The sequence below is a fragment of the Ancylobacter gelatini genome (assembly GCF_022601675.1).
In the GTDB taxonomy this organism is placed as follows: domain Bacteria; phylum Pseudomonadota; class Alphaproteobacteria; order Rhizobiales; family Xanthobacteraceae; genus Ancylobacter; species Ancylobacter gelatini.
In genome coordinates this window covers 1-184950 of the sequence record NZ_JAKVIL010000010.1, presented here as the reverse complement: position 1 = coordinate 184950, position 184950 = coordinate 1, and the positions used below count along the sequence as shown (strand labels likewise).

Below are 184950 nucleotides of genomic sequence, written 5' to 3'. Positions count from 1 at the left end.
AGCTATCGTTCGGCGATCTTCTACGCCGACGACGCGCAGAAGGCGGTGGCGGAAGAGACGATCGCCGATGTCGAGGCTTCGGGGTTGTGGCCCGGCAAGGTCGTCACCGAGGTCGCGGCCGTGGGGGATTTCTGGGAAGCCGAGCCCGAGCATCAGGATTATCTGGAGCGGATTCCCAACGGCTACACCTGCCACTTCATCCGGCCGGGCTGGAAGCTGCCGCGCCGCGTCGACGCCGCCTGAGGCACGAGACAGCGCCGGAAGTCCGCAAGCCGGCTTCCGGCCCCTCGTGAGGAGGTGTCCGGAAATGGCTCGCGCGCCCCGCGATCCGGTCGCCGATGAGCGGGTCGTCGTGCGTGCGCCATCGAAAGGCGCCCTGAGCAAACCGCTCGACGCCATTCAAGCGCGGCCGCCCGCAAGCTCATCGTCGATCCTGCCCGCGCGTGCCGGCAGGGCGAGCCTCCCGGACCACGGCAATAACGACGCCCCCACGCCACGCAAAGGCCGCCGGATCGCTCCGGCGGCCTGTTTTTCATGAGGCAAGGGCCTTGCGTCACATCGCCGGGACGATCGCGATGTCGTGGACCGTGCCGCTGGCGTCCTTGATCTTGCCCACCTCGCTGGCAGCGCCCTTGGCGAGATCGACGCGGTACAGCGTGCCGTCGGCCAGCAGCCAGCCCTCGCTCGCCGCCGCATCCACCATGACGATGTCGAAAGCATAGTTCTTCGCGCTCACGCCGAGCTTGCCGACCGCATTGAGCACGCCGTCATTGGGCGGCGCCTGCTTCACCAGCGCGCCGATGGTGGCGTCGATGTTGTAGAGGGTGGTTTCCTTCGCGCCCTTCATCGAGTTCGTGTAGCTGCCGGCGACGATGTTCGGCGTCTCGCCCTTGTGCATGTCGGTGTCGGCGAATTTCAGCGTGCCATCGGTCGTGACCTTGCCGTCATCGACATTGGCGCGGAGATTGGTGCCGTCGCTGCCGATGACCCGCAGCCGGTCGGCCACCGGGTTGAAATCGACCGTGGCCGCGACACCGGGCGCCAGCATGGTGCTCAGCTTGGACTTCTTGGTCGCCTTGCCGCTGGTGGCATCGATCACGGCGACGGTGCCGTCGTCGAACAGGCCATAGAGCATGCCATCGGCGGGGCGCACATCGATGCCGACCAGCTTGCCCTCGACGCCGCTGACCTTCATCGGCGTGCCCGCGGTCCAGGTCTTGGCGTCGACGGGGGCGATCATGTTGCCGTCCATCAGGGCGATCACCGTCTGTGCCTGGGCGGTGCCCGCGCCGGCAAGGAAGCCCGCGAGCGCCAGGGCCATCATCGAGACTTTCATCTGCGTTCCTCCGTTTGAAGCCGGACAAATCGGCTTGACGGAGCGGTTACCCGCCACATTCCCCAACGGATGCGGCGCACCTATCTTTTTTTCTTCCCGCATCCAAAGTGCCCGCTCGCGCGTATCCAGATCGGATGATCGACGGAACCGAGATGACAGCACTGGCAACACCCGGCCCGGCACCCCGGCGCGACGAGTTGGCGCGGGCACTTGAGGGCTGCGCGCGCGGTGATCGATCGAGCCTGCGGCACCTCTACGATCAACTGGCTCCACAGATGATCGGCGTCGCCCTAAGGCTGCTGCGCCGCCGCGACCTTGCCGAGGAAGTGGTGCAGGACACCTTTTTGCGGATCTGGGAGAAGGCTGCCACCTTCGATCCCGCGCGCGGCGAGCCGGCGACGTGGATGTTCGCCATTCTGCGCCACCGGGCCCTCAATGTGCTGCGCGGCGAGGGGCGGACCGATCTGGTCGACGACTTCGAGCCGATGGGTCTTGCGAGCGAGGAGGCCGACGCCGAGCAGATGGTCATCTCGCTGTCGGAGACCGGAGCGCTGCGCCGCTGCCTTGAACGTCTCGAGCCCCTGCGCCGCAACGCCATCGTGCTGGCCTACGCGCGCGGGCTGAGCCATGGCGAACTGGCGGGGCGTCTGGGCATTCCGCTCGGCACCGCCAAATCCTGGATCCGTCGCGGCCTGCTCTCGCTCCGGCAGTGTCTGGCATGACCGAGGCGGAGAAAGAGGCGCTCGCCGCCGAATACGCGCTGGGCCTGCTCGACGCCGATCAGGCGGCGCGCTGCGAGACATGGCTCGGCAGCGATCCGGACTTTGCCGACCGGGTGGAAAGCTGGCGCCGCAACATGATCGAGATCGACATGGCCGCCAGCCCCGAGCCACCGACCGAGGCGCTGTGGCAACGCATCGAAACCGGCATTGCCGGCCCGCAGGCGCAGGCGCAGGCGCAGATGCAGGTGGCTTCGTCGCTGCATGGCGCCGCCGCCAAAGCGCGAAAGCGGTGGTCCGGCAGGCTGTGGAGCCATCTTCCGGCCTGGCGTGCCTTGGGCCTCACCGCCGCGGCGGCCTGCCTCGCTTTGGCGGTCGCGCTGGCCGTGCAAACCCGCGACATCGCCCGCACGCCGATCCTGGTGGCGGTGATGATGTCCGATGAGAACCGCCCGCTGGCACTGGTCAACGCATTCCGCGACGGGCGCACCGAGCTGGTACCGCTGGAAGCCCTCAGCGCCCCCGAAGGCAAGTCGCTTCAGGTCTGGACGCTGTGGGACCGCGCCCGCGGCCCGGTGTCGGTCGGCCTGCTCGAGGCCATGCGCAGCGTGAATCTCACGGTGGACGGGCTTCCCGCGACCATTCCCGAGCAATTGTTCGAGGTGACGCTGGAGCCCGCCGGCGGCTCGCCGACCGGGCGGCCGACCGGGCCGATCCTCATGAAGGGCAATGCCGCGCGAACCGAGGTGGGAACGTAAGGCGCCCGCATTCAATCAGTGCCGTCGCCCATGATCGGGGCCCGCTGGCGGCCTCGCGCCGCCAGCGCGCTCAAGCCTCGGCTAGACGTCAACGATGAGGTCGCGGGGGCAACGCTCGGTCCAGCACTCCACGCCGGATTCCTTCACATGGAAGGTCTCCTCCGTGTGGTGGCGGCAGCCGTCATGGTAGTAGCTGTACTCGATGCAGATCACCGAATCCGGCTCGATCACCGAACGGTTCACCTGATTGAGCCGAGGCTGCTCGTGGGCGCCGACGCCGATGCCGTGGCCGAGGAATTCGCGCGGGAACTTCTCGAGATATTTCGAGATCATCGCGTAACCCTTGTCGAACACCTCGCCGCCGGTCATGCCGGGCCGCAGCCCCATGCCGAGTTCCATCTGCACCTCGTTGAGCCACTTCCAGATGTCCTGGTGACGCTGCGAGGTCTCGCCCACGAAGTAGGAACGCACGAAGTCGCCCGAATAGCCGAGGCAGGTGGCGCCCATGTCCACTTTCACGAAGTCGCCGCGCGCGATGGTGTGGTCGACCACGAACGGCGCATGGGCGGCATAGGACGTCTCGGGCCCGCAGCCGATGTTGATGAAGCGGTAGCCATCGGCTCCCTGGTCGACCATCTCCTTGACGATCACCCCGAACAGGTCGCGATCGGTCGCCCCGATCTTGATGGCGTTGCGGAAGGCGGCATGGGCTTCGACGGTGATGTCGGTCGCCTTCTTGAGCCGGCGAATCTCTTCCGGCGTCTTGGCCATGCGCACGATTTCCAGCGGGGCGCTGAAATCGACGACCTTGTTGCCTTCGAGCAGCGCGTCCAGCTTCGAGCGGTAGCCTGAAGGCAGGCTGTCGCCTTCGGTGCCGATGACGAAATTCTTCACCTTGCGATCGTCCAGCACGGCCTTGGCCGCCTGGAAGAAGTCGTCATAGAAATGGGTGTCGATGTCGGTGAAGAACTCCGCCATCGCATAGGCGCGCACGTCCTCGATCCAGGTCGAGTCCATCGCCAGATGCAGGTCGACGGCGGGCACGATGAAGGCCGGCGCCAGCGCCGGATCGCGGAAATAGAACACCGTGAACGGCCGATAGGTCAGGTGTCCGCCATTGTTGAAGAACTCGGAGATGTATTTCGAGTTCTCATTGCCGCGGACGATGATGAGGTCCACGCCCTCCTTTTCCATGGCGGCGCGCAGGCGGGGTTCACTGAACAGGACTGGTTTGCGTGACACGGCTTCTTCCCTAAAGAACGGACGAGACGTCAGGCCGGGGTTCCGGCCCGACGGGCGGGGTGGCGCTTCAGTTGGTGATGGTCGTGATGGTTTCCTGCATCAGATCGGGGCCGACCTTCTTGCCGATCTCCTCCCACAGCGGACGCATCAGCGGCTGGAAGGCGGCGGCGTCGATTTGGCCGATCTCGGAGGTGGTCTTCATTTCGGCGAGGTATTTCTCGTCGAGTTCGGCGCCGCGGGTGAATGAATATTCGGCGGCGGCCTTCGCGGAGGCCTTTACCGCATCCTGAACGTTCTGCGGCCACGCCGAGAAGAAGATCGGGCTGGCCATCATCGTGCAGGGGGTGAACAGGTAGTTCGCCATGGTGAGGTATTTCTGCACCTCGTAGAACTTGGCGCCGTAGATCGACGGCAGCGGGTTCTCCTGCCCGTCAATGACGCCCTGCCTGAGCGCGGCATAGGTCTCGCCGAACGCGATGGGCGTCGGATTGGCGCCGAGCCTCTCGAAGATGGTCTTGCGGAACGGCGTGTTGGGGATGCGGATGCGCAGGCCCTTGAGGTCTTCGGGCTTGCTGATCGGGCGGACATTATTGGTGATCTGCCGGAAGCCGAGCTCGGTCAGGTGAAGGCCGACGATGCCCTTCGCGGTCAGGTTCGCCATCAGCTTTTCGCCGATGGGACCGAAGACGACCTTCTTGGCGTCGTCCCGAGTCGTGATCAGGAACGGCGCCTCGAACAGGCCGAGCGTCGGCTCGACCGACTGCACCGGCGAGCAGGCGATCGTCATCTCGTGGGTCCCGAGCTTGAGCCCGTTCATCACGTCGATGTCCTTGCCGAGCTGGCCGCCCGGCACGAACTCGAACTCGACCTCGCCGGGAAGACGCGCCTCCAGGTCCTTCTCGAAGAAGGTCATGACGTCGTAGATCAGCGATCCGGGCGAGGATTCGATGCCCGCCTTGATCTTGGTGAGGGCGGAGGCCTCGGTGGCGCCCACGAGCGCGAAGGCGAGGACGGCGACGTGCAGGGCAGCCTTGTTCATTGATGTGTTCCCCAGAACGAAATGGCTAGAAGGATGCCTCCCCGGCGGATGTGAGGTCGCGTTCGATGGACTCGAACTTGTTCATGATGTGCGCGCGCATGATCTGGCCGAGTTCGATCGGCCGGCGCATCTGCAGCAGGCGCAGCATGGTGTCGTGCTCGCGCACCGCGGCGGCCCACCGGGCCATCGAGACGTGGGAATTGAAGCGGGACGCCAGAATGCGGCCGGACACGCCGCGATGGGCGAGGGCCAGCGCGTCATTTCCGGCGGCGGCGAGAATGGCGTCGTGAATCGCCTGGTTTATGTAGAAGTAGGTGTGGCGATCCTCGGCGAGGAAGCTCTCCACCATCTGGGCCTGCATATCCTCGATCCGTGCAATGTCGCCGTCCGTCATCCGCACGGCGGCGAGTTCGCCGGAGTACCCCTCCAGAACGCCCATCACGCCGAAGAGGCCGCGCAGGTCCTCCAGCGTCGGCGCCACGACCCGCGCGCCGCGGTTCGGCTGGATTTCCACCAGGCCATCGGCACTGAGCACCTTCAGCGCTTCGCGTAGCGGCGTGCGGCTGACGGCGAAGCGGTCGCAGAGATCGATCTCCGAAATGCGCACCCCCGGCGCCAGCTCTCCCTCGGTGATCATCACCCGGATCTTTTCAACCAGTCCCCGGTGAAGCGACGGGTCGCGGCTGCGTCGCCCCTCGGCGGACGAGGCTGCGGGCGCTGCGGAGCCGAGGAGGCTGTCCTGAGGATCGGTGTAGTCATCGGTCATGAGCTGAGGCTCCTACATAATTCAAAATGACACAATACCGTGCCGAGCATAATTTTTAGGCGCGCCGGTTTAAAATTCAGTCTTTTGAGTTTAAAGATTTATTTCTATCGTCATCAGGAATCTCGACGAGGCCACTGAGGCGAATCTGGCATGATTGAATTATATCGGCGGATTTTTGCATGACGACAGAGGTGAGAGCGATGACCCCTCCGACCCTGCTCGCCGCAGCCCTCGACCTGTTCGACGCGCTGATCCGGGCCGCGATCCGTGTCGCCCGATGGGCCGTGATCGCGATCGCCTTCTTCATCACCGCCTCGATGGTCGCCGGGGTGTTCTTCCGCTTCCTGCTGAACAGTTCGCTCGGCTGGACCGACGAAGTGTCGTCCCTGCTGCTGGCGGTGATGATGTTCCTGGCGATCGGCATCGGCTTCCACAATCGCGAGCACATCGGGGTGGGCGTGCTGATCGAGCGGCTTTCGCCTTATGGCCAGCGGCTGGCAGACGCCGCGCTGCATGTCGTCAGCGCCGCGTTTTTCCTGCTGGTGGGCTGGGCGGCGATCCGCTTCGCCGAGATCGGCATGGGCATGATGCTCGCCACCATCGAACTGCCGCGTGGCCTCTTCTACTGGGCGACGCCCATCGGCTCGATCTTCGCCGCGCTCGTCTGCCTCAACAATGTCGCCCGCATTCTTCGCGGACAGGACCGGCCTCGGTTTGGTGGAGCCGATTGATGACAACGATATTCTTCGGCCTGCTCTCCGCCATCCTCATCGGCCTTCCCGTGGCCGTGGCGATGGGCATCGTGACGACCGTCGCGCTGTCGACCACGACGGTGCCCTATGCGGTCATCCCGATGCAGATGTTCGCCGGGATGGAGAATTTCGTCTTCATCGCCATGCCGCTGTTCATGATCGCCGGCGAGTTGATGAACCGCTCCGGTATCGCGGAAGACCTGATCGAACTGGCGTCGAGCGTCGTCGGTTCGATTCGCGGCGGCCTCGCCATGGTCAATGTCGGCGCCTCGATGCTGTTCGCCGAGATTTCGGGATCGGCCGTGGCCGATGTGGCGGCGCAGGGCACCATTCTCATCCCGCAGATGGAGCGCCGCGGCTACCCGCGCGCCTTTGCGGCGGCGATCACCTCGTCATCGGCGTCCATCGCCATCATAATACCGCCCAGCCTTGCCTTCATCATCTATGGCGCGCTGGCGGAGGTGTCCGTCGCCAAGCTGTTCGTTGCCGGCGTGGTGCCCGGCCTGCTCCTGAGCGCCATGCTGGCCGGGACCTGCTACATCTTCGCGGTGCGCTACAACTGGCCGACGGAGGGGGTGTTCCAGTTCGCCCGCGTCGGCCGCGCGCTTCGCAAGGCGTTCTGGGGCCTGACGCTGCCCATCATCATCCTCGGCGGCATCCTGTCGGGCATCTTCACCCCGACCGAAGCGGCCGCCATGGCCGTGCTCGCGGCGCTGCTGATCGGGATGTTCGTCACGCGCAAGATCACCCTCGCCGAACTGCCCGAACTGTTCCTCACCGCCTCTGTGCGCACCAGCCTGGTGATGCTGATGGTGGCGACGTCGTTCGCCTTCGGTTGGTACCTCACCAATGCCGGGATCCCGCAGCAGATCGCGGCCGACGTCGTCGGCCTGTCCGACAATCGCTACGTGGTGATGTTCATCATCAACATGCTGCTCATCGCGCTCGGCGTCATCATGCACGGCTCCGCCGCGATGGTGCTGACCGTGCCGCTGACGCTGCCTCTGGTGACCCAGCTCGGCTATGATCCGATCCACTTCGGTGTGATCCTGGCGCTGAACGGTGCCATCGGCCAGCAGACCCCGCCGGTCGCCTCGGTCCTCCTGACCGCCTGCTCGGTCAGCGGGTGCCGGGTCGGCGAGGTGATGAAATATAATTGGTGGTTCATCCTGGCCATGTTCATCACCCTCCAGGTCGTTACCTACATTCCTGCCATCTCGCTGACCCTGCCCCGTCTTCTGATCAACTAGCGCCGCGCGCGACGTCGTTGCGACAGGACCTTCGGGTCCTGTCGCTGTTTCACGCGGGCTGAGTGTTCGGGGGGATGTTCATTCGCGTTGACCGGTCGGCGGATCGGGATTTCCGTTTATTTTCCGGCTCCCGATCGCGTCGCCGCCGCCCGTGCCAGCCCCGTCCGCATCTGCTTGCGGGACCTCCGCCCGCCCGGCACCGACCCGGGGGGGCGCGGCTCACAGTGCGGAGTGGTCCCGCACCGCCTCCTCGAGAGCGGGCTTCAGTGCGAGCATCCGCTCGTCGATGGCCGCCGGGTTGTCGCGGTTGAGGGCGATCATGTGCGCGCGGGCGTCGCCGCCGCGGATCACCTCGAACGCGCCGGCCTCGATGCCGCCTAGAATGGCGTCGGCCACCGCCGAGGCCGGCTCGCGCGAGAAGCCGAGTTCCGGCCCGGCGCGGTTCGACGCCATCATCGGCGTGTCGGTTCCGGCCGGGTAGGCGGTCATGACATGAACGCCCTCGCCCTTCAGCTCGCGGCGCAGCGATTCCCCGAACCGCGCCAGCCCGGCCTTGACGGCGGCATAGGTGGCGTAGAACGGCGCGCCGATCAGCGCGATGCCCGAGGCGACATTGACCACCACCGCGTCCCCGCTCGCCCGCAGCGCCGGCAGGGCGTCGCGGGTCAGCAGGATCGGCGCCACGAGGTCGACCTCGATCATCGCCAGCAACTCGGCCTCCGGCGTGTTCTCCAGCCGTCCGGCGCGCACGCCGCCGGCATTGTTGACGAGGATGTCGAGCCCACCGAGCGCGGCGAGCGCCTCATCCAGCGTCGCCGCCCGGCCCTCGCTTGTTGCGACGTCGGCGACGATGCCGTGGGCGCCGCGCCCGCCGGCCTCAAGCCGCGCCACCGCCTGCGCAACCCGATCGGCCCGCCGGCCGCTGATGGCGACGCGGGCGCCCTTGGCGAGGAAGGCTTCGGCCAGAGCAAAGCCGATGCCGCTGGAGCCGCCGGTGATCAGCACACGCTTTTCCGCGATATTCATACGGCGGCCTCGCCAATCTTGTCTTCGGTTCGGGTGTCGAAATCGCCCGCCTCGTGGCGTTCGCGCAATTGCTCGGAAGGCTCGCCGCTCATGCGGTTGACGATGCGCCCGCGCTTGACGGCGGGGCGGGCCAGTATCGCGTCGGCCCAGCGCCGCACATGGGTGTAGTCCTGAACCGAGAGGAACTCGCCCGCGCCGTACTGCCAGCCCAGCACCAGCCCGCCATACCAGGGGAACACCGCGATATCGGCGATGGTGTAGTCCTCGCCGGCGAGATACGGGCTCTCCGACAGCCGGCGGTCGAGCACGTCGAGCTGGCGCTTCACCTCCATGGCGAACCGGTCGATGGCGTATTCGATCTTCTCGGGCGCGTAGGCGTAGAAATGGCCGAAGCCGCCGCCCAGATACGGCGCGCTGCCCATCTGCCAGAACAGCCAGGACAGGCATTCCGCGCGGGCAGGCCCCTGCGCCGGCAGGAAGGCGCCGAATTTCTCGGCGAGATAAAGCAGGATCGCGCCGGATTCGAACACGCGAACCGGTTCGGGGCTGGAACGGTCCATGAGCGCCGGGATCTTGGAGTTCGGATTGACCTCGACGAAGCCGCTGCCGAACTGGTCGCCCTCGCCGATCTTGATCAGCCAGGCGTCATACTCGGCGCCGGCATGGCCGTCGGCGAGCAGTTCCTCCAGCAGGATGGTCACCTTCTGCCCGTTCGGCGTGCCGAGCGAATAAAGCTGGAGCGGGTGCCGCCCGACCGGCAGCGTCTTGTCATGCGTGGGCCCGGCGATCGGCCGGTTGATGTTGGCGAAGGCGCCGCCATTGGCCTTGTTCCACGTCCAGACCTTGGGAGGCGTGTAAGAGGGGGGCTGGGTCATGTTGCTCGTCTCCTCAGGCGTGCGTGTCAGGCCGCGGGCGGATAGTTGGAGGGGAAAAGGGCGCGCAGGGCTTCCTCGTCGCGGACCTGCTTGAATGGATGGTCCTTGCCGACCGCGTTGGCGCGCGCCGCCGCCGGGCGTGCCTCGATGTTCTCGAACAGGCGCTTGAGGTTGGGGTAGGGCGCGAGCGGATCGTCCTCTCCCTTGCGCACCCGCGAAGCACGGGCCAGCCAGCCCCAGGCCGACATGTCGGCGATCGTGTAGCCGTCACCGACGATAAAATCGCGGCCGTCGAGGTGATCGTCCAGCACCTGGTAGTGCCGCTCGGCTTCGCGCCGGTAGCGGTTCCGCGCATAGGCTTCGCTGTCCGGGGCGGCGAACTGGAAATGCACCGCTTGGCCGGAGAACGGGCCAAGCCCGGTGCCGAGGAACATGAGCCAGGACAGTAGCTCCGGCCGGTCCTCCGGCTGGCCGAGGAAGCGGCCGGTCTTTTCGGCGAGATAGAGCAGGATGGCGGTGGAATCGAACACCCGCACCTCGCGCCCGCCCGGGCCATCGGTATCGACGATCGCCGGCACCTTGCCGTTGGGGTTGATCGTCCGGAAGGCCGGGGCGTGCTGATCGCCCTTGCTGGTATCGACCGGGACCACCTCATAGGGCAGGCCGGATTCTTCGAGAAGCAGCGCGATCTTGGCGGGGTTGGGGGTCGGGTGGAAATAGAACCGGATCATGAGCGTCGTCCTTACGCGCGCAAGCGCCGACGCGCTTCGCATTTTAGCTCGATCGTTCTACAATGCGCCCGGGCAAGGCCTCTGGCAAGCTGCCTGCGGCGTGAACCGGCGGATGATTCGATGGCGAGACCGAGGGAATTCGACGAGGCGGTCGTGCTCGACGCGGCCGTGCAGTGTTTCTGGAGGCGGGGCTTCGAGGCGACCTCGGTGCGGGACCTGATCGAGACCACCGGCCTGACCGGGGCGAGCCTCTACAATGCGTTCGGCGACAAGCGGGCCTTCTATCGCCGCGCGCTCGGCCATTATGTCGAGGAGAGCATCGCCGACCGTATCCGCCGCTGCGAGGCGCTGGCACCGCGCGCGGCGGTGGGCGCGTTCTTCGCGGAGATCGTGAAGCGCTCGCTGAATGACGGCGAGCGCAAGGGCTGCATGCTGGTGAACGCGGCGCTGGAGCTTGCCCCGCACGATGCCGAGCTGCGGCAGGAGGTGGCGACCGTGCTGGACCAGATCGAAGCGTTCTTCCTGCGCTGCGTCACCGCCGGGCAGGCCGATGGCACGATTTCCGCGGCCCTGCCGGCGCCGGCGCTTGCCAGCCATCTGCTGGGCGTGCTGCTCGGGGTGCGCGTGCTGGCGCGCGTGCGGCCGGAGCCCGCCGTGCTTGAGGGGGTGATCGGCGGCGCACTGGCGCTGCTGGATGCCGGCGTGGAGCCGGCCGCGTAGCAGCGCGGCGGGCATGAGACTTGACGGGCATGAGTCTTCCACGCAGGCGGGGCCGCGTCGTTCCGGCGCGTTGCGGATTGTTGCGAGTGCCGGCCGGCGTCGCAACGCGGATGGCCGGCCCCGTGAAGGGCCGGCCGCCGGGTGCGTTCAGGCCTTGGCGAAGGCGAGCAGGTCCGCGTTCAGCACGTCGGCATGGGTGGTGAGCATGCCGTGGGGATAGCCCTCATAGATCTTGAGCGTGCCGTTCTTCAGCAGCTTGACCGACTTGAGACCGGCATCCTTATAGGGGACGATCTGGTCGTCATCGCCATGCAGCACCAGCGTCGGCACGGAGATCGCCTTCAGGTCCTCGGTCTGGTCGGTCTCCGAGAACGCCTTGATGCCTTCATAATGGGCCTTGGCCGAGCCCATCATGCCCTGGCGCCACCAATTATCGACCACGCCCGGATAGACCTTGGCGCCCTCGCGGTTGAAGCCATAGAACGGGCCGGCGGGAAGATCGACGAAGAACTGGGCGCGGTTGTCGGCGAGCGCCTTGCGCAGGCCGTCGAACACTTCGAGCGGCAGGCCCTCGGGGTTGGCTTCGGTCTTCAGCATCAGCGGCGGCACGGCGGAGACCAGCACCGCCTTGGCGACGCGCCCGGCCGGCTCGCCGAATTTCGCCACATAGCGCGCGACTTCGCCGCCGCCGGTGGAGTGGCCGATATGGATCGCGTTCTTCAGGTCGAGATGCTCGGCGACCGCGAAGGCGTCGGCGGCGTAGTGGTCCATGTCGTGCCCCTCGCTCACCTGCGACGAGCGGCCATGGCCGCGCCGGTCATGGGCGACCACGCGGTAGCCGTTCTGCACGAAGAACAGCATCTGCGCGTCCCAATCGTCCGAGGACAGCGGCCAGCCGTGATGGAACACCACGGGCTGCGCGTCCTTGGGACCCCAGTCCTTGAAGAAGATCTCAACGCCGTCCTTGGTGGTGACGTAAGCCATGATGCTGGTCCTTTTCGGTGAGGAACGAAAAAACGGGCGCCGGCATGCGCTTGGCCCGGGTGCGTCTCTGGTGGCCCGTCCGGTCCTGGCGGCGAGTGCGCCAGGCGTCCGGCCGGGGTCGCCGGTGGATGTCCGCAATGTAGCCGCTGGCGCCCGCGTCTCAATTCAGCCTAGGTGCATCCCGACTAGTCTATGCGCGTGTGGCGGTCATACGAGCGTATGATCACGATACCGTGGCGCGGCGGCAAGTGGGTTCGGCACGTTGGTTCGGCATCCGGGTTCGCCGAGCCGGTCGCCTGCGGGGCCGCCGGCCAAATCCGGGTTCCACGGCTCGCGCAGGCGGCTATAGATAGGCGCGACGAGGCCCGGCTGATGCGAGGTGACGACATGGCGGACAGGAACGAGGGCGCTGCCGGTGCGGATAACGGCGAGAGCGTGCCGCGGACCCGGCCGCCGCAGGACCCGGAGGCCTTCGCGCGCTGGCTCGGCCTGGAAACGCTCAAGGCCGACCTGAAGCGGCTGGAGCTGGAAAAGCTGCGCTATGCCCAGGAGCAGCAGCGGATACAGGAACAGCAGCGCGCGCAGGAACAGCAGCGCGTCCCCGAGGCGCCGGGCCGGCCCGGACGCGGCGGGCTGATGCTCGGCAGCGTGGCACTGGTGCTGGTCCTGCTGCTGGCGGCGCTTGCCGGCTATCTTGCCGCACGGCTCGACGCTCTCAACGGCGAGGTGGCGCGGCTGTCCATGACGCAGGCCGACCTGAAGGACGCGCTTGAGGCGGTGGACGCCCAGCTTTCCGTGGCCGCCGCGGCCCCGGTGCCTGCCGCCCCGGTCTCCGGCAGTTCGTCCCAGCTCACCTGGTCGCCTCCGCCCGGCGTCTCCAGCCGCCCGGTGGCGCCGGAGAGCATTCCGGTCGCCACGCCCGGCGCGCCCGCGGCCGCAGCCGCATCAGCCGCGCCGGCCGATCCGGCGCCTGCCGATGCCGCCGCGCCGGCGGCTCAGGCCGATGCCTTCTCGGTGCGGGTGTTCGGCTCGGCCAATGCCAATCTCAAGAACCGGATGGAGGCGTTCGCCTCCGTGGTGAAGGGGGCGGGCTTCAAGGTCGAGGTCTCCAGCAACGATGTGTTCCAGCCGCTGAACAACTCGATCCTGTTCCACGCCTCCGCCGCCGCGAAGGCCGAGGAACTGGCACGGGTCCTGAAGGCCAAATACCCGAAGATCCAGTTCGATATGAAACTGAGCGAGGCGATCACCGACAGCATGCGCCGCATCATCATCGTCAACCTGACCGACGAGTCGCTGAACTGAGGCGCCGACGGAGGTTCGGCCGGACCGGACCCGGCCCGGCGCCTAGGCCCACGTCACCGGCAGCGGCGCCTCGCGGAAGGCGAAGCGGTCGAGGTGGTTCATCACCATGCCCTTCATGCGCTCCAGCGTCTCGGCGTCCGGCGCGTCGATCCGCACCGCGAGCCGCGCCGCGTCGGCCTCCATGGTGGCGACCGCGCCGGCCGGCAGCTCGACGCGGCCATGGTCCGGCGTGAACTCGACGGTAAGTTTGTGGCTCCAGTGCTTGCAGAGCTGCTGCAGGTAGCGGCTGGCATTGAGCGTGGGGATCACGCCGCTGGCGGCATGGGTCATGGATCTGCTCCTGGCATCTGCGATCCGGCTCAGGCGGTCCGGTTCAGGTGAGGTCGTCTATGGGGATCGACGGGTGATGTCCTGTCAGCTGGGGGACGCCGGGTCCGCCGGCTCGCCGAGCCCGAGGCGCAGCATCGGAGCCATCAGCTCCACCCGAACGCCGGCGGGATCATAGGACACCTCGACCTGTCCCCCGAAATCGGCGCTGAGCGCGCGCTCGACGAGACGGGAGCCGAAGCCCCTGCGTTGCGGCGGCTGCACGAGCGGGCCGTCCTTTTCCTCCCAGTGCAGGCGGAACAGCTGTTCCGTGCCGGGCGTGCCGGCGTTCCAGCTGAGGCGCACCGCGCCTGACGGCGTCGAGAGCGCGCCATATTTGACGGCGTTGGTCGCCAGCTCGTGCAGGGCGAGCGACAGCGCCAGCGACTGGCGGGCGGAAAGATGGAGCGCCGGCCCCTCAATGGTCAGGCGCCCGTCGACATCGTGCGGGCGCAGCGCCTCGGCCACGACGTGGTGGATCGGGGCCGCCTGCCATCGGGAGTTGACGAGAATGGACTGGGCGTTGTCGAGGGCCTGCAGGCGCCCGATCAGCATGTGATGGGCGTTGTCCTTGTCCTCCGCGTTGCGGAAGGTCTGGTTGGCGATGCCGACGATCATCGCCAGCATGTTCTTTATGCGATGCTGGAGTTCCGAGTTGAGCAGCTCGACGCTGCGAAGAGCGTCGATCTTGCCCGTGGTCTCGATCACCGTGTCCATCACGGCGCAGACCTGGCCTTCCTCGTCGTAGACCGGGCTGTAGCAGAAGGTGAAACAGGCCGGCTCGGGGTAGCCGTTGCGCTCGATCACCAGCGGAAAATCCTCGATGAAGGTCGCCCGGCCCGCAAAGGCGCTGTCGAGGATCGGCGCGATCTCGTCGCGAACCTCCGACCAGATGTCGAGGAACGAACGGCCCAGCGTGTTCGATTTCTTGCCGAGGATCGGCCGGAACGCATCATTATAGATCGCCGTGCATTCGGGACCCCAGACGAGGCATTTCGGAAAGGCCGAGTTGAGCATCATGTCGACGGTGATGCGCAGGGTCGGCGGCCACTCCTCGATCGGTCCCAGGGGCGTCGAGCTCCAGTCGAACGCCCGGACGGCGCGCACCATGTCGCTGTCGCCGTGGGGAAAGGCGCCGTCAGAGGTCGTCATCAAGAGCTGCCTTGTCCATGAACGCGAACGCCGGAACCTTATATAAGGCGGCTCGGTCGTGTTTGGGAGGTGGCATGGCGCGGCGGTCCGACGGTGCGCGCACGTATCGGCGGGCGGTGCCGAAACTGGCTGGGGCGGGAGGATTCGAACCTCCGCATGGGGGAATCAAAATCCCCTGCCTTACCGCTTGGCGACGCCCCAGCAGGCGCGGGAGGGCAAACCTCGCGCGTGGGCGCGGACATAGCCACAGGAACGGCGCGCTTTCAACCATGATCACGCCGCGGCGCTCCATCCACAGGCTGCGAAGAGGAGCCCGCCGATAGGCTCTTGCGGGTTTATACATCCGCATGTTAGAGGCTCGCGCCATGTCGGAGTGTAGCGCAGCCTGGTAGCGCACCTCGTTCGGGACGAGGGGGTCGCAGGTTCAAATCCTGCCACTCCGACCATTTCAGCCCTGGGGTTTCCCGAACCCCGTTGCCCTCTGCGTCACCGCCGCCCACGGAGTCTGGGTCGCTGCACGGCGCAGGCGGCAATCGCGCGTCATTGCCGCTCTGCGATGGCGGCGCGTAGTGTGCTCAGCCGATTGCCGAAGCGCTCCTCGCCGGCCGCGCTCCAGTGGTCGCCGTCATTGAAATAGACATCCTTGCAATTGATGATGTCGGTCTTCGCATCGAAGTTCAGGTCCTTGATCGTAGAAATATAATCAATATCGCCGCGCGCAGCCATTTGCCGGGCAATATCGTCATCAAGCTTGTCAAACGATGCAGTCAGATTCGGGCGTACGCCTTCGGGAGGGTTGCTGCACCCGCGCGCGACGAGTTCCCGCATGGCGAGATAGGGTTCGATCCACGGCCCGAGCCAGATCACCGGGGTATAGGCGTCGATCTTGGCGAGATAGTCGGCAACCGCGTTCACGCCTGTCGTGTCGACGGCGAACTCCTCATGGTTGTTGCGGTCGAGCAGGTCGGCGCGGTCGGTGACGTCGCCGGTGTCATCCAGCATCAGGTAGAAGCCGGCCTGATTGTAGATCACCAGCGCGAACGCGTCGGGGCTACCCTTCACGAAGTCCAGGAAGCCGTCATAGTGGCAGTTCGCGCTGGGAATGTTCGGGCGGCAATAGCCACGTGCGATTCCGACGACGAACGGCTTGTCCGTGGTTTTGATCAGGGCGCGATAGGTGTTCATCGAGTGGGAATCGCCGAGCACGGCAATTCCCGGCCCGTAGCGCCGCCGGCAGTCCGCGATGGTCGCGGCGGAGGCGGGCGAGATGCCGTCGATCTGAAGCCGGCAGTCGCCGCTGCGGCCGTAGGGCGACTTGGCGCGGTCGGCGACCGCCTCCACAATCCTGAGGGCATTGAGTTGGTCGTCGTTCAGATATCTCAGCCGAGCCTGCGCGCTCGGGCTGAAATAATAGCCGGCGACGCCGACCGCGATGAAGACCAGCGAGGCCAGCGCGGCGCTGGAGAACAGCACGCGCCGCGTCACCTCGCCAGGCTTGCGGAACGGCTGCTCGATGAAGCGCCAGGAGAGTGCGGCCATGACGAAGGTCACGGCGCAGAGCGCCAGGTAAATGTTGGTGCTGACCTGCTCCATGAAGTACATGCGCGCGAAGACGAACAGCGGCTGGTGCCAAAGATAGGCGCTGTAGCTGATCAGTCCGATGGCGATGAACGGCTTCCAACTCAGCAGGCGGCCGGCGATGGTGTCCTGTCGCGCCAGCGCGATCACCAGGAGGACGCCGACCACCGGGATCAGCGTCCATGCGCTCGGCCACGCGATGCTCTCGTCGAAGGCGAAGATCGAATATACGATCCCCCCTAACCCCAGTAACGCGCCAGCTTCCGAACGCCAGGATGCCGGGCGGTTCCACCGTTCTGCGGTAATGGCCAGCGCGGCGCCCAGCCCCAGTTCCCAGGCGCGGGTGGGCAGCAGGAAGAAGTTCGCGTCCGGGTAGCGCGGGGCCATCCACTCCGCCAGGCCCAGACTGAGAGCCGAGAGGATCACGAGGACCGCCGTGAGGTTCCTGGGGCTCAGCTTTCCAACAAGTAGGATCAGGATCGGGAAGATGATGTAGAACTGCTCCTCGACGCCCAGTGACCATGTGTGGAGGAGCGGCTTCATCTCGGCGGCGGCGGCGAAATAGCCGCTTTCACGCCAGAACAGGATATTGGACACCGACAAGATCGTGGCGATGACGCTTTGCCAGAAATCCTTGAACTCCGGCGCGGTCATCAGCAGCCAGGCGGCGGGAATGCAGGCGAGAACGAGTGCATAGAGGGCGGGGAAGATGCGCCGGATGCGGCGCTCGTAGAACTTGACGATGGAAAATCGGTTCGCGAGCGTTTCCTGATAGATGACCGTCGTGATGAGGAAGCCGCTTATGACGAAGAAGATGTCGACGCCGACAAATCCTCCCGAAAATAAGTCGAACTTCGCGTGGAATAAGATAACAGGCAGTACAGCTAATGCACGAAGTCCATCAATTTCGGCGCGGTACTTCATGAAAATGCCCTTTAATAAATAAAAATTATATTAAATAATATCGATTATACTTTTAATGTGCGAATCTGCTTTGCTATAATATAGTTGTGCCTTCTGGTCCATCTTGTGTCGACGTTGCGGGTGCCCTCCGCCGCACTCCGGCGCGGTCTCCGGCTGATTATAAACTATACCATGCGCCGTCGCCGGCGGTGAACGTCGGCGGATGGAAGCTCACGCCGGGCCGAACGTGCCGTCGGTGCGCAGGCGTTCCAGCACACCGGTCGCCACCGCGAAATAGGCGCCGTGCAGTTGCAGCCGGCCGTCATCGACCCTTTCCTTGACCCAGGGAAAGGTTTCGAGATTTTTCAGCGACAGCTTCACGCACTGCTCCTCCACGACGCGGCGCTGCTCGACCGGATCGTCGCTGAGCTGGCGCGCAATGCCGCTCGCCGGGGCGGCGATGTTGATCCAGTCCTGCAGAAAGTCCGGCGCCGCGTCCGGGGCGCCGTCCAGCAGCGCCCGCGCGCCGCCGCACAGCGCGTGGCCCAGCACCACGATGCTCGACACCTGAAGCACACGCACCGCGAACTCGATGGCCGCGCTGGTGCCGTGATGGGTGTGGTCCGGCACGCTGTAGGGCGGCACCAGATTGGCGACGTTGCGCACCACGAACAATTCGCCCGGCCCGACATCGAAGATCATGGTCGGGTCGACCCGGCTGTCGGAACAGGCGATGACCAGCGTCTGCGGGCTCTGGCCCTTCAGCGCCAGCTTCTCGAACAGCGCCTTGCGCTCCGGCCATGACGTGTTGCGGAACCGGCGGTAGCCATCGAGCAGATCGTCCATGCTTCCCTCATCGTGTCGAGCCGGCCGGGCGGGAGGCGCCTGCACGCCGCCATCCGGCCGCTGGCGCAGAATTGGCCCTGAGTGAGGCGGCTTTGCAAGACCCTGGCCGCTTCCCGGCCGAGCTTTGCGACAATCCGGCGACGGGGCGGGCAACTTGGCCGCACCTCGACGGCCGCCCGCTGCCGCGCTATTGCGGGCGCGATGGCAACGCGGAAGGTCCGGCATGGCTGACGACGTCCTGTTCGAGCGCCGGTTCGAGGCCGTGCCCGGTGCGGTCGATCCCGTGGCGCCGGGGGTGCGGCGCGTGCTGGCGCCCAATCCCGGCCCGTTCACCTTCACCGGCACCTGCAGCTACATCATCGGCACCGGCGAGGTCGCGATCGTCGATCCCGGCCCGGACGATCCCGCCCATGTCGGTGCGCTGCTGGCGGCGGTCGAGGGCGAGCGCGTCAGCCATATCCTCTTGACCCATACCCATCGCGATCATGCCGGCGCGCTGGAGGCGCTGCGCGCGGCAACGGGTGCCCCGGTCTATGCCGAGGGCCCGCACCGGGCGGCGCGCCCGCTGCATGACGGCGAGGTCAACGCGCTGGACGCCGCGGCCGATCATGATTTCCGCCCCGATGTCGCGCTGGCCGATGGCGCCCGCGTCGATGGCGGGAACTGGAGCGTCACCGCGCTGGCGACGCCGGGGCACACCGCCAACCACATGGCTTTCGTCATGGAGGCGTCCGGACTCATTCTGGTGGGCGACCATGTGATGGGCTGGTCCACCACCATCGTCGCCCCACCCGACGGCTCGATGAGCGACTATATGCGTTCGCTGGAGCGCATGCGGGAGCGGCCGGAGACGCTCTATCTGCCCGGCCATGGCGGCCCGGTGCGCAACGGCCCGGCCTTCGTCGAGCGCTTCATCCGCCATCGCCATTCCCGCGAGACCGCGATATTGCGGGCGCTGGAGCGCGGGCCGATGACGATCCCCGACATCGTGCGGGCGATCTATATCGGGCTCGACCCGCGGCTGAACAAGGCGGCGGGCCTGTCGACGCTGGCGCATCTGGAGGATCTGGTGGCGCGCGGCGCGGTGGTGACGGAGCCGCCCGTGACCTACGCCGGCACCTACGCGCTGGGCTGAGCGCCGTCAGCGCCGGCGCCGGCCCTGCATCGCTGAAAGGTCGGACAGCAGCGCGTCGATGCGCCGGGCATTGGAGCCGAAATCCCGGTCGCTGTTGCGCGTCACCGAACGCATGTCGACCCGCGTGCCCTGGTCGGTGCGGCGGATGCGGATCACCACGTCGTCGCGCAGGCCGAAGGGCAGGCCGCGCGTCGTGGCCTCGATCCGGCCCTCGCGCTGGGCGCCGCGCGGCGGGGCGGCGTCCACCACCGTCCACTTGCGCCGGGTCACCAGCGACAGGGCGGCGTTGTAGACCTCGTCCGGCGGGTTGTCGAAATCGATCGGCTTGATTTCGGGATAGGCGTCCTCCTGCTCGGCGGCGGCCACCGCGCCGGGATAGTCCAGCGCATTGGCGTGCCGCGAGCGCGCCGCGTTCAAGGTGGCGAAGACCGGGGGATCCTCGGTGTCGGTGGTGATGTCGTGCAGCGCGGGCAGGCCGGTGCTGAGCCCGGCGAGCGTCGCCGTCGGCGCGATAAGCGCCAAAGCGAGGGCGGCGGCGGCGATGACACGGCTGAGCCCGCGCAGGCCCTCGTTCCAGATCACCACGAAGCCGGCCAGCGCCAGCAGCAGCGCAAGGCCGGACACCGCCACGCCCGCGAGCACCGCATAGACCGCGCTTCGGAAATCAAGCGTGCCCAGGGCGTAGAGCCCGATGGCGATCGCGGTCACCGGCAGGGCGAAAACAGCGGTGCGCAGGCTCCATATGGCGAGCCTCGACACACGCTCCTCGACATAAAGCCGCCTGCGGATCATCGCGCCCCCGCCTCACACCGTCGCGAACAGAAGGTCGGCGAGATCCTCGATCCCGTCCACCACAAGATCGGCCTCATCGGCGAAGTCATCGATCGGCCCCGGGCCACAGCGCACCAGAATGGCGATGGCACCGGCCGCGCGCGCGGTGTCGAGATCGTGCTTCGTGTCGCCCACCAGCGCGATGGCCGAGGGCGCAAGGCCGGTCAACCGGGCGAAGGCCTCGACCATGCCGGGCTTGGGCTTGGCGCCATAACCCGAATCATAGCCATAGACCGCCTGCAGCATGCCGCCGATGCCGAGCAGCTCGGCCTGGATGCGCCCGTTCTCTTCCGCGTCATTGGTGGCGATGCCGATGGGCAGGCCGGCGGCATGGAACCGCGCGATCGCGCGCGCCGGGTCGCCGATCGGCGTCAGGAAGCGCCGGCCTTCCTCGATGAACAGCCGGTCGATCTCGCCGAGGAAGGCCTCGTCCGGCTCGACGCCCAGTATCTGCGCCCAGAGCGGGCCGTAATCGCGCGAGGAGCCGGCGATCAGCGGCGAGCTTTGCAGGAACAGCCGGCGTTCCGGCAGGTAGTGGCTGACCGCGTGAAGGCGCCGCAGCGCCGCTTCGTCCGGCCCCGCCAGCCGGGCCATCGCGGCCCCGGCCGCCGGTCCCCAGGTGCGGTCGAAATCGACAAGCGTACCGTCCTTGTCGAACAGAATGGCGTGTGGAACGTTCAAGTCGGGTGAACCTGCGTGTGACGACATGAGGAAGCGCCTGATATCATGAAAAACCACGGCCTCCCATGGCGCCAGACGGCGCCGCATTCGCCCCGACACCCGCGCCGGCTGCCGCGCCTTGCGGCGCTGTGCCTTGTTGGCGTGGTTGCGGGCATTGCGGTGCCGGCGCATGCGCAGAGCGAGGATCTGAAATCAACCATCGATGCCGCCGGGTCTTCGGTCGACCGGCAGCTCGGCGAATGGTTCGGCGTGGCGCCGCCGCGTCGCGCCACCCGTAACGCCCGCAAGACCACTGTTCGAGAGACCGCGGCCCGCCCGGAACAGGTGCCGCTGCCTCCGCGTCGGCCGCAGGAACTCGCGACGCCAGCTGCGACGCCTTCCGTGGCCCCCGCGCCGGAAAATCGCGCCGCCCCGCCGCCCGTCGCCGCTGCGTCGACCGACAACAAGCCTGCGGACCCCAAGCCTGCGGACCCCAAGCCTGCGGACGCCAACCCCGCCGCCGCCAGCTCTGCCAAAGCCGGGCCGATCGAGACGGCGGTCGCCCCGCCGGTGCCGCTCGCGCCTCCGGTCCCGGCGGCCGAGGCGCGCTCGGAGAACCCGCCGCCTCCCGCGCCGCCGGCGAGCGCGCGCAATGAGGGGCGTGGCGTGCCGCTGCCCCCGAGCCGGCCAGCCCTGCCGGACGAGGTGAAGGTCGCCGCGCTCCCGGCCCCGGCGACGGCCCCCGCGATGGCTCCGGCGGCGGGCGACGAGGCCCCGGCCACCCCGCCCGCGCCGCCGCAGAAGGCGCTGATCCCCACCATCTGCCCGGAACTCTCCAATGAGGATCTCGGCACCTTCTCCACGCAGGATGTCACCACCACCCAGCTGGCCTGCACGGTCGACCGGGGCGTGACGCTCAGTGCGGTGCGCATGAAGGACGGCCGTATGGTGAAGCTGGAGCCCGCTGCGCTGCTGCGCTGCGAGATGGCGGCGGCGGTGGCGGTGTGGATGCGCGACGAGGTGGACCCGCTGGTCGCCACGCTCGGCTCGAAGCTCAAGAGCGTGAAGGTCGCGGGCTCGCAGCAGTGCCGCCCGCGCAACCGTGTGGCAGGGGCCAAGATCAGCGAGCACGGACGCGGCAACGCGCTCGATACCGGCGGCTATGTTCTGGAGGACGGACGGCAGATCGACATCGGCGGCAAGGGCGACAAGGCGATGCCGCGCGCTTTCCAGGAGAAGCTGAAGGCCAGCGCCTGCGCCGGCTTCACCACCATTCTCGGCCCCGGCTCAGACGGCTATCACGAGGAGCACCTGCATGTAGACCGCGCGACCCGGCGCAGCGGCGCGGTGCTGTGCCAATGGGCGATCGCGCCGGCGGACAAGGCGGAGGCCAAACCAGAAGCCAAACCGGATCCGAAGCCCGCGCCGTGAAGATATGCCGCGCTCAGACCAAGGGCGCGCTTCCGGGGAAGGCCGCCGCGCACTAGTGTGGCGGCGGCTTACCTTCGGAGTGACGGCCCATGCTGACCAATTTGCAGACTCGCGATGTCGAGACGCTTATCCACCCCTACACGAATCTCGTGGCGATCCGCGAGACCGGGCCGCTCATCCTGGAGCGCGGACAAGGCGTCTGGGTCCACGATGTCGACGGCAAGCCCTATCTCGAAGGCATGGCCGGCCTGTGGTGCACCGCGCTGGGCTATGGCAATGAAGAGCTGGTCGAGGCCGCATCCACCCAGATGCGCAAGCTGCCCTTCACCCATATTTTCGGCGGCAAGAGCCACGATCCGGCGATCGAGCTCGCCGAGAAGCTGAAGGAGATGGCCCCGGTGCCGATCTCCAAGGTGTTCTTCACCTGCTCGGGCTCGGAGGCCAACGACACCCAGATGAAGCTCGTCTGGTACATGAACAATGCGCTGGGCCGGCCGAACAAGAAGAAGATCATCGCCCGCATGCGCGGCTATCACGGCGTGACCATCGCCTCGGCCTCGCTGACCGGCCTCGCCGGCAATCACAACAGCTTCGACCTGCCGATCGCGGGCATTCGCCACACCACCTCGCCGCACCATTACCGCCTCGCCGAGCCCGGCGAGACCGAGGAGGATTTCGCCACCCGCCTCGCCGCCGATCTGGAAGCGCTGATCCTCGCGGAAGGGCCGGAGACGGTCGCCGCCTTCATCGCCGAGCCGGTGATGGGCGCGGGCGGCGTGATCGTGCCGCCGAAGAGCTATTATCCCAAGATTCAGGACGTGCTGAAGAAGTACGACGTGTTCTTCATCGGCGACGAGGTCATCACCGGTTTCGGCCGGCTCGGCACCGCCTTCGGCTCGGAAGCCATGGAGATGAAGCCGGATTCGATGTCGGTCGCCAAGGCGCTGTCCTCGGCCTACCAGCCGATCGGCGCGGTGATGATCCCGGAAGCGATGTATCAGGCCGTCGCCAGCGAAAGCGCCGAGCGCGGCAATTTCGGCCACGGCTTCACCTATTCCGGCCATCCGGTGGCGGCGGCGGTGGCGCTGAAGACGCTGGAAATCTACGAGCGCGAGAACATCTTCGAGCGCGTACGCGCCAAGATCCCGCAGTTCGAGGCCCGCTGCGCGGCGCTGGAGGATCATCCGCTGGTGGGCGAGGCACGCCGCAAGGGGCTGGTCGCCGGCATCGAGATCGTGGCCGACAAGAAGACCAAGCGCCAGTTCGACCCCAAGCTGGGTCTTGCCGCCAAGGTGGTCGCCTTCGCGCAGGCCGAGGGGTTGATCGTGCGCAACGTGTTCGGCGATGCGGTGACGATCTGCCCGCCGCTGGTGATTTCGCCGGCCGAGATCGACGAATTGTTCGACCGCCTCACCCGCGCGCTCGACCGCACGCTGGACTGGGCGACCCAGCAGAACCTGCTGGCGGCCTGAGCCCGCTGCCGGCGCACGCCCGGCCCGGCCTGCGGGCCGGCCGGGAGGGAGCCTGCGGCGAGCGGCACCGAGCGTTTCGGACAAACAAAAAGGGCGCTGCCGAGGCAGCGCCCTTTTTTCATTGTCAGGTGCGAGCCGCGCGGCTCAGAGCACCACGACCTCGGCGCCCTGCGGCACGCGGGAATACAGGTCGATCACGTCCTCGTTCAGCATGCGGATGCAGCCGGAGGAAATCGCCTGACCGATATATTCCGGCTGGTTGGTGCCGTGAATGCGGAACAGCGTGTCCTTGTTGCCCTGGTAGAGATAGAGCGCGCGCGCACCCATCGGGTTATGCGGGCCGGGACCGACGAAATTCGGCACGCCGGCGATGCGCTGCTTGATCTCGGGGGTGGGGGTCCAGGTGGGCCATTCCGCCTTGCGGCCGACCTTGGCCTCGCCGCGGAACGCCAGACCCTCTTCGCCGACGGTAACACCGTAGCGGATGGCCTTGCCGTTGCCCTCGACCAGATAGAGATACTTCTTGTCGGTATCGACGACGATGGTGCCCGGCTTCTGCGTGCCGGCGTAATCGACGATGGAGCGCTGGTAGATCTCCAGCGGCTGCACCTTCTGATACGGCGCGTTAGCAAGCAGCTTCTTGTCGCGGGGAGTCAAAGAAGCCTCAGGGGCCGGCGCACGCTGCACATTGCTGCACGCCCCAAGTAAAAGCGCCAGGACGACCGCCCCAACCCCGCGAAAACGCATTTTTGATTCTCCGAATCATATCCGGCGCTGCCGAAGACGGCCGCCGCTGTCCCTGTTCGATTAACTGAACTGAGGTCTGTCTTGAAGGGGCCACATCGTCGCCACGTGTTTGTCGCTCCAAGATGTTGCCAAAAAACATCAGCCGTAAGGGAAGCAGCAAAAGTATAGCCGGCTTTTTGGAAACGGTCTTATCGGCGCGCCGAATATTGCATATTTTTGACGCAGTTGCCGCCCAATTCATCAATTGCCCCCTCATGGCGGCACGAAACGGGAGTAAAGGACATGTCTACCGAGGAGTCCGGGGAGATCGAGCCCCGTAGCGAGCGCTGGGAGCGCGCGCAACAGAGCGTGCACTGGCGTGAGATCGGCATTTCCGCGGTGGCCGCTGCCGCCCGCTATGCCGCCAACAAGACCGTTGCGACGACCCCGCCGCCGGCCGTGCCGACCCTGAACGTGGACGACACCCCGCCCAAGGTCGTAACCCTTCGGGACATCGAATTCTTCGCGGCCTGAGCCGGCGATCCCCGCCCCGCAGGCGGAGCACCCCCCAGACAAGCGATCGTGCCGAGCGGCGTCCCACAGGACGGCGTGAGCCTCGCTGCGGCCGGATGGCGCGGCGGCTTCCAGCCGCGCCTCATTCGGCGTTAACCGGTGCCCGCGCATTGTCGCACAGGCGCCGGCGGCGCGCCGATGTGGCGCCCCGCGGACGAAAGAGGTGCGGATGATCACGGCCTATTGCCCGCGCGGCGGCGCGCTCCAGCGCGTCAGCCTCACCCCGGACAGCGCGCTGCCCGACGACGCGGTGTGGATCGACCTGTTCGAGCCTACCCCCGACGAGGACCAGCGCGTCGAGGCGGCGCTCGGCATCGCCATCCCGACGCGTGAGGAAATGGTGGAGATCGAGCCGTCGAGCCGCCTGCGCGTCGAGGGCGGGGCGAGCTACATGACCGGCTCCGTCGTCTGCAACAGCGAAACCGAGCACCCGCGCCTGTCGGAGGTGAGTTTCATCCTGTCCGGCGGCCGGCTGACGACGGTGCGCTACGCCCAGTCGCGCCCGTTCAGCATGACCGAAAGCCGGCTGGGCAAGTCATGCCCCCCGGGCTATTCCGGCGAACAGCTCATGCTGGAACTGCTCGACGCCATCGTCGATCGCGCCGCCGACATCATCGAGCGCCTCTCCGCCGAGATCGAGGGCGTTTCGCACCGGGTCTTCGAGCGCGACGAGGCCAGCGCCGGCGGCAGCCAGCGCTACCGCATCCTGCTGCGGATGATCGGCGCCCGCGCCACCCTGGCCTCGCAGGTGCGCGAGAGCCTCGTGTCCATGGGCCGGCTGGCCACCTTCCTCGCGGCAGAAAACGGCGTGCGCCATTTCTCGAAGGACCAGCGGGTCATGATCAAGAGCCAGCAGCGCGACATCGCCTCGCTCAACAATCATGTGAGCTATCTCGGCGACAAGGTGACGTTCCTGCTCGACGCCACGCTCGGCATGGTGTCGATCGAGCAGAACAACATCATCAAGATCTTCGCCGTGCTCTCCGTGGTGCTGATGCCGCCGACCCTGATCGCCTCGATCTACGGCATGAACTTCGAGCACATGCCGGAGCTGGACGAACGGTGGGGCTATCCGGCCGCGCTGGTCGCGATGATGGTGGCGGCGATCGTCCCCTACCTGCTGTTCAAGTGGAAGCGCTGGCTCTGAGCGCCCCGGTGCGCTCAGACGTGCTGGCCCCCATTGATGTGGATCTCGGCGCCGTTCAGGTAGGATGAGGTCTCGGTGCACAGCACATAGATGATCTTGGCCACCTCGTCGGGCGTGCCGAGGCGCTGCATCGGGATCTGCTCCACGATCTTCTCCGTGCCCGGAGACAGGATCGAGGTGTCGATCTCGCCCGGCGCGATCGCATTGACCCGGACGCCGAGCGGGCCGAAATCCGCCGCCATTTCGCGCGTCAGCCCGGCCAGGGCCGCCTTTGACGTGGCATAGGCCGCCCCGGCGAAGGGATGCACGCGCGAGCCGGCGATCGAGGTCACGTTGACCACCGCGCCATGGGTGCGGCGCAATTCCTCCAGCAGACCGCGCGCCAGCAGCACCGGCGCGAAGAAGTTCACCTGGAACACGCGGTGCCAGGTTTCCTCGGGCGTGTCGATGGTGCCGAGACGCGCGCCGCCCGTGCCCTTGGGCGAGATGCCGGCATTGTTCACCAGCGCATGCAATTCGCCGTCCGGCAGGCGGCTCTTGATTTCCTCGACCGCGCGCATCGTGTCGGCCGAGTCGGAAAGGTCGACCTGAATATGGTCTTCCGGCCCCATCTCCCAGGGGCAGTTCTCGGGAAAGGCGTGGCGCGAGCAGGTGATGACGCGCCAGCCGGCGGCGGAGAACCGCTTGACGGTGGCGTGCCCGATCCCGCGCGAGGCGCCGGTCAGCAGCATGATGCGGCGCGGCTGGTTTGAAGCCTTGGTCATGGTGTTCACTTCGCTCACGGGTAAAGGCGGGTCTTGGTCCAGGACGTGCCGTCGGGCTCGCGCCGGAACACGATGCGGTCATGCAGGCGGAACTGGCCGTCCTGCCAGAATTCGATCTGCACCGGGCGGATGCGGAATCCGGTCCAGAAGTCGGGGCGCGGCACGGTGCCGAACCCGAATTTCGCGGTATAGCTCGCCACCGCGGCCTCCAGCGCGAACCGCCCCTCCAGCGGGCGGGACTGCTGGCTGGCCCAGGCGCCGATCTGCGAGAGCCGCGGGCGCGTGGCGTAATAGGCGTCGGCCTCGGCATCGGTGACCTGTTCGATCGGACCGCGCACCCGTACCTGCCGGCGCAGCGACTTCCAGTGGAACACCACGGCCGCCTTGGGATTGGCCGTCAGTTCCTGGCCCTTGGCGCTGCCGACATTGGTGAAGAACACGAATCCGCGCTCGTCGCGCGCATTCAGCAGCACCATGCGGACATCGGGAAGACCATCGGCGTCGACGGTGGCCAGCGCCATGGCGTTGGCATCGTTGATCTCACGCGCCTTCGCCTCGCCAAGCCATTCCTCGAACAGCCGGAACGGTTCTGAGGCGGCGGTAAAATCACCGGATCTTAACTCTTCCTGCGCTTCCATGGCGACTTCTTCAGTGGCTGGACCACACCCATGTGCAATTCCCAAGGGCTGCGATCGACGACGGGGGCGGGCGGTGCGACGCACACGTCCCCATATAAGCCCGCATCGCGGCAAACGCCATTGGCGCTCGCGGCGCTCGGCCTTGGCCTTTTGGCGGCCGGCTGCTCGGCGGCGCCGCCGCTGGACGTGGTGACCACCGGCTCGATTTCCACGGACCGCGCCGCTGCCTATGAGAGCGAGCCGGTGCCGGCGGGCGTGGCCCCCGACGACTGGACCGCCGCGCGCGTCGCCCTCGCCGAAGCGTTCCGGGATGAATCGACCGCGCCGAGCGTGCCATGGGAGAATCTGTCCACCGCCACGCGCGGCACCGTGACCCCGCTCGGCCCGACCCAGGCCAAGGCCGGAGGCTGCCGCGAATTCCTGATGAGCTTCGTGCGCAGTTCCGAAGCGAACTGGCTGCAGGGCGAGGTCTGCCGCACCGAGCGCGGCTGGTGGCGGGTGAAGGAAGCCCGGCTGCTCGAGCGCAGCTGAAAATGCGCAGGGGCGACGCGATGAACCGCCCGGCGACCGTTGCATCCGCGCAACACCCTTCCCACATGAGGCGCGTGAGCCCGGAACCGCCGGACGAGATGTCGAAACATGCGTGACCCTTATGAAATTCTCGGCGTTCAGCGAGGCGCCGACCCGGCCGAAATCAAGCGCGCGTATCGCAAGCTTGCGAAGAAGCTGCACCCGGACGCCAATAAGGACGATCCGAAGGCGCAGGAGAAATTCGCCGAGCTGAACGGAGCGCACGAGATCCTGTCCGATCCCGAAAAGCGCGGCCAGTTCGATCGCGGCGAGATCGACGGCGAGGGCAAGCCGCGCGGTTTCGAGGGCTATCCCGGCGGCGGATTCGGCGGGCAGGGCGGCGGCTTCGGGCGCGGCGGCTTCCGCCATGCCGGCGACGAGAGCATTTTCGAGAGCTTCTCCTTCGGCCCGGAGGGCATGCGTCGATCGGGCCACGGCCCGCATGATGCCGGCGGGTTTGACGACGTGATTTCCGACATTCTCGGTGGCCTTGGCGGCGGGCGCAGCCGCGGGCGTGCCCGGGGCCAGACCCCGCGCGGCGCCGATATCGAGATGTCCGTCCCGGTGCCGCTCGACAAGGTGGTCGAGGGCGGGCCGGTGACGGTGGCGCTGCCCAGCGGGCGCGTGGTGGAGGTGAAGATCCCCGCCGGCGTCGCGGAAGGCCACCGCATGCGGCTCAAGGGGCAGGGTGAGCCCAGCGCCTTCGGCGGCGCCCCGGGCGATGCCTATGTGATTGTCGCCTATGCCCCGCACCGCGATTTCCGCGTCGAGGGCAACGACCTCCGATCCGATGTCGGGCTGCCGCTGGCGACCGCCGTCACGGGCGGCAAGCTTCGCGTGCCCACCCTTGGGGGCTCGGTCGAGCTCACCGTGCCGGCCTGGACCAATTCCGGCCGCACCTTCCGTCTGCGCGGCAAAGGGCTACCCAAGGCCGAAGGCGGCCATGGCGATCTGCTCGCGACCGTTCGCATCCTGCTTCCCGAGACGCCGGACGCGGAGCTGGAGGCCCTGATGCGGAAGCGGCAGGAGCCCGGCGCGTGACAAGCGCCGCGACACTGACATCTTCCGTGATCCCGCAATGCACGCCGCTCGCTTGAGAGGTTCATGCCACTGTGCGATAGGAACCTTTGACCGCCGTCGAGGCGGCGATTGTGACGGAGCTTGAGGTTGGGTCAGGGCATGACAGCGGGCGGATTGATGAATGGCAAGCGCGGCTTGGTGATGGGAGTGGCCAATAACCGCTCCATCGCCTGGGGCATTGCCAAGGCTGTCCGCGCGCAGGGGGCGGAGCTCGCCTTCACCTATCAGGGCGAACCGCTCAGGAAGCGGGTCGAGCCGCTGGCCAACGAGTTGGATGCCAAGATCGTCGGCCATTGCGACGTGACCGATCCGGCAACCATCGACGCGGTGTTCGCCGAGACCGAGCGCCAGCTCGGCGGGCTGGACTTTCTGGTCCATGCCATCGCCTTCTCGGACAAGAACGAGCTCGACGGGCGCTATGTCGACACCACGGCGGACAATTTCAGCAAGACCATGCTGATCTCCTGCTACAGCTTCACCGCCGTCGCCCAGCGCGCCGAGAAGCTGATGACCAATGGCGGCTCGATGCTGACGCTGACCTATTACGGCGCCGAGAAGTGGATGCCGCACTACAACGTCATGGGCGTCGCCAAGGCCGCGCTGGAGGCGAGCGTGCGCTACATGGCGGCCGACCTCGGCCCGAAGAACATCCGCGTCAACGCCATTTCCGCCGGCCCGATCAAGACGCTGGCCGCCTCCGGCATCGGCGATTTCCGCTACATCCTGAAGTGGAACGAGCTCAATGCGCCGTTGCGCCGGACCGTGACCATCGACGAGGTGGGCAATACCGGCATGTATCTGCTGTCCGATCTCGGCCAGGCGGTCACCGGCGAAATCCACCATGTCGATGCCGGCTACCACATCGTCGGGATGAAGAACCCCGACGCCCCCGACCTGACGCTGGAACGCGACTGACGTCCCGCGGGTCCTGCCCGAATTGAGCGGAGTATCGTGCCGATGACCAAGCTTGCGGGTTTCCTGTCGAGACGCCTTCCGGTCGCCGCCCTGGCCGCCGCCGCCCTGCTTGCCGGCGTGGCCGGCCCGGCCGGCGCGCAGGTGCCCGCGATCACCATCGGGCCGCCTCCGGGCAGCGGACTGCCCGGCAACACCACGCCCGGCAGTCCGGACCAGGATAGCGGCACGCCGCCGAGCTTCCAGCAATATTCGATCTGGAACCGTTTGTTCGGCACGGGCGGCGCGGTGTTCCCCGGCTATGTCAGCCCGCCCACCAACAACCGGCGCGGCAATGCCTCCTATATGACCGGCGGCGGCGTCGGCCGGCTGGTGTTCGCGGCCGGCTCGGTCGACCGGCTGTGCCAATGGGGCCAGGTGCCGACGCTTCAGGTGCTGTCCCCGCCGCCCGGCGTGACCTTCACCACCGACATCGGTAATTTCACGGCCACCGGCATCAATGCCGGCACCACGCAATGCGTCGGCCGCCATGTGCGCGGCGCGCGGCTGTTCACGTCCGGCCCGGTTCCCGCGGGCGTCGGGAGCGTGCGGGTGCGTGTCTCCTATCCGCCGCCGGGCCGGTCCTACACCCAAACCGTGGCCATTCCGACCCGATGACCACGCGCCGTATTTTCCTGGTCCGCCATGGTGAAACCGACTGGAACCTCGCCGGCCGCCTTCAGGGCGGGCAGGATATTCCGCTCAACGACCTCGGACGCGAACAGGCGGCCGACACCGCGCGGGTGATCGACCGCCTGAGCAGGGGCGCGCTGCCGCTGCTTTATGTGGCGAGCCCGCTCTCGCGCGCCGCGCAGACCATGCAGATCCTGCGCGCCGAACTCGGCCTGCCGCCGGACGATTTCCGTCGCGAGCCCCGGCTCCAGGAAATCAATTTCGGCCGCTGGGAAGGCCATAGCTGGTCGGAACTGCGCCGCCGCGATCCGGTCACGCTGGCGCTGCGCGATGCCGACCCGTGGAACTACATCCCCCCCGGCGGCGAAAGCTACGTCATGCTGTGCGAGCGGGTGAAGGCGGCGCTGGGCAGTCTCGACCAGGACGCGGTGGTGGTCAGCCATGGCGGCGTGGTGCGGGCCGTTCTCCATATGCTCGCCGGCATGCCGCCGAAAGAGGCGGTGGAACTGCCGGTGCGCCAGGGCGCGGTCTACCTGATCGAGAATGGGGCTTTCGAGCTCACCATGGCCTGAAGACGAACGGCTGCGCGGCCGGGACGAGGATTATGCGACGATGGCTGACCGACTGATCGAAGCCGCGCAGGCTGAGAATTCCCGCCCCATCTGGTGCGTGACCCCGCAGAACTGGCGTGCGGCGGCACCGGATCTGCCCGCCTCCGCCATGGCCTTCGCCGAGGCGTCGGGCTTCCGCGCCGAGCCGGGTGGGCTCATCGTGCTGCCGGGCCCGGACGGCGCCATTGCCGGCGTGCTGTTCGGTGTGGAGGACGCCCCGCGCGATCCGCTCGTCTTCGGAAAGCTGGCCACCTCCTTGCCGGCCGGCGACTATCACCTCGCCTTGCCGCCGGCAAATCCGCGCCTCGCCGTGCTGGGCTTCCTGCTCGGAACCTATCGCTTCGAGCGCTACCGCGTGCGCTCGGGCAACCGGCCGCGCCTCGTGGTGCCGGCCGGCGTCGATGCCGAGGACCTGGCCCGCATCGCCGACGCGGTGGCGCTGGCGCGCGACCTGATCAACACGCCGGCCAACGATCTCGGCCCGGCGGAAATCGAGCACGCCGTGCGTGCGCTCGCCGCCCGGCATGGGGCCGATGTCGCGGTGACCGTCGGCGACGACCTGCTCGCCGCCAATTTCCCACTGATTCATGCCGTGGGCCGCGCCAGCCCGCGCGCGCCGCGCCTGATCGATATGAGCTGGGGCGACCCGGCGGCGCCGAAGGTGACGCTGGTCGGCAAGGGGGTCGCCTTCGACACGGGCGGGCTCGACATCAAGCCACCCAGCGGCATGCTGATCATGAAGAAGGACATGGGCGGGGCGGCCAATGCCATCGCGCTCGCCGAGATGGTCATGGCGCGCGCGCTGCCGGTGCGGCTGCGGTTGATCATTCCCGCCGTCGAGAACGCGATCGATGGCACCGCCTTCCGTCCCGGCGATATTTTCCCCTCCCGCAAGGGACTCACCGTCGAGATCGGCAATACCGATGCCGAGGGCCGTCTTATCCTTGCCGACGCGCTGGCGCTGGCCGACGAGGAGGCGCCCGAACTGCTGGTCGACTTCGCCACGCTGACCGGCGCCGCGCGCGTGGCGCTCGGCCCACAATTGCCGCCGGCCTTCACCGACGACGAGACGCTCGCCGCCGACCTTGCCCGCCACGCGGCGGCCGAGTCCGACCCGCTGTGGCGCCTGCCGCTGTGGCAGCCCTATATGTCGATGCTCGACAGCCCGATCGCCGATCTCAACAACGCACCCGGCTCGGGCTTCGCCGGCGCCGTCACCGCCGCGCTGTTCCTGCAGCGCTTCGTGACGCGGGCGACATCGTGGCTGCATCTCGACGTCTATGGCTGGAACCCGTCCTCGCGCCCGGCGCGGCCGGAAGGCGGCGAGGCCCAGACCATCCGCGCGCTCGACGCGCTGCTCGCGGAACGCTACGGCTGAACGGGCCGCCCGCTCGCCGCAGTGCGTGCGTTAACCATTTTGTAGCCCGGGTGCGGTCATAGTCGGACCAATTCGTCACCGTAACGATTACGGCTCCAACCGGGTGCGGGCCCATGGCCGTCGAGATGCGCGCGTCACAGGCGTTGCGGCTGCTTCACGAGCTGTCGCTCGCGCAGGTGCGCGACGACGCGCCCGACCTGTCGCCGCGCCAGCTCGCCATCCTGCTCAGCGTCTATCTGGAGGCGCCGCCGCACACGGTGCGTGGGCTCGCCGCCCGGCTCGGCGTGACCAAGCCGGTGATCACCCGCGCGCTCGACACGATGGGCCAGCTCGGGCTGGTCTCGCGCCGGCGCGACGAAGCGGACCGGCGAAATGTCATCATTCAGCGTACGGTGGAAGGCGCGCTCTATCTGGAGCGGCTCGGCGATCTCGTGGTCGCCACCGCCCGCAGCCTGCCCCGGTGAGACACCGTCATGACGCCTGATCCCCGCCTGACGCCCGCCCGCCCGGACCTTGCCGCGGCGCATCTGAAAGGCGCGGTCGAGGCCGAGCGCTTCGTCGAGGGGGGGCGCCACCGCGTGGTGCGCGCCGCGGCCCCGGTGACGCGCGAGCCGTCGCCGGACGCGCCGCTCACCACGCAGGTGCTGCATGGCGAGACGGTGATGGTTTACGAGACCACGGTGGAGGGCTGGGCCTGGGGCCAGATCGAGGCCGACGGCTATGTCGGCTGGCTGCCGGCCGAGGCTCTGGGGCCGGCCTCCGCCACGCCGACTCATAAGGTCGCGGCGCTGCGCGCCCCGGTCTTTCCCGGCCCGAGTATCAAGCTGCCCCCGCGCGAACTGCTGTCCTTCGCGAGCCGCGTCACCGTCGTGCGCACTGAGGGCAAGTTCCTCGTCACCGACGATGGCGGCTTCCTCTTCGCCCGCCATCTGGTGCCGGTCGAGGCGCGCGAGGACGATTATGTCGAGGTGGCCTCGCGCTTCCTCGGCGCCGCCTATCTGTGGGGCGGGCGCTCCAGCCTCGGGCTGGACTGCTCCGGACTGGTGCAGGTCGCGCTGCAGGCGACGGGCATCGCCTGCCCGCGCGACAGCGACATGCAGGAAAAGGCGCTCGGCACGGCGCTCGACTTTGCCGGCGACATCACGCGGCTGCGGCGTGGCGACCTGGTGTTCTGGCCCGGCCATGTCGCCATCATCGAGGATGGCGGTACGCTCTTGCATGCAACCGCGCATTTCATGTCGGTGGTGCGCGAGCCGCTGCGCTCGGCGCTGGTGCGCATCGAGGCGACCAGCGCGCCGGTGCGCAGCATCCGCCGGCTGGGCTGAGCGCCCCTTAGCGATTCTCGGCCGCGAAGGCCGCCATCTTCGCCCGGTTCAGGGCCACCCATTGCAGCGCGGTGCGCACGAACACGTTGATGAACGGCCCCGGCGGCGGCGCGTCGAGCAGGGCCAGCGCCTCGTCTACGGGCACGGTGAAGGGGCGGGTATATTCGGCTTCGCTAGGCTCCCCGGCTTCGCTCGGGAGCGCGGTGGAATCGATGAGGGCGAGGAACAGCGTGACATATTCGTCGGTCACGCCCGGCGAGGGCATGAACGCCATGATCGGGGTGAGCGCCTGCGCCGGCACGCCGATTTCTTCCACGCATTCGCGCGCGGCGGCGTGTTCCGCACTCTCGCCCGGCTCAACGCGGCCGGCGACCAGCTCGACCAATTCGCCCTTCCCGGTGGCGAGATGGCCGGCGACGCGAAACTGGTGGATCAGCACCAGGCACTCCGCTGCCGGATCATAGCCGAGCGCGGCGATGCAGGGGCCGACGCGCAAGATGTCGCGCGGCTGCACCAGCGGCGCGCCGCCGGCCCCGACCAGCGTCGCCACCACGCGGTGATAGGGCCGGAAGCCGTCGCCCTCGATGTTCGTGATTGGCGACAACTCGACCGGCACCGCCAGATCGCGCAGCGGGCTCTCGGGCCGGGAGGATGCGGCATCGGTCATCGGGTCACTCCGGGGCCACGGCGCCCTCGGCCGTATCGAGATCGAAGGCGGCCGCGAACAAGGCGCGGGTATAGTCGGTCTTCGGCTGCGCGAACATCTGCGCCGCCGGGCCTTCCTCGACCATGACCCCACCCTTCATCACCATCAGCCGCGATGCCAGCGCGGCGACCACGCGCAAATCATGGCTGATGAACAGATAGGTGAGGCCACGCCGCTGCTGGAGATCGCGCAGCAGATCGACGATTTGCGCCTGCACGATCATGTCCAGCGCGCTGGTCGGCTCGTCCAGCACGAGGAAGGAGGGCTCCAGCACGATGGCGCGGGCAATGGCGACGCGCTGGCGCTGGCCGCCGGAAAATTCGTGCGGGTAGCGGTGACGTGCCTCAGGCTCCAGCCCGACATCGGTCAGCGCGGCGACCACCTTGGCGTCGCGCTCGGCTTCAGAGAGCGCCGGCTGGTGCACCAGCAGCCCCTCGCCGATGATGTCGGCCACCGACATGCGCGGGGAGAGCGAGCCGAACGGGTCCTGGAACACGATCTGCATCCGGTGGCGGTGCTGGCGCATCTCCTTGAAGCCGAGCGTGTCGACGCTCTGGCCGAGGAACACGATCGGCCCCTCGCTGGAGATGAGGCGCAGCAGAGCGAGGCCGAGCGTGGTCTTGCCCGATCCGCTCTCGCCGACCACGCCAAGCGTCTCGCCCTGGCGGATCTCCACGCTCACCCCGTCGACCGCCTTGATGTGCCCGACGGTCTTGCGCATCAGCCCCGCCTTGATCGGGAACCAGACCTTCAGGTCGCGTGCCTGCAGCACCACCGGCGCTTCCGGATGCGGGGCGGCCGGGTTGCCCTTGGGCTGGGCGGCGATCAGTTCGCGCGTATAGGAATGCTGCGGGCTGGCGAAGATCTCCGCCACCGGCGCGGCCTCGACGATGCGCCCATGGTTCATCACGCACACATGGTCCGCGATCTTGCGCACGATGCCGAGGTCATGGGTGATGAACAGGATGGCCATGCCGAGCCGAGCCTGGAGTTCCTTGAGCAGCGCGAGGATCTGCGCCTGCACCGTCACGTCGAGCGCGGTGGTGGGCTCGTCGGCGATCAGCAGTTGCGGCTCATTGGCCAGCGCCATGGCGATCATCACACGCTGGCGCTGGCCGCCGGAAAGCTGGTGCGGATAGGAGCCGAGCCGGCTCTCGGGATTGGGAATGCCGACCTCGGTGAGCAGCTCGATCACCCGTGCCCGCGCGGCCTGACCCCGCGTGCCGCGATGCAGGCCGAGGATTTCGGCGATCTGCTGCTCGACCGTGTGCAGCGGGTTCAGCGAGCTCATCGGCTCCTGGAACACCATGGTGATGTCGTTGCCGCGCACCTTGCGGATCTGCCGCTCGTCCATGGCGAGCAGGTCCTCGCCCTTGAACAGGATGCGCCCGGAGGGATGCGAGGCTGCAGGATATTGCAGCAGCTTCAGGATGGACAGCGCGGTGACCGACTTGCCGGACCCGCTCTCGCCGACCAGCGCCAGCGTCTGCCCGCGCTTCAACTCGAACGAGACATGATCCACCGCGAGCGTGACGCGTTCGCCTTGCGTGAAGGCGACGGAGAGGTCCTGGACGGAGAGGAGAGGGGTGTCGGTCACGTAAAGGTCTTCCGCGGGTCGAAGGCGTCGCGCACCGCTTCGCCGATGAAGATCAGCAGGCTCAGCATGAAGGCGACAGTGAAGAAGCCGGTGAGGCCGAGCCAGGGCGCCTGCACATTGGCCTTGCCCTGCGCCAGCAATTCGCCGAGCGAGGGCGAGCCGGGCGGCAGGCCGAAGCCGAGGAAGTCCAGCGCGGTGAGCGTCATCACCGAGGAGGAGACGATGAAGGGCAGCATGGTCAGCGTCGCCACCATCGCGTTGGGCAGCATGTGCCGCCACATGATCACGCCGTTGGAGACGCCGAGCGCGCGGGCGGCCTGCACATATTCGAAATTGCGCGCCCGCAGGAATTCGGCGCGCACCAGCCCGACCAGCGCCACCCAGGAGAACAGCAGCAATATGCCGAGCAGCACCCAGAACGAGGGAGCGAGGATCGAGGAGATGATCAGCAGCAGGTAGAGCGCGGGGATTGCGGTCCAGATTTCGATGAAGCGCTGGAAGATCAGGTCGGTCCAGCCGCCGTAATAGCCCTGGATGGCGCCGGCCAGCACGCCGATGATCGAGGAGATCACGGTCAGCGTCAGGCCAAACAGCACCGAGATGCGGAAGCCGTAGATCAGCCGGGCCAGCACGTCGCGGCCCTGGTCGTCGGTGCCGAGCCAGTTCCACTCCAGCGCCGCGCAGCCGCGCGCCGCGCCTTCCGCCCCGTGCAGCCGCTCCGCCACCGGGCGGCATTGCTCGTCGGACAGCATCCAGGTCGGCGGGGAGGGGGCGGGGGTCGGCAGGTCGAGATTGTGGGTCGAGTAGCTGTAGCGGATCGGCGGCCAGACGATCCAGCCGCCCTTGTCCTCGATCAGCTTCTTCAGATAGGGGTCGCGATAATCCGCCTCGGTCTCGAAATCGCCGCCGAATGTGGTCTCGGGATAGGCCTTCACCGCCGGGAAATAATAGGCGCCGTCATAGGCGACGAGGAACGGCTTGTCGTTGGCGATGAACTCGGCGCCAAGGCTGGCGAGGAACAGCACCGAGAAGATCCAGAAGCTCCACCAGCCGCGCCGGTTGCGCTTGAAATTGGCGAGCCGGCGCCGGTTGATCGGCGAGATGCGCGCGCCGGGGGCGAGCACGCTGGTGCTGGCGGCGGGGGCAGCGGGAGCGGACGCCATGTCAGACATCCCGCGTCTCGAAGTCGATGCGCGGATCGACCCAGGTATAGGTGAGATCGGAGATGAGGTTCACCACGAGGCCGACCAGAGAGAAGATGTAGAGATTGGCGAACACCACGGGATAGTCGCGGTTGAGCACGCTCTCGAAGCCGAGCAGGCCGAGCCCGTCCAGCGAGAAGATGGTCTCGATCAGCAGCGAGCCGGAGAAGAAGGCGGCGACAAACGCGCCGGGAAAGCCGGCGATGATGATCAGCATCGCGTTGCGGAACACATGGCGATACAGCACCGCCCGCTCGGATAGCCCCTTCATCCGCGCGGTGACGACATATTGCTTGCGGATTTCGTCCAGGAACGAGTTCTTGGTCAAAAGCGCCATGGTGGCGAAGGCGCCCAGCACCATGGAGATGATCGGCAAGGCCAGATGCCAGAAATAATCGAGGATCTTCCCCGTGAGCGAGAGCTGGTCCCAATTGTCGGAGGTCAGGCCACGCAGCGGGAACCAGGAGAAGAATGAGCCGCCGGCGAACAGGATGATGAGCAGGATGGCGAACAGAAAGCTCGGGATCGCATAGCCCACGATGATCACCGCCGAGGTCCAGACATCGAAGCGCGAGCCGTCGCGCACGGCTTTGGCGATGCCGAGCGGGACCGAGATCGCGTAGGTGATCAGCATCATCCACAAGCCGAGCGAGATCGACACCGTCATCTTCTCGCCGATGAGGTCCAGCACCGAGATGTCGCGGAAATAGGAGCGCCCGAAATCGAAACGGGCGTAGTTCCACATCATCAGCGCGAAGCGCTCATAGGCCGGCTTGTCGAAGCCGAACTGCTTCTCCAGTTCCTTGATGAAGGCCGGGTCGAGGCCCTGCGCGCCGCGATATTTCGAGGAGGAGACATCGCCGCCGGAGCCGCCCTGCTGGGCCGCACCGAAATCGCCGCCGCCGCCGGTGATGCGCGCGGTGGCGTCGGTGCCCTCGCCGGTGATTTGGGCGATGACCCGTTCCACCGGCCCACCGGGCGCGAACTGCACCACGATGAAGGAGATGAGCATGATGCCGATGATGGTCGGGATCATCAGCGCGATGCGTCGGGCGATGTAGGCGAGCATGCGGGCGCGCTTCCCTGGGAAGTTCCCGGCCGGGTGGGGCTACCCGGCCGCCTGAAATCTCTCTGCTGCGCAGAGTTCGAGCGTGATTTTCAAAGTGGCGGGCGCGGGGGGCGCCGTCAACTTAACGTCCGTTCAGGTTGCGGCTTATCCCTGCTGGTCGCCCTTGGCCCACCAGGTTTCGGGAATGGCGCGGGCATAGGTCGGCCGCTCGGCCTTGGGACGCTCGAACACGTCCCAATAGGCGATGCGGTGCGCGCCGGAATACCATTGCGGCACCCAATAGCGCCCCGCCCGCAATCGCCGGTCCAGCAGCTTGCAGGCGGTCTTCAGCTTGTCGCGGGTATCGGCGGCGATGACCTGTTCGATCAGCAGGTCCACCACCGGATCGGCGATGCCGGAAAGGTTGTTGGAGCCGGCCATGGCGGCGGCGCGCGAGCCGAAGAAATTGCGCAGCGATTCCCCCGGCACGGTGGAGACCGAGAAGCGGCGCACCGTGGCGTCGAAGTCGAAGCTGTTGAGCCGGCGTTGATATTGCGGGGCGTCGACCAGCCGGAAGTTCGCGGCGATGCCCAGCAGCTTCAAATTCTTGATGAAGGGCGAGGTGTGGCGCTCCAGCGACCCCTCGTCGTCGAGGAACTCGATGGAGAAGCCATTGCCCTTGGCGTCGACAAGGGCGCCGTCCTTGATGCTCCAGCCGGCCTCGCGCAGAAGCTGAGTCGCCTTGCGCAGCAGCGTCCGGTCCTGGCCGGAGCCATCGGAGACCGGCGGCGACCACGGCTCGGCCTTCATCACCTCGATGTCGCCGGGCTTGAGCCGGGAGCCGAGGCTCTCCATCAGCGCGATCTCGTCGGGACCGGCGGGTCCCTCGGCCTTGAGGTCGGAATTCTCGAAGAACGAGGTGGTGCGCTTATAGGCGTCGAACATCAGGTTCTTGTTGGTCCACTCGAAATCGAAGGCATAGGACAGCGCCTCGCGCACGCGCGGATCGGAAAATTGCGGGCGGCGCAGATTGAGGAACCAGCCCTGCGCACCGGAGGGGTTGTCGTCCGGCAGGATCTCCTGCTTCACCTTGCCCTCGCGCAGCGCCGGGAAATCGTAGCCGGTCGCCCAGGTGCGGGAGGTGAACTCCTCGCGGAACAGATAGGCGCGCGCCTTGAACGCCTCGAACCCGACCTCGCGGTCGCGGAAATATTCGAAGCGCTGGCGGTCGAAATTATTGATGCCGACATTCACCGGCAGGTCGCGGCCCCAATAATCGGCGACGCGCTCATATTCGATGTAGCGGCCCGGCTCGAAGCGGCCGATCCGGTAGGGACCCGAGCCGAGCGGTGGCTCCAGCGAGCTCTCGTCGAACGGCTTGGCCGTGTAATAGGCCTTGGAGAAGATCGGCAGCGTGGCCACGACCAGCGGCACGTCGCGCGCCCGTTTGGCAGCGAAACGCACCGCCACCACATCGTCGCCATCGGCGGAGACGCTGGTCACATCGCGCAGGTTCTGCGCGATGATCGGGTGCCCCTTGAGCTTCAGCATCAGCAGCGAGAACACCACGTCCGCGCTGGTGAGGGGGCTGCCGTCATGGAAACGCGCCTCGGGGCGCAGGCGGAAGCGGTAGAGCGTGCCGTCGGCCGAGACCGACACCGCCCTGGCCACCAGCCCGTACACCGCGTCCGGCTCGTCCAGCGCCCGGCTCATCAGGCTGTCGAAGATCAGGTCGAGGCCCTGCGCGCCGTCGCCCTTGAGAATGTAGCCGTTCAGCGAGTTGAAGGTATTGAACGACTGGTTGTACGCGGCGGTGGAGCCGATCTGCGAGAAGCTGCCGCCCTTGGGAGCGTCCGCCTCGACATAATCGAAGCTCAGGAAATCCGGGGGGTATTTCAGGTCGCCGAAGGCCGACAGGCCGTGCGTCTCGGGGCCCATTGCCGGTGCCGGCTGGGCGAGCGCGCGGCCCGCCCCGGAGAGCGCGAGCGCCGCACCGGTTCCAAGCGAGGCACTGAGGGCGAGAAGCTGGCGGCGGTTCAGGGCAGGCGGCCGCATCGCCCACACATTACGCCCTTTCACTTGGCGCCCCCGGTCTTGGCGGCGAGCGCGGCGTCCCACCACCAGATGTCCGGGAAGGAGAAGGAATAGTCCGGCAACTTCTCGGGATGCGCGAACCGGTTCCAGCGCGCGGTGCGGACGTTCGGGTAGTTCCAGGTCGGAACCACGTAATCATGGGCCAGCAGCACCCGGTCGAGCGCGCGGGTGGCGGCCACCAGCTCCTCGCGGTCCTTGGCGTAGATCACCTTCTCGATCAGCGCGTCGATGCCGGGATCCTTGATGCCGGCATAGTTCGACGAGCCCTCGCGGTCGGCGGCTTCCGAGCCCCAGAAGTCACGTTGCTCATTGCCCGGCGAGAGCGACTGGCCCCAGCCGGAGATGATCATGTCGAAGTCGCGGGCGCGCAGGCGGTTGATATATTGCGAGGTGTCGACCTGGCGCACATTCAGCGTGATGCCGAGCCGTTCCAGCGAGGGCTTGTAGAACAGCGCCACGCGCTCGAAGGCGGGGTTCGCCAGCAGGATCTCGATGGTGAGGGGCTCGCCCTTGGCGTTCAGCAGCTTGCCGCCCTTCACCTCATAGCCGGCCTCGCGCAGCAGCTTGGCCGCCTCGCGCAGATTGCCCCGGCGAAGGCCCTCGCTCCAGCCTTCCGGGTTGGCGTAAGGCGTGGTGAACACGCTCGGCGGCACCTTGTCCTTCACGCTTTCCAGGATTTCCAGCTCTTTGCCCTGGGGCAGCTCCGAGGAGGCAAGCTCGGTATTCTGGAAATAGCTCGACGTGCGCTTGTACTGGCCGAAGAACAGCGTGCGGTTCATGCCGTCGAAATCGAGCGCGAGGTTCAGCGCCCGGCGGACCCGCTGATCCTGGAACTTGTCGCGGCGCAGATTGGGGATGAAGGCCTGCATCGAGCCGGAATTGCGGACCGGAAACTCCTCCAGCACCACGCGGCCTTCCTTCACCGCCGGGAAATTATAGGCGGTGGCCCAGTCCTTGGCGGAGGTCTCGATGTTGAAGTCGTACTGGTCGCCCTTGAACGCCTCCAGTTCGACCGTGCTGTCGCGGAAATACTCGTAACGCTGCTCGCGGAAATTATTGGTGCCGATATTCACCGGCAGATTCTTTCCCCAGTAATCATCGGCCAGCTCGAACGAGATCGAGCGGCCGGGGCTCACCTGCTTCACCTTGTAGGGACCGGAGCCGAGCGGGATTTCCAGCGTGCCCTGGCCGATGTCGCGCGGTTTGCCGCTGGCATCGGTGCCGGTCCACCAGTGCTTGGGCAGCACGCGCATCTGGCCGACGATCTGCGGCAGCTCGCGATTTCCCGCCTGATCGAAGGTGAAGGTGACCTCGCGCTCGCCGGTCTTCTCCGCGGATTTGACGTGGCTGTAGTAGTAGGCCTGGCGGGGGTTGTTCTTGGTCAGCGCCTCGAACGAGAACACCACATCGTCGGGCGTCACCGGCTGGCCGTCATGCCATTTGGCCTCCGGGCGCAGGCGATAGGTGACGGAAGAGAAGTCCGCCGGATAGCTCACCGCTTCCGCCAGCAGGCCGTATTCGGTCGCCACCTCGTCGCCGGCCGGGGCCATCAGCGTGTCGTATATCAGCTGCAGGCCGGCCGCCGGGGTGCCGCGCGTGATGATGTCGTTGAGCGAATCGAAGGTGCCGCTGGCGGAGAGCCGCACCAGCCCTTCCTTGGGCGCGTTCGGATTCACGTAGTCGAAATGCTTGAAGTCGGCCGGGTATTTCGGCTCGCCCATCAGCGAGACGCCATGGCGCCATTGCGGCGCCGCTTCCGGCGCGGGCGTCTCCTGCGCGAAGGCGGGCGGGGCCAGCAAGGCGAGGCCGAGCAGCGCCGTGCTGAGCAGCGCCGTGCGACGTCGGGCGGTGGCGGGCGGATCAATGAGCAGAGCGGTGGGCAGTCGGCGCGGGCGGAGGCTCATGCGGCACTTTTCCTTCGGCGTGGCGTTTTGGCCGCTATCACGGCGGGTCGTTCGACGGCAGGTCGTCCGGCCGCGTGAACGCAGCGTGTTACCGGCCAGTATGAACGGCAGCGTTCGGAAAAGAATAAGGCCGGCGCACAAAAGTGCGGCCGGCCTGACGTGATCGTGAATGACGCAGGGGCAGCGCCGCCTGGTGAGGCTCAGGGAGCGGCAGGCGCCGCCGGAGCCGGTTCCGCGGGAGCGGGCGTCGCCGGAGCTTCCGGAGCCGGGGCGGCCGGTGCTTCGGGAGCAGGCGCCGCGGGCGCTTCCGGAGCCGGAGCCGCGGGCGCCTCGCCAGCGGGCGCGGCGGTCGGGGTGGCCTCGGCGGGGGCTGCCGCCGGAAGCGGTGCCGGGCTGTGCGACAGCGAGTTGAGATAGACCAGCAGGTCGGCGCGCTCGGTGTCCTTGGCCAGGCCGGCGAAGCCCATGGCGGTGCCGGGAATGTCGGCCTTCGGGTTCTTGATGAAGGCGTTGAGCTCTTCGAAGGTCCAGGTGCCACCATGGGCCTTCATCGCGGCGGAATAGGCGAAGCCTTCCGCGCTGGCGAAGGGGCGGTTGACGATGCCGTAGAGGTCCGGCCCGACCTTGGCACCGGCGCCTTCCACGAAATTGTGGCACGCGGCGCACTTCTTGGCGACGGCGGCGCCCTTCTCGACGTTGGCCGCGGCGAGAAGTTCCGGCAGCGGCACCTCGGCCGGGGCGGCCGCCTGGGCGGCGCCGGCGCCGGCTTCCGGCACGTCGATGACGAAGCCGGGTGTCTCAGGCGCGTGCGACGTGAACAGCAGTCCCGAAAACACGTTCAGGGCCAGCGTGAACGTCAATACGCCCAGCACCGCCCCAGCAATCTTGTTCAGCTCGAAGCTGTTCATGAAATATCGGCTCCCTCACCCGGTATCGCGGACCATCCGGCTGGCCCGCGGCACCCCGCACAATGTAGCAGCCACATCGCCCGGCCGCCAATGGCGGGCGGGAACTAATCATTTTGACGGTTGGCGTGCAACCCGTATAAGCGCCCCGCGATTGCTACGTTTCGCCACTGTTTCGCGGGCGCAGCGATCGGCCCAACTCCACGGTAAGGCAGGCAAAAGTCCGTCATGGACACACTTGTACTCATTCCGGCACGCATGGCGTCGACGCGGCTGCCCGGCAAGCCGCTGGCGGATGTCGGCGGGCGGCCGATGATCGTCGAGGTGGCGCGGCGTTCGGCCGCGGCCGATATCGGCCATGTCGTGGTCGCGACCGACGACGAGGATGTGCGCGCCGCGGTCAAATCCGCCGGTTTCGACGTGGTGATGACCCGCGCCGACCATGCCTCCGGCTCGGACCGCATCTTCGAGGCGCTGGGCCATGTCGATCCGCAGGGCCGCGCGCGGCATGTGGTGAACGTCCAGGGCGACCTGCCGACCATCGATCCCGCGCTGATTCGCGCCGCGGTCGACCTGCTGGACGAGCCGGCGGTCGACATCGGCACGCTCGCCGCGCAGATCATCCACGCCCCCGAGCGCACCAATCCGAACGTGGTGAAGGCGGTCGGCAGCCCGCTCTCGGCCACCCGCCTGCGCGCGCTCTATTTCACCCGCGCCACCGCCCCTTACGGCGATGGCGCGCTGTTCCACCATATCGGCCTCTATGCCTATCGCCGCGCGGCGCTGGAGCGCTTCGTGAGCCTGCCGCCCTCCGCGCTGGAGACCCGCGAGAAGCTGGAGCAGCTCCGCGCGCTGGAGGCGGGCATGCGCATCGACGTCGCGGTGGTCGACACCGTACCGCTCGGCGTCGACACGCCGGAAGACCTGATCAAGGCGCGGGAACTCCTCGCGCTCGAAGCGAAGAACTGACGGACAGTACCGACATGACCACGCGCCGCACCATCGTGTTCCAGGGCGAGCCCGGAGCGAATTCGCACATCGCCTGCCGCGAGGTGTTTCCGGAGTTCGAGGCGGTGCCGTGCGCCACCTTCGAGGATGCGTTCTTCGCCCTGCAGAACGGCGAGGCCGACCTCGGCATGATCCCGATCGAGAACTCGGTCGCCGGCCGGGTGGCGGATATCCACCATCTGATGCCGACCTCGGGGCTCAACATCATCGGTGAGTTCTTCCTGCCGCTGTCGCACCAGCTGATGGCGGTGCCGGGCGCCTCGCTCGCCACGGTGCAGACGGTGGAGAGCCATGTCATGGCACTCGGCCAGTGCCGCAATATCATCCGCAAGCTTGGCCTCAAGGCGGTGGTCGGCGCCGATACCGCCGGCGCGGCGCGCAAGATCGCCGAGGCGGGCGACCTGACGCAGGCGGCGATCGCCTCGCGCCTCGCCGCCGAGATCTACGGGCTCGACATCATCGCCGAGAACATCGAGGACGAGGCGCACAACACCACGCGCTTCATCATCCTGTCGCGCGAGGCGGAGTGGGCGGCGGCCGAGAGCGGCACCACCGTGACCACCTTCGTGTTCCGGGTGAAGAACGTCCCTGCCGCGCTCTATAAGGCGCTGGGCGGCTTCGCCACCAATGGCGTGAACATGACCAAGCTGGAATCCTACCAGCTCGACGGCGAGTTCTTCGCCACCCAGTTCTATGCCGATGTCGTCGGCCATCCCGACGATCGCTCGCTCAAGCTGGCACTGGAGGAACTGGCCTTCTTCTCCAAGGAGCTGCGGATCCTGGGCGTCTATCCCGCGCATCCCTACCGGATCGCACTCGCCGCCAAATATTGAGGTCGTGCCGGCGGCGGAGCGTTCCGCTGCCGATCACTCCGCGGCGACGTCCCCGCCGGCGGCTTCCACCTTGGCCTCGGCCTCTTCCATGGCCTTGAGCGTGTCGGTGTTCGGCATCGACATGATGTTGTAGCCGGAATCGACGAAGTGCACCTCGCCGGTGACCCCGCTCGACAGGTCGGACAGCAGATAGAGGCTGGCGCCGCCCACTTCCTCGATCGAGACGGTGCGCCGCAGCGGGGCGTTGCGCTTCTGGTAGTTGAACATCAGCCGGGCATCGGCGATGCCCGCGCCCGCCAGCGTGCGCACCGGGCCGGCGGAGACCGCGTTCACCCGCACGCCCTGCGGGCCGTAATCGGCGGCGAGGTAGCGCACGCTCGCTTCCAGCGCGGCCTTGGCGACGCCCATCACATTATAGTTCGGCATCACCCGGGTCGCGCCGCCATAGGTGAGCGTGATGATCGAGCCGCCCTTGGGCATGATCGCCGCCGCGCGCTTGGCGATCTCGGTGAAGGAGAAGCACGAGATGACCATGGTGCGGGTGAAGTTCGCCCGCGTGGTGTCTGCGTAGCGGCCCTTCAGTTCGTTCTTGTCGGAGAAGCCGATGGCGTGGACCAGGAAGTCGATGCTGCCCCATTTCTCGGCCAGTGCCGCGAACGCGCCGTCCACCGATTCGATATCCTCGACGTCGCAGGGCAGCATCAGGTCGCTGCCGAGCGACTGGGCGAGCGGCTTCACGCGGCGGCCCAGCGCCTCTCCCTGATAGGTGAAGGCGAGTTCCGCGCCCTGTGCCGCCAGCGCCTTGGCGATGCCCCAGGCGATGGAGTGATCATTGGCGACACCCATCACGAGTCCGCGCTTGCCCTGCATGAGGCCCATTATCTGCACTCCTTAAGCGCGGTGGCGCGACGGTGGGTTCAGGCGGCGTCGGGATGCTGGAGGACGAGCACCGCGTTGGTACCGCCGAATCCGAATCCGTTGGACAGGACGCGGCCGAGCTTCACATTGTCGATCCGCTCGCGGGCGATCGGCATGTCGGCGAAGGCGGGGTCGATCTCGTCGATATGGGCGCTGGCGGCAATGAAGCCGTTCTGCATCATCAGGATCGAGTAGACCGCCTCGTGCACGCCGGTCGCGCCCTGCGAATGGCCGGTGAGCGACTTGGTGGCGGAAATCGGCGGGCAGGTATCGCCGAACACGGCGCGGATCGCCTCGATTTCCTTGAGGTCGCCGATCGGCGTCGAGGTGGCGTGCGGGTTGATATAGTCGATACCGCCCTTCACCCCGTTGAGCGCGAGCTTCATGGCGCGCGCGGCGCCCTCGCCGGAAGGGGCCACCATGTCGGCGCCATCCGAGGAGGCGCCATAGCCCACGATTTCGGCGTAGATGCGCGCACCGCGCGCCTTGGCATGCTCCAGCTCTTCCAGAACCAGCACGCCGGCGCCGCCGGAAATGACGAAGCCGTCGCGGTTCTTGTCATAGGGGCGCGACGCGACAGCCGGGCGGTCATTATAGTCGGAGGACATGGCGCCCATGGCATCGAACAGGTCGGAGAGGGTCCAGTCGAGATCCTCGCAGCCGCCGGCGAACATGATGTCCTGCTTGCCATACATGATCTGCTCGGCGGCGTTGCCGATGCAGATATTGGTCGTGGCGCAGGCCGCCGAGATCGAATAGCTCGCGCCCTTGATCTTGAACCAGGTGGAGAGCGTCGCCGAGGCGGTGGAGCCCATGGCCTTGGGCACGGCGAACGGGCCGACGCGCTTGGGGCTGGAATTCTTACGGGTAATGTCGGCGGCTTCGACGATGGTGCGGGTGGAGGAACCGCCCGAGCCCATGACGAGGCCGGTGCGCTCGTTGGAAACCTCGTTCTCCTCAAGCCCGGCGTCGCGGATCGCCTGGTCCATGGCGACATGGTTCCAGGCAGTGCCGCCGCCGTGGAAGCGCATGGCGCGGCGGTCGACGATCGTGCTGGCATCGAGATCGGGCGCGCCATGGACCTGGCTGCGGAAGCCGAGGTCGACATAGCTCTGCGCGCGGGTGATGCCGCTCTTGCCCTCGCGCAGCGAGGCCAGCACTTCCTGAGTGGAATTGCCGATCGACGAGACGATGCCCATACCGGTCACGACCACGCGGCGCATAGGCTGATCCTTCCTTGAGACTGCTCGGAGCCCGCGAGATGGCGCTGTCCGCCCCCTCGCGCAAGAGGGTTGCTGGCCCGCGCCGTTTCGGACGCGCGGGCGATAAGGCTCAGGTCTGGAACAGGCCGACCTTGAGATCGCTGGCGCGGTAGATCACCTCGCCATCGGCTTCAAGCCAGCCATCGGCAATGCCGAGCACCAGCTTGGAGCGCATGACGCGCTTGAAGTCGATGCCGTACACCACCTTCTTGACGGTGGGCAGCACCTGGCCGGTGAACTTCACCTCGCCTGTCGCCAGCGCGCGGCCGCGGCCGGACGAGCCGAGCCAGCCGAGATAGAAGCCGACGAGCTGCCACATCGCGTCGAGACCCAGGCAGCCGGGCATCACCGGATCGCCCTTAAAGTGGCAGGCGAAGAACCAGAGGTCCGGATTGACGTCGAGCTCGGCACGGATGAAGCCCTTGCCATTGGCTCCGCCGGTCTCCGAAATTTCGGTGATGCGGTCGAACATCAGCATGGGCGGCAGCGGGAGCTGCGCGTTGCCCTCGCCGAAAAGCTCTCCACGCCCGCATGCGAGCAGTTCGTCGTAGCTGAAGCTTGTCTGCCGCTCGCCCATCGTCTTCTTGTCACCCAAAATTGTCATGTCGCGCCACGACGGGCCTCCCGACCCGCCTGATGGGCGCTTCCTAACACAGGGGCACTCGCCCTCAAAGTCGCCTGCGTGGCGCACCCGGGATTCGCGACGGGCCAATGACGACATAAACAGACACCGCCGGTGGCAGGGCTAGTTTGGAATAATTACTATCATTTGCGGCTATATTGCCGGAGGCGACAGGGTGCGGGTATAATCCCTGTTGAAAAATCCGTGTGCCTGCGGTGGTTTCCGCCACGGGCACGATCATCGAATGAATATCGGCGCTCTCTTGCCCCGCATCTGGCGGCGATGGAGCGCGGATTGACGGTATGTCGGAACGAAAGATGAGCGAAGGCCTTCGTCCCCACCCTGTTGCCGTTTCCCGTGTCGTGGTCGACGACGGGGATGCGGTGCTTCCGGTCGCACGGCTGCGCGATGGCGCGGGCAATGGCCGCACCGGCTGCCCGTTCCATGATGTGCGCCATATGCTGCGCGACGTCGGCCTGCGCCCCACCCGCCAGCGCCTCGCGCTCGGCTGGCTGCTGTTCGCCAAGGGCGACCGCCACGTCTCGGCGGAAATCCTGCACGAAGAGGCGATCAAGGCGCGCTTCCCGGTGTCGCTGGCCACGGTCTACAACACCCTGCACCAGTTCACCGAGGCCGGCCTGCTGCGCGAACTGGCGGTCGACGGTTCCAAGACCTATTTCGACACCAACCCCACCGACCACCACCACTTCTTCCTGGAAGGCGAGAACAACCTCGTCGACATTCCCAGCGCGGAAGTCGAGGTCGAGCGCGTCCCCGAGGCGCCGGAAGGTTATGAGATCGCCCGCATCGACGTGGTGGTCCGCCTGCGCCCCAAGCGCCGGGCGTGAGGCGCGGCGTACGTTCGGGCGTTTGATTTTTCAGAAAGGCCGGTCTTGGTGACTGGCCTTTTTTGTTATGCGCAGAGTGAAAAATTTCTTTGTCCGACGGCTGGATTGGCCGTGTCCGTAAGGTTCTTGTGGGGAGCCATGATCGGACGCCAAAATTTACGGGTCCTCGGCATCCCGATTGCCTGTCGCTGGCAGCCAATCGATAAGGTGGGTGAGGTGTTTCAGCCGTGGGTTACAAGCGATTTTGGCCGAAGTGATAACTGTCTGAGCGGCCTGAGGCTGATGGTGCTGGGCGAGTCTCATCACGACGATGGACCGTCATTCGACCATATCAACAAAGAGCGATTTACGGAGGGGACCGTTCGCAGCCTGACGATAAACGGCAATTATCGATTTTTCACGAACGTACTTCAAACCGTGACCGGCGTTAAGAAGTACACCTTATCAAGAACGGAAATCGAAAACTTCTGGCGCGCGACGCTCTTCTATAATTATGTGCCTGACATGGTCGACAGCCGTCGGCAGAGTGAGGGCGGTCAATCGCGGTGCCCCACGCATGAGAGTTTTCTTGCCGGGCGGGAGCCTCTCCAGTCCGTGCTCGGGACTTATCATCCGGAGATCGTGCTGTGCTGCGGAAAACGACTCTGGAACTGCTTGATTCCGGGTCTGCCGGGCTTTGCTGGGAACCATTGGAGCTATGCTTATTATGATGATGGCTATCGGGTCTTCGGCCTGATCAATCATCCGAGCATAGGCTTTTCGTCGACGCGGTGGCATCAGCGCTACCGCCAACTTTCGCGGTTCACGACCGTTCCTCGGTCTGTGCGCGGCTACTCGTGCACTGATCCTAGTCTACCGTGAGACGCCGCAGCTTCAGGCTGCGGCGTGATGCCATTGCCGCGCCCAGCCCTCACCTCACTCCAGCTTCTCGCCCGGATAAACGCCCCAGAGCTTTTCCTGCTCGATGAAGCCGTCGAAGCCGTTGTCGAAGAAGTGGCACCATTTGCCGTCGCATTTGTCGAGCTTGCCCAGCACGCCGGGTTCGAGCCGCGCCCGGACCGCTGAATCGGCGTCTGGATTGGCGTAAAGCGGCGTCGGGCCGTCCTTCAGCCAGGGGCCGACCAGCGCGGTGCGCCGCCCGGACAGCATGGAATGGTAGACCCAGCCTTCCGCCCCGTCCGCGTCGCGGATGCGCCGCCAGGTCTCGAATTCGGCGGTCACCTCCACCGGCAGGCCGGCGCGGGTGAACACCCACGCCACCGCATGGTCCTTGGTCGGGCCGGAGCGGACATTGGTCTTGTCGGCCTTCAGCGACAGGAAGCGGGGCACCGGCAGGCCCGATGTGCGGCCCACAGCCGCTTCCTGCGCGTGGGTGGCGGGCGGAGCGATCAGCGCGCCGCCCAGCAGGCCGCCCGCCAGCGCCAGCGCGGCGAGCCATACCCGGTCCGTCACCTTCCGAAGCTTCGCCCCGTTCCGAAGCCCTATGCTTTGCATCGTTCGATTCACCTATTGCCGCCCGGTGCGGGCCGGATGCCGTGCCGCGCCCCTCCCGCCATGTGTCGACGGACGCGTGCACCGCAAACCGGTGCATTTTTGTGTTACGCCGGCCTGTCTGCTAATGAACGCGTCGCCCGGTTGCGCGCGATTGTGTGCCCTCAGCGTTAACGGGACCTTGATCGCGGCTTGCGATTCACACAGGGATTCCGAATTCTCACGGGGGATCAGCATGGCTCGCAAAAAACCGCTGGTGGTGGTCACGCGCAAGCTGCCGGACAAGATCGAGACCCGGATGCGCGAATTGTTCGACGCCCGGCTCAATGTCGAGGACAAGCCGCTCACCCAGGCACAGCTCGCGGAGGCGGCCGGCATGGCCGACGTGCTGGTGCCGGCGATCTGCGACCGCATCGACGCCGAGGTACTGGCCGGTGCCGGGCCCAATCTCAAGCTGATCGCCAATTTCGGTAATGGCGTCGACCATATCGACGTGGCCGCCGCCAGCGCGCGCGGCATCACCATCACCAACACGCCCGGCGTCCTCACCGAGGATACGGCGGACATGACCATGGCGCTGATTCTCGCCGTGCCCCGCCGCCTTACCGAAGGCGCTGCGATCATCATCCAGGAAGATGGCGTGTGGCCCGGCTGGTCGCCGACCTGGATGCTCGGCCACCGCATCTGGGGCAAGCGGCTCGGCATCATCGGCATGGGCCGCATCGGCCAGGCGGTCGCCCGCCGCGCCCGCGCCTTCGGTCTGCAGATTCACTACCACAACCGCCACCCGCTGCCCTCCCATATCGAGGAGGAGCTGGAGGCGACCTATTGGGACAGCCTCGACCAGATGCTGGCGCGCATGGATATCCTCTCCGTGAACTGCCCGCACACCCCGGCCACCTTCCACCTGCTCTCGGCGCGCCGGCTGAAGCTGGTGCGGCGCGACGCCTATATCGTCAACACCGCGCGTGGCGAGGTGATCGACGAGAGCGCGCTGATCCGGATGATCGAGACCGGAGAACTGGCGGGCGCGGGTCTCGACGTGTTCGAGCGCGAGCCGGCGGTGAGCCCGCGCCTGCTGCGCCTCGCGCGCGCCGGCAAGGTGGTGCTGCTGCCGCATATGGGCTCGGCCACGGTGGAAGCGCGCGTCGACACCGGCGAGAAGGTGATCGTGAACATCCGCGCCTTCATGGATGGTCACCGCCCGCCCGACCGCGTGCTGCCCTCGATGTTGTGAGGGCCGCCTCAGCGCCGGTGGTGCGAGAGGTCGGTGATGGTCGGATGTGTCCCGGTCAGCGGGTTGTCCGGGTCCCATCCATAGTTCAGCGTCTCGAAGCGCATGGTCAGGGTGTCGATCATCAAGAGCCGCCCGACCAGCCCCTCGCCGAAGCCGGTGATAGCGCGGATCGCTTCCAGCGCTACCAGCGAGCCGGCGGTGCCGGCCAGCGCGCCGAGAATGCCGGCCTCCGCACAGCTCGGCACCGTGCCGGGCGGCGGGGCGTCCGGGAACAGGCAGCGATAGGTCGGGTTGGGTGTGCCGTCCGGCGCGGTCTCGTGCGGGCGCAGCGTCGTCACCGTGGCGTCGAAGCGGCCGAGCGCGGCCGTCACCAGCGGCTTGCCGGCCAGCGCGCAGGCATCCGCCACCAGATAGCGCGTCGCGAAATTGTCGGAGCCGTCGATCACCACGTCGACGTCGCCGATCAGCCCCATCGCATTGTCGGCGTCGAGCCGCGAATCGACCCCGACGAAATCGACATGCGGGTTCAGCCGGTTCACCGCCTCGCCCGCGCTCTGGATCTTCGGCTTGCCGATATCGGGCGTCGCGTGGATCACCTGCCGCTGCAGGTTGGAAAGCGACACCACGTCGTCGTCGACCACTACCAGCCGTCCCACGCCCGCCGCGGCCAGGTAGAGCAGGGCGGGAGCGCCGAGACCGCCGGCCCCCACCACCAGCACGCTGGCCTTTTTCAGCTTCTGCTGGCCCGGCCCGCCGACCTCGCCGAGCACGAGATGGCGGGCATAACGCTCGACCTCCTCGGAGGAGAACATCGACGGGCGGGAGGTGGGGCGGGAGGCGGAGGTGGGGTGCGTGCTCATGATAGCGCCATATAATCATCGCGCGGCCCGGCGCCATTGCCGATGGCCGGCCGCCCCGCGAATCGGGCAAAGAGAACGTATGAACAGGATCGCGCCGCCGGAGTCATCCGGCAATACCGCTCTTCTCGATGAGGCCCGCGCCCATGAGGACCGGCTGCGCCGCCGCCGGCTGGTGCTTTATGCCGGCGCCAATCTGCCATCGGAGACGGTGCGCGCCGCCTATGCGCCGGGGCTCGGGGCGATGCCCTCCATGGGGCCGAGCTTTGACAAGGAGCAGCCGGGCACGCAGATCGTCTCGCGCGTCGAGGTCGCGGTCCGCGAGGCGGCCTGCGCCGTGTTCGGCGCGGGCTGGGCCGAGCCGCGCCTGCCGAGCGCGACGCTCGCGAACCTTGCCGTGTTCCATGCCTTCGCCGCGCCGGGCGACCTGATGCTCGCGCCCGCTGCCGCTCATGGCGGGCATCTGAGCCAGCGCGGCGGCGGCACGCCGGCTCTCGCCGGCCTCGCCTGCGAGGAACTGCCGTTCGATGCCGCGGCGCTGGCCCTCGATGCGCCGGAGGCGGCGGCGCTGGTGCGCGCGCGTCGCCCGCGCCTCGTCATGCTCGGCCGCAGCGTGATGCTTCGCCCCGACGAGATCGGGCCTGTGGTCGCGGCCGCGCGGGAGGTGGGCGCCACCACGATCTTCGACGCCTCCCATGTCGCCGGGCTGATCGCCGGCGGCACCTATCCCAATCCGCTGGCGGCCGGCGTCGACGTGATGGTGACCTCCACCTACAAGACCATTCCCGGCCTGCCGCAGGGGCTGGTTCTAGGGCGTGATGCCGCCGATGGTGCCCGGCTCGCGGCGCTGCTCGATGCGCGCTTCCTTGCCAATTACAACGCGGCCATGCTGCCTGCGCTGCTGGCGACGCTTGCGGAAATCCGTGCCGGCGGGGCGGATTACGCGCGCTCGGTCACGGAAAACACTGCCGCGCTGGCAAGCGCCTGCCGGGCGCGCGGCCTGCCGGTGATCGCGCCGGAGCAGGAGTTCACTCACCAGTTCCTGATGCCGATCGCGCCGGATGCCGCCCCGCGGGCGCTGATCGACCGGCTGGAGACGCTTGGCATCCTTGTCGGCACCGCCTCAGACATCACCCGCCCCGGCCGCTCGGCGCTGCGGGTCGGAACCCAGTTCCTGGCCACGCTCGGGCTGCGAGCCGGGCGTATGGGCGCGGTGGCGGATCGGCTGGCCGCCCTGCTGGTTCCCGGCGGGGCGGGAGGGGTGAGGCTGCGCGAGGAGGTTGAGGCCGGGGCGAGCCTTGCCGCGGTGGAGCGCCTGCTGGCCGGCGAATGATGACAGGCCGCTGCCCGCGCGCCGGCCGCATGCTAGAACGGCGTGGCATTTCCTTCTCCAGCGGTTCCGGGAACGTCCTTGCGCATCCATCTCGTCAATCCGAACACCACCGTCTCGATGACCGACAAGATCGCCGCCGCCGCGCGGCTGGTGGCGGGCGGGGACACCCGCATCATCGAGGCGACCTCCACCATGGGGCCGGCCTCGATCGAGGGCTTTTTTGACGACGCACTCGCCTTGCCGGGCCTGCTTGACGCCATCGCGCGGGCCGATGCCACGGAAGGCGGGGTCGATGCCCATATCATCGCCTGTTTCGACGACACCGGGCTCGATGCCGCGCGGGCACTGAGCCGGGCGCCGGTGGTCGGTATCGGCGAGGCCGGCTTTCACATGGCGAGCCTGATTGCCCATCGCTTCGCGGTGGTGACGACGCTGCAGCGGTCGGTGCCGGTGATCGAGGCCAATCTGGAGCGCTACGGGCTTGCCCGGCGCTGCTGCGCGGTCCGGGCCTCCGATGTCGCGGTGCTGGAGCTGGAGGATCCGGGCTCCAACGCCCGCGCCCGCATCTCCGCCGAAATCGCCGAGGCGGTGGCACGGGATCGCGCGGAGGCGGTCGTGCTCGGCTGTGCCGGCATGGCGGACCTCGCCCGCTCGCTCGGCGAGGAGCACGGCGTGCCGGTGATCGACGGGGTGGTGAGCGCGGTGATGCTGGCGGAAGGGCTGGCGCGGATCGGGTTGGCGACATCGAAGTCCGGCGCCTACGCCGCCCCGCGCCCCAAGCCTTATGCCGGCATCCTCGCGCCCTTCGCCCCGCGCGGCTAAAGTACGTGCCTATCGGGCGGCTCTCCGGGCACGACGTTCAGCCGAGCTTGCGCAGCAGATCCACCACCTGCTTCTTCTCGCGCGGGCTGAGCTTTTCCAGCGTCGCCTCGCTGATATCGCGCGCCACCTCGATCGCGGCGTCGGCAACGGAGTGGCCGCGTGTGGTGAGCCCCACCGCGCGCCGGCGCCGGTCGTTGGGATCGTCGGCGGTGATCACGAAGCCGCGGCCGCTCAGACGATCGACCACGCCCTTGATGGTCGCGGCATCGAGGAAGATCAGCCGCCCGAGCCGGTTCTGCGAGCACGGCCCGATCTCGCGCAGCTTGGCCAGCGTGGCGAATTGCGGCGGGGTGAGGCCTTCGATCATCCGTTCGGCGAACAGGGCGGTATGGCGTTGATTGGCGACGCGCATGAGGAACCCCACCTGCTCGCTGAGCCGATAGGGTGGGGGTGTGTCCATCCCGGTGCCGTCATCATCCGGAGGGCGGTCAGCCACCATTCCAATGCCCCCGCATTATCTGCCGCCAACAGATCATAACTGAGCCGGCTCGCAAATAGCTGATTTGGATACAACTTCACATAATACCATTCGTCGGCGCCACACGGCCGAACAAAGCTTCCTCCTCCAGCTCCGCCATCGCGCCGTGCCAGCGAAGCTCGCCTTGCTCGATCACATAGGCCCGGTCGCAGAGAGAACGGCACAGGTCGAGGTTCTGTTCCGCGATCAGCATCGAGAGGCCGGCGCGCTTGAGCGTGTGCAAGGCATGAATCATCTGGTCGACAATCACCGGCGCCACGCCTTCGGACGGCTCGTCCAGCAGCAGGAGACGTGGTTGGCCGACCAGCGTGCGGGCAATGGCGAGCATCTGCTGCTCGCCGCCGGACATGGCGCCGCCGGGCCTGTCCTGCATCTCCGCAAGATTGGGAAACAGCGCGAACAGGGCCTGCGGTGTCCAGTCCGGCAGGTCCGGTGCGGTGCCGGCGGGGCGGGGGCGCCGGCCGATATCGAGATTTTCGGCAACGGTAAGCTCGGTGAAAATGCGCCGGTCCTCCGGTACGTAGCCGACTCCATGACGGGCGATCTCGTAGGTCGGCAGCGCGCGCAGGTCGCGACCCTCGACATCGAGACGCGCGGCGCGACGCGTCACAAGCCCCATCACCGCCTTCATGGTGGTGGATTTGCCGGCCCCGTTGCGCCCGATCAGCGCCACCGCTTCGCCGCGCCCGACATGGAGCGAGACACCGAACAGGATGCGCGCCGCACCATACCAGGCGTCGAGCGCCTCGATTTCCAGCCGGGGCGTCTCGCTCATCGCCGCTCTCCGCTTGCCAGTCCGCTGCCGAGATAGACCTCGCGCACCTTGGGGTCGGCGCGCACCGCGTCGACGCTGCCATCGGCGATCAGCCGGCCACGGGCGAGCACGATCACCCGGTCGGCATGGCCGAACACCACGTCCATCGAATGCTCGGTGAACAGCACGGCGAGCCCGCGCTCGGTGGTGAGTGCCTTCACCAGCGCGATCAGCGCCCCGCGTTCGGCCGTGCTCATGCCGGCGGTGGGCTCGTCCATCAGCAGCAGCTTCGGGTTGCCGGCCAGTGCCACGGCCAGCTCCAGCCGCTTCACGTCGCCATAGGCGAGCGAGGCGGCCGGGCGGTCGGCCAGCTCGGCCATGCCGGTCTGTTCCAGAAGTTCCAGCGCCTCGGCGCGGTGGCGGTTCGCCAGTGGGTTCCAGAAGGCGAACACCGTGCGATGCGCGGCGAGCCAGGCGATCTGCACATTCTCCACCACGGTCATCGAGCCGAACACGGCGGCGATCTGGAAGGTGCGCCCGACGCCGAGCCGGGCGATGGCGCGCGGCGGCAGGCCGGTGGCGTCGCGTCCGAGAATGCGAACCGTGCCGGCATCGGGGCGGAGCTGGCCGTTCACGATGTTGAAGCAGGTGGATTTGCCCGCCCCGTTCGGGCCGATCAGCGCCAGCAATTCGCCGGGCCGGATATCGAAGCTCACCCCGTCGAGCGCGCGCACGCCGCCATAGGACTTGGCGAGCTGCTCGACCTGAAGCACCGGCGCGATCATGGCCGCCCCGCCGCGCGCCGCAGCCGGGCCGCGATGTCGCTCAGCCCGCCCGCAATGCCGCCGGGGAACAGCAGCACGACCGCGATCATCAGCGCGCCGAGCAGTGCGCGCCAATAGGCGGTCTCTCGCATCACCGTGTCCTGCAGCAGGGTGAAGGCGCTCGCTCCGAACAGGGGGCCAAGAAGGCTCTGCACCCCGCCGAGCAGCACCATAACCAGCGCGTCGATCGAGCGCCCTACCGAGATCGCTTCCGGCGAGATCGAGCCCTTGGCGAAGGCGAACAGCGTGCCGGCCAGCCCGCACAGCGTGCCGGCGATGATGAAGGCGAGCCAGCGCACGCGGGCAATGTCGATGCCGCTGGCCTGCGCCCGCAGCGCGGAATCGCGCGCCGCCCGCAGCGCGTGGCCGAAGGGCGAGAAGGCGAGGCGGCGCAGCACCAGTACACCGGCGAGGACCAGCGCGAAGGAGGCGAGATAGAACCCCGTCGGGCTTTCCAGCACGCCCTCCGGCCACACACCGAACAGGCCGTTGGAACCGCCGGTGACCTCCTCCCACTGGAACACGATCGACCAGACGATCTGCGCGAAGGCGAGTGTCAGCATGGCGAAATACACGCCCTCCAGCCGCACGCTGAACCAGCCGAACACCACCGCGCCGAGGCCGGCAATGGCCGGGCCCAGCACCAGCGCCGCCGGCGTCGAAACGCCGAGAGTGAGGAAGGCATAGGCCGCGCCATAGGCCCCGAGCCCGAAATAGGCGGCGTGGCCGAACGAGGCCATGCCGCCCGGCCCCATGATGAAATGCAGCGAGGCGGCGAACAGCACCGCGATCAGCACGTCCTGCGCCAGCACCGGCGCATAGGCGAAACTGTCGCCGATCAGAGGCATGGCGGCGAACAGCGCGATGGCGGCCAGCGCGGCGCCGCGCCCGCCCGGACCCAGCGGGACAAGCGGCGCCTCGACGGCGGAGGCGTGGATTCGCGTCGCCGGGGCGGGGCGCCCGAACAGGCCGTGCGGGCGCACCACGAGAACCAGCGCCATCACCAGGAATTCGGCGACAAGTGTGAGCTTCGACATGTTGAAGGCGAGACCGCCCAGTTCCACGGTCCCGAGCGCGATGCACAGCGCCTTGACCTGCGCGACGATCACGGCGGCGACATAGGCGCCGCGTATCGAGCCCATGCCGCCGATCACCACGACGACGAAGGCGTCGCCCAGCACGGCGAGGTCCAGCGTCAGGCTGGCCGGCTCGCGCGGCATCTGCAGCGCGCCGCCCAGCCCCGCAATGCCGGCACCCAGTGCGAACACGGCGGTGAACAGCACCGCCTCGTTGACGCCGAGAGCGGCGACCATCTCGCGGTCCTGCGTCGCGGCGCGGATCAGCCGCCCGAAGCGGCTGCGCGTGAGCAGACGGTTGAGGCCGAGCAGCACGGCGGGGCCGGCGAGGGCGAGGAAAATGTCATAGTCCGGCAGGCGCCGGCCGAGCAGTTCCACGGTGCCGGTCAGCCCGGCCGCGCGGGGCCCGAGCTGGTCTTCCGGCCCCCATAGCCACAGCGCGGCGTCGTTCATCACCAGCATCAGCGCGAAGGTGGCGAGCAGCTGGTACAGCTCCGGCGCGCGGTAGATCCGGCGCAGCAGCACGAGCTCCACCAGCGCGCCGATCAGCGCGGTAAGCGCCACCGCGACCAGCACCCCGCCCCAGAAATCGAACGGGGAGGGCAGGCGGTCGGCGACCGTGACGGCGATGTAGAGCCCGAACATGTAGAACGAGCCATGCGCCATGTTCACGATGCGGGTGACACCGAAGATGATCGACAGGCCGGCGGCCACGAGGAAGAGCCCCGAGGCCGAGGCCAGTCCGTTCACCGCCTGGAACACCAGTGCATCGAGGGCCATTGCAGGCGCCGCCGCTCAGCGCGCGGCCGGCCGCAGTTTCTTCACCTCGTCGTCGGAGGGCAGCACGCTCAGCCCGTCGACATAGACGGGATCGAGCATCACGCCCATGCCGTCCTTGAGGCCGATCGGGCCGACAAAGGCGCCCATGGTCGCCTGATGGTCGCTGGCGCGGTACTGGAACGGGCCGAACGGGCCGACCACATCGAGCCCCTCGAAGGCGGCGACCAGCTTTTCGGGATCGGTGCTCCCGGCCTTCTTCAGCCCGGCGGCCAGAGAGGTGATCGCGGTGTAACCCACGATCGAGCCAAGGCGCGGGGGCTCGCCATACGCCTTCTGATAGGCATCGAGAAAGGCCTGATGCGCGGGCGTCGGGATGTCGTACCAGGGATAGCCGGTCACCACCCAGCCGACCGGCGCCTCGCCCTTCAGCGGGTCGAGATATTCCGGCTCGCCCGACAGCAGCGAGACGAAGAACGTGTCCTTCAGCGCCTCGCGGGCATTCATCTCACGCACGAATTTGGCGAGGTCCGGCCCGAACAGCACGTTGAACACCGCGTCGGGCCTGGCGTCCGCCAGCGCCTGCACCACCGGGCCGGCATCGAGCTTGCCGAGCGGGGTGGCCTGCTCGGCGACGAATTCGACATCGGGTTGTGCCGCCTTCAGCTTCTCCTTGAAGGTGGCGGCGGCGGACTGGCCGTATTCATAGTTCGGATAGACGATGGCCCAGCGCTTCGCCTTCTTCTCCACCGCCGCCGGCATCAGCATCGCGACCTGCATGTAGGTCGAGGGTCGCAGGCGGAAGGTGTAGCGGTTGCCGTCGGACCAGGTGATCTTGTCGGTCAGCGGCTCGGCGGCGAGGAAGAACACCTTGCGCTTGTCGGCGAAGCCCGCCACCGCCAGCCCGACATGGGACAGGAAGGTGCCGGCGAGCACGTCGACCTTCTCGCGGGTGATCAGTTCCTCGGCGACGCGGATGGCATCGCCGGGATTGCCGCCATCGTCGCGGATGATGAGTTCGAGCGGGCGTCCGCCAATGCCGCCTGCGGCATTGATCTGATCCACCGCCAGCTCCATCCCTTTGCGGTAGGGCGCGAGGAAGGCGGGCTGCGCCTTGTAGCTGTTCATCTCGCCGATGCGGATCGGCTCGGCCGCCCGCGCGCCGGTAACCGGGAGGCCGAGGGCAAGCGCGACCGCGCACAGCGGGCCGAGAGCCGCCCGCAGGATGGGGCCGCGCGGGAGGAAGGATCGGCGCATGGCAGGTCTCCGCTGGGATTCGAGCGTCGCAAAGGCGCGCGTTATGCAGGTAAGCGTGGTGCGGGCGAGTATCGGGGCGGCGGGCGGCATCGGGTCGCCGGTGTGGGCTAAACTATAGCGGGACGAGGCCGCGTCCACCCACTTCGCGCCCGTGTTGGTGCGACGAAGGCGCCAAGGGGCCGGCGTTGCGAGCCGCGTCACGGCCCGATCTCGATCTCGGGCTCCTTGATCGTGGCGGGGTGGCGCGAGGCCAGCAGCGCGCCGCCGACGATCAGCGCCGCCCCGCTGAGCGTGCTCACCGAGGGCACCTCGCCAAAGGCGAACAGGCCGATCGCGACCGCCCAGACGAAGGCGGTATATTCCAGCACGCCGAGCCGGCTGGCATCGGCGCGCCCATAAGCCCAGGCCATGCACAGATGGCCGGCGGTGCCGAGCAGCCCGATCAGTGCGAACAGGGCGAGTTCCGTCGCCGAGGGCGTGCTCCAGCCCATGAGCCCGAGCGGGGCGACCAGCAGCCCCGACAGCGCGTTCTGCAGCAGGACGATGGTTGGCAGGGGATCGCGCGCGGCCCGGCTCTTGAGCGTCACCATGGACAGCGCATAGGTGACGGCCGAGCCGATGGCGGCGGCGATGCCGAGCCCGTTTGCCCCGGCGTTGGCCCGGGCGAGCTCGTCCCACAACACCACGATGACGCCGATCACGCCCAGCGTCAGGGCCGCCAGCACGGCACCACCCGGCCGCTCGCCGAGCAGCAGCGCGGCGAACAGCGCGATGAAGATCGGCGAGGTGAAGGACAGCGCCAGCACCACGGCCAGCGGCAGTACCGAGAGCGCGTAGAAGAAGCAGACGGCGGTGGCCGCCACCACCACCGAGCGCCAGGCATGGGGGCGGACCGTGCGCCAGTCCGGCCAGCGGGTGCGCATCGCCCGGAAGACGATGAACGCGACCAGCGAGCCGAACACATAGCGCATCACCACCAATTGCCCGGTGCCGAAATCGGCCGCGACATGTTTGATCAGCCCGTCCATGACCGAGAGCAGGCCGATGCCGGCCACCGCCGCCAGGGCGGGGCTTGAAACGAAGGCGGGCATGGCGGATCAGCTTTCCGATACGGACGCGGCGACCAGCGCCAGGGCGTAGGGATATTCCCAGGTGGCGGAAATGTCGTGGAGCGCACGCGCGCCCACGCCCCGCCGGAAGCCGCAGGTTTCATAGAAACGATGCGCGTCGAGAAAGCGGGTGTCGGTCCACAACCGGATTTCCGGCGCGCCGCGCGCCATCGCCTCCGTTCGCGCGGTCTCGAACAGCGCCCGCGCAATGCCCTGCCGGCGGGCGGCGTGCGCCACATAGACCTTGGTGATTTCCTGCGTGCCGGGCGCGGCGTCCGCTTCCCGGCTGGGGGACAGCGCCAGCGAGCCCACCACCGCGCCGTCCAGTTCCGCGACCCAGATGATGCCGCCGCGCGCGACGAAATGGCTGGCGATGGCGTCGAGCTCGGGAAATTCGGCGGCGCGATCGAACAGGCAGCCATCATATTCGGCGAAGGCCGTTTCGATCAGGTCGGCGATGGCGTCGCCGTCCTCATCGGTCGCTGGACGGATATGCATGGGCACCACGATAAATTCCCGGCCACCGGGCCGGCCCGCGTCGACTACCGAGCGCGCGCGGACTATGTTCGCGCGTCCATCTGGCGTAAAGCTCAATCATTATGCCAGCATGCGAATCTGTTTCCACGGGTTCGCGCGCGCCGATCCGCCCATCGCCCGGCATCTGCCCGTACCGGAGTGCTCAATGACCGTCTTCTCCCGTTCCCTGCGCCTGTCGGCTCTCGGCGTCTTGGCTGCCCTTGCGGCAGGTTGCGCCTCCACGCAGGCCCCGGCGCCGCAGCCTGCCATGCCGCAATTCACCTCGCCGATCCAGCCGGCGCAGGTCGAGGGCAAATGGGGGCTCGCCGCCTATCACCGGCCGGAGGACGCGACGCGCACCGAGGCGCAGGCCCGGCAGGGCTGCCGCCAGCCCTACGTGATCAGCCCCGGCACCTCCGGCGGCTTCATGATGTATCTGGCCGACCAGTCGCAGCCGTCCGAAGTAGTGTCGAAGCAGGTCGCCGGCGGCCCGATCTTCATCGGTCTGCCGGATGAGCCGGCCGGCGCCGAGACCGACCGCGAGGTGCTGCGCTTCGACGGGCAGGTGCTGGTGCTCAAATGGGTCGACAAGGAAGTCTCCGGCCGCTACGGCACCATGGTCTACGTGCGCTGCACCTCCTGACGTCCGAGGCGCGTGAAACCTCGCGGCGGCACCAGATTGCGGTACCGGCACTAACGGTAAATTAACCATAGGCGGGCAGCTTGTGGTTAATGTAACGTCACTGCCGGAGTGTCGTCCGCCATGCCTCATTCTGATTCGCTGTCGATCCGCGTCGTGGCCCGGGCCTGGCGCCTCGTCAGGTTGCCGCTTGGCATTACGACTCTTGGATTCGTGCTTGCGATCGGGCTTGGCGTTGCCGGCTCGCCGGCCCTCGCGCAGGGCGTCTATGGCGTCACCGATTCCAATTACGGCGTCTTCTCCAGCCGGGGCGTGGCGTCCGCGCCGCGCGGCACCCAGCGTCGGGCCGCCGCGCAGGAGACCGGCCGTGGCTGGCAGCCCGGCGGCAATTACGTCTACCCGCCCGCGACCGTGACGGCGCCCCGTCCGCCAATGGATGTCGGCGGCGGTTATGGCGGCACCTATCGCAGCGGCGGCACCTATCGCGCCGCACCCGCGGCGAATGTCTATGGCGCTGTGCCGCGCGGCAACATCACCATCCAGACCCGCGGCGGCGGCATTCCCGCGCCGGACGTCTACACGAGCCCGCCGGTCGAGCAGGTCGCCGCGGTCGAGGCCGATGATTTCGAGTATGACGAGGACGACGCCCCGCTCCCGGTCTATCGCCCCTCGACGGGCGCCAAGGGTGTCGATCCGAAATATAATCGCAAGGTGGTGCGCTACACGTCCAGCGAGGCGCGGGGCACCATCATCGTCGATACCGGCGCGCGTTTCCTCTACCTCGTCCAGGGCGACGGCACGGCGGTGCGCTACGGCATCGGCGTCGGTCGCGAGGGCTTCGGCTGGACCGGCACGCAGCGAATCAGCCGCAAGGCGGAATGGCCGGACTGGCGCCCGCCGTCGGAAATGATCCAGCGCCGGCCGGATTTGCCGAACTATATGCCCGGCGGCGAGGACAACCCGCTCGGCGCCCGCGCGCTCTATCTCGGCGACACGCTCTACCGCATCCACGGCTCCAACGAGCCGGAGTCGATCGGGCAGGCGGTGTCCTCCGGCTGCTTCCGCATGCGCAACCAGGACGTGATCGACCTCTATAATCGTGTCGGCGTCGGCACCGTGGTGAAGGTGATCTGACATCCCCGCCCACGCGGCGCGCCGGCCTGTCACCGAAGCGGGCCAGCTCCGCCGTCTCCCGGCTTGGCAGTGCGGTGGCGTCTCCGCTATGGTCCGCGCCGTTTCGATCGAGAGGGCGGACCATGGCTGCGAGCACGATGGCGAAGAACGACGCCGCCCCGGACCAGATGACGCCGGACCAGGTGACGCCGGACGGCGCGGGTACGCCCACCGACACCCATTTCGGCTTCCGCACCGTGCCGCTCGCGCAGAAGCAGCGCATGGTGGACGAGGTGTTCCACTCCGTTGCCAAGCGCTACGACGTGATGAACGACCTGATGTCGCTCGGCCTTCACCGCGTCTGGAAGGACCTGCTGGTCTCGAAGCTCCGCCCTCCGAAGAGCGAGCGCCCCTTTGCGCTGCTGGACGTGGCCGGCGGCACGGGTGACGTCTCGTTCCGCACCGTGGAGGCCGGCGGCGCCGGCACCCGCGCCACGGTCGCCGACATCAATGGCGGCATGCTCGGCGTCGGTCGTGAGCGCGCCGCGGCCAAGGGGCTCGCCGATCGGGTGGAGTTCGTCGAGGCCAATGCCGAAGAACTGCCTTTCGCCGACCGCTCCTTCGATGCCGTGACCATCGCCTTCGGCATCCGCAACGTGCCGCGCATGGACAAGGCGCTCGCCGAGATGCGCCGGGTGCTCAAGCCCGGCGGGCGCTGTCTGGTGCTGGAATTCTCCCGCGTCGACGTGCCCGGCCTCGATGCCATCTACGACACCTATTCGTTCAAGCTGATCCCCGGCATGGGCAAGATGGTCACGGGCGACGCCGAGTCCTACCAGTACCTCGTCGAATCGATCCGCCGCTTTCCCGCCCCGGAAGTCTTCGCCCAGCTCATGCGCGAGGCCGGGCTGAAGCGGGTGGACTGGACGCCGCTGACCGGGGGCATCGTCGCCCTGCATTCCGCCGTGCGGATCTGACCGGCGTGGCGACCCCGTTCGGAGATTTCCTTCGCCTTGCCCGCGCCGGCTATGTCATGGCCCGCGAGGGCGTGCTGTCGCGCATCGATCCCGGCGCGCTGCCGCCGGGTTCCGAGCCGCTGTTCGCGCTCGCCCGCCTGATCGAGCGACGCGGCCCGGCCTCCAGCGCCGCGCGGCTTTCGGCCGCCCTGTCGCGGCTCGGCCCGTCCTATGTAAAGCTCGGCCAGTTCCTCGCCACCCGGCCGGACGTGGTCGGCCCCAAGCTCGCCCGCGACCTCGAAGTGCTGCAGGATCGCATGCCCGCCTTCCCGATGCCGGTGGCGGAGGAGGCGATCCAGCGCTCGCTCGGCCGTCCCGCCAGCGTGGCCTATGCCGTGCTCGGCCCGGCCATCGCCGCCGCTTCGATCGCGCAGGTGCACAAGGGCGAGGTGGTGGAGACCGATGGCGAGCGCCGCGCTGTCGCGGTCAAGGTGCTGCGTCCCGACGTGCAGCGCCGCTTCCGCATCGATCTGTCCTCCTTCTACCGCGCCGCCCATTTCGGCGAGCGTGCCTCGCCGGAAGGCCGCCGGCTGCGGCTCGTCGCCATCGTCGACACGCTGGCGCGCTCGGTGGCGATGGAGATGGACCTGCGTCTGGAAGCCTCCGCGCTGGCCGAACTCGCGCAGAATACCGAAGGCGAGAGTGATTTCCGCGTGCCGGCGGTGGATTGGGACCGCACGGGCCGCGAGGTGCTGACCACCGAGTGGATCGACGGCGTCAAGCTCAACGACATGGACGCGCTCAGGGCGGCCGGGCACGACCTGCCGGCGCTGGGGCGCACGGTGATGCAGTCCTTCCTGCGCCACGCGCTGCGCGACGGCTTCTTCCATGCCGACATGCATCCGGGCAATCTCTTCGTCGACCCGCAGGGCCGGCTGGTGGCGGTGGATTGCGGCATCATGGGCCGGCTCGGCCCGAAGGAACGGCGCTTCCTCGCCGAAATCCTGTACGGCTTCATCACGCGCGACTGGAAGCGCACGGCCGAGGTGCATTTCGAGGCCGGCTATGTGCCCGCCCATCATTCGGTCGACGATTTCGCGCAGGCGATCCGCGCCATTGGCGAGCCGATCCATTCGCGGCGCGCCGACCAGATTTCCATGGCCAAGCTGCTGACCCTGCTGTTCGAGGTCACCAGCCTGTTCGACATGAAGACGCGGCCCGAATTGCTGCTGCTGCAGAAGACCATGGTGGTGGTCGAGGGCGTCGCCCGCTCGCTCGACCCGCAGCTCGACATGTGGAAGACCTCCGAGCCGGTGGTGCGGAGCTGGATCGAGCGCAATCTCGGGCCGGTGGGCCGCATCGAGGATGTGGCGGACGGCGTCGGCGCGCTGGCCCGCGCCATGCAGACCCTGCCGGAGCTGGTCGGCCACGCCCAGCGTGTGGTGGCGCAGCTCGACGTGGCGACCCGCGACGGTCTGGCGCTGGCGCCCGAGAGCGTGGAGCAGATCGGCCGCGCGGAAGGGCGCGGCAATCGCTGGGTCAGCACGGCGCTGTGGGTGATCGCGGGCCTTCTGGCGGCGCATCTCATTTTCTGAGAATGGGGCGGCGGCGATGAGCCTCGTTCATAACGAGCGGACGAAAATGGCGGTTTGGCCTCCGCCGCTTCCGTCGCGGCGGTCAGCGTGATTTGTCTTGCGGACAGTATCACCCTAGATTTCCTGGCGAGACGTCTCCTCGGGGGGCTTGAGCCATGAACGCCGAGGATTTCCTGCTGCTGCTGATCATGCCGGTCGGGGTGCTGGTGGTTGGCGGGATTGTTTATGTCGTCGCCTCGCGCGGCCACCATCCTTATGCCGACCTGGCGGAGTGAGTTGCACCTTCCCCGCCGCATCGCCCCTGTGCCCCGGCTCATCCCTGCGTTATAGGCTGCGCAGCAACTCATGCGCAGGCACGGCCCCATGCTCGCGGACAAGACCATCCTTCTCATCATCGGCGGCGGCATCGCGGCCTATAAGAGCCTCGACCTGATCCGCCGGCTGAAAGAGCGCGGCGCGAGCGTGCGCGTGGTGATGACCGCTGGCGCCCAGCATTTCGTCACGCCGCTTGCGGCCGGTGCGCTGGCGCATGGCCCGGTGTTCACCGAGCTGTTCGACCGCGCGGCGGAGCAGGATATCGGTCATATCAGGCTGGCGCGCGAGGCGGACCTGATCATCGTCGCCCCCGCGACCGCCGACCTGATGGCGAAGATGGCAAACGGGCTCGCCGACGACCTCGCCTCCGCCATTCTTCTGGCCTCCACCCGCAAGGTGCTGGCGGCGCCGGCCATGAACCCGGCGATGTGGAGCCATCCCGCCACCCGGCGCAACGTCGCCCGCCTCGCCGCCGACGGCATCGCCTTTGTCGGTCCCAATGCCGGGGCGATGGCCGAGCGCGGCGAGGACGGGCCGGGCCGCATGGCCGAGCCGACCGAGATCGCCGATGCCGCCGCGAAGCTGCTGTCGCCCGTGCCCGGCCCGCTCGCGGGGCGCCATGTGCTGGTGACGTCCGGCCCGACCCATGAGCCGATCGACCCGGTGCGCTACATCGCCAACCGTTCGTCCGGCAAGCAGGGCCATGCCATCGCGAGCGCCGCCGCCAGCGCGGGCGCGCGGGTGACGCTCATCGCCGGCCCGGTCAGCCTGCCCGATCCGGCGGGTGTCACCGTGGTTCGTGTCGAGACCGCGCGGCAGATGCTGGCGGCGGTCGAGGCGGCGCTGCCGGCGGACGCCGCCGTGTTCGCCGCCGCGGTCGCCGACTGGCGCACCACTGAGGAGGCCGGGCAGAAGATGAAGAAGGACGGCGGCGCGCTGCCGGCGCTCGCCCTGACCGAGAACCCCGACATCCTCGCCCGCGTCGCCCGGCTGGCGAGCGGCCGGCCCCACCTTGTGGTCGGCTTCGCGGCGGAGACGCAGAACGTGGTCGCCCATGCCCAGGCCAAGCGCGCCCGCAAGGGCTGCGACTGGATCCTCGCCAATGACGTGTCGCAGGACGGCGATATCCCCGGCGGAGTGATGGGCGGTGACCGCAATGCGGTTCATCTCGTCACCGAGGGCGGGGTCGAGCCATGGCCGGTCGCGTCCAAGGCGGAGGTCGCCGGTCGGCTGGTCGCGCGCATCGCCGCCCATCTCGGCCCGCTCGTTGCCCCGTCCCTCGATCCCTCATCCGTGGAGAGCGCCTCGTGACGCTGACCGTTCCGGTGCAGGTGCTGCCCCACGGGGCCGGCCTGCCGCTGCCTGACTATGCCACGGCCGGCGCGGCCGGGCTCGACCTGATCGCGGCGCTGCCGGAAGGCGAGGCGCTGACGCTCGCCCCCTTCGCCCGCGCGCTGGTGCCGACCGGGCTGGCGCTGGCGCTGCCGGAAGGCTTCGAGGCGCAGGTGCGCCCGCGCTCCGGGCTGGCGTTGAAGAACGGGATCACCGTGCTGAACGCGCCGGGAACGGTGGACGCCGATTATCGCGGCGAGGTGAAGGTGCTGCTGATCAATCTCGGCGATTCGCCGGTGACGCTGGAGCGCGGCCAGCGCATCGCGCAGATGGTGGTGGCGCCGGTGACGCGGATTAAGCTGATCGACGTTGGTAATTTGGAAGAAACAACACGGGGAAGTGGTGGTTTCGGTTCCACAGGGCTCGACGGCGCGGCGATATCGCGCTAGCCAAGAGCCATGCCACGTTTATCCGACAAGAGCCTGCTCGCCATCGCCGCGGTCGTCGACGTCGCGCTTCACGCGCGCGGCACGCCCGTAGCCGCCAAGGCATTGGCCGCCCGTCACGAGTTGCCGCCGCGCCATCTCGAACCCGTCCTGCAGGCGCTGGTTCATGCCGGCGTGCTGAAGGGCGTGCGCGGCCCGCGCGGGGGCTATGAGCTCGCCCGCGAGCGCCGGCGCATCACTGTCGCCGAGGTCGTGCGGGTGGTGGAGGCGGAGGCCGACGAGGCGCTCGACAACCTTCCCGAGATCGTCCGCGACGTGGTGCAGCCGGCCGTGGCCGAGGCCGAGCGGGCCTTCGAGGCGGCGCTGGACGGGGTGACGGTGGAAGATCTGTGTCGCGCAGCCGCGCAGGGCAGCGCCCGCCGCGGCATGCCCGAGGGTATCGATTTTACCATTTGATGTTGTGAATATCAGGTTTTCTCGACATTGGTACGTGAATATGTTAGGCGTGCCGGGAAAGCCTGATTGCAAGTGATGACGGCGCCCGCCGTGGCGCCCGTTCCCCGGAGGTTCCCATGTCAGACACCGCCCTGTCAGACACCGCCCGCGCGACGCCCGCTGCTGCCGAGAAGCCCGGCCGTGGCCGCGTCTACGGCTCGATCACCGAGACCATGGGCAACACGCCCCTGGTCCGGCTCAACCGCCTGCCCGCCGAGCGTGGGGTGAAGGCGACGATCCTGGCCAAGCTCGAATTCTTCAACCCGCTCTCCAGCGTCAAGGACCGCATCGGCGTCTCGATGATCGAGGCGATGGAAGAGGCCGGCGTGCTCAAGCCGACGACCGTGCTGGTCGAGCCGACCTCCGGCAATACCGGCATCGCGCTCGCCTTCGTGGCGGCGGCGCGCGGCTATCGGCTGGTGCTGGTGATGCCGGAATCGATGTCGGTGGAGCGCCGCAAGATGCTGGCGCTGCTCGGCGCCGAGCTGGTGCTGACCCCGGCGGCGCAGGGCATGCGCGGCGCGGTCAACCGCGCCGAGGAACTGGTGAAGGAACTGCCCGACGCCATCATTCCCCAGCAGTTCCGCAACCCCGCCAATCCGGCGGTGCACCGCCGCACCACGGCGGAGGAAATCTGGAACGACACGGACGGCGCGGTGGATATCGTCGTGTCCGGCGTTGGCACCGGCGGCACCATCACCGGCCTCGGCCAGGTGTTGAAGCCCCGCAAGCCCGGCCTGCGGATGATCGCGGTGGAGCCCGAGGACAGCCCGGTTCTCTCCGGCGGCCAGCCCGGCCCGCACAAGATCCAGGGCATCGGCCCCGGCTTCGTGCCGGAGGTTCTGGATCGTTCGGTGATCGACGAGGTCGTGACGGTCGGCAACCAGACCTCCTTCGAAACGGCCCGCGCCATTGCGCGGATGGAGGGCATTCCGGTCGGCATCTCCTCGGGCGCGGCGATCGCGGCCGCGCTGGAGGTCGGCGCCCGGCCGGAGAACGAGGGCAAGACCATCGTGGTCATCATCCCCTCCTTCGCCGAGCGCTATCTCTCGACCCCGTTGTTCGAGGGTCTCTGAGCGCCGCGCCGGCGTCAGCCGGCATGCAATACCGCACGATCGTGGCCGGGCTCGTCCCGGCCATTTTCGTTTTCCCGCAGCACCCTTCTAGTGGGAGTCCCGCTTCGCTAAAGTCTGACTGATTCGGGCGCTGGGGGCGTGACCGAAGGACATCACTCGGCGAGGGGGAAAGCCGCGTATGGCGCAGCCGGCCGGCAGGCGCGGAGCTGAGGAAGGTTTGCGGAGCCGCGTGCTGCGCGCCGCCCGCTATTGCCGTCTTCCCGGCTGCCGGTGGACAGCGATTCCGATCATGCTGCCGGTAGCCGCCACGAGCGCGCAGGCGCAGGGCGAATTGCTGGTTCCCGTGGTTTCGGTGCTGAGCGATCCCGGCGCCCTGACCGGCATCGCCATGATCGTCGGCCTCATCGCCTTTGCCGCCACCACCGCCATCGTCCATGTCCGCTTCCGCCGCAGCACGCTGGAGCGCGAGGCCTTCGCCTTCGGCGAAATCTCCAAGCTGGAAGCGCGGATCGAGGAAGGCCGCGCGCTGCTAATGGCCGAGCCGCAGATCGTCGTGGTCTGGCGCGATCCGGCGGTCGAGCCCGAGATCATCGGCAATGCCAGTGCCTTCACCGGCGTCGCCGCGCCCACGCGCATCCTCGCCTTCGGGAGCTGGCTGTCGCCCGCTTCGGCACGCGAGATCGAGGCGGCGGTGGACCAGTTGCGCGCCCGCGGCGTCCCGCTTGCCGCCTCGCTGGTGACGCAGGACGGGCGCCATGTCGAGGCCGATGGCCGCCCCGTCGGCTCCGCCGTCATCCTGCGGCTGCGCGACATCACCGGCGTGCGGCTGGAGCATGCACGGCTGATCGAGGCCTGTCGCGCGCAGAGCGTGGAACTCGTCGCGCTGCGAACCCTGCTCGACGCGCTGCCCGCCCCGGCCTGGGTCGCGGATGCCCAGGGCCGGCTGAGCTGGAGCAACCTCGCCTATGTCCACGCCGTCGAGGCGCGCGATGCCGGCGACGCCGCCTCCCGCTCGCTGGCGCTGCTCGACCAGTCCAGCCGCCTGCAGGCCGCCCGCGCCCATGCCGAGGGCCGGCGCTTCGCCGCGCGCCTTCCCGTGGTGGTGGCCGGTACGCGCCGCCTGCTCGACGTTCTGGAGGTGCCGACCGGCAGCGGGACCGAGAGCGGGACCGCCGGCATCGCGCTCGACGCCACCGAGGTGGAGACCGCCCGTGCCGATCTCGCCCAGGTCATCGGCGCTCATCGCCGCACGCTGGACCAGCTCTCCACGGCGGTCGCGATCTTCGGCGCCGACCAGAAGCTGGTGTTCCATAACGCCGCCTATGCCAGCCTGTTCGAGCTGGACGAGGCCTTCCTCGACGAGCGCCCGACCGACACCGCCGTGCTGGACCGGCTGCGCGCCGCGCGCCGGCTGCCGGAGCAGGCCGATTTCCGGGTCTGGCGCGCCGAGTTGCACGAGGCCTACCGCACCATCGAGCCGCGCGAGCACTGGTGGCACCTGCCCGGCGGGCGCACGCTGCGCGTCGTCACCGCGCCGAACCCGGAGGGCGGCGTCACCTATCTGTGCGACGAGGTGACCGAGCGCCTGGCGCTGGAGAGTCGCTTCAACGCCTTTTCCCGCATTCAGAGCGAGACGCTGGATGCGCTGGCCGAGGCGGTGGCGGTGTTCCGGTCCGACGGACGGCTCGGCCTGTTCAACTCCGCCTTCCGCAGCCTGTGGGGCCTCGATGCCGGCCTGCTCAAGGGCCATCCCCATATCGACGCGGTGGCGGAGGCCTGCGCCGCGCTCAGCGCCGGCACGGGGGAATGGACGCGCCTGCGCGCCGCCGTTACCGGCATCGAGGCGCGCATCCCGCGCGCCTTCCGCATGGAGCGGCCGGACGGCATGATCCTCGACGGTTCCAGCCAGCCGCTGCCCGATGGCGGCACGCTGCTGACCTGGCGTGACGTGAGCGACAGCGTGCATGTCGAGCGCGCGCTGGTCGACCGCAACCAGGCGCTGGTCGCGGCCGACCATCTCAAGAGCACCTTCGTCAGCCACGTCTCCTACGAGCTGCGCTCGCCGCTCACCACCATCATCGGCTTCGCGCAGCTTCTCGACGATACGGGCATCGGCCCGCTCAACGAGCGCCAGCGCGCCTATGTGAACCACATCACCGAATCCAGCGACGCGCTGCTCGCCATCATCAATGACATTCTCGACCTCGCGACCATCGACGCCGGCGCCATGACGCTCGACCTTGCCCCGGTCGACGTGCGGGCGGCGATGGAGGCGGCGGCGGAGGGCGTGCGCGACCGGTTGGCCGAAGGCGGGATCGCGCTCGCCATCGAGGTGCCGCCCGGCATCGGTACCTTCCGCGCCGATGCCAAGCGCGTGCGGCAGATCCTCTACAACCTGCTCTCCAACGCTGTCGGCTTCGCGCCGGCCGGCTCCACCGTCACGCTGGCGGCCGAACGCGGCGAGGGCGAGCTGGTGTTCCATGTGCGCGACCTCGGGCCGGGCATCGCCCCGGAAATCGGCGCGCGGGTGTTCGACCGGTTCGAGACCCACAGCTCCGGCTCGCGTCATCGCGGCGTCGGGCTCGGCCTGTCTATCGTGCGTTCGCTGATGGCGCTGCATGGCGGCACGGTCACGCTCTCTCCCGCTCCGGGCGGGGGCACGCTGGTCACCTGCGCGTTTCCCCTCGATGCCGGCGCGAGCCGGGTAGCGGCGGAGTAGGGCCATGGTCGACACCCGCAATGTCCGGCCGGTGCACTGGGAAGTGGTGCTCCCCAACGAGGAGGCGACCGGCCGCCTCGCCATGGACCTCGCCGCCACGCTGGCGCCGGGCGACATCGTGGCGCTCAACGGCGATCTCGGCGCGGGAAAGACCACGCTGGCGCGGGCACTGGTGCGCGCGCTCGCCGAGGACGACGAGCTGGAGGTGCCGAGCCCGACCTTCACGCTGATGCAGCTTTACGACCTGCCGCGCCACCGGGTGGTTCATGCCGATCTCTACCGGCTCGGCGAGCCGGAGGAGTTGGAGGAAATCGGCTGGTCCGACCAGACCGACGGCGCGGTGGTGCTGGTGGAATGGCCCGAGCGCGGCGGCGAGGCGATACTCGGCGCCAACCGGCTCGACATCACCATCTCGATCCCGGAGCAGAATCCCGAACATGCCCGCCGCGTGCGCCTGCTGGGTCACGGCCGGCTGGCGGAGGCGCTGCGGCGCATGCGGGCGATCCGCGCGCTGATCGACCTTGCCGGCTTCGGGCCGGCCCGGCGACGCCATCTTCAGGGTGACGCTTCCAGCCGGACCTATGAGCGTCTGATCGGTGCCAAGCGCGACGCGGTGCTGATGAACGCCCCGCGCCGGCCGGACGGCCCGCCGGTGCGCGGCGGCAAGCCCTACAGCCAGATCGCGCATCTGGCTGAGGACGTGAAGCCCTTCGTCGCGCTGGCGCGCGGGTTGAAGATACGGGGATTTTCCGCGCCCACCATCTATGCCGCCGACCTCAATGAGGGCCTGCTGGTGATCGAGGACCTCGGCGACGAGGGCATGCTGGCGGGGCTGCCGTCGGCCCCGGTGCCGGAACGCTACGAGGCGGCCGCCGACGTGCTCGCGGTGCTGCACCAGCTCGAACTGCCGGCCACGCTCCAGGTGTCCCCGGAAATCGACCACCATCTGCCGCATTACGATATCGAGGCGCTGCTGATCGAGGCGGAACTGCTGCTCGACTGGTATCTGCCGCATCGTGGCGTGCCGGCGCCGGCGCCGGAACTGCGCGAGCAGTTCCGTGCGCTGTGGAGCGAGGCGCTGGCCGGCCCGCTGGCGCAGAAGCCGGTCTGGGTGCTGCGCGACTATCATTCGCCCAATTTGATCTGGATGCCGGAGCGCGAGGGCACCGCCCGCGTCGGCCTGCTCGATTTCCAGGACGCGGTGATGGGGCCGGCGGCCTATGATCTGGTGTCGTTGACGCAGGATGCCCGCGTCGACGTGCCCGAGGAGCTGGAGCTTGCCCTGCTCGGCCGCTACATCAAGGCGCGCCGGCAGGTGGACCCGGCCTTCGACATGCGCGATTTCGCCGCCTCCTATGCGGTGATGGGCGCGCAGCGTGCCACCAAGATTCTCGGCATCTTCGCCCGCCTGAACCGCCGGGACGGCAAGCCGCATTACCTGCGCCACATTCCGCGTATCTGGACCTATCTGGAGCGCTGCCTCGCCTTTACCGAGCTCGACCCGCTCAAGGCGTGGTTCGCCGCCCATGTGCCTCCGCCGGAAGGCGTGCCCGGCGCGGAATACATCGTCGAGGCGCTCCGCGCCCAGGCTCAAGCCCACGCGCAGACCCGGACCCATACCCACGCCCACGCCCCGGCTCCCGCTCGCAGCTATCCGCCGGCTGAGGCAGGGCCCACGTCAGCGCCCGTGGCCCCCGCGGCTGCCGCCCCGCTATCTCCCGCGCCGCTCACCGAGCCCGTGATCGACACCGCGTCCGGACCGGAGCCCGCCGCCGAACCGGCGCCGGTGGTCGGCGCCGATCCCGTCCTCGCCGCCGCGCCGGCTGAGGAAGCCGTGCCCGACCCCGCCAGCCCGCCGGCCGCACCATGACCGTCATCCGCAACGCCATGGTGTTCGCCGCCGGTCTCGGCACGCGGATGCGCCCGCTCACCGATCATCGCCCCAAGCCGATGGTGGAGGTGAACGGCCGCACGCTGATCGACCATGTGCTCGACCGCCTCGCGAGCGCCGGCGTCGAAAAGGCGGTGGTGAACCTGCACTATCATGCCGACCTGCTGGAGCAGCATCTGCTGCGGCGCCAGCGTGCCGGCGCCGGCCCGCGCCTCGTCTTCTCCGACGAGCGCGACCTGTTGCTCGATACCGGGGGCGGCGCCGTCAAGGCGTTGCCGGAACTGGGCGAGGCGCCGTTCTTCTCGATCAATTCCGATACGATCTGGATCGAGGGCATCCGCCCCAATCTGCCGGCGCTGGCGGCGGGATTCGATCCCGACACCATGGACGCCCGGCTGCTGCTCGCCGCCGGCGCCACCTCGATCGGCTATGACGGCGCCGGCGATTTCCTGCTGGACCGTGACGGCCGCCTCACCTTTCGCCCCGAGCGCTACGTGGTACCCTTCGTCTTCGCCGGCGCTGCGGTACTGTCGCCGCGCCTGTTCGAGGGCGCGCCCAAGGGGGCGTTCTCGCTGGTGAAGCTGTTCGCCCGCGCCGCGGACGCCGGGCGGCTGTTCGGCCAGCGTATGGAGGGGGTGTGGATGCATGTCGGCACGCCCGAGGCGATCCTTGAGGCCGAGGAAGCCATCCGCCGTTCGAAGGACTGAGCGCCGATGAATCGCGACACACGCCGCGATGCCGCGCGCGACGGCCGGATCGCGCCGCGCCTCTTCACCATTCCGCCCTCGCGCCCGTTTCTCGCCGTGCTCGCGGACGCGCTGCTGGACGGGCGGCTGATCCCGGATTTCGCGCCGCGCGAGGATGCGCTGGCGCTGGCCGGCGCCACCGTGTTCCTGCCGACCCGCCGCGCCGGCCGGCTGTTCGCCGAGGCGCTGCGCGAACGCATGCCGCAGGGCGCGACCCTGCTGCCGCGCATCGTGGCGCTGGGCGATGTCGACGAGGACGCGCTCGCCTTCGCGGAAAACTACACCGACCCGCCCCATGCCGTGGCGCCGGCCACCCGCCGGCTGGCACTGGCGAGTCTGGTCGGACGCTGGCGCTCGCTGCTCGCCACGTCCGATGGCCGCGCCACCGTTGCCGCCGGGCCGGGGGCGGAGCTGGCGCTCGCCGACGCGCTGGCCCGGCTGATCGACGAGATGGCGGTGCAGGAGGTGCCGTGGTCGCGGCTCGACGGTCTCGTCCCCGGCGAGCACGATCTCTACTGGGACATGGCGCTGGATTTCCTCAAGATCGCCAGCCGGTTCTGGCCGCAGGTGCTGGGCGAACTGGGCGCGGTGGATGGCGCGGTGCGCCGCGACGCGCTGGTCGACGCGGAGGCGCGGCGCCTCACCGAGGCCGGCGCGGCGGCCGGGCCGGTGATCGCGGCGGGCTCCACCGGTTCGATGCCGGCGACCGCGCGCCTGCTTGATGCGGTCGCGCGCCTGCCGCACGGCTGCGTGGTGCTGCCGGGTCTCGATACCGGCATGGACGAGGCGTCATGGTCGGCGCTCACCGCGGAGGCCGAGCCGTCGCCGAGCCACCCGCAATATGGCCTCGCCCTCCTGCTTCAGCGCTACATGCAGGTCGCGCGGGCGGAGGTGGTGGAACTCGCGCCGCCAGCCGGTTTCGGCCGCGAGGCGCTGCTGTCGGAGGCGCTGCGCCCGGTCGCGACCACGCAGGCCTGGGCCAGCCTTGACCAGCGTCTGCCGGCGCCCGCCATCGATGCCGCGCTGGCCGGCGTTTGTGTCATCGAGGCCGACGACCCGCGCGAGGAGGCCTTGACCGTGGCGCTCGCCCTGCGCGAGACGCTGGAACAGGACGGCCGGACCGCGGCCCTGATCACGCCCGACCGCGACCTCGCGCGCCGGGTCGCCGCCGAGATGCTGCGCTTCGGCGTGACCATCGATGATTCGGCGGGCGAGCCGCTCTCCGAGACCTCCCCCGGCCGCTTCGCCCGGCTGGTGGCGGATGCCGCGGTCGATGAATTCGCGCCGGTGCCCCTCAGCGCCCTGCTGCGTCACGAATTGGCGGGCTTCGGCCTTGGCGAGGAGGAGCGCGCGCTCGCGGTCGATGCGCTGGAACTGATGGCGCTACGCGGCCCCCGTCCCGCGCCGGGACCGGGCGGGCTGATCGAGGCGGTCGACGGCTTTGCGCAGGCCGGGTTGCACGGGGACAATCCGCGCAGCGCGGTAAGCGAGGACAGCCGGCGCCTCGCGGCCGGCCTCGCGCGCCGTCTGGCCGCCGCCTTCGCCCCGCTTCAGCTGCTGGCGCGCGGCACGCATCTGTTCTCCACGCTGCTCGCCGCGCATCGCGCGACGCTTGAAGCGCTCGCCGCGCCCGGCGAGGGCGAAGAAGCGGCGGCCGGCGGCAATGAGATCGCCGCCGCGGAACTCGCCGACACGCTGGACCGGCTGGCGGAGGCGGCCGGGCAGGGCGAGGCGGCCGGCGCGGCCATGGAACTCTCGCTCGCCGACTACGCCAGCGCCTTCCCGCTGCTGCTCGCCTCCAGCCCGGTGCGTCCGGCGCTTGAGCCGGGGGCGCGTCTGCGCATTCTCGGTCCGCTGGAAGCGCGTCTGGTGGCGGTGGACCGTGCCGTGCTGGCGGGACTGGTGGAACAGACCTGGCCGGCGGCGATCACCGGCGATCCCTGGCTCAGCCGGCCGATGCGGCAGGCGCTGGGGCTGGAGGCGCCGGAGCGGCGTATCGGCCTGTCCGCCCATGACTTCGTGCAATATTGCGGCGCGGCCGAGCTGATCCTCAGCCGTCCGCAGAAGCTCGGCGGCGCGCCGACCGTGCCCTCGCGCTTTCTCCAGCGCCTCGCCGCCGTCAGCGGGGAAGCGCGCTGGGCCGAGATGGTGGCGCGCGGCGACCGGTTGCGCCGCATCGCCGGGCTGATCGACGCGGCGCCGAGGATGGAGCGCCTTGAGGCGCCGACCCCGCGCCCGCCGCTTGATCTGCGGCCGAGGAAGCTCAGCGTTACCGAGATCGAGACCTGGCTGCGCGATCCCTATTCGATCTATGCCCGCCATGTGCTGAAGCTGCGCCCTCTGGACGGGCTGGACGAGGCCCCCGGCGCGGCGGAGCGCGGCAGCGCGATCCACGAGGCTCTGGGCGAGTTCGCCAAGGCTTATCCCCGCGACCTGCCGGCGGACGCGCTGGCGCAACTGCTGAATTTTGGCCGCCGGGCCTTCGCCGACCTCGAAGCCTTTCCCGCCGAGCATGCGCTGTGGTGGGCGCGCTTCGAGCGGCTGGCGGCGCGGGTGCTGGGTTGGGAAGCCGAGCGCCGGCCGTTCATTGCCCACATCCATGCCGAAATCGGCGGGCGGCTGGATATCCCCACGCTGCGCGGCTTCACCCTGACCTGCCGCGCCGATCGCATCGAGGAGCGGCGCGAGGGAACGCTGGTCATCGTCGATTTCAAGACCGGCGCGGTGCCGACGGCGAAGCAGACCAGCGCCAATTACTCGCCGCAGCTCCCGCTGGAAGCGGCGATGGCCGCGCGCGGCGCGTTCCGCACCGTGCCGGCGCGCCCGGCCGGGCATCTCGCTTATGTCCGGCTCGGCGCCTCGTCCATCAAGGAGACCGCGGCGCTGGAGAAGGACGACACCGCGCCCGCCCTGGCGGAGAGCACCTATGAGCGGCTGCGCGAACTGATCGCCGCGTTCGAGAACGAGGCGCAGCCCTATGTCTCGCTGCGCCGCCCGATGTTTCGCGGCCGCTTCGGCGATTATGATCATCTGGCACGTATCAAGGAATGGTCGACCGGCGGGGAGGGCGAGGAATGAGCGAGGCGCCTTCCTCGGCCGCGCTGGGCGCGGCGACCGCGCTGCAGACCACCGCGTCCGATCCCGATCTGTCGGTCTGGGTCTCCGCCAATGCCGGCTCAGGCAAGACCCATGTGCTGGCGCGCCGGGTGATTCGGCTGCTGATGCGCGGCGTGCAGCCCGGTCGCATTCTGTGCCTCACCTATACCAAGGCCGCCGCCGCCAACATGGCGAATCGCGTGCTCGGCGAGTTGCGCACATGGGCGCGCCTTGACGATGCCGCGCTCGACCGCGCCATCGACGCGGCGGACGGGCCGTGCCTGCCGGGATCGCGGGAGGCGCGGCGCGACCATGCCCGCCGCCTGTTCGCGCAGGCCCTGGAGACGCCGGGCGGGCTGAAGATCCAGACCATCCACGCCTTCTGTGGCGCGCTGCTGCACGCCTTTCCGTTCGAGGCCGGCGTCCCGGCCGGCTTTCGCCCGCTGGAGGAGGCGGCGCGCCTGGAGCTGATCGCCCGCGCCCGCGCCGAGATCGTGCTCGAAGCCGCGCGCGAGCCGGAGGGCGAACTGGCGCGCGCGCTGGCGCGGCTGGTCGACGAACTGTCGGACGGCGTGCTGGCCGATCTGTTGGCCGCGCTGGTGGCCGATCCGCCGGCGCTGGCGGCGAGTGCGCAGGACATGGCGGCCAAGCTCGGTCTGGAGACGCTGGAGACGGCGGCCGAAATCGAGCGCGCGGTGCTGGACGGGGCGCTGATCGCCCCCGGCGCCTGGCGCGGCATGGGCGAGGCATTGGTGGCGGAGGGCGGCCGCGCCGCCGACCGTGGCGCGGCGCTGCTCAGGGCGGCGGCCGCGCCTCCGGACGAGGCCGCCGCGCTTTATCTCGCGGTGTTCATCAAGGATGACGGCAAGCCTTATTCAGATGCCTTCATCGGCAAGGAGAACGTCCGCGCGGCCTTCCCGCTGCTGACGGCCGAGCGTGACCGCCTTGCCGCGCTGGCGCAGCGCCTTGCCGGGGCGCGGGTGCTGGAGCGCAGCCTCGCGGCGCAGACGCTGGGCCGTCGGGCACTGGCGCGCTACGAGGCGATGAAGGCCGCGCGCGGCGCGCTCGACTTCGCCGACCTCGTGAACGCGGCGCGGCGCCTGCTGGGTTCCGGGGCGGCGTCCTGGGTGCATTACAAGCTCGACCAGGGCATCGACCATGTGCTGCTCGACGAGGCGCAGGACACCAGCCCGGAGCAATGGGAGGTGATCCGCCCGCTGGTCGCGGAGTTTTTTGCCGGCGAAGGGGCCCGGCCGGGCCGGCGTACCCTGTTCGTGGTGGGCGACGAGAAGCAGTCGATCTTCTCGTTTCAGGGCGCCGATCCCGGCCGCTTCGACGCGGTGCGCCGCGAATGGCTGAATCTCGCGCCGCAGGACACGTTCCGTCATATCGAACTGCAGCACTCCTTCCGCTCGGCGCCGGGCATATTGGAGGCGGTGGATACCGTGTTCACCGCTGCCGACGCGCATCGCGGGCTCTCCGCGGAGCTCAAACCCCCGGTCCACGCCGCGATCCACGCCGCCCTGCCGGCGCTGGTGGAGATGTGGGAGCCGGAGGCGCCGAGCGCGAAGGTCGATATCGACCAGTGGCGCCGTCCGCTCGACGCGCCCGGCGCTGACGATCCGGTGGCGCGGCTGGCGGCGAACATTGCCGGCCATATCCGCCAGCGCATCGAGACCGGCTTCGTGCTGGAGGGCCGCCACGGGCGCCACGCCGCGCGGGCCGGCGATTTCCTCATCCTGGTGCGCCGGCGCGGGGCGGTATTCGAGTCGGTGATCCGCGCGCTGAAAAGCGCGAAGGTGCCGGTGGCCGGCGCCGACCGGCTGGTGGTTTCCGAGCACATCGCGGTGATGGACCTGATGGCGCTGGGCGATGCGCTGATCTCGCGCGATGACGACCTCGCGCTGGCCTGCGCGCTCAAGAGCCCGCTGTTCGGCCTGACCGACGAGGACTTGATGCTCCTCGCGCCCGAACGCTCCGGCCGGCTCGGCGAAGCGCTGTCCGCCCGCGCCGGCGAAAGGCCGGCCTGGAGCGACGCGGCGCGGCGGCTGGAACGGCTGCGGGCCGATGCGTTTCACCTGCGCCCGTTCGATTTCTATGCCCGCGTGCTCGGGCGCGAGCGCGGCCGCGCTTTGATGCTGGCGCGGCTCGGGCTGGAGGCGGCGGACGCGCTGGACGAGATGCTGGCGCTGGCCCGTGCCTATGAGAGCGTGGAAGCGCCCTCGCTGCCCGGCTTCCTCGCCTTTCTGCGGCGCGGTGAAGCCGAGGCCAAGCGTGACATGGATGACGGGCGCGACGAGGTGCGGGTGATGACCGTGCACGGCGCCAAGGGGCTGGAGGCGCCCTATGTCATCCTCGCCGATACCACCAGCGGGCCGAACACCCGCCGCACCGCCGGCCTGCTGCGCACCCGCACCGCGGACGGGCGCCCGCTCACCCTGCTCGCCGGGGCGAAGGCCAGGGACACGGCGGCGCTCACCATGGCGCGCGAGGCCGGCGACGCGGCGGCGATGGATGAATATCGTCGCCTGCTCTATGTCGCGCTGACGCGGGCCGAGAGCGCGCTGGTGCTGTGCGGCGCGGTGGGGGCGAACAAGCGTCCGCCCGATTGCTGGTACGATGTGGTGCGGCGCGCGCTGGAGCCGGAAGCGCAGCTTCGCCCGGCCGTCGGCTTTGCGGGCGAGGTGCTGCGCTGGCGGGCCGACAGCCGCGGACATTTCGACCCGGCCGGCGCCTCGGCGCCCTCCCTCGCGGGACCGGGAACCGGCGAGGAGGAGCGCGCGCTGGCGCTCCAGCTGGCGCAGCCGGTGGCGGCGGCGCCGGCGCGGCGCGGCATGCGGCCCTCCGCGCAGCCCGCCGAAGCGGCGGAGCTGAAAGCCTCGCTGGAGCGGGGCGAACTGCTGCACCGCCTGCTCGCCGGCCTCGCCCCGCTGGCGCCGTCCGAACGCGGCACGGCCGGCCGCCGGCTGCTGGCGTCCGCCAGCGACTGGGGGGAGGCGGCGCGCGAGGAACTGCTCGGCGAGGCGCTGGCGACGCTGGCGCTGCCGGAACTCGCCCCGCTCTTCGCGCCGGGCAGTCTGGCTGAAGTCGCGCTCGCCGGTGATCTGGAACCGGGCGGGCTGGCGGTCTCCGGCCGAATCGACCGGCTGGCGGTCACGGCAGGGCGCGTGACCTTCGCCGACTTCAAGACCGACCGGCATGTGCCGATGCGCATGGCGGATGTGCCCTCCGCGCATCGCCGACAGGTGGCGGTTTATGCCCAGCTTTTGCGGAAAGTGTTTCCCGGCAAGGAGATAGAGGCGCTGCTGGTCTACAGCGCCGGCCCGCTCGTCCACCGGCTGGACCCCAAGGCGCTGGCGGCGGCGGCGCGCGGGCTCACGTCGCCGTGACGGCTCCTTGACGGGCGGGGTAGGGGCTACCTACCTTGCAGGCAACTCAAGTTTGAAAGGTGTCGCCATGGGCGTCGAAAAAGTGTCGGACCAGTCTTTCGAGGCTGATGTCATCAAGTCCTCCGAGCCCGTGCTCGTCGATTTCTGGGCGGAATGGTGCGGCCCGTGCCGCATGGTCGCCCCGGTGCTCGACGAGGTTTCCGGCGAGCTCGAAGGCAAGCTGAAGATCGTGAAGCTGAACGTCGACGAGAATCCCGGCACGGCGTCCAAATACGGCATCATGTCGATCCCGACCCTGCTGCTGTTCAAGGACGGCCAGCTCGCGGCCCGCCAGGTCGGCGCCGCGCCGAAGGCCAAGCTGGTGCAGTGGATCAATTCGTCGATCTGACGCGTCGCCTGATGACATGAACAACCCCGGAGCGGGTCGCCGCTCCGGGGTTTTCTTTTGCGCGCTCAGCCGAGCAGGCTGCCGAGGCGGCGGGTGATAGGCACCACGATCACGCTGGTGCCGTGGAAGGACAGCGCCGCGGCGAGCGCCTCGCGCACCGCGTCCGCGGTGTCGGCCCGCATCGAGCGGGCGCCATAGCCGGTGCCCAGCGCCACGATGTCGAGGCCCGGCAGGTCGAGGCCGGGCACGTTCGGCGTGTTCTCCAGCTCGGCGAACTCCTTCAGTATGCCGTACTGCTCGTTCTGCAGCACGACATAGACCACATGCGCCTTGTGCTGCACGCCGGTGTAGACGCCCTGCACCGAGTATTGGAACGAGCCGTCGCCCATCAGGCAGACCACCGGCCGGTTGCGCCCGCTGGCCGCCTCGCCCAGCCCAAGGCCCACCGCCGCCGGCAGGCCCCAGCCCAGCCCGCCGGAGGCGAAGGTGTAGAAGCTGTCCGGGCGGTCGATACGCAGCCGGTCCTGCATCTGCGGCACGTTGGAGGGGGATTCCTCCACGACCACGAACTCTTCCGGCGCCATTTCGGCGACGATCGCGAACACCGCGTCCGGGGTCAGCGGCATCTGCGCCAGGTCGGCCGGCGCAGCCGGCGCGCGCAGCGGGGCGGATGAGCCCGGCGCGCGCGTCGTGATCTGCGGCCGCACGCTTGCGAGGAACAGCTTGGCGTCGCTCACCAGGCTGTCGCCGACCGCGGCCTTGGCGGCCATGTTCGGGTCGTCGGTCACATGCAGCAGCGTCGCGCCGTCCGGCAGGTACGCGCCCGGCACATAAGGGTAATAGCGGAACACCGGCGCGCCGATGACGATGACCAGATCATGCCCCTTGAGCGTGTCGGAGAGCGGGCCGATGGCGGCCGGCAGCACGCCGGCAAAGTGCGGGTGGGTCTCGGGAAACGGCGTGCGCTCGCAGAAAGGCGCGGCCCAGACCGGCGCGCCGAGCGCTTCGGCGAAGGCAATGCCTTCCTCCCACGCCTCGCTGCGCGCGAGGTCGGCGCCATAGACGATCACCGGATTGCGGGCGGCGTTGATCGCCAGCGCGAATTGCGCGACGCGCGCCGGGTCGGCGGCCTGCCGGGTGCCGACCGTGCGCGGCGGGGCGGCGTCGGGCATCTCCTTCTCCCAGTCGTCGAGCGGCAGGGAGAGGAACACCGGGCCGGCCGGCTGCTGGGTCGCGGTCGCGATGGCGCGCATGAAGGCGGCGGGCACATCCTCGGCACGGGCCGGCTCATAGGCCCATTTCACCCACGGGCGGGGCATCTGGGTGGCGTCGATATTGGTGAGCAGCGGCTCGGTGAGCAGCATCTCGCGGCTCTGCTGCCCGGCGGTGATGATGAGCGGCGTCTTGTTCTGGTAGGCGGTGAGCAGGGTGCCCATCGCATTGCCGAGCCCGGCGCCGGTGTGGATGTTGACGATCACCGGCTTGCGCAGGCTCTGCGACAGCCCATCCGCGATGGCCACCACGCTCGCCTCCTGCAGCGCCAGCACATAGTCGAAATCGGCAGGGAAATCGCGCAGGAAAGTCTCTTCCGTCGAGCCGGGATTGCCCACCACCGTGGTGATGCCGAGCTGGCGAAGCAGATTGAAGGTGACGTCCTTCACAGTAGGCATCGGGTATCCTCTCCTGTCGTTCGGCGCAGGAAGCGCTGCCGTCCCCCGGAGAGAACTTAAGGGCCGGTCAGGGAAGGTAAAGGGCGGCGCGCGCCTCGCGCGGGCCGCCCCCGTTCTTATAAAGGGGGTTCACGCCGTGAGCGGCGTCAGCCCGGCCTCGATCTGCGCGCGGCGCGCTTCGAGGAAAGGCGGCAGCGACAGGCTCTCGCCCAGTGTTTCCAGCGGCTCGTCCTGCGCGAAGCCCGGCCCGTCGGTCGCGATCTCGAACAGGATGCCGTTCGGCTCGCGGAAATACAGGCTCTTGAAGTAGAAGCGGTCCACCGGGCCGGAGGAGGGCACGCGCAATTCGTTCAGCCGCGTGGCCCAGGCGCGGTACTGCTCCATGTCGGGCGTGCGGAACGCGACATGATGCACCGCGCCCGCGCCCTGCCGCGCCGGCTTGAGATGCGGCTCGACCGCGACATGAAGCTCGGCGGCGGGGCCGCCTTCGCCCATCTCGTAGACATGAACCTTCGAGCCGGCGAGTTCGTACTCGCGCACCCGGCGCATCTCCATCACGCGAGTGAGCACAATGTCGGTTTGCTCCAGCGCCGGCACGCTCATGACGATCGGGCCGAGGCCGCGGATCTGGCGCTCGACCGGCACCGGCGAGCGGTCCCAGGGGTTGGCCTCGCCCGCGCCGCCATCGTCAATGAGGGCAAGGCGCTGGCCTTCCGGATCCTCGAAATCGAGGGTGAGGCGGCCATCGCGCTCGACGATGCCGTCATGGGCGACGCCGGCGGCCGTGAGCCGCTCCGCCCACCAGTCCAGCGTGTCGCGGCCCGCGACGCGCAGCGCGGTGCGGATCACCGAATGGGTGCCGCGCCGCTCAGCCGGCACGCTCCAGTCGAAGAAGGTCAGGTCCGAGCCCGGCGAAGCCACGGCGTCGGCATAGAACAGGTGATAGGCGGACACATCGTCCTGGTTCACGGTCTTCTTCACCAGCCGCATGCCGAGCGTGCCGGTATAGAAGGCGTGGTTGGCCCCGGCCTGCGCCGTGATCGCGGTGAGGTGGTGAATGCCGGTGAGCTGCATGGTGTCGTCCTCCGGGAGCGCGCGGCCGGCAGGGCCGGGATGGTGCGCTCCGCTGTTCGAGTGCGGTGCCGGTCGCGGCGGGTTGCTCCGGCGGATCGGCGTTGACGCAAACATGGAGGAATTCATCGGCAAAATCCATGGCATCAATGCAATGATGCTATGGCGCGGCTGACACGCGGTTCAACTCGCGGCGGCTTCCGCTTCGGCGGCGGCCTTCTCGGCGAGGTCGTTGGCGACGCGGCGATTATAAATGGCGGCGGCCGCCCCCGGCTCGCCCCCGCCCTCCAGCGCGCGCACCGCCACCGTGTTGTTGGCGAACTCGATGCCCTGCTCGGGCAGGATGCGCACCATGCGCTTGATCGCCTCGCGCTGCAGCACGGTCGGGCGGACCGGCTTCACCGTCAGCTTGAAGCGCACGATGAGCGCATTCTCGGCGATGTCGGTCACGCCCTGCATCTTCAGCGGCATCAGGAAGTCCTCCTTGTATTCGGGGTCCTCCTGAAGCTCGATGCCGATCTTCTTCACCGCCTTGCGCAGCTTTTCGAGGTCGGTGTCGCGGGTGAAGCGCAGGTTGAATTTCAGCGTCGCCCAGTCGCGGCTGAAATTGGTGATCTGCCCGAGCTGGCCGAAGGGGATGGTGTGCACCATGCCGTTCTGATGGCGCAGCCTTATCGAGCGCAGGGTGAAGCCTTCCACCGTGCCCTTGGCCCGGCCGCAATCGATGTACTCGCCGACGCGGAAGGCGTCGTCCACCAGATAGAACACGCCGGACACGATGTCCTTCACCAGCGTCTGGCTGCCGAAGGAGATGGCGAGGCCGACGATGGAGGCGCCGGCGATCAGCGGGGTGATGTTGATGCCGAGCTGGGACAGCACCGTCAGCACGGCGATGACGATGATGGTCAGCATTGCGGTGACGCGCAGCAGCGGCATCAGCGTGCTCATGCGCGAGGCGCTGGTGGCCATTTCCTCGGTGTCGTGCAGGCCGGGAACGGCGGGGGCGGCGGGCGCGGGGCTGTGCAGCCCGGTGAGATATTCGACGCCCTGCCACGCGCAATAGGCGGCGAACAGGATCGCCCCGGCCGGCAGCGCCGCATGGGCGATGGCGTTGTAGCCGCTCATGTCCATCATGCCCATGCCGGACACCGCCCAGGTGCGGAACAGCAGCGACACTGCGCCGAGCAGGATCGCCACCCGCACGCAGCGCATCACCGCCTCGATGGCGCGCTCGCGGGCGGTGGTCTCGGGCCGCAGGTCGGCGCGCATCAGCCGGCAGACCTTGTCCATGAAGCTTTCGAGGATCAGCAGCGCCAGCAGCACGTTCATCGTCATCAGGATCGCGTTCTGGATGCCGACGGAGGTGGTGAGCGCGCCATAGACCCGCGCGACGCCGAGGATGAGGAAGGCGGGGATGGCGAGGCACAGCCAGAACCGCGCCAGCGTCGCGACCAGCGGGGTTGGGCGCCCGCCCTGCACCAGCCCGTGCAGCCATTGCGCCATGGGTTGGCGCAAGGCCGTGGCGGCGGCGAGCAGCAGCGCTGTCAGGATCAGCGTGTTGAGCAGGATGACGCCCGCGACCACCAGCGGCGGCGACTGGATGCCCTCCAGCACCCGCCGCCCATCATTGAGCGCGATCGCCACGAACAGCACGGCCGAGGCCCAGTAATAGAGGCGCGTGGCGCCAGCGTCGTCGACATCGGCGAGCCGGGCCTGTGGCAGGCCGGGGCGCAGCGTCACGCGGAACGCCAGCATGTAGAGCCGCCAGTTGAACAGGCTGGTCAGCAGCAGGAAGCCCAGCCGCGCCTGCGGCTCCGGCCCGCCGAACAGGCCGACGATCACGGCATGCACCGCCAGCCACACCACGGCGAGGATCGCGATGTCGAGGCTCACCAGCCCGGTAAGCGCCCAGAGCGAGGAGGTGCCGACCACGCGCCCGGCCAGATGCCGGCGCGGGCCACGTAGCGCGAGGCGCAGCAATCCCTCCAGCACCAGAACGCCGACGAGGCAGCCCAGCACGATCAACGCGAAGGTGCTGGGTTCGCGGCCATTATTGATCTCGGCGCGCAGCAGGGCGGGAATGCGGGCGGTTTCGTCGAGGACGCCGGGAAGCTCGGCGAGCACGTCGTCGCTGCGCCCAAGCACATCGATCACCATTTCGGTGAAAGGCGCTTCCTCCGTCATCTCCATCATTGGCGCGGCGGGCGTCGGGGCGGTGGGCGCGGCGTGGGCCGCCGGCTCCAATGTGCCCGCTGTTGCAGGTGCGGTCGGCGCAGGGGCAGCGGGAACAGCGGTGCCCGCGCCTTCCTGCCTCAACCGTTCGGCGACCGCGCGGCTGAGCGAATCGACGAGCTGGTCGAATTGCTGAGGCGTCAACGGCGAAGCGGTGGTCGGAGCGCCCGGCGCGGCGGGCGGCGGTGTCTGCGCCAGCAGCGCTCCCGCCGGCAGCAGGGCAAGAAGGAGGGCGAGAAGCAGCGGACGAAGAGACGCCATGACACCAGCCGAGACCCGCGACGTCCGTCAGCCAGCCTGCGGGCCGGGGCATCGCGACCCGGCCGTCCAGCCCGCCCGATCATGCGGGCGTGATCAGGCGACCATGAGTGGTACGGCCCGGCAACTATCCCGCGTGGCGCGGGGGCTGTCCATCGCGAAATCCGGTGCCGGCTCAGGTCGGCGGGCATGAAAAAACCGGGACGAACGCTGGGCGTCCATCCCGGTCGATTTCAGCCCTCGCCCGCCGTGCCCGTCAGGCCGTCGCGTCTTCCGGTTCACGCCGCCGCGGCGGCCTTGGCCTCACGGCGGCGTGCGGTGAGGATGAACTCGGTGTAGCCGTTGGGCTGGCGGCGGCCCTCGAAGACGAGATCGCGGGCGGCGCGGAAGGCGAAGCCGTCATAGGCCGGGGCCATCGGCGTGTAGTCCGGGTCGCCGGCGTTCTGGCCGTCCACCACCCTGGCCATGCGGCGCAGCGTTTCCTCGACCTGCTCCTCGGTGACGACGCCGTGCAGCAGCCAGTTGGCGACGTGCTGCGAGGAGATGCGAAGCGTGGCGCGGTCTTCCATCAGCCCGACATCGTGAATGTCGGGCACCTTGGAACAGCCGACGCCCTGATCGATCCAGCGCACGACGTAGCCGAGGATGCCCTGGATGTTGTTGTCCAGCTCCTCCTGCACCGAGGTCGGCTCCCAATTGCCCTTGGAATCGACGGGGATCGTCAGCAGATCGTGCTGGTCGGCGCGGGCGCGGTGGCGCAGCTCCGCCTGGCGCTCGAACACGTTGATCTGGTGATAGTGCAGGGCGTGCAGCGTGGCGGCGGTCGGCGAGGGCACCCAGGCGGTGTTGGCGCCGGCGCGGGGATGGGCGATCTTCTGCTCCATCATGTCGGCCATGCGGTCGGGCATCGCCCACATGCCCTTGCCGATCTGGCCATGGCCGTCGAGACGGGCGGCGAGGCCGGCGTCGACATTGTTGTCCTCATAGGACTTGATCCAGGCCTGCGCCTTCATCTCGGCCTTGCGGACCATCGGGCCGGCTTCCATCGAGGTGTGGATCTCGTCGCCGGTGCGGTCGAGGAAGCCGGTATTGATGAACACCACGCGCTCGCGCGCCGCATGGATCGCGGCCGAGAGGTTGGCGCTGGTGCGGCGCTCCTCGTCCATGATGCCGATCTTGAGCGTCTTCGGCGCCATGCCGAGCAGTTCCTCGACCCGGCCGAACAGCTCGATGGCGAGCGCCACCTCTTCCGGGCCGTGCATCTTCGGCTTGACGATATAGACCGAGCCGGCGCGGCTGTTGCGGATCGGGCCCTCGCCCTTGAGGTCGTGCAGCGCGATCAGCGAGGTGACGGCGGCGTCGATCAGCGTCTCGGGGATCGGCTTGCCGGCCTCGTCCAGCACCGCGTCGGTCATCATGTGCTGGCCGACATTGCGCACCAGCAGCAGGCTGCGCCCGTGCAGGGTCACCGTCGAGCCGTCCGGCGCGGTGTAGATCCGGTCCTCATTGAGACGGCGCTCCACGGTGCGCCCGCCCTTCTCGAAATCGGCGGAGAGATTGCCGCGCATCAGGCCGAGCCAGTTGCGGTAGACCAGCACCTTGTCCTGCGCATCGACCACGGCGACGCTGTCCTCGAAATCGACGATGGTGGTCAGCGCCGCCTCGACGATGACGTCGGCAATGCCGGCGGCGTCGGTCGCGCCGATGCGGTGGCCGCGATCGATGACCAGCTCGATATGCAGGCCGTTATGCGCCAGCAGGATCGCGGACGGCGCCTCGGGCGCGCCTATGAAACCGGCGAACTGCTCGGGATCGGCGAGCGTCGTGGCCGAGCCGTTGGTCAGCGCCACCTTGAGCGAGCCGTCTTCCACCAGATAGGCGCCGGCGTCGCGGTGGCTGGCGCCCGCCAGCGGCACCGCCTCGTCGAGGAAGGCGCGGGCCTTGGCGATCACGCGCGCGGCGCGCACGGGGTTGAAGCCGTTGGAGCGGCCGGCGCCGTCGTCCTCGGGAATGGCGTCGGTGCCGTACAGCGCGTCATAGAGGCTGCCCCAGCGCGCATTGGCGGCGTTGAGGGCGTAGCGTGCATTGGTGATCGGCACCACGAGCTGCGGGCCGGGGATGCGGGCCAGCTCGTCGTCCACCCGCTCGGTGACCACCTCGAACGGGGCGGGTTCGGGCTGGAGATAGCCGATATCGGCGAGGAACCGCTCATAGCTCGCCTGGTCCTGCGCCTTGTGGCGGTGGCTGCGGTGCCATTCGTCGATGGAGAGCTGCAGCGCGTCGCGCTTGTCGAGCAGGGCCTGATTGCGCGGAGCGAAATCCCTTACCAGTCCGGCAAAGCCGTTCCAGAACGCTTCAGCGCTCAGCCCGGTACCGGCGAGCGCCTCATCGTTGACAAAGCTGTACAGGGTGGAATCGACCTTGAGACCGGCGACGTCGATCGTGCTCATCTAATGGTTCCTTGCGGTCAAGGCGCGGCCCCTCTTGAGCCGCGTCAGTCATGCTGCTATGCGGCAAAAACGAGGTGCGACGCAACATCGCACATAGTCGATGCTGCACCGGGGCCGAGGGGCCGCACATTTCCCAATTGTCAACAATCACAGAGATTTACGAGAAAAAAGCCACCGGCCCGGAAACGGGCCGATGACAAAAATTTGAATTCATTATTCAGAATTGGGCCGCTTCGGTCGAATCCTGCATCGCCGTGGTCGCGCTCATCCCCGCGGTGAGGGTGGTGGCGATCGCGTCGAAATAGGAGGTTCCGACCTCGCGCTGGTGGCGCGTGGCGGTGAATCCAAGGCCTTCGGCGGCGAACTCGGCCTCCTGCAGCTCGGAATAGGCCGCCATGCCCTCGGCCTTGTAGCGGCGGGCGAGGTCGAAGGTGGTGAAGCTCACCGAATGGAAGCCGGCCAGCGTGATGAACTGGTACTTGTAGCCCATGGCGCCCAGCTCGGCCTGGAAGCGCTTCATCGCCGCCCGGTCCATGTACTTCGCCCAGTTGAAGGACGGCGAGCAATTATAGGCCAGCATCTTGCCGGGATGCGCCTTGTGCACGCCTTCCGCGAAGCGCCGCGCATCGTCGAGGCTCGGCGTCGAGGTCTCGCACCACAAGAGGTCCGCGTACGGGGCATAGGCCACCGCGCGGGCGATCCCGGCCTCGAACCCGCCCTTGAGCCGGTAGAAGCCTTCCGCCGTGCGCTCGCCGGTGATGAAGGGGCGGTCATACTCGTCGACATCCGAGGTGATGAGCCGCGCGGCTTCCGCATCGGTGCGCGCCATGATCACGGTCGGCACGCCCATGACATCGGCGGCGAGGCGCGCGGCGTTCAGGGTGCGGATGAACTGGCTGGTGGGCACCAGAACCTTGCCGCCGAGATGGCCGCACTTCTTCTCCGAGGCGAGCTGGTCCTCGAAATGCACCGCCGCCGCGCCGGCCTCGATCAACGCCTTGGTCAGCTCATAGGCGTTGAGCTGGCCGCCGAAGCCGGCCTCGGCATCGGCGATGATCGGGACGATGTAGTCGGTCCTCGCCTCCGACTTGCCTTCCAGCCGCTCCAGGGTCTGGATCTGGTCGGCGCGCATCAGTGCCTTGTTGATGCGCTTGACCACGGCCGGAACGCTGTCGACCGGGTAGAGGCTCTGGTCCGGGTACATGTCGCCGGAGGAATTCCCGTCGGCGGCGACCTGCCAGCCGGAGAGGTAGATCGCCTCCAGCCCGCCCTTCACCTGCTGCACCGCCTGGTTGCCGGTATAGGCGCCGAAGGTGGGCAGGAAATCGCGGGTGTGGAGCAGCTCCCACAGCCTGCGCGCGCCGTGCTCGGCCAGCGTGTGCTGCACGCGGATGGAGCCGGCCAGCTTCTCGACGTCAGCGGGCGCGTAGCTGCGCGTGATGCCGTTCCAGCGTTCCGGCGCCCAGTGCGGGGCGGGAAACGGCGAGGCGGGCGAGGTTCTGTGCGGCTTGTCCAGCATGGTTCTTCCCTGCTGCTGAAGGATCGGAAGGGGCGGAAGGGGGCGGCGCGGGAACCGTGTGGGGGTGCGGGTCCCGCGCCCGCCGGCCCGTCTCGAACGGGTCGAGGCGGGTCGGGCGAAATCGCGGCCTAGCGGCCACGGCGCGTATAGGTGGCGGCGACGAGCTGGCCGCCGGCGAGGAGGGAGGCGAGATCGCTGCCTTCCGGCATGGCGAGGCGGTGGCGGCCGATGCGGTGGACGATGGTGTAGTCCTGCGCGGCGAGGCCCTGCTCGCGGAAGGTGCGGCTGATCTCCTCGGCGGTGCCGCCGACAATGGTCACGAATTCCTCGTCGCCATTGTGCGGGGTCCGCGTGGTCTGGTGGGTCCGTTCCATGTCAATTCCTCCGTGAGGTGTGATGTAAAGATTTGCCACTCGACATGAAAACGCAAGAACTATAGATAAATGAATGTGTTAAGCTGATAATGCCTGTAAAGTTTCGCCGTTGGTTTTGTAAAGTCAGCAAAGGAGGAGAGCATGCTCGCCAGCGAACCGCGCGTCGGCAGCCGGGTGCAGAGGCTCAGGCGGGGCAAGCGCATCTCGCAGGCGGACCTGGCGGTCGCGCTCGGCATTTCCGCGAGCTATCTCAACCTGATCGAGCATAATCGCCGGCGCATCACCGTGCCGCTGCTGATGAAGCTGGCGGGCTATTTCGGCATCGAGCCGGGCGAGCTGGTGGAGAATGACGAGAGCCGCCTCGTCGGCGATCTGATGGAGCTGTTCGGCGACGAGCTGTTCGCCGAAAGCGGGCTTACCAGCCAGGATGTGCGGGACCTCGCCGCGTCCAACCCGTCCGCCGGGCGCGCCGTCGTGCGCCTGTTCGACCAGTACCGCGCCCTGCGCGACGCCCGCCAGCGCGGCGAGGTCGATCTCGGCGGGGGCGAGGGCGGCGAATTCCACCCCGCGACCGACGCGGTGTCGGACTTCATCCAGGAAAACGCCAATTACTTCCCGACACTGGAGGAGGCGGCGGAGCGGGTGCGTCGCGACATCGACGCCGCCGCCGATTCCTATGATTCCTTCGAGTACGGGCTGCGCACCTATCTGTTCAACGTGTTCGGCCTGCAATGGCGGACCGCCGCGCTCCCGGCCGGCGTCGCCCGCCGCTACGATGCCGAGCGGCGCGAGTTGATCACCGCCGACACGCAGGCCCCCGAAACCGCCACTTTCGCGGTGGCCCACCAGCTCGGGCTGATGGCGGCGGCGTCCCAGATCGACGCGCTGATCGCCTCCGGTAGCTTCTCGGCGGACGCCCCGGTGCTGATGCGCAACGCGCTGGCGAGCTATTTCGCCGCCGCGCTGCTCATGCCCTATGAGCCCTTCCTCAAGGCCTGCCGCGAGACGCGCTACGATATCGAGCGGATCGAACGACGCTTCCGCGTCAGCTTCGAGCAGGTGTGCCACCGCATGACCACACTGCAGAAGCCCGGCGCGTCCGGCATTCCGCTGCATCTGGTGCGCACCGACATAGCCGGCAACATATCCAAGCGCTTCTCGCTGTCGGGCATCCGCATCTCCCGCCATTCCGGCGCCTGCCCGCGCTGGAACGTCTATTCGGCGTTCCTCAGCCCCGAGCGCATCAATGTGCAGATCAGCCAGATGCCCGAGGGCCAGCGCTATTTCTGCATCGCGCGCTCCATTACCAAGGGCGGGCATCGCCACCATGCGCCGCGCCGGCACCTCTCCATCGGGCTGGGTTGCCACATCGCCCACGCGCCGGCCATGGTCTATTCCGACGGCATGAACCTTTCCGACATCGCGCAGGCGGTGCCGATCGGCGTCGGCTGCCGCATCTGCCCGCGCATGGATTGCGAGCAGCGCGCCCATCCGCCGAGCGATTACCGCTTCACGCTGGATGTCACCGACATGGCGGAAAGCATCTATGCACAGGCGCGCCCGGTCTGAGCCTCCTTTGGGCCCCGAATGGTGTCCTGCGCGGGGTGCCAGCCCCGGGAAAACCCGCTAGCATTTTACCGGGCGATGATGGATCGGCTGGATGTGCGCGCGACATGACGACCACGAACGAGGGCGGCCAGACGTCCGAAAATAGCTCCCGCGACAGGCCGGCGCGCGGGGGCGACCTGCCGTTTCAGGCCCTCTGCCGCACCGCGCGTGCGCTGCTCGAGGTGCCGGTCGCCACCCTCGCCCTCGACGGCGAGGCCGAGGGCTGGATCGACCTGCGCGAGGGGGTCGACGCGCAGGACTGGACCTTCGCCGCTGCGGCCGAGCCGCGGCCCTGCGGTGATGATCCCTCCGCCATGGTCGCGAGCGTGCCGCACCATAAATCATGTGCCGGCTATCTATCTGTCGAAGGGGCGCCGCCTCTGCATGTCGTCGCGAGCGCGCCGATCCGTGCCGGTGGCAGCGGGCCGGACGGTCGGCTGACCCTGTTCGATACCCTTCCGCGCCGGCTCGATGCCGGGCAGATGCGCCGGCTCGAAGACCTCGCCGAAATAGCCGCCACCTGCCTGCGGCTTTACCGAGAGGAGCGGTCCACGGCGGGCCGCGAGGCGCATTATCGGCTGCTGGCCGAGAGCTCGACGGACACGATCGTGCGCGGCAATCTCGACGGCGTGCGGCTCTACATCTCGCCGGCGGTGCGCACGCTGCTGGGCTATGAGCCCGAGGAACTGGTCGGGCGCCGCGCGCAGGAGATCACCCACCCCGACGATCTGGAGGCCTTTCGCGCGCTGATGGCGCAGGTGCGCGACGGCGCGCTGGAACTCGCCGTCAGCGAGCAGCGCCAGCGCCACAAGAACGGCTCGTGGGTCTGGCTGGAAGCGTCCATCCGTCTGACGCGCGACGCCGTCACCGGCGAGCCCGACGGCTATGTCGCCTCCGTGCGCGACATCAGCCGGCGCAAGGCGGCGGAAGCGCAGCTGCTGCATATCGCCCATCACGACGAGCTGACGGGGCTGCCCAACCGGAAGCTGTTCGGCGAGCGGCTGGAGGGTGAGATCGCGCGGGCGTGGCGCACGGGGCAGGGCTTCGCCCTGTTCTGCATCGATATCGACCGTTTCAAGCAGGTGAACGACACCTATGGCCATGGCGCGGGCGATGCGCTGCTGCGCGCCGCGGCGCAGCGTTTCCGCGCCTCGGTGCGCGGGGGCGACGTGGTCGCGCGCCTGGGCGGTGACGAGTTCGCGCTGATCCAGATCGGGGGCGACCGCACCTCGGCAATCACGCTGGCGGAGCGGTTGATCGCCGCCCTCGCCCAGCCGCTTCGCCATGAGGGGCAGTCGATTTCGGCGGGGATCAGCATCGGGATCACATGCGCGCGCGTGCCCGTGCTCAACCCCGACCGCCTGATGGCCGCCGCCGACGAGGCGCTTTACCGGGCGAAGAGCGAGGGCCGGCGGACCTACCGTTTTTCCACCGCCGGCGCGCCGGTTCCCCCGGTGCCGGATCAGTCCGCGTCGGGGATGTAGCCGATGAACGGAAGCTGCCGGTAGGCATGGGAGACATCCATGCCGTAGCCCACCACGAAATAATCCGGGCACTGGAAGCCGACGAAATCGGCCTCGATCTGCACCGCCCGCTTGTTCGGCTTCTCCAGCAGCACGCAGACCATGACCCGGCGCGCGCCGCGCGCGGCCAGCAGGTCCTTGGCGAAGGCGAGCGTGCGGCCGGATTCGAGAATGTCGTCGACCAGCAGCACATCGCGCCCGCGCACTTCGGTCTCGACATCGCGCAGCACGGTGACGTGGCCCGAGGAGATGGTGGCGTTGCGATAGCTCGACAGGGTGATGAACTCGACCTCCGGCGCGAGCCCGGCATGGTGGAGCTGGCGTATCAGGTCCGCGGCGAACACGAAGCTGCCCTTCAGCACCGCGATCACCACCAGCTTTTCCGGCTTCGAGGCGACGATCTCCTCAGCCAGCACGCGGTTGCGTTCGGCGATGGTCTCGGGGTCGTACAGCACTTCGACATGGCGGGACATCGAGCTGTTCTCCGGCAATTCCCCGGTGGTGCGTTCGGGTTCGGTCCTGGTATTCATCGTTTCCCCTATGGCGTCGCCTTGGCGCTGCCCGTCAATCATTGATGGGGCAGGATGGACCGGGTGGCGGTCCGGCGTCCAGATTGACGGTGGCGATCACCCGAGCTTTTGCCGCGCGCCCCGCGCGCTATGCTAGACCGGGCGACGAGAAAAGAATCAATCGGGCCCGAACCGGCATGCCGGCAGGGGGCTCGGGCAGAGGCGCGATCCGTCAGGGGAACAAGGTTTGGTTCGCTTCGAGAATGTCGGCCTGCGCTATGGCATGGGGCCGGAAGTGCTGCGGGATGTCACCTTCGGCATTCCCCCGCGCTCGTTCCAGTTCCTCACCGGGCCGTCCGGCGCCGGCAAGACCACGCTGCTGCGGCTGATGCTGCTCGCGCTGCGCCCGACGCGCGGGCTCATCAATATTTTCGGCCGCGATGCTGCCGCACTGGGCGCGGATGAAGTGGCGGCGCTGCGCCAGCGCATCGGCATCGTGTTCCAGGATTTCCGTCTGCTCGACCATCTGACCACCTACGAGAACGTGGCTCTGCCGCTTCGTGTGCAGGGGCGGGAGGAGACGAGCTATCGCGGCGAGGTCCGCGAGCTGCTCGGCTGGGTCGGGCTGGGCGAGCGCATGCATGTGCTGCCGCCCGTGCTCTCGGGCGGCGAGAAGCAGCGCGCCGCCATCGCCCGCGCGCTGATAAGCCGGCCGGAAATCCTCCTGGCCGACGAGCCGACCGGCAATGTCGATCCCGGCCTCGCGCGGCGATTGCTGCGCCTGTTCATGGAACTGCACAAGAGCGGGACCTCGGTGCTGATCGCCACCCACGACATCGCGCTGATGGACCAGTTCGATGCCCGCCGCCTCGTGATCAACCAGGGCAGGCTGACCGTCTATGACTGAGAAGCGCGCGAGCCGAAACGGCTCCAGCTCCGCCCTCTCGCGTCTGCGCGGCCGGGCGGCGCATCATCCGGAGGGCGCCGCGCACGAGGCGCACCCGCCCGATGGCGAGACGCACGACGCCGCTGACATGGCCGGGCGCGACGAGGTGATGGAACGCCGCCGCGGGCCGCGCGAGGCCTCGATCGTGCCGGGCGGCACGGTCGCCGGTGCCGCGCTGGTGGCGGTGGTTGCGATCATGACCTTCCTGGCCGGCCTCACCATTGGCGGCGTCGCGGCGGTGCGCACCGTCGCCTCGGAATGGACCTCGGACATCGCGCGCGAGACCACGATCCAGATCAAGCCCGGCGACGGGCTCGACGTCGCGGCGGCGCTGGAAAAGGCGCGCGGCGTCGCGCAGGCCACTTCCGGCGTCGCGTCCGCCCGCGTCATGGGCGAGCGCGAGACCGCCGCGCTGCTGGAGCCCTGGCTGGGCACCGGGCTCGACCTGTCCAACCTGCCGGTGCCGCGCCTCATCATCGTCGAACTGTCGCCCGATGCCGGGCCGCAGACCATTGACGACTTGCGCGCGGGCCTCGCCTCGCAGGTGCCGTCCGCCAGCTTCGACGACCATCGCCAGTGGACGCAGCGCCTGTCCTCCACCGCGCGTCTCGTGGTGGCGGGCGGCCTCGCGATTTTGGCGCTGGTGACGGCGGCGACGGTGCTGTGCGTGGTCTTCGCCACCCGCGCGGCGGTGGATGCCGGCCGCGCCATTGTCGAGGTGCTGCATTTCGTGGGCGCGCGCGACAGCTTCATCGCCGCCGAATTCCAGCGCCATTTCCTCAATGTCGGGCTGCTCGGCGGGGCGATCGGCGGGGTGGGGGCGATGGCCATGTTTTTCCTCGCCTCCACCGCGCCGCGCTGGCTCGGGCGTGGCACGCCGGCCGATACGCTGATCGGGGCGATGTCGCTGGACCTGCGCGGCTATGGCGGCATTCTCGGTGTCGCGGTGCTGGTCTCGCTGGTGACGGCGGTTACCTCCCGTGTCACGGTCTATCGTACATTGCGTCGCATCAGCTAGGACGCCTGCCGTGCCCGACCCCGTCTCCCCCAACCCGACCGCTCGGCGGCGGCGCCCCGCGCGCCTGCTGGCGATGGGCATCGGCCTGGTGCTGGCCGTGGTGTTGCTGGTGGGGATCGGCTTCGGGCTGTTCATCCTGCAGATCCGCAGCTACCGGCCGGAGCTGCCACCCAAGGCCGACGGCATCGTCGCGCTGACCGGAGGCGCCGACCGGGTGGTGGACGCCACCAACCTCTTGATGGGCCAGCGCGGCCGGCACCTGCTGATCACCGGCGTGCATCCCGACACCACGCTGGCCGAGATCGCGCGCACCGTGCCGGCGGCACGGGAGGCGCTGGATTGCTGCGTGGAGCTGGGCCATTCCGCGCTCAACACCCGCGGCAACGGCATCGAGACCGCCGAATGGGCGCGCCGTCGCGGCTTCCGCTCCGTCATCGTGGTCACGTCGGCCTGGCACATGCCGCGCGCGCTGGTGGAGTTGCAGCGCGCCATGCCGGAGGTCAAGCTGGTGCCCTATCCGGTGGTGACCGAGCGCATGCGCCGCGCGCCCTGGTGGAGCGGCTTCGGCACCGGGCGCGTGCTGTTCATCGAATATGTGAAGTACATCGCCGCCTATTTCGGCGTCGGTCTGTGGCCGGCCGTGAGTTCGGACATGCAGGCCGGCGCGAAATAGCGCCGCGCTTCAGTCCAGCCAGCCCGGCACGCGGTCCAGCGCGATGATGGCGTCGGTATCGAATCGCGGGCGCACCACGGCGAAGGCGTCGCCGCGCACCAGCACTTCCGGGATCAGCGCCCGGGTGTTGTAGGTCGAGGCCTGCACCGCGCCATAGGCGCCGGCGGTCATCACCGCGATCAGGTCGCCGGGCCTGGGCTGCGGCAAGTGGCGGCCGAGCGCCAGATAGTCGCCGGTCTCGCAGACCGGGCCGACGATATCGGCGGTGATGCGGGCGGTCCCGGCCGGCGCCTGCCGCACCGGCTGCACCTCGTGATGGGCGTCATACAGAGTCGGGCGGATCAGGTCGTTCATCGCGGCGTCGACGATGACAAAGTTCCGGCCCTCGCCTTCCTTCACATAGATCACGCGGGTGACCAGCACGCCGGCATTGGCCACCAGCAGGCGCCCGACCTCGAAGACGAGCCCGAGGCCGAGATTATGGGTGTGACGCTTGATCAGCGCGGCATAGGCGGTGGGTAGCGGCGGCTCGGGATCGCCCGCGACATACGGCACGCCGAGCCCGCCGCCGAGATCGAGATGGGTCAGCCTGTGGCCATCGGCCATCAGGTCGCGCGCCAGCTCCGCCAAAAGCGCGGTGGCATTGTCGAAGGGCGAGAGATCGGTGATCTGGCTGCCGATATGCATGTCGGCGCCGGTGACGCGGATGCCCGGCAGCCCAGCGGCGTGGCGGTACACCTCGCGGGCGCGCGAGATCGGGATGCCGAACTTGTTCTCCGACTTGCCGGTCGAGATCTTGGCGTGTGTCTTGGCGTCGACGTCCGGGTTGATGCGGATCGAGACCGGGGCGGCGACGCCATGGCTGACCGCGACCTCGGAGAGGGTCAGCAGCTCCGGCTCGCTCTCGACATTGAAGCACATGATGCCGGCATCGAGCGCGGCCGCCATTTCCTCGCGGGTCTTGCCGACACCGGAGAACACGATCTTGTGGGGCTCCACGCCCGCCGCCAGCGCCCGCTTCAGCTCGCCGCCCGACACGATGTCGGCGCCCGCGCCCATCTTGGCGAAGGTGCGGATCACCGCCTGGTTGGAATTGGCCTTGAGCGCGTAGCACAGCGTGGCGTTCACATCCGCGAAGGCCTCGGTGAACACGCGATAGTGCCGTTCCAGCGTCGCGGTGGAGTAGGCATAGAACGGGGTGCCGACCTCGCGGGCGATATCGGCGAGGCTGACATCCTCGGCATGGAGGACGCCGTTCGCATAGTCGAAATGGTGCATGGCAATTCGCCGTTGCGCCCGTCGCGGGCGCGGTTCACGCGGGGATCAGAGCAGGCCGTCGAGGATGAACGGACGGTCCGGTTTCACCGGGCCGGTGTCCTTCGGCATCTTGCCATCCGGTCCCGGCTGGCCCATCGCCGTATCCGGCGGAGGCTCCAGCGGGCCTTTCACGCCGCAGCCGCCAAGCGTGAGCGCGCTGCCGACGAGCAGCGTGACAGCGAGCAGGCGGGGGAGGCTTCGAGCGGGACGGCGTGACAAGGCGGGCTTCCTCAACTGGGACGGCCGATGATACGGAAACTACCCGTAGCATAAAACAGGACGGGCGGAAGGCGAGGCGCGTACTTTTAGGCGAGGCTGGCCTTTTCACGCCTCGAAGCGGACCACCACCGGTACGTGATCGGAGGGGCGCTCCCATGAGCGCGCCTCGCGCAGCACGGTCATGGCGCGGGCCTGTGCCGCGAAGGCCGGGGTGGCCCAGACATGATCGAGCCGGCGGCCGCGATTGGAGGCGGCCCAGTCGGCGGCGCGGTAGCTCCACCACGTATAGAGCTTCTCATCCGGCGGAATGAAGCCGCGCATCACGTCGACCCATCGGCCGGCCGCCTGAAGATTCGCCAGCCGCTCCACCTCGACCGGCGTATGGCTGACCACGTCGAGCAACTGCTTGTGGCTCCACACATCGGCCTCCAGCGGCGCGATGTTGAGGTCGCCGACCAGCACCGAGCGCGCGGCCGGGTCCTGCGGATGCAGCAGCTCCCAGGCGGTGGCCTCGTCGAGGAAGTCGAGCTTGTGGCGGAATTTCTCGTTCACCGCCGGGTCGGGAATGTCGCCGCCGGCGGGGATGTAGAAATTGTGCACCGTCACCGGCTGCGCGAGCCCGGCCTCGCGGCCGAGAACCACCGAAATATGCCGCGCATCGCCCATGTCGCAGAAGCCCTGACGGCTCACATTGTCGAAGGGCAGCTTCGAGAGGATCGCGACGCCGTGATAGCCCTTCTGGCCATGGATCGCGGCGTGGGGATAGCCGAACCTCGCCGCGTCCTTCAGCGGAAAGCGATCATCGGGCGTCTTGGTCTCCTGGAGGCAGATGACGTCCGGCTGGTGCTCGGCCGCGAGCTTGCCGACGAGCTCGATGCGCAGGCGCACCGAATTGATGTTCCAGGTAGCGATGGAGAGCTGCAACGGGGCGGAACCTTGAGGCGCAGGGCAAGGGCGGGAATCGCGCGCACCCTACATCGCACCGCCCCTTGAGGCCACCCGGCCGTCCCGCTCAATCGCGGTTGATCACGAACAGTGCCGGATCCGGCCGGTAACTGGTGTCGAGCTTCGAGACCGCGACCGTGGTGTCGTAGCCCTGCGGGTCGGTCACCGTCCATTGCTTGAGCTGCATGGTCTGGGCGTCGAACATGATCATCAGCTTGAAGGTGCCGACCATGGGCTGCTTCTCCTCCAGCACCACGGTGGCGAACACGTCGTCCTTGTAAACGCCGGTGACGTTGGCGTTGCGGGCGAGGTTGAAGTTCTCCGAGAGCAGGAAGCGCAGCGGCGTCGCCGAGAGCGGGGTGATGTCCTGCGTCTTCAGCTTCTTGTCGCGCACCGCGACCGAGCGCCCGTCGGCGACCAGCTCGATGCGGCTTGGCGCTGCATAGCGGAAGATCACGCGGCCGGGCTTCAGGATCGCGAACTCGCCCTGGCGTCGGGTGCCGTCGGGGTCGACCTGCACGAAATCGCCGACCATGGTCTTGAAGCTGTTGAAATAGTCGTTGATGCGCTGAACCGTTTCCGCGGTGCCCTGCGCTCCCGCGGCGGCGGCGATCTGCACCACGGCGCCGTCGGCCGGGGCGGTAGCGGCGGCGGCCCGCGTCGCCGGTCCGGTTTGCTTCTGCAGCGGCGGCTTGGGCGGCAGCGGGGCGGCGGCAAGCGGCGCGATGCTCGCCGGTCCCTGCTGGGCCAGCGCCGCAGCGGGAGCGAGAAGGAGAACGGCGCAGAGCGGCAGGAAATGGCGCATATGCACTCCCGAAGGCGCGGTTGTCGCGCGAGGTTGGCGCTGCCTGAACGGGCGTCGGCATCAATGATTCTGCCAATAACGCGCGGCTGTGGCGATCCTGTGGCCCCCGGGTCAGGCGTGGGGATCAGGCGCGCTCACATCCCGTTCAATAGCTGTCTGTCTCCTGCGGTTCCATCAGGATTTCGCGTTTGCCGGCATGGTTGGCCGGGCCGACCAGGCCCTCCCGCTCCATGCGCTCGACCAGCGAGGCGGCGCGGTTATAGCCGATCTGCAGCCGGCGCTGGATATAGGAGGTGGAGCACTTGCGGTCGCGCATCACCACGGCCACCGCCTGGCTGTAGACGTCGCCGCCCTCCTCGCCCGACGAGCCGCCGAACGAGCCCTTGTCGAAAACCGCGCCATCCTCGCCGCTCTCGGCATCGAGATCGATGGTCACTTCGTCGAGATAGTCCGGCGCGCCCTGCGCCTTGAGGTGCTCGACCACGCGCTCGACCTCCTGATCGGAGACGAACGGGCCGTGGACGCGGGAGATCCGCCCGCCGCCGGCCATGTACAGCATGTCGCCCTGGCCGAGCAGCTGCTCCGCGCCCATCTCGCCGAGAATGGTCCGCGAGTCGATCTTCGAGGTCACCTGGAACGAGATGCGTGTCGGGAAATTCGCCTTGATCGTGCCGGTGATGACGTCCACGGAGGGACGCTGTGTCGCCATGATCAGGTGGATGCCGGCAGCGCGGGCCATCTGGGCGAGGCGCTGGATCGCGCCCTCGATATCCTTGCCGGCGACCATCATCAGGTCGGCCATCTCGTCGACCACCACCACGATATAGGGGATCGGCGAGAGGTCCATTTCCTCGCGCTCATAGATCGCCTCGCCGGTCTCGCGGTCGAAGCCGGTCTGCACGGTGCGCACGATGGTCTCGCCCTTGGCGCTGGCTTCGGCGATGCGGGCGTTGAAGCCGTCAATGTTGCGCACGCCGACCTTCGACATCTTCTTGTAGCGCTCCTCCATCTCGCGCACCGCCCATTTCAGCGCGACCACCGCCTTCTTGGGGTCGGTGACGACGGGCGTCAGCAGGTGGGGGATGCCGTCATAGACCGAGAGTTCCAGCATCTTGGGGTCGATCATGATCAGCCGGCACTGTTCCGGCCTGTGCCGGTACAGGAGGCTCAGGATCATGGTGTTGATGGCGACCGACTTGCCCGAGCCGGTGGTGCCCGCGACCAGCAGATGCGGCATGCGGGCGAGATCGACGATCACCGGCTCGCCGCCGATGGTCTTGCCGAGCGCGATGGCGAGCTTGTGCGCGGCCTCGCCGAAATCCTTGGCGGCGAGAATCTCGCGCAGCAGCACCTTGTCGCGCTTGGGGTTGGGCAACTCGATGCCAATGGCGTTCTTGCCGGGAATCACCGCGACGCGGGCCGAGATGGCGCTCATCGAGCGGGCGATGTCGTCGGCGAGGCCGATGACGCGGCTCGACTTGATGCCGGGCGCCGGCTCAAGCTCATAGAGCGTCACCACCGGGCCGGGCCGCGCGTTCACGATGGCGCCGCGCACGCCGAAATCGTCGAGCACGCCTTCGAGGTCGCGGGAGTTCTGCGCCAGTTCGTCCTTGGGGATCGAGGGTCCGCCGCGCGGCGGCGGCGGCGAAAGCAGGTCGAGCCCGGGCAGCATGTACCGCAGGCGCATTTCCTCCGCCCGGGCGCGCCCGCCCCGGATCGAGCGCAGCGCGGTGCGGCGGCCGGCGCGGGCCGGTGCGCGCTCCGGCTCCGGCTCGGGGAGCGGCTCGTCGAAATCCTCCGGCTCGTCGGCCTCGACGAAATCCATCGGCGCTTCGTCGCGCAGCCCGTCGGGATTGAAGTTCGGCTCCATCCGCGCGCCGGGACGCACCGACAGCGTATCGTCCTCGCCCGCGAACAGGCCGCGCAGCCGCGCCAGCAGGCCCGGAGAGGGCTCGTCACGATAGCGCAGCCGGCTGCGCGCGAGGCCGCGCCCCGGCATCAGCCGCGCCTTCAGCGACAGCACGCCATGGGTCAGCGCGCCGAGCGAGAGCAGGCTGAAGGCGCCGGGCTCGTCATCCTCATAGAAGCTCTCGTCGGATTCGTCGTCCGCCGCGGCGGGGTCCTTCAGCCCCATGCCGAAAGCGATCGGCAGGGTGAAGACGGTGCCCAGCAGGCACAGCGCGCCGATCACCGCGAAATCGAAGCTGCCGAGCCAGCTGGAGCGCAGCGCATCGGGCACGGCCAGCACGCCTTCGCCGAGCACGCCGCCAAGCCCGCTCGGCAGCGGCCAGGTGCCGATGCGCGGCAGGCAGGCGGCAAGACCCGCTGCGAACACGGTGCCGCCCGCCAGCGCCAGATAGCGCGCGCGCTTACGGTTCGGGCGGCGATGGGTGAGGATCAGCCAGCCCCAGGTGCCGAGTGCGAGCACCACCACCAGCGAGGCGACACCGAGAAGCTGCATCAGCAGATCGGCGATGGCCGCGCCGGGCAGGCCGAGCAGGTTCGCCGGCTGGGCGGCGCTGGAGCGCGACAGGCTGGGGTCTTCCGCCGACCAGCTCGCCAGCGCCACCAGCAGCAGGGCGGTGGCGCCGAGAAGCGCAAGGCCGATCATTTCCTGCGCCCGGCGGCCGAGCGCGCCCTTCAGTTCTTCCGGCAGGAAGCCGCCACGCCCGGCGCGCTTGCGCCGGACCGGGCCGGTGTCGGCTTGGCCGCGAACGCCCGTCTTGCCCTTGGCGCCCGGCCGGCCGGCCCGGCCGGTCGCCGCCTTGGCGGAGGAGCTTTTCACCATCGAGCCGGTTCCCATCGAGGCCGCGCGGGCCGCCTGACGCGGCGGCTGGCGCGCGAGATCGTCACGCGGGAATTGATCCCGCGCGATGTCGCGGAGCGTATCCTCATCCGCCTGTGCCGTCCGCCCCATCGCCTGGTACCACCCACCCATGGTCTCGCCCGTCCCGTTTGCGCCCGTTCAGGAAAGCCCGGCCACGAGGCGCGGCAGCGCCGCCTCGGTCGCGGCGAGGTCCTGCACCAGCGCGATGCGCAGATAGTCCCGTCCCGGATTGACGCCGTTCTCGTCGGTTCGGCAGAGATAGCCGCCGGGCACGGTGCGCAGCCCCTCGCGCTCCCAGAGCCGGCGCGCCGCCACCTCGCCACCGCCAAGCTGCGCCGTGGCCAGGCCGCCGACATCCAGCCAGGCGAAAAAGCCGCCATCCGGCCGCTCATAGCCGAACCGGCCCGCGAGGATGCGGTCGGCGGCGTCGAATTTGGCGCGGTAGAGCGCGCGGCTTTCGATCACATGCGCCTCGTCCTCCAGCGCGGCGATGCCGACATGCTGCAGCGGCTCGGGCACCTGTGGGGCCGCGACATTGCGGAAATCGGCGAAGGCCTCGATGAAGGCGGCATCCCCCGCGCAGAAGCCGCAGCGCAGGCCCGGCAGGCTGGAGCGCTTCGACAGCGAGTTGAAGGCGACGACGCCGCCAAAATCCGGGCCGGCCACTTCGAGGATGCCGGTCGGCGGCTCGTCGCCCAGCCAGATCTCGGAATAGCATTCGTCCGACAGGATCAGCACCTCATGGGCCCGGGCGAGCGCCACGAGGCGCTCCAGATAGGCGCGGGGTGCGATGGTGCCCTGCGGATTGGCCGGCGAGGCGAAATAGATCGCGACGGTGCGGTCCATCAGTTCCGGGGTCAGCGCGTCGAGGTCCGGCAGCCAGCCGCCGCTCGCCGGCAGCGGCAGCGGTACGCTCTCGCAGCCAGCGGCTTCCGCCCCCGCGCCATAGGCGGCGTAGAACGGGTTCGGCAGCAGGATCGCCGGCTGGCGCCCGGCGAGGGCGGCCTGCTTGGCGGGGGACAGCAGCCGTCGCGCCAGCAGCGCGGAAAAGAACAGCCCCTCGCGCGAGCCGTTGAGCACCAGCACCTCGCGCTCGGGGTCGACCGGGCGGGGGAGGGCGTAGCGCCGGCCGAGCCATTCGGCGGCGGCGGCGCGGAATTCGGGCAGGCCGCGGCCGGCCGGATAACGTCCGAAGCCATCGAGATGGGCGGCGAGCACCTTGCCGACGAAGCCCGGCATGGCATGGCGCGGTTCGCCGACCGCAAGGCTCAGCGGCGCCTTGCCGGGCGTCAGGTCGGCCAGCAGTTCGGTTAGCCGGATGAAGGGCGAGCGCGCGGCCGGCCCGGCATCGGCGAGCGAGGCGGGGGAACCGTTGGCGGCGGCGCTCTGAGTGGGCGTTTCGGGCACGAAGCAGGTCTCGCGGCAGGCCGCGCGGAGCGGCGGATGGGCGAGAATACCGGGCATGCGGTAAAGGCGCCCTTAACCATGGCGCCGTCGTGCCCCCGGCGCGCCCGGGTGCGGGCGGCTTTTCGCCGGGCGCGGACAAAAAAGAACCCCGGCGGTGAGGCCGGGGTTCGAAGGCGCGGGAGGTTGCGTCTCGACGTATCGAACACGCATGACGCCGGAACGGGACGGCGGCGCGGGAGTGCCGCGCCGCCGCGCAGGGATCAGCTGTGGTAGGCGCGCTCGCCGTGCTCGGTGATGTCGAGACCCTCGCGCTCCTTCTCCACCGACGGACGCAGGCCGATGATGATGTCGACGATCTTGTAGAGGATCGCCGAGACCACGCCGCACCACACGATGGTGATGGCGACCGCCTGGATCTGGATCCACACCTGCGAGCCCATCTCGTAGCCGTCGAGGCCGGGGCCGCCGAGGGCCGGGGAGACCACGATGCCGGTGCCGATGGCGCCGATGATGCCGCCGACGCCATGGACGCCGAACACATCGAGGCTGTCGTCATAGCCAAGCGAGTTCTTCACGGTGGTGACGAAGAAGAAGCAGACGATGGAGGCCACGAAGCCGAGCACGATCGCGCCGATCGGGCCGCAGAGGCCGGCGGCCGGGGTGATCGCGACCAGACCGGCGACCATGCCGGAAATCGCGCCGAGCATGGAGGGCTTGCCCTTGGCCAGCCATTCGATGAGCGACCAGCCGACGATGGCGCCAGCGGTGGCGACGAGGGTGTTCACCAGGGCGAGCGTGGTGCCGGCATTGGCTTCGAGGTTGGAGCCGGCGTTGAAGCCGAACCAGCCGACCCACAGGACGCTGGCGCCGACCATGGCGAAGGGCAGCGAGTGGGGAGGCATCAGTTCCTTGCCGTAGCCGGTGCGCTTGCCGACCAGGATGCAGCCGACGAGGCCCGCAATACCGGCATTGATGTGCACCACGGTGCCGCCGGCGAAGTCGAGCGCGCCGAGCGCGAACAGGTAGCCTTCCGAGAACCACACCATGTGGGCGATCGGGTAGTAGACGAAGGTCACCCAGAGAACGCAGAACAGCACGATCGCCGAGAACTTCATGCGCTCGGCGAAGGCGCCGATGATGAGGGCGGGGGTGATGGCCGAGAAGGTCATCTGGAACGCCATGAAGACGTATTCGGGGATCTTCACGCCTTCGGAGAAGGTGTCCGCCAGGCTGTCGGTGGTCACGCCGGCAAGGAACGCCTTGGAGAAGCCGCCGATGAAGGCGTTGCCTTCGGTGAAGGCGAGCGAGTAGCCGTAGAACACCCAGATCAGCATCATCACCGCGGCGATGACGGTGACCTGCATCAGGACCGACAGCATGTTCTTGGCGCGGACCAGGCCGCCGTAGAACAGGGCGAGGCCGGGAACGGTCATGAACAGCACGAGGATGGTCGAGACCATCATCCAGGTGACGTCGCCCTTGTCGACCGTGGCGACGACGGCAGCGGCTTCAGCGGTGGCCTCGGCGCCGGTCTGCGGCGCGTCCTGGGCGAAAGCGGCGGCTGCTACCAGCGCCGTCGTCGCCAGCACGGGAAGTCCCGTGCGCATCCAATTCTTGATCGTCATGGGTTTAATGCTCCGTCGCATTCGGAAAATGGCTGGTCTGTGGCGTTCGCTCAGAGGGCATCCGCGTCGGTCTCGCCGGTGCGGATGCGCACGGCCTGGTCGATCGCGTAGACGAAGATCTTGCCGTCGCCGATCTGGCCGGTCTTGGCCGAGGTGGAAATGGCGTCGATCACCTTCGCCACCTGATCGGAGGAGACGGCCACCTCGATCTTGAGCTTCGGCAGGAAGCTCACCGCGTATTCAGCGCCGCGGTAGATCTCGGTGTGGCCCTTCTGACGGCCGTATCCCTTGACCTCCGTAACGGTCAGTCCGTGCACACCGATGCCGGTGAGTGCATCCCGGACTTCCTCAAGCTTGAACGGCTTGATGATAGCCATGACGATCTTCATGGTTCCTGTCCCCGCTTGGCCCCGCTCCGCGACTGGTGCGGATGCCGGGCGTTTCATGTCGGACTCGGCCAGGCGGGATTTACCCTCTCCTTCGGACAAGCCGGGCACTGGGAATCAATTCGCGTGCCAACCGATACCGTTAAAGGCTTTTGGCGGTCTCGACCTGTTGAGAAGCGGCGTGGCGCGGGCGAATCCTTGTCATAAATGCGGCGGCGCCCGGCGCGGGAAGCTGCACAATTCTTGATCTGCGCGAATCTCGCGTGTCGATCGGGCGTAATAAAAAGGCATCATCTGCATAATAAACAGGCTACCCCTATTTAGGTAGGGCAACGGGGCGGATCAGCCCCTCCTGCGCCACCGACGCCACCAGCCGACCCTGCCGGTCATAGATCAGTCCGCGCGCCAGGCCGCGTGCCCCGCTCGCGCTCGGGCTGTCCTGCGCGTAGAGCAGCCAGTCGTCGGCGCGGAACGGGCGGTGGAGCCACAGCGCATGGTCGAGGCTGGCGGCCTGGATGCCCTCGCCGAGCACGCTGGTGCCGTGGACCACGGCGGTGGCCTCCAGCAGCGTCATGTCCGAGGCGTAGGCCAGCACCGCCCGGTGCAGCGTCTCGCCCTCCGGCAGCGCGCCATTGGCCCGGAACCACACCTCGCGGCGCGGCTCGTCGCGGCGGATGCCGAGGCCGACCGGGCGCAATTCGATCGGGCGCGGCCTCGTCCAGTAGTCGCGTGCCCGCTGCGGCAGCGTGGCGAGCATATGCTCGGGCAGGTTCTCGATCGAGGGCACCTCCTCGGGCGGCGGCACGCCGTCCGGCAGGGCGAGCTGGTGTTCCAGCCCCGGCTCCTCGCGGTGGAACGACACCGACATGATGAAGATCGGCCGGCCATGCTGGATCGCCACCACGCGGCGCGTGGCGAAGCTGCGCCCGTCGCGCACCCGCTCGACGTCATAAATGATCGGGATGCTGGGATCGCCGGCCAGCAGGAAATAGGCGTGCAGCGAATGGGCGAGCGTGCCCTCCACCGTGCGCTGCGCCGCCACCAGCGCCTGCGCCAGCACCTGCCCGCCGAAGACGCGGGTGCGGAACGGCCAGGATTCCGGCGGATTGATGCCGCGGAACAGATTGTCTTCCAGCGCTTCGAGATCGAGAAGCTGGATGAGTTCGGCGATGGTCGACATGGCGGCTCCCGGTACTGGCGGACAGGCTGGGCAGGACGAGACGGCGAAGCAGGTGGCGGCGAAGCATCCGGCGCAGCGCCGGGGGTGTGGACCTATCCGTAGCCCCGCGCATTGTCCCCCGCATCCAGCTAAGGCATATGTTGCAGTGCGCACAAGTTGCGGCGCGGCGCGAAACGGAGGGCGTCCGGCGATGGAACAGCAGACGACCGGCTCCCGGGATGATGGCGTCGGTGCGGCGCGCTTCGATGCGGTCGTCGCGGGCGGCGGGCTGGCCGGGCTCGCCCTTGCGCTCGCCCTGCGCCACGGCATGGGCGATGAGGCGCGCATCGCGGTCGCCGATCCGCATTTCGCCGCGTCCGATCCGCGCAGCGATGACATGCGCGCCTCCGCCTTCGCCGCCGGCGCGCGCCGGCTGCTGGAGACGGTCGGCGTGTGGGATGAGGTGGCGGGTGAGGCGCAGCCGATCCTTGCCATGGACATCACCGATTCCAAGCTCGGCGACGCCGCGCGCCCGGTGTTCCTGTCCTTCGAGGGCGAGGTCGAACCGGGCGAGCCTTTCGCGCATATGGTGCCGAACGCCCGGCTGCAGGACGCGATGCTGGCGGCCGTGCGTGCGCGCGACATCGCGCTGCTGCCGGCCGGCGTCGCCAGCTTCGAGGCCGGGCCGGGCAGCATGGCCCTGCGCCTCGCCGACGGGCTCGCGCTGAATGCCGCGGTGCTGGCGGCCTGCGACGGGGCGCGCTCGCGGCTGCGTTCGCTGGCCGGCATCGCCACGGTGGGCTGGCCCTATGGCCAGTCGGCCATCGTGATGACGGTGGGCCATGAGCGCGACCATGAGGGCCGCGCGATCGAGCATTTCCTGCCCGCCGGCCCGTTCGCCATGCTGCCGCTCACCGGCAATCGCTGCTCCATCGTGTGGACCGAGAGCACGGCGCAGGCGGAGCGGCTGCTCGCCCTTCCCCGCGCGCTGCTGCTGGACGAACTGGAGCAGCGCTTCGGGCTGGAGCTGGGGGCGATCGAGATTCTCGACGAGCCGCGCGCGTTCCCGCTCGGCTTCCAGATGGCGCGGCGTTTCATCGACGAGCGCTTCGCGCTGGTGGGCGATGCCGCCCACACCATCCACCCCATTGCCGGGCAGGGCATCAATATGGGGCTGCGCGACGTGGCGGCGCTGGCGGAGGTGTTGACCGACACCGCGCGGCTCGGCCTCGATATTGGCGGGCCGGACGTGCTGGAGCGCTACCAGCGCTGGCGCCGCTTCGACACGCTGGCCATGGGCATGGCGACCGATGGGCTGAATCGTCTCTTCGCCCCGCATTCCGACGTGGTGCGGCTGGTGCGCGATGTCGGGCTCGGGCTGGTGGAGCGCCTGCCGGCGCTGAAGAGCCATTTCATCCGCGACGCCGCCGGCCTCGGCGGGGTGGGTCTTGGCGGGCAGATACTCGGCGGGCAGGTCCCGAAGCTGCTGCGCGGCGAGGTGCTCTAGCCGACCCTCACGCCATGCGGACCTGCTGCGGGGGCGGCCCATCGGTGCGGGCTCAGTCCGGCATGCCGGCCGGCTGCTGCTGGGTGATGCAGTGAATATTGCCGCCGCCGAGCAGGATTTCGCGCGTCGGCAGCCCGATCACCGTCCGGTCCGGGAACAGCCCGGCGAGGATGGCGCGGGCTTCCTCGTCATGGGCGGGATCGAGGAACGGCATCAGCACCAGCCCGTTGCCGATGTAGAAATTCACATAGGAGCCGCCGAGCCGCTCGCCGAAATGCCGGCTCATCGTGCCGCCCGAATCGATCTCGATCGCTTCGTCCTCGCGGCGGAACAGCGGGCCGGGCAGCGGCAGCTTCACCACCTCGATGGCCCGCCCCCTAGCGTCCTTCGCCCGGGATAGCCGCTCATAGGCGTCGCGGGAGATGGCGTATTGCGGGTCTGCCGGGTCGTCGCACCAGGTGAGCGCCACCACGCCGGGGCGCACGAAACAGGCGATGTTGTCGATATGGCCGGAGGTCTCGTCATTGACGAGGCCGGCGCCGAGCCAGATCACGGTCGAGATGCCGAGATAATCCTTGAGGTGCTGCTCGATCTCGCCCCGGCTCAGCGCCGGGTTGCGGTTGGGGTTCAGCAGGCATTCCTCGGTAGTGAGCACAGTTCCCTCGCCGTCGACATGGATCGAGCCGCCCTCCAGCACCAGCGGGGCGCGGTAGCGCGGCGCGCGCTCGGTCTCAAGCACCTTGGCGGCCACCAGCTCGTCGCGGTCGAACGGCGCGTAGAGCCCGCCCCAGGCGTTGAATCCCCAGTCGACGCCGCGCACCCGGCCGCGCGAATCGGTGACGAAGCTCGGCCCGCTGTCGCGGCACCAGGCATCGTCGGTGCTGGCCTCGACCAGGCGAACGGCGGGAGGCAGCAGGGCGCGGGCCGTCGTCCATTGCCCGGCGGAGACCAGCATGGTCATCGGCTCGAAGCGGGCAATGGTGGCCGCGACCTCGGCGAAGGCGGCCTGTCCGGGAGTGCCGCCGGCGCGCCAGTTGTCGGCGCGCTCGGGCCAGATCATCCAGCAGCCGGCATGCGGCTCCCATTCGGCCGGCATGCGGAAGCCGTCGGCGGCGGGCAGGGTCTTGAGCGTCTCGGCCATGATCGATGTGTCTCTCGGCGCAGCGGCGTTCAGCGATAGCCGTCGAGGGTGAGCAGCGGTCCGTAAAGCTCCGGCCGGCGATCGCGGAACAGGCCCCAGCTCCGGCGCTGGTGGGCGATGGCGTCGAGGTCGAAGGTCGCGGTGAGCACCGTCTGTTCATCGCGGCCGGCCTCGGCAACCTTGGCGCCGGTGGCGTCGGCGATGAAGGACGAGCCGTAGAAGGTGATCGAGGTGCCGTTGCGACCCGGCTCGATGCCGATGCGGTTGGAGGCGACCAGCGGCATCAGGTTCGCCCCGGCATGGCCCTGCATCACCCGCTGCCAGTGGCCGGAGGAGTCGAGGCGCGGATCATGCGGCTCCGAGCCGATGGCGGTCGGAAAGAGCAGCACTTCTGCGCCCAGCAGCGCCATGGCGCGCGCCGTCTCGGGGAACCACTGGTCCCAGCAAATGCCGACCCCGATGCGCCCGGCCGCGGTGTCCCAGACCCGGAAACCGGTATCGCCGGGAGAGAAGTAGAACTTCTCGGAGTAGCCCGGACCATCGGGTATGTGGCTCTTGCGGTAAAGGCCGAGCAACTGCCCGTCGGCATCGATCATGGCGAGGCTGTTGAAGGCGGTCTGGCCCGATCGCTCGAAGAACGAGATCGGCAGCACCACGCCGAGTTCGCGCGCCAGAGCGGCGAAATGGGCGAGCAGCCGGTTGTCTTCCAACGGGGTCGACAGCGACAGCAACTCGTAATCCTGATCCTGGCAGAAATACGGGGTCTCGAACAGTTCCTGCAGCAGGATCAGCCCGGCCCCCCCTGCGGCGGCCTCGCGCACCAGCGATTCGGCACGGGCGATGTTGCCCTCGATATTCCAGTCGCAGGCCATCTGGGTGGCGGCAACGGTGAGGTTGCGCATCGGAATTCTTCCTTCGGAATGCGTCGGTGGGCGGGGAGGCCGGAGGGGGTCAGTTTACCGCGCGCAGCGGCTTTTCCAGCACGGCGAGCACGCGCGCAAGCTCGTGCCCGCGCTTGAGGATGAGGCCGGTCTGCGACACCACCGTGTAGGCGCCCTGGCGGCGCGCCAGACGCGGGTCCTTCTCGACACGGTAAATCGGCACCTCGGCGGCGCGCCGGAAGATCGAGAACACGGCGCGCTCGCGCGTGAAGTCTATGGCATAGTCGCGCCATTCACCGAGCGCGACCATGCGGCCGTAAAGGTTGAGGATGCAGTCGAGTTCACGCCGGTCGAAGGTGACGAGGTCGGCACGCTCGATCCGGGTGCCGGCCGGCAGACCTATGGGGTCGGTATCGGCCACACGGCTCCTCCTGGCTGGGACGTTGGGCATGATGCGCGATTGTCATGACCCGGTCATGATCGCGCCGCTGGCCTCAGGCTTCAAGCGCCTTGTGCGCCGATCCTCCGCCGATCCGCGCCGATCTGGCGTCGATCCCGCCGATCGGCGCCGCCTTACCGCTCACGGGCTCGTTAACGAAAAACACACGGCCGCCCAAATTCGGCCCTTGCGGCGCCCATGGCGGGGGCCATCTTCTTCACCATACACCGGGTCGGTTCGCGAGGCGCATCGGTTTCCCAGCCCCCCAGCCCCCCGCGGCGTTTTGTGGGCCGGCTCGGTGTAGCGCGTTAAGGTTCAATCCCCGAATTGGCCTCAGGGTCGGCAAGCTGCCGGCCCTATTTTTTTGCCCGCCGCAGCGCCGGGCAGAATGATCCCGGCAGGGGAATCCCCGAAGGCTTCAGGGCAGCGGCGTCAGTGCCGCGCCGACAATGGCGCCGGGCGCGGCCGAGGAGCCGTTCTGCACCAGCACGGCGGCGGCGTTGACGCCCTCGATCTGCAGCGCCGAGAGGGGAACCTCAAACCGGGCTTCCTCGCCCTTCCAGTCGCCGAGCTTGGTCCAGCCGCGCACCACATTGTGGTAGTCGACCTTGGCGCCCTCATTCTCGCCCCGGCCGATATCGACCTCCATCGCGCTGGCGACCGGGCACAGCCACACCTCGCCTGCGCCCGACCCCGCGCCGACCGATACCGCCAGCTTGCCGCCAGCGGTTTCGAGTTTCACCGGCACGGCAAGGTTGGGAACGTCGGCGATGGAGCGCTCCAGCCCCTCCTCGTCGGAACCGATAGCCATGGCATGGCCGTTCACGACCGCCTGCGGCGTGAACATCTTCCCGTCGCCGCGCAGCTTGGCATAGGCTTTCTGGCGCACGGAGTGGCCGTGCTTGGCCAGCGTGTCCTTCCAGCCGAGATAATCCCAGTAGTCCACGGCGAGGGTGAGGGCGATCACGTTCTGGCGGCTGGCGATCTTGCCGAGCAGCTTGTCCGCCGGCGGGCAGGAGGAGCAGCCCTGGCTGGTGAACAGCTCGATCACGGCCGCCGGCGCGGGGATGGCGCGTGGCGCCAGTTCGTCGGCCTGCGCGCCGGAGGCGCCCGTCACCATCCAGCCCACAAATGCCAGCAGCACGGCGAGCCCCGGCGATGCCGCGAGCGGCGCAGACAGGGGCGTGTTCTGGGTAGGGGAGCCGGCGGAGTGGAAAGCCAGGAAAGAAGCCATGTCGTGCACGTCGCCCTTCGGCGCATCCGGTAACGGAGGATGCGACTGAAGCCTTGTTGCCCGCCCGCAAGGCCGCGCCGCGCGGGACAGGAGAGGCCTCCATGAAAAGACAGAGCGCGCGCCGGGCTGCCCGGTGCGCGCTCTAGCCAATAGGACGACCGGCACGGCGGCACCAGTCACATTCGGGTGTCGCCGCCGCACGGAAAGGTGAAGCCGGAGACAGGCAGGACCGGCGCGACGAACCCCAAGGTCCCCGGCGCCGGCTCCAGCCGGTTCGGTCAGGCCGCGAGGTTGCGCAGGACGTATTGGAGGATGCCGCCGTTGCGGAAGTAATCCAGTTCGTCGAGTGTATCGATGCGGCAGGTGAGCGGAACGTCCTTCACCGTGCCGTCGGCGAACTCGACCTTGGCGATCAGCGTCTGGCGGGGCTTGAGGTCGCCCTCGATGCCCTTGATGGTGACAACCTCGTCACCCTTGATGCCGAGCGCCTGCCAGCTCTCCTCATTCTGGAACACCAGCGGCACGATGCCCATGCCGACCAGGTTCGAGCGGTGGATGCGCTCGAAGCTCTGGGCGATGACGGCGCGAATGCCGAGCAGCTTGGTGCCCTTGGCCGCCCAGTCGCGCGAGGAGCCGGTGCCGTATTCCTTGCCGGCGAAAACCACGGTCGGCACGCCTTCCTGCTTGTAGAGCATGGCGGCGTCGTAGATCGGCATTTCGGTGCCATCCGGCCAGTGCCGGGTGAGGCCGCCTTCCTTGCCGCCCAGCATCTGGTTCTTGATGCGGATATTGGCGAAGGTGCCGCGCATCATCACCTGATGGTTGCCGCGCCGCGTGCCGTACTGGTTGAAGTCGGCGGGGCGGACCTGATGATCGCGCAGATAGGCACCGGCCGGGCTCGCTTCCTTGATCGAGCCGGCGGGCGAGATGTGATCGGTGGTGATCGAATCGAGGAACAGGCCCATGACCCGCGCCTTGACGATGTCGGTCACCGGCTCGGGCGTCATCTCCATGCCCTCGAAATAGGGCGGGTTCTGCACATAGGTCGAGCGGTCGTCCCAGGCATAGGTCTCGCCGGTGGGAATGGCGATCTTCTGCCAGTTCTCGTCACCCTTGAACACGTCCGCATACTTCTCCTGGAACATCTTCTTGGTGACGTTCTCGCGGATGAAGGTCGCGATCTCCTGGTTCGAGGGCCAGATGTCCTTGAGATAGACCGGCTGGCCGTCCGAGCCGGTGCCGAGCGGCTCGGTGGTGAGGTCGATCTGCAGCGAGCCGGCCAGCGCATAGGCCACCACCAGCGGCGGGGAGGCGAGGTAGTTCGCCTTCACGTCGGGGTTCACGCGGCCTTCGAAGTTGCGGTTGCCGGAGATCACGGCGCCGGCCACGAGGTCGTTCTTGTTGATCGCCTCGGAAATCGGCTCGGGGAGCGGGCCGGAATTGCCGATGCAGGTGGTGCAGCCGAAGCCGACCAGGTTGAAGCCGACCGCGTCGAGGTCCTTCTGCAGGTCGGCGGCAGCGAGGTAGCCCTCGACCACCTGTGAGCCCGGTGCCAGCGAGGTCTTTACCCAAGGCTTGGAGGTCAGGCCCTTGGCGACCGCGTTGCGGGCGAGCAGGCCCGCGGCGATCAGCACGCTCGGGTTCGAGGTGTTGGTGCAGGAGGTGATGGCGGCAATCGTCACGTCGCCATGGCCGAGCGTGTAGTCGGTGCCTTCCACCGGCACCCGCTTGGCGGCTTCGCCCGGCTTCTTGAACTCACCTTCCAGCGCGGCGAGGAAGCCGTCCTTGGTGCCGGAGAGCAGCACGCGATCCTGCGGGCGCTTGGGGCCGGCGAGCGAGGGCAGCACGGTCGAGATGTCGAGTTCGAGGATGTCGGTGAACACCGGATCGGCGGTGCCGGCCTCGCGCCACATGCCCTGGGCCTTGGAATAGGCCTCGACCAGCGCGATGCGGTCGTCGGTGCGGCCGGTCTCGTCGAGATAGGCGATGGTCTCGTCGTCGACCGGGAAGAAGCCGCAGGTCGCGCCATATTCCGGCGCCATGTTGCCGATGGTCGCGCGGTCGGCGAGCGAGAGATGATCGAGGCCGGGGCCGAAGAACTCGACGAACTTGCCGACCACGCCCTTCTTGCGCAGCATCTGGGTGACGGTCAGCACCAGATCGGTGGCGGTGATGCCTTCATTGAGCTGGCCGGTGAGCTTGAAGCCGATCACTTCGGGGATGAGCATGGAGACCGGCTGGCCGAGCATGGCCGCCTCCGCCTCGATGCCGCCCACGCCCCAGCCCAGAACGCCGAGGCCGTTCACCATGGTGGTGTGGGAATCGGTGCCCACGCAGGTGTCGGGATAGGCGACGGTCACGCCGTCCTCTTCCTTCGTCCAGACGGTCTGGGCGAGGTATTCGAGGTTCACCTGGTGGCAGATGCCGGTACCGGGGGGCACGACACGGAAATTGTCGAAGGCCGACTGGCCCCACTTCAGGAAGCGGTAGCGCTCCTGGTTCTGCTTGTATTCCTCGTCGACGTTCTTGGCGAACGAGTCCGCGTGGCCGAAGAAATTCACGATCACCGAGTGGTCGATCACGAGGTCGACCGGCACCAGCGGGTTGATGCGCTTGGGGTCGCCGCCGAGATTGACCATGGCGTCGCGCATCGCTGCGAGATCGACCACCGCGGGAACGCCGGTGAAGTCCTGCATCAGCACGCGCGCCGGGCGGTAGGCGATCTCGTTCTCGACCTTGCCGCGGTTCACCAGCCAGTCCTTGATGAAGACGATGTCCTTCTTCGACACCGACCTGCCATCCTCGAAGCGCAACAGATTTTCCAGCAGCACCTTCATCGAGAAGGGCAGCGAGGAGACCCCGTCGAGGCCGTTCTTTTCGGCGTCCGGCAGGCTGTAATAGGTGTAGGTCTTGGAACCGACGGTGAGGGTTTTGCGGCTTTTGAAGCTGTCGAGCGACGTCACGGCGGGCTGGTCCTCGCGTTGAGGGAAGGGCGACGCACAACGCGGCTTGGACAGCAGGCGCCATCGCGGGCTATAGCTCGCGCGGCCCGGCCGCAGGGCAACGGCGCGTCGTTCAGTTTTCTATATAGAGCCATTTCAAACTCCGATCCTAGAGGGCTTGCGCGATGCATCGAAAAATTGTGCGCCGCCGCGTCGCCGGCGCCTCGCGGGAGGGCGCGCATGCGGCTGGCCGCTGAAGGACTATCGTGCCGCCGGGGCGCCCGGCTGCTGTTCGAGGGGCTGGATGTCTCGGTGCCGGCCGGCCATGCGCTGGTGGTCACCGGGCCCAACGGCACGGGCAAATCCTCGCTCCTGCGCATTCTCGCCGGACTGGCGGCGCCGGAGGCCGGGCAGGTCCGGCTGGAGGGCGTGGAGGAGCCGGAGCGCGTCGGCGGCCATGCCCATTATCTCGGCCATCTCGACGCGCACAAGCTCGCGCTGAGCGCCCAGGAGAACCTCGCCTTCTGGCGCGACATGCTGGGCCGACCGGGGCTTTCGGTCGACGAGGCGATGGAGGAGGTGGGGCTTGGCGGGCTCGGTGCGCTGCCCGCCGCCGTGCTCTCGGCCGGGCAGAAGCGGCGGCTGGCGCTGGCGCGGCTCTTGGTGGCTGATCGCCCGCTCTGGCTGCTGGACGAGCCGACCACGGCGTTGGACCGGCAGGCGCAGGCGAGTTTCTCCGCCCTCGCGCGCGCGCATCTGGAAACAGGGGGGCTGATGGTGGCGGCCACCCATGCCCCGCTCGACCTCACGCCCTCGTTCGAACTCGATCTCGGCGCGTTCCGGCCTCGCCGTCCGGCGGCGCTCGCTCCGGCGGAGGCGTCGTTCTGATGGGACGGGCGTTTCTGGCGTTGCTGAGGCGCGATCTCGCGCTGGCCCTGCGTGCCGGCGGCGGGGCCGGGCTCGGCGTGGTGTTCTTTCTCGCGGTTGTGGTGATCACGCCCTTCGCCATCGGCCCCGATCTCGCGCTGCTGGCGCGAATCGGCCCGGCGATCCTCTGGATCGGCGCGCTGCTCGCCTCGTTGATCGGACTGGACCGGCTGTTCGCCGCCGATGCCGAAGACGGCTCGCTCGACGTGATGGTGATGGCCGATCTGCCGCTGGAACTGATCGCGGGCGCCAAGGGGCTGGCGCACTGGATCGCCACCGGCCTGCCGCTGGTGGTCGCCGCGCCCGTGCTGTCGCTGCTGCTGAACCTGTCGCCAGCCTCGATTGGCGCGCTGACGCTGACGCTGCTGGTGGGAACGCCGGCCATCACGTTTCTCGGGCTGGTGGGGGCGGCGTTCGCGGCCGCGTTCCGGCGCGGCGGGCTGCTGGTGGCGGTGCTGGTGATGCCGCTGACGATTCCCGTGCTGATCTTCGCCGTGGCCGCGACCGGTACCGCGCTCGGCGGCACGGTGGCGTTCGGCACGCCGTTCCGTGTGCTGCTCGGGCTCTCGCTTGCCTGCATCGTGCTGGGCCCTGTGGCCGCCGCCGCCGCGTTGCGGGCAACCCGCGGCTGAAAACCGCGCGGGCGGTGCGCGCGAAGGACGCACGAGGCGTGGTCTCTGGCATACCAGGTGCAACAAAGCGCCGCAGGTCAGCGCAAAGCCTTGAAACCATTGCTGTGCAGCGCATTTCCGGCGTTGCGCCGCGGCTGCGCGCGCGCCGCGGGAGCGTTACGTCAATTCGCCCCCCTGAATCCCTCACGTCCTCGTGTTGCAGCATGCGGAAAGCCGTGTTAGGGAACCGCCGACTTGATTGGCGGGTGGGGCAAGTCCGTCTCCGGCCGTCAGTCTCAAATCCTTGTAAATCCGGGGTTCGGGCCGCATCATTCCGGTGGTGGCGGCCTCCCCGGAAAGCCCGAGAGAGGCACGGTGTCCGAGACGTTCGTATCCGGTGTGGCGGGGCGCTATGCGACGGCTCTTTTCGAGCTTGCGCGCGATGCCGGCGCCATCGACGCGGTGAAGTCGGACCTCGACAGGTTCGCCGCCCTTGTTGCCGAAAGCGACGACCTCAAGCGGCTGGTCCGCAGCGCGGTCTTCTCCTCCGAGGAGCAGGAGCGCGCGATCGTCGCCGTTCTCGACCGCGCGGGCATTTCCGGCCTCGCCGGCAATTTCTTCAAGACCGTGGCCGCCAATCGCCGCCTGTTCGCCGTGGAATCGATCATCCGCGGCTATGACGCGCTGGTTGCCGCGGATAAGGGCGAGGTCGTTGCCGACATCACGGTCGCCCAGCCGCTTTCCGACGCACATGCCGCCACGCTGAAGGAGGCCCTCGACCAGATGACCGGCAAGAGCGTGCAGCTCGCCGTCACGGTCGACCCTGCCCTGCTCGGCGGCCTCACGGTCAAGATCGGCAGCCGTCTGGTGGACGCCTCGCTCAAGACCAAGCTCAACTCGATCCGCACTGCGATGAAAGAGGTTCGCTGATGGATATCCGCGCTGCTGAAATTTCCGCGATCCTCAAGGAACAGATCAAGAATTTCGGCCAGGAGGCCGAAGTCTCCGAGGTGGGTCAGGTTCTCTCCGTCGGTGACGGCATCGCCCGCGTCTACGGCCTCGACAACGTCCAGGCCGGCGAGATGGTCGAGTTCGAGAACGGCACGCGCGGTATGGCGCTGAACCTCGAAATCGACAATGTCGGCGTCGTGATCTTCGGTTCCGATCGTGAGATCAAGGAAGGCCAGACCGTCAAGCGCACCGGCGCCATCGTCGACGTGCCGGTCGGCCGGGGTCTGCTGGGTCGCGTCGTCGACGCGCTCGGCAACCCGATCGACGGCAAGGGGCCGGTGATCTACGAAAAGCGTGCGCGCGTCGACGTGAAGGCGCCCGGCATCATTCCGCGCAAGTCGGTGCATGAGCCGATGCAGACCGGCCTCAAGGCGATCGACGCCCTGATCCCGGTGGGTCGTGGCCAGCGCGAGCTGATCATCGGCGACCGCCAGACCGGCAAGACCGCCGTCGCGCTGGACGCCATCCTGAACCAGAAGTCGATCAACGCCGGCACGGACGAGAAGGCCAAGCTTTACTGCGTCTACGTCGCGATCGGGCAGAAGCGTTCGACCGTCGCGCAGTTCGTGAAGGTGCTGGAAGAGCAGGGCGCGCTGGAATATTCCATCGTCGTCGCCGCCACCGCCTCCGACGCCGCGCCGATGCAGTTCCTCGCGCCGTTCTCCGGCACCGCGATGGGCGAGTATTTCCGTGACAACGGCATGCACGCGCTGATCATCCATGACGATCTGTCGAAGCAGGCCGTGGCCTACCGCCAGATGTCGCTGCTGCTGCGCCGCCCGCCGGGCCGCGAAGCCTATCCCGGCGACGTGTTCTATCTCCATTCGCGCCTGCTGGAGCGTGCAGCCAAGCTGAACGACGAGAACGGCGCCGGCTCGCTCACCGCTCTCCCGGTCATCGAGACCCAGGCCAACGACGTGTCGGCCTACATCCCGACCAACGTGATCTCGATCACCGACGGCCAGATCTTCCTTGAATCCGACCTGTTCTTCCAGGGCATCCGCCCGGCGGTGAACGTCGGTCTCTCGGTGTCGCGCGTCGGCTCATCGGCCCAGATCAAGGCGATGAAGCAGGTGGCCGGCAAGATCAAGGGCGAGCTCGCCCAGTATCGCGAACTGGCGGCCTTCGCCCAGTTCGGCTCCGACCTCGATGCCTCGACCCAGAAGCTGCTCAACCGCGGCGCCCGCCTGACCGAACTCCTGAAGCAGTCGCAGTTCGCGCCGCTGAAGGTCGAGGAGCAGGTCGTGGTGATCTATGCCGGCACCAATGGCTATCTCGACAGCCTGCCCCTGAACAAGGTGCGCGCCTTCGAGGAAGGGCTGCTGCTGTTCATCCGCACCAACCACGCCGACATTCTCGACACCATCCGCACCTCCAAGGAACTTTCCAAGGAGACCACCGCGAGCCTCGTCAAGGCGCTCGACGCCTTCGCGAAGACCTTCGCCTGAGTTGGGTCGCCGACAGGCACGGGAGTCGAGGGTAGATGGCCAGCCTTAAGGAACTGCGCAACCGGATCGCTTCGGTCAAGGCGACGCAGAAGATCACCAAGGCGATGCAGATGGTCGCCGCCGCCAAGCTGCGGCGCGCCCAGACCGCCGCCGAGGCCGCGCGTCCCTATGCGACCCGCATGGAGACGGTGCTCGGCAGCATCGCCTCCACGGTGTCGAGCGGGCCGGACGTGCCGCGCCTGCTCACCGGCACGGGTCAGGACCAGACCCATCTGCTCGTCGTGCTCACCGCCGAGCGCGGCCTGTGCGGCGCGTTCAATTCGTCGATCGTGCGGCTCGCTCGCGAGCGTGCGCTGTCGCTGATGAACCAGGGCAAGACGGTCAAGATCTTCTGCGTGGGCCGCAAGGGCTATGAGCCGCTGCGCCGCCAGTTCGAGAAGCAGATCGTCGAGCTGGTGGAACTGCGCGCCAACAAGGGCGTGACCTTTGCCGATGCCCAGGCCATCGCCGAGAAGATCATGGCGATGTTCAATGCCGGCGAGTTCGACGTCGCCACCCAGTTCTTCAGCCGCTTCCAGTCGGTGATCTCCCAGACCCCGACCGCCCAGCAGATCGTTCCCGCGACCTTCCCGGAGACGAAGGCCCCGGCGGGCGGCGGCACGGCGGTCTACGAATATGAGCCCAGCGAGGAGGACATCCTCGCCGAGCTGCTGCCGCGCAACCTCGCCGTGCAGATCTTCAAGGCGCTGCTCGAAAACGGCGCGTCCGAGCAGGGCGCGCGCATGAGCGCGATGGACAACGCCACCCGCAACGCGGGTGACATGATCAAGAAGCAGACGCTGGTCTATAACCGCACACGTCAGGCCCAGATCACCAAAGAACTGATCGAAATCATTTCCGGTGCCGAAGCGCTCTGACGGGCAGCGCGGTCAAGGACAAAGGACGCATGAAGATGGCGAACACGGACGGACGCATCACCCAGGTCATCGGCGCTGTTGTCGACGTGCAGTTCGACGGCCACCTGCCGGCAATTCTGAACGCACTGGAAACCACCAACCAGGGCAACCGCCTTGTGCTGGAAGTGGCGCAGCATCTCGGTGAGAACACCGTGCGCACCATCGCCATGGACTCGACCGAAGGTCTGGTCCGCGGCCATGTGGTCACCGATACCGGCGCCCCGATCATGGTGCCGGTGGGCGAGGCGACCCTCGGCCGCATCATGAACGTCATCGGCGAGCCGGTGGACGAGCTCGGCCCTGTGGTCGGCGAGATGACCCGCGCCATCCACCAGGATGCGCCGTCCTATGCCGACCAGTCGACGGAAGCCGAAATCCTCGTCACCGGCATCAAGGTGGTGGACCTGCTCGCTCCCTACTCCAAGGGCGGCAAGATCGGCCTGTTCGGCGGCGCCGGCGTCGGCAAGACCGTGCTGATCATGGAGCTGATCAACAACATCGCGAAGGCGCATGGCGGCTATTCCGTGTTCGCCGGCGTGGGCGAGCGTACCCGCGAGGGCAACGATCTCTACCATGAGATGATCGAGTCCAAGGTGAACGTCGATCCGCACGAGCACAACGGCTCGTCGGCCGGCTCCAAGTGCGCGCTCGTCTATGGCCAGATGAACGAGCCCCCGGGCGCCCGCGCCCGCGTTGCGCTGACCGGCCTCACCGTGGCCGAGCATTTCCGCGACCAGGGCCAGGACGTGCTGTTCTTCGTGGACAACATCTTCCGCTTCACCCAGGCCGGTTCGGAAGTGTCGGCGCTGCTGGGCCGCATCCCCTCGGCGGTGGGCTACCAGCCGACGCTCGCCACCGACATGGGCGCTCTGCAGGAGCGCATCACCACCACCACCAAGGGGTCGATCACCTCGGTGCAGGCGATTTACGTGCCGGCCGACGATCTGACCGATCCGGCTCCGGCCGCTTCCTTCGCCCATCTTGACGCGACCACCGTTCTGTCGCGCTCGATCGCGGAAAAGGGCATCTACCCGGCCGTGGACCCGCTCGACTCCACCTCGCGCATCCTGTCGCCCCTCGTCATCGGCGAGGAGCACTACAATGTGGCGCGTCAGGTGCAGCAGACGCTGCAGCGCTACAAGTCGCTGCAGGACATCATCGCGATCCTGGGCATGGACGAGCTCTCGGAAGAGGACAAGCTCACCGTCGCCCGCGCCCGCAAGATCGAGCGCTTCCTGTCCCAGCCCTTCCACGTTGCCGAAGTCTTCACCGGCTCGCCCGGCAAGCTCGTCGACCTCGCCGACACCATCAAGGGCTTCAAGGGCCTGGTGGAAGGCAAGTATGATCACCTCCCGGAGCAGGCCTTCTATATGGTCGGCACCATCGAAGAGGCGATCGAGAAGGGCAAGAAGATGGCTGCCGAAGCCGCGTGATCTTCCGCTGTCCGGGTGCCGCTTCGCGGTGCCCGGAGCCGGCCTTCGGGCCGACATGTTGAAGAACTGCGCGCGCTGACGCATCCCCTGGAGGATCCATGGCCAATTTCTCGTTTGAACTCGTCTCGCCGGAGCGCCTCGTCTATTCCGGCTCGGTGACCGAAGTCGTGGTCCCCGGTACCGAGGGCGAATTCGGCGTGCTGGCCGGTCATGCGCCCTTCGTCTCCACGCTGAAGCCCGGCGTGCTGACCATCAAGGGCGACGGCGCCCCTCGCAAGCTGTTCGTCAGTGGCGGCCTTGCGGAGGCAAACCCGGCCGGGCTCACCGTTCTGGCCGAGACCGCCGTGCCGCTCAGCGAGATGAACCCGGCGCGCCTGGCGCAGATGATCAAGGACGCGCAGGAAGACGTCGAGGACGCTCGCGACGACGCGGCTCGCCTGCGCCTGCAGGGCACGCTGGATTCGCTCCGGGCGGCGTCGGCGGCGATCGAGGCCGATGGCCGTACCAGCCACTGATATAGCGCCAGCCCCGTCTGACGGCGGCAGGGTAGAATGATGCGGGCCGCCTTTGGGCGGCCCTTTTCATGTCCGGAGGAATGCCATGCCCGAGAACGCCGCGATGCCAACCTCGACCCGCCCCGCTTTGCCGCGCTTCAGCGAAGAGGCCTGGCAGCGAAATCTCGCGGTCTATGAGGCGATCCGCACCATGCCGTTCAATGAGGCGCTGGCTGCCGGCACGCTCGATGTGGCCCGCTTCAAGCACTACATGATCCAGGACGCGCATTACCTCATCGCGTTCGGCCGTGCGCTGGCGATCGCTGCCGCCAAGGCCGACGACACGGACGGGCTGGTCCAGTTCGCCGAGGGCGCCAAGGTGGCGGTGGTGGTGGAGCGCTCGCTCCATGCCGACTTCTTCACTAAATTCGGCATCGCGCCGGAGGAATTCGCGCAGGCCGAGCTGTCGCCGGTCTGCCATCACTACACCAGCTTCCTGATGGCTACCGCCTATGGCGAGCCTTATCCCGTGGTTCTGGCGGGGCTGCTGCCGTGCTTCTGGATCTATGCCGAGATCGGCCGCGACATCCTCGCTCGCGCCGTACGGCCGAACCCCTATGACGCCTGGATCGACACCTATGCCGGCGAGGAGTTCCACGAGGCGGTGCGCGCGGTGATCGCTACCACCGATCGCGCGGCGGAAAGCGCCTCGCCAGCGGTGCGGGCGCGCATGCACGAGGCCTATGGCCGCGCCAGCCAGCTCGAATGGATGTTCTGGGATTCGGCCTGGCAGCTCGCGGACTGGCCGGTCTGACGATCGGCGACCTGTGCCGGCCGCGCATGGCGCGTGGCACCGAAGATGCTTATGCTTCCCCGAGCAGGCAGGCGCCTGCGCCGAGACGTTCATGGACGACATGATTGCCGATCATCAGGTGACGGGACGCGGCCGCTCCGAGGCCGTCATCCGATCACGCATCCTTCAGGCGATCTTCGAGCGGCGCCTGCCACCGGGCGAGAAGCTCACCGAGGAACGCCTTGCGGAACTGTTCGGCGTCAGCCGAACGGTGGTGCGCCAGGCGCTGGCGCGGCTTGCGCAGGACGGCATCGTGGAGCAGCAGCCCAATCGCGGCGCTTTCGTCGCGGCGCCGACCCGCGCGGATGCCGCACATGTTCTGGCGGCGCGCGCCGTCGTCGAGCCGGAAATTGCGGCGAACGTCGCCTGTTCCTGCGGCGCTCCGGCTTTGGCGCGTCTGCGCGGTCATATTGCGATGGAAGATCAGGCGCGGGCCTCGGGCGACCGGGCGGCGCTGGTGCGGCTCACCGGGGAGTTCCACGTCACGCTGGCAGAGGCGGCGGGCAATCCGGTTTTCGTGCGGCTGCTGACCGAACTGCACGCGCTGAGCTCGCTGGCCATCCTGCTCTATGCGAGGGGCGAGCACGCGGCCTGCCCTCCCCATGAGCACGGGGCCATCGTGGCGGCGATCGAGCGGGGGGACGCTGCCGAGGCGGCACGGCTTATGCGCACGCACATCGCGCATGTCGCCTCCGAGATGGACCTGAGCGAGCCGCTGGCCAAGCCGGCCGGCCTCGCGCAGGCCCTGGGCCTCAAGCCATCGCGCCAGCGGGCACGCTCGCGCGATGTTCGGACTTGACGATCGCGGCGACGCGCCGTGTGGCGGACCGCCGTAAACAGCGCGGAGAGCCGCGATCCGGGATTATTGGGGAACGATCCCGCACAGCCCGCGGCCCTGCCGGCGCACATGCGCCGGAACGCACGCCGTCTCAAGCGGCGCACAGGGCGGCAGGACTGAGCGGCGAGCGGTCAGCGGCGACGGCCGGGAGGCGGACGGCGCTGGCCGCTGCCGGGCGGGGGCGTCGGGCCGCCGGTCTTGTGGCGGAAGTTGATGCGGCCGCGCTCCAGGTCGTAGGGCGACATCTCGACGACGACGCGGTCCCCGACGATGGTGCGGATGCGGTTCTTCTTCATCTTCCCGGCCGCGTAGGCGAGAATTTCATGTTCATTATCGAGCACGACGCGGAAATTTCCGTCGGGCAGCACCTCGGTCACGGTGCCGTCAAACTCGAGCAGTTCCTCTTTCGCCATTCCTGGCTCTCCTCGTAAAGTCCCTTCAGGCTATCGGCTTCTCGCGGCCTGTCGTCAGGGCAATACCCTGACGACGCCGCTTTGTCTCGCTCAACGCGCGGGACGGAAGCTTTTCTGCGGTCCCTCGCGGCGATCTCCGCGCGCGGGCGCCTCGCGGCGGCCCTCGTGGCGGGCGCCGTCGGCACGCGCGCCTTCGTGACGGGGAGCGTCATGACGGGCGCCCTCGGGACGGGGCCGCTCGGTGCGCGCCTCGCCGCCGCGATATTCCGGGCGACGCGGGCTGCGCGCGGGCGGGCGACCCGAACGTTCGCCGTCGCGGCGCGGGCTGTCCTCGCGCGGGCTGTTGAAGCCGGTGGCGCGGCGCGGCTCGCCGCGGCGGTCCGTCGAGGGGATGGTGATCTTGATCAGCCGCTCGATGTCGCGCAGGAAGGCGCGCTCTTCGCCGTCGCACAGCGAGATGGCGATGCCATCGGCGCCGGCGCGCGCGGTGCGGCCGATGCGGTGCACATAGCTTTCCGGGATGTTCGGCAGGTCGTAGTTCACGACATGGCTGACACCCGGCACGTCGATGCCGCGCGCGGCGATGTCGGTCGCCACCAGCACCTTGACCTTGCCCTCGCGGAAGGCGGCCAGAGCACGCTCACGCTGCGGCTGCGACTTGTTGCCGTGGATCGCCTCGGCGTTGATGCCGGCGGTCACCAGGCCCTTCACCACGCGATCGGCGCCGTGCTTGGTGCGCGAGAACACCAGGGCGCGCTCGCAGGACGCATCGGACAGCACCTCGATCAGCAGGTCCGGCTTGCCGGCGCGATCGGTGAAGAACACCTTCTGCGCGATCTTGTCAGCGGTCTTGGCGACCGGGGTCACCGCGACGCGGACCGGGTTGGTCAGCAACTGGTCGGCGAGCTTCTCGATCTCCTTCGGCATGGTCGCCGAGAAGAACAGGTTGCGGCGCTGCTTGGGCAGGCGCGCGACGATGGAGCGGATGGCGTGGATGAAGCCCATGTCCAGCATCTGGTCGGCTTCATCGAGCACGAACACCTCGATCTGGTCGAGGCGCACCGCGTCGTTCTCCACCAGGTCGACCAGGCGGCCCGGCGTGGCGACGAGGATGTCGATGCCGTTCATGAGCGCGCGGGCCTGACGGCCGAGCGGGACGCCGCCGATGGCGAGCGCCGTGGAGGGGCGCACATGCTTGCCATAGAGACGGAAGCTCTCGAGAATCTGGCCGGAGAGCTCGCGGGTCGGGCTCAGCACCAGAACGCGGGCCGAGCGGCGGTCCGGGCGGCGGCGTTCGGTGACGAGATGATTGAGGATCGGCAGGGCGAAGGCAGCGGTCTTGCCGGTGCCGGTCTGCGCGATGCCGATCAGGTCGCGGCCCGCGAGAACCTGCGGAACAGCCTGGGACTGGATCGGCGTGGGGGTGAGATGGTTGGCCTCTTTGAGGGCCTGCAGAATCGGTTCGGCAAGGCCGAGCTCGGCGAAACTGTTCAAGTAGGTGTCTTTCATGGGTGATGGCGCTCGCACGCCGGAATGGCACGCGAGCCGCGCATCAGGGGTGTTGGACACCCCGCGCAGCCTGGGACGTCGGCGATAGGCTGATGATGAAGGGCAGAAGTCTGCTTTGGCGGCTGGCCGGGCTGGCCTTTGCCGAAGCGGAAATCGAGCGACGCGGCCCCGAATACGGGCAATATCCCGTACGAACCGCTATGTGGCCTAAATACGTGTTGATTTCAAGGCGTCACGGCGCGCCTTATAGGTTGAAGCCATGTTTCCCGATGTCGTCGACCTCCGCAGCTTCTATGCCCAGCCCCTCGGCGTGGTCACGCGCCGGCTGGTGGCGCGCGGCATTCGCGCGCGTTTCGACAATGTGCGCGGCCTCTCCGTGCTCGGCATCGGCTATGCCACGCCCTATCTCGGCGTGTTCCGCGAGGAATGCGAGCGCGCGCTGGCGTTCATGCCGGGCGCGCAGGGCGTGACGCGCTGGCCCTCTGCCGCCCCGACGCTGGCGGCACTGGTGGATGAGTGCGAATTGCCGTTGCCCACGGCGGCGATCGACCGGGTGATCGCGGTGCACCTGCTGGAGAACACGCCGGACGCCGAGGAGGTGCTGCGCGAGGTGTGGCGGGTGCTGGCGCCGGGCGGCCGGCTGCTCTGCGTGGTGCCGAACCGGCGCGGCGTGTGGGCGCGGGTCGACAATAATCCCTTCGGCCATGGCCGCCCCTTCTCGCGCACCCAGATCACCGAATTGCTGCGCGAGGCGCTGTTCACCCCGGTCGGCTGGAGCGAGGCGCTGTACATGCCGCCGGTGACGCGGAGCTGGTTCCTGCGCACGGCGGTGGCCTGGGAGCGCGCGGGCGCGACGCTCTCGCTGCCGTTCTCGGGGGTGCACATCGTCGAGGCCGCCAAGCAGGTCTACAAGCCGGTCGCGGTGAAGCGCCGGGCGCGGCTGCGCGTGCTCCAGCCGGTTCTGGCGCCGCAGGCGATCGGCGGATAGCGCCTTCATGGCGAGCAAGAGCTCCCGCGCGTTCAATTCCGGGCCGGTTGCGCGATGCCGCCCGTGGTCGGCGATTCATCGCCAGTGCTGCCGCGCTCTGCTATCAGGTGGAGCGACCTACCTCCGGCAGGGCTGACATGGCCGACGACACGCTCGAAATCGACATCCACCTGCGCCACCTCCGCAATTTCTTCTCGACGCCCGAGGTCGATCCGTTCGAGGGCGAGCATATCGACGAAGCCGGCATCGACCAGATCATCGACGAGCTTCGGGCCGGGCGCATCTGGCGCCGCCGCCGGGTGCGCGCGGTTCTGCATGTGCCGGCCGGCGAGGAAACAGCGTCGCTCGCCCCGCGCATCGCCGAGGCGTTGGTCAATTACTGCGACAAGCATGTCCAATATTCGCGGCGCAAGCTGAACGAGGTGCGGGCCGACGGGCTGCGGGCGCTCGCGGTCGGCGTTCTGTTCCTCGCCTTGTGCATCGGGCTCGCCGGTGCGATCGAGAAGCTGATCGGTTCCGACTCGCTGGCGAGCCGCTTCCTGGTCGAGGGCGCGATCATTGCCGGCTGGGTCGGGCTGTGGCGCCCGATTGAAATCCTGCTGTTCGACTGGTGGCCCTACGCGCTGGACGTGAAGCTCTATGGCGATCTGCGCGCGATGGACATCGTGGTGCGGCCGGTCTGAGGCCTCGCGCGCGAGGCTTCAGCTGGCCAGCCAGTGATCGAGGAAATCGTCGAGCCAGAGCCGGATCCGCGTGTCGTGCTGCAGGCGGTCGGTGAAATGGGCGCGGCGTGGCCGGGCGCCCGGCAGGTTCAGCCGCTCGCTGCCGAGCGTGGTCCAGCGGCACATCATGTGATGCGTCACCTCGGGGTGGAACTGGATGCCGAAAGCGGCAGGCCCGTAGCGGAACGCCTGATTGGGGAAGCTGTCACCTGTCGCCAGGAGCTCGGCGCCCTCGGCGAGATCGAATCCCTCGCGGTGCCAGTGATAGACGTGATCGGGCCAGGCAGCCGTCTCGCCCCCGGTCTCGTCCGCTTCTTGCCGGAACGCCGCTGCGCCATTGGCGGCGAGCAGAGCGGCGCCGGCCTGGGTAACGCGGATCGGGTAGTAGCCGATCTCGACCAGTCCCTCAGGGTGCGGCGCGACGCGGGCGCCGAGATGGCGCGCGAGCATCTGCGCGCCGAGGCAGATGCCGAGATAGGGCTTGCCGGATTGCAGCGGGACGCCGATCCAGTCGATCTCGGTGCGCACATAATCGTGGCAGTCATTCGCGCTCTGCGGCCCGCCGAAGATCACCGCGCCGGCATGCTGGTCCATGGTATCGGGCAGAGGATCGCCCAGGCAGGGACGGCGTATGTCGAGCCGGTAGCCACGTTCGACCAGCAGGCGGCCCAATCGTCCGGGAGAGGAGTGCTCCTGATGAAGCACGATCAGGACCGAGGGGGGCGAGGCAGGTGCGGGCATTCGGCTCCGTCGCGGGGTTGGTGGCCGCGAATCCAGCAGATCCGCGGCTATCGCGACGATGACGCCACGGATTTCCCTGGCATTCAAGGTTTCAGCGCCCGCACTCCATGCATGGCAGGCCCGCTGTTGCCCCGGAGTACCAGTCGCGCGGGGCGGCTGGCGGGCGGTTGCCGTCACTTTATCGTGTGAGCGGGCGCACGGCCTGCCGGACCCGGCGCGGTTGCGAAACGCGGGAACGCGCTTTACCTCCGCGCGGCGGGACAGGCAGTGATGGCCGGTCATGTTGATAGGAAGGCACGCCATGGCACGGCATCTGGAACTCGGGCTCGACACGTTCGGCGACGTCACGCTCGGCCCGGACGGGCAGATGCTTGCGCACGCGCAGGTAATCCGCGATCTGGTGGAGCAGGCGGTGCTGGCCGACCAGCTCGGCGTCGATTTCATCGGGGTCGGCGAGCATCACCGCGCCGATTTCGCGGTATCCTCGCCGGAAATGGTGCTGGCGGCGATTGCCGGGCGCACCACGCGTATCCGGCTCGGCTCGGCGGTGACCGTGCTGTCCTCGGACGAGCCGGTGCGGGTGTTCCAGCGCTTCTCGACGCTCGACGCCGTGTCGAACGGGCGGGCCGAGGTGATCCTCGGGCGCGGTTCCTTCACCGAATCCTTCCCGCTGTTCGGCTTATCCCTCGACCAGTACGAGACGCTGTTTTCCGAGAAGCTCGACCTGTTCGCCAGCCTGCTGAAAGGCGGGGCGGTGACGTGGCGCGGCACGACGCGCGCGGCGCTGGAGAACCAGAGCGTCTATCCGCCGATCGAGAACGGCACGCTCAAGACCTGGATCGGGGTCGGCGGCAGCCCGGAATCCGTGGTGCGCGCGGCGCGCTACGGCCTGCCCTTGATGCTGGCGATCATCGGCGGCAATCCGGCACGCTTCCAGCCCTATGTCGATCTCTACCAGCGCGCCTTCGCCCAGCTCGGCACGCAGGTGCAGCCGATCGGCGTGCATTCGCCCGGCTACATCGCCGACAGCGACGAGCAGGCCCGCGAGGAGTTGTGGCCGCATTACAAGCGCATGCACGACAGGATCGGCGCCGAGCGCGGCTGGCCGGCCATGGAGCGGGACGCCTTCGAGCGCGAGGCGACCCAGGGCTCGCTTTATGTCGGTGCCCCGGAAAGCGTGGCACGGCGCATCGCGGCCACCGCCAAGGCGCTCGACCTCTCGCGCTTCGACCTGAAATACAGCGCCGGCCCGATGCCGCATCGCCAGCTCATGCGCTGCATTGAGCTTTACGGTACGCGGGTGATTCCGCTGGTGCGCGAGATGCTGGCGGAAGGCTGACTCATATGACCCCCTGGCGCCCGAGGGCGCATATTCGCGTGGTGGCGATCGGCCTCCACTGGCGTGAGGGCCGCCTGCTGGCGGCCGAGGTGCGGGACGATGCCGGCCGGCTCAAGGGCGTGCGCCCGCTCGGCGGTGGCGTCGAGTTCGGCGAGAGCTGGCGGGATGCGCTGGCGCGCGAATTCCGCGAGGAACTGGGACTGGATGTGCATGTCGGCCCATGCCGGGCGGTGCTGGAGAACATCTTCAGCCACGAGGGCGCCACCGGCCACGAGGTGGTGTTCGTTGCCGATGTTGTTTTTCCTCCGGGTGTGCTGGACGAAGCGGAGAGCGTCGATTTCGAAGAAGATGGGGGCCAGCCGTGCCGTGCGCGCTGGTATGCGCTGGAGACGCTCGACGGCGACGGCCCGGCACTGTTTCCAAGCGGCTTGAAACGGATGCTGCTCGCGCGGGCGGTGGCGGATTAGGCGTCGCGCGCGCTGCGCGGGTTGCGGGCCGCGAATTCCCGGCTCACCCAGTCGATGAACGCCCGTACCCGCGGCGAGAGCTGGCGGTCACGCGGGTAGAGCAGGTTCACCGGGGTCGGGCTTGGCGGTGTGTCGGTCAGCAGCGGCACCAGCGTGCCGCGCGCGAAATCCTCCTCAAGCCGATAGCGCGGCACCTGGATGATGCCGAGGCCGAGCCGGGCGGCGGCGTACAGGCTGTCCGCGCCGTTCACGGTCACCGTGGCGGGCAGGGTGACGTGGCGCGCCCGTCCCTCCTCGATGAACTCCATCGGCATCACGCTGGCGCTGGCCGAGGACCAGAAGCCGACCATTCGATGGCCCGCGAGGTCATCGACGCTGCGCGGCGTGCCGTGGCGTTCGAGATAGGCCGGCGCGGCGCAGGTGGCCTCTTCCAGCAGCCCGACGCGGCGGGCGATCATGTCGCTGTCGGCCGGCACGCCCACGCGCAGCACGCAGTCGATGCCCTCGCGTACGAGATCCACCAGCCGGTCGCCCTCGCTCATATAGAGCTCCAGCTCGGGATAGGTCGCGAGGAAGTCCGGCAGGCCCGGCAGCATGAAGTGCCGGGCGAGCGTGCCGTGAACGTCGACGCGCAGCAGGCCGCGCGGCCGCGCACCGGCAAAGCCGCCTTCGGCATCCTCGATATCGGCGAGAATGGCGCGGCAGCGCCGGTCATAGGCTTCCCCGTCCAGCGTCGGGCTGACATGGCGGGTGGTGCGGTTGAGCAGCCGCACGCCCAGCCGCGCCTCAAGCTGCTTCACCGCATCGGTCACGGTAGAGCGTGGCAGGCCGACATCCTGCGCCGCGAGGGTGAAGCTGCGCCGCGCCACCACCCGCGTGAACACCTGCATCGCTTCGAGACGGTCCATGATATTTTTCGCAAACGCCGGATAATGATGTCGAACAGTGCATGATTATACGACCCGATCCAATGGTCATGTTAGGCGCATGACCCGCGCCGCTGCGCGGATATGGAGACAGATCATGACCCCACCCAACGACAAGGTGGCCATCGTCACAGGCGCCTCGCGCGGCATCGGCGCCGCGGTGGCCGACCGCCTCGCCCGCGACGGCTATACCGTCATCGTCAATTACGCCGGCAACGCCGCGGCCGCCGAGAAGGTGGTCGGCGCCATCGAGGCGTGGGGCGGACGCGCGCTGGCGGCGCAGGCCGATGTGAGCGCCCCCCAGGCGGTCGCCGCGATGTTCGACAAGGTGGAGGCCGCGTTTGGCGGTGTCGACGTGGTGGTGAACAATGCCGGCGTGATGACGCTCGCTCCGCTGGCGGAGGCCACGGACGATGCGTTCGACCGCCAGTTCGCGATCAATGTGAAGGGCACGTTCAACGTGATGCGCGAGGCCGCGCGGCGGCTGCGCCCGGGCGGCAGCGTGGTGAACTTCTCCTCCAGCGTGATCGGCCTGCGGATGGAGAGCTACGCGCTCTATGCCGCCACCAAGGCGGCGGTGGAGGCGATGACCGCGGTGATGGCCAAGGAGATGCGCGGCCGCGCGATCCGCGTCAATGCGGTCGCGCCCGGCCCGGTGGCGACCGAACTGTTCCTCGACGGCAAGAGCCCCGAACTGATCAATCGCCTCGCCGGGCTCAACCCGATGGAGCGCCTCGGCACGCCGGAGGACATCGCGAACATCGTCTCGCTGCTGGTCGGACCGGATGGCGTCTGGGTCAATGGCCAGGTGCTGCGTGCCAATGGCGGCATGGTGTGAGCGTCAGCTCCGCAGCGCGGCCGCCGGCGACTGGCGATAGGCACTGAGCGCCGGAACCGCCGCGATCAGTGCGCTGATCGCCAGCAGCAGCGCGAAGCGCGACAGGTCCGACCCGGTGAATTCCACCGGCAGCGGCACGCCGCTCATCCCGGCGAGAATGGCCGAGAGCGCGCGGGCCGCGACAAAGCCCAGCCCGAAGCCGGCGACGAGCCCGGCCGCGATCAGCGCGAAGGCCTCCAGCCAGACGATGGCGAAGACCGACAGGCGCGGCGCCCCGAAGGCGCGCAGCGCGCCGATCTGCCGGCGGCGCTGGCCGATGTGCAGGATCACCACGAGAAGGATCGCCGCGCCCACCAGCGCCTGCGCCCCGGCGGCTACCGCGCCGAGCACAAGGCGGGCGTCGCCGAGCGTTCCGTACAGCCGGGTCAGCACCTCGGCCGGGAACACGGCGAGCGTGTGATCGGAACGATAGGCCTGCCGCAGCTTGTAGGCATCGGCGATGGTTCGCGGCTTGACCAGGATGGCCGGCACGCCGGGCGCATGGGGATCGGCGGCGGCGGCAGGATCGATCGCGGTGTCGAGCCCGTCGGCCTCATCATGATCACGATCGCCGTCCGCGTGCTCGCTGGCCCGAACCGGGGCGGGTTCGGCATGGTCGTGCGTGTCGCCGTCCCCGACATCGTGGTTATGCCCCTCATGGGCATGCCCCTCATGGTCGTGTCCTTCATGGTCTTCGGCGTGCTGGCCATGCACCCTCCACACCGCCTCGATCGGCACCAGCAGCGCGCGGTCCCAGGGCGTGCCGGTCGGCTTCATCCGCCCGACGACGCGATAGGCGGCGCCGGTGTGGACATGGCCGCCCTCTTCGGCAAGGCCATGCTGCGGCTTGATCGCGTCGCCCTCGCGCAGGGCGACGCCCGCCCCGATCACCGCTTCGTCCAGCCGGGCGAAGGGCCGCCCCGAGGCAAGCCCGCCGAGCCCGTCCAGCAGCGCTTGCGTGGTGCCGACAATGGGCTGGCGCTCATAGAAATCCCCGAACCCGACCGGCGCGGCATAGGCCACGCGCGGATCGGCGATCAGCCCGGCGAGCACCTCGCCATCCATCAGCGGCAGCGGTGCGGCCTGCAGGAACACGGCGGAAAGCACGAGCTGGGTCTCGCTGCCCGGCGCGCCGACCACGAGGTCGAAAGCCTGCGCCGCGCGGGCGCTGCCAAGCCGCAGCGCGCGTTCCTGAAGCGTGACCACCACGCCGAGCGCGGTGGCGAAGGCGATGATGAGCACGACGGCCAGCGCCCCGGCCCAATGCCGTCGCAGGTCGGCCGCGATGAACCCGAACATGCGCTCACTCCTTCACGAGGCCGGCGTCCAGCCGCAACGTTCGGCCGAGCCGGCCGACGAGCCGGGGATCGTGCGTGGCGACAATGAGGGTGGCAGCGGCCTCATGGGCGAGTTCCAGCAGCAGATCGGATACCGCCGCGCCGGACGCGTCATCGAGGCTGGCGGTCGGCTCGTCGGCAATGATGATTCGCGGGTGCGCTGCTAGGGCCCGCGCCACGGCGACGCGCTGCATCTGGCCGCGCGACAGGGTTTCGATGTGCTGGTCGTGCCGCGCGATGCCGACCCGGTCCAGCAGTCGCGCGGCTTCCGCCGCCGCGCCGGAGGGCAGCCGAAACCGGGCGAGGCGCTGTGGCAGCAATACGTTGTCGCGCGCCGAGAGGCCGGGGAACAGATGAAAATCCTGCATCACCAGCCCGACATGGCCGGCGCGCCAGCGGTCCCGCCCGCCTTCGGAAAGCCGCGCGATGTCGACGCCGTCCCACAGCACGGCGCCTGTGTCGGGGCGCTCCATCCCGGTGACGATGTTGAGGAGGGTGGTCTTGCCCGAACCGGATGGCCCGGTGAGCGCCACATGTTCGCCCGGCGCCAGATCGAGCGCGGGAACGGACAGGGCGGGCCGCTCGAGACCGGGGAAGCGCACCTCGACGCCGCGCAAAGCGAGGGCGGTCGGCGCGGGCTCCGGGGCGCTGGCGAGGGTCATGGTCACGCCGTCGCCAGGCTGGCGCCGACGATGCGCAGCAGGCTGACGAAGCCGGTCGCCGGGTCGGTCCAGGAGCCGACCTCCAGCGTGCCGCGCACCTCGATCAGCGCATTGGCCTGCTCGAAGGTCTGCGCGCGTTCGAGATAGACCACGACGATATTGTCCGGCCAGTCGGCATCGGACGAGCAGAACGGGCAGATCGACATCGGGATTTCGGTGAGCACGAAGAAGTCCGCCTCGGCCTTGAGCGGCGGGGCCATGTAGCCCTTCATCGTCACCTGTCGGCCGGAAAGCGCCTTCACCTTTTCCGAGAAGGTGAGGCCGAGCACGCCCACCGAGCCGTACAACTCGTCGAAGTCGAGCGCCTCGGTGGCGAGGGCCGCGCATGGCAGAACGGGCGCGAACAGGCTGGAAAGCACGATGCCGGCCCCGCCCAGCACGAGGCGGCGCGAGAGGATATGCGGGTTCATCGCCGGTGGCTCCTGAACGGGGCGCGACCCGGGCGTCACCGTCCGGGCCGCGAAGATGGGGAACGCCGCCGGGGTCAGTCGGCCTGCGGGCCGACGGCCATCGCTTCCATCAGCACGCGGTAGACGTCGCTCTGCTCCATGTATCCGCGGAAGCCGTCGGCGCCGGGGCCGGTGACCTGCAGCACCACGTCGTCGACGGCGTGGACGGCGGTGTCGCTGGAGCGGGGAAGGTTGCCCTCGCGCAGCACCGCGCCGGGCACGTCCTTATAGGCCTGGTTGGCGACGTATTGCTTCTTCTCGTTCTGCACCGCCGGCTCGAACGGGCCTTCCAGCTTCGGGCGGAAGGTTTCGTAATAGTCGGGGAAGTTGTTGGCGAACAGCATCAGGCGGCGCGAGACGTCGATGCGGTCGGGATAGCCGTCGCCGTTCTTGTCCTCATAGTTCGGGAAGCCGGCATCGGCATAGACGCCGACCTTCTCCCGCATCTCGGTGCCCGGCTTGTCGTCGTCCACCGTGCCGACGATGGCCACGCCATGGGTGTGGTCGCCGGTGACGACGATCAGCGTGTCGGGGTGGGTCTTGGCGAAATCGAGCGCGGCGCCGATGGCCTGGTCCAACTCGATGGTCTCGACGAGGGCGCGGTCCCAGTCCATCGGGTGGGACATCTTGTCGATCGAGGAGCCTTCCACCATCAGGAAGAAGCCCTCCGGGTTCTTCGACAATTCGCCGAGCGCGACCTTGGTCATCTCGACGAGGCCGGGCTGGTTCGGGAACTTCGACACGGTGCCTTTCTTCAGGAACTCGCGATCGAGCGTCGTGTCCATGTTTCCGGTGTGGAACAGGCCGAGAATCTTGCCGGAATTGGTGCCGGCGGCGGCGGCCAGTTCGGTCTTGTCGGTGGCGAGCGTGTAGCCGGCCTCGCGGAACATCGTGATGAAGTCCTGCTCGTCCTTGCGCTTCGAGCCCGGCGTGCTCTTGGGCAGGAAATAGGCCGAGCCGCCGCCGAGGATCACATCTGGCTTCACGGCGAACATCTGGCCGACCACCGCGGCCTTTTCCGAGCGGAGGCGGGTGTGGGCGACCACGGCGGCCGGGGTGGCGTCCTCGATCTCGGAGGGGGCGACGATGCCGATCGACTTCCTGGTGGTGCGGCGCAGCGCCTCGGCGATGTTCTCGACGCGCGGGTCGTCGAACGCGTCCTTGGTGCGGTCGGCATAGACGCCGATGGCGTTCACCGCGGTCTTGTGGCCGGTCATGTAGGCCGACATGGTGTTGGCGCTGTCGGTGGCGATGGCGTTGGTGGCCGAGGTGCCGATGAAGGCGGCTGGCGGGATGCCGTCCATGTTGAGGCGGCCATCGGCCTTGCCCTCATGCATGCCCTTCGACATCAGGCGGGCGCCGGTGCGGTGGGCGACCGACAGGCCATCACCGAGGAAGAAGATGACGTTCCGGGCCTTGGCGGTGGCCGGGGTGCCGTAGACTTCCCAGTTCACCGTCCTGGTCTCGGCTCCGGCCTTGGCCTCGACCGTGTACATGCCGGGCTTGGGAAGCGCGCCGGCGCGGATCAGCACGGCGGAGGCCTCGAAGCCGGGTTCCTTCTCGACGAACACGACATCCTTGCCGAGCACCTTGGCGGCGGGCTCGCCATTGATGGTGACGGTGACGTCCGCCGGCTTCACCACGGTGTCGAATTCCACCTTCAGGTCGAAGGGCGAGCCGGCGAGGATGGTGGCGCGGTCGAGCGGGTACACCGTCGCAGCCTGCGCGGCCGAGAACAGGCAGGTGGTGGCGGCAAGGGCTGCGATGAGCGAGCGCATCGGCGGGTCTCCCCAGAAGATGATGGATCAGCGGTTGCGGATGGGCGGTATTGGTCGGCGCTCTGGCTAAAGCCGGCACATGTCACCGGAATGACTGCCGTTGCGTCAGGCGGGCGTGTGCCGTCCCGTTCCGCTCCGGGGCGAAAGAGACGCCCGATTTCCGGCGACGCGTGGTGCCGCGCGGCGCTAGGCTGTCGCCATGTTGTTCGATCTTCCTCCCGCCCCGGTGCTCTATGAGGCCCTGCTCGCGCGCGACGGCGCCTATGAGGGCCGGGCCTATGTCGGCGTCACCTCCACCGGAATCTTCTGTCGGCTGACCTGCCCGGCGCGCAAGCCGAAGCCGGAGAACTGCCGCTTCTTCGCCAGCGTGCCGGAATGCCTTGCGGCAGGCTTTCGCGCCTGCAAACGCTGTGCCCCGCTCGCCCCGGCGGCTGAGAGCGATCCCGCGATACGCACGTTGCTGGGCGCGCTGGAGCAGCGGCCGGCCTATCGCTGGAGCGAGCAGGATGTCGAGCGGATGGGGCTGGATCCCTCCACGGTGCGGCGCGCCTTCCGGCGGCATTTCGGCATGACGTTCCTCGAAATGGCGCGGATGGAGCGGCTGCGCGCCGGCTTCCAGACGCTGGGCGAGGGCGGGCGGGTGATCGACGCGCAGCTGGAAGCCGGCTTCGCCTCACCGGAAGGGTTTCGCGAGGCGTTCGCGCGGCTTGCGGGCGTGGCGCCGGGCAAGCTGTCGCGGGTGCCGCTGCTGGCCGCGCACTGGCTCGATACCCCGCTCGGCGCCATGGTGGCGATCTGCGACGCCGAGCGGCTGCATCTCTTGGAATTCGCCGACCGCAAGGGCCTTCCCGCCGAGTTGCGCCGGCTGAACGGGCTCGCGCGCGGCACGCTCGGCATTGCCCGCATAGCCCTGCACGACCGGCTGGCGGGCGAACTGGACCGCTATTTCGCCGGCCGGGAAGGCGGGTTCTCGATCCCGCTCGCGCTCCATGGCAGCGCCTTCACCCGCGCGGTGTGGGCGGAGCTGATGAAAATCCCGCCCGGGGTCACCCGCAGCTATGCCGACATCGCGCGGGCGCTGGGCCAGCCGCTCGCCGTGCGCGCGGTCGCCCGCGCCAATGGCGCCAACCAGATCGCGCTGCTGATCCCCTGCCACCGCGTGATCGGTGCCGATGGCTCGCTCACCGGCTATGGCGGCGGGCTGTGGCGCAAGCAGAAGCTCATCGAGATCGAACACCGGCTTGCCCATGGAAGCGCCGTCGACGACAACCGCACACCGGGCGCGGCTTAGGAATCGGGCGGCTATGTCATGCGACAGTGCGGCTTTGGCATGCCCGCACCGCATGGCTCAGCCGTTGCGCGCGCTTCATTCGGCGTCGGCCTGCGTATATGAGGGGTGTCATAAAACAGGCGGTCCGGCCGGTATGGCGGCCGCCTCGAACCGACCCGCGACGCATGTTCCATTCGCCGGCCCGTCCGTGGCCGCAAGGAGATTGCGTCCGGCCCCTCAGCCGGGTTCGTTTCGACAGGCCGCCGCCGGCTTGCCGTGACGACCCGCAGCGTTGTCCGACCGCCGTGACGGCGGCCGGCCGCGCTGCTCTCGGAGCGTCCAGCATGTCCGACACCCTCGCCGCCCCGGCGACCGCCCCCGCCGCCGTCAATCCGCGCTCGCGCGTCATTCTCGCCAGCCTCGTCGGCACCACCATCGAGTTCTATGATTTCTACGTCTATGCCACGGCGGCGGTTCTGGTGTTTCCGCACCTGTTCTTCCCGGCCGGCAACGACACGACGGCGCTGCTCGCCTCCTTCGCCGTGTTCGGCGCGGCCATGGTGGCGCGCCCGCTCGGGGCGATCTTCTTTGGCCATCTCGGCGACAGGCGGGGGCGCAAGGTGACGCTGGTCGGTGCGCTGCTGACCATGGGCATCGCCACCTTCCTGATCGGCGCGCTGCCCACCTTCCCGATGGTCGGCTGGCTGGCGCCGGCGCTGCTGGTCGTGCTCCGCCTCGCGCAGGGTTTCGCGCTGGGCGGCGAATGGAGCGGGGCGGCGCTGGTCGCCACCGAGAACGCCCCGCCCGGCAAGCGCGCCATCTTCGGCACCTTCCCGCAGCTCGGCGCCCCGCTCGGCTTCATTATCGCCAACGGCCTGTTCCTGATCATCGCGGCGGTGCTGCCTTCCGAAGACCCCTCGCGCCCCTCCGATGCCTTCCTGAGCTGGGGCTGGCGCGTGCCGTTCCTGTTCTCGGCGGTGATGGTGATCGTCGGCCTGTGGGTGCGGCTGAACCTCGTGGAAAGCACCGCCTTCGAGAAGACGGTCAAGGCCGGAAAGGTGAAGAGCCTGCCGCTAGCGAGCGTGTTCCGCACCCATGGCAGGCAGGTCGTGCTCGGCACGTTCTACATGCTGGCGACCTATGTGCTTTTCTACCTGATGACCACCTTCTCGCTCAGCTATGGTCGCGCCTCGGGCGCCGCCGCGCTGCCGGGGCTGGGCTATGATTACACCAGCTTCGTGCTGATGATGATCTTCGGCGTGGTGTTCTTCGGTATCTTCACCATGGCCTCCGGCCCCTGGGCCGACCGCCACGGCCGCCGTGCGACGCTGATCGGCGTCACGCTCGCCATCGTGGTGTTCGGATTGCTCTGGGTGCCGATGCTCTCGGCCGGCTTCGTCGGCGTCATGGCGTGGCTGGTGATCGGCTTCAGCCTGATGGGCATGACCTTCGGCCCGATGGGCGCGCTGCTGCCGGAACTGTTCCCGGCCAATGTGCGCTACACCGGCTCGGGCATCGCCTACAACGTGTCGTCGATCCTCGGCGCGGCGGTGGCGCCGTTCATCGCGGTGGCGCTGTGGAGCTATGGCGGGGGCAGCCCGTTCTGGGTCGGGATCTACCTCTCCGCCATGGCGCTGATCACGCTGGTCGCGCTGCTGCTCGGCTCGGAGACCAAGGACATCGACATCGAGGCATGACGCCCCGATGTCGTCCGATACGCCCTGCCGGCTTAGCCGCCGGCGGGCTTTTCGATGTGGCCGCCGAACTGGTAGCGCATGGCTGAGAGCAGCTTCTCGCCGAAGGTGTGGTCCTGCCGCGAGCGGAAGCGGGTGTAGAGCGCTGCGGTGAGCACTTCGGCGGACACCGCCTCCTCGATCGCGGCCTGCACGGTCCAGCGCCCCTCGCCGGAATCGGCGACCGCGCCGGAATATTCGGCGAGTTCCTCGCTCTGGGCGAGCGCGATGGCCGAGAGGTCCAGCAGCCAGGACGACACCACGCTGCCGCGCCGCCACACCTCGGCGATGTCCGGCAGGTTGAGCGTGAAGCGCTCGGCCTCTGGCAGCTCTTCCGACGATTTGCGCTTCATGATCTCGAAGCCCTCGGCATAGGCCTGCATCAGGCCGTACTCGATGCCGTTATGGACCATCTTGACGAAATGCCCCGCGCCGGCCGGGCCGGCATGGATGTAACCCTGCTCGGCGCGGGCGTCGCGGCCCTCGCGGCCGGGGGTGAGCGGAATGTCGCCGATACCGGGGGCGAGGGTGCGGAAGATCGGGTCGAGCCGGTCCACGGAGGCCTTCTCGCCGCCGATCATCATGCAATAGCCGCGATCGAGACCCCAGACGCCGCCCGATGTGCCGACATCGACATAGACCACACCACGCTCGCGCAGCATGGCGGCGCGGCGGATGTCGTCCTTGTAGAAGCTGTTGCCGCCGTCGATCACGGTGTCGCCCGGCGCCATCATGGCGGCGAGGGCGGTGACGGTTTCCTCGGTCGGCCCGCCGGCCGGCAGCATCACCCACACTGCGCGCGGGGCCTCCAGCTTCTCCACCATGTCGGCGAGGCTGGTGGCGGCAATGTTGCCTTCCTTGGCGAGTTCGGCGACGGCGGCCTCGCTGCGGTCCCAGACGACGCAGGAATGGCCGTCGCGCGCGAGGCGCCGCGCGATGTTCGCGCCCATGCGGCCGAGGCCGACAATACCGATCTGCATCTGTTGTTCTCCCGATTCACCGACGGACGCCCGCACCTTAGCGCATCAAGGTGACACGGGCATGCGGGAGCGAACAGGCTGGGGCGGCGCGGGTCAACCCGAAAGACGGGCGGTTTCGACAGGCTGACAATGGCTTGTCACGCAGTTGCGATTAATTTGCACTTGCAAAAATCCGGCGGCGGCTGAATTATGCTTTTGCAAATCAATCGCAAGAAGGCAGCCGGATGCTTCACACTTCCAGACGGACGCTGCTGACGGGACTGCCGGGAGCCGTTCTCGCGATTGCCTTCGCCGGCGTACCGGCACAGGCGCAGCAGGACGGCAAGTTCAAGGCGGTGACCACCTTCACCGTGATCGCGGACATTGCGCGCAATGTCGCCGGCGATGCGGCGATCGTGGAATCCATCACCAAGCCCGGCGCCGAGATTCACAATTACCAGCCCACCCCCGGCGATATCCGCAAGGCGCAGGGCGCGCAGCTCATCCTGTGGAACGGGCTGAACCTCGAATTGTGGTTCGAGAAGTTCTTCCAGAACCTCAAGGGCGTGCCCGGCGTGGTGGTGTCCGAAGGCGTCGAGCCGATGGGCATCGCGGAAGGGCCCTATACCGGCAAGCCGAACCCCCATGCCTGGATGTCGCCGGAAGCGGCGATGATCTATGTCGATAACATCGCGAACGCCTTCGCCAAATACGACGCGGCCAACGCCGCCACCTACAAGGCGAATGCCGAGGCCTACAAGGCGAAGATCCGTGCCGCGATCGACCCGATCAAGGCCGAGCTCGCCGCCATCCCGCCGGAAAAGCGCTGGTTGGTCTCGAGCGAGGGAGCGTTCTCCTATCTCGCCCGCGATTTCGGGCTCAAGGAGCTCTATCTCTGGCCGATCAATGCCGACCAGCAGGGCACGCCGAAACAGGTCCGCAAGGTGATCGACGCGGTGCGCGCCAACAACATCCCGGTCGTGTTCTCGGAAAGCACGATCTCGCCGGCCCCCGCCCAGCAGGTGGCGCGCGAGACCGGGGCGGCCTATGGCGGCGTGCTCTATGTCGATTCCCTCACCGAGGGCGACGGGCCGGTGCCGACCTATATCGACCTGTTGCGCGTGACCTCCGACACCATCGCCAAGGGCCTCGCCAAATGAACGCTCCGCTGCGCGAGGCTGCCGCCTGCGAACTCGAGGGGAACAGCGCCGGCATTTGCGTGCGCGGGGCGAGCGTGACCTATCGCAACGGCCACACCGCGCTGCGCGACGCCTCGTTCCAGATTCCGACCGGCACCATCACCGCGCTGGTGGGGGTCAACGGCTCGGGCAAGTCCACCTTGTTCAAGGCGATCATGGGATTTGTGAGCCTGGCGGCGGGCTCGATCCGCCTGCTCGGCCTGCCGGTGGAGACCGCGCTCAAGCGCAACCTCGTCGCCTATGTGCCGCAGGCCGAGGAGGTGGACTGGAGTTTCCCGGTCCTGGTCGAGGACGTGGTGATGATGGGCCGCTACGGCCACATGAACTTCATGCGCATCCCCCGCGCCGCCGACCATGCGGCGGTGACCGCCGCGCTGGAGCGCGTGGGCATGGCCGAGTTCCGCAAGCGCCAGATCGGCGAACTCTCCGGCGGCCAGAAGAAGCGTGTGTTCCTCGCCCGCGCGCTGGCGCAGGACAGCCGCGTGATCCTGCTCGACGAGCCCTTTACCGGGGTCGACGTGAAGACCGAGGACGCGATCATCACCCTGTTGCGCGCGCTGCGCGACGAGGGGCGGGTGATGCTGGTCTCCACCCATAATCTCGGCAGCGTGCCGGAATTCTGCGACCGCACCGTGCTGCTCAAGGGCACCGTGCTGGCCTATGGCCCTACGGCCGAGACCTTCACCCAGGCCAATCTGGAGAAGACCTTCGGCGGTGTGCTGCGCCATGTGGTGTTCGACGAGGCGCAGAACGGCGCGCATCCGCTCGGCGTGTTCACCGATGACGAGCGCGCGCTGGTGCTCCAGCGCGGCAAGCCGGTCTCGCGCGAGCCGGCACGTCCGCCGGCGGGTGGAGCCGGTTCATGAGCGCGCTGCTGCTGGAGCCGTTCGGCTATGAATATATGCGCAGCGCCATGTGGGTGTCGGCGCTGGTCGGCGGCGTGTGCGCGTTCCTGTCCTGCTATCTCATGCTCAAGGGCTGGTCGCTGATCGGCGACGCGCTCTCGCACTCCATCGTGCCCGGCGTTGCCGGCGCCTATATGCTGGGCCTGCCGTTCTCGATCGGCGCGTTCTTCTCCGGCGCGCTGGCGGCGGGGGCGATGCTGTTCCTCAACCAGCGCACAAGGCTGAAGGAGGACGCCATCATCGGGCTGATCTTCTCCTCCTTCTTCGGCCTCGGGCTGTTCATGATCTCGCTGTCGCCGACCTCGGTGAACATCCAGACCATCGTGCTCGGCAATATCCTCGCCATCACGCCGGCGGACACGCTGCAACTCGCCATCATCGGCTTCGTCTCGCTCGCCATCCTGCTGGTGAAGTGGAAGGACCTGATGGTGGTGTTCTTCGACGAAAGCCACGCCCGCACCATCGGCCTCAACCCGACGGCACTGAAGATCCTGTTCTTCTCGTTGCTGGCGGCGTGCACCGTCGCGGCCCTGCAGACGGTGGGTGCGTTCCTCGTGATCTGCATGGTGGTGACGCCCGGCGCCACCGCCTATCTGCTCACCGACCGCTTTCCGCGCCTGCTGGCGACTGCGGTTGCCATCGGCACGGTGACCAGCTTCGTCGGCGCCTATGCCAGCTATTTCCTCGACGGCGCGACCGGGGGCATCATCGTGGTGCTGCAGACGCTGGTGTTCCTCGCGGCCTTCGTGTTCGCCCCCAAGCACGGCATGCTCGCCGCCCGGCGCCGCGCGGCGCGGGTGCTGCGGGCCGACGCACCGGAGGAAGCGGCATGATCGAGACGCTGCTGGAGCCGTTCCAGTTCGAGTTCATGGTCAATGCCCTGGTCATCGCGGCGCTGGTCGCGGTGCCGGCGGCGCTGCTGTCCTGCTTCATGGTGCTGAAGGGCTGGTCGCTGATGGGCGACGCCATCAGCCACGGCGTGCTGCCCGGCGTGGTGCTGGCCTATATTGTGGGGCTGCCGCTGGGGATTGGCGCCTTTGCCGCCGGCATGTTCTGCGCGCTCGCCACCGGATTCCTCAAGGAGAACAGCCGCATCAAGCAGGACACGGTGATGGGTATCGTGTTCTCCGGCATGTTCGGCGTCGGGCTGGTCATGTATGTGAAGATCCAGACCGACGTGCATCTCGACCACATCCTGTTCGGCGACATGCTCGGCGTCTCCTGGGGGGACATTGCCGAGACCGCCGCGATCGCCGCGCTCACCACCGGGATCGTCGCGCTGAAATGGCGGGACCTGCTGCTGCACGCGTTCGATCCTGCGCAGGCGCGCGTGGTCGGCCTGCCGGTACGGCTGCTGCATTACGGGCTGCTCGCGCTGATCTCGCTGACCATTGTCGGGGCGCTGAAGGCGGTGGGCATCATCCTCGCCATCGCCATGCTGATCTCGCCCGGCGCCATCGCCTTCCTGCTGACGCGGCGCTTCTCGCACATGCTGGTGGCGGCGGTCAGCGTGGCGGTGGGCGCCTCGGTCCTCGGCGTCTACCTCTCCTTCTTCCTCGACAGCGCGCCGGCGCCGACCATCGTGCTGTTGATGAGCCTCACCTTCGTGGCGGCGTTCATCCGGGTAACGCGGCGCGCGGCGCGCGCCGAGCGCGCGGGCGGGGCGAACGAGGCCGCGTGAGAGAGGGCGCCGGCTGTTCGTCCGCTCCCGGATCGGCTAGGTATCGTCCGGGAGGCGTCAATGATCACGCTCTATTCCTACCCGATGCTGTTCGGCGTCGCCGACAATAATGGCTATGGCCTGAAGATCTTCGCGGTTCTCCGGCTTGCGGGGCTGCCTTTCGAGCACAGGCACCTGCTCGACGCCTCGGCCGCGCCGCGCGGGCAACTGCCCTATATCGAGGATGACGGCGAGGCGATCGGCGACAGCTCCGCCATCATCGCCCATCTGGAGCGCCGTCACGGCCTCAGTCTCGATGCCGGCCTCAGCCGCGCCCAGCGCGACACCGGCCACATGGTCACGCGCATGCTCGATGACCTTTACTGGGTCATGTCCTATTCGCGCTGGAAGGACGAGGCCTACTGGCCGCAGTTCCGCGATGCGCTGCTGGCACAGCACCCCGAGCTGACCGGCGAGGCGCTGCTCAAGGCCAAAGAGTTCAATGCCAAGCGCTATTACTATCAGGGCATCGGCCGCTACGAGCCGAAGGACGCCTATGCGCGCGGGCTCGCCGACCTTCAGGTGCTGGCCGACCTGATCCCGGAAGACGGCTATCTGTTCGGCGACGCGCCCTCGACCGTGGATGCCGGCATCTACGGCTTTCTCGCCAACATCTATTATTACGAGATCGACACCCCGCTGCGCGCGCTGGTCGGGGAGCGCCCCAATCTCGTGCGGCACTGCACGGCGATCCACGCCGCCATTTCCGGCGGCTGACGGGAGGTCACGCGCTGCGCGCCATCGATTTCAGTTCCTGGCAGGGCCTTGGCACCACGCTGTTCGGCCTCTTGCTGTTCGCCTTCGTCGGCGTCGGCATCCGCCTTCTGATGATGTTGACCATCCAGCAGCGCCGCGAGCGGATGAATCGCCAGATCAACGAGCGGCTGCGCACGCTGATTGCCGCCTACAAGGTGCTCGGCGGGTCGTTCACCGGCAATCTGGCGGTCGATCCCCGGCATCTGGGCGATCTGCGCCGGCAGGCGGCGGAGCTGGCGGACGAAGCGGCCTCGATGCCCGGTCCCGCCGAGGGGTCGGAGCGGCGGCGGCGCATCCGCGACGCGGTGGAGGCGGCGCTGTCGGACATCATCCTGCTCGGCACGGAGGAGCATGTCCGGCTGGCGCAGCGCGCGGTGAACGAGCTGATCGCCGGTCGTCCGGTGCACACCGATGAGCTGGTGGTCGCGCTGCGCAATTTCATCCGCGAGGCGCTGGACCTCGATCCGATTCCGGCCGATGTCGCAATCCCCCGGCAGGGCCCGACGCGGCCCGCGCCATCCGGTGGGCGCGGCAAGGGTGAGGGCGCACGAAGTGACGGGGGACGCGGCGAGGGCGGCCGGGGCGGCGGAATGGGCGCCGGCGCCGGCCTGGCGCTCGGCCCCGACGACGGGAGCGACGACCCGACGGCCGGAAGCCCCGGTGGGCGATGACGGTTTCGCCCGCGCTGTGAGGTCCTGCGTGCGCCGAACCAGCCGTGCGGGCCGGGCATGGGTGCCATTTCCGCGCAACGGTACGGCAACCATGGCTTTGTGGCCCGCTCTGAATTAGAAGAAGAGCCGTTCCGCCGTCTGAGATGGCCTGTTGCGTGCTGGCTTGCCCTGCGCGCATCGTGGCGCTCGCGGCTCTCCGCCGGAGCACCGCGCTTTTTCGCGCGGGTTCGCCCGGCCAAAAGGCTGTTCATTCCGTGGCTTTCACGACCTCCAATCCCGCGCTCGGCCGTGCCCTCGCCGCCCGCAACTATAACGACCCGACCCCGGTGCAGGCGGCCGTCGCCGCGGCCGAGACCGCCGGGCGCGACCTTCTGGTCTCCGCGCAGACCGGTTCCGGCAAGACGGTGGCCTTCGGCCTCGCCATCGCCGAGACCCTGCTCGGCACGCAGGAGCGCTTCGGTCCCGCCGCGACCCCGCTGGCGCTGGTGGTGGCACCGACCCGCGAACTCGCCCTCCAGGTCCAGCGCGAATTCGTCTGGCTGTTCGCCGAGACCGGCGCGCGCATCGTTTCCTGCGTCGGCGGCATGGACGCGCGCGCCGAGCAGCGCCAGCTGGATTATGGCGCGCATATCGTGGTCGGCACGCCCGGCCGGCTGCGCGACCATCTGGAGCGCGGACGCCTCGACCTCTCCGCATTGCGCGTCGCCGTGCTGGATGAGGCCGACGAGATGCTCGACCTGGGCTTCCGCGAGGACCTCGAATTCATCCTCGACGCCACCCCGCCGGAGCGCCGCAGCCTGCTGTTCTCCGCCACCCTGCCGCGCGGCATCCTCGCGCTGGCCGGCCGCTACCAGACCGACGCGCTGCGCGTCGAGGTTGCCAATACCGTGGGCGGCCATGCCGACATCGAATATCGCGTGATGCGCATCGCGCCGAAGGAGATGGAGCACGCAGTGGTCAACGTGCTGCGCTTCTACGAATCCCCGACCGCCATGGTGTTCTGCAACACCCGCTCGGTGGTGCGCCACCTGCACGCCACCTTGCAGGAGCGCGGCTTTTCCGCGGTCTCGCTCTCGGGCGAACTCAGCCAGAACGACCGCAACCAGGCGCTCCAGGCGCTGCGCGACGGCCGCGCCCGCGTGTGCGTCGCCACCGACGTCGCCGCGCGCGGCATCGACCTGCCCAATCTCGGCCTCGTCATCCACGCCGAGCTGCCCAATGATGCGGAAAGCCTCCAGCACCGTTCCGGCCGCACCGGCCGCGCCGGGCGCAAGGGGGTGAGCGTGCTGCTGGTGCCGCCGATGCGCCGGCGCCGCGCCACCGACCTCATGGCCGGGCTCGGCATCAATGTGGCGTGGACCGCCGCGCCCTCGCCGGAGGAAATCGGCCAGCTCGACCGCGAGCGGCTGCTGCGCGACCCGCTGCTGACCGAGGAGGTGGGCGAGGACGAGCTGGTGCTCGGCCGCGACCTGCTCGCCGCCTACACGCCCGAACATATCGCCGCGGCGCTGGCCCGGCTCTACCGCTCGCGCCTGCCGGCGCCTGAAGAGGTGGAAGACCCCGGCGAGGGCCGGACCCTGCGCGAGCGCGCGCCTCGCCGCGACTTCGCCGCGCCGGGCGAGGGCGGCTCCACCTGGTTCCGCCTCAATATCGGCCGCACCAAGAATGCCGATCCGCGCTGGCTGCTGCCGCTGATCTGCCGGCGTGGCAACATCACCAAGAAGGAGATCGGCGCGATCCGCATCTTCGAGAACGAGACCGCCTTCGAGATCCAGGCCGGAGCGGCCGAGGCGTTCGGCCGCGCAGCGCTGGGCTCGGGCGGCAAGGGCGAGGTGATCGAGCCGTTGCCCGGTGGCCTTTCCTCGCTGAGCGACGAGGGCCGCGCCGGCCCGCGCCGGTCGTTCGGGAAACCGCGCGACGAGCGCCCGCGGGAGCCCCGCTCCTATGGCGACCGGCCCCGTGAGGATCGCCCGCGCGAGGAGCGGCCGCGCGAGGATCGCGCCTTCACCGATCGTCCGCGCACCTTCCGCCCGCGCGAGGAGCGCGGCGCCGAGGAACGGCCGGGCACGGCGCCGAAGAAGCCTTATCGCAAGCCGGACGAAGCCCGCGGCTTCGATCCGCTGGCCGAGCGTCCCGCGCCGGCCAGGCCGCGCGCCAAGAGCTTCGAGGGCAAAAGCTTCGAGGACCGCCCGCCGCGTCCCGAAGGTTTCAAGGGCAAGGGTGCTCGCCCCGCCTATGCGCCGCGTACGGATGAGGGCGGCGCGCCGCGCAAGCCCTCCGGCAAGGCCGAGGGCGCTGCCGGCAAGAAGCCCGGCAAATCCGGCAAGCCGAACGGCAAGCCGGGCGGGGCCTTCGGCGACAAGCCCAAAGGCAAGCCCGGCCGCTGAGCGGCTGGGGATACGGGCAAGCCTGTCCGCTGAGCAGCGGCCTCACGGGGAACGGCGCTAGCGCCGCTCCCGCCCGGCCCCGAACGCGTTCAACCGCGTGCCGAGGCCGGCCAGCCGGTCATCCTCGACATTGGCGAACGCGACGCGCAGGAAATCCTCCTGCCCCGGCCCGAAGAACGCGCCGGGCAGGGTGAGGATTCCCGCCTCGCGCGCCAGCGCCTCCGCCACGGTAAAGCCGTCCTGCGCGAAGGGGTGGCGCAGATAGGCGAAATAGGCGCCGATCGAGGTCAGCTCCCAGCCTTCCGCCTGCGCGATTTCGCCCGTGAACAGCCGCGCGCGGGCGTTGAACTCATGGCGCATGCGCCGACGTGCCGGCAGAAGCTGTTCCACCGCACCCGCAAGCGCGAGCTGCCCGGTGCGCGGGGCGCAGATCTGCAGGCTGTCCATCACCTTGGTGAGCTGTTCGAGGAACGCCGCCCCGCCCGCCAGCGCGCCGATGCGATGGCCCGGCACGGCGTAGGATTTCGAGAAGCTGTAGAGATGCACCAGCACCTCGCGCCAGTCGCCCTGCGCGAACAGGTCGTGCGCCGCCTCGTCATGTCCGTCGGGCAGGAAGTCGCGATAGGTCTCGTCGAGCACGAGGCGGATGCCGGCCTCTTTCGCCAGCGCCGCGAAGGCCGCGATGGTGGCGCGGTCATAGACCGCCCCGGTCGGATTGTTGGGCGTGATCAATACCAGCGCGCGGGTGCGCGGGGTGATCAGCGCGCGGGCGTGGCCCACATCCGGCACGAAGCCATTTGAGGCCGCGCAGGGCAGCGGCACCGCGACCATGCCGAGCATGTCGAGCGTCATCTTGTAGTTGAAGTACCAGGGCGTCGGCAGGATCACCTCGTCGCCGGCCTTCGCCAGCGTCATCAGCGTCACGAAGAACGCCTGGTTGCAGCCGGAGGTGATGACGATGTCGTCCGCGCGCACATGGCCGCGATAGGTGCGGGAAATGTCGGCCGCCAGCGCCGCGCGCAGGTCCTCGTCGCCGAGAATGGCCCCGTAGCGCGCCGCTTCCGCCGCCCCGGCCGCCTCCGCGAGCGCGGCGAGCAGTTCCGGCTCCGGCGCGCGGCCGGGGACGGCCTGCGACAGGTTGATCGCCGGCCCGGCGGAGCCGTCATAGGCCGCGAGCCACGCCCAGGCGGCCGGGATCGGCGCGCCTTCGGTGGCGGCGAGCAGCGGGTTCAGCGGATGGAGCGGTGAGGGCATCGCAGGTCTCGGCGGGCAGAGGGACAGGCTCCCCTTTGCCCCGTGGGTCGCGCGCTGTCTACGTCGTTCTGCGCAGGTCGGGTGCCTTGTGCGGCGCGACATTCTCCCGTTTAATCGCGGGCATCGGCCGGCGACAGGGACGTCGCGGCCGGTACGCGGCAAGGAATGCCGGCAGCCCTCTTCCGGGGCCGTCTTTCCTTGCCCTGAAGGACGACGCCGCGGACCTGTAAACGCGGAGACCCTTCATGGATGCCTCGACCTCACCGCTTGATCGCTACCGCATCGCCGCCGAGCCGTTCTACCAGCCGGTGGACAACGAGGTTTCGGTGTTCGAGGCCGCCTGGCAGCATCGCCTGCCGGTGATGCTCAAGGGGCCGACCGGCTGCGGCAAGACCCGTTTTGTCGAGCACATGGCATGGAAGCTCGGCCGGCCGCTGGTCACCGTCGCCGCCCATGAAGACATGACGGCGGCGGACCTTGCCGGCCGCTTCCTGCTCGGACCCGAAGGCACGATGTGGCAGGACGGGCCGCTCACCCTCGCGGTGCGCCATGGCGGCATCTGCTATCTCGACGAGATCGTCGAGGCGCGGCAGGACACCACCGTCGTCATCCACCCGCTCACCGATGCCCGCCGCGTGCTGCCGCTGGAAAAGCGGGGCGAACTCATTCATGCGCACCCGGATTTCCAGCTCGTCATCTCCTACAACCCCGGCTACCAGAGCGCGGTGAAGGACCTGAAGGAATCCACCAAGCAGCGCTTCATCGCGCTGGATTTCGACTATCCCGAGCCGGTGCTGGAAGCGGGGATCGTGGCGCGCGAGGCCGGCACGGACACGGAGCTGGCCGGGCTTCTGGTCACCATCGCCGGCTGCACGCGCCGTCTGCGGGGACAGGGGCTCGACGAGGGCGCCTCGACCCGGATGCTGATCCATACCGGGCGCCTCGTCGCCGGTGGCGTGCCGCTGGAGATGGCGGTGCGGGCCGGGATCATCCTGCCGATCACCGACGACGCCGATGTCCGCGAGACGCTGGGCGCGGCGATCTCCGCCTGCCTGCCATGACCCTTCCGACCGCCAGCCTTCCCACCCTGAACCTCGCCGCCCCGGCGCCATCGGCAGCCACGCCGTTCGGCGACGAATTGCGGCGCCAGATGCACGGGCGGGCGCTGCTGCGTGCCTCGTTCGAGGAGACATGGCAGGCGCTGCGGCGGCGGTACGAACCGGCGGCGCTGGAGCCGTGGGCAACCGGCGTGCTGGAACTGGCGAAGGTGAATGCCGGGCCGGGGTGCCTGCTGGCGTTCTGGCGTGCCAGCGTCACGCTCGGGCGGAGGCTGCCGCCGGATGCGCTGGGCGCGGCTGGGCTGGGCGCGGCTGGGCTCGCCGCCGCGAATGTCTGCCGTGCGGCCGGTGCGCCGGCGGCGCTGGCGGTGATCGAGGCCTTCGAGCGGATCGCGGAGCGGCTCGATGCCGAGGCGCAGCGCCGCTGGTGGACGATGATGACGGCGACCGCCCAGGGCGCGCCGGACGAGATCGCGCTGTTCGCCGGGCATATGCCGACCCTGCTGGCGAGGGGCAGCCTGGCCGAGGTCGAGGCCTTCGCCACCGCCGGACGGCGCGCGGCGGGCCGGGACCGCGCGCGGCGCCGGGCGTTCTTCGCGCTGGAGGACCCGCTGTCGCGCCGGCTGCTGGCGCGCATGGGCGCCGGTCCGGGCTTCGCCGAACTGGAAGTCGGGCTGCGGCGCCTGCTCGCCGCGCTGTGGGGTGACCGTCCGGGCTTCCCGCCCAGCCTCCAGCCATTGCCGGTACCCGAGATTGGCGATGCGCCCCGCCGTGCCAACATTGCCGGCCCGGTGATCCGCCTGCCGGAAGTGTTTTCCGGTGTGACGGGCGCGGCCTCGCACGCGCTTTACCGCGCCGCCAGCGCCCATGCCGGGGCGCATCTGGCTTATGGCGGGCCGCGCTTCACGCTTGGCAAGGTGAAGCCGGTACAGATGGCCTGCATCAACCTGATCGAGGACGCGCGGATCGAGACTCTGGCCATGGCGCGCTTTCCCGGCCTGCGTCGGCTCTGGGCGCCGTTCCATGTCACTGCCCCTTCGGCCGAGCCGCTGGCGGCCCTGCTGCTGGCGCGGATCGCCCGCGCGCTGTTCGACCCCGGCTATCAGGATCCCGATGCGCTGATCGCCAAGGCGCGGGCGCTGTTCGCCGAGCGAAGCGACCGGCTCGATGACCCGGCGCTCAGCTTCGACATCGGCACCCGGCTCGCCAATGATCTCGGCCAGCGCCGCATCCGCTTCGACGCGCGCGGCCATGTGGTGGAGCCGGCCTATCGCGATGACGGGCTCGGACTGTGGGATTTCGGCGAGGAGAATGCCGAGCGGACGGAGGAGGTCGAGCTTGCGGTCGACGCCGCGCGGATCGAGCGCCGCGAGGAGGAGAACGCCCCGCAGCCGCCCGAAGCTGCGCCGCAACCCGAGCCGACCGGGCGCGCCCGCCCCGCCCCGGCGGATGAGCGCGGGCGCATCGTCGCGCGCTATCCCGAATGGGACGCGCAAGCCGGGCTGGAGCGGGCGGACTGGACCACGCTGCGTGAGGTCGAGCCGGCGCTCGGCGATCCGCGCACGCTGGCGCGGGCGCTGGAGCGCGCCGGACCGTTGCGCGCGCGGATCGCCCGGCTGGTGCGTGCCGCCAAGGTCGGGCGCGCGGTTCGGCTGAAGCGGCAGGTCGAGGGGCATGCGCTCGACCTCGACGCGGCGATCGAGGCCGCGGTGAGCCGGCGGGTTGGCGAGACGCCGGATGAGCGGGTCTTCACCGCATCCGCGCTGCGCCAGCGCGATCTTGCGGTGCTGGTGCTGCTCGACACCTCCGAATCCACCCGTGAGCGGCTGCCGGACGGCGCGAGCGTGCTCGACATCGAGAAGCTTGCGGTGGCGATGCTGGCCGAGGCGATGGCGGGACTGGGCGATGAGATGGCGCTCGCCGCTTTCGCCTCCGCGGGCCGCGACGATGTGCGCTACATCCATGTAAAGCGCTTCACCGAGCGCTATAGCGAGGATGGCGCCGCGCGGCTCGCCGGGTTGCAATCCGGCCTGTCGACCCGGCTCGGGGCGGCGCTGCGGCATGCGGGCGAGGAGATCGCCGGGGTGCGGGCGTTCCGCAAGCTCATTCTGGTGCTGACCGATGGCGAGCCGTCCGACATCGATGTCGACCGCCCGTCCGATCTGGTCGCTGATGCGCGCCGGGTGGTGCTGGGCTTGCGCGCGCGCGGCATCGACACTTTCGGCGTGACGCTCGACCCCGGCGGTGTCGGCTCTGGCGCGGCGATCTTCGGCACGACCAACACCATGCCGGTGCGCCGTATCGACGATCTGCCGATGCGGCTGTCCGAACTCTATTTCCGGCTGGCGCGGCGGTGATGAGCGCCGCGCCGCCGTGGCGTCAGGAGGCGAGCAGTTCCTTGAGCTGGGCGTCCAGCCACTTCACGTCTTCCGGGTTGGTTCCCGGTCCGCCGGCAAAATGCCCCCATACCGACGGCATGGGCAGCAGGGTGGCGTTCGGCATGTTGGCGACCTCGAACTCGCTGTCTTCCGGGGGGAAATACAGGTCGGTCTGGCCCGGCATGACCAGCGCCTTGGCCTTGATGGCGCCGAGTGCGGCCTTGAAGTCGCCCTTGTAGAGCTCGTTGGCGCTGATGTCGCCGTTCTGCCAGGTCCACAGCATGGTCAGCAGGTTGTTGGCGTCCTTGGGCAGGAAGAAGCCTTCCCAGAAAGCGACGAGGAAGTCCTCCAGCGAGGAATAGCCGAGCGCCTCGATGTCGAGCTTCTGGCGATAGAAGGTCTGTGAGAAGCCCCAGCCGGCATAGACCCGGGCGGCGGCGCGCAGGCCGCGTGCCGGCTTGGCGGTGTACCAGCCCTCGTTCCACGCCGCGTCGGCGGTGAGCGCAGCCTTCACGCCTTCGAGGAACACGAAATTGTGCCGCGAGCATTTGGCCGAGCCGCAGAACGGCGCGATCAAATCCATCATGTCGGGATATTGCGCGCCCCACTGGAAGGTCTGCAGCGCGCCCATCGACCAGCCGGTGACGAGGCGGATGTGCTCGATGCCGAACTGCTCCGTCACCAGCTTGTGCTGCGCCTTCACGTTGTCATAGGCGGTGACCTTGGGAAAGCGCGGGCCGTTATAGGGCTCGGGCATGTTGCTGGGCGAGGAGGACAGGCCGTTGCCCAGCATGTTCGGGATGATGATGAAGTACTTGGCCGGGTCGAGCGCCATGCCCTCGCCGACCAGCCATTCATTCTCGTAATGCTGGCCGGAGTACCAGGTCGGATAGAGGATCACATTGTCCTTGGCCGCGTTCAGCGTGCCGAAGGTCTTGTAGGCGAGCTTGGCGTCGCGGAGCGTGGCGCCGCCCTGCAGGACGAGATCGCCGAGGTCGAAGGTGCTGTAGTCGAGGCTCATCGTAGGTTCCCCCTTAGGCGTGGTGGTTGGACAAGGTTCCGGCACCGCGCGGGGCACGGTGCCGGTTGTACGAAGGCCGGCGGGCGTTACGCCGGCTGGACCGCACGGGTCGCGAAACCGCACAGCGCCCAATAGGCGATGCCGGCCACCACCGCCGCGGAGATCGCGGTGGACAGGCCGGGCGCGAAATGTTCGACCGCGAAGGCGACGACGGAGCCGATCGCCCAGGCGACGAAGGCACGGGGCTTCCAGTCCGCCGGGATGTCGGCGGGGCGGGAGACATAGGTGTCGACAAGAATGATGGCGCCGATCGGCGGCACGATGATGCCGAGCAGCGACAACCAGGCGATGAAGAACGCCCACACATTGCCGGCCGCGATCGCGATGCCGATCACGCCCAGCACCACGGCCATCACGCGCATATGCGTGCCGGTGATGCGGGACCAGCCGGTGGCCGCGTTGTAGAGGCAGTGCGAGCACACCGAACCGAGGTTGAGATAGAGGAAGACGAAGGCCAGCACGCTCAGCCAGCCGATCTGCATCGTGTTCATGTAGCCGAACATATTGTCGGCGCCGAACGGGTTGGCATCGGGCACCGCCAGCGCCGCCGTCATCACGCCGCCCACCAGCATCGCGACCAGGTTGGCGACCGGGAAGGCGCTGAACGTCGCGATCAGCGAGGCGGCGGGGGTGCGGGCCCAGCGGTTGAAATCGGCCGACACCGTGCCCGCGTCGATGAACAGCGCGATCACCACCGTCAGGCCGACACCCATGGACATGGTGGCGACACCGTTATTGCCGGGATAGGCGAGGATCGCCTCCCAGCTCGTGGTTGAGGCCGCGTGCAGCGCCACCCAGCCGCCGAGCACCACGAAGAGCGGCACCGAGACGATGCCGATCCAGTGCAGGCCCTTCACGCCGACGAAGGTGATGCCGATATAGAGCACGCCGGCGAGGATGGTCATGCCGACATAGCTCAGCCCGTAGGTCGAGCTGACCAGCGCCCCGGTAATGCCGGTCTGCACGGCGTACCAGCCGAGCAGCAGGGTCGACAGCAGGCCGGAGGCCAGCATGTACCCCTTGCGGCCGAAGATCTGGCTGGCGATCAGCGCGAAGTTCATGCCGGTGCGCGCGCCGATATGGCCGAGCGCCCCGACATAGACCAGCATGAACAGGTTGCCGAGGATCATGGCGGTGAGGGCACGCGAGAAGCCCATGCCGAGCACCAGAAGCGAGCCGGTCATGGCGCCGGTGATGATCATCGGGAAGCCTGCCCAGACCATGGTGACCGAGAAGGTGCTGTGGCGGGCACCGGGCGGCACCGGCTCGTGTTCGTACTCGCTGCCGAGCAGGTGCTCGATCTGCTCTTCCGATTCCTGTAAGGAGGTGGCGGTCTTATGGTCCATGTCGGATGTTCCGTTGCTGACGGGATGGGATGTGGCGCGACCGAAGACACACCCGTCCCGCTGCAACGGGGCGGGTGTGTCACCTCTGCTGCGTGCGAAGGCCTAGCGATGCGTGGTCGACTGGTTCGGAATGCCGTCGATCGGGCATTCCTCGGTGCCCACCGTCGGGCGCGTGAAGGATTCCACCATCTCCCGCGTGCCTTCGGGATCGGTGATCCACTTCTTGTAGAAGTCGTAGGGGCAGGCGGCCACGCCCTTGTCGCCGTCGCCGGAATTGATCATCCCAGTGTAGCCGCGATGGACCAGCTTGAAGAGGTGGTTCTCCGACTGCATGTTCTTGCGCGCGTCGCGGATCAGCGAGGTGGAGAGCGCGGCGTACTGGATGCCGTAGTCCTCCTCGCCGCATTCGCCCATGGTGCGCCCGTCGAAGCCGACGATCGCCGAGTGGCCGAAATAGGAATACACGCCGTCGAAGCCGGAGGCATTGGCCACTGCCACGTAGCAATTATTGGCCCAGGCCATGGCCTTTGCCATCAGGATCTGCTGGTCCTTAGCCGGGTACATATAGCCCTGGCAGCGCACGATCAGCTCGGCCCCCTTCATCGCGCAGTCGCGCCAGATTTCGGGATAGTTGCCGTCGTCGCAGATGATCAGCGAGACCTTGAGCCCCTTCGGGCCGTCCGAGACATAGGTGCAGTTGCCGGGATACCAGCCCTCGATGGGCACCCAGGGCATGATCTTGCGATATTTCTGCACGATCTCGCCCTGGTCGTTCATCAGGATCAGCGTGTTGTAGGGCGCCTTGTTGGGGTGCTCCTCGTGCTGCTCGCCGGTGAGCGAGAACACGCCCCAGACCTTGGCCTTGCGGCAGGCCTCGGCGAAGATCTCGGTCTCGTCGCCGGGAATGGTCGAGGCCGTCTCGTACATCTCCTTGGAATCGTACATGATTCCGTGGGTCGAGTATTCCGGGAAGATCACGAGATCCATGCCCGGCAGGCCGACCTTCATGCCGACCACCATGTCGGCGATCTTGCGGGCGTTGGCGAGCACCTCGGCCTTGGTGTGCAGGCGGGGCATCTTGTAGTTCACCACCGCCACGCCGACGGTGTCTTTGCTGCTGGAAACGTCGCCATGATACATCGGCTGTTCTCCTCAGGCCGGCGTCGCGCGGCGGGGGTCACACCGCGCGGCCGGGTCATTTTGCTGGAAAGGGCGAATTTTCTTGCGGCCGGAACTGGCGTTCCGTCCGGGGGGCTTGCCGGCGTCAGGGCTTCGCGGACAGCGCCGTCGCGCGGAGGCCCAAACGCAAAAAAGCCCGGCAGGCCCCTTGTGGGAGCCTTTCCGGGCTACAGCGCCAGACCCGCTCAACATCCTTGGTGAGCGGGGATGACGTTTCCGCAGGCATTGCCTCGAAAACGTCCAGAAGCGATCTAATCACCCCGCGCGCGGAAGTTCAAGAGGTCATTGGCGTTGATGATCGCGACCGCCAGTTCTTCCATCGAGACGCGCTTGGCCATGGCCTGCCGGCGCAGGCTCTGATAGGCCTCCTCCTCGCCGAGCCCCTGGCCTTCCATGAGAATGGTCTTGGCCTTCTGGATCTTCTGGATGCCGGTGAGCTTGCGCTCCAGCTTCTTGAGCCGGCGCGCGGTCTCCTCGCGCTCCATCCACAGGCTGCGGGCGATGGTGAGGTTGGTCAGCAGGCCGAACGGGCGGATCGGGCGTTCCACCACCGCCACGGCGCCGGATTCCAGCACGAGCTGCAGCGTGGACGGATTCTCATAGCCGACGATGGCGATGATCGTCGGGCGGGTCTCCGGCGCGCTCTTGAACAGTTTCTGGATCGGCACGCGCGCGTCCTGCTCGATGGCGAGCAGCACGATGTCGGCGTTCTGCGGCCATTCCGGCGGCACCGGCCAGGTGTTGTCCACCATGCAGCCGATACGGCGCAGGTGCTCCACCAGCCCGGCGCGCTCCTCGTCCGGCGGATGGATGACGTGGAGCCTGAGACCGCGCAGGTCCTTCAGGATTTGAATGCCCATGCTGGCGCTTCCCTGTTCCCGGCGTCAGACAGGGGCGACGGCGAGGCCGTCGGCGGACCAGTCGTCGAGGCTCTGCACCACGCAATAGGGATCGGGCTTCACCCGCATGCCGGGGTTCCAGACCACCTGGAACCGGCCCTGCGCGTCGACCCGGCCGACGCGAGGCCACAGCCAGGTGTGGTTGGTCTCGCCATCGATCCGAACCCGGCCCTGCGGCGCGTCGAACTCGGCGTCGCGCAGTTCGGCCAGAATGTCGTCGGGGGCGTCGGAACCGGCGCGGGCCAGCGCGCGCAGGGCGAGGTGCACCTGGAAATAGGCGGCCTCCGCCTCCGCCGTCACCGGCGCGTCCGCGCCGTTGCGGGCCTTGAAGGCGGCTACGAAACGCCGGGCGGCGGGGGTCGCCAGCGTTTCGAAGAACGGCGCGGCTGTGATGTGGCCGGCCGCGGCCGCCGCCCCCATCAGCGCGATTTCGGCCTCCGACGTGGTGAGGCTGGCGATCGGCATCTTCGCCGGATCAAAGCCGGCGGCATGATAGGCCTGGTAGAGGCTGGCCGTGCCGGCGCCGACCACGGTCGAGAAGATCACGTCGGGTTCGGTCTTGGCGATGCGGGCGATGACCTTGTCGATCTCGGCGGCCGAGGGCTCCAGCGGGATATAGATCTCGTCGAGCACCCGGCCGTCCGACTGGGTGACGAAATCGGTCATGATCCGGTTCGACTCATAGGGGAACACATAGTTCGAGCCGACCAGCAGGAAGCGGTTGCCATAGGTGCCCAGCAGGTATTTCGCGAGCTGGATCGCGTTCTGGTTGGGCGCCGCGCCGGTGTAGACGCAGTGGCGCGAATATTCGAAGCCCTCATAGAGCGTGGGGTAGAACAGCAGCCCGCGCAGCGCTTCCACCACCGGCAGCACGGCCTTGCGGGCACTGGACATGTAGCAGCCGAAGATCAGCCGCACGCCGTCCTCGTCGAGCAGCCGTGCGGCGAGCTGGCCGTACTGGCGCGGCGTCGAGGCGGGGTCGTAGACCACGGCCTCCACCTTGCGGCCCAGCACGCCGCCGGCGGCGTTGATCTCATCGATCGCCAGCAGCGTGCCGCCGAGCTGCGAGCGCTCGACATCGCGGGTGACGCCGGTCTGCGAGAACAGCACGCCCACCCGCCAGGGCTGGGCGGTGGTGGAATCAGGGACGGGGATCATCGGCACGCGAAACCTCGAACAGCGGACGGCTCCCCGTTTTGCCCCCGCGCCGCGGCGCGCGCAATGGCGGAGCGTCGTATCCCCCTGCCGGGTGCGGCCTCAGACGCCGAAGCGTTCGGCGATCTCGCTGCGGGCGCTGGTCAGGATTTCCTGCGAGAGTTCGGGATCGCTCGCCGCAACCGCGCGCGCCATGGTGAGCGCGCCCACCATCGCGGCGAAAATCGCGACTGCCCGGCGGCGGCGCTCGGGTGAGGGCTCGCCGGGCAGGCGATGCTCGATGGCCTGGAGAAAGCCCTCCACGCCTTCGGTGTAATCTTCCCGAAGCGGAACGCCCCGCGCGGCCTCACCCGCAAGCGCCGAGACCGAGCAGCCGCGCGCCGGGTTGTCGCGGTGCTCGATTGAGAGATAGCCGTCGATGATGCGTTTCAGCTCGGGCATCTGTTCCCAGCGCGCCAGGCTCTGCGCGCACGCTTCGCGGCAGGCCTCGCTCGCCAGCTCGTCCTTGGAGCGGAAGTGGCCGTAGAAGGCGCCATGCGTGAGGCCGCTCGCCTGCATGATCTCGGCGACGCCGACATCACCCACGCCGCGTTCCCGGAACATCCGAGCGGCGGTCTCCAGAATGGTGCGCCGATGTTCAGCGACCTTTTCCCGTGTCACCCGCAAGAGGGTCTTCCTTCCGACAGAGACAGTGCATGGCTATCCCATAACCCGGCTGGAAGGATTTTTGCTGATCCAGATCAGAAATTGATGGCGATCGTGCCCCTTGCGGGAAGGAAAGGCGGCCGATGATCAATCCCAGGTCGGGGCAAGGCCCGCCGGGTTGACGATGCGGCCATCCGGTCGTGCCAGCCCATGGATCGCCGCCATCTCGCCGGCGGTCAGCTCAAAGTCAAAGATCGCGGCGTTCTCAGTGACGCGGGCCTCGCTCACCGTCTTGGACAGCGCGACCACTCCCTCCTGCTGCACGACCCAGCGCAGCACGACCTGCGCGACGCTGCGGCCATGGGCGGCCGCGATCTCCTTCAGCACCGGCTCGTCGAACACCCGGCCGTCGGCCATGGCGTAATAGGCGGTAACCGACATGCCGGCGGCGCGGGCGGCCGATATCACGCGGCTCTGGTCGAGATAGGGGTGGTACTCGACCTGATTGGTGACCAGCGGCGCCGCGCTCAAGCTTGCCGCCTCCGCCATCAGCGCGGTGGAGAAATTGCTGACGCCGATGTGGCGCACCTTGCCGGCACGCACAACCTCGTTCAGCGCCGCGACCGGCTCGGCGAGTGCGGCACCTGCCGGCCAGTGCAGCAGCAGCAGGTCGACATAATCGGTGCGCAGTTTCGTCAGGCTCTCATCGACCGAGGCGATCAGCGCGTCATGGCCGTATTTGTCGACCCACACCTTGGTGGTGAGAAAGATATCGGCGCGCTTCACGCCGGACGCCTCGATCCCCTCGCCGACTTCGGCCTCGTTGCCGTAGATCTGCGCGGTGTCGATGTGCCGGAAGCCGGCCTTGAGCGCCGCCGGCACGATGCGCCGCGTGTCCGGTCCGGAGACGCGGAAGGTGCCGAAGCCGAGCGCGGGAATGCGGGCGCCATTGGCGGTGACGATGTGGTCCATGAAAGGCTCCTTGAAAAAATAGTTGGGCGGAGGGATCACGCGGGGCTCAGCGCGGGGGCGGCGCGGCGGTCGAGCACGCCGCTCCAGATGGTGAGCCCGAGCGCGCCGGCAACCAGCACGGCACCGATAGCCGGTGTGGCGATCAGGCCCAGCGGGGAGGCGACGACCAGCCCGCCGATCCAAGCGCCGAGCGCGATGCCGAGATTGAACGCGGCGATGTTGAGCGCCGAGGCGACATCCACCGCGCCCGGCCGGTGCTTCTTCGCCAGCTCGACCACATAAATCTGCAGCCCCGGCACATTGGCGAAGGACAGGAAGCCGAGCGCGGCGAGGGTGGCGAGCGTCCAGCCCGGCGAGATCGCGGTGACGCTGAAAAGGGCGAGCACCAGCGCCTGGAGCGCGAACAGCACGGTGAGCGCGCGGACCGGATCGCGGTCGGCGATGCGCCCGCCGATCAGGTTGCCCGCCGCGATGGCGAGGCCGTACAGCACCAGTATCAGGCTGACGCTGGAGGCGGCGAAGCCGGTGACGTGTTCGAGGATCGAGGCGAGATAGGTGAAGGCGACGAAGGTGCCGCCATAGCCGAGCGCGGTCATGGCGAACACGATGAGCAGCCGGCCCGAGCCCAGCACGCGAACCTGGTCGATCAGCCGGGCCGGGGCGGCGCGGGTGAGGTTCGAGGGCAGCAGCGCGGCGATGGCGAGGAAGGCGATGACGCCCAGCCCCGACACCGCCCAGAAGGTGGCACGCCAGCCGAAGCTCTGCCCGATGAAGGTGCCGAGCGGCACGCCGGTGACGATGGCGACCGTCAGCCCCATGAACATCAGCGCGATCGCCGAGGCGCGCTTGTCCGGCGCAACGAGGTCGGCGGCGATGGTGGCACCGACCGAGAAGAACACGCCATGGGCAAAGGCGGAGAGCACGCGCGCCACCAGCAGCGTCTCATAGGACGGGCTGAGCGCGGCGGCGGCGTTGCCGACGACGAACAGCGCCATCAGTCCGAGCAGCAGCGGCTTGCGCTCGATCTTCCCGGTGAGCGCGGTCAGCACCGGCGCGCCGAAGGTGACGCCGAGCGCATAGACGCTCACGATGAGGCCGGCGAGCGGCAGGGTGATGTGACGGTCCGCCGCCACGGTGGGCAGCAGGCCGACAATGACGAATTCGGTGGTGCCGATGGCATAGGCGGCGATGGTCAGCGCGAACAGCGCCGCAGGCATCCGGGTTGGCGACATGGCAAGGATTCTCCGCGCGCCGTCGGCCTTCTCAGGCCCGGCGTCACAATGAGGTTGATTGGGTTGAGGCGAATATGCGCGGCGCCGGCTTGCGCGATAAGCCGCCTTGGTGGACCAATGATTGTGAATTGATTTCACAGATCGCGGGGGCAAGGGCGCCATGGACAATCGCGCGGGCGAAATGCAGGTGCTGGTGGAAGCGGCGGACCGGGGCAGTTTCTCGGCGGCGGGCCGGCGGCTCGGCCTCTCCCCCTCTGCGGTGAGCAAGCTGATCGCGCGGCTGGAGGAGCGCCTTGGTGCGCGGCTGCTGATGCGCTCCACCCGCGCCATCGTACTCACCCCCGAAGGCGAGGCTTATGTCGGGCGGGCGCGGCGCATTCTCGGGGAGATCGAGGAGGCCGAGCGCTTCATCACCGCTGGCGCCGCCGCAACCCCGCGCGGCAAGCTGCGGGTGAGCGCGACAGTGGGTTTCGGCGAGCGCTGCCTGGTGCCGTTGATCCCCGACTTCCTCGCGCTCTATCCCGAAATCGAGCTCGACCTGTCGCTGACCGACGAGGTGATCAACCTCGTGGCCGAGCGGGCGGACATCGCGCTGCGGGCGGGGCCGATGCGCGATTCAACGCTCAAGGCGCGCAAGATCCTGGAGAGCCGGCGCGTCATCGTCGCCTCGCCGGACTACCTCACCCGTCGTGGCACGCCGACATCCCCTCACGACCTCGCCCGGCACAACTGCCTGCGCTTCAATTTCCGCCGCGCCATGGACGACTGGCCATTCATCGAACCGGCGACCGGCGCGAGCTACGCATTGTCGGTGTCAGGCAATCTCGAAGGCAATAGCGGCTCCATGGTGCGCCGGCTGGCGCTGGACGGCCTCGGCCTCGCGCGCATCGCCCGCTATGTCGCGGAAGACGACATAGCGGAGGGGACGCTGGTGCCGGTGCTGGAGGAGTTCAACGGCGGCGACATCGAACTGCTGCACGCGGTATTCGTCGGCCATGACTATCTCGCCGGGCGCATTCGCGCCTTCGTGGATTTCCTCGCGGCGCGGATCGGAAAGCAGCCCGGCCCCATGTGAGGGTTAGATACGTTGAGGACCGGGCTGCTTGTCAGGCGAATGCCTTGAGATAGGCGCGGGCCGGGGTCGAGGGGCGGCCGGCGAGCCGCTCCACATCGCCGGAGACCTGCGCATATTCGCCGGCGCCGAGCGCGGCATAGAAGCTGGCGACGCCGCTGGCCACCCAGTCCGGCAGGCCCATGGCGAGGAACTGGTCCTCGAACGCTTTCACCGGCACGTCGAGCGCGTCCACCCTGCGGCCGGTCAGTTCGGTGAGCAGGGCCGCGAGGTCGACCGCGCTATAGGCCGCCGAACCGGCAATCTCATAGATCTTGTTGTCATAGCCAGTGCCGGTGACGGCGGCGACCAGCGCGTCAGCCACATCGTCGTGGCTGACATAGGCGACCTTGGCCTCGATGCCGGGGAAGGGCAGAACGCCGTTCTTCACCGCATCGGCGAACAGCGGGTCGTTGTTCGCGAAGTATGAATTGTCGCGCAGGATGGTCCAGGCGAGACCGGACGCCCTCAATTCCGCCTCGGTCGCCTCATGGGCGGCCGCCCAGTCGAACCGGCTGGCGGCGACCGGGTTGGTGGCGCTGGTGTAGACGAGGCGCGTCACGCCGGCGGCCCTGGCGGCCTCGATGGCGTTGTGGTGCTGGCGGATGCGGACCTCGTTCGGGCCCACGCCGGAGATGAGCAGAGCGACGTCGGCGCCGGCGAAGGCGGCCTTCAGGCTGCCGGCATCCTCGTAATCGGCGGCGACGACCTCGAAGCCCTGCTCCGTGCGCGCTGCGAGCTTTTCCGGGGAGCGGACGGCAAGGCGGACCTGCGTGGCGAGGCCGCGCGCGGCGAGCTTGTCGGCGAGGGCGGCGCCCAGCTTGCCGCTGGCGGCGGTGATGACGATCATTGCATGCGTCCCATGTCAGGGCGGCAGCGGTGGAAGAGACTGTCGCCGGTTACTTTATGAGAGTAAGATGCAAATCGTAACCGAGCGCGCAAGAAGGGTTTTTGAAGTGCCTCGGTATGCCGGGAGTAACCGGCACACGCCGTCACGCGTGAGAAAGGGAGAGGCGATGCTGGTCGATCGCGCGACATATGAGCTGCAGGAGCTGTGCCCGATCCGCGACGTGCTGGACCGGATCGGCGACCGCTGGACGGTTCTGGTGCTGAGCGAGCTGGAGGGCGGCACGCGGCGCTTCAGCGTGCTGCGCCGGGCGATCCCGGACATATCCCAGCGCATGCTGGCGCAGACGCTGCGGCATCTGGAGGCGGACGGTCTCGTCCTGCGCACCGTCTATCCGACCATCCCGCCGCGCGTGGATTATGAGCTGACCGATCTCGGCCGTTCGTTGATCGTGCCGCTGCGCGGGCTCATCGCCTGGGCGAACGGGCATCATGAGGCGGTAAAAGCCGCGCGGCGGCGCTATGCGACTGCGCAGGAGGCGGGCGCCGCGCCGCCGGAAAGCGCGCGCGCGGCAGACGTGACGCCGGCTCAGTAATAGCCGAGACGGCGGTTGCGACCGATGACGGCGTTCACGCCCTGCTGGGCGTCCATATTGCCCTGCGCGGCGAGTGCCTTGAAGATGCGGTTCGCCGACTGGATGTCGTTGATGTTGTAGTAGGACCACGCGCGCAGCATCATCAGGTCCTGCTGCTCAGGCGCGATGCGGCTGCGCTCGTCGAGCGCGATGAGCGCCTCGACATAGCGCTCGTCCTTGTAGGCGACCAGGGCCTGCTGGGCGAGCAGGTCGCCGGTGAGCTGCATGGAGCGGCGCGGATTCTGCGGCGCTTCCAGCGAGGCGATCTGTGCCGCATTGGTCATGCCCTTGCGCATATAGGCCAGGGACTTGCCGTAGGCGGCATCCTCGGCATCCTTGGCCGAGCCGTATTTGATGGCGTAGTCGAACTCGCGCACCGCTTCGATCGGACGGTTAAGGTCCATCAGCCGCCAGCCGCGCGCCACCGCCGAGCCGGCCGAACCGCCGCCGCCCGAGGAAGCCGCAGAGGCTGATGAGGAGGCGCGACGCGGGGTCGCCGCGCGCCGGCGTGGCGCGGGAGCGGCGACTTCCTGCCGATACTCGACCGGAGTCACCGCCGGAGCGGCATAGGAGCGCTGGACCGGCTGGTTCGCGGCGGTCGGCACCGGCACGAAGCCCTGATTGGCGAGGCCGGGGGTCTGGACGAAGGGCTGCGCCGCCATCTGCGGCTGGGCCGTCGGTGCATAGGACATCGGGCCGACGGCGGTGCCGGGGGCGACCAGCGGGTTCACGCCCGGGGCCGGGGTGAGATATTGCGGCGTGGGCGTGCGGACATAGCCGCGCGCGGCCGGCTGCACCGGCGTCATCACGCCCAGCGTGTTCATCGGCGGCGGCGTCAGGCGGGCAGCGGCGGCCACCAGCGGATCGGTGAACGAGCCGAGCGCCATGTTCGGCAGGTTCTGCGCCTCGAGCCGCGCCCGCACCACCGGGTCCACCAGCGCCACGATGCGCTCGGAGCGGGGGCCCCAGGTCTGCACGATGGTGTTGAGGCGGGCCATGTCCTGCGTGCGCCAATAGGTCAGCGCCAGGCCATAGGCGGACGGCTCGTCATTGGGGTCCCACTGCAGCGCGGTCTGGAACCAGGCCTGCGCGGTCGGGATCTGCCCGGTATTGTAGGCGTACCAGCCCAGGCCCTGCGCGCCGGGCACGTATTTGTCACGCACCACCACGGGCGAGAAGCGGCTGAGCACGATCTCGTCCAGCACCGGCGGCGGGTCGGCGGTCAGCAGGCTGATGACGACGTCGAGATAGGCCTTGTTGTTCTCGGGCGCCGAATCCTTCCACTCATAGGCGATCGGCTCGGCCTCGAGCGCGCGGCCGAGGAAGTTCAGCGCCAGCACGTAACCTTCGGCAGACTTGGGTCCGCCCTTGCGGTCGAGCGCCAGCTTGAACCATTCGAGCGAACGCGCCGCCTCGTCATGGCGGAACAGGTACCAGCCCAGCAGCAGCGGATCGCCCGGCGCATCGGATTGCTTGGAGAGGGCCTCCATCCGCTTGATGTCGTCGTCGGGAACCGTGAATTCCGGGTTCGCCGCAGCGGCGCCCATGCGGCGGCGGATCAGTTCGTCGCGCAGCGAGGCGAATTCCGGCTTGCCCTCGGCATCCTTGCGCTCCAGCGCCAGCAGGCCCTTGAGCTGGTCGTCGTTCAACAGCGGCATGGCCTTCTGCAGGGTGGCCAGGCGCTCATTGGTGTCGTTGCAATTGGTCAGGATGTAGGTGAAGGCATCGATCGAGCGCGTCATCTGCTCGGTCTTGGCGAAGGCCTCGGCCACCCGCCACAGCAGGTCGATATTCTGGCAGGTCAGCACGGCCGGTGTGTCCGTGGCGAGCCGCAGCACGGTCGACCACTGGCTGGCGTCGGACGCATTGATGAGCCGGCGACGGGTTTCCGATTCGTCGAGCCGGGCGATCAGGTCGGCCGGTGGGTCCCAGGACGGGTCGGCGGCCTGCCGCGCGGCGATGGCGCTGCGCACGTCGCTGTACTTGCCGTCCGTGTAGAGCTTCCACATGTGCTCCAGCTCGGTGTCGGTCTGCGGACCGAACAGATCGGCGGGAGGGGACCAGTCGGGATAGAGCGCGCGCAGGCGGCCGATTTCGGCCTCAAGGCGGCGGGTGTCGCCCTGGGAGGCGAAATAGCGAAGAGCGGTTTCGTCGACCTTGGCGCGGGCCGCGCGGGTCGCGGCGTTGGAACCTGTGGCGGGAGTGGTGCCGGAGCTGCCGGGGAGATCGATTTGCTGAGCAATCGCGGGAACGACGGCGCCCCCGAGCAAGACCAGCAAAGCGGCTCTCTTCAAAGACATCTCGGATATCTCTCCGCTACCAGTGCCCAACTCAACAAGAACAACGTCGACGGGTAATAGAGCGTGGGCTCAAACCGTCGCAGATCCACGGGAATCGGCGCTGAATCCAGCGCGCATGCGAGCGACGCACCGAGCATCCGGTATCCCGGATCGGTGAGTTGCTCCAAGACCTTTCCGGTGGCGATGTCGACGATCGCGGGGCTGCCCCCATTCTCGACCAACCAGCTCCGGCGGTACGATTCCAGTATCTCCGTGTCTCTTATCCCTGCCCGCAAAAGGTAAAGAGATATCCTTAACGAATTGTAACCAAACACGGCGGGGAAGCCCTCCGCCGCCACCACCGACCCCCCAGCCGGTGCCGAAATCCAGTCCGGCTGAAGCTTTGCCGGGCCAAGCTGTGCCTGCCGCAGAAGTTCCAGCCCGGTATTGCTCAAGGTCGGCCAGTCGGTTTCCGGCGCAAGCTGCGCCATCACCGGAAATGTCTCGAAGATCCAGTAGGATAGATTCAGTATAGGGCCGTCTTTGCGGTCCCTGACAGAAAAGCCGGTGACGCCGGGAAGCAAGATGAGGCGGTTTCCGTCGCGTATCACCAGTGCTTTGCCGATCGCGCGCGCGATCTTCTGTGCGCTGTCCAGATAAGGCTGATGCCCCCAGGCGCGGCCGGCCCGCGCCAGAGCATAGGATATCAACAGATCGCCATCGCTCGCAGCGTTGACGTCTGTCACATGAGGCGTCGAATTCGGATCCCAACGCCATGCCACCAGCCCATCGTCGCGAATCAGTAATTCAGTGCGCGTGAAGCTCCAAATACGCTCGAAACCACCTCGGTCGCCAGCTAAAAAAGCCAGCAACATGCCATAACCTTGGCTTTCGCTATGGCTGATGCTGCCATTGGCGGTGTCGATGACCCGTCCGGTCTGGTCGACGAAGGCCGCCTTGTACGCCTCCCACGCCTCCGGGGGGACCGGCGTCGTGGAGTTCTGCGCTTTCACTGGAAGTATCCCGCATGCGAGCAATAGAAAAAGGCTGGCCAGCAGGTTCAACTTCATGTGGGGCGCCCGAGTCGGTGGAGCAGGAAAGTGGTGGCGATGCCGAGGACCATGCCGGTGATCATCAGGATCAGGGCGTAGGGCACGATATTGGTCGAGAACCAGTTGGCCGCGATCATGCGCACATTGGAGAAGCCGAGCGGCTGCGTGATGATGAGCCGGAATGACGCGATGTCGCGCCGTTCCACTTCGCCGCTGGAGGACTGATAGGCGACCGTCTGCCCGCCGATGCGGTTCCACACATTGTCGGAGGTGAAGCGCGGCATGGCGGCGGCCAGCGTCTCGGCCGTGCGGCCGGCGACCAGCGTCCATGTGCTCTCGCCATTGGTGCTGTTGCCCTGGGCCATCAGCACCGAGGTGCGCGGGGGCGGTTCGTAGAGCGTGCGCCGGCCTTCCTGGATGCGCAGCGATTCGAAGCCGATCGAGAAGGTGCGCTGCAGCCAGCCCTCGAAGCCCTCCGCAATCGCATAAAGCCCGCCCTTGCCCTGCACGCTGTCGCGCCAGCGGTCGTACACCTCCGGGGTGTTGGCAAGGTTGGGATGCTCGCTCGGCACGCTCAACTGCGCGGCCGTGCTCTGGCGGCTGCGGAAGCCGGCCAGCACGTTGTCGTAATTCTCGCTGGACGTATCGCCCGAGGCCTCGTCGCCGACCGAGACCACCCAGTTGGCGCGGGTGGATTCGGAAATGCCGACCTGTTCCAGCACGGCGCTGGAAATCTGGTCGATGCCGCCGACGAAGATCGCGTTGCGCTCGCCGAGCGTCACCGAGGCCGGGGAGGCGTCCATCGGCAGCGGCGCGCCGTTGGAGAGCGCGAGGCGCGACATCAGCGTGGCGGCGGCCGAGAGCGTGGCCGAGTCCGGCCGGGCGAGCACCACCGCGACCGGGCTGCCGTCGAGGCTGTAGGGGAAGGCATCGGCGGTGAGCGCCGCGAGATTCGGCACGCGGCCGATCCGGGCGAAGTTGTCCATCGAGAACTCGCTGGAATCGAACAGCACGAAGCGGTTGTCCGCCGGCAGCGTGGCGCCGGGCAGGCAGCGCGCATCCGATTCCGTGTCGAGGATCACTTCCAGGAACAGCCGGTTGATGCCGGGCCGGAAATTGCGGAGCGGCACCTGCATGCGCTGGTGCTCGAACAGCCCGCCGCCGCGCTTGGTGATCGGCAGGTTGGAGGCGATCTGCTGGTTCACATAGAGGTCGACATGGCTGCCCTGGCGCACCACGCCGGTGAAGGCGGCGTCAAGGAACAGCGAGGCATTGCCATAGGCTTCGGCGAAGAAGTCCGGCGGGAGCGCGATCTGGAACTCGGCGCGGAAACGGCGGCCGGAGAATTCCTGCGTGGGAATGCCGAGATCGGAGAAGCGCACCGTGCGCGCGCCGGTGAACAGCGGCGCGTTGGGCGACCACCGGGTCGAGGTGTTCACCGCGTCGGTCTGCTCGATCGAGACATTGTTCAACCGGTCGATGGCGCGGTCGACATCCGAAGCGCTCGGGCCGGAGATCAGCAAGGTGGGGGCGCCGAGGCGCTCATCCTTGACGAAGCTGGTGATCGGACGCTGGCGGGCTTCCGCCGGCACCGAGGCCATGAGGCGCGGCAGTTCGGAAGCCGAGCCGACCACCACGGTCAGCGTGCCCGGAGGCGCCGTGCCGGGCGTGCCGTCGGCGATGACGACGGAGGGATTGGGGAAGAGGCCACGCACCGACAGGCCCTGCACCACGCGCAGCACGCGCGAGGAGCCACCGCCCTCGATCGGACCCGGCGTGACAACACGAATCGTGGTCACGCCCTTCTCGTCGAAGCCCACCGCCGGCAGGCTGTCGAGCCCGCCGACCAGGGCCGGCGCGCCGCCGTCGAAGGTGATGCCGCTGCCCTCATTGTTGATCTCGGTCCACAGCTCATAGGTCGCGGTGACCGCGCAATCGGTGCGGTGGCGCTGGACCACGTCGACGCGGATCAGGTTCGCCCCGGCCCTCAGCGTCCCGCGGCGCATCGGTACCTGCAACCTGGCGGGCTCCTGCGAGGAGGCGAGTGGCGATTCCACGATGGTCTGGCCGTTGATGGTGACGCGGATGCGCGAGGTCTCCGGCATCACCAGAACCGAGTTCAGGTAGCTCAGCAGGAAGCCGCTGGCGCGCTGCGCCTCGTCCTCGGACATGAAGATGGTCCAGGAGCGCGACGAGATTTCGCCGGCGAAGATCATCCGCTGCTGGGGAATGATGAATCGGTCGGGCCGGCTCGGCGGGCGCGGCGTGGTGTCGACCGGCCGGATGGCGGCGCGCGGGGCCGGCTGGCCCGGGCGCATCTGGAACGGATCGACATTCGAGGCCGCCGCCGGCGGGCTGCCGGCGCTGTCGCTCGCCGCCGGGGCGCCGGATGTGCCGCCGCTGACGGCGGGGGCGGGCGCCTGGGTCTGCGCCATCTGCGGGGACGACGGGGTCAGCCCGGTCACCGGAGCCTCAGGCGCGCGCACCGTGGTGGTCGGCGGATTGGCCGCCGTGCCCGGCGAGGAGGTCGCCGGCACGTAATTATAGGTGCCGGCCGTCGAGGGCCGCGCGGTCGGGCTCGCGGGCTCGAGGGGGGCCGGCGTCGCGGCGGCTCCGGTCGAGGTCGAGATCGAGGTCCCGGAGCTGGGCGCGGGGGTGCTGGACGAGCCGCCGGGGAGGGGCGGCGTCATCTGAAACAGCGACCCCGTGCCCTGGCCGGCGGAAATGCCCTGCTGGGCGATGGCCGGACCGAGCGACAGGGACGGGACGGACAGGATCGCCAGCCCGATCGCGGCGATCGAGGAAAGAGCGCGCATGGTCATGATCCGCGTTTGGCCGGGGTGAGCGCGGCGCTCCGGCGCCGGCTCCGCCATACATTGTGGAGCTGCAACATGTAGGACAGGCCACGGAACGTGTGGTAGATCGCCATGCGCACGAAGCGGATGGTGCCGAGCAGCACGCCGGGGTTCACGCGTCGGGCGTCCTGGAATTTCTTCCATTCATCGGCATTGGCGAAGATCAGGTCCGCGACCAGCCGGTGATGCATGGGCGCCTCGGGCTGGAACTCGCAGCCCAGCACCAGGCCGGCATCGTCGCGTTCCACGTTGCGCACCGCCATGGGCAGCGTGTCGATGGTGATGTCGGAGGCTTCCGGGACGAAGCGCAGCAGGGCGTGCATGCCGCGCTCGATTTCCGGCAGGCCGAGATTGGGGTTCACGCGGATGCGCGCGCCGCCGACCGAGCCGTCTTCCAGCATCGAGGGATAGATCAGCCCGTTGATGATGATCTCGCAGCGGCGCAGCAGATTCACGCGGTGGGTGCGGCGGCGATTGGCGCGCTCCGACACCACGCCGAGCGCGCAGCCGATGAACAGGATGTTGAGCAGGTTCCAGCAGCCGACCACGATGATGACGTCGGCATTGTAGGGCTCGGTCAGCAGGCGGTAGACTGTCACCACCACGCCGAGGATGAGGATGCCGTAGATGATGAAGAACGGCCGCCCGATCTCCGACACCCGGCTCTCGCCCATGTTTTCGCCCTTCGCCGTCACGTTGAAGGTCGGCTTGTGCGGGTTCGCGATCACGGCGAGCAGCGCCGGGAACAGGTAGATCGACTGGATATACTCGTAGAGTTCCGACACCCATGGCCAGCGATACTTGCCATAGAGGTAGTTCTGGATGAGCAGGTTCACCAGCATGTAGGTCGTGGTGTAGGCCATGAACTCTGCGCCGGAGGCGTTGAAGATTTCGAGGCCGAAGAACAGGTAGAACAGCGGCGAGACCAGGAACATCAGGCGCGCATAGGGAAACAGCCAGAACAGCACGGAGGAACAGTAGCTCAGGCGCTGCTCCAGCTTCAGGCCGCGCTTGAAGGGCGGGAAGTGGAAGCGCAGGATCTGCATCATGCCCTGCGCCCAGCGCGAGCGCTGGCCGATGAAGCTGGCGAAGCTGTCGGGCTGCAGGCCGGCGATCAGCGGCTTCTCGACATAGACCGAGTGCCAGCCCTTGGCGTGCAGGCCGAGCGCGGTCTCGCAATCCTCGGTGATGGTGATGCCGCTGAAGCCGTCGGTTTCCTTGAGCGCCTTGCGGCTGAGCACCGCCGCCGAGCCGCAGAAGAACGCCGCGTCCCACTTGTCCAGGCCGCGCTGGATGATGCCGTAGAACATCTCGTTCTCGGACTGCATGTAGGCGAAGGTGTCGATGTTGCGTTCGAGCGGGTCGGGATTGATGAAGAAGTGCGGCGTCTGCACCAGGAACAGATTGTCCATCTCGCAGAAATAGCCGACCGTTTCCTGCAGGAAGGTGCGGGCGGGAACATGGTCGGCGTCGAACACCACCACCAGGTCGCTGGTGGAATGTTCGAGGCCGTTGTTGAGATTGCCGGCCTTGGCGTGCTCGTTGCGCGCGCGCGTGAGATAATTGACGCCGAAATCCGCGCAGAGCTGCTGAAGCTCCCGCCGCCGGGTCTGTGCCTCCAGCGCCTTGCCGGGGTCGTTCTGCTCGCATTTCTGGTCGGTGCCGCCGTCGTCCAGCAGCCAGATGGTGAGCTTGTCGGCCGGGTAGTCCATGCCCTTGGCCGCCGCCACGGTGGTGATCAGCAGGTCCTTGGGCTCGTTATAGGTCGGGATGAACACGTCCACGGTCGGGGTGTCATCGGCCGGGATCGGCGGCGCCGATCGTATCGGCATCGGCGAGGACACCACGAACAGGCTGAGGAATAGCATGAAAACGCTATACATTTCAGCGAGGTAGAGCATGAAGCCAGGAATGAAGTCCTCGATCTGGCTGATCGGCGGAATGGTGCTGGTGGTGCGCCAGTAGACGTAGCGCAGCACGACGGCGGTGCCGAGCGCGAGCGCGATCATGCGGAACACGCCGACGGGCGGTCCGAAAGTCTTCAGCAGGACGATCGCGCACACGACGATGCAGCCGGCGATCAGGTGTGCCTGCAGGCTGATCGGAAGGGTGATCAACAGCACCACCACGATCGAGGCTATCGCCCACAAGCCGGTAACCCATGCAGTGCGCATCGTCGCTCCAAGTCCGGTTTCAGCTCGCGCTGATCGTTCCAGTTCTGAGTGTCTTAATGACTAGAGGTTGAGGAAATCTATCTAAACGCAAACTCTATCGCCAATCGTAGATTCCAACCTGTGACACCTCAGGCTAAAGTCCCGAACAGGCAGGTGATTCGGCGGGGTTCACCTGCTGATTTTTTATACGTGCGGTCGGGGGGTGGGTCTTCGCCGTGTCGTCGGCCCAAACATTTAGACGAGGTCATGAGACAACGGAACACGCGCGCGCCTTTGTGGGGGGGTCTGGCTGTTTCCGTTGCCTTGCTCGCAGCGGGTTGCTCTCCCTATCCATGGTACGGCACGAATATCAAGGTCATGACCTCCACTGTCGAGGTTCCGCTCTCCGACGCTATCGTGCTGCCGGAGCCTGGAGCCGCGCCGCGCGTGCTCGCGGTGCTGGAGACGCGCTATTATAATGCAGTCGAGCAGGAAATCGCGCTCGAAACCAATTCCTATGCGCGCGGCCAGAACGCCTTCCACGTCGTGTTCTTCGGGCCGGTGAAGGAACGTACCGGCAGCGAGAACCTGCGTGCCGACGACTGGCTGAACGAAGAGGTCATCGATGACGAGATGACCGAGCGCATGCCCGGCGTCTCGATGCATGTCTCGAACTACTTCGTGCAGAACCGCTACGGGCCGTTCAACTACGCCATGGGCATCGGCGGCTCGGGCGAATTGTGCATGTATGCGTGGCAGCGCATCCAGTCGCAGGTTCCGCTCTACTTGCTGATGCGCGATCGCGGCATCATCGCGCTGCGCCTCCGCCTGTGTCAGGTCGGGGCGAGCGAGCAGGATCTGCTGCGCGTGATGTATCGCTTCTCCATCAATGCCTATTTCCTGCCGAAGGGCTGGCAGCCCTATGGCCGCCCGCTCGGCGAACCCGAGGGCATCGGCAGGGTCGGCGGGCCGCTGGCCTATCCGTCCGGCCTGCAGGGCGACGGCACGGTGCTCGATGGCTGGCTCGGACCGGAGCCGCGCGCCGCCGTGGCCCCCGCGCCCCGGCGCAGTGCGCCGCCGCGCGCCCGCCGCTATGGCACGCCGGTGGCGCAGCCGGAGCAGGTCTATACCGAGCCGTATTACCAGCAGCCGCAGGGACAGGAGAGCCCGCTCTATCCGGTCGAGGGTTATCCGCAGGTGCCCGGGCCGGCCGTGTCCACCCAGCTCGCGCCCGGCGCCACGCCGACCGTGGTGCGCGGCACGCCGCCGGCCGGCGTGGTCGTCGATCCCGCGCCCTCGCGCAGCGTGACCACGCCCGGCCAGAGTTCGCCCTTCAGCGTCCCCCCGACGCTGCCGGGCCTGCCCTCCGGCCAGTCGCCCACGCCGTCGACCGGCGCTCCGGTGCGACTGGTGCCGGGCGCGTCGAGCTACCCCTCGACCGCCAACTGAACCACGCGCCCGCCGCCGGGCGCGTGTCGAGCGGCCCTCCCGATCGCCGGACAAGCCGCGCCCCCGTCACCGGATGCGCGGGCGCTCCCGCTGCGGCCGAGGTCACATTTCTGTCCTCATACCAAGAGTGCCTTGCCGAACGACCCCAACCGGCGACATGCTCCCCCTACCCAGGAGGAGACGACCGGTATGAGCGAGAATCGCCGCCACGATATGCCTGCCCCGAACCGCGCCGGTGCCGAACCCGCCGCGTTCCGGCTGCTCGGCGCGCTGGAGCGCAAGGTGTCCTGGCTTTCGGCCTGGACCATCCACCACGCCAACCATGTGCGCGCCAATGCCGACGGATTGAAAGTCGGTGGCCATCAAGCCTCCTCGGCCTCGCTGTCCACGATCCTGACCGCGTTGTATTTTTCGGTGCTGCGCCCGCAGGACCGCGTCGCGGTGAAGCCCCATGCCTCGCCCATCTTCCACGCCATCCAGTATCTGCTCGGTCACCAGACGCGGGAGAAGCTGGAGAATTATCGCGGCTACAAGGGCGCGCAGTCCTATCCCTCGCGCACCAAGGACATTGACGACGTGGACTTCTCCACCGGGTCGGTCGGCCTCGGCGTGGCGCAGACGCTGTTCGCCAGCCTGGTGCAGGACTATGTGCGCGCCCACAAATTCGGCGAGCGCCAGCTCGACGGGCGGATGATCGCGCTGGTCGGCGATGCCGAGATGGACGAGGGCAATATCTACGAGGCGCTGCTGGAAGGCTGGAAGCAGGGCCTGCGCAATTGCTGGTGGATCCTCGACTATAACCGCCAGAGCCTCGACGCGGTGATCCGCGAGGGCCTGCCGGCGCGGCTGGAGGCGCTGTTCCGCGCCTTTGGCTGGGAGGTGGTGACGCTGAAATATGGCGCCCGGCTGATGGAAGCCTTCGCCGAGCCCGGCGGCGAAAAGCTGCGCGACTGGATCGACCGCGCGCCCAACCAGCTCTATTCCGCGTTGACCTTCCAGGGCGGCGCGGCCTGGCGCAAGCGCCTCAACGATGATCTCGGCGACCAGGGCCCGCTCACCGCGCTGATCGACAAGCGCTCCGACGCGGAACTCTCGGCGCTGATGACCAATCTGGGCGGCCATGACCTGCCGACGCTCACGCAGGCGTTCTCGGGCATCGACCATGACCGGCCGGTGCTGTTCATCACCTACACCATCAAGGGCTATGGCCTGCCGCTCGCCGGCCACAAGGACAACCATGCCGGCCTGATGACGCCGGCGCAGATGGAGGGCTTCCGCGCGTCCATGGGGGTGCGCCACGGCCATGAGTGGGACCCGTTCGAGGGGCTCGACGTGCCGCCGGCGGAGCTGGAGCGCTTCCTGCGCGAGGTCCCGTTCAACGCGCTGGGCACGCGCCGCTTCGAGGATGCGCGCCTGCCGGTGCCTTCGACGCTGGCGCTGCCCAAGCAGCCGGAACTGTCCACCCAGCAGGGCTTCGGCCTGATCATGGCGGAGCTCGGCAAGCAGGGTGGGCCGCTCGCGGACCGTATCGTCACCACCTCGCCGGACGTGACGGTCTCCACCAATCTCGGCGGGTGGGTGAACCGGCGCGGCGTGTTCGCCCAGCAGGAGGTGGCCGACCTGTTCCGCGCCGAGCGCATCCCCTCCACCTTCGACTGGACCGCTTCGCCGCGCGGCCAGCACATGGAGCTCGGCATCGCCGAGATGAACCTGTTCATCCTGCTGTCCGCGCTCGGCCTGTCGCAGTCGCTGTTCGGCGCGCGGCTGATCCCGGTCGGCACGCTGTACGACCCGTTTATCCAGCGCGGCCTCGATGCGCTGAACTATGCCTGCTACCAGGACGCACGTTTCATTCTGGTGGCGACGCCCTCCGGGCTGACCCTGGCGCCGGAAGGCGGCGCGCACCAGTCGATCGGCACGCCGCTGATCGGCATGGCGCAGGACGGCCTCGCCGCCTTCGAGCCGGCCTATGTCGACGAATTGTCGGTCATCCTGCGCTGGGCCTTCGACTATCTCCAGCGCGAGGGCGTGCCGCTGCCGGCCGTGGAGGCCGAGGAGCAGAGCTGGCTGCGTGACGAGATCGGCGGCTCGGTCTATCTGCGGCTGTCGACCCGCACGCTGGCCCAGCCGGCGCGCGAGATCGCCCCGGAGCTGGAGCGCGACATCATCGAGGGCGGCTACTGGGTGCGCCGGCCGGGACCGAATGCCGAAGTGGTCGTGGTCTATACCGGCGTGGTGGCGCCCGAGGCGATCGAGGCGGTCGGGCTGATGGCCGAGGATCGCAAGGATGTCGGCCTGCTGGCCGTCACCTCCGCGGACCGGCTCAATGCCGGCTGGAACGCATCGGCGCGTGCCCGCGAGCGCGGCCTCGTCAAGGCGCGCAGCCATGTCGAGCGGCTGCTGGCGCAGGTGCCGCAGAACTGTTCGCTGGTCACCGTGCTCGACGGCCATCCCGCGACGCTGAGCTGGCTCGGCTCGGTCGCGGGCCATCGCACCCGCGCGCTCGGCGTCGAGCATTTCGGCCAGACCGGCTCGATCGCCGACCTCTACCGCCATCACGGCATCGACGCCAACGCCATCGTCGCCGCCGCGCAATCGGTGGCGCCCGGCAAGCCCATCCGTTATCTGCGGGCACTGGAGGGCTGACGCCATGACCGCTCGATCGAGGTTCGCCACGCTTGGCGGCGCGGCGGTCCTCGCCATGCTGCTGGCGCTGCCGGCAGCGGCCCAGTCGCTGAAGCCTGACGAGGTGCTGTCGTCGATCGCGGTCAGCCCCTTGAGCGCGCCCAATCCCGTTCGCGGGGCCGACGGGCGGGTGCATCTGGCCTATGAGCTGGCGGTGAGCAATGCCAGCGCCTGGTTTATCCGCCTCGACACGCTGGAGAGCGTCGATCCTGCGGGCACGGTGCTGTCGGCGCTGTCGGGCAAGGATCTGGCGGCGATGACGCTGTTCCATGCCGGCAGGGACGGCGCCATTGCGCCCGGCGGCTCGGCCACGGTGCTGCTTGATGTCAGCCTGGCGGCAGATGCCGTGCTTCCCGCGCAGCTCTCCGCCCGCATCACCGCAAGCCGGCTAAAGGACGCGAACGGCACGCTGGTGCCCGATCATTCGGAGGGCCCCGCGCCGGCCGTCTACACCTTCACCGGCGCGCCTGTGGTGCCCGGGCGCCCGGCCGTTGTGGTGGCGCCGCCGCTGCGCGGCAAGGGCTGGGTCGCGGTCAGCGGCTGCTGCGACGCACTCACCGCCCATCGCGGGGCGATCCTGGCCATCAATGGCCGTCAGGTCGCGCCGGAGCGCTTCGCCATCGACTGGGTGAAGCTGCGGGACGATGGCCATCTCTTCACCGGCGATGGCACGAAGGTGACCGATTATGCCTATTACGGCGATCCGATCCTCGCGGCGGCCGACGGCGTGGTGGTGAATGTCTATGATGGGGCGGATGAGCAGGTGCCGGGCCCGGACGCCAAGCCGACGGGGATCACGCCGGCCAATATCGGCGGCAACATGGTGGTCATCGACATTGGCGGCGGGGCCTATGCCTTCTATGCCCATCTGCAGCGCGGAAGCCTGAAAGTCGGCCTCGGCGATCGGGTGAAGACCGGCGATGTGATCGGCCTGCTCGGCAACACCGGCAATTCCACCGCGCCGCACCTACACTTCCATGTGATGGACGGTACGTCACCGCTCAACGCCAACGGCCTGCCCTATGTCTTCACCCGTTTTTCCGGGCAGGGCACGCTGGCGCCGGGCAGTGAAGACGAACTGGAGAGAGGCAAGCCGGCCCGCATCGAGCCCCGCCTCGTCGGCCCGATGACCGACATGCTGCCGCTGAACGATCAGGTGGTGGATTTCGAGTAGGCGGTGGCGGCGTCACCTCTTTCCGCCGGGCCCGGAAGTCGGCTAGTCTCTGTGATCACAGTGACCAGCCGAGTCGAGCCCATGACCGCACATCTTGATTCTGACCGCATCGTCCTGCGCCCGGCACGCTCCGGCGACGGTCAGGCGCTGTTCGACATCACCTGGTTGTCGGTCAAAGGCTTGTCGACCCAGCATTATTCCCCCGAGCAGATCGCCGGTTGGATGGGCCGGCGCGACGCGGATTATTACGAGGTGCTGATCGGCCGGGGCGCCACCACCGTCGCCGAGCTGGATGGCGCGTTGATCGGTTTCGTGGATGCGGTGCCCGGCGAGGTCACCCGGCTGTTCCTGCACCCCAAGGCCGCCGGGGCCGGCCTCGGCAGCCGGCTGCTTGCGATCGGCATCGCGCAGGCGCGCCGCGACCATGAAGGGCCGGTCCGGGTGGAATCCACGCTGAACGCGGCCGGATTCTACCAGCGCCACGGCTTTGAAGTGGTCGGCACCGGGTTTTTCTCCCATGGCGTCGGCGGCGCGCCGATCGAGATCGTGGCGATGGAGATGGCCTGAGCGGCCATCCGGGCGCCCGGTCTCCGGGCGGGCTGTCCCGAAACGAAAAAGGCCCTCTCGCGGGAGAGGGCCTTTCCATCTGTGATCACGTCGTTCGACGTCAGTCCGCCGGGTCTTCCACCGGGCGGGAGCGCAGCATCGCGTCGCCGGTGGCGCGGGCCGCCGCGCGCTGAACCGGCCGTTCGGCGACCGTCTCGCCCGAGGGCAGGCGGGCCAACATGGTCTTGTCGATGGTCACGAGGCGCAGGACGTTCGTGGTGCCCGGCGTTGCGAACGGCACGCCGGCGGTGATGGCGATGCAGTCGCCTTCGCGGGCGAAGCCGTGCTCCAGCGTCACCTGCGTCGCCTTGTTGGCCATCTCGCCGAAGGTGTGGATTTCCTCGGGCGCATGGACGACATGGACGCCGTAGGACAGCACCAGCCGGCGGGCGGTGTCGAGGCGGCTGGCAATGCCCACGATCGGGATGCGCGCCCGCTCGCGGGCGGCGTGCAGCGTGGTGGTGCCGGACAGGGTGTAGGTCACGATCGCCGCCGCATCGACGGCGTTCGCCGCCTGATAGGCCGCCTGGGTCACCGCGTTGGCGACGTTGTGGCCTTCCTCGGGGCGCTGGGAATCGATGATCTTGCGGTAGCCGGGATCACGTTCGACGTGCTTGATGATCTGCTCCATCATCGCTACCGCCTCGACCGGGTACTGGCCGGCGGCGCTTTCGGCCGAGAGCATGACGGCGTCCGCGCCCTCATACACGGCATTGGCGACGTCCGAGACCTCGGCGCGGGTCGGCACCGGCGCGGAAATCATGGATTCCAGCATCTGGGTGGCGACGATCACCGGCTTGCCCTGGCGGCGGCACTCGCGGATCACACGCTTCTGCAGCGCCGGCAGTTCCGGCAGCGACAGTTCGACGCCGAGATCGCCGCGCGCGAACATCACGCTGTCGCTCAGTTCGATGACGCGGGTGAGGTGGTCGATCGCCGCCGGCTTTTCCAGCTTGAGGTTGATCTGCGCGCGATCCTGGATCAGGTCGCGGGCCTCGATGATGTCCTCGGGGCGCTGCACGAAGGACAGCGCGATCCACTCCACGCCCTGGTCGAGCGCGAAGGCGAGGTCCGAGCGGTCCTTTTCGGTCAGCGCCGAGACCGGGAGAACCACGTCGGGAACGTTGAAGCCCTTGTTGTTGGACAGCTTGGTGCCGGCAATGATGGCGGCCTCGATGAAGCCCGCGCCCTTCTTGACCACCTTCACGCGGACCTTGCCGTCGTCGAGCAGGACGGTGGAGCCCTCATGCAGGGCTTCAAGGATTTCCGGGTGCGGGATCGACACGCGCGTCTCGTCGCCCGGGGTCGGGTCGGTGTCGAAGCGGATCGTGGTGCCGGCAGTCACGTTGATGGAGCCGTCGACAAACTTGCCGAGACGCAGCTTCGGGCCCTGAAGATCGGCGAGCACGCCGATCGGGCGCCTGACCTGCTTCTCAAGGGCGCGCACATCGGCGATCACCCGGCCGTGGTTTTCCTGCGTTCCGTGGCTGAAGTTCAGCCGGAAGACATCCACGCCGGCCTCGTACAGGGCCTTGATCTTCTCCGGGCTGGACGAGGCCGGCCCGAGGGTCGCCACGATCTTGGTCGCGCGTTCCCGCCTGCTGTACATGGAGTCCTCCGTGATTATGAATTCAGTTTCTGATGTTGCTTCGATGATATGAACCAAAACGGCGGCCGTGTCTCGCAGATGTTGTTTTGCATTGCAGCGTGTCGATTTGGCGACATTAGTATTCACGTTTGCGCGCGGTGGTTATCGCAAGTGCTCATGTTCGGGCGGCGCGGCCGGGCAAGAGTGCGCTAACCACGCCGCCGGGGAGCCGTCGCCGGCGCCGGAATGGGCTTGCTGGTATTTAGAATTCTGTATACCAATTAGCCCATCAAGAGCGCGCGGTATTTTGCACAGGTGCGGTATCCACGGCATGGCTCGTGCATCGGTGAGGCTTCCTACATGCGGCATGCGGCGGCCCCGGTCGCCGGTCGCGAATGGCGCGTGCCTCCGGTGTGGCCCTGGCTCGCCGGCCGGAAGCCGCTGGCTCGGATGTAGGTCGCTGACGTTCCCGTCCCGTGGCACCGACACATCCAGGACACGCTCATGACCCGACCGATCAAGAAGCTGCTGGTCGCCAATCGCTCCGAAATCGCCATCCGCGTGTTTCGGGCCGCCTCCGAACTCGGCATCACCACCGTCGCGATCTATGCCGAGGAGGACAAGCTCTCCCTCCACCGTTTCAAGGCGGACGAGGCCTATCAGGTCGGGCGCGGGCCGTGGCTGGCGAAGCCGCTCGGCCCGATCGACGCCTATCTGTCGATCGACGAGGTGATCCGCGTCGCCAAAGAGGCGAAGGTCGACGCCATCCATCCCGGCTATGGCTTTCTGTCGGAAAGCCCGGAATTCGCCGAGGCGTGTGCCGCGGCCGGCATCGTGTTCATCGGGCCGACGCCGCAGACCATGCGCACGCTCGGCAACAAGGTCGCCGCGCGCAATCTCGCCATTTCCGTGGGCGTGCCGGTCATGCCCGCCACCGAGCCGCTGCCCGACGATTCCGAGGCGGTGCTCAAGGCCGCGCGCGAGGTCGGCTATCCGGTCATGCTCAAGGCGAGCTGGGGCGGCGGCGGGCGCGGCATGCGCCCCATCGAGAGCGAAGACAAGCTGCTCGACGCGGTCATGACCGCCAAGCGCGAGGCCAAGGCCGCCTTCGGCAAGGACGAGGTGTATCTCGAAAAGCTGGTGCGCCGCGCCCGCCATGTCGAGGTGCAGATTCTCGGCGATACCTACGGCAATCTGGTCCATGTCTTCGAGCGCGACTGCTCGATCCAGCGCCGCAACCAGAAGGTCATCGAGCGCGCCCCGGCGCCTTATGTCGACGAGGCGACCCGCAAGGGGCTGACCGACGCCGCGCTCGCCATCGGCCGGGCCACCGATTATGTCGGCGCCGGCACGGTCGAGTTCCTGATGGATTCCGATACCGGCGCCTATTACTTCATCGAGGTGAACCCGCGCATCCAGGTCGAGCACACCGTGACCGAGGTCGTCACCGGCCTCGACCTGATCAAGGCGCAGATCAAGATTCTCGAAGGCGGCCATATCGGCAAGGTCGAGGAGACCGGCATTCCGGAGCAGGGCGACATCGCGCTGAACGGCCATGCCATGCAGTGCCGCATCACCACCGAAAATCCCGAGAACAATTTCATCCCGGACTATGGCCGCATCACCGCCTATCGCGGCGCCATGGGTTTCGGCATCCGCGTTGACGGCGGCACCGCCTATTCCGGCGCGGTGGTGACGCGCTTCTATGATCCGATGCTGGAGAAGGTGACCGCCTGGGCGCCGACCGGCGAGGAAGTGATCGCCCGCATGTACCGCGCGCTGCGCGAGTACCGCATCCGCGGCGTCGCCACCAATCTGCCGTTCCTGGAGAACGTCCTCACCCATGAGGACTTTACTCAGTGCCGCTACACCACGCGCTTCATCGACACCACGCCCGAACTGTTCGACTTCGGCGGCCGGCGTGACCGCGCGACAAAGCTTCTCGCCTGGATCGCCGACGTGACGGTGAACGGCCACCCGGAGGTGAAGGGGCGGGCGAAGCCCTCCGCCACCGCCCGCGTGCCCGAGCCCCCAAGCTTCCTCAACGAGCCGGCCCCCGGCACGCGGCAGCTTTTGGAACAGCTCGGCCCCAAGGGCTTCGCCGACTGGATGCTGGCGCAGAAGCGGGTGCTGATCACCGACACCACGATGCGCGATGCCCACCAGTCGCTGCTCGCCACCCGCATGCGCGCCTATGACATCGCGAAGGTCGCGGATTCTTACGCGCGCGGCCTGCCCGAGCTCTTGTCGCTGGAATGCTGGGGCGGCGCGGCCTTCGACGTCTCGATGCGCTTCCTGTCGGAAGACCCGTGGGAACTGCTCGCCAAGATCCGCGCCAATGTGCCGAACGTGCTCACCCAGACGCTGGTGCGCGGCGCCAATGGCGTGGGCTATGCCAATTATCCCGACAATGTGGTTCGCTTCTTCATCCGCCAGGCGGCGGATGCCGGCATGGACATCTTCCGCGTGTTCGACTGCCTCAACTGGATCGAGAACATGCGCATCTCGATCGACGAGGCGCTGAAGACCGGCAAGCTGGTGGAAGGCGCGATCTGCTATGCCGGCGACCTGCTGGACCCGGACCGCTCCAAGTACAATCTCAAATACTACGTCTCCATGGCCAAGGAGTTGGAGAAGACCGGCGTCCACATTCTCGGCCTCAAGGACATGGGCGGCCTCGTCAAGCCGGCGGCCGCCAAGGTGCTGTTCAAGGCGCTGAAGGAAGAGGTCGGGCTGCCGATCCACTTCCACACCCACGACACCTCCGGTGTCGCCGCGGCTTCGGTGCTGGCGGCGGTCGAGGCCGGGGTGGACGCGGTGGACCTCGCCATGGACGCGATGAGCGGCATGACCTCGCAGCCCTGCCTCGGCTCGATCGTCGAGGCGCTGCGCGGCTCCGAGCGCGATACCGGCCTCGACCCGGAAGCGATCCGGCGCATTTCCTTCTATTGGGAAGGCGTGCGCGCGCAATACGCCGCCTTCGAGAGCGACCTCAAGGGGCCGGCCTCCGAAGTCTATCTCCACGAGATGCCCGGCGGGCAGTTCACCAATCTCAAGGAGCAGGCGCGCTCCATGGGTCTGGAGAGCCGCTGGCACGAGGTCGCCAAGGCCTATCGCGACGCCAATGATCTGTTCGGCGACATCATCAAGGTGACGCCCTCCTCCAAGGTGGTGGGCGACCTCGCATTGATGATGGTGAGCCAGGGTCTTACCGCGGCCGACGTGCTCGATCCCGCCCGCGACGTTGCCTTCCCGGCCTCGGCGGTCGCGATGCTGCACGGCGAATACGGGCAGCCGGTCGGCGGCTGGCCGCAGGCCTTGCAGAAGAAGGCGCTGAAGGGCGAAGCGCCGATCACGGTGCGTTATGGCTCGCTGATCCCGGATGCGGATCTGGAGGCCGAGCGGGCCGAGGTGTCGAAGCTGGTCGGCCACGAGGCGAGCGACCGCGAACTGGCCTCCTATCTGATGTACCCGAAGGTGTTCGCCGATTTCGCCCCCGTGGTCGCCAAATTCGGTCCGGTCTCGGCGCTGCCGACGCCGGTGTTTTTCTACGGCATGAAGCCGGGCGACGAGACCGTGATCGAGATCGAGCGCGGCAAGGCGCTGATGGTCCGGCTCACCGCCATCGGCGAGACCCGCGACGACGGCATGGTCGAGGTGTTCTTCGAGCTCAACGGCCAGCCGCGCATGATCGTGGTGGCGGACCGCGACGCGGTGCCGAAGGTCGCCGGCCGCCGCAAGGCGGAGGAGGGCAACGAATTCCACGTCGCCGCGCCGATGCCCGGCACCATCTCCTCGCTCGCCGCTCATACCGGGCAGGTGGTCAAGGCCGGTGACGTGCTGTTGACCATCGAGGCGATGAAGATGGAAACGGCGATCCACGCCCCTCGCGCGGGCACGGTGCAGGAGATACTGGTGTCGCCCGGCAGTTCCATCGATGCCAAGGACCTTCTCATCATACTGGAAGACTGAACGACAATCCGCCGGAATGAATGGCGGAGCTGATGAAACCTGCGATTACCTTCTTGGGAGGAAGGCGAATGAAGCTGAGTATTTTGCACGAAGACGTTTTGGTTGAGCCCCGGGTTTCGGGTTCGGTTGAGACGGTCAAGCGTTTTGTTGGTCTTGGTTCTGAGGTTGTTGTTGCGTCGGGGGCGGGGTTGGCGTCTGGGGTGTCGGACGCGGA

General features: G+C 68.2%; 161 protein-coding genes and 2 tRNA genes. 81 read left to right on the top strand and 82 right to left on the bottom strand.

Annotated elements, in window-relative coordinates; all coding sequences use genetic code 11:
* A partial coding sequence (locus MKI84_RS17090) for a peptide-methionine (S)-S-oxide reductase (RefSeq protein ID WP_241621449.1) occupies positions 1-243 on the top strand: 243 nt, incomplete at its 5' end.
* 64 nt (positions 244-307) lie between these two features.
* Positions 308-538, top strand: a complete 231-nt coding sequence (locus tag MKI84_RS17085; RefSeq protein ID WP_241621448.1) for a hypothetical protein — start codon at positions 308-310, stop codon at positions 536-538.
* Between the two features lie 15 nt (positions 539-553).
* Here MKI84_RS17085 and MKI84_RS17080 read toward each other — a convergent pair whose 3' ends face one another.
* A complete protein-coding gene (locus MKI84_RS17080) occupies positions 554-1336 on the bottom strand; it encodes a DUF4394 domain-containing protein (protein WP_241621447.1) in 783 nt (260 codons plus the stop codon).
* A gap of 152 nt (positions 1337-1488) precedes the next feature.
* On the opposite strand from MKI84_RS17080, the gene MKI84_RS17075 reads away from it, so the two are divergent.
* Together MKI84_RS17075 and MKI84_RS17070 are read left to right on the top strand one after the other, a co-directional pair.
* On the top strand, positions 1489-2058 hold the full coding sequence (locus tag MKI84_RS17075) for a sigma-70 family RNA polymerase sigma factor (RefSeq protein ID WP_241621446.1): 570 nt from the start codon (positions 1489-1491) through the stop codon (positions 2056-2058).
* Positions 2055-2813 (top strand): anti-sigma factor, encoded by a 759-nt coding sequence (locus tag MKI84_RS17070; protein WP_241621445.1) that lies wholly within the window; start codon positions 2055-2057, stop codon positions 2811-2813. The genes MKI84_RS17075 and MKI84_RS17070 overlap by 4 nt, the downstream gene beginning before the upstream one ends.
* Positions 2814-2894: 81 nt before the next feature.
* Here MKI84_RS17070 and MKI84_RS17065 read toward each other — a convergent pair whose 3' ends face one another.
* The 3 genes from MKI84_RS17065 to MKI84_RS17055 form a co-directional block, all read right to left on the bottom strand.
* Positions 2895-4055: a M24 family metallopeptidase gene (locus MKI84_RS17065; RefSeq protein WP_241621444.1), complete on the bottom strand. Its 1161-nt coding sequence runs from the start codon at positions 4053-4055 to the stop codon at positions 2895-2897.
* Between the two features lie 67 nt (positions 4056-4122).
* Positions 4123-5094 carry a TRAP transporter substrate-binding protein gene (locus MKI84_RS17060; RefSeq protein WP_241621443.1) on the bottom strand — a complete coding sequence of 324 codons (972 nt, stop codon included), beginning with the start codon at positions 5092-5094 and terminating at the stop codon, positions 4123-4125.
* Positions 5095-5119: 25 nt separating this feature from the next.
* Entirely contained in the window at positions 5120-5860 is a 741-nt protein-coding gene (locus MKI84_RS17055) for a GntR family transcriptional regulator (protein WP_241621442.1), read from the bottom strand.
* Positions 5861-6060: 200 nt separating this feature from the next.
* Here MKI84_RS17055 and MKI84_RS17050 point away from each other — a divergent pair, with 200 nt between their 5' ends.
* Positions 6061-6591, top strand: coding sequence for a TRAP transporter small permease (locus MKI84_RS17050; protein WP_241621441.1), 531 nt, complete (start codon positions 6061-6063; stop codon positions 6589-6591).
* On the top strand, positions 6591-7862 hold the full coding sequence (locus MKI84_RS17045; RefSeq protein WP_241621440.1) for a TRAP transporter large permease: 1272 nt from the start codon (positions 6591-6593) through the stop codon (positions 7860-7862). The genes MKI84_RS17050 and MKI84_RS17045 overlap by 1 nt, the downstream gene beginning before the upstream one ends.
* Before the next feature lie 219 nt (positions 7863-8081).
* On the opposite strand, the gene MKI84_RS17040 is transcribed toward MKI84_RS17045, so the two are convergent.
* The 3 genes from MKI84_RS17040 to MKI84_RS17030 are packed head-to-tail and all read right to left on the bottom strand — an operon-like array spanning position 8082 to position 10494.
* Positions 8082-8888 (bottom strand): SDR family NAD(P)-dependent oxidoreductase, encoded by an 807-nt coding sequence (locus MKI84_RS17040; RefSeq protein ID WP_241621439.1) that lies wholly within the window; start codon positions 8886-8888, stop codon positions 8082-8084.
* Positions 8885-9763: a glutathione-dependent disulfide-bond oxidoreductase gene (gene yghU / locus MKI84_RS17035; protein ID WP_241621438.1), complete on the bottom strand. Its 879-nt coding sequence runs from the start codon at positions 9761-9763 to the stop codon at positions 8885-8887. The genes MKI84_RS17040 and yghU overlap by 4 nt, the downstream gene beginning before the upstream one ends.
* Positions 9764-9789: 26 nt before the next feature.
* Positions 9790-10494, bottom strand: a complete 705-nt coding sequence (locus MKI84_RS17030) for a glutathione S-transferase family protein (RefSeq protein WP_241621437.1) — start codon at positions 10492-10494, stop codon at positions 9790-9792.
* Between the two features lie 120 nt (positions 10495-10614).
* On the opposite strand from MKI84_RS17030, the gene MKI84_RS17025 reads away from it, so the two are divergent.
* Positions 10615-11214, top strand: a complete 600-nt coding sequence (locus tag MKI84_RS17025; protein ID WP_241621436.1) for a TetR/AcrR family transcriptional regulator — start codon at positions 10615-10617, stop codon at positions 11212-11214.
* Positions 11215-11361: 147 nt separating this feature from the next.
* Here MKI84_RS17025 and MKI84_RS17020 read toward each other — a convergent pair whose 3' ends face one another.
* The gene (locus MKI84_RS17020) at positions 11362-12198 is read right to left on the bottom strand and encodes an alpha/beta fold hydrolase (RefSeq protein WP_241621435.1); all 837 of its coding nucleotides are present in this window, start codon (positions 12196-12198) and stop codon (positions 11362-11364) included.
* Between the two features lie 387 nt (positions 12199-12585).
* On the opposite strand from MKI84_RS17020, the gene MKI84_RS17015 reads away from it, so the two are divergent.
* A complete protein-coding gene (locus tag MKI84_RS17015; RefSeq protein WP_241621434.1) occupies positions 12586-13503 on the top strand; it encodes a hypothetical protein in 918 nt (305 codons plus the stop codon).
* A 42-nt stretch (positions 13504-13545) separates the two neighbouring features.
* On the opposite strand, the gene MKI84_RS17010 is transcribed toward MKI84_RS17015, so the two are convergent.
* From MKI84_RS17010 to MKI84_RS17000, 3 genes are all read right to left on the bottom strand, one after another.
* Complete coding sequence (locus MKI84_RS17010) at positions 13546-13833, bottom strand: DUF2218 domain-containing protein (RefSeq protein WP_241621433.1); 288 nt, start codon at positions 13831-13833, stop codon at positions 13546-13548.
* 84 nt (positions 13834-13917) lie between these two features.
* Positions 13918-15021 carry a sensor histidine kinase gene (locus tag MKI84_RS17005; RefSeq protein ID WP_241621432.1) on the bottom strand — a complete coding sequence of 368 codons (1104 nt, stop codon included), beginning with the start codon at positions 15019-15021 and terminating at the stop codon, positions 13918-13920.
* A 126-nt stretch (positions 15022-15147) separates the two neighbouring features.
* A tRNA-Gln gene (locus tag MKI84_RS17000) sits at positions 15148-15222 on the bottom strand.
* A gap of 168 nt (positions 15223-15390) precedes the next feature.
* On the opposite strand from MKI84_RS17000, the gene MKI84_RS16995 reads away from it, so the two are divergent.
* Positions 15391-15467, top strand: a tRNA-Pro gene (locus tag MKI84_RS16995).
* A gap of 94 nt (positions 15468-15561) precedes the next feature.
* Here the strand turns inward: MKI84_RS16995 and MKI84_RS16990 are convergent.
* Both MKI84_RS16990 and MKI84_RS16985 read right to left on the bottom strand, forming a co-directional pair.
* On the bottom strand, positions 15562-17523 hold the full coding sequence (locus MKI84_RS16990; protein WP_241621431.1) for an acyltransferase family protein: 1962 nt from the start codon (positions 17521-17523) through the stop codon (positions 15562-15564).
* Between the two features lie 210 nt (positions 17524-17733).
* Complete coding sequence (locus MKI84_RS16985) at positions 17734-18348, bottom strand: carbonic anhydrase (RefSeq protein WP_241621430.1); 615 nt, start codon at positions 18346-18348, stop codon at positions 17734-17736.
* A 223-nt stretch (positions 18349-18571) separates the two neighbouring features.
* Here MKI84_RS16985 and MKI84_RS16980 point away from each other — a divergent pair, with 223 nt between their 5' ends.
* Entirely contained in the window at positions 18572-19483 is a 912-nt protein-coding gene (locus MKI84_RS16980; protein WP_241621429.1) for an MBL fold metallo-hydrolase, read from the top strand.
* 6 nt (positions 19484-19489) lie between these two features.
* Here the strand turns inward: MKI84_RS16980 and MKI84_RS16975 are convergent, their stop codons facing one another.
* Both MKI84_RS16975 and MKI84_RS16970 read right to left on the bottom strand, forming a co-directional pair.
* A complete protein-coding gene (locus tag MKI84_RS16975) occupies positions 19490-20275 on the bottom strand; it encodes a DUF1499 domain-containing protein (RefSeq protein WP_241621428.1) in 786 nt (261 codons plus the stop codon).
* Positions 20276-20287: 12 nt separating this feature from the next.
* On the bottom strand, positions 20288-20995 hold the full coding sequence (locus MKI84_RS16970) for an HAD family hydrolase (RefSeq protein WP_241621427.1): 708 nt from the start codon (positions 20993-20995) through the stop codon (positions 20288-20290).
* Between the two features lie 45 nt (positions 20996-21040).
* Here MKI84_RS16970 and MKI84_RS16965 point away from each other — a divergent pair, with 45 nt between their 5' ends.
* Together MKI84_RS16965 and MKI84_RS16960 are read left to right on the top strand one after the other, a co-directional pair.
* Positions 21041-22405 carry an extensin family protein gene (locus MKI84_RS16965; RefSeq protein WP_241621426.1) on the top strand — a complete coding sequence of 455 codons (1365 nt, stop codon included), beginning with the start codon at positions 21041-21043 and terminating at the stop codon, positions 22403-22405.
* Between the two features lie 89 nt (positions 22406-22494).
* Positions 22495-23877, top strand: a complete 1383-nt coding sequence (locus MKI84_RS16960) for an aminotransferase (RefSeq protein WP_241621425.1) — start codon at positions 22495-22497, stop codon at positions 23875-23877.
* 144 nt (positions 23878-24021) lie between these two features.
* On the opposite strand, the gene MKI84_RS16955 is transcribed toward MKI84_RS16960, so the two are convergent.
* The gene (locus MKI84_RS16955) at positions 24022-24624 is read right to left on the bottom strand and encodes a L,D-transpeptidase (RefSeq protein ID WP_241621424.1); all 603 of its coding nucleotides are present in this window, start codon (positions 24622-24624) and stop codon (positions 24022-24024) included.
* A gap of 282 nt (positions 24625-24906) precedes the next feature.
* On the opposite strand from MKI84_RS16955, the gene MKI84_RS16950 reads away from it, so the two are divergent.
* Both MKI84_RS16950 and MKI84_RS16945 read left to right on the top strand, forming a co-directional pair.
* Positions 24907-25137 (top strand): hypothetical protein, encoded by a 231-nt coding sequence (locus MKI84_RS16950; RefSeq protein ID WP_241621423.1) that lies wholly within the window; start codon positions 24907-24909, stop codon positions 25135-25137.
* A 208-nt stretch (positions 25138-25345) separates the two neighbouring features.
* Positions 25346-26323 (top strand): magnesium transporter CorA family protein, encoded by a 978-nt coding sequence (locus tag MKI84_RS16945; protein WP_241621422.1) that lies wholly within the window; start codon positions 25346-25348, stop codon positions 26321-26323.
* Between the two features lie 14 nt (positions 26324-26337).
* Here MKI84_RS16945 and MKI84_RS16940 read toward each other — a convergent pair whose 3' ends face one another.
* Both MKI84_RS16940 and pdxH read right to left on the bottom strand, forming a co-directional pair.
* On the bottom strand, positions 26338-27087 hold the full coding sequence (locus MKI84_RS16940) for an SDR family NAD(P)-dependent oxidoreductase (RefSeq protein ID WP_241621421.1): 750 nt from the start codon (positions 27085-27087) through the stop codon (positions 26338-26340).
* Between the two features lie 14 nt (positions 27088-27101).
* Positions 27102-27725 carry a pyridoxamine 5'-phosphate oxidase gene (pdxH, locus tag MKI84_RS16935; protein ID WP_241621420.1) on the bottom strand — a complete coding sequence of 208 codons (624 nt, stop codon included), beginning with the start codon at positions 27723-27725 and terminating at the stop codon, positions 27102-27104.
* Positions 27726-27845: 120 nt separating this feature from the next.
* Between pdxH and MKI84_RS16930 the strand changes: the two genes are divergently transcribed.
* The 8 genes from MKI84_RS16930 (at position 27846) to MKI84_RS16895 (ending at position 34273) form a co-directional block, all read left to right on the top strand.
* The gene (locus MKI84_RS16930; RefSeq protein WP_241621419.1) at positions 27846-28256 is read left to right on the top strand and encodes an RT0821/Lpp0805 family surface protein; all 411 of its coding nucleotides are present in this window, start codon (positions 27846-27848) and stop codon (positions 28254-28256) included.
* A gap of 108 nt (positions 28257-28364) precedes the next feature.
* Positions 28365-29336 carry a DnaJ C-terminal domain-containing protein gene (locus MKI84_RS16925; RefSeq protein ID WP_241621418.1) on the top strand — a complete coding sequence of 324 codons (972 nt, stop codon included), beginning with the start codon at positions 28365-28367 and terminating at the stop codon, positions 29334-29336.
* Between the two features lie 138 nt (positions 29337-29474).
* Positions 29475-30290 carry an enoyl-ACP reductase FabI gene (gene fabI, locus MKI84_RS16920; RefSeq protein WP_241621417.1) on the top strand — a complete coding sequence of 272 codons (816 nt, stop codon included), beginning with the start codon at positions 29475-29477 and terminating at the stop codon, positions 30288-30290.
* A 42-nt stretch (positions 30291-30332) separates the two neighbouring features.
* The gene (locus tag MKI84_RS16915; protein ID WP_241621416.1) at positions 30333-30944 is read left to right on the top strand and encodes a hypothetical protein; all 612 of its coding nucleotides are present in this window, start codon (positions 30333-30335) and stop codon (positions 30942-30944) included.
* Positions 30941-31531 (top strand): histidine phosphatase family protein, encoded by a 591-nt coding sequence (locus MKI84_RS16910; protein ID WP_241621415.1) that lies wholly within the window; start codon positions 30941-30943, stop codon positions 31529-31531. The genes MKI84_RS16915 and MKI84_RS16910 overlap by 4 nt, the downstream gene beginning before the upstream one ends.
* 40 nt (positions 31532-31571) lie before the next feature.
* Positions 31572-32948 carry a leucyl aminopeptidase family protein gene (locus tag MKI84_RS16905; RefSeq protein WP_241621414.1) on the top strand — a complete coding sequence of 459 codons (1377 nt, stop codon included), beginning with the start codon at positions 31572-31574 and terminating at the stop codon, positions 32946-32948.
* A gap of 113 nt (positions 32949-33061) precedes the next feature.
* The gene (locus MKI84_RS16900; RefSeq protein WP_241621413.1) at positions 33062-33412 is read left to right on the top strand and encodes a MarR family transcriptional regulator; all 351 of its coding nucleotides are present in this window, start codon (positions 33062-33064) and stop codon (positions 33410-33412) included.
* A 9-nt stretch (positions 33413-33421) separates the two neighbouring features.
* Positions 33422-34273: a C40 family peptidase gene (locus MKI84_RS16895; RefSeq protein ID WP_241621412.1), complete on the top strand. Its 852-nt coding sequence runs from the start codon at positions 33422-33424 to the stop codon at positions 34271-34273.
* Between the two features lie 7 nt (positions 34274-34280).
* On the opposite strand, the gene MKI84_RS16890 is transcribed toward MKI84_RS16895, so the two are convergent.
* From MKI84_RS16890 to MKI84_RS16860, 7 genes are all read right to left on the bottom strand, one after another.
* Positions 34281-34940 (bottom strand): NUDIX domain-containing protein, encoded by a 660-nt coding sequence (locus tag MKI84_RS16890; RefSeq protein WP_241621411.1) that lies wholly within the window; start codon positions 34938-34940, stop codon positions 34281-34283.
* A gap of 4 nt (positions 34941-34944) precedes the next feature.
* Positions 34945-36576 (bottom strand): ABC transporter ATP-binding protein, encoded by a 1632-nt coding sequence (locus MKI84_RS16885; RefSeq protein ID WP_241621410.1) that lies wholly within the window; start codon positions 36574-36576, stop codon positions 34945-34947.
* Complete coding sequence (locus MKI84_RS16880) at positions 36573-37739, bottom strand: ABC transporter permease (RefSeq protein WP_241621409.1); 1167 nt, start codon at positions 37737-37739, stop codon at positions 36573-36575. Before MKI84_RS16880 ends, MKI84_RS16885 begins: the two co-directional genes overlap by 4 nt.
* Before the next feature lies 1 nt (position 37740).
* Positions 37741-38847: a microcin C ABC transporter permease YejB gene (locus MKI84_RS16875; RefSeq protein ID WP_241621408.1), complete on the bottom strand. Its 1107-nt coding sequence runs from the start codon at positions 38845-38847 to the stop codon at positions 37741-37743.
* Positions 38848-38991: 144 nt separating this feature from the next.
* Positions 38992-40881 (bottom strand): extracellular solute-binding protein, encoded by a 1890-nt coding sequence (locus tag MKI84_RS16870; RefSeq protein ID WP_241621407.1) that lies wholly within the window; start codon positions 40879-40881, stop codon positions 38992-38994.
* A gap of 20 nt (positions 40882-40901) precedes the next feature.
* Positions 40902-42824, bottom strand: a complete 1923-nt coding sequence (locus MKI84_RS16865) for an extracellular solute-binding protein (RefSeq protein WP_241621406.1) — start codon at positions 42822-42824, stop codon at positions 40902-40904.
* Between the two features lie 200 nt (positions 42825-43024).
* A complete protein-coding gene (locus MKI84_RS16860) occupies positions 43025-43732 on the bottom strand; it encodes a c-type cytochrome (protein ID WP_241621405.1) in 708 nt (235 codons plus the stop codon).
* A 225-nt stretch (positions 43733-43957) separates the two neighbouring features.
* Between MKI84_RS16860 and MKI84_RS16855 the strand changes: the two genes are divergently transcribed.
* Both MKI84_RS16855 and MKI84_RS16850 read left to right on the top strand, forming a co-directional pair.
* Positions 43958-44698: a 3-deoxy-manno-octulosonate cytidylyltransferase gene (locus tag MKI84_RS16855; protein WP_241621404.1), complete on the top strand. Its 741-nt coding sequence runs from the start codon at positions 43958-43960 to the stop codon at positions 44696-44698.
* A 14-nt stretch (positions 44699-44712) separates the two neighbouring features.
* Positions 44713-45570 (top strand): prephenate dehydratase, encoded by an 858-nt coding sequence (locus tag MKI84_RS16850; RefSeq protein WP_241621403.1) that lies wholly within the window; start codon positions 44713-44715, stop codon positions 45568-45570.
* A 33-nt stretch (positions 45571-45603) separates the two neighbouring features.
* Here the strand turns inward: MKI84_RS16850 and fabI (MKI84_RS16845) are convergent, their stop codons facing one another.
* The 3 genes from fabI (MKI84_RS16845) to fabA form a co-directional block, all read right to left on the bottom strand.
* Positions 45604-46449, bottom strand: a complete 846-nt coding sequence (gene fabI / locus MKI84_RS16845) for an enoyl-ACP reductase FabI (protein WP_241621402.1) — start codon at positions 46447-46449, stop codon at positions 45604-45606.
* A gap of 38 nt (positions 46450-46487) precedes the next feature.
* Positions 46488-47711, bottom strand: coding sequence for a beta-ketoacyl-ACP synthase I (gene fabB / locus MKI84_RS16840; protein WP_241621401.1), 1224 nt, complete (start codon positions 47709-47711; stop codon positions 46488-46490).
* Between the two features lie 109 nt (positions 47712-47820).
* Entirely contained in the window at positions 47821-48327 is a 507-nt protein-coding gene (gene fabA / locus MKI84_RS16835) for a 3-hydroxyacyl-[acyl-carrier-protein] dehydratase FabA (RefSeq protein ID WP_241621465.1), read from the bottom strand.
* Positions 48328-48689: 362 nt separating this feature from the next.
* Between fabA and irrA the strand changes: the two genes are divergently transcribed.
* Together irrA and MKI84_RS16825 are read left to right on the top strand one after the other, a co-directional pair.
* Positions 48690-49220 carry an iron response transcriptional regulator IrrA gene (gene irrA / locus MKI84_RS16830; RefSeq protein ID WP_281063247.1) on the top strand — a complete coding sequence of 177 codons (531 nt, stop codon included), beginning with the start codon at positions 48690-48692 and terminating at the stop codon, positions 49218-49220.
* Between the two features lie 138 nt (positions 49221-49358).
* On the top strand, positions 49359-50081 hold the full coding sequence (locus MKI84_RS16825) for a hypothetical protein (protein WP_241621400.1): 723 nt from the start codon (positions 49359-49361) through the stop codon (positions 50079-50081).
* A 54-nt stretch (positions 50082-50135) separates the two neighbouring features.
* Here the strand turns inward: MKI84_RS16825 and MKI84_RS16820 are convergent, their stop codons facing one another.
* The gene (locus MKI84_RS16820; RefSeq protein WP_425353856.1) at positions 50136-50672 is read right to left on the bottom strand and encodes an SH3 domain-containing protein; all 537 of its coding nucleotides are present in this window, start codon (positions 50670-50672) and stop codon (positions 50136-50138) included.
* 274 nt (positions 50673-50946) lie between these two features.
* Between MKI84_RS16820 and MKI84_RS16815 the strand changes: the two genes are divergently transcribed.
* Positions 50947-51948: a 2-hydroxyacid dehydrogenase gene (locus tag MKI84_RS16815; protein ID WP_241621399.1), complete on the top strand. Its 1002-nt coding sequence runs from the start codon at positions 50947-50949 to the stop codon at positions 51946-51948.
* A gap of 8 nt (positions 51949-51956) precedes the next feature.
* Here the strand turns inward: MKI84_RS16815 and moeB are convergent, their stop codons facing one another.
* Entirely contained in the window at positions 51957-52760 is an 804-nt protein-coding gene (moeB, locus tag MKI84_RS16810) for a molybdopterin-synthase adenylyltransferase MoeB (RefSeq protein WP_241621462.1), read from the bottom strand.
* A gap of 127 nt (positions 52761-52887) precedes the next feature.
* Here moeB and MKI84_RS16805 point away from each other — a divergent pair, with 127 nt between their 5' ends.
* Positions 52888-54138: a glycine hydroxymethyltransferase gene (locus MKI84_RS16805; protein WP_241621398.1), complete on the top strand. Its 1251-nt coding sequence runs from the start codon at positions 52888-52890 to the stop codon at positions 54136-54138.
* Between the two features lie 78 nt (positions 54139-54216).
* Positions 54217-54960 (top strand): aspartate/glutamate racemase family protein, encoded by a 744-nt coding sequence (locus MKI84_RS16800; RefSeq protein WP_241621397.1) that lies wholly within the window; start codon positions 54217-54219, stop codon positions 54958-54960.
* A 37-nt stretch (positions 54961-54997) separates the two neighbouring features.
* Here MKI84_RS16800 and MKI84_RS16795 read toward each other — a convergent pair whose 3' ends face one another.
* The 7 genes from MKI84_RS16795 to MKI84_RS16765 form a co-directional block, all read right to left on the bottom strand.
* Entirely contained in the window at positions 54998-55420 is a 423-nt protein-coding gene (locus MKI84_RS16795) for a MarR family winged helix-turn-helix transcriptional regulator (protein WP_241621396.1), read from the bottom strand.
* Positions 55421-55535: 115 nt separating this feature from the next.
* Complete coding sequence (locus MKI84_RS16790; protein WP_241621395.1) at positions 55536-56273, bottom strand: ABC transporter ATP-binding protein; 738 nt, start codon at positions 56271-56273, stop codon at positions 55536-55538.
* On the bottom strand, positions 56270-57037 hold the full coding sequence (locus tag MKI84_RS16785) for an ABC transporter ATP-binding protein (protein WP_241621394.1): 768 nt from the start codon (positions 57035-57037) through the stop codon (positions 56270-56272). The genes MKI84_RS16790 and MKI84_RS16785 overlap by 4 nt, the downstream gene beginning before the upstream one ends.
* Positions 57034-58932 carry an ABC transporter permease gene (locus MKI84_RS16780; RefSeq protein ID WP_241621393.1) on the bottom strand — a complete coding sequence of 633 codons (1899 nt, stop codon included), beginning with the start codon at positions 58930-58932 and terminating at the stop codon, positions 57034-57036. Before MKI84_RS16780 ends, MKI84_RS16785 begins: the two co-directional genes overlap by 4 nt.
* A 15-nt stretch (positions 58933-58947) precedes the next feature.
* On the bottom strand, positions 58948-60186 hold the full coding sequence (locus MKI84_RS16775) for an ABC transporter substrate-binding protein (protein ID WP_241621392.1): 1239 nt from the start codon (positions 60184-60186) through the stop codon (positions 58948-58950).
* 197 nt (positions 60187-60383) lie between these two features.
* Positions 60384-61277 carry a DMT family transporter gene (locus MKI84_RS16770; RefSeq protein WP_241621391.1) on the bottom strand — a complete coding sequence of 298 codons (894 nt, stop codon included), beginning with the start codon at positions 61275-61277 and terminating at the stop codon, positions 60384-60386.
* Positions 61278-61283: 6 nt separating this feature from the next.
* Positions 61284-61793: a GNAT family N-acetyltransferase gene (locus MKI84_RS16765; protein WP_241621390.1), complete on the bottom strand. Its 510-nt coding sequence runs from the start codon at positions 61791-61793 to the stop codon at positions 61284-61286.
* Between the two features lie 184 nt (positions 61794-61977).
* On the opposite strand from MKI84_RS16765, the gene MKI84_RS16760 reads away from it, so the two are divergent.
* From MKI84_RS16760 to trxA, 14 genes are all read left to right on the top strand, one after another.
* The gene (locus tag MKI84_RS16760; protein ID WP_241621389.1) at positions 61978-62454 is read left to right on the top strand and encodes a hypothetical protein; all 477 of its coding nucleotides are present in this window, start codon (positions 61978-61980) and stop codon (positions 62452-62454) included.
* 120 nt (positions 62455-62574) lie between these two features.
* Positions 62575-63585 carry a L,D-transpeptidase gene (locus tag MKI84_RS16755; RefSeq protein ID WP_342593647.1) on the top strand — a complete coding sequence of 337 codons (1011 nt, stop codon included), beginning with the start codon at positions 62575-62577 and terminating at the stop codon, positions 63583-63585.
* A gap of 167 nt (positions 63586-63752) precedes the next feature.
* Complete coding sequence (ubiE, locus tag MKI84_RS16750) at positions 63753-64541, top strand: bifunctional demethylmenaquinone methyltransferase/2-methoxy-6-polyprenyl-1,4-benzoquinol methylase UbiE (protein WP_241621460.1); 789 nt, start codon at positions 63753-63755, stop codon at positions 64539-64541.
* 56 nt (positions 64542-64597) lie between these two features.
* The gene (gene ubiB / locus MKI84_RS16745; protein WP_241621459.1) at positions 64598-66115 is read left to right on the top strand and encodes a 2-polyprenylphenol 6-hydroxylase; all 1518 of its coding nucleotides are present in this window, start codon (positions 64598-64600) and stop codon (positions 66113-66115) included.
* A 363-nt stretch (positions 66116-66478) separates the two neighbouring features.
* Positions 66479-67741: a bifunctional phosphopantothenoylcysteine decarboxylase/phosphopantothenate--cysteine ligase CoaBC gene (gene coaBC / locus MKI84_RS16740; RefSeq protein WP_241621388.1), complete on the top strand. Its 1263-nt coding sequence runs from the start codon at positions 66479-66481 to the stop codon at positions 67739-67741.
* Positions 67738-68211, top strand: a complete 474-nt coding sequence (gene dut / locus MKI84_RS16735; protein WP_241621387.1) for a dUTP diphosphatase — start codon at positions 67738-67740, stop codon at positions 68209-68211. Before coaBC ends, dut begins: the two co-directional genes overlap by 4 nt.
* Positions 68212-68220: 9 nt before the next feature.
* Positions 68221-68664, top strand: coding sequence for an RrF2 family transcriptional regulator (locus MKI84_RS16730; RefSeq protein ID WP_241621386.1), 444 nt, complete (start codon positions 68221-68223; stop codon positions 68662-68664).
* A gap of 116 nt (positions 68665-68780) precedes the next feature.
* Positions 68781-69779 (top strand): cysteine synthase A, encoded by a 999-nt coding sequence (gene cysK, locus MKI84_RS16725; RefSeq protein WP_281063246.1) that lies wholly within the window; start codon positions 68781-68783, stop codon positions 69777-69779.
* Positions 69780-70068: 289 nt separating this feature from the next.
* On the top strand, positions 70069-72498 hold the full coding sequence (locus MKI84_RS16720; RefSeq protein WP_241621385.1) for a sensor histidine kinase: 2430 nt from the start codon (positions 70069-70071) through the stop codon (positions 72496-72498).
* 4 nt (positions 72499-72502) lie between these two features.
* Positions 72503-74368: a tRNA (adenosine(37)-N6)-threonylcarbamoyltransferase complex ATPase subunit type 1 TsaE gene (gene tsaE, locus MKI84_RS16715; protein WP_342593645.1), complete on the top strand. Its 1866-nt coding sequence runs from the start codon at positions 72503-72505 to the stop codon at positions 74366-74368.
* Entirely contained in the window at positions 74365-75096 is a 732-nt protein-coding gene (locus MKI84_RS16710; RefSeq protein WP_241621384.1) for a nucleotidyltransferase family protein, read from the top strand. Before tsaE ends, MKI84_RS16710 begins: the two co-directional genes overlap by 4 nt.
* 6 nt (positions 75097-75102) lie before the next feature.
* Positions 75103-78213, top strand: coding sequence for a double-strand break repair protein AddB (gene addB / locus MKI84_RS16705; RefSeq protein WP_241621383.1), 3111 nt, complete (start codon positions 75103-75105; stop codon positions 78211-78213).
* Positions 78210-81620, top strand: coding sequence for a double-strand break repair helicase AddA (gene addA, locus MKI84_RS16700; protein WP_241621382.1), 3411 nt, complete (start codon positions 78210-78212; stop codon positions 81618-81620). The genes addB and addA overlap by 4 nt, the downstream gene beginning before the upstream one ends.
* A gap of 67 nt (positions 81621-81687) precedes the next feature.
* Complete coding sequence (trxA, locus tag MKI84_RS16695; protein WP_241621381.1) at positions 81688-82008, top strand: thioredoxin TrxA; 321 nt, start codon at positions 81688-81690, stop codon at positions 82006-82008.
* A 65-nt stretch (positions 82009-82073) separates the two neighbouring features.
* Here the strand turns inward: trxA and mdlC are convergent, their stop codons facing one another.
* From mdlC to MKI84_RS16665, 6 genes are all read right to left on the bottom strand, one after another.
* Entirely contained in the window at positions 82074-83678 is a 1605-nt protein-coding gene (mdlC, locus tag MKI84_RS16690; RefSeq protein ID WP_241621380.1) for a benzoylformate decarboxylase, read from the bottom strand.
* Positions 83679-83807: 129 nt separating this feature from the next.
* Positions 83808-84752 (bottom strand): ring-cleaving dioxygenase, encoded by a 945-nt coding sequence (locus MKI84_RS16685; RefSeq protein ID WP_241621379.1) that lies wholly within the window; start codon positions 84750-84752, stop codon positions 83808-83810.
* Positions 84753-84932: 180 nt separating this feature from the next.
* Positions 84933-87242, bottom strand: a complete 2310-nt coding sequence (locus MKI84_RS16680; protein ID WP_241621378.1) for a mechanosensitive ion channel family protein — start codon at positions 87240-87242, stop codon at positions 84933-84935.
* Between the two features lie 275 nt (positions 87243-87517).
* A complete protein-coding gene (locus tag MKI84_RS16675) occupies positions 87518-89689 on the bottom strand; it encodes a malate synthase G (RefSeq protein WP_241621377.1) in 2172 nt (723 codons plus the stop codon).
* Positions 89690-89906: 217 nt separating this feature from the next.
* A complete protein-coding gene (aceA, locus tag MKI84_RS16670; RefSeq protein ID WP_241621376.1) occupies positions 89907-91208 on the bottom strand; it encodes an isocitrate lyase in 1302 nt (433 codons plus the stop codon).
* 128 nt (positions 91209-91336) lie between these two features.
* Complete coding sequence (locus MKI84_RS16665; protein WP_241621375.1) at positions 91337-91582, bottom strand: hypothetical protein; 246 nt, start codon at positions 91580-91582, stop codon at positions 91337-91339.
* Between the two features lie 141 nt (positions 91583-91723).
* Here MKI84_RS16665 and MKI84_RS16660 point away from each other — a divergent pair, with 141 nt between their 5' ends.
* Together MKI84_RS16660 and MKI84_RS16655 are read left to right on the top strand one after the other, a co-directional pair.
* The gene (locus MKI84_RS16660) at positions 91724-93151 is read left to right on the top strand and encodes a helix-turn-helix domain-containing protein (RefSeq protein WP_241621374.1); all 1428 of its coding nucleotides are present in this window, start codon (positions 91724-91726) and stop codon (positions 93149-93151) included.
* Between the two features lie 104 nt (positions 93152-93255).
* Positions 93256-94674, top strand: a complete 1419-nt coding sequence (locus tag MKI84_RS16655) for a diguanylate cyclase domain-containing protein (protein WP_241621373.1) — start codon at positions 93256-93258, stop codon at positions 94672-94674.
* Here the strand turns inward: MKI84_RS16655 and hpt are convergent.
* Complete coding sequence (gene hpt / locus MKI84_RS16650; protein ID WP_241621457.1) at positions 94653-95186, bottom strand: hypoxanthine phosphoribosyltransferase; 534 nt, start codon at positions 95184-95186, stop codon at positions 94653-94655. The genes MKI84_RS16655 and hpt overlap by 22 nt on opposite strands.
* A 283-nt stretch (positions 95187-95469) precedes the next feature.
* Between hpt and ftsE the strand changes: the two genes are divergently transcribed.
* The 3 genes from ftsE to MKI84_RS16635 are packed head-to-tail and all read left to right on the top strand — an operon-like array spanning position 95470 to position 97859.
* Positions 95470-96129, top strand: a complete 660-nt coding sequence (gene ftsE, locus MKI84_RS16645) for a cell division ATP-binding protein FtsE (RefSeq protein ID WP_241621372.1) — start codon at positions 95470-95472, stop codon at positions 96127-96129.
* Complete coding sequence (locus MKI84_RS16640; protein WP_241621371.1) at positions 96122-97186, top strand: cell division protein FtsX; 1065 nt, start codon at positions 96122-96124, stop codon at positions 97184-97186. The genes ftsE and MKI84_RS16640 overlap by 8 nt, the downstream gene beginning before the upstream one ends.
* Before the next feature lie 10 nt (positions 97187-97196).
* The gene (locus tag MKI84_RS16635) at positions 97197-97859 is read left to right on the top strand and encodes a YdcF family protein (RefSeq protein WP_241621370.1); all 663 of its coding nucleotides are present in this window, start codon (positions 97197-97199) and stop codon (positions 97857-97859) included.
* 9 nt (positions 97860-97868) lie between these two features.
* Here MKI84_RS16635 and lysA read toward each other — a convergent pair whose 3' ends face one another.
* The 9 genes from lysA to MKI84_RS16590 all read right to left on the bottom strand — a co-directional run bounded on the left by lysA (position 97869) and on the right by MKI84_RS16590 (position 108570).
* A complete protein-coding gene (lysA, locus tag MKI84_RS16630; RefSeq protein WP_241621369.1) occupies positions 97869-99137 on the bottom strand; it encodes a diaminopimelate decarboxylase in 1269 nt (422 codons plus the stop codon).
* Positions 99138-99182: 45 nt separating this feature from the next.
* Positions 99183-99395, bottom strand: coding sequence for an LPS translocon maturation chaperone LptM (lptM, locus tag MKI84_RS16625; RefSeq protein ID WP_241621368.1), 213 nt, complete (start codon positions 99393-99395; stop codon positions 99183-99185).
* 105 nt (positions 99396-99500) lie between these two features.
* Positions 99501-100319, bottom strand: a complete 819-nt coding sequence (locus MKI84_RS16620; protein WP_241621367.1) for an exodeoxyribonuclease III — start codon at positions 100317-100319, stop codon at positions 99501-99503.
* An 88-nt stretch (positions 100320-100407) separates the two neighbouring features.
* A complete protein-coding gene (locus tag MKI84_RS16615; RefSeq protein WP_241621366.1) occupies positions 100408-101145 on the bottom strand; it encodes a LolA family protein in 738 nt (245 codons plus the stop codon).
* Positions 101146-101290: 145 nt separating this feature from the next.
* Complete coding sequence (locus tag MKI84_RS16610; RefSeq protein WP_241621456.1) at positions 101291-103756, bottom strand: FtsK/SpoIIIE family DNA translocase; 2466 nt, start codon at positions 103754-103756, stop codon at positions 101291-101293.
* A 354-nt stretch (positions 103757-104110) separates the two neighbouring features.
* The gene (locus tag MKI84_RS16605) at positions 104111-105436 is read right to left on the bottom strand and encodes an aminotransferase class I/II-fold pyridoxal phosphate-dependent enzyme (RefSeq protein ID WP_241621365.1); all 1326 of its coding nucleotides are present in this window, start codon (positions 105434-105436) and stop codon (positions 104111-104113) included.
* 203 nt (positions 105437-105639) lie between these two features.
* A complete protein-coding gene (locus MKI84_RS16600) occupies positions 105640-107004 on the bottom strand; it encodes an ammonium transporter (RefSeq protein ID WP_241621364.1) in 1365 nt (454 codons plus the stop codon).
* A gap of 50 nt (positions 107005-107054) precedes the next feature.
* Positions 107055-107393 (bottom strand): P-II family nitrogen regulator, encoded by a 339-nt coding sequence (locus MKI84_RS16595; RefSeq protein ID WP_214008024.1) that lies wholly within the window; start codon positions 107391-107393, stop codon positions 107055-107057.
* Positions 107394-107706: 313 nt separating this feature from the next.
* A complete protein-coding gene (locus MKI84_RS16590) occupies positions 107707-108570 on the bottom strand; it encodes an acyl-CoA thioesterase (RefSeq protein ID WP_241621363.1) in 864 nt (287 codons plus the stop codon).
* Between the two features lie 190 nt (positions 108571-108760).
* Here MKI84_RS16590 and MKI84_RS16585 point away from each other — a divergent pair, with 190 nt between their 5' ends.
* The gene (locus MKI84_RS16585) at positions 108761-110056 is read left to right on the top strand and encodes a ubiquinone biosynthesis hydroxylase (RefSeq protein ID WP_241621362.1); all 1296 of its coding nucleotides are present in this window, start codon (positions 108761-108763) and stop codon (positions 110054-110056) included.
* Between the two features lie 52 nt (positions 110057-110108).
* Here MKI84_RS16585 and aguA read toward each other — a convergent pair whose 3' ends face one another.
* The 5 genes from aguA to acnA all read right to left on the bottom strand — a co-directional run bounded on the left by aguA (position 110109) and on the right by acnA (position 116714).
* On the bottom strand, positions 110109-111197 hold the full coding sequence (gene aguA, locus MKI84_RS16580; RefSeq protein ID WP_241621361.1) for an agmatine deiminase: 1089 nt from the start codon (positions 111195-111197) through the stop codon (positions 110109-110111).
* Positions 111198-111226: 29 nt separating this feature from the next.
* Positions 111227-112099, bottom strand: a complete 873-nt coding sequence (gene aguB, locus MKI84_RS16575; RefSeq protein WP_241621360.1) for an N-carbamoylputrescine amidase — start codon at positions 112097-112099, stop codon at positions 111227-111229.
* Between the two features lie 49 nt (positions 112100-112148).
* Positions 112149-112499 carry a DUF2794 domain-containing protein gene (locus MKI84_RS16570; protein WP_241621359.1) on the bottom strand — a complete coding sequence of 117 codons (351 nt, stop codon included), beginning with the start codon at positions 112497-112499 and terminating at the stop codon, positions 112149-112151.
* 436 nt (positions 112500-112935) lie between these two features.
* Complete coding sequence (locus MKI84_RS16565) at positions 112936-113751, bottom strand: DUF1223 domain-containing protein (protein ID WP_241621358.1); 816 nt, start codon at positions 113749-113751, stop codon at positions 112936-112938.
* Between the two features lie 278 nt (positions 113752-114029).
* On the bottom strand, positions 114030-116714 hold the full coding sequence (gene acnA, locus MKI84_RS16560; protein WP_241621357.1) for an aconitate hydratase AcnA: 2685 nt from the start codon (positions 116712-116714) through the stop codon (positions 114030-114032).
* 219 nt (positions 116715-116933) lie between these two features.
* Between acnA and ccmA the strand changes: the two genes are divergently transcribed.
* From ccmA to MKI84_RS20685, 9 genes are all read left to right on the top strand, one after another.
* Entirely contained in the window at positions 116934-117581 is a 648-nt protein-coding gene (gene ccmA, locus MKI84_RS16555; RefSeq protein WP_241621356.1) for a heme ABC exporter ATP-binding protein CcmA, read from the top strand.
* Positions 117581-118252 (top strand): heme exporter protein CcmB, encoded by a 672-nt coding sequence (gene ccmB / locus MKI84_RS16550; protein WP_241621355.1) that lies wholly within the window; start codon positions 117581-117583, stop codon positions 118250-118252. The genes ccmA and ccmB overlap by 1 nt, the downstream gene beginning before the upstream one ends.
* 354 nt (positions 118253-118606) lie before the next feature.
* A complete protein-coding gene (locus MKI84_RS16545; protein ID WP_241621354.1) occupies positions 118607-119161 on the top strand; it encodes a F0F1 ATP synthase subunit delta in 555 nt (184 codons plus the stop codon).
* The gene (gene atpA, locus MKI84_RS16540) at positions 119161-120690 is read left to right on the top strand and encodes a F0F1 ATP synthase subunit alpha (RefSeq protein ID WP_241621353.1); all 1530 of its coding nucleotides are present in this window, start codon (positions 119161-119163) and stop codon (positions 120688-120690) included. The genes MKI84_RS16545 and atpA overlap by 1 nt, the downstream gene beginning before the upstream one ends.
* A gap of 35 nt (positions 120691-120725) precedes the next feature.
* A complete protein-coding gene (locus tag MKI84_RS16535) occupies positions 120726-121607 on the top strand; it encodes a F0F1 ATP synthase subunit gamma (RefSeq protein WP_241621352.1) in 882 nt (293 codons plus the stop codon).
* Positions 121608-121642: 35 nt separating this feature from the next.
* Entirely contained in the window at positions 121643-123079 is a 1437-nt protein-coding gene (gene atpD / locus MKI84_RS16530; RefSeq protein WP_241621455.1) for a F0F1 ATP synthase subunit beta, read from the top strand.
* Positions 123080-123177: 98 nt separating this feature from the next.
* On the top strand, positions 123178-123594 hold the full coding sequence (locus MKI84_RS16525) for a F0F1 ATP synthase subunit epsilon (protein ID WP_241621351.1): 417 nt from the start codon (positions 123178-123180) through the stop codon (positions 123592-123594).
* Positions 123595-123679: 85 nt separating this feature from the next.
* Complete coding sequence (gene tenA, locus MKI84_RS16520) at positions 123680-124387, top strand: thiaminase II (protein ID WP_241621350.1); 708 nt, start codon at positions 123680-123682, stop codon at positions 124385-124387.
* A 91-nt stretch (positions 124388-124478) separates the two neighbouring features.
* Positions 124479-125225, top strand: a complete 747-nt coding sequence (locus tag MKI84_RS20685; RefSeq protein WP_281063244.1) for a GntR family transcriptional regulator — start codon at positions 124479-124481, stop codon at positions 125223-125225.
* Positions 125226-125395: 170 nt separating this feature from the next.
* Here MKI84_RS20685 and infA read toward each other — a convergent pair whose 3' ends face one another.
* Both infA and MKI84_RS16500 read right to left on the bottom strand, forming a co-directional pair.
* Positions 125396-125677, bottom strand: coding sequence for a translation initiation factor IF-1 (gene infA, locus MKI84_RS16505; RefSeq protein ID WP_241621349.1), 282 nt, complete (start codon positions 125675-125677; stop codon positions 125396-125398).
* Between the two features lie 90 nt (positions 125678-125767).
* Positions 125768-127186 carry a DEAD/DEAH box helicase gene (locus MKI84_RS16500; RefSeq protein WP_241621348.1) on the bottom strand — a complete coding sequence of 473 codons (1419 nt, stop codon included), beginning with the start codon at positions 127184-127186 and terminating at the stop codon, positions 125768-125770.
* 259 nt (positions 127187-127445) lie between these two features.
* On the opposite strand from MKI84_RS16500, the gene MKI84_RS16495 reads away from it, so the two are divergent.
* Positions 127446-128174, top strand: coding sequence for a class I SAM-dependent methyltransferase (locus MKI84_RS16495; protein ID WP_241621347.1), 729 nt, complete (start codon positions 127446-127448; stop codon positions 128172-128174).
* A gap of 137 nt (positions 128175-128311) precedes the next feature.
* Positions 128312-128857, top strand: a complete 546-nt coding sequence (locus MKI84_RS16490) for a hypothetical protein (RefSeq protein WP_241621346.1) — start codon at positions 128312-128314, stop codon at positions 128855-128857.
* An 18-nt stretch (positions 128858-128875) separates the two neighbouring features.
* Here MKI84_RS16490 and MKI84_RS16485 read toward each other — a convergent pair whose 3' ends face one another.
* A complete protein-coding gene (locus MKI84_RS16485) occupies positions 128876-129637 on the bottom strand; it encodes a glutamine amidotransferase (protein ID WP_241621345.1) in 762 nt (253 codons plus the stop codon).
* A gap of 301 nt (positions 129638-129938) precedes the next feature.
* On the opposite strand from MKI84_RS16485, the gene MKI84_RS16480 reads away from it, so the two are divergent.
* Positions 129939-130976, top strand: a complete 1038-nt coding sequence (locus tag MKI84_RS16480; RefSeq protein ID WP_241621344.1) for an LLM class flavin-dependent oxidoreductase — start codon at positions 129939-129941, stop codon at positions 130974-130976.
* Positions 130977-130981: 5 nt separating this feature from the next.
* Entirely contained in the window at positions 130982-131443 is a 462-nt protein-coding gene (locus MKI84_RS16475) for an NUDIX hydrolase (protein ID WP_241621343.1), read from the top strand.
* Here MKI84_RS16475 and MKI84_RS16470 read toward each other — a convergent pair.
* Positions 131440-132351, bottom strand: a complete 912-nt coding sequence (locus MKI84_RS16470; protein WP_241621342.1) for a LysR family transcriptional regulator — start codon at positions 132349-132351, stop codon at positions 131440-131442. The genes MKI84_RS16475 and MKI84_RS16470 overlap by 4 nt on opposite strands.
* 115 nt (positions 132352-132466) lie before the next feature.
* On the opposite strand from MKI84_RS16470, the gene MKI84_RS16465 reads away from it, so the two are divergent.
* A complete protein-coding gene (locus MKI84_RS16465) occupies positions 132467-133207 on the top strand; it encodes an SDR family oxidoreductase (protein WP_241621341.1) in 741 nt (246 codons plus the stop codon).
* A 3-nt stretch (positions 133208-133210) separates the two neighbouring features.
* Here the strand turns inward: MKI84_RS16465 and MKI84_RS16460 are convergent, their stop codons facing one another.
* From MKI84_RS16460 to MKI84_RS16445, 4 genes are all read right to left on the bottom strand, one after another.
* On the bottom strand, positions 133211-134545 hold the full coding sequence (locus tag MKI84_RS16460) for an ABC transporter permease (protein WP_241621340.1): 1335 nt from the start codon (positions 134543-134545) through the stop codon (positions 133211-133213).
* 4 nt (positions 134546-134549) lie between these two features.
* Positions 134550-135245 (bottom strand): ABC transporter ATP-binding protein, encoded by a 696-nt coding sequence (locus MKI84_RS16455; RefSeq protein ID WP_241621453.1) that lies wholly within the window; start codon positions 135243-135245, stop codon positions 134550-134552.
* Between the two features lie 2 nt (positions 135246-135247).
* Positions 135248-135715, bottom strand: coding sequence for a hypothetical protein (locus MKI84_RS16450; RefSeq protein WP_241621339.1), 468 nt, complete (start codon positions 135713-135715; stop codon positions 135248-135250).
* Between the two features lie 74 nt (positions 135716-135789).
* Entirely contained in the window at positions 135790-137532 is a 1743-nt protein-coding gene (locus tag MKI84_RS16445; RefSeq protein ID WP_241621338.1) for an alkaline phosphatase, read from the bottom strand.
* A 199-nt stretch (positions 137533-137731) separates the two neighbouring features.
* Here MKI84_RS16445 and MKI84_RS16440 point away from each other — a divergent pair, with 199 nt between their 5' ends.
* On the top strand, positions 137732-138823 hold the full coding sequence (locus tag MKI84_RS16440) for a bifunctional transcriptional activator/DNA repair enzyme AdaA (RefSeq protein WP_241621337.1): 1092 nt from the start codon (positions 137732-137734) through the stop codon (positions 138821-138823).
* Positions 138824-139146: 323 nt separating this feature from the next.
* Positions 139147-140499: an MFS transporter gene (locus MKI84_RS16435; protein ID WP_241621336.1), complete on the top strand. Its 1353-nt coding sequence runs from the start codon at positions 139147-139149 to the stop codon at positions 140497-140499.
* A gap of 32 nt (positions 140500-140531) precedes the next feature.
* Here the strand turns inward: MKI84_RS16435 and gnd are convergent, their stop codons facing one another.
* Entirely contained in the window at positions 140532-141515 is a 984-nt protein-coding gene (gene gnd, locus MKI84_RS16430) for a phosphogluconate dehydrogenase (NAD(+)-dependent, decarboxylating) (RefSeq protein ID WP_241621335.1), read from the bottom strand.
* 224 nt (positions 141516-141739) lie between these two features.
* Between gnd and MKI84_RS16425 the strand changes: the two genes are divergently transcribed.
* The 7 genes from MKI84_RS16425 to MKI84_RS16395 all read left to right on the top strand — a co-directional run bounded on the left by MKI84_RS16425 (position 141740) and on the right by MKI84_RS16395 (position 149132).
* The gene (locus MKI84_RS16425) at positions 141740-142654 is read left to right on the top strand and encodes a metal ABC transporter substrate-binding protein (protein ID WP_241621334.1); all 915 of its coding nucleotides are present in this window, start codon (positions 141740-141742) and stop codon (positions 142652-142654) included.
* Positions 142651-143559 carry a manganese/iron ABC transporter ATP-binding protein gene (locus MKI84_RS16420; protein ID WP_241621332.1) on the top strand — a complete coding sequence of 303 codons (909 nt, stop codon included), beginning with the start codon at positions 142651-142653 and terminating at the stop codon, positions 143557-143559. Before MKI84_RS16425 ends, MKI84_RS16420 begins: the two co-directional genes overlap by 4 nt.
* Positions 143556-144431: an iron/manganese ABC transporter permease subunit SitC gene (gene sitC / locus MKI84_RS16415; protein ID WP_241621330.1), complete on the top strand. Its 876-nt coding sequence runs from the start codon at positions 143556-143558 to the stop codon at positions 144429-144431. Before MKI84_RS16420 ends, sitC begins: the two co-directional genes overlap by 4 nt.
* Entirely contained in the window at positions 144428-145279 is an 852-nt protein-coding gene (locus MKI84_RS16410) for a metal ABC transporter permease (RefSeq protein ID WP_241621329.1), read from the top strand. Before sitC ends, MKI84_RS16410 begins: the two co-directional genes overlap by 4 nt.
* Positions 145280-145339: 60 nt before the next feature.
* Positions 145340-146035 carry a glutathione S-transferase family protein gene (locus MKI84_RS16405; protein ID WP_241621327.1) on the top strand — a complete coding sequence of 232 codons (696 nt, stop codon included), beginning with the start codon at positions 145340-145342 and terminating at the stop codon, positions 146033-146035.
* A 71-nt stretch (positions 146036-146106) separates the two neighbouring features.
* Positions 146107-146745 carry a hypothetical protein gene (locus tag MKI84_RS16400; protein ID WP_241621326.1) on the top strand — a complete coding sequence of 213 codons (639 nt, stop codon included), beginning with the start codon at positions 146107-146109 and terminating at the stop codon, positions 146743-146745.
* A 254-nt stretch (positions 146746-146999) separates the two neighbouring features.
* The gene (locus MKI84_RS16395; protein WP_241621324.1) at positions 147000-149132 is read left to right on the top strand and encodes a DEAD/DEAH box helicase; all 2133 of its coding nucleotides are present in this window, start codon (positions 147000-147002) and stop codon (positions 149130-149132) included.
* A 57-nt stretch (positions 149133-149189) separates the two neighbouring features.
* On the opposite strand, the gene MKI84_RS16390 is transcribed toward MKI84_RS16395, so the two are convergent.
* The gene (locus MKI84_RS16390; protein ID WP_241621322.1) at positions 149190-150386 is read right to left on the bottom strand and encodes an aminotransferase; all 1197 of its coding nucleotides are present in this window, start codon (positions 150384-150386) and stop codon (positions 149190-149192) included.
* Between the two features lie 245 nt (positions 150387-150631).
* Between MKI84_RS16390 and MKI84_RS16385 the strand changes: the two genes are divergently transcribed.
* On the top strand, positions 150632-151447 hold the full coding sequence (locus MKI84_RS16385; protein WP_241621320.1) for a CbbQ/NirQ/NorQ/GpvN family protein: 816 nt from the start codon (positions 150632-150634) through the stop codon (positions 151445-151447).
* Positions 151444-153801, top strand: coding sequence for a VWA domain-containing protein (locus MKI84_RS16380; RefSeq protein ID WP_241621318.1), 2358 nt, complete (start codon positions 151444-151446; stop codon positions 153799-153801). The genes MKI84_RS16385 and MKI84_RS16380 overlap by 4 nt, the downstream gene beginning before the upstream one ends.
* 22 nt (positions 153802-153823) lie before the next feature.
* Here the strand turns inward: MKI84_RS16380 and MKI84_RS16375 are convergent, their stop codons facing one another.
* From MKI84_RS16375 to MKI84_RS16340, 8 genes are all read right to left on the bottom strand, one after another.
* Positions 153824-154843, bottom strand: a complete 1020-nt coding sequence (locus MKI84_RS16375) for an alpha/beta fold hydrolase (protein WP_241621316.1) — start codon at positions 154841-154843, stop codon at positions 153824-153826.
* An 86-nt stretch (positions 154844-154929) separates the two neighbouring features.
* Positions 154930-156249 (bottom strand): purine-cytosine permease family protein, encoded by a 1320-nt coding sequence (locus MKI84_RS16370; RefSeq protein WP_241621314.1) that lies wholly within the window; start codon positions 156247-156249, stop codon positions 154930-154932.
* 102 nt (positions 156250-156351) lie between these two features.
* A complete protein-coding gene (locus tag MKI84_RS16365; protein WP_241621312.1) occupies positions 156352-157389 on the bottom strand; it encodes an aliphatic amidase in 1038 nt (345 codons plus the stop codon).
* Between the two features lie 290 nt (positions 157390-157679).
* Positions 157680-158288: an ANTAR domain-containing response regulator gene (locus MKI84_RS16360; RefSeq protein WP_241621310.1), complete on the bottom strand. Its 609-nt coding sequence runs from the start codon at positions 158286-158288 to the stop codon at positions 157680-157682.
* Between the two features lie 24 nt (positions 158289-158312).
* Positions 158313-159485 carry a transporter substrate-binding domain-containing protein gene (locus MKI84_RS16355; protein ID WP_241621308.1) on the bottom strand — a complete coding sequence of 391 codons (1173 nt, stop codon included), beginning with the start codon at positions 159483-159485 and terminating at the stop codon, positions 158313-158315.
* 99 nt (positions 159486-159584) lie between these two features.
* Positions 159585-160142 (bottom strand): TetR family transcriptional regulator, encoded by a 558-nt coding sequence (locus MKI84_RS16350; protein WP_342593648.1) that lies wholly within the window; start codon positions 160140-160142, stop codon positions 159585-159587.
* Between the two features lie 132 nt (positions 160143-160274).
* Positions 160275-161099 carry an aldo/keto reductase gene (locus MKI84_RS16345; protein WP_241621305.1) on the bottom strand — a complete coding sequence of 275 codons (825 nt, stop codon included), beginning with the start codon at positions 161097-161099 and terminating at the stop codon, positions 160275-160277.
* Positions 161100-161134: 35 nt separating this feature from the next.
* Positions 161135-162316 carry an MFS transporter gene (locus tag MKI84_RS16340; protein WP_241621452.1) on the bottom strand — a complete coding sequence of 394 codons (1182 nt, stop codon included), beginning with the start codon at positions 162314-162316 and terminating at the stop codon, positions 161135-161137.
* A gap of 175 nt (positions 162317-162491) precedes the next feature.
* Between MKI84_RS16340 and MKI84_RS16335 the strand changes: the two genes are divergently transcribed.
* Complete coding sequence (locus tag MKI84_RS16335) at positions 162492-163406, top strand: LysR family transcriptional regulator (RefSeq protein ID WP_241621303.1); 915 nt, start codon at positions 162492-162494, stop codon at positions 163404-163406.
* A 31-nt stretch (positions 163407-163437) separates the two neighbouring features.
* Here MKI84_RS16335 and MKI84_RS16330 read toward each other — a convergent pair whose 3' ends face one another.
* Positions 163438-164292: an NAD(P)H-binding protein gene (locus MKI84_RS16330; RefSeq protein WP_241621301.1), complete on the bottom strand. Its 855-nt coding sequence runs from the start codon at positions 164290-164292 to the stop codon at positions 163438-163440.
* 166 nt (positions 164293-164458) lie between these two features.
* Between MKI84_RS16330 and MKI84_RS16325 the strand changes: the two genes are divergently transcribed.
* Positions 164459-164884 (top strand): winged helix-turn-helix transcriptional regulator, encoded by a 426-nt coding sequence (locus tag MKI84_RS16325; RefSeq protein WP_241621299.1) that lies wholly within the window; start codon positions 164459-164461, stop codon positions 164882-164884.
* Here the strand turns inward: MKI84_RS16325 and MKI84_RS16320 are convergent.
* From MKI84_RS16320 to bcsA, 4 genes are read right to left on the bottom strand one after another with little or no spacing between them, the layout of a single operon-like run.
* Complete coding sequence (locus MKI84_RS16320) at positions 164878-167202, bottom strand: polyadenylate binding domain-containing protein (protein WP_241621297.1); 2325 nt, start codon at positions 167200-167202, stop codon at positions 164878-164880. The genes MKI84_RS16325 and MKI84_RS16320 overlap by 7 nt on opposite strands.
* Positions 167203-167213: 11 nt before the next feature.
* Positions 167214-168272 carry a family 8 glycosyl hydrolase gene (locus tag MKI84_RS16315; RefSeq protein WP_241621295.1) on the bottom strand — a complete coding sequence of 353 codons (1059 nt, stop codon included), beginning with the start codon at positions 168270-168272 and terminating at the stop codon, positions 167214-167216.
* Positions 168269-171070 (bottom strand): cellulose biosynthesis cyclic di-GMP-binding regulatory protein BcsB, encoded by a 2802-nt coding sequence (locus MKI84_RS16310; RefSeq protein ID WP_241621293.1) that lies wholly within the window; start codon positions 171068-171070, stop codon positions 168269-168271. The genes MKI84_RS16315 and MKI84_RS16310 overlap by 4 nt, the downstream gene beginning before the upstream one ends.
* A 2-nt stretch (positions 171071-171072) precedes the next feature.
* Entirely contained in the window at positions 171073-173283 is a 2211-nt protein-coding gene (gene bcsA / locus MKI84_RS16305) for a UDP-forming cellulose synthase catalytic subunit (RefSeq protein ID WP_241621291.1), read from the bottom strand.
* Between the two features lie 357 nt (positions 173284-173640).
* Between bcsA and bcsN the strand changes: the two genes are divergently transcribed.
* The 4 genes from bcsN (at position 173641) to MKI84_RS16285 (ending at position 179137) form a co-directional block, all read left to right on the top strand.
* Entirely contained in the window at positions 173641-174711 is a 1071-nt protein-coding gene (gene bcsN / locus MKI84_RS16300; protein WP_241621289.1) for a cellulose biosynthesis protein BcsN, read from the top strand.
* Positions 174712-174924: 213 nt separating this feature from the next.
* Positions 174925-177357, top strand: a complete 2433-nt coding sequence (locus MKI84_RS16295; protein WP_241621451.1) for a transketolase — start codon at positions 174925-174927, stop codon at positions 177355-177357.
* Positions 177358-177361: 4 nt separating this feature from the next.
* The gene (locus MKI84_RS16290; protein WP_281063242.1) at positions 177362-178570 is read left to right on the top strand and encodes a M23 family metallopeptidase; all 1209 of its coding nucleotides are present in this window, start codon (positions 177362-177364) and stop codon (positions 178568-178570) included.
* An 81-nt stretch (positions 178571-178651) separates the two neighbouring features.
* The gene (locus MKI84_RS16285; RefSeq protein WP_241621287.1) at positions 178652-179137 is read left to right on the top strand and encodes a GNAT family N-acetyltransferase; all 486 of its coding nucleotides are present in this window, start codon (positions 178652-178654) and stop codon (positions 179135-179137) included.
* Between the two features lie 100 nt (positions 179138-179237).
* Here MKI84_RS16285 and pyk read toward each other — a convergent pair whose 3' ends face one another.
* Positions 179238-180785, bottom strand: a complete 1548-nt coding sequence (gene pyk, locus MKI84_RS16280) for a pyruvate kinase (RefSeq protein ID WP_241621285.1) — start codon at positions 180783-180785, stop codon at positions 179238-179240.
* Positions 180786-181268: 483 nt separating this feature from the next.
* Here pyk and pyc point away from each other — a divergent pair, with 483 nt between their 5' ends.
* Positions 181269-184736: a pyruvate carboxylase gene (pyc, locus tag MKI84_RS16275; RefSeq protein WP_241621283.1), complete on the top strand. Its 3468-nt coding sequence runs from the start codon at positions 181269-181271 to the stop codon at positions 184734-184736.
* Positions 184737-184950 lie beyond the last annotated feature (214 nt).

What these genes read in the sequence shown, in the direction of transcription:
- MKI84_RS17050 (WP_241621441.1), top strand. Translation starts at nt 6,061, where the DNA reads ATGACCCCTCCGACCCTGCTCGCCGCAGCCCTCGACCTGTTCGACGCG.
- lysA (WP_241621369.1), bottom strand. Translation starts at nt 99,137, where the DNA reads ATGCACCATTTCGACTATGCGAACGGCGTCCTCCATGCCGAGGATGTC.
- MKI84_RS16475 (WP_241621343.1), top strand. Translation starts at nt 130,982, where the DNA reads ATGACCCCCTGGCGCCCGAGGGCGCATATTCGCGTGGTGGCGATCGGC.
- MKI84_RS16410 (WP_241621329.1), top strand. Translation starts at nt 144,428, where the DNA reads ATGATCGAGACGCTGCTGGAGCCGTTCCAGTTCGAGTTCATGGTCAAT.
- MKI84_RS16870 (WP_241621407.1), bottom strand. Translation starts at nt 40,881, where the DNA reads ATGCGGCCGCCTGCCCTGAACCGCCGCCAGCTTCTCGCCCTCAGTGCC.
- MKI84_RS16605 (WP_241621365.1), bottom strand. Translation starts at nt 105,436, where the DNA reads ATGCCCGGTATTCTCGCCCATCCGCCGCTCCGCGCGGCCTGCCGCGAG.
- MKI84_RS16615 (WP_241621366.1), bottom strand. Translation starts at nt 101,145, where the DNA reads ATGCGCCATTTCCTGCCGCTCTGCGCCGTTCTCCTTCTCGCTCCCGCT.
- ubiE (WP_241621460.1), top strand. Translation starts at nt 63,753, where the DNA reads ATGACGCCGGACCAGGTGACGCCGGACGGCGCGGGTACGCCCACCGAC.
- MKI84_RS16470 (WP_241621342.1), bottom strand. Translation starts at nt 132,351, where the DNA reads ATGGACCGTCTCGAAGCGATGCAGGTGTTCACGCGGGTGGTGGCGCGG.
- MKI84_RS16825 (WP_241621400.1), top strand. Translation starts at nt 49,359, where the DNA reads ATGATCGGACGCCAAAATTTACGGGTCCTCGGCATCCCGATTGCCTGT.
- MKI84_RS16685 (WP_241621379.1), bottom strand. Translation starts at nt 84,752, where the DNA reads ATGCAGCTCACCGGCATTCACCACCTCACCGCGATCACGGCGCAGGCC.
- MKI84_RS16915 (WP_241621416.1), top strand. Translation starts at nt 30,333, where the DNA reads ATGACCAAGCTTGCGGGTTTCCTGTCGAGACGCCTTCCGGTCGCCGCC.
- sitC (WP_241621330.1), top strand. Translation starts at nt 143,556, where the DNA reads ATGAGCGCGCTGCTGCTGGAGCCGTTCGGCTATGAATATATGCGCAGC.
- tsaE (WP_342593645.1), top strand. Translation starts at nt 72,503, where the DNA reads ATGGTCGACACCCGCAATGTCCGGCCGGTGCACTGGGAAGTGGTGCTC.
- mdlC (WP_241621380.1), bottom strand. Translation starts at nt 83,678, where the DNA reads ATGCCTACTGTGAAGGACGTCACCTTCAATCTGCTTCGCCAGCTCGGC.
- gnd (WP_241621335.1), bottom strand. Translation starts at nt 141,515, where the DNA reads ATGCAGATCGGTATTGTCGGCCTCGGCCGCATGGGCGCGAACATCGCG.
- fabI (WP_241621417.1), top strand. Translation starts at nt 29,475, where the DNA reads ATGACAGCGGGCGGATTGATGAATGGCAAGCGCGGCTTGGTGATGGGA.
- MKI84_RS16805 (WP_241621398.1), top strand. Translation starts at nt 52,888, where the DNA reads ATGAACAGGATCGCGCCGCCGGAGTCATCCGGCAATACCGCTCTTCTC.
- MKI84_RS16330 (WP_241621301.1), bottom strand. Translation starts at nt 164,292, where the DNA reads ATGATCGTCATCACCGCCGCCAGCGGCAAGCTGGGCGCCGCCCTCGCC.
- MKI84_RS16675 (WP_241621377.1), bottom strand. Translation starts at nt 89,689, where the DNA reads ATGAGCACGATCGACGTCGCCGGTCTCAAGGTCGATTCCACCCTGTAC.
- MKI84_RS16755 (WP_342593647.1), top strand. Translation starts at nt 62,575, where the DNA reads ATGCCTCATTCTGATTCGCTGTCGATCCGCGTCGTGGCCCGGGCCTGG.
- cysK (WP_281063246.1), top strand. Translation starts at nt 68,781, where the DNA reads ATGTCAGACACCGCCCTGTCAGACACCGCCCGCGCGACGCCCGCTGCT.
- bcsA (WP_241621291.1), bottom strand. Translation starts at nt 173,283, where the DNA reads ATGCGCACTGCATGGGTTACCGGCTTGTGGGCGATAGCCTCGATCGTG.
- MKI84_RS16525 (WP_241621351.1), top strand. Translation starts at nt 123,178, where the DNA reads ATGGCCAATTTCTCGTTTGAACTCGTCTCGCCGGAGCGCCTCGTCTAT.
- MKI84_RS16815 (WP_241621399.1), top strand. Translation starts at nt 50,947, where the DNA reads ATGGCTCGCAAAAAACCGCTGGTGGTGGTCACGCGCAAGCTGCCGGAC.
- MKI84_RS17070 (WP_241621445.1), top strand. Translation starts at nt 2,055, where the DNA reads ATGACCGAGGCGGAGAAAGAGGCGCTCGCCGCCGAATACGCGCTGGGC.
- atpA (WP_241621353.1), top strand. Translation starts at nt 119,161, where the DNA reads ATGGATATCCGCGCTGCTGAAATTTCCGCGATCCTCAAGGAACAGATC.
- moeB (WP_241621462.1), bottom strand. Translation starts at nt 52,760, where the DNA reads ATGTTCTCCTCCGAGGAGGTCGAGCGTTATGCCCGCCATCTCGTGCTC.
- MKI84_RS16865 (WP_241621406.1), bottom strand. Translation starts at nt 42,824, where the DNA reads ATGAGCCTCCGCCCGCGCCGACTGCCCACCGCTCTGCTCATTGATCCG.
- addA (WP_241621382.1), top strand. Translation starts at nt 78,210, where the DNA reads ATGAGCGAGGCGCCTTCCTCGGCCGCGCTGGGCGCGGCGACCGCGCTG.
- MKI84_RS16785 (WP_241621394.1), bottom strand. Translation starts at nt 57,037, where the DNA reads ATGATCGCGCCGGTGCTTCAGGTCGAGCAGCTCGCCAAGTCCTATGGC.
- coaBC (WP_241621388.1), top strand. Translation starts at nt 66,479, where the DNA reads ATGCTCGCGGACAAGACCATCCTTCTCATCATCGGCGGCGGCATCGCG.
- MKI84_RS16880 (WP_241621409.1), bottom strand. Translation starts at nt 37,739, where the DNA reads ATGGCGTCCGCTCCCGCTGCCCCCGCCGCCAGCACCAGCGTGCTCGCC.
- MKI84_RS16460 (WP_241621340.1), bottom strand. Translation starts at nt 134,545, where the DNA reads ATGTTCGGGTTCATCGCGGCCGACCTGCGACGGCATTGGGCCGGGGCG.
- MKI84_RS17085 (WP_241621448.1), top strand. Translation starts at nt 308, where the DNA reads ATGGCTCGCGCGCCCCGCGATCCGGTCGCCGATGAGCGGGTCGTCGTG.
- MKI84_RS16445 (WP_241621338.1), bottom strand. Translation starts at nt 137,532, where the DNA reads ATGCGCTCGCTCATCGCAGCCCTTGCCGCCACCACCTGCCTGTTCTCG.
- MKI84_RS16610 (WP_241621456.1), bottom strand. Translation starts at nt 103,756, where the DNA reads ATGATCGGCCTTGCGCTTCTCGGCGCCACCGCCCTGCTGCTGGTGGCG.
- MKI84_RS16295 (WP_241621451.1), top strand. Translation starts at nt 174,925, where the DNA reads ATGCCTGCCCCGAACCGCGCCGGTGCCGAACCCGCCGCGTTCCGGCTG.
- yghU (WP_241621438.1), bottom strand. Translation starts at nt 9,763, where the DNA reads ATGACCCAGCCCCCCTCTTACACGCCTCCCAAGGTCTGGACGTGGAAC.
- MKI84_RS16495 (WP_241621347.1), top strand. Translation starts at nt 127,446, where the DNA reads ATGTTTCCCGATGTCGTCGACCTCCGCAGCTTCTATGCCCAGCCCCTC.
- infA (WP_241621349.1), bottom strand. Translation starts at nt 125,677, where the DNA reads ATGGCGAAAGAGGAACTGCTCGAGTTTGACGGCACCGTGACCGAGGTG.
- MKI84_RS16665 (WP_241621375.1), bottom strand. Translation starts at nt 91,582, where the DNA reads ATGGAACGGACCCACCAGACCACGCGGACCCCGCACAATGGCGACGAG.
- hpt (WP_241621457.1), bottom strand. Translation starts at nt 95,186, where the DNA reads ATGTCCCGCCATGTCGAAGTGCTGTACGACCCCGAGACCATCGCCGAA.
- MKI84_RS16490 (WP_241621346.1), top strand. Translation starts at nt 128,312, where the DNA reads ATGGCCGACGACACGCTCGAAATCGACATCCACCTGCGCCACCTCCGC.
- MKI84_RS16950 (WP_241621423.1), top strand. Translation starts at nt 24,907, where the DNA reads ATGTCTACCGAGGAGTCCGGGGAGATCGAGCCCCGTAGCGAGCGCTGG.
- ccmB (WP_241621355.1), top strand. Translation starts at nt 117,581, where the DNA reads ATGGGACGGGCGTTTCTGGCGTTGCTGAGGCGCGATCTCGCGCTGGCC.
- MKI84_RS16390 (WP_241621322.1), bottom strand. Translation starts at nt 150,386, where the DNA reads ATGCCCTCACCGCTCCATCCGCTGAACCCGCTGCTCGCCGCCACCGAA.
- ubiB (WP_241621459.1), top strand. Translation starts at nt 64,598, where the DNA reads ATGGCCCGCGAGGGCGTGCTGTCGCGCATCGATCCCGGCGCGCTGCCG.
- MKI84_RS16890 (WP_241621411.1), bottom strand. Translation starts at nt 34,940, where the DNA reads ATGACCGATGCCGCATCCTCCCGGCCCGAGAGCCCGCTGCGCGATCTG.
- MKI84_RS16425 (WP_241621334.1), top strand. Translation starts at nt 141,740, where the DNA reads ATGCTTCACACTTCCAGACGGACGCTGCTGACGGGACTGCCGGGAGCC.
- MKI84_RS16925 (WP_241621418.1), top strand. Translation starts at nt 28,365, where the DNA reads ATGCGTGACCCTTATGAAATTCTCGGCGTTCAGCGAGGCGCCGACCCG.
- MKI84_RS16910 (WP_241621415.1), top strand. Translation starts at nt 30,941, where the DNA reads ATGACCACGCGCCGTATTTTCCTGGTCCGCCATGGTGAAACCGACTGG.
- MKI84_RS16440 (WP_241621337.1), top strand. Translation starts at nt 137,732, where the DNA reads ATGTTGTTCGATCTTCCTCCCGCCCCGGTGCTCTATGAGGCCCTGCTC.
- MKI84_RS16875 (WP_241621408.1), bottom strand. Translation starts at nt 38,847, where the DNA reads ATGCTCGCCTACATCGCCCGACGCATCGCGCTGATGATCCCGACCATC.
- trxA (WP_241621381.1), top strand. Translation starts at nt 81,688, where the DNA reads ATGGGCGTCGAAAAAGTGTCGGACCAGTCTTTCGAGGCTGATGTCATC.
- MKI84_RS16790 (WP_241621395.1), bottom strand. Translation starts at nt 56,273, where the DNA reads ATGAGCGAGACGCCCCGGCTGGAAATCGAGGCGCTCGACGCCTGGTAT.
- MKI84_RS16955 (WP_241621424.1), bottom strand. Translation starts at nt 24,624, where the DNA reads ATGCGTTTTCGCGGGGTTGGGGCGGTCGTCCTGGCGCTTTTACTTGGG.
- MKI84_RS16370 (WP_241621314.1), bottom strand. Translation starts at nt 156,249, where the DNA reads ATGGACCATAAGACCGCCACCTCCTTACAGGAATCGGAAGAGCAGATC.
- MKI84_RS16900 (WP_241621413.1), top strand. Translation starts at nt 33,062, where the DNA reads ATGGCCGTCGAGATGCGCGCGTCACAGGCGTTGCGGCTGCTTCACGAG.
- irrA (WP_281063247.1), top strand. Translation starts at nt 48,690, where the DNA reads ATGAGCGAAGGCCTTCGTCCCCACCCTGTTGCCGTTTCCCGTGTCGTG.
- MKI84_RS16980 (WP_241621429.1), top strand. Translation starts at nt 18,572, where the DNA reads ATGGCTGACGACGTCCTGTTCGAGCGCCGGTTCGAGGCCGTGCCCGGT.
- fabI (WP_241621402.1), bottom strand. Translation starts at nt 46,449, where the DNA reads ATGGGCCTCATGCAGGGCAAGCGCGGACTCGTGATGGGTGTCGCCAAT.
- atpD (WP_241621455.1), top strand. Translation starts at nt 121,643, where the DNA reads ATGGCGAACACGGACGGACGCATCACCCAGGTCATCGGCGCTGTTGTC.
- MKI84_RS17040 (WP_241621439.1), bottom strand. Translation starts at nt 8,888, where the DNA reads ATGAATATCGCGGAAAAGCGTGTGCTGATCACCGGCGGCTCCAGCGGC.
- MKI84_RS16770 (WP_241621391.1), bottom strand. Translation starts at nt 61,277, where the DNA reads ATGCCCGCCTTCGTTTCAAGCCCCGCCCTGGCGGCGGTGGCCGGCATC.
- MKI84_RS16345 (WP_241621305.1), bottom strand. Translation starts at nt 161,099, where the DNA reads ATGGACCACATCGTCACCGCCAATGGCGCCCGCATTCCCGCGCTCGGC.
- MKI84_RS16765 (WP_241621390.1), bottom strand. Translation starts at nt 61,793, where the DNA reads ATGCATATCCGTCCAGCGACCGATGAGGACGGCGACGCCATCGCCGAC.
- MKI84_RS17030 (WP_241621437.1), bottom strand. Translation starts at nt 10,494, where the DNA reads ATGATCCGGTTCTATTTCCACCCGACCCCCAACCCCGCCAAGATCGCG.
- MKI84_RS17060 (WP_241621443.1), bottom strand. Translation starts at nt 5,094, where the DNA reads ATGAACAAGGCTGCCCTGCACGTCGCCGTCCTCGCCTTCGCGCTCGTG.
- MKI84_RS16310 (WP_241621293.1), bottom strand. Translation starts at nt 171,070, where the DNA reads ATGCGCGCTCTTTCCTCGATCGCCGCGATCGGGCTGGCGATCCTGTCC.
- tenA (WP_241621350.1), top strand. Translation starts at nt 123,680, where the DNA reads ATGCCCGAGAACGCCGCGATGCCAACCTCGACCCGCCCCGCTTTGCCG.
- aguB (WP_241621360.1), bottom strand. Translation starts at nt 112,099, where the DNA reads ATGCGCAACCTCACCGTTGCCGCCACCCAGATGGCCTGCGACTGGAAT.
- MKI84_RS16595 (WP_214008024.1), bottom strand. Translation starts at nt 107,393, where the DNA reads ATGAAGATCGTCATGGCTATCATCAAGCCGTTCAAGCTTGAGGAAGTC.
- aguA (WP_241621361.1), bottom strand. Translation starts at nt 111,197, where the DNA reads ATGGCCGAGACGCTCAAGACCCTGCCCGCCGCCGACGGCTTCCGCATG.
- MKI84_RS17010 (WP_241621433.1), bottom strand. Translation starts at nt 13,833, where the DNA reads ATGACCCATGCCGCCAGCGGCGTGATCCCCACGCTCAATGCCAGCCGC.
- MKI84_RS16905 (WP_241621414.1), top strand. Translation starts at nt 31,572, where the DNA reads ATGGCTGACCGACTGATCGAAGCCGCGCAGGCTGAGAATTCCCGCCCC.
- MKI84_RS16385 (WP_241621320.1), top strand. Translation starts at nt 150,632, where the DNA reads ATGGATGCCTCGACCTCACCGCTTGATCGCTACCGCATCGCCGCCGAG.
- MKI84_RS16655 (WP_241621373.1), top strand. Translation starts at nt 93,256, where the DNA reads ATGACGACCACGAACGAGGGCGGCCAGACGTCCGAAAATAGCTCCCGC.
- MKI84_RS16855 (WP_241621404.1), top strand. Translation starts at nt 43,958, where the DNA reads ATGGACACACTTGTACTCATTCCGGCACGCATGGCGTCGACGCGGCTG.
- MKI84_RS16975 (WP_241621428.1), bottom strand. Translation starts at nt 20,275, where the DNA reads ATGATCCGCAGGCGGCTTTATGTCGAGGAGCGTGTGTCGAGGCTCGCC.
- MKI84_RS17080 (WP_241621447.1), bottom strand. Translation starts at nt 1,336, where the DNA reads ATGAAAGTCTCGATGATGGCCCTGGCGCTCGCGGGCTTCCTTGCCGGC.
- MKI84_RS17015 (WP_241621434.1), top strand. Translation starts at nt 12,586, where the DNA reads ATGGCGGACAGGAACGAGGGCGCTGCCGGTGCGGATAACGGCGAGAGC.
- pyk (WP_241621285.1), bottom strand. Translation starts at nt 180,785, where the DNA reads ATGTACAGCAGGCGGGAACGCGCGACCAAGATCGTGGCGACCCTCGGG.
- MKI84_RS16500 (WP_241621348.1), bottom strand. Translation starts at nt 127,186, where the DNA reads ATGAAAGACACCTACTTGAACAGTTTCGCCGAGCTCGGCCTTGCCGAA.
- MKI84_RS16895 (WP_241621412.1), top strand. Translation starts at nt 33,422, where the DNA reads ATGACGCCTGATCCCCGCCTGACGCCCGCCCGCCCGGACCTTGCCGCG.
- MKI84_RS16450 (WP_241621339.1), bottom strand. Translation starts at nt 135,715, where the DNA reads ATGAACCCGCATATCCTCTCGCGCCGCCTCGTGCTGGGCGGGGCCGGC.
- MKI84_RS16710 (WP_241621384.1), top strand. Translation starts at nt 74,365, where the DNA reads ATGACCGTCATCCGCAACGCCATGGTGTTCGCCGCCGGTCTCGGCACG.
- bcsN (WP_241621289.1), top strand. Translation starts at nt 173,641, where the DNA reads ATGACCTCCACTGTCGAGGTTCCGCTCTCCGACGCTATCGTGCTGCCG.
- MKI84_RS16480 (WP_241621344.1), top strand. Translation starts at nt 129,939, where the DNA reads ATGGCACGGCATCTGGAACTCGGGCTCGACACGTTCGGCGACGTCACG.
- MKI84_RS16585 (WP_241621362.1), top strand. Translation starts at nt 108,761, where the DNA reads ATGGAACAGCAGACGACCGGCTCCCGGGATGATGGCGTCGGTGCGGCG.
- ccmA (WP_241621356.1), top strand. Translation starts at nt 116,934, where the DNA reads ATGCGGCTGGCCGCTGAAGGACTATCGTGCCGCCGGGGCGCCCGGCTG.
- MKI84_RS16290 (WP_281063242.1), top strand. Translation starts at nt 177,362, where the DNA reads ATGACCGCTCGATCGAGGTTCGCCACGCTTGGCGGCGCGGCGGTCCTC.
- MKI84_RS16960 (WP_241621425.1), top strand. Translation starts at nt 22,495, where the DNA reads ATGCTGACCAATTTGCAGACTCGCGATGTCGAGACGCTTATCCACCCC.
- MKI84_RS16365 (WP_241621312.1), bottom strand. Translation starts at nt 157,389, where the DNA reads ATGTATCATGGCGACGTTTCCAGCAGCAAAGACACCGTCGGCGTGGCG.
- MKI84_RS16485 (WP_241621345.1), bottom strand. Translation starts at nt 129,637, where the DNA reads ATGCCCGCACCTGCCTCGCCCCCCTCGGTCCTGATCGTGCTTCATCAG.
- MKI84_RS16590 (WP_241621363.1), bottom strand. Translation starts at nt 108,570, where the DNA reads ATGTCGACCATCGCCGAACTCATCCAGCTTCTCGATCTCGAAGCGCTG.
- MKI84_RS16945 (WP_241621422.1), top strand. Translation starts at nt 25,346, where the DNA reads ATGATCACGGCCTATTGCCCGCGCGGCGGCGCGCTCCAGCGCGTCAGC.
- MKI84_RS16990 (WP_241621431.1), bottom strand. Translation starts at nt 17,523, where the DNA reads ATGAAGTACCGCGCCGAAATTGATGGACTTCGTGCATTAGCTGTACTG.
- MKI84_RS16380 (WP_241621318.1), top strand. Translation starts at nt 151,444, where the DNA reads ATGACCCTTCCGACCGCCAGCCTTCCCACCCTGAACCTCGCCGCCCCG.
- MKI84_RS16405 (WP_241621327.1), top strand. Translation starts at nt 145,340, where the DNA reads ATGATCACGCTCTATTCCTACCCGATGCTGTTCGGCGTCGCCGACAAT.
- MKI84_RS16780 (WP_241621393.1), bottom strand. Translation starts at nt 58,932, where the DNA reads ATGGCCCTCGATGCACTGGTGTTCCAGGCGGTGAACGGACTGGCCTCG.
- MKI84_RS17055 (WP_241621442.1), bottom strand. Translation starts at nt 5,860, where the DNA reads ATGACCGATGACTACACCGATCCTCAGGACAGCCTCCTCGGCTCCGCA.
- MKI84_RS16565 (WP_241621358.1), bottom strand. Translation starts at nt 113,751, where the DNA reads ATGGCTTCTTTCCTGGCTTTCCACTCCGCCGGCTCCCCTACCCAGAAC.
- MKI84_RS16455 (WP_241621453.1), bottom strand. Translation starts at nt 135,245, where the DNA reads ATGACCCTCGCCAGCGCCCCGGAGCCCGCGCCGACCGCCCTCGCTTTG.
- fabA (WP_241621465.1), bottom strand. Translation starts at nt 48,327, where the DNA reads ATGGGCGAGCGGCAGACAAGCTTCAGCTACGACGAACTGCTCGCATGC.
- MKI84_RS16795 (WP_241621396.1), bottom strand. Translation starts at nt 55,420, where the DNA reads ATGGACACACCCCCACCCTATCGGCTCAGCGAGCAGGTGGGGTTCCTC.
- MKI84_RS16435 (WP_241621336.1), top strand. Translation starts at nt 139,147, where the DNA reads ATGTCCGACACCCTCGCCGCCCCGGCGACCGCCCCCGCCGCCGTCAAT.
- pdxH (WP_241621420.1), bottom strand. Translation starts at nt 27,725, where the DNA reads ATGGAAGCGCAGGAAGAGTTAAGATCCGGTGATTTTACCGCCGCCTCA.
- MKI84_RS17075 (WP_241621446.1), top strand. Translation starts at nt 1,489, where the DNA reads ATGACAGCACTGGCAACACCCGGCCCGGCACCCCGGCGCGACGAGTTG.
- MKI84_RS16315 (WP_241621295.1), bottom strand. Translation starts at nt 168,272, where the DNA reads ATGAAGTTGAACCTGCTGGCCAGCCTTTTTCTATTGCTCGCATGCGGG.
- MKI84_RS17045 (WP_241621440.1), top strand. Translation starts at nt 6,591, where the DNA reads ATGACAACGATATTCTTCGGCCTGCTCTCCGCCATCCTCATCGGCCTT.
- MKI84_RS16420 (WP_241621332.1), top strand. Translation starts at nt 142,651, where the DNA reads ATGAACGCTCCGCTGCGCGAGGCTGCCGCCTGCGAACTCGAGGGGAAC.
- MKI84_RS16535 (WP_241621352.1), top strand. Translation starts at nt 120,726, where the DNA reads ATGGCCAGCCTTAAGGAACTGCGCAACCGGATCGCTTCGGTCAAGGCG.
- MKI84_RS16720 (WP_241621385.1), top strand. Translation starts at nt 70,069, where the DNA reads ATGCTGCCGGTAGCCGCCACGAGCGCGCAGGCGCAGGGCGAATTGCTG.
- MKI84_RS16355 (WP_241621308.1), bottom strand. Translation starts at nt 159,485, where the DNA reads ATGATCCCCGTCCCTGATTCCACCACCGCCCAGCCCTGGCGGGTGGGC.
- MKI84_RS16640 (WP_241621371.1), top strand. Translation starts at nt 96,122, where the DNA reads ATGACTGAGAAGCGCGCGAGCCGAAACGGCTCCAGCTCCGCCCTCTCG.
- MKI84_RS16850 (WP_241621403.1), top strand. Translation starts at nt 44,713, where the DNA reads ATGACCACGCGCCGCACCATCGTGTTCCAGGGCGAGCCCGGAGCGAAT.
- MKI84_RS16760 (WP_241621389.1), top strand. Translation starts at nt 61,978, where the DNA reads ATGACCGTCTTCTCCCGTTCCCTGCGCCTGTCGGCTCTCGGCGTCTTG.
- MKI84_RS16465 (WP_241621341.1), top strand. Translation starts at nt 132,467, where the DNA reads ATGACCCCACCCAACGACAAGGTGGCCATCGTCACAGGCGCCTCGCGC.
- MKI84_RS17020 (WP_241621435.1), bottom strand. Translation starts at nt 12,198, where the DNA reads ATGGCTTACGTCACCACCAAGGACGGCGTTGAGATCTTCTTCAAGGAC.
- MKI84_RS16285 (WP_241621287.1), top strand. Translation starts at nt 178,652, where the DNA reads ATGACCGCACATCTTGATTCTGACCGCATCGTCCTGCGCCCGGCACGC.
- MKI84_RS16325 (WP_241621299.1), top strand. Translation starts at nt 164,459, where the DNA reads ATGCTGGTCGATCGCGCGACATATGAGCTGCAGGAGCTGTGCCCGATC.
- MKI84_RS16680 (WP_241621378.1), bottom strand. Translation starts at nt 87,242, where the DNA reads ATGGCGTCTCTTCGTCCGCTGCTTCTCGCCCTCCTTCTTGCCCTGCTG.
- pyc (WP_241621283.1), top strand. Translation starts at nt 181,269, where the DNA reads ATGACCCGACCGATCAAGAAGCTGCTGGTCGCCAATCGCTCCGAAATC.
- MKI84_RS16375 (WP_241621316.1), bottom strand. Translation starts at nt 154,843, where the DNA reads ATGAGCCTCGACTACAGCACCTTCGACCTCGGCGATCTCGTCCTGCAG.
- MKI84_RS16940 (WP_241621421.1), bottom strand. Translation starts at nt 27,087, where the DNA reads ATGACCAAGGCTTCAAACCAGCCGCGCCGCATCATGCTGCTGACCGGC.
- addB (WP_241621383.1), top strand. Translation starts at nt 75,103, where the DNA reads ATGAATCGCGACACACGCCGCGATGCCGCGCGCGACGGCCGGATCGCG.
- MKI84_RS17005 (WP_241621432.1), bottom strand. Translation starts at nt 15,021, where the DNA reads ATGACGACCTCTGACGGCGCCTTTCCCCACGGCGACAGCGACATGGTG.
- MKI84_RS16360 (WP_241621310.1), bottom strand. Translation starts at nt 158,288, where the DNA reads ATGGGCATTCAAATCCTGAAGGACCTGCGCGGTCTCAGGCTCCACGTC.
- MKI84_RS16985 (WP_241621430.1), bottom strand. Translation starts at nt 18,348, where the DNA reads ATGGACGATCTGCTCGATGGCTACCGCCGGTTCCGCAACACGTCATGG.
- MKI84_RS17025 (WP_241621436.1), top strand. Translation starts at nt 10,615, where the DNA reads ATGGCGAGACCGAGGGAATTCGACGAGGCGGTCGTGCTCGACGCGGCC.
- MKI84_RS16660 (WP_241621374.1), top strand. Translation starts at nt 91,724, where the DNA reads ATGCTCGCCAGCGAACCGCGCGTCGGCAGCCGGGTGCAGAGGCTCAGG.
- MKI84_RS16775 (WP_241621392.1), bottom strand. Translation starts at nt 60,186, where the DNA reads ATGCGCCGATCCTTCCTCCCGCGCGGCCCCATCCTGCGGGCGGCTCTC.
- MKI84_RS16340 (WP_241621452.1), bottom strand. Translation starts at nt 162,316, where the DNA reads ATGCCTGCGGCGCTGTTCGCGCTGACCATCGCCGCCTATGCCATCGGC.
- MKI84_RS16600 (WP_241621364.1), bottom strand. Translation starts at nt 107,004, where the DNA reads ATGACGATCAAGAATTGGATGCGCACGGGACTTCCCGTGCTGGCGACG.
- MKI84_RS20685 (WP_281063244.1), top strand. Translation starts at nt 124,479, where the DNA reads ATGGACGACATGATTGCCGATCATCAGGTGACGGGACGCGGCCGCTCC.
- aceA (WP_241621376.1), bottom strand. Translation starts at nt 91,208, where the DNA reads ATGCTGGACAAGCCGCACAGAACCTCGCCCGCCTCGCCGTTTCCCGCC.
- MKI84_RS16730 (WP_241621386.1), top strand. Translation starts at nt 68,221, where the DNA reads ATGCCACGTTTATCCGACAAGAGCCTGCTCGCCATCGCCGCGGTCGTC.
- MKI84_RS16335 (WP_241621303.1), top strand. Translation starts at nt 162,492, where the DNA reads ATGGACAATCGCGCGGGCGAAATGCAGGTGCTGGTGGAAGCGGCGGAC.
- MKI84_RS16860 (WP_241621405.1), bottom strand. Translation starts at nt 43,732, where the DNA reads ATGAACAGCTTCGAGCTGAACAAGATTGCTGGGGCGGTGCTGGGCGTA.
- fabB (WP_241621401.1), bottom strand. Translation starts at nt 47,711, where the DNA reads ATGCGCCGCGTGGTCGTGACCGGTATGGGCATCGTCTCGTCGATCGGC.
- MKI84_RS16965 (WP_241621426.1), top strand. Translation starts at nt 21,041, where the DNA reads ATGAAAAACCACGGCCTCCCATGGCGCCAGACGGCGCCGCATTCGCCC.